The 230,686-nt window shown below is 68.0% G+C and carries 194 protein-coding genes, 1 tRNA gene and 2 pseudogenes (2 of these 197 cut by a window edge); 112 read left to right on the top strand and 85 right to left on the bottom strand.

Annotation, left to right across the window (positions count from 1 at the left end):
- The 4 genes in view from OYT95_RS16100 to OYT95_RS16085 are tightly spaced (at most 35 nt apart) and all read left to right on the top strand, a layout consistent with a single transcriptional unit that may run on beyond the window.
- On the top strand, positions 1-1,196 hold the 3' portion of the coding sequence (locus OYT95_RS16100; protein WP_037239614.1) for an alkyl sulfatase dimerization domain-containing protein. It extends 124 nt beyond the left edge of the window; only the last 1,196 of its 1,320 coding nucleotides appear in the window; its start codon lies off the left edge, out of view; its stop codon occupies positions 1,194-1,196.
- The gene (locus OYT95_RS16095; protein ID WP_128640245.1) at positions 1,184-1,561 is read left to right on the top strand and encodes a YidH family protein; all 378 of its coding nucleotides are present in this window, start codon (positions 1,184-1,186) and stop codon (positions 1,559-1,561) included. The genes OYT95_RS16100 and OYT95_RS16095 overlap by 13 nt, the downstream gene beginning before the upstream one ends.
- Positions 1,558-1,875 (top strand): DUF202 domain-containing protein, encoded by a 318-nt coding sequence (locus tag OYT95_RS16090; protein ID WP_268791945.1) that lies wholly within the window; start codon positions 1,558-1,560, stop codon positions 1,873-1,875. Before OYT95_RS16095 ends, OYT95_RS16090 begins: the two co-directional genes overlap by 4 nt.
- A gap of 35 nt (positions 1,876-1,910) precedes the next feature.
- Positions 1,911-2,504 (top strand): HhH-GPD-type base excision DNA repair protein, encoded by a 594-nt coding sequence (locus tag OYT95_RS16085; RefSeq protein WP_037239621.1) that lies wholly within the window; start codon positions 1,911-1,913, stop codon positions 2,502-2,504.
- Between the two features lie 6 nt (positions 2,505-2,510).
- Here OYT95_RS16085 and OYT95_RS16080 read toward each other — a convergent pair whose 3' ends face one another.
- Positions 2,511-3,857 carry an ammonium transporter gene (locus OYT95_RS16080; protein ID WP_037239624.1) on the bottom strand — a complete coding sequence of 449 codons (1,347 nt, stop codon included), beginning with the start codon at positions 3,855-3,857 and terminating at the stop codon, positions 2,511-2,513.
- Between the two features lie 210 nt (positions 3,858-4,067).
- On the opposite strand from OYT95_RS16080, the gene OYT95_RS16075 reads away from it, so the two are divergent.
- The 4 genes from OYT95_RS16075 to OYT95_RS16060 all read left to right on the top strand — a co-directional run bounded on the left by OYT95_RS16075 (position 4,068) and on the right by OYT95_RS16060 (position 9,766).
- The gene (locus tag OYT95_RS16075; RefSeq protein WP_268791944.1) at positions 4,068-6,323 is read left to right on the top strand and encodes a DNA polymerase III subunit gamma and tau; all 2,256 of its coding nucleotides are present in this window, start codon (positions 4,068-4,070) and stop codon (positions 6,321-6,323) included.
- 85 nt (positions 6,324-6,408) lie between these two features.
- Complete coding sequence (locus OYT95_RS16070) at positions 6,409-7,107, top strand: hypothetical protein (RefSeq protein ID WP_268791943.1); 699 nt, start codon at positions 6,409-6,411, stop codon at positions 7,105-7,107.
- Positions 7,108-7,151: 44 nt separating this feature from the next.
- Positions 7,152-9,095, top strand: a complete 1,944-nt coding sequence (locus tag OYT95_RS16065; RefSeq protein ID WP_037229330.1) for a sensor histidine kinase — start codon at positions 7,152-7,154, stop codon at positions 9,093-9,095.
- Positions 9,092-9,766 (top strand): response regulator, encoded by a 675-nt coding sequence (locus OYT95_RS16060; RefSeq protein WP_037229292.1) that lies wholly within the window; start codon positions 9,092-9,094, stop codon positions 9,764-9,766. Before OYT95_RS16065 ends, OYT95_RS16060 begins: the two co-directional genes overlap by 4 nt.
- Positions 9,767-9,776: 10 nt before the next feature.
- Here OYT95_RS16060 and OYT95_RS16055 read toward each other — a convergent pair whose 3' ends face one another.
- Positions 9,777-11,426 (bottom strand): amidase, encoded by a 1,650-nt coding sequence (locus tag OYT95_RS16055; RefSeq protein ID WP_268791942.1) that lies wholly within the window; start codon positions 11,424-11,426, stop codon positions 9,777-9,779.
- A gap of 235 nt (positions 11,427-11,661) precedes the next feature.
- On the opposite strand from OYT95_RS16055, the gene OYT95_RS16050 reads away from it, so the two are divergent.
- The 3 genes from OYT95_RS16050 (at position 11,662) to OYT95_RS16040 (ending at position 16,251) form a co-directional block, all read left to right on the top strand.
- The gene (locus OYT95_RS16050; RefSeq protein ID WP_037229284.1) at positions 11,662-12,876 is read left to right on the top strand and encodes an acetyl-CoA C-acetyltransferase; all 1,215 of its coding nucleotides are present in this window, start codon (positions 11,662-11,664) and stop codon (positions 12,874-12,876) included.
- A 29-nt stretch (positions 12,877-12,905) separates the two neighbouring features.
- Positions 12,906-15,044 carry a 3-hydroxyacyl-CoA dehydrogenase NAD-binding domain-containing protein gene (locus OYT95_RS16045; protein WP_268791941.1) on the top strand — a complete coding sequence of 713 codons (2,139 nt, stop codon included), beginning with the start codon at positions 12,906-12,908 and terminating at the stop codon, positions 15,042-15,044.
- A 157-nt stretch (positions 15,045-15,201) separates the two neighbouring features.
- Entirely contained in the window at positions 15,202-16,251 is a 1,050-nt protein-coding gene (locus OYT95_RS16040) for a hypothetical protein (RefSeq protein ID WP_268791940.1), read from the top strand.
- A 23-nt stretch (positions 16,252-16,274) separates the two neighbouring features.
- Here the strand turns inward: OYT95_RS16040 and OYT95_RS16035 are convergent, their stop codons facing one another.
- Both OYT95_RS16035 and OYT95_RS16030 read right to left on the bottom strand, forming a co-directional pair.
- Complete coding sequence (locus OYT95_RS16035) at positions 16,275-17,576, bottom strand: class I SAM-dependent methyltransferase (RefSeq protein WP_128640239.1); 1,302 nt, start codon at positions 17,574-17,576, stop codon at positions 16,275-16,277.
- Entirely contained in the window at positions 17,573-19,024 is a 1,452-nt protein-coding gene (locus tag OYT95_RS16030) for an FAD-binding oxidoreductase (RefSeq protein ID WP_268792247.1), read from the bottom strand. Before OYT95_RS16030 ends, OYT95_RS16035 begins: the two co-directional genes overlap by 4 nt.
- Positions 19,025-19,272: 248 nt before the next feature.
- Between OYT95_RS16030 and OYT95_RS16025 the strand changes: the two genes are divergently transcribed.
- The 5 genes from OYT95_RS16025 to OYT95_RS16005 all read left to right on the top strand — a co-directional run bounded on the left by OYT95_RS16025 (position 19,273) and on the right by OYT95_RS16005 (position 22,895).
- The gene (locus OYT95_RS16025) at positions 19,273-19,707 is read left to right on the top strand and encodes an SRPBCC family protein (protein WP_005248646.1); all 435 of its coding nucleotides are present in this window, start codon (positions 19,273-19,275) and stop codon (positions 19,705-19,707) included.
- Positions 19,708-19,824: 117 nt separating this feature from the next.
- On the top strand, positions 19,825-20,166 hold the full coding sequence (locus OYT95_RS16020) for a YbaB/EbfC family nucleoid-associated protein (protein ID WP_009477269.1): 342 nt from the start codon (positions 19,825-19,827) through the stop codon (positions 20,164-20,166).
- Positions 20,167-20,175: 9 nt separating this feature from the next.
- Positions 20,176-20,784: a recombination mediator RecR gene (recR, locus tag OYT95_RS16015; protein WP_005248644.1), complete on the top strand. Its 609-nt coding sequence runs from the start codon at positions 20,176-20,178 to the stop codon at positions 20,782-20,784.
- A complete protein-coding gene (locus OYT95_RS16010; RefSeq protein WP_005248642.1) occupies positions 20,781-21,353 on the top strand; it encodes a TetR/AcrR family transcriptional regulator in 573 nt (190 codons plus the stop codon). The genes recR and OYT95_RS16010 overlap by 4 nt, the downstream gene beginning before the upstream one ends.
- A gap of 84 nt (positions 21,354-21,437) precedes the next feature.
- Positions 21,438-22,895, top strand: coding sequence for an MFS transporter (locus OYT95_RS16005; protein ID WP_268791939.1), 1,458 nt, complete (start codon positions 21,438-21,440; stop codon positions 22,893-22,895).
- A 125-nt stretch (positions 22,896-23,020) separates the two neighbouring features.
- Here OYT95_RS16005 and OYT95_RS16000 read toward each other — a convergent pair whose 3' ends face one another.
- Positions 23,021-23,353, bottom strand: a complete 333-nt coding sequence (locus OYT95_RS16000) for an ArsR/SmtB family transcription factor (RefSeq protein ID WP_268791938.1) — start codon at positions 23,351-23,353, stop codon at positions 23,021-23,023.
- The gene (locus OYT95_RS15995; protein ID WP_037229267.1) at positions 23,350-23,796 is read right to left on the bottom strand and encodes an SRPBCC family protein; all 447 of its coding nucleotides are present in this window, start codon (positions 23,794-23,796) and stop codon (positions 23,350-23,352) included. Before OYT95_RS15995 ends, OYT95_RS16000 begins: the two co-directional genes overlap by 4 nt.
- 206 nt (positions 23,797-24,002) lie before the next feature.
- On the opposite strand from OYT95_RS15995, the gene OYT95_RS15990 reads away from it, so the two are divergent.
- Positions 24,003-25,016, top strand: coding sequence for a hypothetical protein (locus OYT95_RS15990; protein WP_268791937.1), 1,014 nt, complete (start codon positions 24,003-24,005; stop codon positions 25,014-25,016).
- Positions 25,017-25,088: 72 nt separating this feature from the next.
- Here the strand turns inward: OYT95_RS15990 and OYT95_RS15985 are convergent, their stop codons facing one another.
- The 3 genes from OYT95_RS15985 to OYT95_RS15975 are packed head-to-tail and all read right to left on the bottom strand — an operon-like array spanning position 25,089 to position 27,988.
- Positions 25,089-25,799, bottom strand: coding sequence for a type 1 glutamine amidotransferase (locus OYT95_RS15985; RefSeq protein ID WP_268791936.1), 711 nt, complete (start codon positions 25,797-25,799; stop codon positions 25,089-25,091).
- On the bottom strand, positions 25,792-27,045 hold the full coding sequence (locus OYT95_RS15980; protein ID WP_268791935.1) for a Mur ligase family protein: 1,254 nt from the start codon (positions 27,043-27,045) through the stop codon (positions 25,792-25,794). Before OYT95_RS15980 ends, OYT95_RS15985 begins: the two co-directional genes overlap by 8 nt.
- Positions 27,046-27,070: 25 nt before the next feature.
- Positions 27,071-27,988: an EamA family transporter gene (locus tag OYT95_RS15975; protein WP_268791934.1), complete on the bottom strand. Its 918-nt coding sequence runs from the start codon at positions 27,986-27,988 to the stop codon at positions 27,071-27,073.
- Positions 27,989-28,060: 72 nt separating this feature from the next.
- Here OYT95_RS15975 and OYT95_RS15970 point away from each other — a divergent pair, with 72 nt between their 5' ends.
- Positions 28,061-28,954: a LysR family transcriptional regulator gene (locus tag OYT95_RS15970; RefSeq protein ID WP_037229251.1), complete on the top strand. Its 894-nt coding sequence runs from the start codon at positions 28,061-28,063 to the stop codon at positions 28,952-28,954.
- A gap of 54 nt (positions 28,955-29,008) precedes the next feature.
- Here the strand turns inward: OYT95_RS15970 and OYT95_RS15965 are convergent, their stop codons facing one another.
- From OYT95_RS15965 to leuA, 4 genes are all read right to left on the bottom strand, one after another.
- Positions 29,009-29,386 carry an SHOCT domain-containing protein gene (locus tag OYT95_RS15965; protein WP_268791933.1) on the bottom strand — a complete coding sequence of 126 codons (378 nt, stop codon included), beginning with the start codon at positions 29,384-29,386 and terminating at the stop codon, positions 29,009-29,011.
- Between the two features lie 172 nt (positions 29,387-29,558).
- Complete coding sequence (locus OYT95_RS15960) at positions 29,559-35,045, bottom strand: ATP-binding protein (RefSeq protein ID WP_268791932.1); 5,487 nt, start codon at positions 35,043-35,045, stop codon at positions 29,559-29,561.
- Between the two features lie 416 nt (positions 35,046-35,461).
- Complete coding sequence (ctaD, locus tag OYT95_RS15955) at positions 35,462-37,201, bottom strand: aa3-type cytochrome oxidase subunit I (RefSeq protein ID WP_268791931.1); 1,740 nt, start codon at positions 37,199-37,201, stop codon at positions 35,462-35,464.
- 173 nt (positions 37,202-37,374) lie between these two features.
- Positions 37,375-39,183: a 2-isopropylmalate synthase gene (leuA, locus tag OYT95_RS15950; RefSeq protein WP_037229237.1), complete on the bottom strand. Its 1,809-nt coding sequence runs from the start codon at positions 39,181-39,183 to the stop codon at positions 37,375-37,377.
- Positions 39,184-39,386: 203 nt separating this feature from the next.
- Here leuA and OYT95_RS15945 point away from each other — a divergent pair, with 203 nt between their 5' ends.
- Positions 39,387-40,415, top strand: a complete 1,029-nt coding sequence (locus tag OYT95_RS15945; RefSeq protein WP_268791930.1) for a hypothetical protein — start codon at positions 39,387-39,389, stop codon at positions 40,413-40,415.
- Between the two features lies 1 nt (position 40,416).
- On the top strand, positions 40,417-40,767 hold the full coding sequence (locus OYT95_RS15940) for a hypothetical protein (RefSeq protein ID WP_268791929.1): 351 nt from the start codon (positions 40,417-40,419) through the stop codon (positions 40,765-40,767).
- Between the two features lie 84 nt (positions 40,768-40,851).
- On the opposite strand, the gene OYT95_RS15935 is transcribed toward OYT95_RS15940, so the two are convergent.
- From OYT95_RS15935 to OYT95_RS15925, 3 genes are all read right to left on the bottom strand, one after another.
- Positions 40,852-41,817 carry a pirin family protein gene (locus OYT95_RS15935; protein ID WP_268791928.1) on the bottom strand — a complete coding sequence of 322 codons (966 nt, stop codon included), beginning with the start codon at positions 41,815-41,817 and terminating at the stop codon, positions 40,852-40,854.
- Between the two features lie 156 nt (positions 41,818-41,973).
- Positions 41,974-42,384 (bottom strand): DUF732 domain-containing protein, encoded by a 411-nt coding sequence (locus OYT95_RS15930; RefSeq protein ID WP_037229225.1) that lies wholly within the window; start codon positions 42,382-42,384, stop codon positions 41,974-41,976.
- A gap of 94 nt (positions 42,385-42,478) precedes the next feature.
- Complete coding sequence (locus OYT95_RS15925; RefSeq protein WP_268791927.1) at positions 42,479-53,050, bottom strand: type I polyketide synthase; 10,572 nt, start codon at positions 53,048-53,050, stop codon at positions 42,479-42,481.
- A gap of 349 nt (positions 53,051-53,399) precedes the next feature.
- On the opposite strand from OYT95_RS15925, the gene OYT95_RS15920 reads away from it, so the two are divergent.
- Positions 53,400-54,188, top strand: coding sequence for a putative protein N(5)-glutamine methyltransferase (locus OYT95_RS15920; protein ID WP_268791926.1), 789 nt, complete (start codon positions 53,400-53,402; stop codon positions 54,186-54,188).
- Between the two features lie 32 nt (positions 54,189-54,220).
- Here OYT95_RS15920 and OYT95_RS15915 read toward each other — a convergent pair whose 3' ends face one another.
- Complete coding sequence (locus OYT95_RS15915; RefSeq protein WP_268791925.1) at positions 54,221-54,898, bottom strand: helix-turn-helix transcriptional regulator; 678 nt, start codon at positions 54,896-54,898, stop codon at positions 54,221-54,223.
- A gap of 85 nt (positions 54,899-54,983) precedes the next feature.
- Between OYT95_RS15915 and OYT95_RS15910 the strand changes: the two genes are divergently transcribed.
- The 3 genes from OYT95_RS15910 (at position 54,984) to ggt (ending at position 59,120) form a co-directional block, all read left to right on the top strand.
- Positions 54,984-55,421 (top strand): DoxX family membrane protein, encoded by a 438-nt coding sequence (locus OYT95_RS15910; protein ID WP_037229214.1) that lies wholly within the window; start codon positions 54,984-54,986, stop codon positions 55,419-55,421.
- A 125-nt stretch (positions 55,422-55,546) separates the two neighbouring features.
- Entirely contained in the window at positions 55,547-57,112 is a 1,566-nt protein-coding gene (locus OYT95_RS15905) for an FUSC family protein (protein WP_268791924.1), read from the top strand.
- Between the two features lie 37 nt (positions 57,113-57,149).
- On the top strand, positions 57,150-59,120 hold the full coding sequence (gene ggt, locus OYT95_RS15900; protein WP_268791923.1) for a gamma-glutamyltransferase: 1,971 nt from the start codon (positions 57,150-57,152) through the stop codon (positions 59,118-59,120).
- 19 nt (positions 59,121-59,139) lie between these two features.
- Here the strand turns inward: ggt and OYT95_RS15895 are convergent, their stop codons facing one another.
- Positions 59,140-60,150 carry an LLM class flavin-dependent oxidoreductase gene (locus OYT95_RS15895; protein WP_128640224.1) on the bottom strand — a complete coding sequence of 337 codons (1,011 nt, stop codon included), beginning with the start codon at positions 60,148-60,150 and terminating at the stop codon, positions 59,140-59,142.
- Positions 60,151-60,264: 114 nt separating this feature from the next.
- Here OYT95_RS15895 and OYT95_RS15890 point away from each other — a divergent pair, with 114 nt between their 5' ends.
- The gene (locus OYT95_RS15890) at positions 60,265-60,456 is read left to right on the top strand and encodes a hypothetical protein (RefSeq protein WP_268791922.1); all 192 of its coding nucleotides are present in this window, start codon (positions 60,265-60,267) and stop codon (positions 60,454-60,456) included.
- A 9-nt stretch (positions 60,457-60,465) separates the two neighbouring features.
- Positions 60,466-62,850: a glutamate--cysteine ligase gene (locus OYT95_RS15885; RefSeq protein WP_037229198.1), complete on the top strand. Its 2,385-nt coding sequence runs from the start codon at positions 60,466-60,468 to the stop codon at positions 62,848-62,850.
- Between the two features lie 8 nt (positions 62,851-62,858).
- Here the strand turns inward: OYT95_RS15885 and OYT95_RS15880 are convergent, their stop codons facing one another.
- A complete protein-coding gene (locus OYT95_RS15880) occupies positions 62,859-63,875 on the bottom strand; it encodes an iron-siderophore ABC transporter substrate-binding protein (protein ID WP_328286548.1) in 1,017 nt (338 codons plus the stop codon).
- 458 nt (positions 63,876-64,333) lie between these two features.
- Here OYT95_RS15880 and OYT95_RS15875 point away from each other — a divergent pair, with 458 nt between their 5' ends.
- Positions 64,334-64,633, top strand: coding sequence for a DUF4193 domain-containing protein (locus OYT95_RS15875; protein WP_005248611.1), 300 nt, complete (start codon positions 64,334-64,336; stop codon positions 64,631-64,633).
- A 9-nt stretch (positions 64,634-64,642) separates the two neighbouring features.
- Complete coding sequence (locus tag OYT95_RS15870) at positions 64,643-65,077, top strand: SRPBCC family protein (protein WP_268791920.1); 435 nt, start codon at positions 64,643-64,645, stop codon at positions 65,075-65,077.
- A 63-nt stretch (positions 65,078-65,140) separates the two neighbouring features.
- On the opposite strand, the gene OYT95_RS15865 is transcribed toward OYT95_RS15870, so the two are convergent.
- Positions 65,141-66,037 carry a glycosyltransferase gene (locus OYT95_RS15865; RefSeq protein ID WP_268791919.1) on the bottom strand — a complete coding sequence of 299 codons (897 nt, stop codon included), beginning with the start codon at positions 66,035-66,037 and terminating at the stop codon, positions 65,141-65,143.
- Positions 66,038-66,498: 461 nt separating this feature from the next.
- On the opposite strand from OYT95_RS15865, the gene OYT95_RS15860 reads away from it, so the two are divergent.
- Positions 66,499-67,899: a wax ester/triacylglycerol synthase family O-acyltransferase gene (locus tag OYT95_RS15860; RefSeq protein WP_268791918.1), complete on the top strand. Its 1,401-nt coding sequence runs from the start codon at positions 66,499-66,501 to the stop codon at positions 67,897-67,899.
- A 61-nt stretch (positions 67,900-67,960) separates the two neighbouring features.
- Here OYT95_RS15860 and OYT95_RS15855 read toward each other — a convergent pair whose 3' ends face one another.
- Both OYT95_RS15855 and OYT95_RS15850 read right to left on the bottom strand, forming a co-directional pair.
- Complete coding sequence (locus tag OYT95_RS15855; protein WP_268791917.1) at positions 67,961-69,784, bottom strand: NAD(P)/FAD-dependent oxidoreductase; 1,824 nt, start codon at positions 69,782-69,784, stop codon at positions 67,961-67,963.
- A gap of 245 nt (positions 69,785-70,029) precedes the next feature.
- Positions 70,030-71,430: an IS1380-like element ISRop1 family transposase gene (locus tag OYT95_RS15850; RefSeq protein ID WP_268791916.1), complete on the bottom strand. Its 1,401-nt coding sequence runs from the start codon at positions 71,428-71,430 to the stop codon at positions 70,030-70,032.
- A 244-nt stretch (positions 71,431-71,674) separates the two neighbouring features.
- On the opposite strand from OYT95_RS15850, the gene OYT95_RS15845 reads away from it, so the two are divergent.
- Complete coding sequence (locus tag OYT95_RS15845) at positions 71,675-72,115, top strand: YciI family protein (RefSeq protein ID WP_037229185.1); 441 nt, start codon at positions 71,675-71,677, stop codon at positions 72,113-72,115.
- A 5-nt stretch (positions 72,116-72,120) separates the two neighbouring features.
- A complete protein-coding gene (locus OYT95_RS15840; protein ID WP_128640218.1) occupies positions 72,121-73,386 on the top strand; it encodes an RNA polymerase sigma factor in 1,266 nt (421 codons plus the stop codon).
- A gap of 96 nt (positions 73,387-73,482) precedes the next feature.
- Here OYT95_RS15840 and OYT95_RS15835 read toward each other — a convergent pair whose 3' ends face one another.
- From OYT95_RS15835 to OYT95_RS15825, 3 genes are read right to left on the bottom strand one after another with little or no spacing between them, the layout of a single operon-like run.
- Complete coding sequence (locus OYT95_RS15835; protein WP_268791915.1) at positions 73,483-74,514, bottom strand: crotonase/enoyl-CoA hydratase family protein; 1,032 nt, start codon at positions 74,512-74,514, stop codon at positions 73,483-73,485.
- Positions 74,511-76,148 carry an acyl-CoA dehydrogenase family protein gene (locus OYT95_RS15830; protein WP_268791914.1) on the bottom strand — a complete coding sequence of 546 codons (1,638 nt, stop codon included), beginning with the start codon at positions 76,146-76,148 and terminating at the stop codon, positions 74,511-74,513. The genes OYT95_RS15835 and OYT95_RS15830 overlap by 4 nt, the downstream gene beginning before the upstream one ends.
- Positions 76,145-76,756, bottom strand: a complete 612-nt coding sequence (locus OYT95_RS15825; RefSeq protein WP_268792246.1) for a TetR/AcrR family transcriptional regulator — start codon at positions 76,754-76,756, stop codon at positions 76,145-76,147. Before OYT95_RS15825 ends, OYT95_RS15830 begins: the two co-directional genes overlap by 4 nt.
- Before the next feature lie 79 nt (positions 76,757-76,835).
- Between OYT95_RS15825 and OYT95_RS15820 the strand changes: the two genes are divergently transcribed.
- Positions 76,836-77,621 carry a crotonase/enoyl-CoA hydratase family protein gene (locus OYT95_RS15820; RefSeq protein ID WP_128640215.1) on the top strand — a complete coding sequence of 262 codons (786 nt, stop codon included), beginning with the start codon at positions 76,836-76,838 and terminating at the stop codon, positions 77,619-77,621.
- Positions 77,622-77,627: 6 nt separating this feature from the next.
- Positions 77,628-78,566, top strand: coding sequence for a phosphatase PAP2 family protein (locus OYT95_RS15815; protein WP_128640214.1), 939 nt, complete (start codon positions 77,628-77,630; stop codon positions 78,564-78,566).
- Here OYT95_RS15815 and OYT95_RS15810 read toward each other — a convergent pair.
- Genes OYT95_RS15810 through OYT95_RS15795 form a run of 4 tightly spaced genes read right to left on the bottom strand, consistent with a single transcriptional unit; the run spans position 78,535 to position 82,691 of the window.
- Positions 78,535-79,704 carry an alpha/beta fold hydrolase gene (locus tag OYT95_RS15810; protein ID WP_268791913.1) on the bottom strand — a complete coding sequence of 390 codons (1,170 nt, stop codon included), beginning with the start codon at positions 79,702-79,704 and terminating at the stop codon, positions 78,535-78,537. The genes OYT95_RS15815 and OYT95_RS15810 overlap by 32 nt on opposite strands.
- A gap of 37 nt (positions 79,705-79,741) precedes the next feature.
- Positions 79,742-80,692, bottom strand: coding sequence for an oxidoreductase (locus tag OYT95_RS15805; RefSeq protein WP_268791912.1), 951 nt, complete (start codon positions 80,690-80,692; stop codon positions 79,742-79,744).
- Between the two features lie 26 nt (positions 80,693-80,718).
- On the bottom strand, positions 80,719-81,786 hold the full coding sequence (locus OYT95_RS15800; protein WP_112300572.1) for a PDR/VanB family oxidoreductase: 1,068 nt from the start codon (positions 81,784-81,786) through the stop codon (positions 80,719-80,721).
- On the bottom strand, positions 81,786-82,691 hold the full coding sequence (locus OYT95_RS15795; protein WP_268791911.1) for a metal-dependent hydrolase: 906 nt from the start codon (positions 82,689-82,691) through the stop codon (positions 81,786-81,788). The genes OYT95_RS15800 and OYT95_RS15795 overlap by 1 nt, the downstream gene beginning before the upstream one ends.
- A gap of 219 nt (positions 82,692-82,910) precedes the next feature.
- On the opposite strand from OYT95_RS15795, the gene OYT95_RS15790 reads away from it, so the two are divergent.
- Complete coding sequence (locus OYT95_RS15790) at positions 82,911-83,600, top strand: TetR/AcrR family transcriptional regulator (protein ID WP_268791910.1); 690 nt, start codon at positions 82,911-82,913, stop codon at positions 83,598-83,600.
- Positions 83,601-83,607: 7 nt separating this feature from the next.
- Here the strand turns inward: OYT95_RS15790 and OYT95_RS15785 are convergent, their stop codons facing one another.
- The 4 genes from OYT95_RS15785 to OYT95_RS15770 are packed head-to-tail and all read right to left on the bottom strand — an operon-like array spanning position 83,608 to position 86,816.
- Entirely contained in the window at positions 83,608-84,282 is a 675-nt protein-coding gene (locus OYT95_RS15785) for a TIGR04282 family arsenosugar biosynthesis glycosyltransferase (protein ID WP_112300570.1), read from the bottom strand.
- Positions 84,279-84,977, bottom strand: coding sequence for a glycosyltransferase family 2 protein (locus OYT95_RS15780; protein WP_268791909.1), 699 nt, complete (start codon positions 84,975-84,977; stop codon positions 84,279-84,281). The genes OYT95_RS15785 and OYT95_RS15780 overlap by 4 nt, the downstream gene beginning before the upstream one ends.
- Complete coding sequence (locus tag OYT95_RS15775; RefSeq protein ID WP_268791908.1) at positions 84,946-86,013, bottom strand: NAD-dependent epimerase/dehydratase family protein; 1,068 nt, start codon at positions 86,011-86,013, stop codon at positions 84,946-84,948. The genes OYT95_RS15780 and OYT95_RS15775 overlap by 32 nt, the downstream gene beginning before the upstream one ends.
- Positions 86,010-86,816 (bottom strand): S-methyl-5'-thioadenosine phosphorylase, encoded by an 807-nt coding sequence (locus OYT95_RS15770; RefSeq protein ID WP_128640206.1) that lies wholly within the window; start codon positions 86,814-86,816, stop codon positions 86,010-86,012. The genes OYT95_RS15775 and OYT95_RS15770 overlap by 4 nt, the downstream gene beginning before the upstream one ends.
- Positions 86,817-86,836: 20 nt before the next feature.
- On the opposite strand from OYT95_RS15770, the gene OYT95_RS15765 reads away from it, so the two are divergent.
- Positions 86,837-88,246, top strand: coding sequence for a hypothetical protein (locus tag OYT95_RS15765; RefSeq protein ID WP_268791907.1), 1,410 nt, complete (start codon positions 86,837-86,839; stop codon positions 88,244-88,246).
- Between the two features lie 38 nt (positions 88,247-88,284).
- Here the strand turns inward: OYT95_RS15765 and OYT95_RS15760 are convergent, their stop codons facing one another.
- From OYT95_RS15760 to OYT95_RS15740, 5 genes are all read right to left on the bottom strand, one after another.
- Positions 88,285-88,953 carry a hypothetical protein gene (locus OYT95_RS15760; protein WP_037229322.1) on the bottom strand — a complete coding sequence of 223 codons (669 nt, stop codon included), beginning with the start codon at positions 88,951-88,953 and terminating at the stop codon, positions 88,285-88,287.
- An 87-nt stretch (positions 88,954-89,040) separates the two neighbouring features.
- Positions 89,041-89,700 carry a class I SAM-dependent methyltransferase gene (locus OYT95_RS15755; protein ID WP_037229151.1) on the bottom strand — a complete coding sequence of 220 codons (660 nt, stop codon included), beginning with the start codon at positions 89,698-89,700 and terminating at the stop codon, positions 89,041-89,043.
- Complete coding sequence (locus tag OYT95_RS15750) at positions 89,697-90,209, bottom strand: hypothetical protein (RefSeq protein WP_037229149.1); 513 nt, start codon at positions 90,207-90,209, stop codon at positions 89,697-89,699. The genes OYT95_RS15755 and OYT95_RS15750 overlap by 4 nt, the downstream gene beginning before the upstream one ends.
- A gap of 1 nt (position 90,210) precedes the next feature.
- Entirely contained in the window at positions 90,211-91,461 is a 1,251-nt protein-coding gene (locus OYT95_RS15745) for a molybdopterin-dependent oxidoreductase (protein ID WP_268791906.1), read from the bottom strand.
- Between the two features lie 116 nt (positions 91,462-91,577).
- Positions 91,578-92,786 (bottom strand): low temperature requirement protein A, encoded by a 1,209-nt coding sequence (locus tag OYT95_RS15740; protein ID WP_268791905.1) that lies wholly within the window; start codon positions 92,784-92,786, stop codon positions 91,578-91,580.
- Between the two features lie 339 nt (positions 92,787-93,125).
- Between OYT95_RS15740 and OYT95_RS15735 the strand changes: the two genes are divergently transcribed.
- Together OYT95_RS15735 and OYT95_RS15730 are read left to right on the top strand one after the other, a co-directional pair.
- On the top strand, positions 93,126-93,575 hold the full coding sequence (locus OYT95_RS15735; RefSeq protein ID WP_268791904.1) for a DUF6325 family protein: 450 nt from the start codon (positions 93,126-93,128) through the stop codon (positions 93,573-93,575).
- Positions 93,576-93,591: 16 nt separating this feature from the next.
- Positions 93,592-93,933 carry an SHOCT domain-containing protein gene (locus OYT95_RS15730; RefSeq protein WP_112300564.1) on the top strand — a complete coding sequence of 114 codons (342 nt, stop codon included), beginning with the start codon at positions 93,592-93,594 and terminating at the stop codon, positions 93,931-93,933.
- 18 nt (positions 93,934-93,951) lie between these two features.
- Here the strand turns inward: OYT95_RS15730 and OYT95_RS15725 are convergent, their stop codons facing one another.
- Genes OYT95_RS15725 through OYT95_RS15715 form a run of 3 tightly spaced genes read right to left on the bottom strand, consistent with a single transcriptional unit; the run spans position 93,952 to position 97,165 of the window.
- Positions 93,952-94,782, bottom strand: coding sequence for an SDR family NAD(P)-dependent oxidoreductase (locus tag OYT95_RS15725; protein WP_037229134.1), 831 nt, complete (start codon positions 94,780-94,782; stop codon positions 93,952-93,954).
- Positions 94,779-95,708 carry an alpha/beta hydrolase gene (locus OYT95_RS15720; protein WP_268791903.1) on the bottom strand — a complete coding sequence of 310 codons (930 nt, stop codon included), beginning with the start codon at positions 95,706-95,708 and terminating at the stop codon, positions 94,779-94,781. Before OYT95_RS15720 ends, OYT95_RS15725 begins: the two co-directional genes overlap by 4 nt.
- Positions 95,705-97,165, bottom strand: coding sequence for a flavin-containing monooxygenase (locus OYT95_RS15715; protein ID WP_268791902.1), 1,461 nt, complete (start codon positions 97,163-97,165; stop codon positions 95,705-95,707). Before OYT95_RS15715 ends, OYT95_RS15720 begins: the two co-directional genes overlap by 4 nt.
- 190 nt (positions 97,166-97,355) lie before the next feature.
- On the opposite strand from OYT95_RS15715, the gene OYT95_RS15710 reads away from it, so the two are divergent.
- From OYT95_RS15710 to OYT95_RS15650, 13 genes are all read left to right on the top strand, one after another.
- Entirely contained in the window at positions 97,356-98,312 is a 957-nt protein-coding gene (locus OYT95_RS15710; protein WP_409372714.1) for an AraC family transcriptional regulator, read from the top strand.
- A gap of 80 nt (positions 98,313-98,392) precedes the next feature.
- Positions 98,393-99,544: a TetR/AcrR family transcriptional regulator gene (locus tag OYT95_RS15705; RefSeq protein ID WP_268791901.1), complete on the top strand. Its 1,152-nt coding sequence runs from the start codon at positions 98,393-98,395 to the stop codon at positions 99,542-99,544.
- 106 nt (positions 99,545-99,650) lie between these two features.
- On the top strand, positions 99,651-100,844 hold the full coding sequence (locus OYT95_RS15700; RefSeq protein ID WP_037229125.1) for a lipid-transfer protein: 1,194 nt from the start codon (positions 99,651-99,653) through the stop codon (positions 100,842-100,844).
- Entirely contained in the window at positions 100,841-101,305 is a 465-nt protein-coding gene (locus OYT95_RS15695) for a MaoC family dehydratase N-terminal domain-containing protein (RefSeq protein WP_112300560.1), read from the top strand. Before OYT95_RS15700 ends, OYT95_RS15695 begins: the two co-directional genes overlap by 4 nt.
- Positions 101,302-101,712, top strand: a complete 411-nt coding sequence (locus OYT95_RS15690) for a MaoC/PaaZ C-terminal domain-containing protein (protein ID WP_268791900.1) — start codon at positions 101,302-101,304, stop codon at positions 101,710-101,712. Before OYT95_RS15695 ends, OYT95_RS15690 begins: the two co-directional genes overlap by 4 nt.
- Before the next feature lie 42 nt (positions 101,713-101,754).
- Complete coding sequence (locus tag OYT95_RS15685; protein WP_012689569.1) at positions 101,755-102,582, top strand: SDR family NAD(P)-dependent oxidoreductase; 828 nt, start codon at positions 101,755-101,757, stop codon at positions 102,580-102,582.
- Positions 102,583-102,592: 10 nt separating this feature from the next.
- A complete protein-coding gene (locus tag OYT95_RS15680; protein WP_112300559.1) occupies positions 102,593-103,747 on the top strand; it encodes an acyl-CoA dehydrogenase family protein in 1,155 nt (384 codons plus the stop codon).
- Between the two features lie 83 nt (positions 103,748-103,830).
- Positions 103,831-105,306, top strand: coding sequence for an AMP-binding protein (locus OYT95_RS15675; RefSeq protein ID WP_268791899.1), 1,476 nt, complete (start codon positions 103,831-103,833; stop codon positions 105,304-105,306).
- On the top strand, positions 105,299-106,111 hold the full coding sequence (locus tag OYT95_RS15670; RefSeq protein WP_268791898.1) for an enoyl-CoA hydratase/isomerase family protein: 813 nt from the start codon (positions 105,299-105,301) through the stop codon (positions 106,109-106,111). The genes OYT95_RS15675 and OYT95_RS15670 overlap by 8 nt, the downstream gene beginning before the upstream one ends.
- Positions 106,112-106,145: 34 nt before the next feature.
- The gene (locus tag OYT95_RS15665) at positions 106,146-107,666 is read left to right on the top strand and encodes a long-chain-fatty-acid--CoA ligase (RefSeq protein WP_268791897.1); all 1,521 of its coding nucleotides are present in this window, start codon (positions 106,146-106,148) and stop codon (positions 107,664-107,666) included.
- Positions 107,666-108,511 (top strand): enoyl-CoA hydratase, encoded by an 846-nt coding sequence (locus tag OYT95_RS15660; RefSeq protein WP_268791896.1) that lies wholly within the window; start codon positions 107,666-107,668, stop codon positions 108,509-108,511. The genes OYT95_RS15665 and OYT95_RS15660 overlap by 1 nt, the downstream gene beginning before the upstream one ends.
- On the top strand, positions 108,508-109,602 hold the full coding sequence (locus OYT95_RS15655; protein ID WP_268791895.1) for a CaiB/BaiF CoA transferase family protein: 1,095 nt from the start codon (positions 108,508-108,510) through the stop codon (positions 109,600-109,602). The genes OYT95_RS15660 and OYT95_RS15655 overlap by 4 nt, the downstream gene beginning before the upstream one ends.
- A 223-nt stretch (positions 109,603-109,825) precedes the next feature.
- Positions 109,826-110,971 carry a DUF3089 domain-containing protein gene (locus OYT95_RS15650; RefSeq protein WP_268791894.1) on the top strand — a complete coding sequence of 382 codons (1,146 nt, stop codon included), beginning with the start codon at positions 109,826-109,828 and terminating at the stop codon, positions 110,969-110,971.
- Positions 110,972-111,002: 31 nt separating this feature from the next.
- On the opposite strand, the gene OYT95_RS15645 is transcribed toward OYT95_RS15650, so the two are convergent.
- From OYT95_RS15645 to OYT95_RS15630, 4 genes are read right to left on the bottom strand one after another with little or no spacing between them, the layout of a single operon-like run.
- Positions 111,003-111,890 (bottom strand): carbohydrate ABC transporter permease, encoded by an 888-nt coding sequence (locus tag OYT95_RS15645; RefSeq protein ID WP_037229092.1) that lies wholly within the window; start codon positions 111,888-111,890, stop codon positions 111,003-111,005.
- Positions 111,891-111,893: 3 nt separating this feature from the next.
- Positions 111,894-112,931 carry a carbohydrate ABC transporter permease gene (locus OYT95_RS15640; RefSeq protein WP_268791893.1) on the bottom strand — a complete coding sequence of 346 codons (1,038 nt, stop codon included), beginning with the start codon at positions 112,929-112,931 and terminating at the stop codon, positions 111,894-111,896.
- Positions 112,932-112,943: 12 nt separating this feature from the next.
- Positions 112,944-114,209: an ABC transporter substrate-binding protein gene (locus OYT95_RS15635; protein WP_268791892.1), complete on the bottom strand. Its 1,266-nt coding sequence runs from the start codon at positions 114,207-114,209 to the stop codon at positions 112,944-112,946.
- On the bottom strand, positions 114,206-115,891 hold the full coding sequence (locus OYT95_RS15630; RefSeq protein ID WP_268791891.1) for a glycoside hydrolase family 13 protein: 1,686 nt from the start codon (positions 115,889-115,891) through the stop codon (positions 114,206-114,208). Before OYT95_RS15630 ends, OYT95_RS15635 begins: the two co-directional genes overlap by 4 nt.
- Before the next feature lie 183 nt (positions 115,892-116,074).
- Here OYT95_RS15630 and OYT95_RS15625 point away from each other — a divergent pair, with 183 nt between their 5' ends.
- On the top strand, positions 116,075-117,091 hold the full coding sequence (locus OYT95_RS15625; protein WP_268791890.1) for a LacI family DNA-binding transcriptional regulator: 1,017 nt from the start codon (positions 116,075-116,077) through the stop codon (positions 117,089-117,091).
- Between the two features lie 2 nt (positions 117,092-117,093).
- Here OYT95_RS15625 and OYT95_RS15620 read toward each other — a convergent pair whose 3' ends face one another.
- Positions 117,094-118,173 (bottom strand): ABC transporter ATP-binding protein, encoded by a 1,080-nt coding sequence (locus OYT95_RS15620; RefSeq protein ID WP_037229078.1) that lies wholly within the window; start codon positions 118,171-118,173, stop codon positions 117,094-117,096.
- Positions 118,174-118,402: 229 nt separating this feature from the next.
- Between OYT95_RS15620 and OYT95_RS15615 the strand changes: the two genes are divergently transcribed.
- Positions 118,403-119,407, top strand: a complete 1,005-nt coding sequence (locus OYT95_RS15615; protein WP_005248548.1) for an ROK family glucokinase — start codon at positions 118,403-118,405, stop codon at positions 119,405-119,407.
- Positions 119,392-119,727, top strand: coding sequence for a WhiB family transcriptional regulator (locus OYT95_RS15610; RefSeq protein ID WP_025431714.1), 336 nt, complete (start codon positions 119,392-119,394; stop codon positions 119,725-119,727). Before OYT95_RS15615 ends, OYT95_RS15610 begins: the two co-directional genes overlap by 16 nt.
- A 10-nt stretch (positions 119,728-119,737) precedes the next feature.
- Here OYT95_RS15610 and OYT95_RS15605 read toward each other — a convergent pair whose 3' ends face one another.
- From OYT95_RS15605 to OYT95_RS15580, 6 genes and pseudogenes are all read right to left on the bottom strand, one after another.
- A complete protein-coding gene (locus OYT95_RS15605; protein ID WP_268791889.1) occupies positions 119,738-121,540 on the bottom strand; it encodes a serine/threonine-protein kinase PknD in 1,803 nt (600 codons plus the stop codon).
- Between the two features lie 52 nt (positions 121,541-121,592).
- The gene (locus OYT95_RS15600) at positions 121,593-121,841 is read right to left on the bottom strand and encodes a hypothetical protein (RefSeq protein ID WP_081792274.1); all 249 of its coding nucleotides are present in this window, start codon (positions 121,839-121,841) and stop codon (positions 121,593-121,595) included.
- 90 nt (positions 121,842-121,931) lie between these two features.
- Positions 121,932-124,484 (bottom strand): LuxR C-terminal-related transcriptional regulator, encoded by a 2,553-nt coding sequence (locus OYT95_RS15595; RefSeq protein WP_268791888.1) that lies wholly within the window; start codon positions 124,482-124,484, stop codon positions 121,932-121,934.
- A 251-nt stretch (positions 124,485-124,735) separates the two neighbouring features.
- A complete protein-coding gene (locus tag OYT95_RS15590) occupies positions 124,736-127,099 on the bottom strand; it encodes a sulfatase-like hydrolase/transferase (protein WP_268791887.1) in 2,364 nt (787 codons plus the stop codon).
- Between the two features lie 121 nt (positions 127,100-127,220).
- Positions 127,221-127,307 (bottom strand): annotated as a pseudogene (locus OYT95_RS15585) (YidH family protein); the annotation flags it as partial.
- Positions 127,308-127,318: 11 nt separating this feature from the next.
- On the bottom strand, positions 127,319-128,263 hold the full coding sequence (locus tag OYT95_RS15580; RefSeq protein ID WP_268791886.1) for a TauD/TfdA dioxygenase family protein: 945 nt from the start codon (positions 128,261-128,263) through the stop codon (positions 127,319-127,321).
- A 187-nt stretch (positions 128,264-128,450) separates the two neighbouring features.
- Between OYT95_RS15580 and OYT95_RS15575 the strand changes: the two genes are divergently transcribed.
- Positions 128,451-129,899, top strand: coding sequence for an aldehyde dehydrogenase (locus OYT95_RS15575; RefSeq protein ID WP_268791885.1), 1,449 nt, complete (start codon positions 128,451-128,453; stop codon positions 129,897-129,899).
- A 16-nt stretch (positions 129,900-129,915) separates the two neighbouring features.
- Positions 129,916-130,995: a zinc-binding dehydrogenase gene (locus tag OYT95_RS15570; RefSeq protein ID WP_268791884.1), complete on the top strand. Its 1,080-nt coding sequence runs from the start codon at positions 129,916-129,918 to the stop codon at positions 130,993-130,995.
- A gap of 51 nt (positions 130,996-131,046) precedes the next feature.
- Here OYT95_RS15570 and OYT95_RS15565 read toward each other — a convergent pair whose 3' ends face one another.
- Positions 131,047-132,204, bottom strand: coding sequence for an acyl-CoA dehydrogenase family protein (locus tag OYT95_RS15565; protein ID WP_268791883.1), 1,158 nt, complete (start codon positions 132,202-132,204; stop codon positions 131,047-131,049).
- 192 nt (positions 132,205-132,396) lie between these two features.
- On the opposite strand from OYT95_RS15565, the gene OYT95_RS15560 reads away from it, so the two are divergent.
- Positions 132,397-133,545, top strand: coding sequence for a TetR/AcrR family transcriptional regulator (locus OYT95_RS15560; protein WP_268791882.1), 1,149 nt, complete (start codon positions 132,397-132,399; stop codon positions 133,543-133,545).
- 71 nt (positions 133,546-133,616) lie between these two features.
- Here OYT95_RS15560 and OYT95_RS15555 read toward each other — a convergent pair whose 3' ends face one another.
- The 10 genes from OYT95_RS15555 to OYT95_RS15510 all read right to left on the bottom strand — a co-directional run bounded on the left by OYT95_RS15555 (position 133,617) and on the right by OYT95_RS15510 (position 144,025).
- Positions 133,617-135,320 (bottom strand): class I adenylate-forming enzyme family protein, encoded by a 1,704-nt coding sequence (locus OYT95_RS15555; protein WP_268791881.1) that lies wholly within the window; start codon positions 135,318-135,320, stop codon positions 133,617-133,619.
- 19 nt (positions 135,321-135,339) lie between these two features.
- Positions 135,340-136,506, bottom strand: coding sequence for a thiolase family protein (locus OYT95_RS15550; protein WP_268791880.1), 1,167 nt, complete (start codon positions 136,504-136,506; stop codon positions 135,340-135,342).
- A gap of 54 nt (positions 136,507-136,560) precedes the next feature.
- Positions 136,561-137,718, bottom strand: a complete 1,158-nt coding sequence (locus tag OYT95_RS15545) for an acyl-CoA dehydrogenase family protein (protein WP_112300540.1) — start codon at positions 137,716-137,718, stop codon at positions 136,561-136,563.
- Positions 137,719-137,731: 13 nt separating this feature from the next.
- On the bottom strand, positions 137,732-138,112 hold the full coding sequence (locus OYT95_RS15540; RefSeq protein ID WP_037229050.1) for a MaoC/PaaZ C-terminal domain-containing protein: 381 nt from the start codon (positions 138,110-138,112) through the stop codon (positions 137,732-137,734).
- A gap of 1 nt (position 138,113) precedes the next feature.
- Positions 138,114-139,301: a lipid-transfer protein gene (locus OYT95_RS15535; protein WP_268791879.1), complete on the bottom strand. Its 1,188-nt coding sequence runs from the start codon at positions 139,299-139,301 to the stop codon at positions 138,114-138,116.
- A 27-nt stretch (positions 139,302-139,328) separates the two neighbouring features.
- Entirely contained in the window at positions 139,329-140,132 is an 804-nt protein-coding gene (locus OYT95_RS15530; RefSeq protein WP_268791878.1) for an SDR family NAD(P)-dependent oxidoreductase, read from the bottom strand.
- Positions 140,133-140,159: 27 nt separating this feature from the next.
- Positions 140,160-141,305: a CaiB/BaiF CoA transferase family protein gene (locus OYT95_RS15525; RefSeq protein WP_268791877.1), complete on the bottom strand. Its 1,146-nt coding sequence runs from the start codon at positions 141,303-141,305 to the stop codon at positions 140,160-140,162.
- A gap of 35 nt (positions 141,306-141,340) precedes the next feature.
- Positions 141,341-142,144 carry an SDR family NAD(P)-dependent oxidoreductase gene (locus tag OYT95_RS15520; RefSeq protein WP_112300535.1) on the bottom strand — a complete coding sequence of 268 codons (804 nt, stop codon included), beginning with the start codon at positions 142,142-142,144 and terminating at the stop codon, positions 141,341-141,343.
- Positions 142,145-142,204: 60 nt separating this feature from the next.
- On the bottom strand, positions 142,205-142,663 hold the full coding sequence (locus OYT95_RS15515) for a MaoC family dehydratase N-terminal domain-containing protein (protein WP_112300534.1): 459 nt from the start codon (positions 142,661-142,663) through the stop codon (positions 142,205-142,207).
- Positions 142,664-142,858: 195 nt separating this feature from the next.
- On the bottom strand, positions 142,859-144,025 hold the full coding sequence (locus OYT95_RS15510; protein ID WP_268791876.1) for a thiolase family protein: 1,167 nt from the start codon (positions 144,023-144,025) through the stop codon (positions 142,859-142,861).
- A gap of 321 nt (positions 144,026-144,346) precedes the next feature.
- Between OYT95_RS15510 and OYT95_RS15505 the strand changes: the two genes are divergently transcribed.
- The 8 genes from OYT95_RS15505 to OYT95_RS15470 all read left to right on the top strand — a co-directional run bounded on the left by OYT95_RS15505 (position 144,347) and on the right by OYT95_RS15470 (position 153,947).
- Positions 144,347-145,705, top strand: coding sequence for an MFS transporter (locus OYT95_RS15505; protein ID WP_442972559.1), 1,359 nt, complete (start codon positions 144,347-144,349; stop codon positions 145,703-145,705).
- A 202-nt stretch (positions 145,706-145,907) separates the two neighbouring features.
- Positions 145,908-146,432, top strand: a complete 525-nt coding sequence (locus OYT95_RS15500) for an acyl-CoA thioesterase (protein WP_328286547.1) — start codon at positions 145,908-145,910, stop codon at positions 146,430-146,432.
- 56 nt (positions 146,433-146,488) lie between these two features.
- The gene (locus OYT95_RS15495) at positions 146,489-148,024 is read left to right on the top strand and encodes an acyl-CoA synthetase (RefSeq protein WP_268791874.1); all 1,536 of its coding nucleotides are present in this window, start codon (positions 146,489-146,491) and stop codon (positions 148,022-148,024) included.
- A 121-nt stretch (positions 148,025-148,145) separates the two neighbouring features.
- Positions 148,146-148,958: a crotonase/enoyl-CoA hydratase family protein gene (locus tag OYT95_RS15490; protein ID WP_112302097.1), complete on the top strand. Its 813-nt coding sequence runs from the start codon at positions 148,146-148,148 to the stop codon at positions 148,956-148,958.
- Between the two features lie 55 nt (positions 148,959-149,013).
- A complete protein-coding gene (locus OYT95_RS15485; protein WP_037229024.1) occupies positions 149,014-150,171 on the top strand; it encodes an acyl-CoA dehydrogenase family protein in 1,158 nt (385 codons plus the stop codon).
- Between the two features lie 22 nt (positions 150,172-150,193).
- Positions 150,194-151,720 carry an acyl-CoA synthetase gene (locus tag OYT95_RS15480; protein WP_112302095.1) on the top strand — a complete coding sequence of 509 codons (1,527 nt, stop codon included), beginning with the start codon at positions 150,194-150,196 and terminating at the stop codon, positions 151,718-151,720.
- Between the two features lie 44 nt (positions 151,721-151,764).
- A complete protein-coding gene (locus OYT95_RS15475) occupies positions 151,765-152,913 on the top strand; it encodes an acyl-CoA dehydrogenase family protein (protein WP_268791873.1) in 1,149 nt (382 codons plus the stop codon).
- Positions 152,913-153,947: an acyl-CoA dehydrogenase family protein gene (locus tag OYT95_RS15470; protein WP_268791872.1), complete on the top strand. Its 1,035-nt coding sequence runs from the start codon at positions 152,913-152,915 to the stop codon at positions 153,945-153,947. Before OYT95_RS15475 ends, OYT95_RS15470 begins: the two co-directional genes overlap by 1 nt.
- A gap of 68 nt (positions 153,948-154,015) precedes the next feature.
- Here OYT95_RS15470 and OYT95_RS15465 read toward each other — a convergent pair whose 3' ends face one another.
- Together OYT95_RS15465 and OYT95_RS15460 are read right to left on the bottom strand one after the other, a co-directional pair.
- A complete protein-coding gene (locus tag OYT95_RS15465) occupies positions 154,016-155,824 on the bottom strand; it encodes an alkyl/aryl-sulfatase (protein ID WP_268791871.1) in 1,809 nt (602 codons plus the stop codon).
- Entirely contained in the window at positions 155,821-156,945 is a 1,125-nt protein-coding gene (locus OYT95_RS15460; protein WP_037229008.1) for an AI-2E family transporter, read from the bottom strand. Before OYT95_RS15460 ends, OYT95_RS15465 begins: the two co-directional genes overlap by 4 nt.
- Before the next feature lie 172 nt (positions 156,946-157,117).
- Between OYT95_RS15460 and OYT95_RS15455 the strand changes: the two genes are divergently transcribed.
- The 3 genes from OYT95_RS15455 to OYT95_RS15445 are packed head-to-tail and all read left to right on the top strand — an operon-like array spanning position 157,118 to position 160,955.
- Positions 157,118-157,540: a DUF7144 family membrane protein gene (locus OYT95_RS15455; protein WP_081792272.1), complete on the top strand. Its 423-nt coding sequence runs from the start codon at positions 157,118-157,120 to the stop codon at positions 157,538-157,540.
- A 12-nt stretch (positions 157,541-157,552) separates the two neighbouring features.
- The gene (locus OYT95_RS15450) at positions 157,553-159,259 is read left to right on the top strand and encodes a SulP family inorganic anion transporter (protein ID WP_268791870.1); all 1,707 of its coding nucleotides are present in this window, start codon (positions 157,553-157,555) and stop codon (positions 159,257-159,259) included.
- Between the two features lie 28 nt (positions 159,260-159,287).
- Entirely contained in the window at positions 159,288-160,955 is a 1,668-nt protein-coding gene (locus OYT95_RS15445) for a SulP family inorganic anion transporter (protein WP_268791869.1), read from the top strand.
- Between the two features lie 51 nt (positions 160,956-161,006).
- Here OYT95_RS15445 and OYT95_RS15440 read toward each other — a convergent pair whose 3' ends face one another.
- Positions 161,007-163,358, bottom strand: a complete 2,352-nt coding sequence (locus OYT95_RS15440) for an arylsulfatase (RefSeq protein ID WP_037229000.1) — start codon at positions 163,356-163,358, stop codon at positions 161,007-161,009.
- Positions 163,359-163,502: 144 nt separating this feature from the next.
- Between OYT95_RS15440 and OYT95_RS15435 the strand changes: the two genes are divergently transcribed.
- From OYT95_RS15435 to OYT95_RS15405, 7 genes are all read left to right on the top strand, one after another.
- Positions 163,503-164,840: a DUF1254 domain-containing protein gene (locus OYT95_RS15435; RefSeq protein WP_268791868.1), complete on the top strand. Its 1,338-nt coding sequence runs from the start codon at positions 163,503-163,505 to the stop codon at positions 164,838-164,840.
- Between the two features lie 13 nt (positions 164,841-164,853).
- The gene (locus tag OYT95_RS15430) at positions 164,854-165,510 is read left to right on the top strand and encodes a GAP family protein (protein ID WP_268791867.1); all 657 of its coding nucleotides are present in this window, start codon (positions 164,854-164,856) and stop codon (positions 165,508-165,510) included.
- 237 nt (positions 165,511-165,747) lie between these two features.
- The gene (locus tag OYT95_RS15425; protein WP_268791866.1) at positions 165,748-166,722 is read left to right on the top strand and encodes a hypothetical protein; all 975 of its coding nucleotides are present in this window, start codon (positions 165,748-165,750) and stop codon (positions 166,720-166,722) included.
- A gap of 95 nt (positions 166,723-166,817) precedes the next feature.
- On the top strand, positions 166,818-168,083 hold the full coding sequence (locus tag OYT95_RS15420) for an aspartate kinase (protein ID WP_005248517.1): 1,266 nt from the start codon (positions 166,818-166,820) through the stop codon (positions 168,081-168,083).
- A gap of 2 nt (positions 168,084-168,085) precedes the next feature.
- Positions 168,086-169,117, top strand: coding sequence for an aspartate-semialdehyde dehydrogenase (locus OYT95_RS15415; RefSeq protein ID WP_011596739.1), 1,032 nt, complete (start codon positions 168,086-168,088; stop codon positions 169,115-169,117).
- 80 nt (positions 169,118-169,197) lie between these two features.
- Positions 169,198-170,313, top strand: a complete 1,116-nt coding sequence (locus tag OYT95_RS15410; protein ID WP_268791865.1) for an alpha/beta hydrolase family protein — start codon at positions 169,198-169,200, stop codon at positions 170,311-170,313.
- A 94-nt stretch (positions 170,314-170,407) separates the two neighbouring features.
- On the top strand, positions 170,408-171,073 hold the full coding sequence (locus OYT95_RS15405; RefSeq protein WP_037228988.1) for a GAP family protein: 666 nt from the start codon (positions 170,408-170,410) through the stop codon (positions 171,071-171,073).
- Here the strand turns inward: OYT95_RS15405 and OYT95_RS15400 are convergent.
- Together OYT95_RS15400 and OYT95_RS15395 are read right to left on the bottom strand one after the other, a co-directional pair.
- Positions 171,020-171,946 (bottom strand): hypothetical protein, encoded by a 927-nt coding sequence (locus OYT95_RS15400; RefSeq protein ID WP_268791864.1) that lies wholly within the window; start codon positions 171,944-171,946, stop codon positions 171,020-171,022. The two genes, OYT95_RS15405 and OYT95_RS15400, sit on opposite strands and share 54 nt — an antisense overlap.
- Positions 171,947-172,007: 61 nt before the next feature.
- On the bottom strand, positions 172,008-172,946 hold the full coding sequence (locus OYT95_RS15395; RefSeq protein WP_268791863.1) for a formylglycine-generating enzyme family protein: 939 nt from the start codon (positions 172,944-172,946) through the stop codon (positions 172,008-172,010).
- Positions 172,947-173,080: 134 nt separating this feature from the next.
- Between OYT95_RS15395 and OYT95_RS15390 the strand changes: the two genes are divergently transcribed.
- From OYT95_RS15390 to OYT95_RS15370, 5 genes are all read left to right on the top strand, one after another.
- Positions 173,081-174,874 carry a multicopper oxidase family protein gene (locus tag OYT95_RS15390; RefSeq protein WP_268791862.1) on the top strand — a complete coding sequence of 598 codons (1,794 nt, stop codon included), beginning with the start codon at positions 173,081-173,083 and terminating at the stop codon, positions 174,872-174,874.
- A gap of 100 nt (positions 174,875-174,974) precedes the next feature.
- Positions 174,975-175,568, top strand: coding sequence for a TetR/AcrR family transcriptional regulator (locus OYT95_RS15385; protein WP_081792271.1), 594 nt, complete (start codon positions 174,975-174,977; stop codon positions 175,566-175,568).
- A complete protein-coding gene (locus tag OYT95_RS15380) occupies positions 175,565-177,055 on the top strand; it encodes a flavin-containing monooxygenase (RefSeq protein ID WP_268791861.1) in 1,491 nt (496 codons plus the stop codon). The genes OYT95_RS15385 and OYT95_RS15380 overlap by 4 nt, the downstream gene beginning before the upstream one ends.
- A complete protein-coding gene (locus OYT95_RS15375; RefSeq protein ID WP_268791860.1) occupies positions 177,052-178,764 on the top strand; it encodes an FAD-dependent oxidoreductase in 1,713 nt (570 codons plus the stop codon). The genes OYT95_RS15380 and OYT95_RS15375 overlap by 4 nt, the downstream gene beginning before the upstream one ends.
- Positions 178,748-179,392, top strand: coding sequence for a hypothetical protein (locus tag OYT95_RS15370; RefSeq protein WP_268791859.1), 645 nt, complete (start codon positions 178,748-178,750; stop codon positions 179,390-179,392). The genes OYT95_RS15375 and OYT95_RS15370 overlap by 17 nt, the downstream gene beginning before the upstream one ends.
- 14 nt (positions 179,393-179,406) lie before the next feature.
- Here the strand turns inward: OYT95_RS15370 and OYT95_RS15365 are convergent, their stop codons facing one another.
- On the bottom strand, positions 179,407-179,817 hold the full coding sequence (locus tag OYT95_RS15365; protein WP_268791858.1) for an SRPBCC family protein: 411 nt from the start codon (positions 179,815-179,817) through the stop codon (positions 179,407-179,409).
- Complete coding sequence (locus OYT95_RS15360; RefSeq protein ID WP_005248504.1) at positions 179,814-180,125, bottom strand: ArsR/SmtB family transcription factor; 312 nt, start codon at positions 180,123-180,125, stop codon at positions 179,814-179,816. The genes OYT95_RS15365 and OYT95_RS15360 overlap by 4 nt, the downstream gene beginning before the upstream one ends.
- 93 nt (positions 180,126-180,218) lie before the next feature.
- On the opposite strand from OYT95_RS15360, the gene OYT95_RS15355 reads away from it, so the two are divergent.
- From OYT95_RS15355 to OYT95_RS15345, 3 genes are all read left to right on the top strand, one after another.
- On the top strand, positions 180,219-180,677 hold the full coding sequence (locus OYT95_RS15355) for a Fur family transcriptional regulator (RefSeq protein ID WP_037228965.1): 459 nt from the start codon (positions 180,219-180,221) through the stop codon (positions 180,675-180,677).
- Positions 180,678-180,730: 53 nt separating this feature from the next.
- Entirely contained in the window at positions 180,731-182,200 is a 1,470-nt protein-coding gene (locus tag OYT95_RS15350) for a catalase (RefSeq protein WP_112302077.1), read from the top strand.
- 307 nt (positions 182,201-182,507) lie between these two features.
- A complete protein-coding gene (locus tag OYT95_RS15345) occupies positions 182,508-183,311 on the top strand; it encodes a metal-dependent hydrolase (protein WP_037228961.1) in 804 nt (267 codons plus the stop codon).
- A 1-nt stretch (position 183,312) separates the two neighbouring features.
- On the opposite strand, the gene OYT95_RS15340 is transcribed toward OYT95_RS15345, so the two are convergent.
- The 3 genes from OYT95_RS15340 to OYT95_RS15330 form a co-directional block, all read right to left on the bottom strand.
- Positions 183,313-184,320, bottom strand: coding sequence for an ABC transporter substrate-binding protein (locus tag OYT95_RS15340; protein WP_268791857.1), 1,008 nt, complete (start codon positions 184,318-184,320; stop codon positions 183,313-183,315).
- Positions 184,321-184,448: 128 nt separating this feature from the next.
- Positions 184,449-184,522 (bottom strand) — tRNA-Pro (locus tag OYT95_RS15335).
- Between the two features lie 54 nt (positions 184,523-184,576).
- A complete protein-coding gene (locus OYT95_RS15330; RefSeq protein WP_037228956.1) occupies positions 184,577-185,548 on the bottom strand; it encodes a metallophosphoesterase in 972 nt (323 codons plus the stop codon).
- Positions 185,549-185,615: 67 nt separating this feature from the next.
- Here OYT95_RS15330 and OYT95_RS15325 point away from each other — a divergent pair, with 67 nt between their 5' ends.
- Positions 185,616-186,083, top strand: coding sequence for a GatB/YqeY domain-containing protein (locus tag OYT95_RS15325; protein ID WP_005248498.1), 468 nt, complete (start codon positions 185,616-185,618; stop codon positions 186,081-186,083).
- Positions 186,084-186,137: 54 nt separating this feature from the next.
- Here OYT95_RS15325 and OYT95_RS15320 read toward each other — a convergent pair whose 3' ends face one another.
- Positions 186,138-188,483, bottom strand: coding sequence for a penicillin-binding protein (locus tag OYT95_RS15320; RefSeq protein ID WP_037228954.1), 2,346 nt, complete (start codon positions 188,481-188,483; stop codon positions 186,138-186,140).
- Between the two features lie 258 nt (positions 188,484-188,741).
- Between OYT95_RS15320 and OYT95_RS15315 the strand changes: the two genes are divergently transcribed.
- Positions 188,742-189,065, top strand: a complete 324-nt coding sequence (locus OYT95_RS15315; protein WP_005248496.1) for a WhiB family transcriptional regulator — start codon at positions 188,742-188,744, stop codon at positions 189,063-189,065.
- A 63-nt stretch (positions 189,066-189,128) separates the two neighbouring features.
- Here the strand turns inward: OYT95_RS15315 and OYT95_RS15310 are convergent, their stop codons facing one another.
- Complete coding sequence (locus tag OYT95_RS15310; protein WP_037228950.1) at positions 189,129-190,268, bottom strand: ArsA family ATPase; 1,140 nt, start codon at positions 190,266-190,268, stop codon at positions 189,129-189,131.
- The gene (locus OYT95_RS15305) at positions 190,265-191,281 is read right to left on the bottom strand and encodes an ArsA-related P-loop ATPase (protein ID WP_037228947.1); all 1,017 of its coding nucleotides are present in this window, start codon (positions 191,279-191,281) and stop codon (positions 190,265-190,267) included. The genes OYT95_RS15310 and OYT95_RS15305 overlap by 4 nt, the downstream gene beginning before the upstream one ends.
- A 54-nt stretch (positions 191,282-191,335) precedes the next feature.
- On the opposite strand from OYT95_RS15305, the gene OYT95_RS15300 reads away from it, so the two are divergent.
- Genes OYT95_RS15300 through OYT95_RS15290 form a run of 3 tightly spaced genes read left to right on the top strand, consistent with a single transcriptional unit; the run spans position 191,336 to position 192,778 of the window.
- On the top strand, positions 191,336-191,500 hold the full coding sequence (locus tag OYT95_RS15300; RefSeq protein WP_005248493.1) for a DUF4177 domain-containing protein: 165 nt from the start codon (positions 191,336-191,338) through the stop codon (positions 191,498-191,500).
- A 5-nt stretch (positions 191,501-191,505) separates the two neighbouring features.
- Positions 191,506-191,982, top strand: a complete 477-nt coding sequence (locus OYT95_RS15295; RefSeq protein ID WP_037228944.1) for a RidA family protein — start codon at positions 191,506-191,508, stop codon at positions 191,980-191,982.
- Between the two features lie 4 nt (positions 191,983-191,986).
- Entirely contained in the window at positions 191,987-192,778 is a 792-nt protein-coding gene (locus tag OYT95_RS15290; RefSeq protein WP_037228943.1) for an MBL fold metallo-hydrolase, read from the top strand.
- A gap of 65 nt (positions 192,779-192,843) precedes the next feature.
- Here the strand turns inward: OYT95_RS15290 and OYT95_RS15285 are convergent, their stop codons facing one another.
- Together OYT95_RS15285 and OYT95_RS15280 are read right to left on the bottom strand one after the other, a co-directional pair.
- Positions 192,844-193,518 carry a Crp/Fnr family transcriptional regulator gene (locus OYT95_RS15285; RefSeq protein ID WP_005256089.1) on the bottom strand — a complete coding sequence of 225 codons (675 nt, stop codon included), beginning with the start codon at positions 193,516-193,518 and terminating at the stop codon, positions 192,844-192,846.
- A gap of 219 nt (positions 193,519-193,737) precedes the next feature.
- A complete protein-coding gene (locus tag OYT95_RS15280; protein WP_037229304.1) occupies positions 193,738-194,010 on the bottom strand; it encodes a hypothetical protein in 273 nt (90 codons plus the stop codon).
- Positions 194,011-194,031: 21 nt separating this feature from the next.
- Between OYT95_RS15280 and nth the strand changes: the two genes are divergently transcribed.
- Genes nth through marP form a run of 4 tightly spaced genes read left to right on the top strand, consistent with a single transcriptional unit; the run spans position 194,032 to position 197,497 of the window.
- Positions 194,032-194,877: an endonuclease III gene (gene nth / locus OYT95_RS15275; protein ID WP_052032973.1), complete on the top strand. Its 846-nt coding sequence runs from the start codon at positions 194,032-194,034 to the stop codon at positions 194,875-194,877.
- Positions 194,878-194,889: 12 nt separating this feature from the next.
- Positions 194,890-195,552: a TlpA family protein disulfide reductase gene (locus OYT95_RS15270; protein ID WP_112302073.1), complete on the top strand. Its 663-nt coding sequence runs from the start codon at positions 194,890-194,892 to the stop codon at positions 195,550-195,552.
- Complete coding sequence (locus OYT95_RS15265; protein WP_112302072.1) at positions 195,549-196,310, top strand: NUDIX hydrolase; 762 nt, start codon at positions 195,549-195,551, stop codon at positions 196,308-196,310. The genes OYT95_RS15270 and OYT95_RS15265 overlap by 4 nt, the downstream gene beginning before the upstream one ends.
- Positions 196,307-197,497, top strand: coding sequence for an acid resistance serine protease MarP (marP, locus tag OYT95_RS15260; protein WP_037228933.1), 1,191 nt, complete (start codon positions 196,307-196,309; stop codon positions 197,495-197,497). The genes OYT95_RS15265 and marP overlap by 4 nt, the downstream gene beginning before the upstream one ends.
- 7 nt (positions 197,498-197,504) lie before the next feature.
- Here marP and OYT95_RS15255 read toward each other — a convergent pair whose 3' ends face one another.
- The 3 genes from OYT95_RS15255 to nhaA are packed head-to-tail and all read right to left on the bottom strand — an operon-like array spanning position 197,505 to position 200,207.
- On the bottom strand, positions 197,505-198,443 hold the full coding sequence (locus tag OYT95_RS15255; RefSeq protein WP_037228931.1) for an alpha/beta fold hydrolase: 939 nt from the start codon (positions 198,441-198,443) through the stop codon (positions 197,505-197,507).
- Positions 198,444-198,450: 7 nt separating this feature from the next.
- Positions 198,451-198,975, bottom strand: a complete 525-nt coding sequence (locus OYT95_RS15250; RefSeq protein WP_037228928.1) for a phage holin family protein — start codon at positions 198,973-198,975, stop codon at positions 198,451-198,453.
- A complete protein-coding gene (nhaA, locus tag OYT95_RS15245) occupies positions 198,972-200,207 on the bottom strand; it encodes a Na+/H+ antiporter NhaA (RefSeq protein ID WP_037228926.1) in 1,236 nt (411 codons plus the stop codon). Before nhaA ends, OYT95_RS15250 begins: the two co-directional genes overlap by 4 nt.
- Positions 200,208-200,383: 176 nt before the next feature.
- Between nhaA and OYT95_RS15240 the strand changes: the two are divergent.
- Both OYT95_RS15240 and OYT95_RS15235 read left to right on the top strand, forming a co-directional pair.
- A pseudogene (locus OYT95_RS15240) lies at positions 200,384-201,768 on the top strand (MFS transporter).
- A gap of 73 nt (positions 201,769-201,841) precedes the next feature.
- Positions 201,842-203,659 (top strand): adenylate/guanylate cyclase domain-containing protein, encoded by a 1,818-nt coding sequence (locus OYT95_RS15235; protein WP_268791856.1) that lies wholly within the window; start codon positions 201,842-201,844, stop codon positions 203,657-203,659.
- A 51-nt stretch (positions 203,660-203,710) separates the two neighbouring features.
- Here the strand turns inward: OYT95_RS15235 and acs are convergent, their stop codons facing one another.
- A complete protein-coding gene (gene acs / locus OYT95_RS15230; RefSeq protein WP_268791855.1) occupies positions 203,711-205,675 on the bottom strand; it encodes an acetate--CoA ligase in 1,965 nt (654 codons plus the stop codon).
- Between the two features lie 316 nt (positions 205,676-205,991).
- Between acs and OYT95_RS15225 the strand changes: the two genes are divergently transcribed.
- From OYT95_RS15225 to OYT95_RS15205, 5 genes are all read left to right on the top strand, one after another.
- Complete coding sequence (locus OYT95_RS15225) at positions 205,992-207,608, top strand: peptide ABC transporter substrate-binding protein (RefSeq protein ID WP_268791854.1); 1,617 nt, start codon at positions 205,992-205,994, stop codon at positions 207,606-207,608.
- A 124-nt stretch (positions 207,609-207,732) separates the two neighbouring features.
- On the top strand, positions 207,733-208,659 hold the full coding sequence (locus OYT95_RS15220; protein ID WP_037228913.1) for an ABC transporter permease: 927 nt from the start codon (positions 207,733-207,735) through the stop codon (positions 208,657-208,659).
- Positions 208,652-209,626, top strand: a complete 975-nt coding sequence (locus OYT95_RS15215; protein ID WP_268791853.1) for an ABC transporter permease — start codon at positions 208,652-208,654, stop codon at positions 209,624-209,626. Before OYT95_RS15220 ends, OYT95_RS15215 begins: the two co-directional genes overlap by 8 nt.
- The gene (locus OYT95_RS15210) at positions 209,623-211,368 is read left to right on the top strand and encodes a dipeptide ABC transporter ATP-binding protein (protein WP_268791852.1); all 1,746 of its coding nucleotides are present in this window, start codon (positions 209,623-209,625) and stop codon (positions 211,366-211,368) included. Before OYT95_RS15215 ends, OYT95_RS15210 begins: the two co-directional genes overlap by 4 nt.
- A gap of 28 nt (positions 211,369-211,396) precedes the next feature.
- Positions 211,397-212,146 carry an oxidoreductase gene (locus OYT95_RS15205; RefSeq protein WP_112302066.1) on the top strand — a complete coding sequence of 250 codons (750 nt, stop codon included), beginning with the start codon at positions 211,397-211,399 and terminating at the stop codon, positions 212,144-212,146.
- Positions 212,147-212,558: 412 nt separating this feature from the next.
- On the opposite strand, the gene OYT95_RS15200 is transcribed toward OYT95_RS15205, so the two are convergent.
- Complete coding sequence (locus tag OYT95_RS15200) at positions 212,559-213,395, bottom strand: HAD-IB family hydrolase (protein WP_037228907.1); 837 nt, start codon at positions 213,393-213,395, stop codon at positions 212,559-212,561.
- 380 nt (positions 213,396-213,775) lie between these two features.
- Here OYT95_RS15200 and ssd point away from each other — a divergent pair, with 380 nt between their 5' ends.
- From ssd to OYT95_RS15160, 8 genes are all read left to right on the top strand, one after another.
- The gene (ssd, locus tag OYT95_RS15195; protein ID WP_112302064.1) at positions 213,776-214,861 is read left to right on the top strand and encodes a septum site-determining protein Ssd; all 1,086 of its coding nucleotides are present in this window, start codon (positions 213,776-213,778) and stop codon (positions 214,859-214,861) included.
- On the top strand, positions 214,858-216,060 hold the full coding sequence (locus OYT95_RS15190) for a TadA family conjugal transfer-associated ATPase (protein WP_037229300.1): 1,203 nt from the start codon (positions 214,858-214,860) through the stop codon (positions 216,058-216,060). Before ssd ends, OYT95_RS15190 begins: the two co-directional genes overlap by 4 nt.
- The gene (locus OYT95_RS15185; RefSeq protein WP_174233892.1) at positions 216,057-216,848 is read left to right on the top strand and encodes a type II secretion system F family protein; all 792 of its coding nucleotides are present in this window, start codon (positions 216,057-216,059) and stop codon (positions 216,846-216,848) included. Before OYT95_RS15190 ends, OYT95_RS15185 begins: the two co-directional genes overlap by 4 nt.
- Entirely contained in the window at positions 216,845-217,432 is a 588-nt protein-coding gene (locus OYT95_RS15180) for a type II secretion system F family protein (RefSeq protein ID WP_037228902.1), read from the top strand. The genes OYT95_RS15185 and OYT95_RS15180 overlap by 4 nt, the downstream gene beginning before the upstream one ends.
- A gap of 57 nt (positions 217,433-217,489) precedes the next feature.
- Positions 217,490-217,708: a DUF4244 domain-containing protein gene (locus OYT95_RS15175; protein WP_037228900.1), complete on the top strand. Its 219-nt coding sequence runs from the start codon at positions 217,490-217,492 to the stop codon at positions 217,706-217,708.
- Positions 217,708-218,082, top strand: coding sequence for a TadE family type IV pilus minor pilin (locus tag OYT95_RS15170; protein WP_112302062.1), 375 nt, complete (start codon positions 217,708-217,710; stop codon positions 218,080-218,082). Before OYT95_RS15175 ends, OYT95_RS15170 begins: the two co-directional genes overlap by 1 nt.
- Positions 218,079-218,435 (top strand): Rv3654c family TadE-like protein, encoded by a 357-nt coding sequence (locus tag OYT95_RS15165; RefSeq protein ID WP_268791851.1) that lies wholly within the window; start codon positions 218,079-218,081, stop codon positions 218,433-218,435. The genes OYT95_RS15170 and OYT95_RS15165 overlap by 4 nt, the downstream gene beginning before the upstream one ends.
- A gap of 181 nt (positions 218,436-218,616) precedes the next feature.
- A complete protein-coding gene (locus tag OYT95_RS15160) occupies positions 218,617-220,026 on the top strand; it encodes an MFS transporter (RefSeq protein WP_268791850.1) in 1,410 nt (469 codons plus the stop codon).
- 9 nt (positions 220,027-220,035) lie between these two features.
- Here the strand turns inward: OYT95_RS15160 and OYT95_RS15155 are convergent, their stop codons facing one another.
- Entirely contained in the window at positions 220,036-220,932 is an 897-nt protein-coding gene (locus tag OYT95_RS15155; protein WP_112302059.1) for a LysR family transcriptional regulator, read from the bottom strand.
- A gap of 110 nt (positions 220,933-221,042) precedes the next feature.
- Between OYT95_RS15155 and OYT95_RS15150 the strand changes: the two genes are divergently transcribed.
- Entirely contained in the window at positions 221,043-221,963 is a 921-nt protein-coding gene (locus OYT95_RS15150; RefSeq protein ID WP_037228888.1) for a CoA transferase subunit A, read from the top strand.
- Positions 221,960-222,742 (top strand): CoA-transferase subunit beta, encoded by a 783-nt coding sequence (locus tag OYT95_RS15145; RefSeq protein WP_268791849.1) that lies wholly within the window; start codon positions 221,960-221,962, stop codon positions 222,740-222,742. The genes OYT95_RS15150 and OYT95_RS15145 overlap by 4 nt, the downstream gene beginning before the upstream one ends.
- Positions 222,743-222,746: 4 nt before the next feature.
- Here the strand turns inward: OYT95_RS15145 and OYT95_RS15140 are convergent, their stop codons facing one another.
- A complete protein-coding gene (locus tag OYT95_RS15140) occupies positions 222,747-225,110 on the bottom strand; it encodes a DEAD/DEAH box helicase (RefSeq protein WP_037228885.1) in 2,364 nt (787 codons plus the stop codon).
- A 397-nt stretch (positions 225,111-225,507) separates the two neighbouring features.
- Here OYT95_RS15140 and OYT95_RS15135 point away from each other — a divergent pair, with 397 nt between their 5' ends.
- The 4 genes from OYT95_RS15135 to OYT95_RS15120 form a co-directional block, all read left to right on the top strand.
- Positions 225,508-225,711: a cold-shock protein gene (locus OYT95_RS15135; RefSeq protein ID WP_005248460.1), complete on the top strand. Its 204-nt coding sequence runs from the start codon at positions 225,508-225,510 to the stop codon at positions 225,709-225,711.
- Between the two features lie 141 nt (positions 225,712-225,852).
- Entirely contained in the window at positions 225,853-226,437 is a 585-nt protein-coding gene (locus tag OYT95_RS15130) for a hypothetical protein (RefSeq protein WP_268791848.1), read from the top strand.
- A gap of 137 nt (positions 226,438-226,574) precedes the next feature.
- Positions 226,575-229,493 carry a type I DNA topoisomerase gene (topA, locus tag OYT95_RS15125; RefSeq protein ID WP_112302057.1) on the top strand — a complete coding sequence of 973 codons (2,919 nt, stop codon included), beginning with the start codon at positions 226,575-226,577 and terminating at the stop codon, positions 229,491-229,493.
- A 52-nt stretch (positions 229,494-229,545) separates the two neighbouring features.
- Positions 229,546-230,686: the 5' portion of a DNA polymerase III subunit delta' gene (locus tag OYT95_RS15120; protein ID WP_037228875.1), read on the top strand. 74 nt of this gene lie beyond the right edge of the window; 1,141 of the gene's 1,215 nt are visible here — the first part of the coding sequence; its start codon is at positions 229,546-229,548; the stop codon falls past the right edge of the window.

The following is a 230,686-nucleotide window of genomic DNA, read 5'->3' as shown; positions in this document are numbered from 1 at the left end:
CCGCCTTCGGCAACGTCTACGTCTTCCCCACGGATGCAGGCTTGTTCGTCTACGACACCGGCGACCTGCGCACCGCGAACGAGTTGTTCTCGGCGACTCGGGAACTCTCCGACCGGCCGATCCACACAGCGGTGTACTCACACGGTCACATCGACCACATCTTCGGGATGGGGCCGTTCGACGAGGAGGCGGCCAGGCGCGGCTGGGAGCGCCCCACCGTCGTGGCGCAGGAAGCGGTTCTTCCCCGCTTCGATCGCTACCGCAGGACCCGTGGTTACAACGGCGTCATCAACCAGCGACAGTTCCAGGCACCGAATCTCCAGTGGCCGAACGACTACCGCTACCCGGATGTCACGTTCGGCGATCGCACGACGCTCACGATCGACGACCTCGTAGTCGACTTGCGTCACGCACGCGGTGAGACGGATGATGCGGCCATCGCCTGGCTGCCGGACCGGAAGATCCTCTGCTGCGGCGATTTCTTCATCTGGGCGAGCCCGAACGCCGGCAACCCGCAGAAGGTCCAGCGGTTTGCGTACGAGTGGGCGCGCACCCTGCGTTGGATGGCCGGACTCGGAGCGGAGATCCTTCTCCCCGGGCACGGACTTCCCGTAGTCGGCGTGGACCGCATCCGGGTGACCCTGACGGACGCTGCGGAACTGCTCGAGACCCTGCACTGCCAGACGCTCGAGTTGATGAATGCCGGTGCGACGTTGGACGAGGTGATTCACACGGTCACGGCGCCCGCCGAACTGCTGAAGAAGCCGTATCTGGCGCCGTCCTACGACGAACCCGAGTTCGTCGTACGCAACGTCTGGCGGATGTACGGCGGCTGGTACGACGGAAACCCCGCCAACCTCAAGGCCGCTCACCGCAACGACCTGGCGCGGGAGATGGCAGAAATCGGCGGTGGCGCCGAGCGATTGGCCGAACGGGCGCGTGAGCTGCTCGCACGCGGCGAGCATCGGCTCGCCGGACATCTCGCGCAGATGGCGGCCGACGCCGATCCGGGCAGCCGGGTTTCGCACGAGACGCGGCTCGAAGTGTTCGGTGCGCTCGAGCGGGCAGCCACGTCGACGATGGCGAAGGGCGTGTACAGCTGGGCGGCCGCGGAATCGAGGGCTTTCCTCGAGGGGAGCGACCGTGCGACGGAGCTGAAGGCCAAGACTGCGGGAAGGTCGCAGTGGGCGTTCTGAACTCGCGGCCGCAGCGTGCGTCGTCGGTCGCGTCCGAGGTGGAGGACGAGCCGGATTACCGCTTCACCCTCGCGAACGAGCGAACCTATCTCGCATGGATACGGACGGCGCTGGGACTCCTCGCCGGGGGTGTGGCGGTGGGCCAGTTGGCTTCGTCGCTGTCGGACGGAGCGCAGTGCGCGATCTCCGTTGTGTGTTTCGGACTCGCGACGGTGCTGGCGGTCGGTGCCTACCTCCACTGGCGGTCGGTGCAGCTCGCGATCAGACGCAGTCTGCCGCTCCCGGATTCCGTGCTGGTGCCCGTGCTGACGGTGGGTGTCGGCGTGATTGCGGCGCTTGCCGTCGTTGCGACGTCCGTTCCGTGACGGGTGTGCAGGTCCGGGACGCCGGTCTCCAGCCGGAGCGCACCGCACTGGCGTGGCGTCGGACATCCCTGTCGGCAATCGCTGCGGCGTTGTTCCTCGCGCACTTCGCCGCAGTCTCGGGCGCCGGTGTGGCCGGTGTGCCGGTTGCCGGGATGGCGCTGGCACTGTTGGGGATCGGCCTCGTCGCAGGTCGGCGTGTCTCTTCTCTGCGCCGTTCGCGCGCCGGGATGACCGGTCGTAGTGCGCTGCTGATCTCGCTACTCCTGGCCGCGACCGCCGCCTCGGCCGTCGCCGTCGCGGTTCTCGGCCGGTAGCTGCGCAGCCGAGACCGACCTGGCAGGATCGAACCATGGCACGCACGCTGAACCTGGTAGGGGATCCGGACGCCGACGCACTCCTCGCGAGTGACCCGCTGGCGCTGCTCATCGGGATGTTGCTCGATCAGCAGGTTCCGATGGAGACGGCGTTCGCGGGTCCGAAGAAGCTGGACGACCGGCTCGGCGGCCTCGAGGTGCACCGCATCGCGGAGATGGATCCGGAGGAGTTCGCGGCCGTCTGCTCGCAGACGCCGGCGGTCCACCGGTTTCCCGGATCGATGGCCACCCGCATCCAGTCGCTGTGCGCGTTCCTCGTCGAGAACTACGACGGCAGCGTCGAGGCGTTGTGGACCAGCGGCGACCCCGACGGCAAAGAGGTCCTGAAGCGGCTGAAGGCGCTGCCGGGTTACGGCGATCAGAAGGCCCGCATCTTCCTGGCGCTGCTCGGCAAGCAGATCGGGGTGGAGCCGAAGGGCTGGCGGGAGGCCGCAGGCGACTACGGCACCGACGGAGCGCGGCGTTCGATCGCGGACGTCGTGGACGACAAGAGCCTCCACGAGGTCCGCGAGTTCAAGAAGGCGGCGAAGGCCGAGGCGAAGAAGGCTGCGGCGGCGAAGAAGAAGTAGCGGCCGCTACTCGGTGTCGGAGGGCTTCTGCTTCCGCTCGGCATCCAGGTGCCGCCTGCGTTCGGCCTCGTGCATCCACGGGAAGACGCTGTTGCCCTGACCGCCGCCGCCCGGACCGTGCCCGAGCACACCGTGCTCGTACGCCGACTCGGCGTGCAAAGCAAGGTCGATGCCGGACGACTCGTCCTCCGCGCTCACCCGGAACCCGAAGATCCGGTCGATCAGCTTGCCCAGCGCGTACGTCACGCCGAACGCGTACAGGGCGACGACCACCACGGCCACCACCTGCTTGCCGAGTTGGGCGAACCCGCCCCCGTAGAAGAGGCCTTCCGGTCCGCCGGTCATGACCTCGGTGGCGAGCAGGCCGATCAGGATGGTGCCGACGATGCCGCCCATCAGGTGGACACCCACGACGTCGAGGGAGTCGTCGTACCCGAGGCGGAACTTCCAGCCGACGGCGAACGAGCAGACCACGCCGGCGACGGCGCCGACGACGAGCGCGCCGACCATGCTCACGGTGCCGCAGGACGGGGTGATCGCGACCAGACCCGCGACGACGCCGGACGCCGCACCGAACGTGGTGGGGTGGCCGTCACGCTTCTGTTCGACGAGGAGCCAGCCGAGCAGGCCGGTGCACCCGGCGACGAGGGTGTTCAGGAAGATCGCGGCGGCGGTGCCGTCGGCGGCGAGCGCGGAGCCGGCGTTGAAACCGAACCAGCCGAACCAGAGCAGGCCGACGCCCAGCAGCACCAGCGGCAGGTTGTGGGGGCGCATCGACTCGGACCGGAATCCGAGGCGCGGGCCCAGGACCAGCGCCAGCGCCAGGCCGGACGCGCCGGACACGATCTCGACGACCAGTCCGCCCGCGTAGTCGAGGGCGCCGAACTGTGCGATCCAGCCCTGCGGGTTCCACACCCAGTGCGCGACGGGCGCGTAGACGACGAGGGCCCAGACGGGAACGAAGATCATCCAGGCCGAGAACTTGGCCCGGTCGGCGATCGCACCACTGATCAGCGCGGCGGTGATGATCGCGAACGTCAGCTGGAACGTGGCGAACAGGATCTCGGGCACCTGCCCGTGGACGGTGGTGGGGTCGATGCCCACCATCCCCAGGTGCTCCAGCCCGCCGATCAGTCCGCCGCCGATGTCGTCGCCGAAGATGAGGGAGTATCCGGCCACCAGCCACGCGACCGTGACCAGCGCGATCGACACGAAGCTCATCATGATCATGTTCAGTACGCCGGTGGAACGGACCATTCCGCCGTAGAACAGGGCGAGCCCCGGCGTCATCAGAAGGACCAGCGCGGTACTGATCAGAAGCCAGGCGGTTGCTCCGGCGTCGATTGCAGGCACGACATTCTCCTCACACACCGGGACGAAACCCGGCGCGGAAAGTCACGATGACCGCGAGCGGTTTCGACTGTGATGCCGCTGCGTTGCGAACGTGTTACGCAATGCGGTCAGGTTCGGATCTCGGCATGTGAGTAGCGCCCCGAGCGGGTGCCGAGCGGGCGCTTCGACCACCCGGCCCGGACTGTCGGGGACCGCCGGTAGTCTTTCCGCGTGGCCCTGTACCGGAAGTACCGACCCGCATCCTTCGCCGAGGTGGTGGGGCAGGAGCACGTCACCGAACCACTGAGCACCGCTCTCGACGCCGGACGGATCAACCACGCGTATCTGTTCTCCGGTCCCCGCGGCTGTGGCAAGACGTCGTCTGCCCGAATCCTGGCCCGATCGCTGAACTGCGTCGAGGGTCCGACCTCGACGCCGTGCGGCCAGTGCCCCTCGTGCGTGGCGCTCGGCCCCGGCGGGTCGGGCAACCTCGACGTCACCGAACTCGACGCGGCCAGCCACGGTGGCGTCGACGACACCCGTGAGCTGCGCGACCGCGCGTTCTACGCGCCCGCCGAATCCCGGTACCGGGTGTTCATCGTGGACGAGGCCCACATGGTCACCACGGCCGGTTTCAACGCGCTCCTCAAGATCGTGGAGGAGCCGCCGGAGCACCTCATCTTCATCTTCGCCACCACCGAACCGGAGAAGGTGCTGCCGACCATCCGTTCGCGCACCCATCACTACCCGTTCCGGTTGCTTGCGCCGACCACGATGCGCGGGTTGCTCGAGAAGATCTGCCACCAGGAGAGTGTGCCCGTCGCCGACCCGGTGTATCCGCTGGTCATCCGCGCGGGTGGCGGTTCGCCGCGTGACTCGCTGAGCATCCTCGATCAGCTGCTCGCCGGAGCGGGTGACGAGGGCGTCACCTACCCGCGTGCGCTCGCGCTGCTCGGCGTCACCGACGTCGCGCTCATCGACGACGCCGTGGACGCGCTCGCCACCGGCGACGGTGCAGCGCTGTTCGGAACGGTCGACCGCGTCATGGACGCCGGGCACGATCCGCGCCGGTTCGCCGTCGACCTGCTCGAGCGCCTGCGCGACCTCATCCTGATGCAGGCGGTGCCCGACGCCGCCGAACGTGGCCTGGTCGACGCGCCCGGCGACGTGCTCGAACACATGCGCGCCCAGGTCCAGCGGATCGGTCCCGCCACGCTCACCCGCTACGCCGAGGTGATGCACGCAGGCCTGGGTGAGATGCGGGGCGCCACGGCTCCCCGCCTGCTGCTCGAAGTGATGTGCGCCCGGATGCTGCTGCCCGCGGCGTCCGATGCGGAGTCCGCCGTGCTGCAACGACTCGAACGCGTCGAACGCGGACTTCCGCCCGCCGGGGCGGCGCCGGCAGTGGACGCGGCCGAGCGGCCGGCGGCGGCTCCTGCGCGTGCGCCGCAACATCCCGCCGAGCCGGAGCCGGAACCGAAGTTCCAGCGACCGTCGATGCGCCAGGCCGCGGCGGCCACCGTGCCCCCGCCGCCCGAGCCGGAACCCGAACCGATGCCGCGGCCGGTTCCGGAGCCCGCGCCGACACCCGTTCCCGAACCGGAGCCGCAGCCCGAGCCGACACCTGTTCCGGAGCCGACGCCTGCGCCCGAGCCTGCCCCTGTGCCCGCACCCGAGCCGGCGCCGACGCCTGCGCCCGCTCCTGTTCCGGAACCCGAACCGGCGCCCGCACCGGAACCTGTACCTGTACCGGAGCCGACTCCCGAACCGGAACCGGAGCCGCCGATCGCCCCCGAGGTGGAGGCGGAGCCCGCCGCATCGGCCGGACCGGATGCCGCCGCGCTGCGGGAAGCCTGGAATTCGCTGCGCGAGAAGGTGAGTCAGCGGAACAAGATCCTGCCTGCCATGTTGTCGGCCGCGACCGTGCACGACGTTCAGGGCAACCGCCTGATCCTGGCGCACCCCGTCCCCAACCTGGGCGCTCGCATCGCGTCACCGCACAACGCTCAGGTGATCACCGAGGTGCTCGCCGAGATGTTCGGCGGCACCTGGGAAGTGGAGTATCAGGCCGGTGCTCCGACGGCGCCGCCCCCACCGGTCGCGAAGGCCGCTGCAGCGCCGACGAAACCGGCAGGCGCACCGCGATTCTCCCGGCCCAGCCAGGAGAAGACCGCGCAGCGTCCGCCGCAGCAGCAGTCCGACACACAACGCTCCGATTCGGGTCCGGGTGCGGGCCAGGCACGTCCGTCGTCCGAGCCGGACGACGACATTCCGCCGCCGGAGGCACCCGACTACCCGGACGATCCCGGGCCGATCGACTACGAGGCTTCCGCGACAACGCCGCCGCCCGTCTCCACACCCGAGGACGAGGAAGAGATGTTCGCGGAGGCGGCGGAACCCGTCGATCCCGCGACTCGCCGCGACCCGGAAGACGTGGCGTTCGAACTGCTCAAGGACATGCTCGGGGCCAAGAAGCTCGAGGGCTGACCCGAAGGGGCCCGCGTCGCCGGTCCCGCCGCATCGGGACATCGGCCCCTGGTGCCCGGGACGCCGGGTGCCCGATTCTCGTCCCATGAGCACAGTGAATGTTCCAGACGGCGTGCAGAACGAGGTCCCGGCGACGGCGCGACCGCGAAGTGGCCGGTGGTGGGCCTACGTCGGGGCCGTCGCCGGCGTGGCCGGAATCGTCGGCATCCAGGCGAGTATGTCCATCGACGCGGTCTACGTGGACGCGTCGGCCGGCGACGCCGTCGCAATCATGAACGGCCTCGCCGGACAGCGCACCGGGATCCTCGTCATGCACGTGGCGGTCATGACCGCGGCGCTGCTGATTCTCGTCTTCGCCGCGGGGCTGTCCCAGCGGCTGCGAGCAGCGTTGCCTGCCGAGAGCATCCTGCCGTCGGTCGCGGCGTTCGGTCTGGTTCTGACGTCGGCGGCGTGCCTGCTCGGAACCGGCCTGACCACCGAGTTGGTGTTCGGTCTCGGTGACACAGACCAGCTGGTGCCGGAGTTCGCGGTGGTCGGGGGCCACTGGATGGGCACCATCCCGTGGCTGTGGGCGGGTGCCGGGGTCAGCGCGCTGGCGGTGGCCGTCGCACTGCTGCGCGGGCAGGCCGGCCCGCGGTGGATCGGCTGGGTCAGCCTGGTCCTGGGCCTGGTGACGGCCGTCATCGGCGTCTCGCCGCTGCAGTACCTCGCGGGGTTCACCGGACCGCTGTGGGTGCTGGTGAGCGCGATCGGTTTCGCTTTCGCCGACACCGTGCGCGAGTAGCGGAGATACTCGTTCGCATCATGGTGAAGCAGAAGGACACTCCGATGACCGAGGGGTCGGCAGGTACGGGCGGTGCGCCCGTACCTGCCGCTGTCATGGCGGTGTCCGCGTGGATTCTGGTCGTCCTGTCGGTGGTGGCGTTCGTCCGGGCCGATCCGGGCATCGATTCGAACCAGCTGTTCTTCCTGGTGGACGTCGTCGGGGCAGCGGTGTACGGGACCGTGGCCGGCGTCGTCCTCGCGCGCCGGGTGCATCCGGTGCCGATCATCATGGGGCTCACCGCCATCGGCGTGGGTGTCGCCGCGCTGAGCTACAGCTATTCCCAGCTCGCGGTCGTGCGGCCGGGGCTGCCGTGGGTCGACGTGCTGTCGCCGCTGCAGAACACGGCGTGGATTCCCGGGACGCTCAGCCTGTTCCTGATCGTGCCGTGGCTGATCCGCGATCATCCGCTCGGTGTCGGCGCGAAACTCGGCGTCCTCGCGGGTATCGCGGCGACGTCCTGGTACTTCTGGTCTCGCACGTTCACGGGGATCCCCGCGGTGTGGGTGATCGTGCCCGTGCTCGTCGTCGGCTCCGCGGCGGCAGCGGACTGCGGGTGGCGCTGGCGGCACGGCCCACCCGACGAGCGTGTGGGGCTCGGATGGATGTGCCTCGGCACGGCGCTGATGACGGCGGCGTACATTCCGCTGGCCCTGCCCGCGTCGCTGCCGGGGCTGTGGGTGCTCAACCCGTTGGTGCACTTGGCCGTTCAGGCGTTCTATCCGGTCGCGATCCTGGTGTGCATCCTGCGTCAGCGCATGTGGGGGCTGAATCTCGCCGTCAGCCGCGCGACGGTGGCGGGCACCCTCACCGTCCTGCTGCTGGTGCTCTACGTGGTGGTGGCCACGGCCGTGACGGCGCTGCTGCCCGAGGGTGATTCGGTGGGGGCGCAGGTGGTCGCGGCGGGTGTCGTCGCCGTCGCCGTGCAGCCGGTCCGGTTGTGGCTGCAGCGGCGGGTGCACCGCCTCGTCTACGGCGAGGGCGAGGACCCGGCGCGGGCCGTCCGCACCCTGGGCCGGCAGTTCGGCAGTGCCGAGACCCCGGAACAACTCCTGGAGGGACTCGCTGCCGGCGTGGGCGTCGCGTTGCGGCTCGAATCCGTGTCCGTGCGGCGCACCAGCGGGGTTGCCGCGGTGTGGGGTTCGGCGACGGGGCACGCCGAGTCGGTGGAATTGGTCCACCGCGGTGCGGCGCTCGGGACGATGGTCGTGACGGCGCCGCCGGGGGAGTCGCTGGGGGCGCGCACCCGCCGGTCGCTCACCGAGTTGTCGGCGGTGGTGACGGCCGGTCTCGTCGTGCTGCAGTCGGCGGAGAACCTGCAGGAGGCCCGACGCAGGTTGGCGTCCGTGCGACTGGAGGAGCGGCAGATGATTCGCCGCGAACTGCACGACGGGCTGGGTCCGTCGCTGGCGGGCATCCGACTCGGCCTGCAGGGCGCCCGGAACCTGCTCGGCTCGGATCCGGTCGCCGCCGCGGAACTCATCGACGCGCTGCAGGAGCAACTCGACCATCAGGTGGAGGGCGTCCGGCAGCTGTCCCGCAGCATGTTCCCGCCGGTGCTCGACGAACTCGGACTGGTCCCGGCGCTGCACGAACTGGCAGCCAACCAGTCGCGCAGCGGATTCCAGCTGCGGGTGCAGGCCGATCCGCCGCCCAGGCTGGGGGCGGAGATCAGCGCCGCGGCGTACGGGATCGTCGTCGAGGCCGTCACCAACGCGCGCAGGCACAGCGGAGCCGACGGCTGCCGGGTCGACGCCACGTTCGCGCCGGAGATGCTCACGGTCGTCATCCACGACGACGGGTGCGGGTTCGATCCGGCGGGGGGCGGCGGCGTCGGAACCAGGTCGATGCGCGAGCGCGCCCACGAACTCGGCGGCACGCTCCACATCGAATCCGCTCGTCCGACAGGCACGGTGGTCACCGCCCGGTTACCGTTGACCGCATCATGAGCGCAGGCACCACGAATTCCACCACCTCGTCCATCCGGGTCGCCGTCGTCGACGACCACCCGGTGTTCCGGCTGGGCATGGTGGCGTTGCTGTCGACCCTGGACGGCATGGAGGTGGCCGCGCAGGCCAGCTCCGTCGCGGAGGCGCTCGACGTCGTCGACGGGGACGTCGACGTGGTGCTGATGGACCTCGAACTCGGGGACGGTTCGGGGGTGGACGCCACCCGGCGGCTCGTCGAGCGGCACCCCGCACTGCGGGTGCTCGTGGTGACCATGCACGAGGACGACGAATCGCTGGTGGCGTCGGTGCGGGCCGGTGCCCGCGGCTACCTGGTGAAGGGGGCCGATCCGGGGGAGGTCGAACGGGCGGTCCGGGCGGTCGCCAACGGTGAGGTGATCCTGGGCGCCGCGGTGGCGGCCCGCGCGATGAGCTTCATGGCCGCCTCGCGCCGGGTGGGTCCCACGGTGTTTCCCGAGCTGACCGACCGGGAGCGTGAGGTCCTCGACCTCGTTGCCCGCGGCTACGACAACGCGAACATTTCGCGGCGACTCGTGCTGAGCCCGAAGACGGTGCGCAACCACGTGTCGAACGTGCTGGCCAAACTCGGTGTGCCCGACCGTCCGACCGCGATCGTCCGGGCACGGGACGCGGGTCTCGGCCTCGACGCCTGACCTCGCGGCGTCATACCGCCGCGGTCGATGTCGTCGGCACGAACCGGATACCCGGGCCGGTGTCGTCCGTGTTGGTCGCAGTCGGTCCGGCGCCGGGGGCCGCTACCCGCACCTCGGGGATCCGCCGCGGTGACGGGCCGAGCGGCGGCGCGTCCCGCCACACCGGCTGCGCCTCCTGCAATTCCAGGACGATCGAGATCAGCGACGCCTCGGACCACGGAACCCCGCCCAGTTGCACGCCGAACGGAATGCCGGTGGTCGCGGACCGGCCCACCGGGGTGCAGACGACCGGTGCTCCCGTGTAGTTGGCCCAGAAGTAGTTCTCCCGCGCACCGGCGAACACGCTCGAATCGGAGAGTGCGTCGCGCCGCACCCCGTCGGTGAGGGAGCCGGGGCGCACAATCGCATCCAGCCGGTGCTCGGCGAACATCCGGTTGTAGTCGTGCTGGAAGCGCAGGCGTGCGCGTTCGAGAGCGAAATAGTCCGCGACGGGCAGGGCGAGGCTCGCCATCGCCGCGGTCGCGGCGAGCGCCGACTCCTGGCCGTACGCCGGCAGCCGGTCCGCGAACTGCCGGTGATACGAGCCGAACTCGGCATAGTCGCCGCTCAGCAGCCCCTTCGGCACGTCGGGCACGGTCACGTCGACGATCTCGCCGCCCAGTGCGCGGACGAGGTCGAGGAAGCCGCCGAACAGGGTCCCGATCGCGCCGGGTAGGTCGTCGGCGACACCCCGCGGCAACCCGAGGCGCGTGCCCGACAGCGGGCGTGACCCGCCCACGGCGGTCAGCGGGTAACCCTCCGCGGGAACGTCCGGGCCCACCGACGTGCAGGGGTCGTCCACGTCGACGCCCGCCATGTGACTGAGGAGCAGCGACGCGTCGGCGACACTGCGCCCCATCGGGCCGGTGTGATCGCGCGTCCAGGTCAGCGGAATCACCCCGCTGGTGCTGCACCGGCCGAACGTCGGTTTGATCGACGTGATCCCGCACGCGCTCGCGGGGATGCGCAACGACCCGCCGGTGTCGGTTCCCACCGCACAGGGCGCGAATCGCGCGGCGAGGGCGGCGGCGCTGCCACCGGACGAGCCGCCCGGCGAATACTCGACGTCCCACGGGTTCCCCACCTGCGGTGTCGCGGTTCCGATGGCGAACTCGTGGGTGTGCGCGTGGCCGATCAGCACCATGCCCGCGTCGCGCAGCTGCCGCCACACCCCGGAATCGCCGGCGGCGATGTTGCCCGCGAGGACGCCGCTCGATGCCGTGACGGGCAGCCCGGCCACCGCATAGAGATCCTTCAGCGCGATCGGCAATCCGCAGACCAGCGGCGCGGACCCTGCCGCGAGTCGCTGTGCGGCCGACTCCGCGGCCTCGTAGGCCTGCTCGGGGTAGATCCGGATCCAGGCCCCGATGCCGCCGTCGTGGGCGGCACTGCGCGACAGGCACGCGTCGAGCAGCTCGCGTGGATGCAGCGCGCGTGACTGCAACAGCGACGCGGCCTCGACCGCGCTGAGGAGAGCCGGATCGGACGCGGTGATCGCGGCAGGAGACGGCAGTCGACGAGCCGGATCCGCGGACGCTGCGGCGCGTCCCAGCCCGGCAACGGTCGCCGCACCCGCGGTCGCGGCGCCGAACAGTTGCCGGCGGGACAGTCGGGTGGTCACAGCGTGTTCTCCTCCGCTCGGGTCGGGTCGAGCGCCGGGTCATTACAGCACGAAAGTGCGGCCCGGGTTGGGCGGAGATCGGCCGATCGTGATCGCCTGGGTCACGATCCAGGATCGCTTCGGTCCTTCCTACCGTTTTGCAACACGTTCTAAGGTGGACGTGCCGGGGTATGCCCCGTGCAGAGCGCCGTGTGCACGGTCGGCGTCGACGCAGATTAGGAAGGAACACTCCACAGTGAGCACAGAGGCATTCATTTATGAAGCCATCCGAACCCCGCGTGGCCGCGGAAAGAAGACCGGTTCGCTGCACTCGGTCAAGCCGATCTCGCTGGTCACCGGCCTGATCGACGAGCTCCGCGCCCGCTTCCCCGACCTGGACGAGGATCGCATCTCGGACCTGATCCTCGGCGTCGTCACCCCCGTCGGCGACCAGGGCATGGACATCGCGCGCGTCGCGGTGAACGACGCCGGACTGCCCGACACCGTCGGTGGCGTCCAGCTGAACCGGTTCTGCGCGTCCGGCCTCGAGGCCGTCAACACCGCCGCGCAGAAGGTGCGCTCCGGCTGGGACGAACTGGTCATCGCCGGCGGTGTCGAGTCGATGTCCCGCGTGCCGATGGGCTCCGACGGTGGACCGTGGGCGCTCGACCCGGCCACCAACTACGACAACTACTTCGTTCCCCAGGGCGTGGGCGCCGACCTGATCGCCACCATCGAGGGTTTCTCCCGCGAGGACGTCGACGCGTACGCCGTCCGCTCGCAGGACCTCGCCGCGAAGGCGTGGACCGGCGGCTACTTCGCCAAGTCCGTCGTCCCGGTCAAGGACATCAACGGCCTCACCGTCCTCGACCAGGACGAGCACATGCGTCCCGGCACCACGCTCGAGAACCTCGCGGGCCTCAACCCGTCCTTCGCCGGTGTCGGCGAGATGGGCGGCTTCGACGCGGTGTCGCTGCAGAAGTACCACTGGGTCGAGAAGATCAACCACGTCCACCACGGCGGCAACAGCTCCGGCATCGTCGACGGCGCCGCACTGGTACTCGTCGGATCCGAGCAGGCCGGTAAGGACATGAGCCTGACCCCGCGGGCCCGCGTCGTCGCGACGGCCACCAGCGGTGCCGACTCCACGATCATGCTCACCGGCCCGACCCCGGCCTCGAAGAAGGTGCTCGCCGCCGCCGGTCTGACCGTCGACGACATCGACCTGTTCGAGATCAACGAGGCGTTCGCGTCCGTGGTGCTCAAGTTCCAGAAGGACCTGAACATCCCGGACGAGAAGCTCAACGTCAACGGCGGCGCCATCGCGATGGGGCACCCGCTCGGAGCCACCGGCGCCATGATCACCGGCACCATGATCGACGAGCTCGAGCGTCGCAACGCCCGGTACGCCCTCATCACCCTGTGCATCGGCGGCGGTATGGGCGTCGCCACCATCATCGAGCGCGTCTGACCGCCCGGACCATCAGGAGACTTGAAGCAGTGAGCGAGCAGAACATCATCAACTGGGAGCAGGACGCCGACGGCATCGTCGTGCTCACCATCGACGATCCCAACCAGGGCGCGAACACCATGAACGACGCCTACATCTCCTCGATGAAGGCGACCGTCGACCGCCTCGTCGACGAGAAGGACTCCATCACCGGTGTCGTCGTCACGTCCGGCAAGAAGACGTTCTTCGCCGGCGGCGACCTGAAGAACATGATCAAGGTCGGCCCGGAGAACGCCGACGAGATCTACAGCCACAGCGTCGCGATCAAGTCGGACTTGCGCCGCCTCGAGACGCTCGGCAAGCCCGTCGTCGCCGCCATCAACGGTGCCGCGCTCGGAGGCGGACTCGAGATCGCCCTGGCCACGCATCACCGCGTCGCCGCGGACGTGAAGGGCGTCAAGATCGGCCTGCCCGAGGTCACCCTCGGCCTGCTGCCCGGCGGCGGTGGCGTCGTGCGCACCGTCCGCATGCTCGGACTGCAGAACGCGCTCATGCAAGTGCTGCTCCAGGGCCAGCAGCGTGGACCGGTGCAGGCCAAGGAGGTCGGACTCGTCGACGAGGTCGTGTCCTCGGTCGAGGAACTGGTGCCCGCCGCGAAGGCGTGGATCAAGGCCAACCCCGAGGGCGGCGTCCAGCCGTGGGACAAGAAGGGCTACCGGATCCCCGGCGGCACCCCGTCCACCCCGGCATTCGCAGCCAACCTCCCCGCGTTCCCCGCGAACCTCCGCAAGCAGCTCAAGGGCGCCCCCATGCCGGCACCGCGCGCCATCATGGCCGCCGCCGTCGAGGGCTCGCAGGTCGACATCGACAACGCGCTCCTCATCGAGGCCCGCTACTTCACGTCGCTGGTCACCGGCCAGGTCGCGAAGAACATGATCCAGGCGTTCTTCTTCGACCTGCAGGCCATCAACTCCGGCGCCTCCCGCCCCGAGGGCATCGAGAAGACCCCGATCACCAAGGTCGGTGTGCTCGGTGCCGGAATGATGGGCGCGGGCATCGCCTACGTGTCCGCGAAGGCCGGCTTCGACGTCGTCCTCAAGGACGTCACCATCGAGGCCGCCAACAAGGGCAAGGCGTACTCCGAAGGCATCGAGGCCAAGGCCCTCTCGCGTGGCAAGACCACCGAGGAGAAGTCGAAGGCGCTGCTCGACCGCATCACGCCGACCGCCGACCCCGCCGACTTCGCCGGTGTCGACTTCGTCATCGAGGCCGTGTTCGAGTCGCAGGACCTGAAGCACAAGGTGTTCCAGGAGATCGAGGACATCGTCGAGCCGACGGCCCTGCTCGGCTCGAACACGTCGACCCTGCCGATCACCGGCCTGGCGACGGGTGTGAAGCGCCAAGAGGACTTCATCGGAATCCACTTCTTCTCTCCCGTCGACAAGATGCCGCTCGTCGAGATCATCCGCGGCGAGAAGACATCCGACGAGGCGCTCGCGCGCGTCTTCGACTACGTGCAGGCCATCCGCAAGACACCGATCGTCGTCAACGACTCGCGTGGCTTCTTCACCTCGCGCGTCATCGGCACGTTCATCAACGAGGCCATCGCCATGCTGGCGGAGGGCATCGAGCCCGCCACCATCGAGCAGGCAGGCATGCAGGCCGGCTACCCGGCAGCACCGCTGCAACTGTCCGACGAGCTGAACCTCACGCTGATGCAGAAGATCCGCAAGGAAACCGCGGAAGCTGCGAAGGCCGAAGGCAAGGAACTGCCCGCCGATCCGGCAGGCGACGTCATCAACACGATGGTCGACAAGTTCGACCGCAAGGGCAAGCTCGGCGGCGCCGGCTTCTACGACTACGCCGACGGCAAGCGCACCGGCCTCTGGCCCGGCCTGCGGGAGAACTTCGGTTCCAAGGAACTCGAGGTGCCGTTCCAGGACCTCATCGAGCGCATGCTGTTCATCGAGGCCATCGAGACGCAGAAGTGCTTCGACGAAAACGTGCTCCTCACCACCGCCGACGCCAACATCGGCTCCATCATGGGTATCGGCTTCCCCGCCTGGACCGGCGGTGTGTCGCAGTACATCCAGGGTTACGAAGGCGGCCAGGCAGGCTTCGTCAAGCGCGCTGAAGAACTCGCCGTCAAGTACGGCGAGCGCTTCACCCCGCCGGCGTCGCTGAGGTAGTAGGCGGCTCCGCCGCCCGTGCGTGGTTAAGGAGTCTCTGGACTCGCTAACCACGCACGGGCTGAGTTATCCCCAACCTGTGGGTTATCCACAGGGCAATTCATTTCCCCAGGTGCGACACCGAGACCCGTCGGGGGTCTCGGTGACCGTGCCCGGTATGACCTCCACGCAATTCGCCGCCCTGAAAGACGTCGCCGACGCGCAGTTCGGCCTGATCACCCACACGCAACTCCACGCCCTCGGGTTTCTCCGCAGCAGGGTCCGGCACCGCGTCGAATCCGGTAGATGGCAAGCAGTGCTCCACGGTGTCTATTCGGTGAGCAACGGACCGATCACTCGTGAGATGTCGCTGGAAGCCGCGCTGCTCTTCGGAGGCAAGGGTGCAGTCCTCAGCCACCACACGGCCGCCGAGGAATGGCACATGATTCGTGTCGATCCCGCACGCCCCGTGCACATCACCGTTCCCTACGGAAGATCGGCTGTCACCCAGGCGCCGACCGTTGTCGGTGCGGGCCTCGCGTCGGTGAGTCTGTGCCACCGGGAAGGAACTGTCGTGCATCCGGGAGTCGTCGTGCACCGGTCGAGGGCGCACGACTACATTGCCGTCGACACGGACCAACCCCGGACGGCAAGGGCAGATACGGCTCTGGACGTAGCTGTCGCCGAGCCCACGGCACGGGACGCCTACACCCGGCTCATCGCTCTCGTGACCAATGCCCGGATCCCACTGCGCGACATCCGGCGACGCATGGAGGAGCGACGACCACGTCGGTACGGCAAGGCGCTCGTGGATGCGGTACGACTGCTCGCCGACGGAGTGCAGTCGGTGCTCGAATACCGCTACGCCACCGACGTCGAGGACGCGCACGGGCTTCCACGGGCGCGGCGGCAGTCACCCGTGGTCGTGGACGGGCGCACCCTCTTCGAGGACTGCGACTACTCCGAGCACGGGGTGCCGCTCATCGTGCGACTCGACGGTCGCCGCGCGCACGCCATGGCGGAGGTCGCGTTCCGGGACCGTCGACGCGACAACGCCGCGGAACTGCAGGGGCGTCCACGACTCGTCTACGGGTTCGACGAGGTGACGAAGAGTCCGTGTGTGGTGGCCCGTGAAGTGGAGACCGTGCTGGTGCGGGAGGGGTGGATCAGGCCCGGCGAGAGGCCGTGCCCGGCGTGTGAGTGGTCAAGGAGTGCAGAGACTCCTTAACCACTCACGGGCGGCGGAGCCGCCTACCTCCACCACGGACGCAGCGGCACATGCGCCTCGCCCTTGGGGCCGAGTTTGACGGCGAGGACCTGGTGCAGCTGAACGACGTTGCGTTCGAAGCCCAGTCGCGACCCGGCCATGTAGAGACCCCACACACGTGCGGTGCCTTCGCCGACCTCGGCGACGCAGGCGTCCCAGTTGTCGACCAGGTTCTGGCACCATCCGGCGAGGGTGAGTGCGTAGTGTTCGCGCAGGTTCTCTTCGTGCCGCACCTCGAGCCCGACGTTCTGGATCTCGGTGATGATGCGTCCGGAGCCGGTGAGTTCGCCGTCGGGGAAGACGTACCGGTCGATGAATCCGCCTGCGCGCGCCTGACTCTGGTTGTCGGGCCGGGTGATGCAGTGGTTCAGCAGCCGGCCGCCCTCGCGGAGCTTGCTCTGCAGCAGACCGAAGTAGGCGGGGTAGTTGCCGACACCGATGTGCTCGGTGAGGCCGATCGAGGAGATGGCGTCGAATCCGGTCTCGGGGACGTCGCGGTAGTCGGAGAACCGGACCTCCGCGAGGTCGGACAGTCCTTCTTCGGCGATGGCCTTCTGCGCCCATTCGGCCTGTTCGCGGGACAGGGTGGCGCCGATGACCTTGACGCCGCGGCGGGCGGCGTACCGGACCATCGATCCCCAGCCGCAACCGATGTCGAGCAGTCGGTCGCCGGGCTGGAGGCCGAGCTTCTCGAAGACGAGGCGGTACTTGTTGTCCTGCGCCTCTTCGAGGGTCTGTTCGGCGTTCTCGTAGCACGCGCACGTGTACGTCATGGACGGGCCGAGGACGTACTCGTAGAAGGTGTTCGAGACGTCGTAGTGGTGGTGGATGACCTCGGCGTCGCGGGACTTGGAGTGCCGCAACCCTTCCGCGACCCGGCGCCAGCGCGGGAGATGCTCCTGCGGGGGAGGGGCGATGGGGCGCAGCAGATCCCAGCCGAGCGAGCGTGTGATGGCGGCGAGCGTGAGCGCAGACGGGCGACGGAAGTGCAGTTCGTCGCCCATGACGCGGAGAATCTCGTAGGGGTCGCCGGGGTGGACGCCGCGGGCCTCGAGGTCGCCGGACACGTAGGCCCGGGCCATGCCGAGGTCGCCGGGGGCGGTCGCGAGGTAGGTGGTGCCCCGGGTCGTCTTGAGGTGGAGTCCGTAGGGGGCGTCCTCCGGGCCGGCAGCGCTGCCGTCGTAGGCGGAGAACCGCAGGGGGAGCATACCGTCGGACAGAGTTTCGAGAATCTCTGCGATGGTCAGCTTGTGGTCTTGGGAGCGTGAAGCTTTCAGAGTTGTCATCGACGTTGCACCGCCTTGGAGAAAAGGTCCAGTAATCGTGATTTCGGGTCGTAGCGTTTTTTCAGTTCCGTGTATCGATCGCCGCCGTAGTAGAGGCGTTCGAAATCTTCTCGTGAATAGTACGAATCGGAGTAGAGGGACTTGTGTCCGTCGAAGTCGTTGACCTTGTCCTCGATCAGCCGATTCGCCGCCCCCTCGGGTCGGCCCGGAACGATGGGCACCGACGACCAGAATCCGATGTTCACGTATGTGCGCTTCGGTTCGAGGGGGTACAGGGGCCAGGGGCGTTGCGAGGACGCGCCGGCGGGGGCGGGTTCCCGCAACCGCAACGGGCACAGCCACAGCGGTTCGATCGGGATCTCGTCGAGGAACCAGCGGACGAAGTCCGCGGTGCGCTCGATGGGCACTTCGACGTCCTGCACGACGCGTTCGCGCGGCGGGTTGCCCTTGCGCTTTTCGAGTCGGTCACCGATGTCGTACTTGTGGTCGAGGGCGATGAGCTTCCAGTAGAAGCTGCTGCGGAGGAGGTTCTTCGGCCACAGCCGGCGGATGGTGGGGTTCTGGGCGCCGAATGCGCGCGAGCACCAGAACCAGTCGGTGTCCCAGCGCCACAGGTAGTCTCGAATGGTGAGTTTGTCCGTTTTGGGGTGGTTCACGGAACTGTGCTGGATGGACCGGTAGAAGATGCTCTGCCCGGTGTAGTCGCTGACGGGGCCGCCCTCGTCGGTCTGATGGCCCAGCGTCAGGTAACTTTCGGACGCGGTGAACACGACGCCGTCCAGGTAGTCGACGGGGATGCCGTCGTGGACGCGCTCGGTGACGATGCGATCCATTGCGGACTGCAGCTCGTCGAGGGAGTCGAAACGCAGATGGCGCAGTGCCACATACCGTTTGACGGGCTCGAGCTGGATGCGCAGCCGGGTGGAGTAGCCGAGGGTTCCGTAGGAGTTGGGGAATCCCCAGAACAGGTCGGAGTTCTCGCCTTCCGGTGTCGCGGTGACGATGTCGCCGTTGCCGGTCAGGACGTCGATCTCGAGGACGGATTCGTGGGGGAGCCCGTTGCGGAACGACGTCGACTCGATGCCGAGGCCGGTGACCGCGCCGCCGAGTGTGATGGTCTTGAGCTGCGGAACCACCAGCGGCGCCAGCCCGTACGGCAGGGTGGCGTCCACCAGGTCCTCGAAGGTGCACATTCCGGCGACATCCGCGGTCCGGGCCTGTGGGTCCACCGAGATGACTCCGCCGAGGCCGGTGACGTCGAGGCCGGGCGCGCTGGTCTGGGCCCGCGACCGGAACAGGTTGGACGTCTTCTTCGCGAGTCGCACGGTGGCGTCCGTGGGGATCGCGCGGTAGGACGCGAGAAGCCGTTCGACGCCGGCGCGGTGAGCGTCGATCCCGGTGACGGGCAGAGTGCGATGCGCACGGAAGGGGCGTCCACCCTCCCGCATGCTTTTCAGTAGTTCAACCGAAGAGGCAGCCACACCCTGACGCTATCCCTCTCCGCGGCTTCAAGCCACGCATATCGGCGCGGTCGACCGAAGATTCACACAAATGTCTCATCAATGTGCGGGTCGTAACCACGTCGAAGTGAGCTACCTCACAATAGATTGCCACGTCATCGCCCGGACTCGCGGACGGAAGGCAGGATGAGAGGAGGAAGCAGTTTCGTACAAATCGTACAAGAGGAGTCAGAACAGTGGGCCAGGTCAGCGCGAGCAGTTCGATCACCGTCGCAGCCACACCGGAGAAGGCGCTCGCGGCTTTGACGGACTACGAGACGGTGCGTCCGCGCATCCTTTCGGAGCAGTACCTGGACTACCGCGTCCTCGAGGGTGGGCAGGGCGGCGGCACCGTCGCGCAGTGGACGTTGAAGGCCACGGAGAAGCGGTCGCGCGACATCAAGGCCACGGTCACCGTGGCGGGCAACACGATCACCGAGACGGACGCGAACTCGTCGCTCGTCACCACCTGGGTCGTCGCCCCGAGCGGCAGCGGTTCGACGGTCACCACGACCACCGAGTGGAAGGGCGCGGGCGGCATCGGCGGCTTCTTCGAGAAGACGTTCGCCCCGCTGGGTCTGAAGAAGATCCAGGGGCAGGTGCTGGCGAACCTGGAGCGCGAACTCGCCTGACGCGACGCCGGTTCGCTCCGGCGCCGTCGGCGTGAGTCCCACGACGGCGTCGGCGCCGGACCGCGCTGACGGTCACGGTCTACGCTGGCAGGGGAAACAGCAGAAAGGACCACGTCAGTGCAACCAGGTGGACAACCCGACATGTCGGCGCTCCTCGCGCAGGCACAGCAGATGCAGCAGCAGCTGATGGCCGCCCAGCAGGAGATGGCCGAGGCCGAGGTCACCGGGCAGGCCGGTGGCGGACTCGTGACCGCGACGGTCAAGGGGACAGGTGAAGTGGTCGGTCTGAAGATCGATCCGAAGGTCGTCGATCCCGACGACGTGGAGACTCTGCAGGACCTCGTGATCGGTGCGATCGAGGACGCGTCGAACAAGGCGCAGGAGATCGCGGCGCAGAAGCTCGGTCCGCTCGCGGGTGGATTCGGTGGGGGAGGCCTGCCCGGTCTCCCCGGTTTCTAGAGGCCCGGCGTGTACGAAGGTCCGGTTCAGGATCTGATCGACGAGCTCGGCAAGCTGCCCGGCGTCGGGCCGAAGAGCGCACAGCGCATCGCGTTCCACCTGCTCAGCGTCGAACCGCCGGAGATCGACCGGCTCAAGAATGCGCTGCAGCGGGTGCGCGACGGCGTCCAGTTCTGCGTGGTGTGCGGCACGGTCTCCGACAAGGAGCACTGCCGCATCTGCGCCGATCCGCGCCGTGATCGCACGGTGATCTGTGTGGTCGAGGAGCCGAAGGACGTCCAGGCCGTCGAGCGCACACGCGAGTTCAAGGGCCGCTATCACGTTCTGGGCGGCGCGCTGGATCCGCTGTCCGGGGTGGGCCCCGACCAGCTCCGTATCCGGGAGCTGCTGGCGCGCATCGGCAATCAGGAGGACGGTGTCGACGTCTCCGAGGTGATCATCGCGACCGACCCCAACACCGAGGGGGAGGCCACCGCGACGTATCTGGTGCGGATGCTGCGGGACTTCCCCGGTCTGACGGTCAGCCGGCTCGCGTCGGGTCTGCCGATGGGCGGCGACCTCGAGTTCGCCGACGAGCTCACCCTGGGCAGGGCGTTGTCGGGGAGACGCACGCTGTGACGTCGGATCCGGGCACTGCCGCGCCGGTGAAGCGGACGGCCGAGCAGTCGCGGTCGCTGATCGTCGACGCTGCCGGCCGGGCGTTCGCGACGCGTCCCTACCGGGAGATCACGCTCAAGGACATCGCCGAGGACGCCGGGGTCAGCGCACCGCTGATCATCAAGTACTTCGGGTCGAAGGAGCAGTTGTTCGACGCGCTCGTCGATTTCCGTGCCGCCGCGGAGATCGTGTTCAGCGGTCCGCTGGACGGTCTCGGTGAGCGGATGGTGTCGATGTTCGCGCGGCCGCTCGAACCGTACAAGCCGCTGTCGCTGAACATCCTGTTCATGAGCGGGCCGAGCGAGGAGAGCAGCCGCAAGCTCCGCGCCAACTATTCGGCGCAGATGATCGACGCGCTGGCCGAACGACTGCCCGGGCCGGATGCCCGGCTGCGCGCCGAACTGGTGATGTCGATGCTGACGGGTCTCGCCGTCATGCGTCGCAAGATGATGCAGGAACACGCGACGGGTACCCCGGAAGAGGTGGTGGCGCACTACGCCCCGCTGGTGCAGGAGTTGCTCGACGGCTGAGGGCGGATTGTCCGGCTTGCGGGGTAAATGGTTGTTCACCTAATGTGGTGAACAACCATTTACCAGCTGTGCAAGGGGTGACGCTTGACGATCTCGTTGCCGCGCCCACTGTCGGCGCTTGCGGATCAGCCGGTCGCACGGCCGGACTCTGCCGGCGGATCGCGTTACCTCTTCCCGATTCTCGCGTTCGCGGGCGTGTTCCAGGCCGTCCTGCAGACGGTCATGGTGCCCCTCCTGCCCAGCATGCCGACGTTCACCGGCGCGAGTCAGACGGCGGTGTCCTGGCTGATCACCACCACCCTCCTGGTCGGCGCGGTCGTCACCCCGATCTTCGGCAGGCTCGCCGACATGTTCGGCAAGAAGCGGATGCTGCTCGTCGCCTTCGTCTTCATGACGCTCGGAGCGTTGATCTGCGCCGTCACGTCCGATATCGCGTTCCTGATCTTCGCGCGGGGACTGCAGGGGGCAGGCGCCGCCGTCATCCCGGTCGGAATCTCGATCCTCCGCGACGAATTGCCGCGGGAGAAGGTCAACGGCGCCATCGCCATGATGAGCTCGACCCTCGGGATCGGCACCGCGCTCGGACTGCCGTTCGCGGCCTCCGTCGCCGAATACTCCAACTGGCACGTCCTCTTCTGGGTCATCGCGGGCATCGGGCTCGCGGTCACCACCGCCGCGGTGCTGTTCATCCGCGAGTCCGACGTGCGGTCGGGTGGGCGGTTCGACGGTGTCGGCGCCGTCGGTCTGACCGCGGCCCTCGTCTGCCTGCTCGTCCCGATCACGCAGGGCAGCTCCTGGGGCTGGGGTAGTCCCGCGGTGCTGGGTATGTTCGCGTCCGCGGTGTTCCTGTTCGCGCTGTGGGGATATCAGCAGCTGCGCAACCGCAACCCGCTGGTGGACCTGCGGGTGTCGGCGCGACGGTCGGTGCTGCTGCCGCATGTCACGGCGCTGCTCGTCGGTTTCGCGTTCTACGGAAACGCCCTCATCACCACGCAGCTGCTTCAGGCCCCGCGCGGGGACGCCGGCTACGGTCTGACGATCCTCCAGGCCGCGGTGTGCCAGCTGCCGACAAGTCTGTCGATGATCGTGTTCGCGCAGGTCGGGGCCCGGGTGTCCGAACGCTACGGGTCGAAGGTGACGATCCTGTCGGGCGCGATCTGCCTCGTCCTCGGCTACGCGCTGCACACCGTGCCGCACAAGGAACTGTGGATGGTGATCGCGGCACTCGGCGTCGCGGCCGTCGGTACCGCGCTGGTGTACAGCACGCTGCCGATGCTGATCGTCCGGGCCGTGCCGTCCACGCAGATGGCCGCGGCCAACGGCGTCAACGTGCTGCTGCGGACGATGGGTACGACCATGTGCAGCGCGGTGGTCGCGACGGTCCTGGCGGCGAGCATGGTGGGCGGTGTCGCCTCGGCCGCCGGATTCTCGATCGCCTACGGGGTGTGCGCGGTGCTGGCGGTCCTGGTGTTCGCGGTCTCCCTCGCCCTCCCGGGCCACGATCGGATGAAGAAAAGTCCGCTGGAGCCACTTGTGACGTAGATCACTCGCGTGTATCGTCAGTGATGCGGATCGAGGAAATGTACCTGTGAGCAGAGAAAACTCGAGAAGCAGAGATCCGGCCGAGAATGCAGAAGCATTCCCGGCCGAACCCCTGTCCGGGGTCTTTACTCCTCCATCGATTCCGCGATCTGCTTGATGGCGGCCAGCCGGCGATCCCACTCGGCGCCGATCCGTTCCAGCGTCCGCGCCGTCTTGCTGAGCTCCGCGCCCAGCGCGCGGTAGCGGATCTCGCGGCCCACCTTCACCGACTCCACCAATCCGCAGGCCTGCAGCGCATTCAGGTGCTTCGCGATGGCCTGCCGCGACACCGGGAGCCGGGTGGCGAGCGACGACGCCGACTGGTCGGCCCGCCCGAGTTCGGTGAGGATCTCCCAGCGGGTCTCGTCGGACAGCGCCGCGAACACCGAGGCCAGTTCGGCGTACGTGCCCACTGTCATGCCTTCACGCCGTGCAGATATGCGACCAGCTCGTCGAGTTCGGCGTGCCAGCCCTGGACGTTGCCCTCGCGGGCCCGCTTCTGATCGGCGACGTCGCGGTCGAGGGTGTCGAATCCGGTCTCGACGACGGTCAGTTCGGTGCCGGCGGCGTGCTCGGACAGTGTGAACCGCACCAGGGTGGAGTTGCCGATCACCGGATCGGCGTCGATGTCGGCGGCCCAGCGGAAGCCGAACGCGTTCGGTTCGTCGACCTCCGTGACGACGGCGTGGGCGGTGCCGTGCTCGTCCCACGTGAAGGCCGCCTTGCCGCCGACACTGAGGTCGAGCGACGTGCGCTGCCCGAACCACTGGCTGATCTTGTCGGGGTCCGTGATCGCCGCCCACACCGCTGATCTCGGGGCGTTCACGACAACGGTCCTGGTGATGCTGCTCGATGCGTCCATGGTGGGCCACCTTTTTCGACGACGGTTGATATGCAACTCCATGGTTGCACCGTTTCCCACGTTCTGCAACCCCTCGGTTGCACCCACACGTGAGTGCCAATGCGCATCGAGGGGCTTCTTCTCACTCACATGGGTTATCCACAGGCTGTGGAAAGAGTGGTTCGTCGGGGCGATTCTTGTCGGGGCGAGTCGACACCGTTCCGGGCATGGAACACGAATCATGGCAGGCCATTCTCGACGCCCAGGACGGCGTCGTCACCACCGCACAACTCCGGGCGTACGGCGTCAGTGCCACCGCACTCCGGCATCGAGTCGTGACCGGCCAGTGGTTGCGGGTGCTGCCGCGCGTCATCGCGGTCACCAACGGCCCGCTCACCCGCCCGATGGCCCTCTCCGCCGCACTCCTGTACGGCGGCCGGGCGATCCTGAGTCACCGGACCGCGGCCGAGGAATGGGGAATGGTCCGCGTCGACGACCCGTCGGCGCCGGTCCACATCACCGTCCCATACAACTGCTCGGCCGTGAACCAGGGGCCGACGGTCCGCGCGCCAGGCGGGCCGCGCCCGACCTCGGCCGGCAACGCACTCGTTCACGGCGGCGCCGTGGTCCATCGGTCCCGCGCGTTCGAGCACATCTCGGTCCCGTATCTCCGGCCACGGACATCGTTGGCCGACACGGTGATCGACCTCGCGGTGGCCGAGGCCACCCCGCGGGATGCGGCCCTGCGATTCATCGAGGCCGCCACCAGTGGCAAGGTCCACGTCGAGGTGCTCCGGCGGAAACTCGAGGTCCGGCGTCCACACCGGTATGCGACCGACATCGCCGACGCCGTGACGCTGCTCGGCGACGGCGTTCAATCGGCCCTCGAACATCGTTACGCACTCGACGTCGAACGGGCCCACGGGCTGCCGAACGGGAAACGGCAGATGCCACACGTCGTGGACGGCCGGATTCTGTACGAGGACGTCGATTACAGCCCTTGGGGTGTGCCGCTGATCGTCCGGCTCGACGGGCAGCAGTACCACAGCGCGCAACAGTCCCGCTTCCGTGACCGCCGCCGCGACAACGCGGCGGAGCTCGCCGATCGTCCACGACTGGTCTACGGGTGGGAGGAGACGACCCGCGACCCCTGCGGGGTGTTCGAGGAAGTGCGCCGGGTGTTGGTCCGCGAAGGCTGGGCCGATACGTCGCGTCGCTGTCCGGCCTGCCCACGTGAGTGACGAAGAGTGCCCGGCCACTCTTTCCCACTCACGTGCGAAGGAGTGCGGGACGACGCTTTGCCACTCACGTCCCTAGACGCGCAGGCGCTCCCGGCGCAGCTGCTCGACCTCGGGCAGGTCGAGGGGGGCGAGTTCGTCGACGCCCAGCGCCCGCTTCAACAGCAGGTCGGCGAGTTCGGGGTTACGGGCGAGCGCGGGTCCGTGCATGTACGTGCCGATGACGGAACCCTGGACGACGCCTTCGAGCCCGTCCCCGACGCCGTTGCCGACACCGTGCGTGACCCGGGCGAGACCGCGGGCGTCGGCACCGAGTGTGGTACCGCCGCGGTGGTTTTCGAACCCGGTGAGCGGCTGCGTCAACCCGTCCATCTGCGGGTTCGTGATCACTTCACCGATGGACCGCGTCGCCTGCGGGGACGTGGTGACGTCGAGCATCGAGACGCCGTCGACGCGTTCGCCGCTCGACGTCTCGTACCAGTTTCCGAGCACCTGGATCGCGGCGCAGATCGCCAGGACGGGGGCGCCGCGTTCGGCGGCCTTCTGCAGACCGGGGTACTTGGCGAGGTGCCGGGTGGCGAGGCGCTGCGCCGAGTCCTCGGCACCGCCGAGCGTGTAGACGTCGAGGGACTCCGGGACCGGGTCGTTCAGCGTGATCTCGACGATCTCCGCGTCGTATCCGCGCATGCGCAGTCGTTGCCGGAGGATCAGGGCGTTGCCGCCGTCGCCGTAGGTGCCCATCACGTCGGGCAGTACCAGGCCGATGCGTACGGTCGAGTCAGGCATTGCGCGCCTCCTTCGCGATGGCGGTGTTCAGGTCGCGGAAGGCGGTGTAGTTGGCGAGCACCTCGACGCGTCCGGGTGGGCAGGACGCGATGGCCCGCAACGGGTTCGGGTCGAGCGTGTGCTCGACGCCGGCGTAGGTGAGGCGGACGGCCAGGTCGGTGCCGCGTTCGCCGGCGGCGACCACCTTGACGCCCTCGAAGTGCTCGAACCGCACGTCCCACAGCCAGGACAGGTCTTCGCCGTCGGGGACCTGCCCGTTGACGGCGATCACGAGTCCGTCGACGGTCGGGTCGATCATCGACAGCGCTTCCTGCCAGCCGGCGGGGTTCTTGGCGAGCAGCATGTGCACGGAGTGCGACCCGACCTCGACGGTGCTGTAGCGGCCCGCGACCTCCTGGACGGTGGCCGCCGCGGCGACGGCGTCCTCCGCCTTCGCGCCCATCGCGACCGCCGCGGCGACGGCCTGCGCGGCGTTGCCGCGGTTGGCGCGTCCGGGGAGGGCGAGGGTCATCGGGATCTTCAGACCGTCGGGCCCGTACAGGTTTTCGTCGTCCAGCCACCAGTCGGGGGTCGGGCGCGCGAAGTCGGAACCCGTGCTGCGCCAGTGCGAGCCCTCCCACACGATGGGTTCACCGGTGCGCGGACAGCTGGCGGCGTCGCTGGCCCATCCGCCGCCCGCGGCGACCCAGACGACGTTCTTCGCGTCGTAGGCCACCGAGGTGACGAGGACGTCGTCGCAGTTGGCGATCACGACGGCTTCCGGGTGTGCGGCGACGCAGGCGCGGAGTTTGCGTTCGATCATGTTGATCTCGCCGACCCGGTCGAGCTGGTCGCGGCTGAGGTTGAGCAGGACCAGGGCCTCGGGGTTGACGGCGTCGCTGACGTGCGGGACGTGGAGTTCGTCGACCTCGAGGGCGGCGAGGGGTGCCTGGACGCGGGTGCTGAGCGCCGCGACGATGCCGGCGTCCATGTTGGCGCCGTCCGCCTGCGTTGCGACCTCACCGAGGGTGGAGAGCGCCGCCGCGGTCATCCGGGTGGTGGTGGACTTGCCGTTGGTGCCGGTGATCACCGCGGTGCGTCGGCCTGCGCCGAGTTGCTCCATCAGTGTCGGGTCGATCTTCAGGGCGATCAGTCCGCCGATCATCGAGCCCTTGCCGCGGCCTGCCTTCTGCGACGCCCACGAGGCCGCCGCCGCTGCCCGCAGGGCGACCTTGCCACGCGTCGTGATCCCAGTTCCAGTACTCACTCCGCGAGTTTTGCACAGGGTCCGGTCAGACGCCGACTCGCGCGGGGGCAGGTGAGTGCGAAAGTGTGCTCGGACGCACCTTGCCACTCACCTGGGTGGCGGCAGCACCGGCGATGACGACGGCCCCGCCGATCAGCGACAGGACGCTCGGCTCCTCGTGCAGCACCAGCCAGGACGCCCCGATCCCGACGATGGGAACCAGCAGGGAGAACGGCGCGACCGTGCCGGCGGGGTACCGGCTGAGCAGTGCCGTCCACAGACCCGAGCCCGCGACCGTGCCGAGAATCACGATGTAGGCGAGGCCCGCGAGCGCGAGCGGGCCGTTGCCCTCCAGCGACGACGTCAGGGAGTTCCAGCCGGCCGACGGACCCTCCACGCCGATCGACAGCGCCAGCATCGGCAGCGGCGGAATGACGCACATCCACAGCATCAGGCGCATCGGCTGGTCCGACGCGGCCTTGCGGCTGCCGATGTTGCCCAGCGCCCACGACAGTCCCGCGAGCAGCGTCAGGGCCACCGGCAGCAGCGCGGCGTGCTGGGCGCGGTCCCAGCCGATGAGCGTCATCCCGGCCATCGCCACCAGCAGTCCGCACACCTGCGTCGGCCGCAGCCGTTCCCGCAGCAGGACCGCGCCGAGGACCACGGTGAACGGCGCCGAGGACTGCAGCACCAGCGACGCCAGCCCGGTGGGCATCCCGACGTGCATGGCCCAGAACAGGAAGGCGAACTGGCAGACGCCGAACCCGAGGCCGTACATCAGCAGCCACTTCAGAGGGACCTGCGGCCGGGGGACGAACAGGATCACCGGGATCGCGATGACGAAGAATCGCAGCGCGGCGAAGAAGAACGGCGGGAAGTGATCGAGGCCCGCGCGAATGGCGAGGAAGTTGAGCCCCCACAGGACGACGACGGTGAGTCCGAGCAGCCGGTCGCGGGAGGTCATGCATTCCATCGTGAGGGCCGGAAACGATCAGGACAAGCGCATTAAAGTGCATCATCGATGTAGTTTTGCTACATGGATGCGACCCGGTTGCGTGTGCTGCGCGAGCTGGCGGACCGCGGGACGGTGGCGGCGACCGCGCAGGCGTTGTCGATGACGCCGTCGGCGGTGTCGCAGCAGCTCAAGATCCTCTCGCGGGAGGCCGGGGTGACCCTGCTCGAACCTGCCGGTCGCCGGTTGCGGCTCACGGACGCCGGTCAGGCCCTCGTCGTCCGCGCCGACGACGTCGTGGCCGCACTGGACCGTGCGGCGGCGGAGATGAGCGCCTACCGCGGTTCGCCGCGCGGCCGGGTGCGGGTGGCGCTGTTCCCGTCCGGTGCCGCGCTGCTGCTGCCCGGACTGCTGGACGCGCTCGCGGGCAGCGGGGTGGACGTGCAGGCGCGCGACGAGGACCTGCCCGCCGCCGCGGTGCCCACCCTGCTCGCCGATTACGACGTGGTGCTGACGCATCGCGACGAGCGGGCCCCGGACACGTCCTCGCCGCGGGTGACTGCCGAACCGCTGATGCGCGAACCCATCGACCTCATCCTGCCGCCCGGCCACCCGCTCGCCGGACAGGATGCGGTCCGCCCGGACCAGTTGGCGGACGAGCGGTGGATCAGTGTGCGCGGCGGGTTCCCCGTCGACGACGTGCTGATGTCGGTGGCCGCCGCAACCGGTGTGCAGCCGCATGTGGTGATGCGCATCAACGACTTCCGCGTCATCGAGGAACTCGTCGCCGGTGGTCACGGCGTGGCCCTGCTGGCCCGCCATGCGGTGACGAACCGCTCGGTGGTCCAGCTGCCGCTGGCCGGGGTGCGGGCGGCCCGCATCTACGAGCTGGCCCGGCGGCCGGCAGCGGACGACGTTCCCGCGGTGGCGACGGTACTGCAGGCGTTCCGGGACGTCGCGGCGCGGATCGCGGACTGACCCGACAGCACGAAGGCCCGCACCGGGGCGGGCCTTCGACGGTGACGGTGCGGGTCAGGCCAGCGCCTTGGCCTTCAGCGTCTCGTACTCCTGCGGAGTGATGGTGCCCGCGTCGAGCAGGGCCTTCGCGTCCGCGATCTGCTCGGCGGAGGACTTGCCCGCCACCGAACGGATGTAGCTGTCCTGGGCCTGCTTCACCTCCTGCGCGGCCGCCATCGACCGCTGGGCCATGCCGTCGCTCTTGACGATGAGATACACGAGCGCGGTCAGCAGCGGGATGAAGAACAGGAAGATGATCCAGATGGCCTTCGCCCAGCCCGACGTCTTATGGTCGCGGAACAGGTCGGTGATGATGGAGAACAACAGGATCAGGTAGGCCACGAAGCCGAAGGTGACGATGATCACCCAGAGAAAGTCCCAGAAAGAGTCCATTGCAGCGCTCCATTCACAGTCGAATTCACTCTGCGCTGACTATCGCACCGGGCCGGGGCACCCGCGTCATCCGAAACAGGTGAAATGCGGTCGGAGCAGGAGCCCCGCCCGCGGTGGCGGAAACGCCGAACGGCCGCGACACCGGTAGGTGCCGCGGCCGTTCGGGTGGGGACTACTTGCCTGCTTCGACCGCCCGGCGCATGCCGCGCTCGACCGCACCGATGATGTACGGACGCAGCTCGACGGCCGGGATGACGGCGTCGACGGAGCCGACCCGCTGTGCCCGCTGGATGTTGTGCACGGCCTCGAACTCGGCCGCGACCTCACCGAGCTTCTCGTTACGCACCGCAGCCTGCTGGGCCGCCAGCTCCACCCGCAGGTGAGCCTGCTGGGCGTCGTTCTGGGCGCCTGCCAGGTTGGCCTCGAGCTCCCGGATCGACGGGTCGGCGGCCACCCGAGAGTTGACCTCGCGGGTGAACACCACGGCCGCGGCGGGGGCACCACCGAGGACCGAGGCGAACGAACCCTCGACCGCCAGCACCTCCATGTTGTCGTTCAGTGCTCCGGAGAACACCACGAACGCGCCACCGTGGTAACGGGAGACGACGCAGAACACGATCGGGCCGTCGAAGTTGACGATGGCGCGGCCGATCTCGGCGCCGTACTCGAGCTGGATGTGCCGCAGCGAGTCCGGGGAACCGTCGAAGCCGGACAGGTTGGCCAGCACCACGAGCGGACGGCTGCCGCTGGCGGCGTTGATCGCCCGGGCCGTCTTCTTCGACGACTGCGGGAACAGCGTTCCCGCGGTCCACTGGTCGGGACCGTTGGCCGGCGACCATCCCTTACGGGCGATGGCCCGCGACTCGATGCCGATGACGCTCACCGGGTAACCGCCGAGGTGCGCGTCGAACACGACGGACGTGTCGGCGTCCGCCATGTCGGCCCACCGCTCCAGCACCGCGTGGTCCTGGTCGACGAGCGAACGCATCACCGTGCGAATGTCGAACGGCTTCTTGCGTTCCGGGTTCGTCTCCGCGGAGAAGATGTCGCCGACCGTGGTGAAGTCGCTGGACGGGTGGATGTGCGGGAAGGACCGCACGTCGCGCCCGATCGGGTCGCTGGTCTGCGCCCGGCGCGGGAAGCGTTCTCCGGCAACGACGTACGCGTGGTCGTAGTGCGCGAACAGGATCTCGCACGCGGCGGGCAGGTTCGGCGCCCAGTACTGCGCCTCACCGTTGGGGCCCATCACGCGGTCGTAACCACCGATGCCGAAGTTGTCCTCGGCCGAGACGCCACCCGAGTAGTCGAGCGAGTTCTTACCGGTGAGCACCATGGCGCTGTCCGGCGTCATGACGAGGATGCCCTTGGTGTGCATCAGCATCGTGGCTTCGGCGTTCCAGTACGGCTGCGCACCGACGTTGATGCCGGCCACGATCACGTTGACCTCGCCACCGTTCTGCGTGAACGTGATGAGGCGGCGCAGGCCGCGGGACACCCAGTCCATGTTCTCGGTGCCGCTGTCCATGGAGATCGTCGCGCCGGACGACAGCGCGAACCACTCGACCGGGACACCCAGCTTCTCGGCCAGGTCCACACCGGCGACGAGGCGGGCGCACTCGGCTTCCGCGACGGTGCCGAGGGCCTTTGTCGGGTCACCGAACAGCGCGACGCGGGTCATTCCCTCGGGATGCCGGTCGGTGCGGGCGGTGACCAGACCGACGACGAGGCCGGCCTTGTTCTGACCGTACGGACGCTCGACGGGAACCAGCTGGCCCGACTCGTCCAGGTCGTGCTCGACGAAGCTGCCGTCGCGGCCGGTGAGCAGCGGGATCAGCTCGTACGGGTAGACGGTGCCGCGGGCGCGTGAGCTGCGGACCTTCTGCGTGTACGCGTCGAGCGGCTGCAGCGGCTCGGTCGGCGGCTCGGTGACCTTGACGACCACGCCGGCGCCGGTGCGGTAGGAGAAGCGCAGAGCCTTCTCCCGCGACTCCGTGCCGGGCTCGCCCTGGAGCCGGGCGATCACGGTGATCTCCTCGAGTCCGGCGCCCGCGGTGAGCGGTGCCGCGACCCGGGCGAACGCCTCGAGGTCCTCGACCGGGACGTCGATCTTCGGCCACACGTACAGCACGACGCGGTTGGCGTCGAGCTTGCGCTTGCTGCCGCGCGTGGCCTGCGCCCGGCGGATGCCGTCGAGGCACGACTGCAGGACGCGTTCCGCGGCGGGAACACCGATGACCTGGCCGTCCTCGTTGCGGACCGGCGTGATGTCGCGGATCTCGGCGAGCGCGATGAGGCGTTCGTCGGTGGGGTTCTCGCGCGAGACCAGGTTGAACAGGAACGTGTCGGCGACCGCGGGGAGGCGGGTGCCGTCGAAGTTCTTCAGACGCCACAGGTCGAGTCGCTGGCCGGTGAGCGGGTGCATGTCCCGGATCAGCTTCTCTTCCGCGAGGACACCTGCGTCCGGGCGGTACGTGAACTTGCGGACGTCCATGTCGGTTCCGCCGAAGACGGACACCGTGACCCGGCGGCAGGTCGCGGCCAGCGGCAGCGCCGCCAGCGCCTTCCGCAGGTCCTCGGACATCGTGTTCGGGTCGGCGGGCGGTGCGGTCCACGACAGGTAGAGGTCGAGGACGAGGTTGTCGGGGTTCTCCGCGGCAACGGCACCGATCTCGTCGAGTGCGCCGGGCAGTTCGGCGTACTCGGCGACGGCCGACACCAGGTTCAGGCGCTCGCCGAGCAGATCGAAGTTGCCGGTGACGAAACGCCGTCCGTTGCGGTCGAAGGACGTGACGTCCTCGAGCGTGCGGATGTCGTAGTAGCGACGGGTGACGACCTCGAGCAGCGGCCCGACGGTCGTGCTCTTGCGGGCGATCCGCTGCCCGAGGAGCTCGGTCAGCGACTGCGGGGTGGCGACCAGGGCCTCGAGACGTTCCTGGTAGTCGGCGGCGTCGGGACGCTCGGCGAGGTACTCGAGGCTGCCGCGGACACCGTCGTAGACCTGCTCGCGGGCCTTGCGGATCTGCGGCTCGTCGAAGAACCGGAACCGCACGTTGCGGGCGACGTTGCCGATCACCGGGTAACGGACCTGGGTGGCGATGATCAGCCGGTCCAGGACCTCGCCGAGTCCGCTGGGTGCACGGCCGGGAGCGTTGCCGTCGTTCAGCCACCGATCGAGCAGGGCGGCGATGACGGGAACCTGGTTGTCCATGCGCTGCTGCGCGAGGAACAGGCGGTAGACCGCCTCCTCCAGCTCGGCGGTGCGCTCGAGGTCGGTGACGTCGTAGTGACGCAGCGCCCGCGACAGCCGGGTCGTGAACGACTCGGGCAGGCCTTCGAGCTCGACGTCGAGGGTGTGGAGGTAGGTGTGGAAGTGCTCGCGCGGGCTGTGGACGCGCTCGTCACCGTCCTCCTCGGCGGCGGTCGGACGGTTACGTCCGATCTCGCAGATGTCCGCGAACGTGTTCAGCAGGGCGAGTTCCGCCTGCACGAGATCCGGGTCGCCCGCGATCTCGGCGCGCAGCTTCTCGTAATCGGCGAGGAGCACTCCGGCGCGCTTCGCGCTGACGTCGTAACCGGTGAGCAGTGCGGCGAGTGCGTCGATCTGCTCGAGGGCGTCGGCCCGGGTGTTCCCGTGCGAAGCGGGAGCACCGAGATCGAACTGGACGCGAGGCGACTTCGGAGCGGTGGACTCCTCGGAGCTCTCCTCGACGCGCAGCAGCGCCGTTCCGGCGTCGACCTGGGAGTTGACCATGGCGAGAACTTCCCGCACCCGGCCTGCGACGGGGGCGCGGACCGCGGTCTCCATCTTCATGCTCTCGAGGACGACCAGCGTGGCGCCGACCTCGACCTCGTCGCCGACGGACACGGGCACCGCGACCACGACTGCGGGAGCCGGTGCGCGGACGACGCCGGCCTCGTCCTGGCTGATCTGGTGGCTGATGCCGTCGACCTCGACGAGGTACTGGGCGCGGCCTGCGACGGAGACGACGTGGTGGCGGCGGTCGCCGATCACCAGGCGGCTCTCGAACTCGCTGAGGCGGTCGACCTCGACCTCGGTCTCGGGGGCGTCCCCGTCGACGCGGTAGCTGTGGGCACCGACCTGCGTGACGGTGAGTCCGTAGGCCTGGCCCTGGTAGCTGAGCTCCACCTTGCGGCCGATGGCGTGACCGGCGCGGGGGCGTCCACCGCGAGCGGACGAGAGGAACGCCTCACGCTCGAGCTTCTCCTCGGCGTCGTAGACGTCGATGGCGGCGGCGATCAGGGCGACGTCCGCGGTCCGGGACGGGACGTTGGAGTTGCCTGCGTCGGTGCGGTCCAGCCAGCCGGTGTCCGCGGACGCCGAGATGACCTCTTCGCGGTCCAGCAGGTCCAGCAGGAACGACTTGGTGGTGGTGCCGCCCTGCAGCACGACCGTGGTCTCGCGAAGGGCGGTGCGCAGACGCGCGAGCGCCTCGGAGCGGTCGCGACCCCAGGCGATGACCTTGGCGACCATCGAGTCGTAGTCGGGCGGGATGACGTCGCCCTGGGCGATGCCGGTGTCGACGCGGAGACCGCTGCCGAGCGGGAACTTGAGCAGCTGCACGGCGCCGGGCGCGGGAGCGAAGCCGTTGGCGGCGTCCTCCGCGTTGAGGCGGGCCTCGACGGCGTGACCGAACTCGGGCGGGCAGTCGCCGACCAGCGGCTCACCGCTCGCGACGAGGATCTGCAGCTTCACCAGGTCGATGCCGGTGGTGGCCTCGGTGATGGGGTGCTCGACCTGGAGGCGGGTGTTGACCTCGAGGAACGTGAACGTCTTCTGCTCGGGCTGGTACAGGTACTCGACCGTGCCGGCGCCGCGGTAGCCGGCGGCGCGCACGAGCTCTGCGGAGACGGTGCGCAGGTGGTTCGACTGCTCGGCGGTGAGGAGCGGGGAGCTGGACTCCTCGATGACCTTCTGGTTCTTGCGCTGGATGGAGCAGTCGCGCACACCGGGAGCCCAGACGTTGCCGAAGTTGTCGGCAATCACCTGTACCTCGACGTGGCGTGCGTCGGTGACCAGTCGTTCGATGAACACGACGGGGTCGCCGAAGGACCGCTGGGCCTCACCCTGGGTGCGTTCGAGCGCGACTTCGAGTTCGTCCTCGGACCACACCTTGCGGATACCGCGGCCACCACCACCGGAGCGGGCCTTGATGATGAGCGGGTAGCCGATGGCCTGGGCGTGACGGCGGGCGTCGGCGCGGGTGGCGACGGGGCCGCCGCTCCACGGCGCGACCGGGACCTCCACCTTCTCGGCGAGGAGCTTGGCCTCCACCTTGTCACCCAGCAGGCGCATCGATTCGGCGGGCGGGCCGATGAACGTGATGCCGAGCTGCTCGCAGACCTCGACGAACGCGGGATCCTCGGCGACGAAGCCCCAGCCGACCCACACGGCGTCGGCCTTGCTCTCGCGCAGTGCGCGGGCCAGCTCGGCGTGATCGAGGTAGGCGGTGCCGGTCTTGACTGTGCGCAAGCACACACCCTCGTCGGCCTGCCGAACGAACATCGCGCGGCGTTCTGCCTCGGTGTGCAGTGCGATCGTGCGGATGCCGTAGTTGTGCTCGGCGTTCAGTTCGCGCACCGCACGAATCAGGCGGACCGCCGCTTCGCCGCGGTTGACTATCGCTATTCGCTTGAACATCTGTTATCGCTCCGTTTCCGTAAAACTCATTGATCCGCAGAGTGTTTCGATGGCCAAGGCCATGTCCGCCGAGGACTGGGTGCCGCCTTCGCGGACACGTGCACCCCTGCACAACCCACTTGACTACCTCCAGGGGCGCCCCGAACGCGATCGTCGGACCTGCGCCATTGCGGGACCGATGCTCGGGGAATGCGAGCATAACGTCGAAAATATGTACCCGCGCGTAACTTCTGCGAGGCCCCGATCTGCTTGTCAAGCGTTCAATGACTTGCGTGTCGACCCTACGGCGGAGTAATGAGGCCGGAATTCCGCCGAACTGGGCGTCCTCCGGGCATGTATCTGCAACCCGTTGTCACAGAGTCGTTTTCGTCCGGTTCCTCGAGAAGCTCTCGGGGAAGGGAACTTTCACGCGGAAGTTACTGGCGGTTCACCTTCGGGTCGGCGCCCGCGGGTTCGGTCGCGTGCGCCACCGCGCCCCGCACGCCGACGTGTGCCTCGCGGTGCATCCGGTCGACCATGTGCGGATAGTGCAGTTCGAACGCGGGACGCTCGGAGCGGATGCGTGGCAGCTCGGTGAAGTTGTGCCGCGGCGGCGGGCAGGTCGTCGCCCACTCGAGGGAGTTGCCGAACCCCCACGGATCGTCCACCGTGACCACCTCGCCGTAGCGGTAGCTCTTGAAGACGTTCCAGACGAACGGCACGGTCGACGCGCCCAGGACGAACGCGAACACGGTGGAGACCGAGTTGAGGACCGTGAAGCCGTCCGAGGGCAGGTAGTCGGCGTAGCGGCGCGGCATCCCCTCGGCGCCGAGCCAGTGCTGGACGAGGAACGTGCCGTGGAAACCGGTGAACGTGGTCCAGAAATGCCATTTGCCGAGACGCTCGTCGAGCATGCGGCCCGTCATCTTCGGGAACCAGAAGTAGATGCCCGCGTACGTGGCGAAGACGATCGTCCCGAACAGCACGTAGTGGAAGTGGGCGATCACGAAGTAGCTGTCGGTGACGTGGAAGTCCAGCGGCGGGCTCGCGAGGATGACGCCGGTGAGGCCGCCGAAGATGAACGTGATGAGGAAGCCGAGCGAGAACAGCATGGGGGTCTCGAACGTCAGCTGCCCCTTCCACATGGTGCCGATCCAGTTGAAGATCTTCACCCCGGTGGGCACCGCGATCAGGAACGTCATGAAGGAGAAGAACGGCAACAGCACCGCGCCCGTCGCGTACATGTGGTGTGCCCACACCGCGATCGACAGGGCGGCGATGGCGATCGTCGCGTAGACGAGCCCGCTGTACCCGAAGAGCGGTTTGCGGCTGAAGACCGGGAAGATCTCCGACACGATGCCGAAGAACGGCAGCGCGACGATATACACCTCCGGATGGCCGAAGAACCAGAACAGGTGCTGCCACAGCAGCACGCCGCCGGTGGCGGGGTCGTACAGATTGCCGCCCAGGTGGCGGTCGACGAACAGGCCCATCAGGGCGGCGGTGAGGATCGGGAACGCCACCAGGATCAGGATGCTGGTGATGAAGATGTTCCACGTGAAGATCGGCATCCGGAACATGATCATGCCCGGGGCTCGCAGGCAGATGACGGTGGTGATCATGTTGACGCCGCCGAGGATGGTGCCGAGACCGGACAGCGCCAGCCCCATGATCCACAGATCGGCGCCGACACCCGGCGCATGCAGCGCGCTCGTCAGCGGCGAGTACGCGGTCCACCCGAAGTCCGCGGCGCCCCCCGGGGTGATGAATCCCGCGATCGCGATGGTGCCGCCGAACAGGAACGCCCAGTAACTGAACGCGTTGAGACGGGGGAACGCGACGTCGGGGGCGCCGATCTGCAGCGGCAGGATGTAGTTGGCGAACCCGAACACGATCGGCGTCGCGTACAGCAGCAGCATGATCGTGCCGTGCATCGTGAACAGCTGGTTGTACTGCTCGTTCGACAGGAATTGCAGACCCGGTACGGCGAGTTCGCCGCGGATCAGCAGGGCCATCAGACCGCCGGCCATGAAGAACACGAACGACGTGATCAGGTACAGAATCCCCAGGTCCTTGGGATCCGTCGTCGTGATCATCTTGTAGAAGAAGCTGCCCTTGGGGCGGTGCCGGGCCGGAAACGGACGGACCGGAAGATGCTGTTGAAATGCCAGATTCACGACGCCCCCCGAAGGGTCCGAGGCGGTTCGGGTCCGGTGTGGACTCCGTTACCAGGGTAGTCACCCGGCGCCCGGAGGGAGCCGCTTTCTGTGGCCGGAAACGACGCGGCCGGAAACGGCGCTGCCGCAGGTGCGCGTGGTGCGCGCCTGCGGCAGCGAGGGTCGGGAAGCGGTCAGTGCGCCCGGTTGACCGCCGAGACGACGGCGCGCAGCGACGCGGTGGTGATCGACGTCGCGATGCCGACACCCCAGACCACGGTGTTCCGTCCGTCGGGAGCGGTCACCGCGCACTCGACGTACGCGGCCGCCTGGGCGTCGTCCCCGGCCGACATGGCGTGCTCGGAGTAGTCGAGAACACGCACGTCGAAATCGATCGTGGCGAGCGCGTCGACGAACGCGGCGAGCGGGCCGTTGCCCGAACCCGAGATCTCGTGCTCCTTGCCGTCGACCTTCACGGTCGCGGTGATGGAGTCGGTTCCGCCGTCCTCCTCGGACGCCGTGACCTTCTGCTTCATCCGCTCGAGCGGCGTGATCGGAGCCAGGTACTCCTCGTGGAAGACGTCCCACATCTCCTTGGGCGACACCTCGCCACCCTCGCCGTCGGTGATCCGCTGGACGGCCTGCGAGAACTCGATCTGCAGGCGACGCGGCAGCACCAGCCCGTGATCGGCCTTCATGATGTACGCGACCCCGCCCTTGCCGGACTGCGAGTTGACGCGGATCACGGCCTCGTACGTGCGGCCCACGTCCTTGGGGTCGATCGGCAGGTAGGGAACCGCCCACAGGATGTCGTCGACGTCCGCGTCCTGCGAGTCGGCGTCGAACTTCATGGCGTCGAGACCCTTGTTGATCGCGTCCTGGTGGCTGCCGGAGAACGCGGTGTACACGAGGTCGCCGCCGTACGGGTGACGCTCGTGGACGGGCAGCTGGTTGCAGTACTCGACCGTGCGGCGGATCTCGTCGATGTTCGAGAAGTCGATCTGCGGGTCGACGCCGCGGGTGAACATGTTGAGTCCGAGCGTGACCAGGCAGACGTTGCCGGTGCGCTCACCGTTACCGAACAGGCAGCCCTCGATGCGGTCGGCGCCGGCCTGGTAGCCCAGCTCGGCGGCGGCCACGCCGGTGCCGCGGTCGTTGTGGGGGTGCAGCGACAGGATGACCGAGTCGCGGCGGGCCAGGTTGCGGTGCATCCACTCGATGGAGTCGGCGTACACGTTGGGCGTCGCCATCTCGACGGTGGCGGGCAGGTTCAGGATCACCGGGTTCGCCGGCGTCGGCTGCAGCACCTCGGTGACGGCGTCGCAGACCTCCTTGGCGTACTCGAGTTCCGTGCCGGTGTACGACTCGGGGGAGTATTCCCAGCGCCACTGCGTGTCGGGGTACTTCTTCGCCTCTTCGAGGGCCAGGGTCGCCGCGTCGGTCGCGATCTTCTTGATCACCTCGCGCTCGGCCTTGAACACCACCCGGCGCTGCAGGATGGACGTCGAGTTGTAGAAGTGGACGATCACCTTGTTCGCGCCCTCACAGGCCTCGAACGTGCGCTTGATCAGTTCCGGCCGGGACTGCGTGAGCACCTGGATGGTGACGTCGTCCGGGATCGCGCCGTCTTCGATGATCTCGCGGACGAAGTCGAAGTCCGTCTGGCTCGCCGACGGGAAGCCGACCTCGATCTCCTTGTAGCCCATCCGCACCAGCAGTTCGAACATGCGGCGCTTGCGGGCGGGGCTCATCGGGTCGATCAGCGCCTGGTTGCCGTCACGGAGGTCGACCGCGCACCACTGCGGCGCGCGGTCGATGATCTTGTCGGGCCACGAGCGGTCCGGCAGCGACACCGGCTCCACTTCTTCGGAGAAGGAGCGGTAGCGGAACGTCGGCATCGACGAATTCTTCTGCGTGTTCCACTCCGGCTGATCGGAGGGAGCAGGCTTGGAAGGCGGCGTGATGGTGCGCGTTCCGGAGGTAAAGGCGTCAGCGGGGGACATGGGATTGATCTCCAGGTTCGATGTGGACTTTCTGAGTCCAACGGCTGTGTCGACCGGCGCACGAGAAACCCCGCGACGGGAAGCCAGTCTGGATCAGACCCCGTCGCGGCAACCAAGGAGGAGTGCGCGCTGCATACTCAGCACTGTACTCCGGGCACCATCGTTCGCGTGCCGGGGTTCGAAGTCCGAGTGAGGAGACAGCGGTGGGCCGCAGCGCGACGGTGGTAACACCGCTGGTGGCCGCACTTTTTGCGGTACTGCTCGCGTCGTGCGCCGGGGTGGTCGAGGGGGCGCCGAGCGTCGCCGGGGTCGGCGAGCCGATCTACGGCCTGCCGGTCAGCGATCACAGCCGCGTCGAGTTGGCCGTTGCCGCCGCGGCCCGCGACATCACGCCGTGCGGCCTGCTCGACGAAAGTCTGGTCGCCTCGCTCGGGCAGGTCACCGCGTTCGGTCCCGTCGGCGATCTGTCGACGTGCCACGCCGAGTTGGTGCCTCCCCGCGGCACGCCCGCCAACCCCGTCTGGGTCGAGGTGACGGTGGGTGAACGCGAACCCACGGAGGAAACCGGTGCCGGCGAGGCGACGTCGGGAATCGAGGTGCGTCCCGCGGTCGGCGCGCTCCCGGGCACGTGCACGCTCTACTTCTCGCTGCCCCCGGTTCCCGGAGTGCCGGACGACGCCACCGGCTCGGGGCGGTGGGGGCACGTGTCGTATCTCGACGGGGCAGGCGGAACGGGTGACTCCGCCGCCGGCGACGACTGCGCGGAGGCCCGCACCGTCCTCGGATCGGTCGCGGACCGGCTGCGCACCCCGGTACCGGTGCGTTCGGATATCCCTCTCGCACAGCAGGATCCGTGCAGGGTGGTCGAGAATATGTCGGGCCGGGGCGTCGAAACGTTCTCCCCGGGCAGTCGTCCCTACGAATGTCTCCTGACGCTCCGCGGCGGCGACGCGGCGTCCGTGCAACTGGCGCTGTCGCCCGAACCGTCGCAGACGGGCGGCCCCGAAGCGGTCGAACTCGACGGCGAGACGTTCACGTACTTCCGGGACGCACTCGAATGTCACTACTACTTCTACCCGGGTGCGGTGTTCGACACGAACCTGCCGTCGAGTCCGGTGAGCGAACGGGACAAACGCAGCAATCGGCTGACGGCGTCCGTGGCGGCGTCCGCGCCTAGCTGCGACGACGCGGAAACGCTGGTGCTCGCCGCGGCCGAAGTGTTCGACTACTGACATGAACACACAGGTCGATGTCGCCCGGGCCTACCTGGACGCGTTGCTCAGCCACGACGGCAACACGGTGCCCATCGAGCCGCGAGCCGTGCGGTACGAGATGGGGCTGAAGACGGCATTCTCCGGAAATCACCTGCGCCGAAGCCTGTCCGGCGGCCCCCAGTACCGGGTGATCCGGGCGATCCGCGACTGTGTGTGGTCGGTCGACGGCGAAACCGTCACCGTCGACTACCTCCTCGACGCCGGACTGTTCGGCCGCACCCTCGTGACGGTCCGGGTGGTCGAGACGTTCCGGATCCCGCAGGACGACCTGCGTATCCATCGCATCGACGCGAAGATCCGGCGCCCCTGATCGGGCGCCGAACCGACTGTCGTGCAGGGCTTCCGCACGTGAGTGGCAAAGTGTGCCCCGGCACGCTTTGCCACTCACATGGGGTCAGTCGAGCGTTTCGTGCGCTGCGGGAACGGAACCCAGGCGCCCGGCCTGGAAGTCCTCGAACGCCTGCAGCACCTCGGCCTTGGTGTTCATGACGAACGGTCCGGCCATCGCGACGGGCTCGCGGATCGGCTTGCCGCCGAGGAGGAACACCTCGAAGGACTTGGTCCGCGAATCCTGCGTGTCGGCCGCGGCGATCGTCAGCGTGTCACCGCGTCCGTAGACGGCCGTCTGGCCCATGCGAATCGGACGGCGTTCCGAACCGACGAGCCCCTCACCCGCGAGGACGTAGGCGAGCGCGTTGAACTCGGGGTTCCACGGCAGCGTCAAGCTGGCGCCCGGAGCGATCGTCGCGTGGACGAGACTGATCGGCGTGTACGTGGACCCGGGTCCGTGGTGTCCGTCCACGTCGCCGGCGATCACGCGAACGAGCGCGCCGCCGTCCGTCGAGGACAGCAGGGCCACCTTCTGGCCGGTGATGTCCTGGTACCGGGGTGCGGCCATCTTGTTGTCGCGCGGCAGGTTCACCCACAACTGGACGCCGTGGAACAGGCCACCGCTCATCACCAGGTGCTCGGGCGGGGTCTCGATGTGCAGGATGCCGCCACCTGCGGTCATCCACTGGGTGTCGCCGCCGCCGATGGTCCCGCCGCCGCCGTTGGAATCCTGGTGCTCCATGATGCCGTCGATCATGTAGGTGACGGTCTCGAAGCCGCGGTGCGGATGCCACGGTGTGCCCTTGGGTTCACCGGGTGCGTAGTCGACCTCACCCATCTGGTCCATGTGGATGAACGGGTCGAGGGCAGGCAGGTCGATGCCCGCGAACGCGCGGCGAACCGGGAAGCCTTCGCCCTCGTAGCCGACGGGTGCGGTGGTGAGCGAACGGACCGGGCGGTCGACGGCGCCGGGAGCGGGTGCGTCGATACGCGGCAGGGCAAGGATGTTGTCGACCGTCACGGCAGGCATGGGGTGTCTCCTCGTACTCAGGTAATTGATTGTTCAACTACTTCATGGTGTGTAACACCCGCGGCGTCCAGGTATTCCCACAGGGGCGGCTCCGCCGCCCGTGCGCGGTTGGCGAGTGCAGAGACTCGTTAACCACGCACGGGCGCGAAGCGCCTCCTAGTTGAGGACGTTCTCGTGATCGGGGCAGTACCGCGTGATCGCGCCGATGATGTACGGGTAGACGCCGTCGTTGGTGAGCATCGGCGTCCACTCCTCACGGACCTGGTCGAGGGGTTTGCCTGCGTCGAGGGCGGTGCAGATCTCGCCGGCCTGATGGACCGCGAGGTCGTCGTCGGTGACGGTCTGGTTGTTCGCGCGCAGGTAGGCCAGGTAGTCGGCGGCCGTCTGCGGGTTGTCGGCGACCGAGAACACGCGGCTGCCGGGGGCGGTGGCGGCGGTCGTCCTCGCCGCCACGGAAGCGGAGGCGGACGTCGTCTCGGAGGCGGCGGTGTCGCTGTCGCCACCGCAGGCGGTGAGGATTGCCGCGGAGCAGACGGTGAGGGCGGTCAGAGCAAGGGTGCGGCGCATGGGGCGTGTGATTCCTTTCGAGGCCTGTGACGGCGACGATCGTATCGCCTGCGGGGCCGGTGTTCCCGGCGGCGATCACCCGCACTGTTCCGGGTCAGAGACCGCGATCGATGAGGTCGAGGATCTCCTCACTCGTCGCGGCGTGAATCTTGTCGACCGCGGCCGCATGCGCGTCGTCGGACGTGCCGACCTCGGCCAACAGGCTTCCGAGGCGCTGCGCGATGGCCGACCGCGCCTCGCTGTCCTCGCCGAGTTCGGCGATGGTCGCCCGAAGCCGGTCGACGTCGGCGAGGGCGACGGACATCGGATCCGGGACGAGTTCCGAGCGCAGGAACTCGGCGACGGCACGCGGGCTCGGGTGGTCGAACACCATGGTCGGCGGCAACCGCAGCCCCGTGGCGGCACCGAGATGATTACGGAGCGCCACGGCGGCCAGCGAATCGAAACCGAGTTCCTTGAACGCCTGGTCGGGGTCCACCGAGTCCGACGCGTCGTAGCCGAGCACCGTGGCTGCTCCGCCCCGCACCAGATCGAGCATCAGGTGCCGCTGTTCGGGGATCGACCTGTCGGTGAGGCGCTGCGCCCAATCCGACGGTCCGGACCCGCTCGGGCCGGTGACGACCGCGTCCGACCCCACGGCGTGCGGGCGTGATTCCCGGATCAGGCCGCGCAGCGGGGCGGGAACGTAGGGTGCGGCCGAACCGGAGTGGTCGAACCGTGCGGCCGCGACCGTGGGGGCACCGGCAGCCAAGGCGCTGTCGAAGAGGGTCAGGCCGTCGGCCGCGGGCATCGGAACCATTCCGCTGAGGCGGGCTCGGGCGAGGTCGATCGCGCCGAGGTTGTCGGTCATGGCGCTCGGTGTCGCCCACATGCCCCACTCGATCGAGAGCCCGGGCAGCCCGAGGGCGTGGCGGTGATGGGCGAGGGCGTCGAGGAACATGTTCGCGGCCGCGTAGTTCGCCTGCCCGGGGGCCCCGAGGACGCCGGCGAGCGACGAGAACATGACGAACACCCGCACGTCGCCGTTCGCAGTCAGCCGGTGCAGGTTCCAGGCCGCGTCGACCTTCGGCCGCAGGACCGCGTCGAGCCGTTCGGGGGTGAGCGACGCCAGGGTGCCGTCGTCGATCACGCCGGCCGCGTGGATCACCGCCGTGAGTGGGTGTTCGGGCGGTATCCCGGCCAGCAACGCGGCGACCGCCGACTCGTCCGAGGTGTCGCAGGCAACGATGCTCACCTCGGCACCCAGACCGCTCAATTCGCTGGACAGTTGGTCGCTGCCCTCGGCGTCGGGTCCGCGCCTGCTGGTCAGCAGCACGTGCCGTGCCCCGTGCTCGGTCACGAGGTGCCGGGCGACGAGAGATCCCACCGTGCCGGTGCCGCCGGTGACGAGAACGGTGCCGTCGGGGTCGAACGGTGTCGGTTCGTCGACGGCGGGCATGCGCCGCAAGCGAGGTGCGCGCAAGGTGCCGTTCCGGACCGCCAGTTGCGGTTCCCCGCTCGCCAACGCCGATGTGACCGCGGCTTCGGCGTCCGATTCGTCGTCGAGGTCGATCAGCACGAACCGGTCCGGGTTCTCGTTCTGTGCGGAGCCGACGAGTCCCCACACCGCCGCGGCGGCGAGGTCGGGACGGACGTCGTGGTCCTGCCCGTCGCCGGTCACCATGGCGTTGCGGGTCACGATCACGAGCGGGGTGTCGGCGACAGCGTCGTCGTCGAGCCAGTCCTGGAGCAGTCGCAGTACCCGAGCGCACAGGTCGTGGGTCGCGTCCGGACCGTGGTCGCCCTCGGTCGCGCACCCGACCAGCACCGTCCACGGACGCAGGTCGTCGTCGTCCGGCCTGGACTCCATCGCGGTCCGCAACGTCTCCAGGTCGGGATAGTCCGGGAACGTCGAACCGACACCCGGGTCGCCGAATCCTTCGGCGCCGAGGACGACCGCCGGGCCGAGGGGTCGTTCGGACGAGGCCACCTCCACCGGGATCCAGGCGGCCCGGTGTAGCCGCAGAGCAGCCGATCGACCTGCGTCGGCCGCCCTCGGCGCCACCCGCAGCGCATCGACGGTCAGTACCGGCTCACCCGCGGGGTCGACGGCGGCGATGCGATACCGTCCGTCCTCGCCGGCAGTGAACCGGGCGGTCACCGCCTCCGCGCCGACGGTGTACAGACGGATCCCCGACCAGGTCAGCGGCCAGCCGTCCCACCCGAGGAGGGGTTCGATGGCCGCCTGCAGCAGTTCCGGGTGAATACCGTATCCGCTCGTGTCGGTGCCTTCGTCGAGGCGCACCTCGGTCTCGGTGTCGCCCGGGTCGTGCTGCGGCACACCGGCGGCAGGGCCGGCGATGTCGTCGATCGTCGCCGAAGCGTTCCGAACCCAGCTGTCCGGACCGTCGGTGTCGCCCGACTTCGACGAGATCGTGACGGTGCGGGCGCCGTCGGTGCCGGGTGGCGACACCAGCACGCGAATCGTGGCCAGGCCCGACGGCGGGAGGACGAGCGGGTGGTGCAGGGTGAGTTCGTCGATGTGGTCGAGGCCGACGTGGTGGGCCGCGTGCAAGGCGAGTTCCACCGGCACCGCAGGCAACAGGGTTTTCGCGTCGCCGGTCGGCGGCTGGTCGCCGTCGTCGATCGTCGGTGGGACGAGCCACGGATCCCGGTGCAGGGACAGCTGTCCGGTGAACAGGGTCGCGTCGTCGTCGAGCGTCACCGCGGCGCCGAGCAGCGGATGATCGACCGGGGTCAGACCCAGCTCGGTCGGATCGCCGGTATGCCGGGTGGACGCGGTCGGCCAGTAGGAGCGGCGCTGGAATGCGTAGGTGGGCAGGGCGACCCGGCGGCGACCCGGCAGTACCCGATCCCAGTCGATCGTTGCGCCCTGCACGTACGCGGCGGCGACCGCCTCGATGATCCCGTGTGCTTCGTCTCCGCGTCCGGGCAGCGTGGCGATCGTGTTCGGCACGACCTCGGCGGCCAGTGCCGCCAGAGCCGCACCCGGACCGACTTCGACGAGGCGGGTGACGCCGAGTTCGTCGAGGGCGCAGACGCCGTCGTGGAAACGCACCGCGTGCCGGATGTGCCGGGTCCAGTACTCCGGGGACATGAGTTCGTCGGCGGTGGCGACGCGCCCGGTGACGTTGGAGACGACGGGAATCCTCGGCGGCTGCGCCGTCAGCCTCGACACCACGGCGGCGAACTGGTCGAGGATGGGGTCCATCAGGGCCGAATGGAAGGCCCGCTCGACCCGTAGGCTCGTGGTCTTCAGTCCGGCGGCGGACAGTTCGGATGCGACGGCGTGCACGTCGCGGTCGCCGCCCGCGAGGACGACGGATTCGGCGCCGTTGACGGCCGCGAGATCGACGCGGCCGTCGATCCGCGGCAGGATGTCCTCCTCGCGTGCCCGTACCGCGATCATCAGACCCGGCTTGGTCGACTGCATCAACCGCCCACGATCACCCACCAAAGCGGCGGCATCGGGCAGGCTGAACACCCCGGCGACGTGCGCCGCGGAGATCTCGCCGATCGAATGGCCGATTAGGTAGTCGGGGGTGATGCCCCAGTCCCGCAGCAGTCGGTAGAGCGCTACCTCGATCGCGAACAGTGCCGGCTGGGTGTATTCGGTGCTGTCCAGCTTCGCGCCGCCGCCGTCGGAATCATCCCAGATGACTTGCCGTACCGGGGTTTCCACGTGCTCGTCGAGTGCGGAACAGACCTCGTCCAGTGCCCTCGCGAACACCGGGTAGGCCGCGTAGAGGCCGCGGCCCATTCCGATGCGTTGCGCACCCTGGCCGGTGAACATGAAGGCCGTCTTGCCGCGGGCGCTCGTGCCGGTGACGACGTTGCCGCCGAGCTGCCCCGTGACGATGCGGGCGAGGCCGTCGCGCAGGTCGGCCACTGTTTCTCCGATCACCGCCGCGCGGTGGGTGAAACCGGATCGGGTGGTGGCCAGCGAGTACGCCAGGTCGGCCGGATCCGGGAGTTCGGACTCGTCCGTGTCGAGAAACTCCGCCAACCGGGTGGCCTGCGCCCGCAGCGCATCCGCGGTCTTTCCGGAGATCACCCAGACCAGCGGCGACGCCGACGGCGAGACCTCCGGCACCGCGTCCTCGGGCGGTTGTTCGAGGATCATGTGCGAGTTGGTGCCGCTGATACCGAACGACGAGACGGCCGCCCGGCGGGGCCGCCCGGTCTCCGGCCAGGCAACCGATTCGGCGAGCAGCGAGACCTCGCCCGCGGTCCAGTCGACGTGCCGGGTGGGAACGTCGCCGTGCAGGCTCGGCGGCAGCATCCCGTGCCGCATCGCCATCACCATCTTGATCACGCCGGCGACGCCCGCCGCCGCCTGGGAATGGCCGATGTTCGACTTGACGGAACCGAGCCAGAGCGGCCGGCCCTCCCGACCCTGCCCGTACGCGGCCAGCAGTGCCTGCGCCTCGATCGGGTCGCCGAGCGTCGTGCCGGTGCCGTGTGCCTCCACGGCGTCGATGTCTGTGGGGCCGAGCGCGGCATCGGCGAGCGCTTGACGGATCACCCGCTCCTGGGACGGCCCGTTCGGGGCGGTCAATCCGTTGGAGGCCCCGTCCTGGTTGACTGCCGATCCGCGGATGATCGCCAGCACCCGGTGGCCGTTGCGCCGGGCGTCGCTGAGCCGCTCCAGCACCACCATTCCCGCGCCCTCGCTGAGCCCGGTGCCGTCGGCCCGGTCGGAGAACGGCTTGCAGCGTCCGTCCGAGGCGAGCCCGCGCTGGCGGCTGAACTCGATCAGCACACCGGGTGTGGCCATCACCGTCGCCCCACCGGCCAGTGCCAGCGCGCATTCCCCGTCGCGGAGCGCCCGCGCCGCAAGATGCATGGCCACCAGCGACGACGAGCAGGCCGTGTCCACAGTGACGGCGGGACCGGTGAAGCCGAGGGAGTAGGAGATGCGGCCGGAGGCCACGCTGTTGCTCGTCCCGGTCATCAGATAGCCCTCGGCGTCGACGTTGCGCTGAGTCATCAGATGGAATCCGTAGTCGCCACCCATCAGCCCGACGTATACGCCGGTGTCGGTGAGACCGGGAGCGGTCGGCCGGATTCCCGCCTGCTCCAAGGCTTCCCACGCGCTCTCGAGGAGCAGCCGGTGCTGCGGGTCCATCGCGATCGCCTCGCGCGGGCTGATGCCGAAGAACGCGGCGTCGAATTCGTCTGCGTCGTAGAGGAACCCGCCCTCCTTCATGTACGTGGTGCCGGCCCGGTTCGGGTCGGGGTCGTACACCTCGTCGAGATTCCAACCCCGGTTGTGGGGGTACGCCCCCACGGCGTTGCGGCCGTCGCGGACGAGCCGCCACAGGTCCTCCGGGCAGTACACCCTGCCCGGGTATCTGCAGGCCATTCCCACGATCACGATCGGGTCGTCGTCCCTGCGGGCACGTGCCGGACCGGCCGGCTGCGGGACCGCATCGTCCCCGAGCAGGCGCGCCACCAGCTCCTGGGTCAACGCGTCCGCGGTGGGATGGTCGAACACCACCGTCGCGGCCAGTCGCACACCGGTGGCGGTCGCCAGCTGATTGCGCAGTTGCACGGCGGTCAGCGAGTCGAAACCGAGTTGTTTGAACGCACGTTCCGGATCGATCGCCTCCTTTCCCTCGTGACCCAGCACCGCCGCCACGTGGGTGGTGACGATGTCCAGCACTCGGCTGTGCCGCTCACCGGGGTCCAACGCCCGCAACTCCTCGGCCAGACCGGTCGGGGAATCGGCGGCAGCGGCGCGGCGACGACGGACACCGAGCACCCGGCGCAGGATCGGCGGCAACGACTCACCCTCGGATCGGGAGGCCCGCGTCGAGAGCCGTATCGGCACGATCAACGGACGGTTCACGGCGAGAGCAGCATCGAACAGGGCCAGACCCGACTCCGGGCTGATGGTGTCGATGCCGCTGCGCTGCAACCGGTCGAGATCGGCCGCATTCAGATGGGACGTCATCCCGCTGGGCCGGTCCCACAGCCCCCAGGCCATGGACGTCGCCGGCAGCCCGCGGGCGCGCCGGTGCTCCGCGAGTGCGTCGAGGAAGACATTCGCCGCCGCATAGTTCGCCTGGCCGGCGCCGCCGAGCACACCCGCCGCCGAGGAGAACAGCACGAACGCGGACAAGTCGCGGTCCCGGGTGAGTTCGTGCAGATGCCAGGCACCCTCCACCTTGGGACGAAGGACGGCGTGCAACTGCTCCGCGGTCAACGAGGCGGCGGTGGCGTCCTCGAGCACCCCGGCGGCATGGATCACGCCGGACAGGTCTGGAATGCCGGCGAGGAGAGCGGCCACCGCGGCGCGGTCGGCGACGTCGCAGGCGACAGCGCTCACCTCCGCCCCCGACTCGGCGAACTCGGCACGCAGTTCGGCCGCACCCTCGGCATCGAGCGGGTGCCGGCCGGTCAGCATCAGCCGGCGCACTCCGTGCCGCGCGACGAGGTGGCGGGCGATCAGTCTGCCGATGGTTCCCGTGCCGCCGGTGATCAGGACCGTGCCGTCCGCGCCGAAGAGTGCGGGTCCCGGTTCGGGCGCCGCCGCGGGGGTCACCGCGGCGAGCATGGGCGCCAGCAGTACACCGTCCCGGATGGCCAGCTGAGGTTCGTTGCAGGCCAGGGCCATGGAGATCAACGAAGGGTCAGCGGTGTCCACGTCCAGGTCCACCAGCGTGATGCGGTCCGGGTGCTCGTTCTGCACCGCGCCGATCAGTCCCCACGCGGGGGCGGCAGACACGTCGTCGACCGGTTCGTCGTCGCGGACCGCCACCGCGAGCCTCGTCGTGACCAGCAAGCGGGTCTCGGCCAGGCGATCTTCGCGGAGCCAGGCCTGGACCGCCCGCAACGTCGCCTCCGCGGCGGCGTGCGCGCGCGCCGGCATGTCCGGCTCGTCGCCCGGTTCGCGGTCGAGCCACAGCACGCGACCTTCCGGATCACCGCCGGCAAGCGCCTCCTCGAGCGGCATCAGGTTTGCCGGAGAAGTGCTGGACGCGCCCACCGGCATCCACTCCACGCGGTAGAGGCTGTCTCGGACCCCGGCGGCAGGCACACCCGCGTCCCCGAGCGGCCGCAGCGCCAGCGATTCGGCGGTCAGCACCGGTCTGCCCGCCGCGTCGTACGCGGAGACCCGGTAGCGCTCGGGGCCGGTCGTGGTGACGTGCACGCGCAACGCGGTGGCGCCCACCGCGTGCAGTTGCACCTTGTCCCAGGCGAACGGCAGCCGGACACCGGCGTCCACGGCTCCGAGCGCAATCACGTGCAGCGCCGCGTCGAGCACCGCCGGGTGGATCCCGTACCCCGCGACCGCCGCAGCCGGGTCTTCGCCGCTCAGCCGCACCTCGCCGTACAGGTCGTCGCCGCGACGCCACGCCGCCCGGAGACCCCGGAAGGCCGGGCCGTACTCGTAGCCGGCCTCGTCGAGCACGTCGTACAGACCCCGGACATCGATCGGCGTGGAATCAGCTGGCGGCCAGTGCTGTTCGGGGGAGTCGGCGGTGTCCACTGCTGCCGTGAGCGTGCCGGTGGCGTGCCGGGTCCACGGAGTGTCCTGCGTGGCATCCGCGGGCCGGGAGTGCACCGACACCGTCGATCGGCCCGCCTCACCGTCGGCGAGCACGCTCACCTGCAACGCCACCTCACCCTCGGCGGGAATCACCAGGGGTGCCTCGATGGCGAGTTCCTCCAGTCGGCCGCACCCCACACGGTTCCCCGCGTGCAGGGCGAGCTCCACGAAAGCCGTGCCCGGCAGAATGACGGTGCCGCTGACACCGTGGTCGCTCAGCCATGGAAGGCGTTGTGGCGACAGCAGACCCGTGAACACCGCGCCCCGGCCGTCGCCGAGCTCGACCGACGCGGCGAGCATCGGGTGTCCACCGGTTTCCATGCCCGTCGACGCGAAATCGCCCTGCGGAACGGGGCTTTCCAGCCAGTAGCGGCGGTGCTGGAAGGCGTACGTGGGAAGGTCCACCCACTGCTGCCGATCGTCGTGGCGAGCCCAGCTCACCCGATCCCACTCGACGTGCAGTCCGTACACCTGCGCCTCGGCGAGTGCGGCGGTGAACTGGCGCAGGCCCGCGCGGTCGCGTCGGATGGTGCCGATCGCTCGGCCGGCGACGCCCGCCGCGTCGAGGGTTTCCTGCAACGGCACGGTGAGGACCGGGTGGCTGCACGACTCGACGAACAGTCGATACCCGTCCGCGGCCAGTGATTTCGTCGCCTGCTCGAACCGGACCGTCCGTCGCAGGTTCCGGTACCAGTAGTCCGCGTCCAGCGCGGTGCCGTCCAGCACGCCACCGGTCACCGACGAGTAGAACGGAATTCGCGACCGGCGGGGAGTGATCGACGCGAGGACGTCGAGAATAGGATCACGCAGGACGGAGACGTCCGCGCAATGCGACGCGTATTCCACCGCGATCCGCCTGGCCTGGACACCGTCGCCCTGCAACTGCCCGACCAGGATGTCGAGGGCGTCGACGGGTCCGGAGATCACCGTCGCGGACGGCCCGTTGATCGCCGCGACCTCGACGGCACCGGCCCAGGGCTGAATCTTCTCCCGCACGATGTCCGGCGGCAGTGCCACCGAGGCCATCCCGCCGCCCCGCTTGGCCGACGCGCCGATCACCCTGCTGCGTGCCGCCACGACGAGGGCCGCGTCCGAAAGGCTCAGCGCGCCCGCGACATAGGCGGCCGCGATCTCGCCCTGCGAATGCCCGACGACGGCCGCCGGTTCGACACCGTGGGACCGCCACAATTCCGCGAGACCGACCATCATCGCGAACAAGGCCGGCTGCACCACGTCGACCCGGTCCAGCGACGCGGGATCGCGGTCGCGCAGCACGTCCAGCAGCGAGAAGTTCGTATACGGAGCCAGCGCGTCGGCGCACTCCCGCACGGTCTCGGCGAATACCGGCGACGTGTCCAGAAGCTCGGTGGCCATGCCCACCCACTGCGAACCCTGTCCGGGGAAGACGAACACCGGCCGGTCGCCGGCTTCCAACGCCACGCCGGTCACGACGTCGGCGCTGGGCGCACCTCTGCTGAGCGCGTCGAGGCCGTTCAGCAGACTCTGAGGCCGTGCGCCGATCACGGCGGCGCGGTGGTCGAACGTGGCACGGGACCCCAGCAGTGCGCCTGCCACCGCGGCGGGCGTGAGGTCGGGGTGCTCGGTGACGAACTCGTGTAGCCGCTCGGCCTGGGCGCGCAGCGCGAGCTCGGTGTGGCCCGACACGAACCAGGCCACGACTTCGTCCGGGGGAGAAGCTGATTCACCCGCCTGTGGCTCGACCGGTGGGGCCTCCTCCAGGACGACGTGTGCGTTGGTGCCGCTGATGCCGAACGACGAGACCGCCGCCCGCCGGGGCCGATCGGACTCCGGCCACTCCCGGTTCTCGGTGAGCAGGGACACTGCACCCGCGGACCAGTCGACGTGCGGGGTCGGCCGGTCGACGTGCAAGGTCTTCGGCAGGACGCCGTACCGCATCGCCATGATCATCTTGATCACCCCGGCGACGCCCGCGGCGGCCTGGGTGTGCCCGAGATTCGACTTCACCGAGCCGAGCCACAGGGGCCGGTCGGCCGGGCGGTCGCGGCCGTAGCCGGCCAGCAGGGCGGACGCCTCGATCGGATCGCCCAGCTTCGTGCCGGTGCCGTGCGCCTCGACCACGTCGACGTCGCCCGGGCCGAGTCCCGCATTGGCCAGCGCCTGCGCGATCACCCGCTCCTGAGCCTGCCTGTTCGGGGCGGTCAGGCCGTTGCTGGCGCCGTCCTGGTTCACCGCGCTGCCACGGATGACAGCCAGTATCCGGCGACCCTTGCGCTCTGCGTCGGACAGCCGTTCCAACGCGACCATCCCGGCGCCTTCGCCCCACGCCGTGCCGTCCGCAGCGGCGGAGAATGCCTTGCACCGGCCGTCCCGGGCCAGTCCGCGCTGGCGGCTGAACTCCACGAACACCGCGGGGGTCGCCATGACCGTCGCCCCGCCCGCCAGCGCCAGTTCGCACTCGCCGCTGCGCAGCGCCTGCATGGCGAGGTGAATGGACACCAGCGACGACGAGCACGCGGTGTCCACCGTGATCGCGGGTCCGTTCAGGCCGAAGCTGTAGGCCACGCGGCCGGACGCGACGCTCATGGCGTTGCCGGTGATGAAGTACCCCTCGAGGTCTTCCGGTGGCATGCCGCCCGCCCGCGCCGCGTAGTCGATGCCGGACAGCCCAGTGAAGACTCCGACCTGGCGGCCGTGCACCGACCGCGGATCGATGCCGGCATGTTCGAACGTCTCCCAGCTCGTCTCGAGGAGGAGTCGCTGCTGGGGATCCATCGCCAGCGCCTCGCGCGGCGAGATGCCGAAGACCTCGGGGTCGAAACCCGCCGGATCGTCGAGGAAGCTGCCCTGCACCGTGTACGTCTTGCCGGCCTGCTCGGCCTTCGGATCGTAGAGATCCGCCAGGCCCCAGCCCCGGTCCTCCGGGAACCCGGCGACGGTGTCGGACCCGGACTCCACCAAGCGCCACAGGTCCTGCGGCGATCGCACCCCGCCGGGGAACCGGCAGCCCATGCCGATGACGGCGATCGGTTCGCGGCTCACACCCTCGACCTCGCGCAGCTTTTCCCGCGCCTGGTAGAGCTCCGCGGTGACTCGCTTCAGATAGTCGAGGAGCTTCGCCTGATCGGCCATATCGGGGTCCTATCCGAGATCCGCCATCAGTAGCGCGGAAACCTCGATTGTATCCGCCACCACCCTGCGGAGGCAGTGGTCCGAGCATCACCTTCGATCGATCTGCCTGGTCAATTCGGGCAGGTCACTTGGGGTACCCGCCGCTGCTCCGGTCCACACCACTTCCGGTTATTCGGCTGCCCGCCTGCCGCTGGTCGAGGTAGTGTTGACACCCCGAGCAGGATCCGTATCGAGGAGGTGAGACCCGTGTCCGTTCGTTCAGTTCGGGTGCTCTCACTCCGCGACCGCGCGGTCGTACCGACATAAGGTGACCGGGAGAGCGCCCATCGGCATTCCGGAAGGCTCTCCCATGTCAGTGTCTCTCTCACCGTCCCTCGAATTCGTTCTCGTCACGAGGCTTCGCGCCGCCGGCTGTGTGTTCGCCGAGGACGAGGCCCGCTTGATCGTCTCCGCGGCCCGGACGTCCGACGAGCTCGCGTCGATGCTGGACCGCCGCGCCGCAGGCGTCCCCCTCGAACACGTCCTGGGCTGGGCCGAGTTCTGCGGGCTCCGGATCGCGGTCGACCCGCGGGTGTTCGTGCCGCGTCGTCGCACCGCGTTCCTCGTCGAGCAGGCGGCCGCCCTCGCGTGCCCGCACGCTGTCGTGGTCGACCTGTGCTGCGGCTCGGGTGCGGTGGGGGCCGCGCTCGCCGAGACGGGCGACGGCATCGAGTTGTACGCAGTGGACATCGACCCCGCCGCGGTCCGGTGCGCGCGACGAAACGTCGCGGACCCCGGCCGGGTGTTCGAGGGCGACCTGTACGAGCCGTTGCCCACCACGCTGCGGGGAGGCATCGACATCCTGGTGGCCAACGCCCCGTACGTGCCCACCGACGCGATCCGTTTGATGCCGCCGGAGGCCCGCTTCCACGAGCCGCGGGTCTCGCTCGACGGCGGCGCGGACGGACTCGACATCCAGCGGCGGGTGACCCTCGGGGCGCGTGACTGGCTCGCGCCGGGCGGTCATCTCCTGATCGAGACCAGTGCGAGTCAGGCCCCGTTCACCGCGGAGGCTTTCGCGGACGCCGGGTTGCTCACCCGGATCGAGACGTCGGACGATATGGACGCCACCGTCGTCGTCGGCGCCAACCCCAGGTGAGTGCCGAAGCGTGCCCGGGCACTCTTTGCCACTCACATGGGGAGGGGGCCCTCGATCCGCACGCAGCAGTACCCCTCGGCGGGGGCCAGTGTGGCGCGGCGGTCCTCGCATCCCGCGCCGTCGAGCAGTCCGGACAGCAGCGCGAGGTTCATTCCGCAGACCATGTCGGTGTGCTGCCGGGCGAGCGCGTGGAACGGGCAGTTGACCAGGACGATGGTGTCGTCGCTGCGGCGGGGTTCGTAACCGCACTTCGCGAGCGCCGCGACCAGGTCGTCGTCGGTGCAGCCCGTGTCGGCGCCGAGGCCGCGCCCGAAGTCGCGGGCACGCGCGGAGAGGGCCGCCCGCGGTGATGCGCCGGTGGCGTCCGCGTCTTCGATCGCCCGGGCGAACAACTCTCCGGCGAGCGCGTACGCACGCTCGGGCAGGTGTACCGAGAACTCACGGTCGGACCGTCGGTAGAGCTTGGCGGGCCGCCCCGCGCCCGGACCCGAGCGCCCGCCGCGCCGCGCGAACTCGACCGCCAGCAGCCCCTCGTCGGCCAACTTCTCGAGATGGAACGCGGACGTCGAGCGCGCGAGTCCCAGTGCCTCGGCGACGTCGTCTCGGCTGACCGGCGACGCCTGCGCGCGCACGTGGTCGTACACCCGCCTGCGCACCGGTTCGTCGAGGGAGGAGACGGCCGAGACGTCCGAGCGGGGGGTGTCGTCCATGGACCCATTGTAAAACCGAGAATCGTTGACTTAATTGTGCGGAGGATTCTATAGTCAAGATACATAGTTTTTAGAAGGAGTCGTCATGGCTACCAACACACCCCACGAGGTCAGCCACGGTTCGCACACCCTGGCCGACCCCGGCTATCAGGCCTTCCTCGTGCTGCGCACGGTCTTCACCGTGGCGCCCATCCTGTTCGGGCTCGACAAGTTCACGAACTGGCTCACCGACTGGCCGGACTACCTCGCGCCGTGGATCGACGGCATCCTGCCGGGAACCGCGCAGCAGGGCATGTACGCCGTCGGCGTGATCGAAGTGATCGCAGGAATCCTCGTCGCCGTGGCGCCGCGGATCGGTGCCTGGGTCGTCGCGGCCTGGCTGGCCGGAATCATCGTCAACCTGGTCACGCTGTCCGGGTACTACGACGTCGCACTGCGCGACTTCGGGTTGCTCGCCGGCGCCGTCGCTCTCGGCCTGCTCGCCGCGGAGTACGGGCGTCCGCTCCACCGTCCCCACACCTGATCGGGACCGCGCACCCCACGTGAGATGCACCTCATCGACTGTTTCGAGTGACTCGACCGCTCGTAGTCTGTGTGGTCGTGTCGGTAGGAGCGCAGGACCAGGGAACCGGGTCGCGGGATCACGGTGTGCCGATCCCTGCGCCGGCCCCGGCACGGTCGTTGCTTCTGGGGGTGCCCAAGCAGGGTCGGCGCTGGCCGGGCGTGGTCCGCGCCGGGGTGGCCGTGTGTCTGCCCGCGCTGGCGGGCGTCGCGCTCGGACACTCGGCGGTCGCCGCGACAGCGACGCTGGGAGCCTTCGCCGTCGTCTACGGCGAGGGCAGGGCGTACCGGGTGCGGTGGCGGGTGGTGACGATCGCCGCCGCCGTGATGGTGCTCCTGGCCGGAGTCGGTGCCGCGGTCGGCGCGCTCGTGCACGACGCGACCGCGGCGGGCGGTTCCGCGCTGTGGGGGATGGCGCTCGTCGTCGCGATGACGGTCGTCGTGGCGGTCTGCGCGTTCGTCGTGGACGGGTTGCGGCTGGGGGCGCCGGGCGCCTTCCTCCCGCTGCTCACGGTGGAGATCTCGTCCGCGCTGCCCGCCCTCGGTGTCTCCGTGGCGGAGGTGACCGCCTGGTCGGCGGCCGGGGCGGTGTCGGCCCTGCTCGTGTCGATGTCGGGGCTGCTCGCGCGCCCACGCACCCCCGAGCGTGCCGCAGTCGCGACCGCGGTCGCCGCAGTCGAGGCCGCACTCTCCGACACCCCCGCACGGAATTCCCGTCGCGACGCGGTGCGGTCGCTGCACGCCGCGTGGCAGTGTCTCCACGACGCCGCCCTCGTCGGGCGTGATCACCCGCTCACCCGGACGTTGCGCGCGGCTCACCTGCGGTGCGTGGCGACCGTCGACGGTCACGATGCGGACCACGCCACCGACGTCGACGACCTGCGGCCGCAGGTCCCGCTGCCGAGGCCGTCGATCCGCTACCGGCTCGGCCGGGCGGCTCATCTCCGAGGCCGGTCCTGGACGATCGTCGCGCGACTGCTGGTCGCGTGCCCCGCCGCGGGTCTGCTGGCGCTGGCCCTCGGCGTCGCCAGGCCGGACTGGGCCGTGATCACCGCGGCGATGATCCTGCACCAGGGACCGGACCGCGTGCTGGGGACGTACCGCGGACTGCACCGGTTCTTCGGAACGGTGCTCGGACTCGTTCTGCTCGCCGGGCTGGCGACGCTCGACCTGTCGGCGGGCGCGCTGGTACTGGTCGTGGCGCTCCTGATGGCGGGGACGGAGGCCTTCCTCGTCCGCAACTACGGCCTGGCGATGGTGTTCATCACCCCGCTCGCCCTCGTCCTCGGCGGCCTGGGGACACACGTCGACCTCGTCGCGGTCACCCGGGACCGGCTTCTCGAGACCGTCCTCGGTGTGGCGGTGGCGCTGCTCGTGCTGTGGACCGTGCTTCCGGGTTCGTACCGGCGGATCCTGCGCGACGCGGACGACCAGGTGGCCGGGACGATCGGGCGGCTCGGCGATGCGCGGGATCCGGCTGCCGTCGCGGAACTCTGCCGGGATCTCGAGTTCGATCTGCACAGTTCCACCACCGCCGCGATCACCGCCGCCCACACCGACCCGGCGTGGACCCGCGACCGGTGGCCCGAGCACCACCATCTTCACGAGCTCGGCTACCGAATCCTCACCCGGCACTTCGGACCTCGTCTTTAGCCGGTCGGCACCGGATCCCCGCTGTTAGGGTTCGGTGATGGGTCCTGTGACGGGAATCGGAACAGCAATTCGGGCCTCGTTGGCCGCAGCACTCTGCGTCGGCATGCTGGCCGCGTGCGCGTCGGACGAGGAACCGCAGAGCGATCCGGCGGCCACGTGTGCGGACGTTCCCAACGGCACCCCGATCGCCAAGGCGCCACCGCCTCCCGGCCCGGCGCCGACCACCCAGAACCTTGCGACCAACCCCGAGATCGCCACCGTGTACCGCTCCGGGATGGTGCCCGTGGACACCGCGTCGTACGCGGTGTCCACGGCTAATCCGGTGTCGACGAAGGCGGCGTGCGAGGTGTTGCGGGACGGGGGCACCGCCGCCGACGCGCTGATCGTGGCCCAGACCGTTCTCGGTCTCGTCGAACCGCAGTCCTCCGGCATCGGGGGCGGGGCGTTCCTGCTCTACTACGACGCCGGGCAGAAGAGCGTCGAGGCCTACGACGGACGCGAGGTCGCGCCGATCGCGGCGACGGAGAACTACTTGCGCTGGATCAGCGATACCGACCGCACCGAGCCCAAGCCCGACGCCCGGGCGAGCGGGCGGTCCATCGGCGTTCCCGGGGTGGTGCGGATGCTCGAGCTTGCGCACCGCGAACACGGCCGGGACGAGTGGCGGGAACTGTTCGACCCGGCCATCTCGCTCGCAGACCAGGGACTCGAGATCAGCCCTCGGATGGCCGGGCAGATCGCCGAGTCCGCACCCGATCTGGCGCTCGACGAACCGTCGAAGGCGTACTTCCTGAATCCGGACGGCAGCCCCAAGTCGGCGGGCACCAAGCTGACGAACCCGGCCATGGCCAAGACACTCGGTGCGATCGCGGCGGGCGGCGCCGACGCCTTCTACACCGGGGCCATCGCCCAGGGCATCGTCGATGCGACGGCGACGGCGTCGGGTGGGCGCACCCCCGGACAGATGACTCTCGACGACCTCGCGAACTACCAGGCGAAGAAGCGGACGGCGCTGTGCACGCCGTACCGGGATCACGAGATCTGTGGCATGCCCAACCCGTCGTCCGGCGGCACGGCTGTCGCGGCGACGCTCGGCATCCTGGAGAACTTCGACCTGTCGGGGTACGGGCCCACGAACCTCGACGACAACGGCGGCAAGCCGACGGCGGAGGCCGTGCATCTCATCTCCGAGGCGGAGCGGCTGGCGTACGCCGACCGGGACAAGTACGTCGCGGACTCGGATTTCGTTCCGTTGCCGGGCAATTCCCTCGACACGCTGCTGAACGAGGACTACCTGAAGCAGCGGGCCGACCTCATCGACCCCGGCAAGAGCATGGGCACCGCGCAACCCGGAAACTTCGGGCCGGTCCCGCTGGGTGTGCAGCCGCAGGACAAGGAACACGGCACCAGCCACATCTCGATCGCCGACCAGTACGGCAACGTCGCGTCGATGACGACGACGGTGGAATCGGCGTTCGGCTCGTTTCACATGACGGACGGCTTCGTTCTCAACAATCAGCTCACCGACTTCTCGGCCCAGCCCGTCGGGCCGGACGGGACGCCGCTCGCCAACCGTGTCGAACCGGGTAAGCGGCCTCGCAGTTCGATGGCGCCGACGCTCGTCTTCGACCGTGGCAGCGACGGGTCGCTCGGGGACGTCCAGTACGTGACGGGGTCGCCGGGCGGTTCGGTGATCATCCAGTTCGTCGTGAAAACGCTCGTGGGAATGCTGGATTGGGGACTGAACCCGCAGCAGGCGGTGTCGTCGGTCGACTTCGGGGCCGCCAACACCCCGGTCACCGGCGTCGGCGGGGAGCATCCGAACATCAATGCGGCCAACGACGGCGCCGACGACCCGTTGATCGTGCAGTTGCGGGCGATGGGACACCAGGTGTCGGTCGCGCCGCAGTCCAGTGGGCTCAGCGCGCTGCAGCGCCAGGACTCGGGGTGGGTCGGCGGCGCGGACCCACGACGGGAGGGCGCGGTGATGGGTGACGGTACGGGTTAGCGCACCGCCACCGCAGGGATCATGCCTGCTCGACGAGCGGGGCCACCTTGGTGCCGAGCAGTTCGATTGCGCGCATCACCTTGTCGTGGGGCAGCGGCCCGACGCTGGGGTGCAGCATGAACCGTTCGATGCCCAGGGTGTCGCGCATGCCGACGATCTTCTCGGCCACCTGTTCGGGGTTGCCGAGCACGAGCGAACCGCCGGGCCCGCGTAGACCGTCGAATGCCTGCGGGTTCATCGGTGCCCATCCGCGTTCGCGTCCGAGGCCGGTCATGGCCGCGGCGTACGACGGGTAGAACTCCGACACCGCCCGGTCCTCGGTGTCCGCGACGTAACCGTGCGCGTGGACGGCGATGGGCTGCGGTGCGTGCCCGCCCTCGGTCACGGCACGGCGGTGCAGGTCGGCCAGCGGTGCGAAGCGTGCGGGTTGTCCGCCGATGATCGCGAGCGCCATCGGCAGGCCGAGCAGTCCGGCGCGGGCCACCGACTCGGGGTTGCCGCCGACCCCCACCCAGATGGGGAGGGGACGTTCGGGCCGTGGGTAGACGGACTGGTCCATCAGCGCCGGCCGGTACCGTCCCGACCAGTTCACGGTCTCCGAGTCGCGGAGGGCGAGCAGCAGACCGAGTTTCTCGACGAACAGTTCGTCGTAGTCGGCCAGGTCGTAACCGAAGAGCGGGAACGATTCGGTGAACGAGCCGCGACCGGCCATCACCTCGGCGCGACCGTCGGAGATCAGGTCGAGGGTGGCGAATTCCTCGAACACCCGCACCGGGTCATCGGAGCTCAGGACGGTGACCGCGCTGGTCAATGCGATGCGGGACGTCCGGGCGGCGGCGGCCGACAGCACGACCGCGGGCGCCGACGCGGCGAAGTCGGCCCGATGGTGCTCACCGACGCCGTACACGTCGAGGCCGACCTGCTCGGCCAGGACGACCTCTTCGAGCAGATCCTTCAGTCGCTGTCGTGGCGACACCGCCCCGGTTCCGCCGGAACCGACCTCCGCGAACGTCGTCAATCCGAGTTCCATGCCGTGCCCCTCGATCGTGATAGTTGAATCATCAATTAGATGGTGTAACTGCCCGGGCGGACGGGATATTCCGTCCGATGATTCAGACCCGGGTGGGCGGGGAACCCGTCGACCATGGCGAAATACCGAGTGATCGATCCCCAGGGCAGCGTGGTGGAAACGAAGGAGATCTCGAGCGCCGACGACGCGCACGCATGGTTCGTCGACGTTCGCGCGGACAATTCCGAACTCGGATGGCGGATGGAAGTCGACGAGGACGGCACCTGGGCGTTCTTCGACGACACCGAGGGTGCCACAGAGAAATAGAGGCACATCGTGCTCGCCACCGACCCACGGAAAGTGGGCGTCGAGGAGGAATTCCACCTCATCGATCGCAAGACCCGGCGCCTGACCACCCGCGCGCCGGAGTTGCTGGCACGACTTCCCGACGGGGTGTTCGTCGACGAACTCCAGCAGTGCGTCGTCGAGGTCAACAGTGGTGTGTACGCAGACCTCGACGGCCTGCGGAACGACCTGGAGCGGCATCGGAGAGTGCTGATCGACGCGGCCGAGGGGCTCGGCATCGGCGTGGCGGCCGCGGGCTCGATGCCGCTGGCGCTGCCCGCCGAGATGCACGTGACGGGAACGCAGCGCTACCGGCGCATGCTCGCGGACTATCAGGTGCTCGCCCGCGAGCAGCTGATCTGCGGCACACAGGTTCACGTCGACCTGCCCGACCGCGACGAGGCCGTGCAGGTCGCGCACCGCGTCGCTCCGCACATGCCCGTCCTCCTGGCGCTCAGCGCGAGTTCCCCGTTCCGGTCCGACGGTGCGGACACCGGCTATGCCAGCGCGCGGACGCTGCTGTGGTTGCGCTGGCCGAGCACCGGTCCGGCCGCGCCCGTCTCCTCGGCCGCCGAATACGGCACGCTGATCGACGACCTGGTCGCCAGCGGGGTGATCAGTGACCCCGGTATGGCGTACTTCGACGTCCGGCCGTCGGTGAAACTTCCGACCCTGGAGTTGCGGGTGTGCGACAGCTGCCCGCGACTGGACACGGTCATGCTCGTCACCGCCCTGTTCCGTGCGCTCGTGGAACGCGAGGTGCAGGGACTGCGCGCCGGGACGAAGGGCGTCGAGGTCGTTCCGACCCTGACCAGGGCGGCACTGTGGCGGGCGGCGCGGTCGGGGTTGGAGGAGGACCTCGTCGACGTGACGGTTCCGCAGGCACGTCCTGCGGCGGACCTCGTCGGCGACTTCGTGAATTCGCTGCGGCCTCAGCTCGAGGAGACCGGGGACTGGGACACCGTGGTGGAGCTGTCCGCCGAGGCCACCGCCCACGGCAGCTCCGCCGCCCGGCAACGTCGGGCGCTCGGTCGCCGTGGCCGGCTCACCGACGTGGTGGATCTGCTGCTCGCGGAGACGGCGGGCCGCTCCGAGCACCTTCCCGAAGTGGAGGCGCCACCCGCGCCGCGCGAGCTCGGCCCGAGGTCGACCGGTGCCGGCCGAAGCCGGCGATATTGGAGCGCGCGGTTCTGGGACCGCGGCGACACCGCCGACATGACGTGGACGGAGTCGACGGAGCTCGACGAGAAGAAGCTGATCGAGTGGCGCCGGGATCTGCACGCGCACCCGGAACTGTCGTTCGAGGAACGCAGGACCACCGGCGTCGTGCGCGCCCACCTCGTCGGTCTGGGGCTCGCACCCGTCCTGTTGCCCGGCGGAACCGGCCTGTGGTGCGACGTCGGTCCCGACACGGGCGAGTGCATTGCGCTGCGCGCCGACCTCGACGCGCTGCCGATCGCCGAGACGACCGGTCTCCCGTTCGAGTCGAGGGTGCCCGGAGTGTCACACGCGTGCGGTCACGACGCCCACACCACCATGTTGATGGGGGCGGCATCCGTCCTGACGAAATACCCGCCGCCGTCCCGGGTCCGCCTCGTCTTCCAGCCCGGGGAGGAGACGACCCCCGGCGGCTCGGTCGACACGATCGCCGCGGGCGCACTCGACGGGGTGTCGAAAATCTTTGCACTGCACTGCGACCCGAATCTCGAGGTCGGCAAACTGGCCACCCGGACCGGGCCGATCACGTCGTCCAACGACTCCGTCACGGTGCGGTTGTGGTCGGCGGGGGGACATACCGCCCGACCCCATCTGACCGGCGATCTGATCCACGCCGCGGCCGTCCTGGTGACCGGTCTGTCGTCCGTGCTCGACCGCCGGATCGACGCCCGCACCGCGACCGTCCTCACCTGGGGGAAGGTCGCCGCCGGGCAGGTCGCGAACTCCGTTCCCGAGTCGGGTGAACTGGTGGGCACCCTGCGCAGCGCGTCCCATGAGACGTGGGCGTCGCTCGAACCGCTGGTCACGGACACGATCGGTCACCTGCTCGCGCCGTACAACGTGCGGTACGAGCTCTCCTATCTGCAGGGTGTCCCGCCCGTCGTCAACGATCCCGACTGCACCGCCGACCTACGAGAGGCGATCGAATCGGTCGTCGGCTTCGACCACCTGGCTGAGGCACATCAGTCCAGCGGCGGCGAGGATTTCGCGTGGTACCTGGAGAAGGTTCCGGGCGCGATGGCCAGACTCGGAGTGTGGGACGGGACCGGCTCCCGGCAGGAGCTTCACCAGCCGGGTTTCAACCTCGACGAACGCGCCATGATTCACGGGGTCCGAACGCTGGTGGCGCTCACCCGGCTCGAAGACCAGTCCGGGTGAGCGCGGCGTCAGGCCGGTTTGGCGGCGGCATCCGCCAGTTTCGGCACGAGGGCCTCGACGGCGTACGGGAGGCTGAGGACGGTGCCCCAGGTGAGCGCGCCGGAGACGGTGGGGTCGTCGACGAATACGGCCCGCCCCGCCTTCGCCACCGGTAGCGACTGATAGACGGGGTCGGCGGTGATCGTCGCTTCGGCGCCGGGACTGCTGCCCACGTTCCAGACGAGGACGTCGACGTCGACGATGTCGAACTGTTCCTTGCTGATGGTGAACGCGTCCTGATCGCCTGCAAGTTGCGCGATCTGCTCCGGGACGACGAACCCGAGCGACGTCATCAGGCGTGATCGCGGGTCGTTCGGGGACCGGACGTAGAACGATCCGGCGTCGCCCAGTTCGGCGACCGCGACCGTCTTGCCCTCGAATTCGGGGTGGGCGGCGCGTTGCTGCGCCACCAGGTCGTCCACACCGGCGACGAGTTGGTTCGCCTTCTCGTCCTCGCCGAGGGTGGTGCCGACGATCCGGACGGCGTCCTGCCACGGCATGCCGAAATCGGGGTAGTCCGGCGACGTCGTGACGGTGGGGGCGATCGCCGAGAGCCGTTGATATGCGTCGTCGTCGACGTCGATGTACAGCGCGAGGATCAGGTCGGGGTCGAGTTTCGCGATGGCCTCGTACGCGAAATTGGCCTCACCGGTGAACTGTCCGCGGTTGAAGACCTCGGGGTGCGTCCCGCCGAGCGCGTCCTGGGCCCAGGGCCACGTGGCGTCCGGATAGTCGCCGTACCAGTCGGTGACGCCGACCGGCCGGCGTCCGAACGCGAGGAGCGTGTCCTGGTCGGAGTAGCCGACGGTGACGATGCGCTGGGGGTTGTCCGGGACTTCGGTCGTTCCCTTCTTGTGCGTCACCGTCCGGGTGGTGCCTTCGGTGTCCGCTGCGGTTCCCGAGGAACACGCTGCGGCGACGACGGCCAGGCCGACCCCGGCGCTCACGGTCAGGAACTTGCGGCGGTCGAGCGTTCGCATCCACATACCTCCCTGTAGGTGAGGCTAACCTACAGGGAGTGGTCCCGGCCGTGCATCTGCGGCGGAAACGGGGGAGTCGGATCCGGAATCGGAGGCTGCGGAGGTCCCGGAGGTTCCGGCGGCCCCGGTTGCGGTCCGGGCTCGGGAGGTGCAGGTTCCGGGCCCGGCTCGGGCGGAAACGGGTGAGGCGGTGTCGGCGTCGGCGGCACAGGAGGAGGGCTCGGATCCGGCGGCACCGGCTCCGGGGCAGGCACGGGATTGCCGAGCTCGTCGTGGGCACTCGTCATCAACTGACCACCTTCCGATCGGCTGATTGAGTGGTACCCGGAACGGGCATCCCGCAACCACGGGGCGAGTTGTGGCGGCCCGGGAACAAAACGCGGGATCGGTGCGTTGTCTAGCAACCGTGCCCCGCAAGTGTGGAATTTCACGACACGGGGAACATGAGCCAAAGGGAGGAAGTCATGGCAACCGACTACGACGCACCACGGGTTACCGTCGACGACGAACTCGCCGCGGACTCGCTCGAAGAATTGAAGACACGGAGGAACGACTCGCAGTCGTCCGTCGTCGACGTCGAGGAGACCGACACGGCGGAGTCCTTCGAACTGCCCGGCGCCGACCTGTCCGGTGAGGAACTCACGGTCCGCGTCGTTCCGAAGAGGGCCGACGAATTCACTTGCAGCAGTTGCTTCCTGGTCCATCATCGGTCGCGTCTCGCGTCCGAAGAGGGCGGACAGCTGATTTGCCGCGACTGCGCATAGGAGGCCCGAGTGGCCGAGGTCAGTAGAACGTTCACCGTCGCCGCACCGCTCGAGAAAGTCGTCGCGTACCTGCGCGACTTCGCGAACACCACGGCCTGGGATCCCGGGACCGACACGTGCGAGCAGACCACCCCCGGTCCGGTGGCGGTGGGCACGCAATGGCGCAACGTGTCGTCGTTCTTCGGGCGCAAAACCGAACTGACCTACCGCATGACCCGCGACGAGCCCGATCACGTCGTCTTCGAGGGTCGCAACGACTCCGCAGCCACGTCGGACGATCTGGCGTTCGAAAAGGTGGACGACACCTCGACGTCGATCACCTACCGCGCCCATCTCGAATTCACCGGCCTGGCGCGATTCGCCGACCCCGTCGCCCGCCTCGCATTCGAGGTGCTCGCGGCCAAGACCGTCAAACAGATGACCGAGGTCCTCGAAGCGAGGTAAGCGGATCACGCATCGACAAGCGCCCTCACTCTCGACGAGTGAGGGCGCTTCATTCGGTACCGATCAGGGAATGATCCGGTCCTCGTGGTCCGAAAAGATGCGCCGCACATCGTGTTTGCGGGTGACCGGGTCGAAACTTCGGGCGGGTATCCAGACGGCGAAGTACATCGTCCGGACCAGCCACACACCGAGCCACGAGACGCGCGCCCGCTTCGTCAGCCCGTGGGCGCGCAGCGTGCGGGGGAGCGATGCCGTGTACTCGAAGTACGACTTGCGAGAAGACAGCATCCGCCGACCTGACACTTGCACCTTCATGCCGGGCAGCATTGCGATCTTGATTCCCCCATCATGGAGTGAGAGCGAAATGTCGGAGTCTTCCCAGATGCCCCGGCCCTCGTGCAGTGAGGGGAGGATGGTTTCCCATGCGCTCTTGCGCACCGCCATGTTCGCCCCGTACACGCCGCGAGCTTCCTGAACCCCGGCGTCCTTCTTCGTGTCGGATGCCACGCGCACCATGAATCGCTGGACACCCTGCAGGGGCATGTCGTACTGCTCGAACGGGCCGAGTGCGGCCCCGAACTCCGGGTCGGCGGTAGCGAAGAATTCGCAGATCGAGTGCGCCCAACCCGGCTGCACGATGGTGTCGGCGTCGATGCGCGCGACGATCGGTGTCTTCGCTGCCGCGATACCTGCGTTGCGGGCGGGGATCAGGCCGGGCCGTTCCTCGGTAATGATGCGAAGTCTGCCCGCGGCTTCGTGTGCCTGGGCTACAGCGACGGTGTCGTCGGTGCAGTTGTTGTCGACGACGATGATCTCGTCGATCTGGTCGCCCTCCGCGAGGAGTGCGTCGAGCGCTCGACCGATGGTCGTCTCTTCGTTGTAGGCCGGTATGACCACGGTCAGCATCGGCGCAGTCGGCTGGGGGGTTGGCTGCTGCCCTGGCGTCGGGGGCTGCGTCATCGCGCACGATCCTTTGGTGGAAGGAGTAGGGAATCTGTGAATTCCCTGAGAATCTTGACATACTTGTCGGTTTGTTTCAGTGCGGAGGGCAAGGGCCGGGCGGATTTGACCGTCGGTGCGCGAGGCGGAGGCGGCAACCAGCTCGCGGAGGTGGTCTGATCGCCACTGTGCCGTGTGCGGGCGAGCGCTCGCAAATTGAATAATATTACCCACGAGTATTTTACGAATATGTTCCGTGTTGTTCGCATGGTTGTCCGCCCGTGTGGCCCCGTCGGCTCGCGAACCTGGGCAATCGGTAGGCTACCGCCGATACTGATCGATTCTTCAATCACTTTTCAATCGGCGGAGTGGCGAACGTCTTCACGGTGGGCTCGCACTGTCGGTGGCTCACGTGCTACCGCTCGACGGGAACGCAGCCCCGAGTCGATCGATCGTCGTCAACGTAGAAGGAGTCCGAAGAAGTGAAGCTGGAACCACGCGACGCCGCATGGGTGTACCTCGAGCAGGCGAACACCCCGTCGCTCAGCATCGCGATGTACGTCTTCGACACATCGACCGACCCGCGAGGCGTGATGACGCCGGACGAGGTCAGGGCGTTCGTTGCCGAGCGCGTGCAGGCGGTCGACGTGTTCACTCGCCGGCTGCGGCGTGTACCCCTCGACCTCGACCACCCGAGCTGGGTGGCGGACCACGAGTTCGACATCGACAACCACCTCGAGGTCGTCGATGCGCGCGGCGGAGGGTGGGGCGAGTTCCGCCGCATCGCCTCGGAGTTCGTCGGTAGTGGGTTGAATCTGCAGCGCCCGCCCTGGGAGATGCGGGTCGTCACGAGGTTGACAGATATCGACGGTGTCGCGGATGCGGCGGCGGTGCTGCTGAAATTCCACCACTCTGTGGGTGATGGCGCGGTCACCCTGGACATGACCCGGCGACTCTTCTCCGCTCAGATGGACCGACAGCCGGTGACGGGGCCGCAGACGCCCGTCGGTCCGCGATCGGTCATGCAGGCGCTCCCGACCGTTTCCCGGCAGTTGCGTGCGTTCGTGCAAGGCCTCCGGGACGTCTCGGCCGCGGGCAAGGAAGTCAAGGCCGCGGTCGACAGCGGAGAGGTGCGGGTCCCGCCGCGGATGCGGCCAGCGACACGTTTCAACGGGAGCGTGGGCCCGGCGCGGACGTTCGACGCCGCGTCGTTCCTGCTGGACGACGTCCGGGCGATCCGGGCCGCCGCCGGGGACGTTACGGTCAATGACGTGGCCCTGACGCTGGTGGCCGGCGCGCTCCGCGACTACCTGCGGGAAGTCGGCGAAGAACCCGAAGAGTCGCTGGGAGCGAAAGTCCCTATGTCGATTCGGTCGCTCGGACACTTGGAGTCGGCGAACCAGCTCACGGTCCTGCAGGTCGATCTCCACACCGACATCGCCGACCCTCTCGAGCGGCTCCGCGCGATCCACACCTCCGCAGCGGCGGAGCGGGACCGCAAACAGCGCGCCGAGGTCTTGCGTTCCGAGTCGCTGGTCGACGTGACTCCAGGTTTCGTCGTGCGGGCGATCAACTGGATCGCATCACGGTTGCCGTCCTCTTCCTCGTCGGTTCCATACTTCAACGTCGTGACGACCAATGTCGCACGCGGTGGCGTAGATCTGTGGCTGCGGGACGCGAAGGCTGTGTCGACGTACGGTGCCGCGGCGCTGACGGACCGGCAGGGTCTGACACATGCGATCCATTCGCTCGGCAACACACTGACCATCTCGGTTCTCACGAATCCGAACATGATGGACGACCCCGAGCGCTACGTGGCGCTGATCCACGCACAGTTCGACTCCCTGGCGGCGGCGGTGGGGGCGTCGACTTCGACCGTGTGACCGGTGCGCGCTTGCGGCGCCCCGCATGGTGCGGGGCGCCCAGCTACGTGTCAGGGATCGATCAGCTGAGGTGATGCACCTCCTGCAACCCGTAGACCGGTGTCGGGATCTCCTCGTGCCGGGCCTTGAGCTGCAGAGCGAGGTACAGCGAGTAGTGCCGCGACTGGTGCAGGTTGCCGCCGTGGAACCACAGCGCTTCCTGCTGGGTCGGCTTCCACATGTTGCGCTGCTCGCCCTCCCACGGCCCCGGATCCTTGGTGGTGTCGGAGCCGAGACCCCAGCACTTTCCGACCTTGTCGGCCACTTCCTGACCCATGAGGTCGGCGGCCCAGCCGTTCATGGACCCGTAGCCGGTGGCGTAGACGACGAGGTCGGCCGGCAATTCCGTCCCGTCGGTGAGCGCCACGGCGTTCTCGGTGAGGTGGTCGACCTGTCCGGACACGAGGTGGATGCTGCCGTCGGCGACGAGTTCGGATGCGCCGACGTCGATGTAGTAGCCGGAGCCGCGGCGCAGGTACTTCATGAACAGACCGGACCCGTCGTCACCGAAATCGAGCTTGAATCCGGCCTTCTCGAGCCGGTCGTAGAACTCCTTGTCCCGTTCGGCGATCTTCTGATAGATCGGGATCTGGAACTCGTGCATGATCTTGTACGGCAGCGACGCGAACGTGAGGTCGGCCTTCTCCGTCGTCATGCCCGCCGCGACAGCGCGCTCCGAGTAGAGGTCGCCGAGGCCGAGGTCCATCAAGGAGTCCGACTTCACGATGTGCGTGGACGAACGCTGCAACATCGTCACGTCGGCGCCGTTCTCGAAGAGCGCCTTGCAGATGTCGTGAGCCGAATTGTTGGCACCCACGACGACGACGCTCTTCCCCACGTAGGCGTCCGGACCGGGGTGCCGGCTCGAATGGTGCTGCTCGCCCCGGAAGACGTCCTGGCCCGGGAACGAGGGAACGTTCGGCTTGCCCGACATGCCGGTGGCGAGCACCAACTGCTTCGGGTGGAGCACCACGTCCTCGCCGTCGCGGTCGAGGACGACGGTCCACTCCTTGGTCTCGTCGTCGAACGTCGCGGACGTGCAGGTGGTGGACGACCAGTACGGGATCTCCATCACCTTGGTGTACATCTCGAGCCAGTCGCCGATCTTGTCCTTCGGCGCGAAGACCGGCCAGTTGTCCGGGAACGGCATGTAGGGCAGGTGGTCGTACCAGACCGGGTCGTGCAGGCACAGCGACTTGTACCGGTTGCGCCACTGGTCGCCGGGGCGTTCGTTCTTGTCGACGACGATGGCCGGGACCCCGAGTTGGCGCAGCCGCGCGCCGAGCGCGATGCCGCCCTGGCCGCCGCCGATCACGAGAACGTACGGCTGACGGGTGTAACCGAGTTCCCGCTCCTCGATCTCCCGCTTCTCCGCCCAGCTCTGGGTGTCGCCGCCGGAGCCGTGAACAGCACCCTTGACGCGATTCCGTCCGCGGCGTTCCTCGTGGCCCTTCAACTCCTGCATGGTGGTGAGGAACGTCCACGCCTCGTCGCCCTTCAGGCGCAGGTGCCCCTTGCCGCGGCCCGTCGCCGTCTCGAACTCGATCCACGCCGAGGTGACACCGTCGGCCTCGTCCGGTGTCTCGGTGGTGCGGAAGTTGACGGGGTCGGTGTCGTCGAGGCGTGCGTGCAGCATCGCGGCGACGGCGTCGCGTCCCTCGACCGTCTTGAGGTTCCAGGTGAACGCCACCAGGTCCCGCCAGAAGCTGTCGACTGCGAACATGCCCGCGGCGCGGTCGACGTCGCGCTCGGCGAGAGCGGATTCGAAGCTCGCCAACCACAGGTCGACTCGTTCCTGAGGTGTCAGGGACGTCTGCACCGCAGTCGGCTGGACCGTCTGTGTCATGTACCTCTCCTTCGCTTGGTATGTGACATACAGCACACTCCGGAGTGGGGCGGGCGGCAAGCGTTGCATCGTGTTGCAGTCCCCGCCCGTGAGTACTTGTTAACCCGGATCCACCGATAGGGGCGGGTCGGCTGATGGGTTCGGTTGCGGCCGTTGATGGGCTGTCGGGGCGTGGGTGATCGCCCGACCGATGTGTCGGGTTGTTCCACTGGGTCTTTCGGGTCGGGCCGGGGGGGCCGGGCGGATTAGGTGACCTGGGGTCTTCGATGCCGGGTGTGGGTGAAGAGTTGGTTCCATTCGGATTCCCAGGGCCAGCGCCGCGGCAGGTGCAGGGTGAGGCGGCGGGCCGAGGACGCGATCCGCGCCGGGACCGAGATCAGGGTCCGGCGGATGGTGGCGGTCGTCGCCCGCACCAGGCGGGCCCCGGTGAGGGTGGCGGCGGCGCGGGTGAGATTGAACGCCATCACCGCAAGCACCAGCCAGGCACTGTTGGCGGCGAACCGCCCCGACGGCAGGTGCGCGAGCGCGGAGTTCTTCAGGTCGGCGTGGACCTGCTCGATGATCGCGTGCCCGCGGTGGATCTTGTCCGCGGCCACGGTGTCCAGGACGGCGGGGTCGGTGGTGGTGAAGAACGCGTGGAACCGCCAGGCGTCGAACAACGTGCCCTGACCATCGGTGTGTTCCCGCAGGTCGGGGATGCGGCGCACCACCAACCGGCCCGGTGTCCGCTCGGAGGCGAGGCGGGTGAACGCGGTGAAGTCGATCTCGGCGACCTCGGCGCGGGAGATCCACCGGCCGCTCGGTTCGTCGTAGACGGCGTCGGTGTATTCGATCGGGGTCCACGCATCCTCGTCGATGGCGGCGATCGCCGCCTTCACCGTCGCGGTCATCCGCACCGTGACCGAGACGTCGGCGCCGGAGCGCAGTGCCGCGGACACGGTCGGGTGCCCGTAGAAGGCCGAGTCGGCCCGCACCAGCACAGACCCCGGTGACAGCTGCGGGCGCAGGCGGCCGAGTGTGGCGAGGGCGTCGCTGACCATCCGGGATGCCCCGCGTGGGGATCCGCAGCCGCCGCGGCGCAGGCGTTGGCCGACGATCACCGGTGCCCGCCCGTCGGTGGTGGCGGTGGCGATCAGCGCGTTCAACCCCCGGACCCCTGTATATCCGTAGCCCGAACCCTGCTTGGCGTGCCCGTGCACCTCGACGATGGTGTCGTCGAGGTCGACGAGGATCCGCCCACCTGATTCGGGCCCATCGACCAGCGGTGTTCGTTCGGCCAGGCCTTGCAGGAATCGGGTGGCGACGGCGTCGAGTTGGCGGACGTGCCCGAAGGAGAACGTCCGCAGGAAGGAGCCCAGCGTCGACGGGGCGTACGGGTGGTCGAATACCGTGGGCATGGCGCCGTGCCGCAACAATGCCATGTCATCGATGCTGTCGGCGCCGGCGACCATGCCCGCTACCAGTGCGGTCACCTTCCGGCCCGCGTGTGCGCCCTTGTCGGTGGGCAGCGTCAGATGCTCGTCTGCCAGGTCATCGAGGCCGCAGTCCTGAGCCAACCCCAGGACCGGAACCAGGCCGGCCGCGGCGAGGAGATTGCGGTCATCGAACGCCGAGGCCGTCACCGGGTGGGTGTGGGATAGTTGCACCCTAGAGATGCCCTTCGTGTCGATCGAACTGGTTCTGTGAGAAGTCCAATTCTTTCAGCACGCAAGGGCATCTCGCCGTTTCGACTCACCTACCCCGACACCACATCGGTGGATCCAGGGTTAACCGCGGGCGGTTAACAAGTACTCACGGGGCACGAATGTCGAAATCCGTGGTGGCCCGTTCGACGTACTGTGTGAGTCCACGGCAAGAAGGCCTGGACCGACCACAATCGAGGAGGAAATCATGCGAGTCATGGTGATGATCGAGGGTGCAGGTGCCGACGAAGACAAGATCGCGCCGACCGAGGAAATGCTGGCTGCGATGGGTGCGTACAACGAGGAATTGGTGAACGCGGGCATCATGCTCGACGGCCAGGGTCTGAAGCCGACCAGCGCCGGGGCGCGGGTGGTGTTCGAGGGCGGCACGACGTCGGTGGTCGACGGCCCGTTCACCGAGTCGAAGGAGATCATCGCGGGCTACTGGATCTGGGAGGTGCGATCCCTCGAAGAGGCGATCGAGTGGGTCAAGAAGTGCCCCGCCGACTCCGGCACCGGTTTGCGCCAGCTGATCGAGGTGCGGCCGATCTTCGAGTCGGAGGATTTCGGGGACGAGTTCACGCCGGAACTGCGGGAGAAGGAAGAGGCACTCGCGGCGCGGATTCGTGAGCAGCACCCGAACGGCTGAGTCCGGTGGATGTCCAGCGCACGGTCGAGGCGGTGTGGCGCATGGAGTCTCCGCGCCTCATCGCGTCGCTCGCCCGCCTCGTCCGTGACGTCGGGATCGCCGAGGAGATCGCTCAGGATGCGTTCGTGCTCGCGCTCGAACAGTGGCCGGAGCAGGGCGTCCCCGACAAACCGGGTGCGTGGCTGACGGCCACCGCCAAGCACAAGGCGATCGACCGTATTCGCCGGGAGCGGTCGCGGCAGTCGAAGTACACGGCGATCGCCGCCGATCCGTCCGCGCAACCGCCGAGTGCGATGCCCGCGCCGGACGCCGTCGACGGCGTGGAGGACGACCTGCTGGCTCTGGTCTTCGTGGCGTGTCATCCCGTGCTTCCCCGGGAATCGCGTGTGGCATTGACCCTCCGATTGGTCGGGGGTCTGCGCACCGACGAGATCGCGCGGGCGTTCCTCGTCCCCTCGGCGACGATGGGACAGCGGATCAGCAGGGCCAAGCGGACGCTGTCGGAGGCGAAGGTGCCGTTCGAAGTGCCCGCACGCGAGGAACTTCCGGCGCGGTTGTCGGCGGTGCTCGAGGTGGTCTATCTCGTGTTCAACGAGGGGTACTCCGCCACATCCGGCGAGGACTGGATTCGGCGTGACCTCGCGTCGGAGGCGATGCGGCTCGCCCGTGTTCTCGCCGGCCTGCTGCCCCGGGAACCGGAGGTGCACGGACTGGTGGCTCTCACCGAGTTGCAGGCTTCACGGTTCGCCGCCCGCGTGGGTGCCGACGGTGAGCCGGTCCTGCTGCAGGATCAGGACCGGTCGCGTTGGGACCGAACCCTTCTGACGCACGGCAATGCTGCACTGGAACGGGCTGTCGGGCTCGGCCGCCCGCTCGGCCCCTACTCGCTGCAGGCCGCGGTCGCCGGGTGTCATGCCAGAGCGCCACGGTTCGAGGACACCGACTGGGAGGCCATCGTCGCCCTGTACGACGCGCTGGCGCAGGTGGCGCCGTCGCCGGTGGTGGAACTCAACCGTGCGGTGGCGTTGCTGCATTCGGACGGGCCCGAGGCCGCGCTCGCTGCGCTCGACGCCGTGCGGGACGACCCTCGGCTGGCGCGGCACCACCTCTACGGCGCCGTGCGGGGCGAAGTCCTCGAACGCCTCGGCCGCTACGACGAGGCGGCCCGGACCCTCGAGGACGCCGCGGCGACCGCGCCCACTCGCCGTGAACGGAACCTCCTCATGGCCCGCGCCGCCGCCGCGTCCGAGCACGGGGATCCGCGCCCCTGATCGCACGGTTGCGCACGGATTCGCCGGAAACCGATGCTGTTGCGTGCGCATCCGGCGATTCGATCGGCAAACGTCGGAGGGTCCCGCGCCGGTCGATCAGGATCCCGGCTGCGGCTGCTGCGACTTGTGATCGCCGAACGGTTGGTCGCGTTCTCGGACGGCCTCTCGGAATCCGACGGTGGCCGAGCGCAATTGGAACGCGTACCCCTCGCGGGTGTGCCGGGACATCCCGTCGAAGACGGTGCTCACCATCGTCGAGTTGGCGACGCCCTGCGCCAGCAGTGCGCTGTTCAGTGCGAGTTTCACCATCATCAGCTGATTGATCGGCATTCTCGCGATCCGCTCGACGAGGTCCTCGGTTCGGCGGTCGAGTTCCTCCGCGGGCGCCGATTCCACCGCGAGTCCCCACTCGGCCGCCTGCCGTCCCGTGATGCAGTCGCCGGTAAGGAGCAGTCGTTTCGCCCGCTGGTCGCCGAGGCGGTGCGCCCACATGCCCGCCGCGGGCACACCCCACACCCGGGTCGGGGGATAGCCGATCTTCGTGTCGTCCGCTGCGACGATCTGGTCGCAGTACAGCGCGATGTCGGTGCCGCCGGCGACGCAGAATCCGTGGATCTTCGCGACCGTCGGCTTGTTCGCGTGGAGCAGGCTCGCGAACCCGCGGTTGAACCGGCTCATCATCGCGTAGTCGGCCATCGGATCCCAGTTTCCGAACGGATTGTGGTTGCGCGCCTGAACGATCGGATCGAGCACGGTGCCCGTCGTGCGGTCCGGTCCCTCGCCGGTGTGGCCGCCGTGCTCGGCGAAGATGCCCAGGTCGTATCCGCCGCAGAATCCCTTACCGCGCCCCGACAGCAGGATCACGTGGACGCGGGGATCGAGGTCGGCGCGTTCCACGGTGGTGGCGAGTTCCACCGGAGTGTCGGCGGTGATCGCGTTGCCGTGGTCGGGACGGTTGAACGTGATCCGGGCGATGCGTCCGGTCACCTTGTAGGTGAGCGTCCGATACTCCGCCGGGTCGTCCGCCCGATCCGGTTCACGATCCGCGAACAGGGAATCGCCGCCCTCGTCCCAGCCGTCGCGCCACGCCGCCGGGCGGGTGCCGGCGTGGTCGCCGGGGCCGGTCACGACCCCACCTTGGGAGTGGCGCGGTCGATGATGGCGGCGGTGTCGACGCCGGTCGGCAACGTCCCGAACACGGTGCCCCAGTCGCCGGACAGCCGGCTGACGCAGAACGCGTCGGCCACCGCGGGGTGTCCGTGGCGGATCAGCAACGACCCCTGGAGGGCGAGCGCCATGTCGCCGACGACCCGCCGCGCCCGGTGCTCGAGCGTGTCGAGATCGCCGAAACTCGCCTTCAGGTTCGTGACGGCGGCGTCGAGTCGCGCGTCGGCTCCCGCGGTGGAATCGAGTTCGTCGAAGAAGACCTGAAGCGTCTCCGGCTGTTTCGCCATCGCACGCAGAGTGTCGAGGGCGGCGACGTTGCCGGATCCTTCCCACACCGACAGCAGGGGAGCCTCCCGGTACAGCCGCGGCATCCGCGATTCCTCCACGTACCCGTTGCCGCCCAGGCATTCCAGGGCCTCCGCGGCGTGGATCGGACCGCGTTTGCAGACGAAGTACTTGCTGACCGCCAGCGAGATGCGACGCAGGGTGTTCGCGTGCTCGTCGCCGGCGGTCGCCCGGTCGGTGAGCGCGGCCAGCCACAGGGCGACGGTCGTGGCCGCCTCCGACTCGACGGCGAGGTCGGCGAGCACGTTCCGCATCAGCGGCTGATCCACCAGGTGGGCGCCGAATGCGCTGCGGTGCACGGCGTGGTGCGCGGCCTGCGCGGTGCCGACACGCATGCCGGTGGCCGTGCCGATGGTGCAGTCGAGGCGGGTCATGTTGACCATCTCGATGATGGTCGGAACGCCGCGGCCTTCCTCGCCGACCAGCCAGGCCACGGCCTCGTCGTACTCGACCTCGCTGCTGGCGTTGGAATGGTTGCCGAGCTTGTCCTTGAGGCGCTGCAGGTGCATCCGGTTGCGGGTGCCGTCCGGCAGCACCCGGGGCAGGAAGAAACACGACAGACCGCCCGGCGCCTGGGCCAGCACGAGGAACACGTCGGACATCGGCGCCGACGTGAACCACTTGTGCCCGGTCAGGAGATAACTGCCGTCGGACTGCGGGACCGCGCGGGTGGTGCCCGCGCGGACGTCGGAGCCGCCCTGCTTCTCCGTCATCGACATCCCGGCGATCAGTCCGGCCTTGGTCAGCGGAGGGTGCAGCGCCGGATCGTACACCCGGGCGGTGAGCAACGGTTCGTACTGTTCCGCCAGCTCACGGTTGTGGCGCAGGGCGGGGACGACGGCGTACGTCATGGAGATCGGGCAGCCGTGACCGGCGTCGACCTGGCCCCACACGGCCATCTTCGCGGCCCGGACCAGGTGGGCGCGCGGGTGCGGGTCGGCCCACGGTGCGCCGTGCAGGCCCATCTCGACGGCGGTGGTCATCAGCTGGTGGTAGGCGGGGTCGTACTCCACCTCGTCGATGCGGTTGCCGTAGCGGTCGTGGGTGCGCAGGACGGGAGGGTGCGCCTCGGCGAGGTCGCCCCAGCGCTGCGCCTCCTCGCTTCCGGCGAGGCGTCCGACGTCGTGCAGTTCCTTGAGCGCGTCGTGGGCGCCCTCGCGTTGCAGCGCTTCGAGGATCGGTGCGTAATCGGCCGCGTCGAAGTTGATCAGTGGTGGCACCTGATTGACGACCTCATGTGTGGCACTCATGTCGGGCTCCCGAGGGATCGAAGGGTGAAGGTGAGCAGGGCGGGGATGATCGCGCCGTCGGCGGCACCGCGGGCGAGGGGCAGAATCAGCGCTTCGCCGATTGCTCCGACGATGCAGGCTGCGGTCACCGACGCGTCCTGGTCCGGGATCTCCCCGGCCTCGACGGCGGCGGCGATGGCGACCGCGAGTGCGTCGCGGAACGACTCGCGGAACAGGAGGCGTTCGGTGTCGACCTGCGGGTCGACGGGTTCGACGAGCAGCGCGTACGCCAGGGTGGGGGCGCGCAGCGCGCGTTCGGCGAACGTGCCGACCGAGGCGGATACCGCTGCGACGCAGCGACCCTCGGCGCCGCGGGCGGCGTTGCCGGATTCGACGGCGGCGCTCACCTCGCGACTGCAGACGATGCGGAAGACTTCTGCGAACAGTTCGCCCTTGTTCGAGAAGTGCCGGTAGACGGTGCCGGTGCCGACCCCCGCCTCGGCCGCGACCGCGGAGATCGAGCACCCGGCGTAACCGTGGCGGGCGATCAGCCCGATCGCGGAATCGATGAGGGTGGTGCGGAGTGCGTCCAGGCGTTCCTGGACGGCGGGTGTGCGCCGGTAGGCCATATTCAAGGAGTGAACACCCGTTCCGTTCTTCCGTCAAGGGTGCTAGCGTCGGCTACACCAGCGAGGAAAGGCGCACGCGATGACTTCCGACGTGGTACTCGTCCGCAAGGACGGCCCGGTCACGACGATCAGCCTGAACCGGCCCGAAGTCCGCAATGCCGTCGACCGGCCCACCGCCGATGCACTCGCCGACGCCTTCCGTGCATTCGACGCGGACGAGGACGCGTCCGTCGCGGTGCTCCACGGTGAGGGCGGAACATTCTGCGCCGGAGCGGATCTCAAGGCGATCAGTTCCGGAACCGGGAATCGCGTGGCGCCCGACGGCGACGCGCCGATGGGCATCTCCCGGATGAGGTTGTCCAAACCGGTGATCGCCGCGATCGACGGGCACGCGGTGGCAGGCGGTCTCGAACTGGCGCTGTGGGCCGACCTGCGGGTCGCCGGTGCGGACGCCGTCCTCGGAGTGTTCTGCCGGCGCTGGGGCGTGCCGCTCATCGACGGCGGAACCGTCCGCCTGCCGAGGCTCATCGGGGAGAGCCGCGCGATGGACCTCGTCCTCACCGGACGGCCGGTCGACGCCGACGAGGCCCTGAGCATCGGGCTGATCAACCGGAAGGTCGCGGCGGGGGAAGCGCTCACCGCCGCCCGGCAACTGGCCGCCGAGATCGCCGGCCTGCCCCAGGTGTGCCTGCGGCAGGACCGCTTGTCGCTGCTCGAGCAGTCGGGACTGACCGAGGATCAGGCCATGCTGAACGAATTCCGGCACGGTGCGATCTCTCTGGCCAACGGAACGGTCGAGGGTGCAGCACGCTTCGCCGCCGGGGCAGGCAGGCATGGTGATGCTGCGCCCGTGAGTACTTATTAACCGCCCGTGGTTAACAACTACTCACGGGTGAGGTTTCGGCGCACGGTCTGGTGTGCGTACCTGCTCGCGCTGGGCGTCACGATCTACACGCTGGGGCTGCCCACCGACCGCATCTACCAGGCGACGTGGATCGTCGCCGGCCTCGTCGCCTTCACGATCGACCGGCCGTGGCAGGACCATCTGCGCGTCGTGCGGGACTGGTTGCCGCTCATCGCCGCTCTCGTCGTGTACGACCTCAGCCGGGGCTTCGCCCACGAACTCGGGATGCCGGTGCGGGCGGAGGAACTGGTGTCCGTGGAGAGCTGGCTCTTCGGCGGCACCATCCCCACGGTGTGGTTGCAGGAGACTCTCATGCCCCCGGCGGGTGAGCTGCCGTGGTGGACTCTGCTCACGGGAATCGTCTACACCAGCCACTTCATCGTTCCGTGGGTGGTCGCGGCCGTCTTCTACGCGTACTCGCGCGACCTGTGGTCGGGGTACATGCGGCGGGTGCTGCTGCTGTCGTATCTCGGCCTGGTCACCTACATCCTGCTGCCGTCCGTTCCTCCGTGGCTCGCTGCCGAGGGGGACGTGATCTCCGGCAGCGTGGGCCGCGTCGCCGGATTCGGATTCGGTGTGGTCCCCACGGATGTCAGCACGCGGTGGCTGGAGGCGCAGAGCAACCCCGTCGCCGCGCTGCCGTCCCTGCACGCGGCGTTCGCCCTGCTCGTCGCCGTCGCGCTCTGGCCGTTCGCGAAGAACGTGTGGTCGCGGGCGCTGCTGGCCGCATACCCGCTCGCCATGGCGTTCGTATTGGTCTACGGCGGCGAGCACTACGTGGTGGACGTGCTGGCGGGATGGGCGTACCTGGGCCTGGCGATCCTGCTGGCACGGGCGTGGGAGTCCCGGACGACGGCGTGGCCCCGCCGAGTCGTCACCGCCGGCCGCCCGCGGCGTCGCTGGTGACCGGCACCTCGTCGAGAATGGGCTGGAGGAAGGGCAGGATGCGGCCTACGATCGCCTCGTTGTATGCGACCGGTTGCTGGTTCGGATTCGCGTGGCCGGTCCCGTCGAGCTTCGCGACCAGCAGCGCGCCGTCGGTCCCGCCGGACTGTTCGACGAGGATCTTCTGCGTGTAGTCGACGTCGACCACCGGGTCCTTCCACCCCGCGCGGGGACGCACGAACACGATCCCGGGCCGCGGCTTGTCGTCCGTCTCCGCCGCCAGCGACTTCAGGTTGTCGATGGCACCGGACGCGACGATGGTCTTGAACTGCGATTCGATCAGCCCGTTGCTCGCCACGTCCTCCGACAGCACCTTCTCGGTGAGGACCTCGTCGATGACGTCCCGGAACTCGTCGACGTCGACGTGCGGATACCAGTCCGACTTCGTGTCGAGGAACCTGCTCTGCCGGGCCGCGGTCTCCACCAGCAGGCGCATCGTCCGGCTCTCCCGCGCACCGGGGAGCCAGCCGATCCACCGCAGCATGTCCTCGCCGCTGTCCCGGCTTCCGGCCCGGACGGCGTGCAGGTCCACCGGGGTGCAGTCGAGCACCACTCCGATGAGGTTGGCGTCCGTGTCCTGGTAGATGTGCTGCGCGACTTCCAGCGCGACGACGCCGCCCATGCTGTGCCCGGACAGGACGATGTTGTCGATGCCCTCGTCGGCCGCGCGGGTGGCGATCAGTTCGCTGATCACCTTGGTGTCGATACCGCCGTTGTCGTATTGGACCGCCCATACCCGCCCGATCCGGTCGTACGACGACAGGGTGCGGGCGGTGTCGGTGGCATCCTTGTTGCCCAGCCCGACGAGGTCGACGACGGCGGTGTCGTGGTCGGCGGGCGACTGCGCGTCGTACACCTCGTGGATCTGTGGCTGGGTCAGTGCGAGGCGCTCGCGTTCGGGTTGCACGTCGTGAACCCAGTACTGTCCTCCGGCCAGGAGCAGGGGGACGGTCCCGAGCGCGACCGCGGCGAGGAAGCGCCGGGTGCGACCGAATTTCTGCCACTGGTGACCGAGCCGTGTCGCATGCAGACGCGCCTTGCGGCGGTCGTCGTTCCAGTCGGCCACGGTGGACGGATGGCGTGTCATTCTCTCCGACATCCACACCGATGGTACGCGCGGGAGCAGAGGGGCTCGGCTACGCGCGGGCGAGCTGGGTGTACTCCACCCCGGTCACCTCCACGGACTTCTCCCACAGGGCCGCCGCGAGTTTCGTGTTCCGTGCCCCACCGGTGCGCGGCGAACGCGCCACCGGTCCGCGAACTCCGAACAGGTCGTTCGGGCCCAGGTAGTCGTCGGTGCGGACGTCGGGCATGGTCGCCGCGTACAGCTGTCCGAGCGCGCCGTCCTTCTCGTCGTTGCCGATCACCCGCAATCCGAGGTGGGTCACGGCGAGAGCCCCCGGGATCGGCGGGACCATCGAGTCGAAGAGATTGGTGGCGGCGATGCCGGGGTGCGTCGCCACCGAGAGGAGCGGAAGTCCGGCAGCCGCACTGCGCCTGGCCAATTCGCCACTGAACAGAAGGTTGGCGAGCTTCGACTGGTTGTACGCGCCCATCCGGGTGTACTTGCGGCGGTCGAAGTTCAGGTCGTCGAGCACGATCCGGCCGCGGCGGTGCGCGATGCTCGCGAGGGTCACCACCCGTGGTGCGGGAGCGCCGAGGAGTGCCGGGAGGAGCTGTCCGGTGAGCGCGAAGTGCCCGAAATGATTTGTGCCGATCTGCAGTTCGAACCCGTCGGTCGTGCGGCCGAAGGGGACGGCCATCAGGCCCGCGTTGTTGATCAGCACGTCGATCTGCGCTGCGACCTCGCAGGCGTGCTGCGCCGCGTCGCGGACCGAGGACAGGTCGGTGAGGTCCAGCGGAACAAGATGGTGCTCGGCATCGCCGCCCGCCTTGCGGATCCGTGTGAGTGCGGCGGCGCCGGTCTGCAGATTGCGGCACGCGAGCAGGACCGTCGCGCCCGCACCGGCGAGGGCCGTCGCGGCGTGGAGTCCGAGGCCGTTGTTCGCGCCGGTGACGAGGACGGTCTTACCCCACTGGTCGGGGATGTCGTCGAACCCGAAGTGCCTGTTGTCGAGTGGTGTCATGAAGGAACCGTCTCCTCGGGGTGCGGTCAGATGTCCAGGACGACGCGCTCGCCCTGGGTGCGTTCGACGCAGAGCAGCATCTGGCCGGAGGTCCGGCCCTCGTGCTCCACGCCGACGGCGCAGGTTCCACAGAACCCCTGCCGGCAGGAGAAGGCAAGCCCGGGACGCACTTCGGAAATCGCGTCGAGCGCAGTCCGGTCGGCGGGGACCTCCACCACCTCACCGGTGCGGGCGAGTTCGGCCTCGAACGGCCGCCCGTCGACGATCGGCGGGGGCGAGAACCGCTCGTAGTGGAACTCGACACGAGACGGCAGGGCGTCGTCGATCGCCTCGATCATCGGAATCGGGCCGCAGCAGTACACCGCGGACGTATCGGTCACCGCGCCGAGCAGCTCTGCTGCGGTAGGCATTCCGCCGTCGTCGTCGGTGCGCACCGCCACCCGGTCGCCGAACTCTTCGAGCTGGTCCAGGAAGGGCAGCGACTCCCGGTTACGGCCGGTGTAGACCATCGACCAGGCGAGGTCGAGGCGATGGGCCAGACGCACCATCGGGAGGATGGGGGTGATCCCGATTCCGCCCGCGACGAAGTGCAGGCCGTCGGCGGTCGATCCGTGTCCGGGCAACGCCAGGGGGAACGCGTTGTACGGGCCGCGGACCTTCACCGACGCTCCGGGGTGCAGGACGTCGTGGACCTCGAGCGAGCCCCCGCCGCCGTCGGGAATGCGCCGCACCGCAATGGTGTACGCGCGACTGTCCGCCGGGTCTCCGCACAAAGAGTACTGACGCCTGCGCCCGGACGGCAGTTCGAGGTCGAGATGCGCGCCCGGCCGCCACCGGTCGAGTTCGCCGCCGTCGGGGGCGGCCAGGGTCAGGCTCACGACGTTCTCGTCGTGCGCCACCACTCTTCGCTCACGCACCAGCATCCGCCGGCAGCCGACGCTGACCGGTGGGGTGATGTCGGTGCGGTACAGGAAGCGCAGCGACCGCATGTACGCGGTGGCGACACCGGCGACGGCACGCAGCAGCGGGTCGCGTTGCCGCTTCCCCCACAGATCGCCCGGTACGGAGGTCGGTGCCGGATACGTCGGAGTCACTACGCCGCCGCCCTCGCGGCAGGCGACTTGGCCAGGTAGGCGATCGCCTGCGCCGTGTCGCCCTCGGCCTGCGGTGAGTACCGGGGGTCGAGGTATCGGAGGGCACCCCGGAACAGGCTCGACAGTCCGGGCAGGGAGCCTCGGCGCATCGCCGCGAGCAGCCCCATCCACAGGGAGAAGTAGCCGCGATCGCGCATCGTCGGGTCGGCGTGCACGATGAACTTGAGCCCGCGCGTCATCACCACCAGGAACGCGAGATACGACACCAGCATCGCGAGGTTGCGCCGGATGTACCCCACCCCGAAGTACATGGCGACGTCGTGAGCGACGTTGCGATGTTCGACCTCCTCCGCGCCGTGCCAGCGGTACAGGTCCGTCATGGCGGGGTCGGCGTCGAAGTCCTCGAGGCGCGCGTTCAGGATCCAGTCGCCCAGGAATGCCGTCATGTGCTCGATGGCGCCGATGAATGCGAGCCGTTCGACGAGCTGCTGACGCTGAGCGCGGTCGCTGCCCATCTCCCTGCGGCCCAGCACCTTCCTCATGAGGTATTCCGACTGCAGCACGAACGGCCGCGGATCCACGTCGTGTGCGTCGAGGAACTCGTACAGCACCACGTTGTGGGTCTCGGCGTGCATCGCTTCCTGCCCGATGAACCCTCGGACGTCGGCGCGGAGTCGGTCGTCGTTGATCAAGGGCAGCGCCTCGGTGAACGTCGCGCAGAACCACCGCTCCCCCTCGGGAAGGATCAGGTTGATCGCGCTGAGTGTGTGGGAGGCGATCGGTTCGCCGGGAATCCAGTGCAGCGGGGTCCGGGACCAGTCGAACTTCACGTTGCGTGCCTGCAGGGTCACGTCACCGGGGTCGACGTCGATCGCGTCGGCCTTCTTTCCGTTCCGCAGTGCCATCAGTGATCTCCTCGAAGTCGGCTTCGGGCGAGGGGCGCCGTTCGGCCGCGTGGCCGCCGGTACCGCGAGACACGATGAGCGTTACTCGCGGTTACGTTTTGTGCGAGTCGAGTGTCACACCGGCGAACTTCGGTGTCAACCACTACTGCCGTTGTCGGAACACGGTCCCGTACCCTGGGTATCGGCACAGGTCCAACGAGCAATCGGAGCGCAGGCGAAGTGGCAGAAACAGACACCCCGCGGTCGTGGGACCGGCGGGCACGCGCCCGTGAGGAGTTCATCGACGCCGCCTACCGGGTGATCGACACGCACGGCCCACGCCCGAGCATGAACGACATCGCCAAGGAGGCGGGGGCGACGAAGCCCCGGCTGTACCGGCACTTCGCAGACAAGGCCGACCTCTACAAGGCCATCGCCGACCGCACCACCCGCGACGTCTACAAGCTGGTGGCGCCCAAATTCAACTTCCTGCTCACCACACCGCACGAGGCGCTGAACCACGCCATCACCGGCTACGCCGAAGTGGTCGCCGAGCACCCGAACGTCTTCCGCTTCCTGGCGGACGGCGAGCTGAAGCAGGACGGCGCGGGATCCGCCCTGTCCCTCGACGTCGAGCGCGACCTCACCGACCGGCTGGCCGGCGTCGCGTCGACGATCTTCGAGTCCGTGTCCGCCGAAGTTTCCGACGTCCGGTTCACCGCCCGCGCCGCGGTCGGGATCATGGTCTCGACCACCGACCTGTGGCTCGAGTCGTCGAAGGGTTCCGCGAAACCGGACACCGAGTACTTCGTCGGCCAGGTGGCGCCCCTCGTGTGGGGCGTGCTCGACGCATTCCTCCGCCGTAACGGGATCGAACTCGATCCCACCGAACCGCTCTACCTTGCGCTTGCCCGCATCAACGCCCCGTGAGTACTTGTCAACCGCCCGCGGTTGACAAGTACTCACGGCGGAAGCGACTGGACTCGGGGCAGAGGGCGGCGACCGGGGCGACGTCCGCCGCGTAGTCGACGTCGCGGAGCGTCGGCAGCGACAGCACCTCGGCGCCTGCCGCGAGGAGGGCCTCCCGGGTGAGGCGTCCGGTGTCCGGGCTCGACGTGGGGACCGGGCGTATCGCCTCCGTCGCGACCGCGTCGGGCACGCCGAGGATCCACCACCCGCCGTCCTCCGCGAGTCCGAGGACGCATCGGCCCTTTCGCTCGGTGAGCAGGTCCGCCGATTCCGTGAGCAGTTCCGCCGTCACCTGCGGTGTGTCCATACCGATCTGAAGAATCGGCAGGCCGAACGCGGCGAACGCGTCGGCGTGGGCATTCACCAATCGCTCCGCGAAATCCGCACCCCGTTGCGGCAGCACCGTGAAACAGTCCAACGCCGCCGCGATGTCGGTGCCCCGGACGGCCCGGCCGAGATCGCCGGTCATCGCCACCGCCCGCCGCGCGACGCGGACGCCGGTGACGGCGTCCAGGGTGTCCAGCAGCGAGGCGGCGGCGAGGTCGGCGGCCCGGGCGTCGCCGACGTCCCGCGCGAGCCGGGTCTTCGCGAACCCGGGCACCGGTGCCTTCGCGACCACCAGTACTGCGACGTCGAGGATCATCCGATCACCTTCCAGAAGTCGTGGACGGCGACGACGGTGCCCTTCAGTGAACCCGACACCTTCGACGCGCCGGCGGTGCGCGGCCGGTAGGTGATGTCGCGCTCCACGACCCGCCAGTGGGCGCGGCCGGCGAGCACGAGAAGCTGCAGCGGATAGCCCGACCTGCGGTCGTCGACCCCCAACGCGAGGAGGTCCTGCCTGCGTACGGCTCTCATCGCCCCGAGGTCGTGGACCGGGAGGCCGTACCGGCGTCGGAGTCGTGCGGCGACGACAGCGTTGCCGATCCTGCTGTGCAGCGGCCACGTTCCACGCCGATCGGCGCGGCGCCGCCCGACGGCGAGGTCGGCGCCCGACTCCAGCGCAGAGACCAGTCGAGGCAGTTCGCCCGGGTTCATCGAGCCGTCGCCGTCCAGCACGCAGACCACCGGAGTCTGCGCTGCCAGCACCCCGGCGTGCACGGCCGCACCGTATCCCGGGACCGGCTCCCGCACCACCGTCGCGCCGTGCGTGCCCGCGACTGCGGCGGTGTCGTCGGTGGAGTTGTTGTCCACCACCACCGTCCGGTAGTCGCGGGGCACCGCGGCCAGCACTCCGGGCAGGGACCCGGCCTCGTTCATGCACGGGATGACGACGGTGACGTCCCGCGCTGAGATCGGCGCGCGCTCAGACACGGGGAGGTCCCGCCGGCGCAGCATCCCTCAGGGGTGCGTGCGCGAACGCCGCGATCCCCTCGGCGGGCATGATCCGAGCCAGGAAGCCCAGCCGCTCGCGGGCCAGGCGGGGGTCGGCGACGATGTGCCGCACGTCGCCGGGTCGGTATTCGCCGGTGACGACGGGTTCGGGCCCTCCGTACGAACGCGCGAGTGTCGCGGCCACCTCGCCGATCGTGATCGGTTTTCCCGAGCACACATTGAACGCCGAGAATCCCGGCATGGCAGCCTCGACCGCGGCCACGTTCGCCGCCGCGACGTCGTGGACGTGCACGAAATCCCTTGTCTGCCGACCGTCCTCGAACACGCGCGGAGGGTCGCCGTTCTCGAGGGCGGAACGGAACATCGCGGCCACCCCGGAGTACGGGGTGTCACGCGGCATGCGATCGCCGTAGACGTTGTGATAGCGCAGAGCCGTCACGGAACCGCCGGTGGCCAGAGCCCAGGCGAGTGCGTAGTGCTCCTGGGCGACCTTGCCTGCGGCGTAGAGACTTCGCGGCCGCAGAGGCGAATCCTCCTCCACGAGTGTCCACTCCAGGGGATCGCCAGTGTCGGGATCCCTCTCGTCGAAGATTCCCGCGGCCAGGTCCTCGGTCCGGCGGGCGAGCGGCTCCACGAACTCGCCCCGCCCGTTGCGATACCTGCCGTCCCCGTAGACGACCATCGAGGACGCGAGTATCAGTTTCCCGCAACCCGACTCGTGCATCGCGGCGAGCAGTGTCGCTGTACCGAGATCGTTGTGGCTGGCGTAGGCCGGGGCATCGCTCACATCCACACCGGCACCGACGACGGCGGCCTGATGGCACACGACGTCGACACCCCTCAGCAGTTCGATCAGAGCGGAGAGGTCGCGGACGTCGGCGCGTCGCACACCGTCCGGCGGCTCGACGTCGGCACCGTGCGCGGACGGGAGCAGCGCGTCCACGGCCACGACGTCGTGGCCGGCTTCGGTCAGCGCGGTGCGGACGTGACTGCCGATGAATCCGGCTGCGCCAGTGAGTAGTACCCGTGTTTCCGTCATGGCAGCTCGATCGGCAGGTTCACACCCTCGTGGACGCGGCAGGTTTCGCAGGGGCCTTCGGGGGCGGCGGCGATCGCGGACCGCACCAGCGTCTTCAGGGGCCCGAGGTTGCGCTGGAACTCGGCGAACACGTCCACGGCGCGCACACCGTCCCCCGACTCGATCCCCGCGTCGAGATCGGTGACCAAAGCGATGGTGGCGTAGCACATCTCGAGTTCCCGGGCGAGGACCGCCTCGGGGTGGCCCGTCATGTTGACGAGGGTCCAGCCCTGCCGGGCGAACCACACGCTCTCCGCTCTGGTCGAGAACCGTGGCCCCTCGACCACCACCAGCACACCGCCCTCCACGGTGCCCGGCCGGGCGGCGGCCTTGCGCAGGTCGGAGCAGTACGGGTCGGCGAACTGGACGTGCACGCCGCCTCCGTCGAAGTACGTCTGCGTGCGGCCGCTGGTGCGATCGACCAGTTGGTCGGGCACGACCATCGAGCCCGGGCCCAGGTCGGGGGTGAGGCTGCCGGCGGCGCAGGGTGCGAACACCTGCCGCACGCCCAGCGTGCGCAGCGCCCACAGGTTCGCGCGGTACGGGATGGTGTGGGGCGCGAATTCGTGCCGGGCGCCGTGGCGGGGGAGGAACGCCACCTGCCTGCCCTCCACGTCGCCGACCGTGATCGGAGCGCTGGGGTTGCCGTACGGAGTGTCGATCGTGACTTCCGCGGCGTCCTCGTCGAAGAACGAGTAGAAGCCGCTCCCGCCGATCACGGCGACGTCCGCGCGGGCCGGTTCGCGTGCACTCATTGCGGTCATGCAGTCAATCCTCCGTCGTTATGCTGGGCGCGAGTGCGACTTTCGCCGAAGGAGATGACGTCATCGGATCCCCGCAGCGCGCCGAGGAGCGGAATTTCCCGTACCGCGACGTCGTGGGCGCCGCGCTCGCACTGATCCTGGTGGTGGTCGCGTTCGTCGTCCCGCGCCTGGGAAACGAGACGATCACCCCCATCGTCCACCGCACCGCGGAGAGTGTGCGGGACTTCGCGGACGCCGCGCCGCTGTTCGGATTCCGCGACGTGCACGTCGGGTGGGGGACGCCGATCGCCATCGCGGTCGCGGCGGCGGTCGTGTTGTGGGGGCCTGGCCTGGCGCAGACGCTGGCGTGGCGTCGTCTCACGGTGGGAGTGTGGCTCGGGTCCGCACTGTGGGCGATGGCGCTCGCGCTGGTCGACGGCTGGCAGCGCGGGTTCGCCGGGCGCCTGACCTCCACCGACGAGTATCTCCACGAGGTTCCTCGCGTCACGGACATCCCCGCGACGCTGCGCGGCTTCGCGGGCCGGATCCTGGACCTGCAGCCCGATTCGTGGACCACCCACGTGTCCGGGCATCCGCCCGGTGCGCTCCTGACGTTCGTCTGGCTCGACCGGATCGGGCTCGACGGCGGTGCCTGGGCGTCCGCGCTGTGCGTCGCGGTCGGGTCCAGCGCCGGTGCCGCCGTGATCGTCGCGATCCGTGCGCTCGGTGACGAGGCCATGGCTCGGCGCGCGGCCCCCTTCCTCGTCCTCGCACCCGCCGCGATCTGGGTGGCGGTGTCGGCGGACGCACTGTTCGCCGGCGTGGTCGCGTGGGGGATCGCCCTGCTGGCCCTGTCCGCGACCCGGACCGTCCCGATCCCCGCGCTCGTCGCCGTGGCGGCGGGCGTGCTGCTCGGCTTCGGTGTCTACCTCAGCTACGGGCTCACACTGATGGCGATTCCGGCGGTCGCCGTCCTGGTGATCGCGCGCACGGCCCGCCCGTTGGTCGGCGCTCTCGCCGGCGCGCTCGCGGTGGCGGCTGTGTTCACGCTGTACGGATTCTGGTGGTTCGACGGCTACCAGCTGGTGCAGGAACGGTATTACCAGGGCATCGCGTCGGATCGCCCCTTCGCCTACTGGGGCTGGGCCAACTTCGCGTCGCTCGTCTGCGCGGTGGGGTTGGCGGTGCCCGCCGCGCTGCCCCGGGCGTTCGCCTGGTCCCGGGTGCGGGCGCGGTCGCCGGTTCCCGTCCTCGTGCTCTCGGCGCTGCTGGCGGTGGTGATCGCGGACCTGAGCGCGTTGAGCAAGGCGGAGACCGAGCGGATCTGGTTGCCGTTCGAAGTGTGGCTTCTCGCCCCCCCCCTCCTGCCGCGCGGAAGCCACCGGTTCTGGCTCGCGGTGCAGGCCGCCGGTGCGCTGGCCGTCAACCATCTGCTGTTCACGAACTGGTGACGGCCGGCGCATCCGAGGTGCCGTTCGGGGGCAGACGGTCACTTGGTCGCGATCGTGATGGTGGCGATTCCGACCAGCAACCCCGGCTTCACGGCGTCGGTCTTGAACGTCTCGTTCAGCAGTCCGGCCGCGTCTTCCGAGATCTTGACCTCGGTTCCCTGCAGGATCGCCGTGTCGTTCGGTCCTGTCTGCAGCGGCTTCAACGTGCGGCCGTTGAGATCGAACAACACCGCATCGGTGGCCGCCGACGCACCGTTGACGCTGACGTCGCCGGTGAGCAGCGACGTTCCCGGGTCGATCGCGAAATCGGTGAGTTCGACGACGGTGCCGGGGGCCGCCAACGACAATCCGCTGCCGTCGTGCATGATCTCGCCCTGTACGTAGGGATCGACCGTGCCCGGCTCCCAGTACTTCACGTTGCCGCCGGTGATCGGGAAGCTGACCGATCCGTCGGCGAGCGCCGCCGTACCCACCACTCCGGGGGTGAGGCCGAGCGTCGTCAGGGCTCCGGTGAAGCCGGAATCCAATGCGACGGCGGTACTCACCCCGGTCAGGTTGTCGACCTGGGCGACGGGTGCGGGTTGCGAGGATGCTGCTGCGCTCACATTCGACGCCGCATTCGAATCGTTGCTCGAGCACGCCGCGAGCGGGGTCAGGGCCAGGGCGCCGATGGCCGCTGCTACGAGTGCTTTTCGATAGTTCGACATGATGATCAAACAACCTTTCCGGAGGAAGGAGGGGTGGGTGGATGTTCACTAGGTATTCGGTGCGGCTCCGCCGGCGGATGGGAGCTCTTACGCCCATTCCATCCGCACGAAGTACCGATTGGCGTGCTGCAGAACATCGATGACGCTCAGTCCGGCAGCGCGGGCGACCCCGGACATCGCCGCGACACCCACACTCGCCCAAGCGAACCACTCTCCGGCCAAATGATCCGTCTCCCAGCGCAGCAACTCGTGACGGACCCCCGGCGTGGTCGGCGGATCCACCTCGGCGATCACAATTCCGTGAGGTTGCAACAGTTCTCGTGCGCGACGGAGAACCCGCACGGGTTCGCCGCCGATGCCGATGTTGCCGTCGGCGAGCAGCACCCGGTCCCAGTGCCCGGACCGCGGAAGCGGCGCGAAGATGTCCCGGTGCAGCGCGAGGCCGCCGCGTCGGATCGTGAGTTGTACTGCGGCGAAAGATGAATCGACGCCCAGCGCCGCAAAGCCGGCCGAGACGAGTGCCGCGGTGAGGCGGCCCGGTCCGCAGCCGAGGTCCACGGTGGCGCCGTGACAGCCGGTGAGCATCACCCGGTCCGCGATCCGATCGGAGAGCGAGGATGCGTCCCCGCCCATCCACCGGCCCACCGGCAGCGGGCGACGCGTTCCCCGTGCGTCGCGCACCCAGCACGGGAGTCCCGCCGACGCACGCCGCATCAGGAGGTCCGTGGATACGTCCGTTCTCCTCATGAGCCGCTCACGGTGTCACCAGCCTTGCGGGACAACGCGAGCCGGGTGGCGTACGCGATGGCGGACACCGCGAAGAATGCGGCGGTGAGCAGCAGCCAGCGGTCGAGGAACGGTTCTTGCGTCAGCCCCGTCGCCGCGAGATACGCGTCGGCGCCCTGCTCGATGATTCCCGGCAGGAACAGCAGCAGCGTGAGCCCGGACGCGAGCGCCGGTACCCGAAGGTAGTTCAGTGCCGAAACCGACCGCGGTCGGGCAGTTCTCCTGCCCCGCATCGCGTTCAGCCCGGACGCCAAGGATCGGTCCGCGAGCGCGTACAGCGGGAACAGCACGAGGTCGTGGGCGATCACTGCGCCGAGGAACCATACGGCGATGGACTTCCACCACACGTCCTGATTCCACAGATTCTGCGGACCCACCACCGCCACCGCATATCCGGCGAGGGCGAAGCTGAACAGCACGGCCAGCAGATGCAGTGGGTTAGCGCCGTAGAAGCGGGCGAATCGGCGCATCTCACGCCTCCCGGAATTCGATGGCCTGCACCCATTTGGTGTTGTGGACGCCGGGCAGGGCGGGAACGATGATCCGGGCGGGGTAGCCGTGGTCGAGGGACAGGTCCGCGCCGTTGACCGCCAGGGCGAGCAGGGCGTCGGCGTCGCGCACCTGATCCGACGTGAGCACCGCCTGGTTGAACGCCCCGGACCGTTCCAGCGACGTCACCTTCGCCGACGCGAACGCCGTCACCCCGGCGGCGTCCGCGAGGTCACGCAGTCGCACGCCCGTCCACGTCTCGGTGGTGGACCATCCCTCGACGCACGCGATCGGAAGAGAGGCGGTGTGCGACGGCATGGCGCGCAGTTGACTTCGGCTCAGCTGCACGGGTGCCGCACCACCCGTCACCGAGAGACGCCAGGTGTCGCCGATCTGCTCCAGGGTGATCTGCGCGGCCGCAGCGGTGCGGTTGATCTGAAAGTCGTTGGGGCCGTCGCCGTACGAGCGACCGCGGGGGAGGAGCAGCGCGGCATTGCGCAGGAACCCGCCGGTGGTCTGCCCGACCGACAGGACGGCGACCAGCGCGGCGCCGCCACCGACCAGGGCGAGGGCGCCGCGGCGGCTGATGGTGGGCGGGGCGGGGTCTTCGGCCACGAGGCCGTTCTCGTCCGGCGGTTCGGGGTGCGTGTCCGCGCGGGAGGTGCGCAGCACGTCCCGGAACGACCGGGAACGCAGCGACCTCACCATCAACGGCACCTTCAGGATCGTGTGCGTCACGAACCCGGCGATGAAGACCCACGCGCCCCAGTAGTGGGCCGTGTAGAAGTCGAAGCCGAAGATGTAGTCGTACTGGATGTTCAGGACCCCGGTGATGATCTCGAACAGCGCGCCGCCGACCAGGGCGATCAGTGACAGACGTTCGAGCGCCTGCGCCGGCGACCGCACCGGCGGAAACACGAAGAGTTTCGGGATCACCGACCACAGCTTGGCGAGCACGATCGGCACCAGGATCAGTCCGAGCCCGACGTGCAGCCCCTGCGTGAGCCGGTACAACCACGACGGCCGGGTGGGCCACGCGAAGTACGGAAGGTGCAGCCACCCGACGTCGCCGGGACGGGCCTGCCCGAACTGAGGCCCGTACGCGATGTACGAGAGCAGTCCCGTGACGATGACGACCGGAAGCCCGATCAGCAGTACGAGGCCGAATACCGAGGTCAGCCACGGTCCGCGCAGTGGACTGCGTAATCGTGGGCCGCGAGAGTGGTCGGTCATGGTGTATCAATCCCTCCGGCTCGATCATCTCGAGCCTCAGAGGTAATTCGGTGCCGCCGCCGTGCAGGACTGCTGTGCCCGTGAGTACTTATTAACCGCCCGACGTTAAGAAGTACTCACGGGTGCGAACCGTGCCGGATCTTTTCGCGGGGCTGGTCGTACCGGACCATCTCGTATCCGATCATCGCGAGCAGGACCGCGGTGAGCACGCCGAGGGTGGCGAGGGCCGGGATGTGCCCGACGACGGGGATCAGCGCGATCAGCACGACCGCCGTCACGACGCGCGGCACGGTGACCGACCTCGTCGCGTACGCCTTGAACGCGACCAGCGCGAGGAGGTACAGCGCCGCGCCGCCGAACAGTGCGATCAGCGGCCAGCCGTACAGCGGGTCGGTGAGCCGATGATGGTTGCCGTCGCCGACGTACGACAGGATCTTCTTCAGGCCGAGTGACAGCATCACGACCCCGATCACCATCGGCAGGTGCAGGAAGCTGTAGCAGTTGCGGGCGATCTTGATCTGACGCGCACCTGTGGCCTCCTCGAAGGCGTGCTCGACGGCCAGTGATGTGACGTCGAAGTACGACCACCACAGCAGCCCCGACACCGCGAGTCCCAGCAACGAGGCGACGATGATCGCCCAGGAGATCGGCAGGCTCGCGACGCCGATGCCGATCGAGACGATCGACTCGCCGAGCGCGACGATGATGATGAGGCCGTGTCGTTCGGCGAAGTGGCTGATCGACCGCAGCCGCCAGTCGGTGCCGCCGATCAGGGTGCCGATGTAGTCGCCGGCGAGGGCGAGGATCCACATCACGGTCTGCGCCGTGCCGGTGAGCTGCGATGCGATGAGCAGGAACGCGGTGCCGGTCACCATGCTCGGCGCGAAGCGCAGCACCTGACCGCGCAGTTGGGGGTCGGTGCGGCTGATCACCCAGAACATCACCAGGTGCAGTAGGCGGACGACGAAGTAGCCGAGGGCGAAGATGACGGGGCCGTCGAGTCCGCCTGTCAGGTCGTCGAACGCCTCGGGGATCGTCAGGGCGGTGATGAACATGGCGCCCATAGCACCGAACATCACCACCCGCACGATGCCCTCGTCGGCGCGGACGAGGTTGCAGAGCCAGGCGTACCCCACCCAGCTCCACCACAGGACGGCCATCACCAGTGCGCCGCGCAGCAGGTTCACCCCGGTGGGGTCCTCGGCCATCAGATCGGTGACGCGGGTGAGGGCGAACACGAAGACGAGGTCGAAGAACAGTTCGAGCGGCGACACCGACGCTCGTTCTTCGACGAGGCGGGGACGCAAACGATGGGCAAAGGTCACGGGGAGAATGCTGCCACCGGACGGCGACGCGGGAAAGTCCTACGAACTGCGACGATCCGTGGGGTCGGGCTCAGCCTTTCGTTCGGGGGTGCCGACGGGGGTGCGGGGGATCCGCCCGGTCCGCCGGCTGCCGCGGCCGGGAACGTCGTCCTCAGCGTCGCATGCAGGGCGTCATCGAAAATCATCCGAACAGGGTGAAAGCCCGTGAGACGGTCTCGAACCGGATTATGCTCGGAAGATGGCCGGAATTCTCGTGGGAGATCCCGGATTACTGTGACCGAGCCCTGATCCCGGTGCCATCCGCGGACCTGGTCGGCATGCACGAAGAGAGGTTTTCCGGTGAACGATATCGACCCGGAGGATAGCGGGCCCATCGATTATCTCGTGGTGGAGTTCCCGGCCGACCGAAGACCGGACGGATCGGCATTGGCGATACTCCGCGACCTCGTCGAGCAGGGCACCGTGCGAGTGCTCGACCTGGTCTTCCTTCGCAGGGAAGCGGACGGTTCCGTCGTGGCGATCGACGTCGTCGACGTCGGACTCGAGGGCGACATAGATGCGTCGCTCTTCGCCGAGGCCTCGACCGGCCTGCTCGACTTGGCAGACATCGCCGACGCCGGATCCGTGCTCGAGCCGGGTGCTTCGGCTGCGGTACTGGTCTACGAGAACAGTTGGGCCGCACCGCTCGCAACCGCCCTGCGTCACAGCGGAGCGCAGCTCGTGGCGTCGGGTCGCATCCCTGTGCAGGGCATCCTGGCGTCACTCGACGCGCTCGAAGCCAGAAACTGAAACCGAGGACAACATCATGCCCGGACTCCTCCGCGGAATCGCCCGCACCGCCGTCATCGCCGGAACAGCCACGTCCGTGTCGAATCGAGTGTCTCGACGCCAGGGTCAGCGGTGGGCGGCGAAAGAGCAACCGCAACAGCAACCACAGCAGCAACCGCAGCAGCAACCGCAGGCACCGCAGAACGAGGCCCCGGCCTACTCCCAGGAACCCCCGCCGCAGGCTGCCCCCACCCCCTCCGCGGGAGGAGGGAGCGTCGACCGGATCGCTGCTCTGAAGGATCTCGGAGAACTCAGAGCGCAAGGTGTGCTCACCGAAGCCGAATTCAACGCCGAGAAGGCGAAGATCCTGGCGTCCTAGGACGACCCCGGCAGTCGCCTACTTCATCCACGGCATGAAGGTCGCGAAACCGGCGGCGACCACCCGCTGATACGACGACCCGATGACGCGGGCCAGCACGTCGAGGGCCTTCGCCTCCCAGCCGATGATCACCCGGGCTTTCCCCTTGCGGACTCCGTCGAGGATCGTCGTCGCGGCCATCTCGGGCGAGTGCAGGGCCAGCCGCTTGTCGAAGAAGTCCGCGAAGGTCTGTGCGTCCTCGTCCTCGGCGACAGTGGCGTTGCGGGCCACGGCGGTCTTGATGCCTCCGGGATGCACGCACGTCACCTCGACGGGGTGCTTGGCGATCAGCATCTCCTGACGCAGCGATTCGGTGAAGCCGCGCACAGCGAATTTCGCGGCGTTGTAGGCGCTCTGGCCCGGCACGGCGATCAGCCCGAACAGGCTCGAGATGTTGACGACGTGCCCGTCGCCGGACGCGATCAGATGTGGCAGAAAGGCTTTGGTCCCGTTGACGACGCCCCAGAAGTCGACGTCCATGATCCGCTCGATGTCCTTGAACTCGGACTTCTCGACGTTGCCGTTGTAGCCGATGCCGGCGTTGTTGTAGACCTGGTGGACCGTGCCGAACGTTGCGACGACGGAGTCTGCGTATTCCAGCATCTCTTCCCGTTCGGCGACGTCGATTCGGTCGGACCTGACCTCCGCGCCCAGCGCCTTGGCCTGGCGGACGGTGTCGGCGAGTCCGACGGTATCGACGTCGGAGAGGGCGAGCTTCGCACCCCTGTTCGCGAGATCGAGGGCGAGGGCCCGGCCGATGCCGGATCCTGCTCCGGTGACGACGGCGACTTTTCCTTCGAACGTGCTCATGTGGTTGCAACCTTTGCTGTGTCGGGGTGAATCGTCTGAATGTGACGGCGCAGTGCCGCGCCGAGGTCGGTGACCGCCTCGCGTGCCTCGGCGAGGAGGCTGACCTGGAGGTGGAAGTCGTGCCAGAGGTCGTCGAACCGGCGATGGTGGAGGACGCCCGCCGCAGAGGCGACGGCTGCTTCGATCTTCTCGGCGTCGACGGAGATCGGATCGTCGCCGGCCGTGTGCATGACGATCGGCGGCAGACCCGTCATGTCGCCGTACACCGGGGAGATGCCGGGCGATCTCGGATCGTGCTGTCCGGCATAGCGCGGGACCCATTCGGCCGTCATGGACGGCAGGATCAGGGGATCGCGCAGCACCGGTCGCGACCGGTCGGCGTCGATCGCGAGGTCGGCCCACGGGCAGATCAGGCCGAGCGCGGCCGGGGCGGGGAGGCCACGATCACGCAATGCCGTCGCCAGCGCCAGCGTCAGTCCGCCGCCGGCGGAATCCCCCGCGACGATGGTGGTGTCCGCGTCGAGGCCGTCGTCGAGTAGCCGGGAGTAGACCGCGACCATTTCCTCGAGGGCAATCGGGTAGCGGGATTCCGGCGAGCGTGAGTAGTCGGGGATCACCGCCGTCGTCCCGGCGGCTGCGGCGAGGTGCGCGACCAGGCCGCGGTACCCCTTCGCGCTTCCGAGGGCGTATCCGCCGCCGTGGAGGTAGATCAGCGTCCCCCCGGTGGTGTGCGCCGGCCGCACCCGCACGACGGGGACGCCGGCGACCGTGTCGCGCTCGAACCGGGTGCCACGCGGTGGGCGGGCGGCGGCCGTCACCATCTCGACCATGAGGCGCTTCGCCCCGACGGGCACGCGGTGGGACGCGAACAGTGGGCGTGCGCTGCGCAGGCAGGCCCGGATGGCACCCCGGCTGACGGTACTCATGCCGGCGCGCCGAACTGCAGAATTCCGTCGTGAACGGGGTCGTCGAGGAGCATCGTGGAGTCCTTCTCGTAGTGCATGAGAACCTTCCACGGCGCCGTGGACCCCTGGCGGGGCATGACGTCCTTGCCGCGCTGCACGTACCCGGACTGCAACTGGTCGAGCATGCCGATGTCCATCGCGGAGTTCTCGACGTCGCGGGGCGTCGCGACGGTGTGACCGCCCTCGTCCATGTACCGGAGCAGCCGGCACAGGTAGGCGCCCGCGATGTCGGACTTCAGGGTCCACGGCGCGTTGGTGTAGCCGAAAACCCAGGCCAGGTTGGGGATTCCCTCGACGAGCACGCCCTTGTAGGTCATCTGACCGTGCAGCGGACGGGGCTGCCCGTCCACGGACAGTTCCATTCCGCCGAGCATCTGGATCTTCAGGCCGGTGGCGGTGACGACGACGTCCGCCTCCAGTTCCCGTCCCGACTTCAGCAGGATGCCTGTCTCGGTGAACGTGTCGATGTGATCGGTGACGATCGATGCGTCTCCCGACGAGAGCGCGGTGAAGAGGTCCGCGTCCGGCACCGCGCAGAGGCGTTCGTCCCACGGCATGTAGTTCGGCGTGAAGTGGCTCATGTCGAATTCGGGGCCGAGGCGTCGTCGCACCTGCCAGAGCAGGAATCGCCGCATCTGCCGCGGCCACCGCCGGCACGCCAGGTAGAGCCCGCGCTGGAGGGCGATGTTGCGCTTGCGTCCGAACGAATACACCCACTCGGCGGGCAGGAATCGGCCCAGCACCTCGGAGATCTTGTCGAGGGCGGGGATCGAGAAGATGTACGACGGCGAGCGTTGCAGCATGGTCACGTGCTCTGCATCGCCGGCCATCGACGGGACCAGGGTGACGGCGGTGGCGCCGCTCCCGATCACGACGACCTTCTTACCGGTGTAGTCGAGGTCCTCCGGCCACTGCTGTGGGTGGACGCACCGGCCCCGGAATCGGTCCGTGCCCGGGAAGTCCGGAAGGTGGCCGGCGTCGTAGTCGTAGTAGCCGGTGCAGCTGACCAGGTACCCGCAGGTGTAGGTGCGGATGTCGCCGGTCGCCTCGTGCAGGGCGGTCACCGTCCAGCGTTCCTCGGCCGTCGACCAGTCCGCCCCGACGATCTTCAGCCCGTAACGGATCTTGTCCTCGATGCCGAACTCCCGCGCGGTGTCCGCGATGTACCGGCGGATCGACGCACCGTCCGCGAGCACCTTCGAGTCACGCCACGGCCGGAACTTGTAGCCGAACGTGAACATGTCGGAGTCGGAACGAATACCGGGGTAGCGGAACAGGTCCCACGTACCGCCCAGCCGCTCGCGGCGCTCCAGCACCGCGATGGTCTTGTGGGGGAACTCGGCCGTCACCTGGCAGGCCGTTCCGATGCCGGACAGTCCGGCACCGATGATCAGAACGTCGAAATGTGTCGTGCTCATGGCTTCCTCGCGCTTCTGCCTGCTGGGTTCGCAGGATGGGGTACAAACAGAATGACTGTGTGCCACGTCACAGGTCTTGACACTTTCGGACATGCTTTTAGCATTTCCCGACATCGTTCCCGGCGAGAGGAGAGTTGACCCCGTGGGAAGTCTGATCCGGGCCACGAACCTCTGGGGGTACGGCGACCTGATGCGGGAGCTGGGCGCCGACCCGGAGTCGTCCCTCGCGCGCTTCCACATCCCACCGGGAGTCGAGCACGAGGTGGACGCGTTCGTGTCGTTCGAGGCGGTCGTGCACGTGCTGGAGGCCGGTGCTACCGATCTGGACTGCCCGGACTTCGGGCTCCGGCTCTCGCACTGGCAGGGCCTGGACATCCTCGGGCCCGTCGCCGTGATCGCGCGGAACGCGCAGACCGTGCACGGCGCATTCGAGGCGATCGCCCGCTACTTCTACGTGCACTCGCCCGCCCTGAAGCTGACCGTCGAGCCGCGCACCGGAGGTGACGTCCGGTTCGTCTACGAGATGACGGAACCGTCGCTGCCCTATCTGCCGCAGGGATACGAGCTGGCCATGGCCAATGGTGTCCGCATCCTTCGGCTGCTCGCCGGCCCGGATGCGCGTCCCTCGCTGATCTCGTTCGTGCACGACCAACTCGGGTCGGATGCCGCCTACCGTGGTGCGCTGGACTGCCCCGTCCTGTTCGGGCAGACGTGGTGCGGGTTCGAACTGCCCCGAGCCCTGGCGGACCGGCGGATCGACAGCGCAGATCCGGAGACCCGGCGCATCGCCACGAAATACCTGGAAACGCATTACCTACCGAGCACCGCGGCGCTGTCCGAACGCGTGGCCGAGTTGGCCCGGCGTCTGCTGCCCACCGGCCACTGCAGCGCCGAGGCCATCGCCGACCAACTGTCGATGCATCCGCGCACGCTGCAACGGCGGCTGGCCGAGGAGGGTGTGCGATGCCAGGATCTCATCGAACGGGAACGTCGCGCCCAGGCGGCGAGATACCTCGCCGAACCGGGATTTCATCTCGGCCAGATCGCGGGACTGCTCGGCTACACCGAACAGAGCACCCTCAACCGTTCCTGCAGGCGGTGGTTCGGGAAGACGCCGAGGCAGTACCGGGCCGACCTGCACCCGTGAGTACTTGTCAACCGCGGGCGGTTGACAAGTACTCACGGGCGTAGCCTTAACCGACGTTTACATAGTCGCGGAAGGCACTCATGGATACCACCCTGTCCACCGTCCGGCGCCGGCCGAAGGATCGCAAGGAGCAGATCCTCGAATCCGCACGTGCGCTGATCGTCGAGCTCGGGTACCGGAATGTGTCGATGGCGCAGATCGCCGACCGGGTCGGGATCACCGCCGGCGCGCTGTACCGCCACTTCTCCAACAAGTCGGTGTTGCTGGGGGCGGTCATCGGGCAGAGTTTCGACGACGTCACCCCGACGTTCGGTTCGCGGGTGACGCTGGCGGGCGCCTTGGCGGTGAGCTGCGAACATGCGGCAGCTCACCGGGACGTCGGCGCACTGTGGTGGCGCGAAGCACGCAACCTCCCGGACGATCTGCGGGACGGGCTGCGCGACCGTCTGCGGGCGGTCAATCGGCAGTACGCGGATCTCGTCGAAGTGGAGAGGCCACACCTGGGGAATGGGCAGGCCGAGGAAGTGGCGTGGGGGGTGCAGGCCGTGCTTGCGAGCCCCAGCTCGCACGCGTCGCGGATTTCCGGTCCCGAGTTCGCGGCGCTCCTCACGTCGGCGTGTGAGGCCCTGTGTGCAGTCGAACTCGCGCCGCCGACGCCATTGCCCAAGCGGGCATCGGCGCGACTCGAGCCGGTCTCCAAGCGTGAGAGCCTGCTCGGCCACGCCATCGTCCTGTTCGGGGAGAACGGGTACGAGGCGACGGGGCTGGACGACATCGGTGCGGCCGCCGGGGTGTCGGGCCCCAATCTGTACAGCTATTTCGACAGCAAGGCGGAGATCCTGGAGGCGGCCATCGAGCGCGGCACCAGCGCGCTCTGGCTGCTGTTGCACTCGGTGCTGCGGGAGAACGAACTGCCGGAGCGCGCGCTCGAAGATCTCGTTCGCGGCTACGCGGAATTAGCTTTGGACAGAACGATTTTGACGTCTCTTCTGCAAACGGAACAGGTGACCCTGTCCGACATTGCTCGCGCCCGGCAGCGCGAATACGTCGCGGAGTGGACCGCGTTGCTCCGCGCTTGCCGCCCGGACCTGGAGGAGACGCTCGCGAGGGTTCTGGTGCACACCGCGCTGAGTGTCGTGCACACCCTCGCGCGCATCGAGCACCTCCGCGCGAATGCGTCCTTCCCGGCCGACCTCGTGGCGATGACCCTGGCAGTGCTCTTCTCGCACTGATCGTCCGCGGACCTCTCTCGGCATCAGTCGATCGAAGATTCCCCCTTCCCAATGAAGTAAATGCCGGTTAAGGTGACTGGCATCACTTCATGATGAGAGGACGGAAATGGTCAACGATGTCCACGTGGCCGGGGTAGGAATGATCCCCTTCACGAAACCGGGAAAGAGCGGCAACTACGCCGACATGGGGGAGGCTGCGGCGAGGGCTGCGCTCGCCGATGCGGGAATCGACTACGCGCTCGTCCAGCAGGCGTATGTCGGCTATGTATACGGTGACTCAACCTCGGGTCAGGCCGCGCTGTATGGCCTGGGTCAGTCGGGGATCCCGATCGTCAACGTCAACAACAACTGTTCGACGGGATCGTCGGCGTTGTGGCTGGCGCGGCAGGCGGTGGCCAGTGGCACCGTCGACTGCGCCCTCGCGCTCGGATTCGAGCAGATGGTGCCCGGCGCCCTGGGTTCGGTCTTCACCGATCGTCCGGGGCCGATGGTGCGGCAGGAAGCGATCCGGGACGAGGTGCAGGGCGTCGATCCGCAGGCACCGATGGCGGCGCAGTTCTTCGGCGGAGCCGGTCAGGCGTACGTGGACGAGTTCGGGATCGATCCGGCGATCTTCGCCGAGATCTCGGTGAAGGCCCGCAAGCACGCCGCGAACAATCCCAACGCGGTGTTCCGCAACCTGGTGACCGTCGAGGAGGTGCTCGCGTCCCCGAAGATCTACGGGCCGCTCACCCGGCTGCAGTGCTGCCCGCCGACGTGCGGCGCCGCCGCCGCGGTGGTCTGCACCCCCGAATTCGCCCGCAAGCACGGACTGAACGCCGACGTGGTGATCCGCGCGCAGAGCCTGACCACCGACACCCCGAGCACGTTCGAGTCCAAGGACATGCGCAAGGTCATCGGATACGACATGGCCGCGGCGGCCGCGCACAACGTGTACGAGACCGCCGGCGTCGGCCCGGAGGACATCCGCGTCGTCGAACTCCACGACTGCTTCACCACCAACGAGTTCCTCACCTACGAGGCGCTCGGACTCACCCCGGCCGGGACTGCGGAGAAGTTCATCCGCGACGGCGACAACACCTACGGCGGACGAGTCGTCACCAACCCGTCGGGTGGGCTGCTGTCCAAGGGCCATCCGCTGGGCGCGACGGGCCTGGCCCAGTGCGCCGAATTGGTGTGGCAGCTGCGTGGCCAGGCCGGAGCCCGTCAGGTCGAGGGCGTGAATCTCGCGCTGCAGCACAACCTCGGTCTCGGCGGCGCCTGCGTCGTCACGCTCTACCAGAAGGTGGACGCGCGATGAGCCTCGACCGCTCCGTCATCGGCCGCGAATTCCCCGCGGTGTCCCTGCTGATCACGCGCAGCCGGCTGCAGAACTTCGCGAAGGCCACCGGGCAGCACGACCCCGTCTACCTCGACCCCGACGCCGCCAAGCAGGCCGGTCACCGCGACCTGCCGGTGCCGCCGACGTTCGTGTTCGGCATCGAACTCGAGGCCCCGAACCCCTTCGCGTTCCTCGAGGACCTGGACGTCGATCTGCGCACCGTCCTCCACGGCGAGCAGCAGTTCGACTACCACCGGATGGCTTACGCCGGTGACGAATTGACCGCCGCGAGCCGGATCACCGACATCTACGAGAAGAAAGGTGGCCTGCTGGAATTCATCGTCCGCGAGACCACCGTGACCAACCAGGACGGTGCCCGCGTCGCGGTGATGCGCGGCGTCACCGTCGTGCAGAACCGGCCCGGAAAGGACGCGTCATGACCGTCTTCACACCCGAGGTCGGCGCCGGCGTGCAGCCTCTGCGCATCGACCCGATCTCCCGCACGACGCTCGCCCTGTTCGCCGGTGCGTCGGGTGATCACAACCCGATTCACATCGATCTCGACGTGGCGAAGAGCGCCGGGCTCGACGACGTCTTCGCGCACGGCATGCTGTCGATGGCGTATCTCGGCCGCCTGCTCACCGATCTCGTTCCGCAGCAGCAGCTTCGCTCCTACAAGGTGCGCTTCGCGTCCATCACCCCGGTGCACGGTCAGCCCACCTGCACCGGCACCGTCACCTCGATCGACGAGGTCGGCGGCGAACGCCTCGTCACCGTCGAACTGAAGGTCGCGCTCGCCGACGGCACCGTCACCCTCCTCGGCGACGCCGTCATCGCACTCGACTGACCACACGAACACACCACTCTCGAAAAGGAACACCGAATCATCATGGGAAAGCTCGAAGGAAAGACCGCCATCGTCAGCGGATCCGGACGCGGCATCGGACGCTCCATCGCTCTCACCCTCGCGCGTGAAGGCGCCAACGTCGTCGTCAACGACCTCGACACCGCGCCCGCACAGGCGGTCGTCGACGAGATCACCGCCGCCGGTGGCAACGCCGTCATCTGCGCGGGCAACGTCACCGCCCCCGACTTCGGCGAGCGCTTCGTCGGCACCGCCACCGGCGAGTTCGGCGGGCTCGACATCATCATCAACAACGCCGGCTACACCTGGGACACGGTCATCCAGAAGATGGGCGACGACCAATGGGACGCCATCCTCGACGTGCACCTCAAGGCGCCGTTCCGGATCCTGCGGGCCGCGCAGCCGGTGATCAGCAAGGCAGCCAAGGCGGAGAAGGAAGCCGGGACCCCCGTGCACCGCAAGGTCGTCAACATCTCCTCCATCGCCGGTCTCTACGGCAACGCCGGCCAGGTCAACTACTCGTCGGCGAAGTCCGGGATCATCGGCATGACCCGCACCCTGGCCAAGGAGTGGGGCCGCTACAACGTGAACGTCAACGCGGTCGCGTTCGGTTTCATCGAGACCAGGCTCACCGAGGTCGCCGCCGACGGCGACGCGACCATCGACATCGAGGGCCGTGAGATCAAGGTCGGGGTCAACCCGCATCTGCTCACGGCGATGAAGGCGATGATTCCGCTCGGCCGCCCCGGCACCCCCGACGAGGCCGCGGGCTCCGTCGTGATGCTGACCTACCCCGAGTCCGACTACGTCAGCGGCCAGATCATGGTCACCGGCGGCGGATACGAAGGATAGGACGACGCGGATGCCCTCCACCACCTACACCTCGTCCTGGCGCGACTCCGACACCACCGCGCTCGGCGAGCTTGCCGACAAGTTCTTCGCGAGAGAGCTCACACCCCACCGCGACAAGTTCGAGCAGCAGCACTACGTCGACCGTGACGTCTGGACCAAGGCCGGCGAACTCGGGCTGCTGTGCTGCTCCATCCCCGAGGAATACGGGGGTGGTGGAGGGACGTTCGCTCACGACCTCGCCGTCGTCGAGGCCCAGGCCCGCGCCCTGGACACCGGCTTCGGCAACACCGTCCACAGCGGTATCGTCGCGCATTACATCCTCGCGTACGGCACCGAGGAACAGCGTCGCCGCTGGCTTCCCGGCATGGCCACCGGGCAGACCATTACCGCGGTCGCCATGACCGAGCCGGGTGCCGGTTCGGACCTGAAGAACATCAAGACGACGGCCCTCCGCGACGGCGACCACTACGTGATCAACGGCGCGAAGACGTTCATCTCCAACGGATCACAGGCGGATCTGATCGTCGTGGTCGCCAAGACCGATCCCGCGGCAGGCGCGAAGGGGGTGTCGCTGATCGTCGTCGAGACCGCCGACTGCCCCGGATTCACCCGCGGACGCATCCTCGACAAGGTCGGACAGCACGGCGCGGACACATCGGAGCTGTCGTTCGAGGACGTCCGGGTGCCCGTTGCGAATGTGCTCGGTGGCGAGGAAGGTCGCGGGTTCGGCCAGTTGATGACGCAACTGGCGCAGGAGCGGCTCCTGATCGGAGTGACCGCGGTCGCGACGATGGAGGCTGCTGTCGCGGAGACCGTGTCCTACACCAAGTCCCGGAGCGCGTTCGGCCAGACGATCTTCGACTTCCAGAACACGAAGTTCGTTCTCGCGGAATGTGACACGGTCGCGCATGCGGCGCGGGTGTTCATCGATTCGTGTATCGAGCGCCACATGAGCGGAAACCTCGACACGACCACGGCCGCGATGGCGAAGTGGTGGCTCACCGAACAGCAGTGTCAGGTGATCGACCGGTGTGTGCAGCTCTTCGGCGGTTACGGCTACATGCGCGAATACCCGATCGCCCGCATGTACGCCGACGCCCGGGTCCAGAAGATCTACGGCGGATCCAACGAAATCATGAAGGACCTCATCGCTCGATCGCTCTGAACACACGACAACTCGGTACGGAGGCAGGAATGAGCTCGTCCCCGGTCATCAGGTGCGGCGTCGCAGTACGTACGCATGCGGCGGTGAGAACGCGAGCGGCCCGGCTGGGCGCCGCACTCGCGCAGAAAGGACTTGCACACGGCGATCGCTACGCCATCGTCATGCGCAACGAGATCGCATTCGTCGAGGCCACTCTCGCGGGTGCCGCGATCGGCGCAGTCCCGGTCCCGGTCAATTGGCACTGGACCGGGGACGACCTCGAATACCTGCTCGCCGACAGCGGCAGCAAGGTGGTCCTGGTCCACACCGATCTGCTGCCCGCGGTGGAGGCGGTGCTGCCTGTGGGCGTCACGGTGATCGAGGTCGCGGTGCCGCCGGAGGTGGCGGACGCCTACGGCTTCCCCGCCCCGCAGCTGACCGGCCGGCATCCGGACGTCGAGGGGTTGATACGCGACAGCGAACCGATCACCTCACCCGTCACGGATCCACCGCTCGGTGTCATCTACACGTCGGGAACGACCGGCAGGCCCAAAGGAATCCTGAGACAACCGGTCGCGGAAGAGAACTCGGCGCGACTCGCGGACATGGTGGTCGAGGGGTTCGCGTTCGACCCGTCCATGTCCACGCTCGTCCCGGCTCCGCTGTATCACACCGCACCCAACACACACGCGGTGTTCGCGGTGGCCCTGGGAATGGACCTCGACATCATGCCCCGATTCGATGCCGAGGATCTGCTCCGGCTCGTTCAGGATCGGCGGATCGAGCACGTCCAGATGGTGCCGACCATGTTCGTTCGACTGCTCAAACTACCTCCGCACGTGCGCAACCGGTACGACCTGTCGTCGCTGAAATCCATCGTCCACGCGGCCGCACCCTGCCCGCAGGAAGTCAAGCGCGCCCTCATCGACTGGCTCGGGCCGATCGTGCACGAGTACTACGGTGGCTCCGAGACGGGTGCCGCCGTCGCGTGCACCAGCGAAGAATGGCTGCACCACCCCGGCACCGTCGGCCGGCCGTTCGGCGACGTCGACGTGAAGATCCTCGGAGACGAGGGGGAGGAGTTGCCGGCCGGCGTCGTCGGCGACATCTACATCAAGCCGTTCACAGTGTGGCCGGATTTCACGTACCTCGGGAACGACGCCAAGCGCCGGGACATGGAGCGTGACGGCTTCCTGTCCGTCGGTGACCTCGGCTACCTCGACGCCGACGGCTATCTGTACCTGAGCGATCGCCGCAACGACATGGTGATCTCGGGCGGGGTCAACATCTACCCGGCGGAGGTCGAGGCCTGCATCATCGGCATCGACGGTGTGCACGACGTCGCCGTATTCGGCATCCCCGACCAGGAATTCGGCGAGGCGCTCGCCGCCCACATCGAACTCGCACCGGGAGCGACACTCCGTGACGAGGACGTCCGAGCGCACGTCGGCCGCCACCTCGCGAAGTACAAGATCCCCAAGGTCATCGTCTTCGACGAGACGCTGCCGAGGGAAGACACCGGAAAGTTGTTCAAGCGCAGGCTGAAGGAGCCGTACTGGAAGGCCAGGGTCGATGCCTGAGCGTCTCGAGGTATTCGGGAAAGTACTCGTCGAACTGCGCGGCGACGGGGTCGGCATCGTCACGCTCAACCGTCCGGAGAAGTTGAACGCCCTCACCGCCGACTTCCTCGCCGACCTGGAGAGGGCTCTGCGCGAGTTGGGTGGCGCCGCCGACTGCCGGGCGGTCGTGCTCCACGGCGCGGGCAGAGCGTTCTGTGCCGGAATGGACCTGAACATCGGACTCGCCCGAGACGGGGCGGACCCGACCCGGGCCGCCTACGCCGCAATGCGTCAGGCAGTGTCGGTCGTCGCGGCCATGCGCGAGATCCCGCAACCCGTCGTCGCCGCGGTCCGGGGGCATGCGGTCGGGGCAGGCTTCGCCCTGGCCGCAGCAGCGGACATCCGCATCTGCGCCGAGGACTCCCGATTCGACGCCGTCTTCGTCAAACTCGGCATGAGTGCCGGCGATCTGGGCCTGTCGTTCCTGCTTCCCCGCCTGATCGGACCCGGCCGTACCGCGGAACTCTTCTACACCGGTGGTGCCCTGTCCGGCGTCGAGGCGGAGCGGTTGGGCCTCGTACAACACGTCGTCGACGATCCGCTGCACGAGGCCGTCGAGCTCGCATCGACCATCGCCGCGATGCCGCCGATGGGAGTGCAGATCACCAAGGAACTCCTCGACACCAGCATCGGCGCGAGCGGGTTCCGCGAACATCTGGAACTCGAATTGCGCTCACAAGTCATCGGCCTGACCACCCTCGATCACGCCGACGCCGTCCGCGCCTTCTCCGCACGACCCCGGGCCGCGCACGAAAACCGCCCCTGACCTCCCCGCGACCCCCGCACTCGAAGGATCGAGAATGTATCTCACCCAACCGCTTCACCGCAGCCTGCAGCAGCGGCCCCACGAGGTCGCCACCATCTGCGACGGCCGCATCGTCACGCACGCCGAGACCTTCGACCGCGTCGGCAGGCTTGCCGGTGCGTTGCGGGGAGTGGGCGTGGCCGGCGACGACCGCGTCGCTGTTCTCGCCCTGAACTCGGATCGCTACTTCCAGATCATCATGGCCGTGGCGTGGGCCGACGCCGTCATCGTCCCCGTCAACACCCGCTGGAGCGTGAAGGAGATCGCGTACTCGCTCGAAGAGGCGGGTGTCCGGGTGATCTTCGTCGACGACGCATTCAGTGCACTCGCCGACCAGCTCCGCGAACAGTGTCCCCGCCTCGAGGCGGTGATCCATTGCGGCGACGGCGCCACTCCGGACGGGATGCTCGCGTACGAGGAATTGATCGCGGGGGCGACCGCGGTCCCGGATGCGCACCGACGCGGTGACGCGCTCGCCGGAATCTTCTACACCGGTGGAACCACGGGATTTCCCAAGGGCGTGATGCTCAGTCACCGCAACCTGTTCGTGTCGGCCACCGCGTGCGCGGCGACGGGCGCATGGTCGGCGGAGGGCACAGTGCTGCACGTCGCCCCGATGTTTCACCTGGCCGATCTCGCGTCGATGATCGCTCATTCGCTGCTGGGGGGAACACACATCATGCTCCCGGTGTTCGACCCCGTTTCGATGCTGGCCACGATCGCCGAACACCGGGTCACCGACACGTTGCTGGTCCCCACCATGATTCAGATGATCGCCGATCACCCGCAGCTCGCCGACTTCGACCTGTCGAGCCTGCGGAACGTCATGTACGGCGCATCGCCGATCTCCGAGGCGCTTCTCGGGCGAGCCCGGGCCGCGTTCCCGTCCGCCGCGTTCGTGCAGGGCTACGGCATGACCGAACTGTCGCCGGTCGCGACGCTGCTCCTCGACAAGGACCACGACGACCCGGTACGGCGCCGATCCGCGGGGCGCGCCGCCCCGCACGCCCTCGTCAAGGTCGTCGGCCCGGACGGAAACGAAGTCCCACGAGGAGAATTCGGTGAGATCGTCGTCACCGGAGACCACGTGATGCTCGGCTATTGGAACAAGCCCGCCGAAACGGCCGACGCCGTGCGGGACGGGTGGATGCACACCGGAGACGGCGGCTACATGGACGAGGACGGTTACGTGTTCGTCGCGGACCGGATCAAGGACATGATCATTTCCGGCGGCGAGAACGTGTACTCCATCGAGGTCGAGAACGTCGTCGCGAAGCACCCCGCAGTCACCCAGTGCGCCGTGATCGCCGTACCCGACGATCAATGGGGCGAACGCGTCCACGCCGTCGTCGCCCTGCTTCCCGGCGCCACCCTGACCCTCGACGAACTGCGCGAGCACAGCAAGAAGGACATCGCCGGCTACAAGGTCCCCCGCAGTCTCACCGTCGTCGACACCTTCCCGATGTCCGGCGCCGGGAAGATCCTCAAGCGCGAACTCCGGAAGCAGTACGTGTGATGGGGGACTTCATCCGGCGTGAAGACCCTGCACCCGGCATCGCCCGAATCGTGCTGGCACGCCCGCAAATGCGGAACGCACAGAGCCCCGAACTGCTCTATGAACTCGATGCGGCATTCGCTCACGCGACCGCCGACAGCGACGTCAAGGTCATCGTCCTCGCCTCCGACGGACCCGACTTCTCGTCCGGCCACGACCTGAAGGCCGGGTTCACCCTGCCCTGTGCGCCGGTCGCGACGCTGCAGTCGGGGCTCGACGCGGGCGGTGCCGAGGGACACTACGCCTTCGAATGCGAGGCGTATCTGGGTCTGTGCAAGCGGTGGCGCGACATTCCGAAACCGACCATCGCCCAGGCTCAGGGGCGGACGATCGCCGGCGGCCTGATGTTGCTGTGGCCCATGGACATCATCGTCGCCGCCGACGACGCGACGTTCTCCGACCCGGTCACCGCGTTCGGTGTCAACGGCATCGAATACTTCACCCACGCCTGGGAACTCGGAGCTCGTAAGGCGAAGGAGATCCTGTTCACCGGCCGGGCGATGACAGCGGCCGAAGCGCGCGGCGTGGGCATGGTCAATCATGTCGTCGACGCCACCGAGCTGGACGCCTTCACCCTCGAGCTCGCCGCCACCGTCGCCGCGCGTCCCGCGTTCGGGTTACGGCTGGCCAAGGAGAGCATCAACCGCAGCCTCGACGCGCAAGGCCAGTCCACCGCCCTCGATTCGGCACTCGCGCTTCACAACCTCGGCCACGCCCACAACCTCGCCCAGCACGGTCAGATCGTGCACCCGGCCGGCGCGGACGTCATCCGCGCGGCCGCTCAACGAAGGGAACTCACACCATGACCGGCCCACTCACCGGACTCCGCGTCGTCGAATTCGCCGGAATCGGCCCCGGCCCGCACGCCTGCATGCTCCTTGCCGACCTCGGCGCCGACGTCGTCCGTGTCGAACGCAGGACGGGCGCGAATCCCGGCATCGCGATCGAGGCCGACGCGACCCTGCGGAACCGTCGCACGGTGGAGGCCGACCTGAAGCGTCCGGAAGATCGCGACGGAATTCTCGAGTTGATCGAGCACGCCGACGTCCTCGTGGAGGGATTCCGGCCCGGTGTCACCGAACGGCTCGGTCTCGGACCGGACGAGTGCCTGTCCGTCAATCCCCGATTGATCTACGGGCGAATGACCGGCTGGGGGCAGAGCGGTCCGTTCGCCGACCGCGCCGGCCACGACATCAACTACATCTCCCTCACCGGTGTCCTCGACAACATCGGCCGCGCCGGCGACCGGCCGGTGCCGCCGCTGAACCTCGTCGGTGACTTCGGCGGGGGTTCGATGTTCCTCGTCTTCGGTGTGCTGGCCGCACTGTGGGAGCGGGAAGTATCCGGTCGCGGGCAGGTCGTCGACGCGGCCATGGTGGATGGTGCCGGTGTCCTCGCGCAGATGATGTGGTCGATGCGGGGCAACGGGACCTGGGCCACCGGTCGCGGGGAGAACCTGCTCGACGGGTCCTATCCCTTCTACGACACCTACGTCTGCGCGGACGGGAAGCACGTCGCGGTCGGCGCGATCGAACCGCAGTTCTACGCCGAGCTCATCGAGGGGTTGCAGCTCGACCCGGGTCGCCTGCCCGGCCAATGGGAACGCACCCGGTGGACGGCACTGCGCGCGGAGTTCGAGATCGCGTTCAAGTCACGCACCCGCGACGAGTGGGCCCGGGTCTTCGCGACCACCGACGCGTGCGTGACCCCGGTCCTGACCTACGACGAAGCCCTCGAACATCCCCACATGGTCGCGCGGACCACCTTCGGCGCTGTCGACGGGGTCGATCAGCCGATGCCCGCGCCCCGGTTCTCGCGCACGCCGGCGGCGGCACCCTCCGCACCCGAACCGAGACCGTTGGCCGAGCAGATTCGGCGTTGGGTGACGACGCGATGACGTCCGTCTTCGGCCGCCGGTAACCCGCCGGCATCCGCACAGACAGTGGTCACCTGCGCGCGCAATTGCGGCGGAAGGTGACCAATGTCCGCGCAGCTGTGGATGGCGGCGGGGGGATTCCATTGTGTGTTACCGGCTGGTATACATACTCGACTCGGTTGGAATGTTATCTGGATCACGTCAGGGGATGCCTGTGTTCGGTGGGAGAGGGATCGCGCGCTTGATGGGTGCGCTGCTGCTCGTGGGGCTGGCGGCCGGGGGACTGTCGGCGCCGGCGGCGGCGCAACCCGCGGCGAGTGCACCGGTCCAGTGGCTGTGCAGCCCCGAGACGGACACGGACCCCTGCGATCTGCCCGATGACACGACCGATCTGCTGACCGGAGAAGTCACCCCGGCCACACCGGTGTCCGAATCGGACAAGCCCGTCGACTGCTTCTACGTCTATCCCACCGTGAGCGACCAGGTCGCGCTCAACGCCGACCTCACTCCCCAACCCGAAGTGCAGTCCATCGCCAGCTTCCAGGCCGCCCGGTTCGGGAGCCAGTGCCGGATCTTCGCCCCGACCTACCGTCAGATGACCCTGACACCGGGAATCGGGGGCTACCTCGCCGGGGCGGCGCCGCTCGCCCACACCGCGTACGGCGACGTCCTCGCGGCGTGGAACGACTACCTCGCCAACGACAACGACGGCCGCGGCGTGATCTTCATCGGCCACTCACAGGGCACGATGATGCTGCGCAAACTCATCCGCGAGCAGATCGACCCGAATCCGGCGCTCCGCGACAAGTTGGTGGGCGCATTTCTCATGGGCGCCAATGTCGAAACTGCCCCCGGCAGCGCCACCGGCGGCGACTTCCAGAACATTCCCCTGTGCACCGAGCAGGGGGAAGCAGGCTGTGTCGTCGCCTACTCCACCGCTGTCGCGGATCCGACCGCGTCGCTGTTCGGTAACAGCGCGCTCGACATTCTGTCGCCTGGGATGGGGCTGCCGAGCGGCCCGCAGTACCAGGTCGCGTGCACCGACCCCGCGGTGCTGAGCGGCAACTCCGAGCCGGTCGGCCTGACCGTGCCGAGTGCGCCGTTTGCGTTCGGCATCATCTCGGTTCTCCTGGACTACACCGCGTTCCCGAAGGGCAGTCCCACGTCCACGTCGACGTGGACCACGAGCGCCGAGCGGGCGGTCGGGAATTGCACCGACGTGAACGGCTACCGCACCTACCAGTTCCGCATCACGGATCCACGTGGACAGCGGGTCAACGAGTTGCTGCTGTTCGGTGGCCATCTCGTCGACATCAACCTCGGGTACGACCGCCTCGTCTCGATCGCGGAGCAGCAGACCCGTGAGTACTTGTTAACGTCGGGCGGTTAACAAGTACTCACGGGCGGCGGAGCCGCACGGGCTATTTGACGCCACCGGCGGTCAGGCCGGACACGATGCGGCGCTGGAGCAGCAGCACGATGATGACGAGCGGGATGGTCACGACCGTTCCCGCCGCCATCACGGACGTGAACGGCTCCTCGTGCGGCTTGCTTCCCGCGAACTGTGCGATGGCGACGGTGGCGGGCTGGGTCACGTCGTTGGACAGCTGGCTGGAGATCAGGTATTCGTTCCACGACGCGATGAACGCGAGGATCGCGGTGGTGAACAGTCCCGGTGCGGCCAAGGGCAGCAGCACCATTCGGAACGCCTGCCGCCTGCTGGCCCCGTCGATCCGGGCCGCCTCCTCGAGTTCCCACGGGAGTTCCTTGAAGAACGCCGTGAGGGTGTAGATGGTGAGGGGTAGCACGAACGAGATGTTCGGGATGATCAGCGCCTGGTACGTGCCGAACCAGCCCATCGACGTGAACAGCTGGAACAGCGGTGTCAGGACGGCGACACCCGGGAACATCGACGCCGCTAGGATGATTCCCAGGACGACGTGCTTTCCGCGGAACTGCAACCGCGCCAGCGCATACGCGGTGCCGACACCGACGACCAGACCGATCGCGGTGGTGACGGCGCCGATGATCGTGCTGTTGACGAGCGCCCGGGCGAAGTGGTTGCCCGCCTCCGTCGAGAACACGCTCGCGAAGTTCTCCAGCGTGACGTGGGTGGGCCACGGTGTGGTGTCGAACGTGTAGTCGGAGTGGCGGAAGGCGGTGACCACCATCCAGTAGACGGGGGCCAGACCCCAGACGACGATCACCCCCAGGCCCAGATAGGTGCGGATGGATGCGAGCGACGGTCCCCGGCGCCGGCGCGCCACCGTGGCACGGGGAATCCCCGGTGTGACGACTGCTGTGGACATGGATCAGGCCTTTCGCTGCTGCTCTTGGGTGTCGATCACGTTGACGCCCATCACCTTCACCAGTACGTAGGCGACGGCGAAGATGAACAGGAACGTGATCGTGGAGAGGGCGGACGCGCTGTTGAATCCCTGGCGCATCTGGTCGATCACCAGGATCGACAGTGTGGTGGTGGCCGTGCCGTCGCCGCCACCGCCGCCGGTGAGGATCGCCGGGAGGTCGTAGATCCGCAGGACGTCGAGCACCCGGAAGAGGACCGCCACCAGAATGGCCGGCTTGATGAGGGGCAACGTGATCGACCGGAACCGCTGCCACGCGTTGGCGCCGTCCATCCGCGCCGCCTCGTACACCTCGGCGGGCACCATCTGCAGTCCGGCGAGGATCAGCAACGCCACGAACGGCGTGGTCTTCCAGGCGTCGGCGATCACGACGGCGAACCGGGCCGGCCAGGTGTCACCGGTCCACAGGATCTCCGTGCCGAGCAGTTTGTTGGCGATGCCGTCGTAGGCGAAGACGAAGTACCACAGCTTCGCGGTGACGGCGGTCGGGATGGCCCACGCCACGAGGATGCTGGTGCGCAGCAGCGCCCGACCGCGGAACGCCCGGTTCATGATGGTGGCGAACCACAGTCCCAGCGCGACCTCGATGGCGACGGTGACGACGGTGAAGAACACGGTGACCCACATCGACTGCCAGAACAGCGATCCCAGCGTGCCGCCGGGGCAGGACACGGACGCTCCGGTCGTGTCGGTGCACCGCTGGGACAGCCAGTGCGTGTAGTTCTCCAGTCCCGCGAAACCCTGGTCGACGAACTTGCCGGTGGCGGGGTCGATCGCCGGGTCCTTGAACAGCGACATCACCATCGCGCTGACCACCGGGTACAGGACGACGATGCCCAGCAGGATCATGGTCGGCAGGATCAGGAACATCGCCGCCTTGCTGCGCCCCTTCCGTGGGCGCGCGGGCTCCGGTTCGCCGGACATCGCGTCGCCCCGACGTGGGGGAGCGGGCGTCGTCTCGACTGAGAGTTCGTGAACGGTCATCGGCTGTCTCCTCTAGGACCCGGCCGCGGCGATCGCGGACTGGATGTCGGCGGCGGCCTGGTCCACCGTCTTCTCGCCTTTGATCGCGGCGTAGGCGTTGTTCTGCACGGCCCGGGTGACCGCGGGATAGAACGGGGTGACCGGCCGGGTCACGGCGTTCTCGATCGACGTCTTCAGCGTGGGGAGGTACGGGTACTGCTCGATCAGTTCCGGGTCGTCGTAGACGTCGGCGCGGACGGGGGCGAGCGATCCCTGCGACAGGAAGAACGCCTGTGACTTCTTCTCCAGGAAGAACTTCAGGAAGTCCGAGGCGGTCGCCTTGTGCTCGGAGTACACGTTGATCGCGGCGCTGTGCCCGCCGAGTGTCGAGTGACCGGGTCCGCTCTTGCCCGGCAGCGGCGCCACCGCGAACTTGCCCGACACCGCGGAACTGCCCTGACCTTCCATCAGGCTGTACGCATACGGCCAGTTGCGCATGAACAGCAGGTCGCCGCTCTGGAACGCCTGCCGTGCCTGCTCCTCCTGGAACGTGACGGACTCGCGGGGGATGGCACCCGAACGGTAGGCGTCGACGAGCGATTGCAGGCCCGCCTTGGCTTCCGGGGTGTTCATCGTCGGGGTCACGCCGTCCGGTCCGAGGATCGACCCGCCCGCCGTGTTGATGGCCTCGGACGCGTTGACGGTCAGCCCCTCGTACTTGGCGTACTGTCCTGCGTAGCAGCCTATTCCGGCGTTCTGCGCCGTCTCGCACGCGCCGATGAGCTCATCCCAGGTGGTGGGCGGATGTTCCATCAGGTCGGTGCGGTAGTAGAGCAGCGCGCCGTCGCTGGTCTGCGGAGCCGCGTACAGGACGTCCCCGTACGTGGCCCCCGCGACCGTCGCGGGGAGCAGGCCGGACGTGTCGATCGCCATCGGGCCCTCGAGCGGTTGCAGCCATCCGCGGGCCGCGAACTCGGCGGTCCACACGACGTCGACGACGGCGACGTCGTACCCGGAGTCGCGGGACTGGAAGTGCTGCACCAGGTCCTCGTGCTGCTGGTCGGCCTGGTCGGACTGTTCCTTGAACGTCACTTCCTCGCCGGGGTGGGTGGCGTTCCACTCGTCGATCAGCGGCCGGACGACGTTGGAGTTGTCCTTGCCCTGCACGTAGGTGATGGGCCCGCGGCCGTCGAGGTTCTGCTTCTCCGCCTGCGCGGCGGCGTCGATGCCATGATCCGCGCAGGACGACGCGGCGAACAGGACCCCGACGGCCACCGCGCATGCGGCGACGCGCTTCATCGCGATTCACCCGTGCCGGGTTCCGACAGCCACACCGCGGCGTCTGCCGGGAGTGCTCCGCCGGTGATGCCGGCGACGGAACCGAGCACCACGGTCAGTCCTTCGGGGAGTGCGATCGGTTCGGTGCCGGTGTTCACCCAGCACTGCGCTGCGCCGCGTGCGAACGCGAGCACGTCGCGTGGGGTGTCGAGCCACTCGACGGCGTGCGGGGTGTCGAAGTGCTCGCGTCGCAGTTCCAGCGCCTCGCGGTACAGGGTGAGGAACGACTCGGGGTGGCCTGCCTGCGCTTCCGCGGTGTGCGGCGCCCAGTGCCCGGGCTGCGGAAGCCAGGTGTCCTCCTCCGCGTCGAACGGGGAGAAGCCGTACGGCACTGCGTCGTTCGACCACGGGATCGGAACCCGGCAGCCGTCCCGGCCGCAGTCGGTGAAGCCGGTCTGGAACCACGTCGGATCCTGCCGGGCCTCGTCGGGGAGGTCCTCGACCTCTTCCAGTCCGAGTTCCTCACCCTGGTAGATGTAGGCCGTGCCCGGCAACGCCAGCTGCAACAGCGCCGCCGCCCGGGCGCGGCGCCTGCCCAGTTCGTGGTTCGGCTCCTCGAGCGCCCAGCGTGCGCGCTCCCAATCGGTCTCGACCAGGTGGTCGGGCTGTGAGCGGGAGTAGCGGGTGACGGTGCGGGGCACGTCGTGGTTGGAGAGCACCCACGTGGCGGGTGCGCCGACGGTGGCCGCCTGCTCGAGCGCGTCGTCGATCACGGCGCGGATGCTCGCAGAACGCCAAGGGGCGCGCAGGAAGTCGAATTGGAACGCGGTGTGCAGCTCGTCGGGGCGCAGGTAGCGGGCGAGGCGGTCGTTGCCGGGCACCCAGGCCTCGGCGACGAAGACGCGGTCGGCGTAGGCGTTGGCGACGGCCCGCCAGCCCCGGTACACCTCGTGGACGGCATCCTGATCCCACGCGGGGTGGGGGTCGGTGTGCTGCGAACCGGGAAGGCGCTCACCGGCATCGGGGAGTGCGGGATCCTTGGCGAGGCCGTGGGCGACGTCGATCCGGAAGCCGTCGACACCCTTGTCGAACCAGAAGCGCAGGATGTCCTCGAACTCCGCACGGACCTCGGGGTGCTCCCAGTTGAGGTCGGGCTGGGCGGGAGCGAACAGGTGCAGGTACCACTCACCGGTGTCCAGGCGACTCCACGCGGGACCGCCGAACGCGCTCTGCCAGTCGTTGGGCGGCTCGTCGCCTGCCGGGCCGCGGCCGGGGCGGAAGATGTAGCGGTCGCGTGCTCCGGGCTCGTCGCGGAGGGCGGCCTCGAACCAGCGGTGCTCGCTGGAGGTGTGGTTGGGCACGATGTCGAGGATCACGCGGATCCCCAATTCGTGGGCCTCGGCGATGAACGCCTCACCTTCTGCGAGCGTGCCGTACGACGGCTCGATGTCGCGGAAGTCGGCCACGTCGTAGCCGGCGTCGGCCATCGGCGACGGGTACCAGGGGTTGATCCATACGGCGTCGACGCCGAGGTCGGCGAGGTAGGGCAGCTTGGAACGCAGGCCGGTGAGGTCGCCGATGCCGTCACCGTTCCCGTCGGCGAAGCTGCGGATGTAGACCTGGTAGACGACGGCCGTCTTCCACCAGGCTTCGAAGTGCCGGCTCGCGACGGTGGTTGCGGTCGACTCCACGGACTGGGTCATCGAATCTCCTCGGTGGGGGGATGGGATGGGGGAATGTGATGAGTAAACGTTTGCGTAAATAGCGTGAGGCACGTCACAGGTGACTGTCAACTCGAGCAGGGTGATTTCTTTTCCGCACTACAGCGGCATGGATTCCGTGACGAATTTACGCAAATATTTGCGTAGCTCGCTTACTGTGGGAACGTGATCCCCAAGCAGTCCGTCAACATGGCCGACGTCGCGCGCCGCACCGGAGTCTCGATCGCCACCGTCTCGCGCGCGTTGCGCGGCGAACGCGGCGTCTCCGAAGCGACGCGGCTGCGCATTCAGCGGGCCGCCGACGAGTTGGCGTACGTCGTCTCACCCGAGGCGTCGAAGCTGTCGGGCGGCGCGACGGGCCGGGTGGCCGTCGTGGTGCCGTGGATCGATGCCTGGTTCTATTCGCGGATTCTCGCCGGCATCGAACACGAACTCCGCGCCGCGGACCTCGACGTGATGCTGTACTGCCTCGAGGAGTCGGCCCAGCGCGAATCGTTCTTCGAGCGGCTTCCGTTGCGCCGCAAGGTCGATGCGGTCATCGCCGTGGCGTTTCCGCTGACCGGTCCGGAGCGGGCGCGGCTCGAGGAGATGGACGTGACCGTGGTCGTCATCGGCGCGCACGCCGGCGAGTTTCCATCCGTCCGGATCGACGACGAACTGGCCGCGCGCCAGGCTGTCGGGCACCTGATCAGGATCGGTCACACCCGGATCGGGATGATCCGCACCGTGGACCCGGAAGGTCAGTCCTGGGAAGGCGACATCGCCCGGGTGGCGGGCTTCCACGCCGCACTCGCGGGCGCCGGGCTCGCCGACGACTGCACCGTCACCGTGCCCTGGGGAATCGAGGGCGGCGAGCGCGGCATGGAACTGCTGCTCAGCCGCACCGAGGTGCCCACCGCGGTGTTCTGTCATTCCGACGAGGTCGCCGTCGGGGCGTTGCGCACGCTGCGACGTGCGGGGATTCCCGTTCCGGCCGGGATGTCGGTGATCGGGATCGATGATCACCCGACGGCCGAGCTGGCCGACCTGACCACGGTCCGGCAGCCGGTGGGGGAACAGGGGGCGGCGGCCGGCCGGGTGGTCGTGGAACTGCTCGGCGGCCGGGAACCTGCGGAGCGGGCGGTCGTGCTCCCGACCCACCTGGTGGTCAGGGGCTCGACCGCCCGCCCTCCGGAACTCTGACGTCAGCGCACGAGGCGCTCGCCCGCCGCGTCGGTGGCGAAGATGTGCGCGTGTGCCTCGTCGACGCGGACGTGCACGACCTGGCCCTTCTCGGGTGGGTTGCGCCAGTCGACCCGGGCGACCAGGTTCTCGGTCCGGCCATTGACGGTGGTGCGGCCGAAGACGAACGCCTCCGAGCCGAGTTCCTCGACGACGTCGATCTCGAGTTTCAGTCCGCCGGAGTCGGCGATCTCGACGTGCTCCGGCCGGATCCCGAAGATCACCTCGGAGCCCGCCGCGGTGAGGGCGTCGCGGGGGACGGGGACCAACTGGTCGCCGATCTGCACCCCGCCGTCGGTGACGGGCACGGTGAACAGGTTCATCGACGGTGAACCCATGAAGCCGGCGACGAAGACGTTCGCGGGCCGACGGTAGAGCTCACGCGGGGACGCGCACTGCTGCAGCACCCCGCCCTTGAGGACGGCGACCCGGTCGCCCATCGTCATGGCCTCGACCTGGTCGTGGGTGACGTAGACGGTGGTGGTGCCGAGGCGGCGCTGGAGCTGGGCGATCTGGGTGCGGGTCTGCACCCGCAGCTTCGCGTCGAGGTTCGACAGCGGCTCGTCCATCAGGAACACCTGTGGTTGCCGGACGATGGCGCGGCCCATGGCCACTCGCTGACGCTGACCGCCGGAGAGCGCCTTGGGTTTGCGGTCGAGGTAGGCGCCGAGGTCGAGCATGTCGGCGGCCTCCCCGACACGCTTGCGGATCTCGGCCTTGTCGGTGCCTGCGAGTTTGAGGGCGAAGCCCATGTTCTCGGCGACGGTCATGTGCGGGTAGAGCGCGTAGTTCTGGAAGACCATCGCGATGTCGCGGTCCTTGGGCTCGGCGTGCGTGACGTCGCGGCCGCCGATCAGTATCTGGCCGCCGTCGACGTCCTCGAGTCCCGCGAGCATCCGCAGGGACGTGGACTTGCCGCAGCCGGACGGGCCGACGAGGACGAGGAACTCGCCGTCCTCGATGTGCAGGTCGAGTTGGTCGACCGCGGGGACGTCCGAGCCGGGAAAGAGCCTGGTCGCGCGGTCATAGGTGATTGTTGCCATGAGAAATGAATCCCTCCACCGGCAGGAACGTGCCGGACGATCCGAGTGTTAGGGGTGTGCCGGTAGACACCGACGAGGAAGAACTATGGCCTAGATCACAGTGCTTGTCCATTTGGAGACGAACCGGCTTTGTTCTTGAAAAGACGGAAGTATGTATTGATGAAAATCCAAAGGTCCTCTACTGTCAGCGTGACACCCCTCACTCGCAGATTTGAAGAGGACACGAGACATGGCTCTGACAATTGGCATCGACGTGGGTGGCACGAAGATCGCAGCCGGCGTGGTCGACACCGACGGAGTCATCCACCGGATGGTGCGTCGTGACACCCCGTCCCACGATGCGCGCCGCGTCGAGAACGTCATCGCCGAACTCGTCCGCGAACTGGCGGATACCCACCCGGTGCAGGCTGTCGGCATCGGCGCGGCCGGCTTCGTCGCCGCAGACCTCAGCACCGTGCTCTTCGCCCCGAATCTGGCCTGGCGCAACGAGCCTCTGGGTGAGGTGGTCGAAGCGGCGTGCGGACTGCCGACGGTGGTGGAGAACGATGCCAACGCCGCGGCATGGGGCGAGGCGCGCTTCGGGGCCGGGCGGACGGGGCAGACCGTCGTCGTGCTCACGGTCGGAACCGGGATCGGCGGCGGCATCGTCGTCGACGGCGTTCTTCATCGCGGCAAGTTCGGTGTGGCCGCGGAATTCGGGCATCTCAACGTCGAACCGCACGGTCGCCGATGCGGCTGCGGCAACCACGGCTGCTGGGAGCGTTACGCCAGTGGGCGGGCACTCGTCCGCGAAGCGCAGGATCTCGCGAACGTCTCGCCGGGTTTCGCTGCAGACCTCCTTGCCCGCGCCGGCGGAAGGGCGGACGCCATCACGGGCCTGCACATCACCGCGGCCGCGCAGGAGGGTGACCCCGCCGCGCTCGAGTGTTTCCGGGTGATCGGTTCCTGGCTGGGACACGGCATGGCGGATATCGCCGCGTTCTTCGACCCCGACCTGTTCATCATCGGCGGGGGAGTGTGCGAGGCGGGCGAACTGCTGCGCGGTCCCGCCGCCGCCGCGTTCGAGAACCGTCTCACCGGACGCGCACACCGACCGGTCGCCGAGGTGCGACTGGCTGAACTCGGCGCGAACGTCGGCATCGTCGGCGCCGCCGATCTGGCCCGGGAACGAGTTCTCGGGCTCGCACACAACGGCTCACGAGTATCTGGAGGAGTGCAATGTCCAATCGGTTGAGTCTTCCCATTCCGGTCGCCGAGGTGTGGGACTGGCAGAGGGACGCCGCGTGCCGCGGCTACGAGTCGTCCACGTTCTTCCACCCCGACCGCGAACGTGGCCGGGCCCGCGAGATGCGGGACTTCCGCGCCAAGATGATCTGCCGCGGATGCCCCGTGCTGGTGCAGTGCCGGGAGCACGCGCTCAGTGTCGGTGAACCGTACGGCATCTGGGGTGGGCTCTCCGCGAACGAGCGTGAAGAGTTGCTCGCCACTCACCACGGCCGGGTGGACGAGGCGGTCGCGGAATCCTTCGGCTTCGATCTGGCGCGCCAGGCCTGAGCGCGAGCGGTCAGCTTCCCGCCGGGAGCATGATCACTCTGCTGTTGTCGGTGTCCGCGACGTAGACGTCGCCTCTGCTGGACACGGCGATACCCTCCGGCTGGTCCAGCCCGGAGAACGGGAGAACCTCCTGCTCGTCCGAACCGGCGGCCAGCCGCAGAATGCGATTGTGGTTCTGATCGATGGCGTACACGGTTCCCTCGTCGTCGACCGCGACACCACCGACGCTCTGGACGTCGGTGAAGGGCAGGAAGCTCTGGGCATGGGTGGCGGCGTTCCACGCGAGCACCTTGTTGGGCGTGCCGACGTAGAGATCCCCGTGTTCACTGACGGCGACGGCGAACGGGCCGATCACCGTGAGCGGCACCGCGAAGGGAGCCGCGGTGACGTCGTGCAGGGCCATCACCCGGTTGTTCAGCGTATCGGCGACATACAGCGTGGCGTCCGGTCCGAGTGCGATTCCGAACGGCTGGTCGAGACCGTCGAACGGCATCGGCACCTGGGTGCCGCCGTGCAGCATTGTCACGGTGTTGGTCACGAGATCGGAGACGTACACGTCGCCGGACGCACTGACCGCGACTCCCTGGGGAACCTCGAGGCCGGTGAAGGGAAGGACGGTCTGCTCGTACGTCCCGGCGCTCACTCTCAGAACCTGTTTGGCCGCGCTGTCCGCGATGTACAGGTCCCCGGTCCCCGAGACCGCGAGCCCGGCCGGACCCTGGAGACCGGTCAGCGGGAGCACGACCTGCGCGCTCGTCGACTCCGCACCCGGCCAGGCGATATAAGCGACACCGGCGACCACGATGACGCCCGCCACCAGCGCGGCGAGCAGCCAGCGCTTCCGCCGCCCCGCGACCGTTGTCGGTTTCGTCGGCTCGGCACCCTGATCGGTGTCGGGGCGGGTCACGGCCGGACTGCTCGTCCGGGTGGTTCCGGCGGGATCGACCAGGTCAGCAGGCCGGGTGACCGGTCCGGGATCGGTCCACTCGATTGCGCGGACGGCATCGCTGAACTCACGACACGTCGAGTAGCGCTCGTCGCGGTCCTTGGCCATGGCGCGCGCGACGATCGCATCGACACCGGCGGGCAGCCCGGGGCGCACCACGCTCGGTCGGGGAATCGGCCCGTTCAGATGTCCGTGCATCACCGAGGAGGCGGTGTTACCGGGATACGGCGGTTCGCTGGTGAGCAGGTGGAAGAAGGTGCAGCCCAACGCGTAGATGTCGACGCGGTGGTCGAGTTTCTCGCCCTCGATCTGCTCGGGCGCGGCGTAGTGCAGGGTCGCCACCAACATCCCGGTGCGGGTCAGCTGATGCGTTTCGTCCAGGGCCTTGGCGGTGCCGAAATCGGTGAGCAGCACCCGTTCGGGGTCGCCGGGCGCGAGCAGGATATTCGCCGGCTTCACGTCACGGTGCAAGATCCCGGCCTGGTGGGCGTGGTCGAGCGCCTTCCCCGTCTCGCTGACGATGTGCACGGCGCGCTCGATATCGAGGGCGCCGGAGCCGAGTGCTTTCCTGGCGTCGGTGCCGGGAACGTACTGCATCGCGATCCACAACCTGCCGCCTTCGCGGCCGCGGTCGTGGACGGTGACGATGTTGGGATGGTCGAGATGTGCGGCGTGGTCTGCCTCCGACTCGAAACGTGACCGGACGTAGTCGTCGTTCGTCCATGACGTGTCGAGCAGTTTGAGGGCGATCTTGCGCGGCAGGTTGGGATGCTGGGCGAGGTAGACGGTGCCCATGCCGCCTCGTCCCAGAACCCGCTCGATCACGTAGCCGGCAAACACCGTGCCCGGTTCGAACTCGCCGCTCACATCGGCTTCACCGCCTCCCGGGACCCTCCAACCATTGAACCCCGACGCCGGGTCAGTCCGGTAGCCGCCGCATCTCGATGACGGTCAGTCCCAGCGCGTCGAAGCGCGCCAGCATGCCCCGGAGTTCCGTCGGGCTGTCGACCGGGCCGTAGAGCGTGGTGTCACCGGTAGTGACGTCCGAGACGTCCAACTCGGGGAACGCGGCCAGCACCCGATCGGACAGGGCGCCGCTGATCAGGAACGCATACCTGACCTTGCCGGGCCAGTTCGATTCAGGACGCACCACGGCGGGCTCCTTCATTCGCATCGTCGTTCCAGAACTCGGTCAGCCGTAGATTTCAGGGTGACCGACGGAACGGCGACGCGCCTCACCCGCAAGTGGTGAACCGGCTCAGAGCAAGCCGTTGTGTTGTGCGGCGGCGATGGCGTCGCGGCGGGAGGTGACGCCGAGTTTGCGGTAGATCCCGCGCAGATGGGTCTTCACGGTGTTCACCGACACGCACAGATCTGCCGCGATCTGCTCGGCGGTGCGCCACGACGGAAGCTCCACGAGGAGTTCCAGTTCGCGGGGAGTCAACATGTCGGACGCAGCGCTCTCCGACCGCGGGAACGACGCCCGGAGCCGCTCTGCGAATGCTTCGAGGACACCGAACCGGCCGGTGCTCCGCACGAGGAGTTCTCGGATCTGGGGTCCGCAGTCGTGGAACGGGCGCACCACCGACTGCGGCTCCGCGAGACGCAAGGCCTCGGTGAGAGCGCTGTGGGCACGTGAATCATGTTTGCGGGCAAGCGCGATCGATGCGTCGACGAGCCACGCCGCGATCAGGTTGGTTCCCGCCGCACAGTCCAGTTCACCGTCGAGGACGGGTTGGATTGTCTTACGGGCCAAGTCGAGGCGGTGGAGATGCAGATGGACGATCGCCTCGACGACGGCTGTGTCGCCGGTGGGCCCGAGGAGGGCATGCGTTTCGGTCGCCAATTCGTGCGCCCACCCGATCTCGCCGGCAGCGAGATACGCGTACTGGATGGCAGGCAGCAACACCGCCCGGACCCCGGGCGGTACCGGCAACGAGGACGACACGGGGCTCTCCGCGTGCAGCGTCGTCACCGAACTGTGCCGGTGTCCGGACTCGTCGAGACCGAACAGGGTGGCGGCGCCGTCGGCGAACCCCGCGGTCCCGGTGTTCGCGCGACGCAGCGCCTCCGCGGATTCGGCGGCGGCGCGGGCGGCATCGGGGTCCATCCGGACATAGCGGCACCAGGAGTCGATGAGCTTCGTCGACTGGAATGCGGGATCGCTCGTTGCCGAATGCGTCCGGCCGATCGTGAGTGCCTCGTCGGCCAGCGCGGACGCCCGTACCACGTCGCCCCGCGACATCGCGACGGTGCCGAGGGTTCCCAGGCAGTACATGACGCCCAGCGGCGCATCGCCGAGTCGCGCGTGGGCCAGCGACTTCCCGAGCACGACCTCCGACTCGTCGGTCCGCCCGAGGAACAGCAACGCGCGCCCTTCCTGCAGCAGGACGAATGCATCGAGGTCGGGATCGCCGCTCGTCCCGACACCCACGCCGCGCAACCTGTTCAGGGCGGTCTCGATGTCGCCGGTGCCGATCGCGGTCTGCACGCGGAGCGATTCGCGGAGCAGCAGATGTAATCGGGACTCGGCGGCGCCGTCCACCAGCAACCCCGACCGCCTGCGGTCGAGAAGCTCGAGGGTGGACGTGGCCACCGGGATGTTGCCCGAAGCGAGTGCCGCGGCGGCGCGGATGAGCCGCGCCGACGGGTGGTCCTGCGAAGATCGGGGTGCCCGCGTGAGGAGCCGGTCGACGGCCTCCCCATGACCTCCGACGATCAGGGCCAGCGACGTCCGGGCGAGCAGCGCCACGATCTCGTCGTGATCACCGGAGTTCACCGCGTGTTCGAGTGCGAGCAGTGCGTCGCCGAATTCGTCGTGCCAGTGGGCGGCCGTCAATTCGAGATTCTCGACTTCGACGTGGCCGATCCGGCTGATCTCCGCCCGTAGATAACTCCGCAGCAGCGGATGGTAGCGATAGTGCGTGGGGCTGTCGGCGATTCGGCTGATCAGGAAATTGTGGTGCTCGAGCCAGTCGATGTTGCCGTGCGCATCCGCGCAGCCCGTGAGCTTCTCCGCGAGTTCGACCGTGAACGAGACAGGTACGGACGTGCGCAGGAGGAACTCGCGCATCTCGTCGGTCTGGCCGGCGAGGACCTCCTCGATGAGATAGTCGGCGACGGCCCGGCGGTCGCCCGTGAACTCCGCGATCAATCGGCTCGGATCCGGGTGTCCTTCCAAAGACATTCCTGCCAAGCGAATTCCGGCGGCCCAGCCCTCCGTCCGATCCATCAGGGCGTCGAGATCGCCCGGACTCAGCGCGACGTCGTGCTCGTCGAGCATCTCGGCGGCCTCGTCGGAGGTGAAGGCGAGATCCTTTGCCGTAAGGGTGAACAGCTTGCCGTCCAGGCGAAGTCGCTGCAAAGCGAGGGGCGGCTCGAAACGCCCGACGATGACCGTTCGCAGCATCGGAGGTTGCCAGCGCATGAACGACTCGAGGTCGGTGAGTACGTCGGTGTCGCGGAGGAGGTGGCCGTCGTCGATGATCATCCAGATGTTCTCGCCGAGTTCGTGCAACGCGGCCGACAATTGCGCGCCGAGATCCGGTGACTCGGAATCGAGCCCGGCGCATGCCTTCTGCAGGCGAGGGTTTCCGGTGTCGGTGAGTGAGCGGAGGATCGCCCGGTGGACGACGTCGAGGTCGTTGTGCCGCTCCTCGATGGTGAGCCACGCAATGGTCGGAGCGTCGCCGGCGGCGAGTGTCTCCCGTGCCCAGTCGGCCACGGCCCGCGTCTTACCCGAGCCGGCCGGTGCGCAGACGAGCGCCACCGGGAAGGGGTGCGCGTCGTCGGTGAGCGCCTCGGTGAGCATGGCGTGCAGGCGGGTCCGGGTAACCGTCCGACCCCCTGCACTCGTCGGTATTCGAGTGCTCAGATGAAATTCCCCGAGAGGTACTGCCGTCACGCCGACCCCCAATTCTCGCTGCACCGAGAAACGATCTTCGACAAACGCCAATCTCCGACGCGGTGGGCCGGTGCGACGATTTTAGCGAGAATGCGTTGTCTTGTGTGGGTGAACGTGTTTACCGCAGGGAATGCCACGCTTTCGTGATGTCGTTCGGACTACTGCTTCGTCATCGCGATCGTCATCCTGTGTTCGGGATCGGCCAGGTGACTGTGGTCGTCCTCCCCGATATCGATACGTGCCCACGCAATGTCTCCGGTGAAACCATTTCCGGTCGGCCCGTACTCGCGGGAGACGGGGGAGGCGACATCGATTCCGACGTCCACCGTTTCGTCCATCGAGAACATGAAGGGAAGTGTCCGTTCCACCTTCCCCGTGCCGATGGGGTGTCCGTCCGCGGAGAGGGTGACGGTGCCGCCTTTACCGAGGCCGCCGCCTTCGTACTCGAACTCCATGCGCACTTCGTGCTCTCCGGGGGATAACGGCTGGTCGGAGGTGGTGGTGTACTCGTTCATCCCAAGGACGTTGTAGGTGTATTTCAGGTATCCGTCCCTCGTATACACACTCCAGCCGCCGAACGCCCCGCCCTGGACGAGAATGACCCCGTTCGCGCCCGATTCCGGGATGGTCACTTTCGCGGTGACCGAGTGCGACTTGTTCTTGACGTTGATGACCGAGTTCTCACTGAGCCGCTTCATCCCTGGGTAGAACACCTGCGAGGTCCCCTGGATCAATGTGGGTCTGCCGACCAGTTCGTTGTTGAACCGCTCGGCCGACCGCGTATCCATGGGCAGCACCTTGAATCGCGCCGCCTGGATGAGGAACAGCCGCTGCAGCTCGGCCAGCTTGTCCGGGTGCTCGCCCGCGAGGTCGTGCGACTGCGTCCAGTCCTCTTCCACGTTGTAGAGCTCCCATACGTCGGCGTCGAGGCCGTGCGACGAGGAGAGCCACGGGTCCTTGTGTTTGGCGACGGCGGTCCAGCCCTTGTGGAAGATCGCGCGGTTGCCGAGCATCTCGAAGTACTGCGTTTCGTGCTGTTCCGGTGCGTCACCGTCGTCGAAGGAGTAGTTCATCGCCGTGCCCTCGAACGGGCGCTGCGTGACACCGTGCACCGTGCTCGGTTCGGGAATGCCCGCGGCCGCGAGCACCGTGGGTGCGACATCGATGACGTGCGCGAATTGGTCGCGAATCTCGCCGCGTGCCGCGATGCCGTTCGGCCAGCTCACGATCGTCCCGTTGCGGGTGCCGCCCCAATGCGAGGCCACCTGCTTGGTCCACTGGTACGGGGTGTCCATCGCGTGTGCCCAGCCGATGGCGTAGTGGTTGTAGGAGTCGGGAGTGCCGAGGTCGTCGATGTGCTCGATCATGTAGTCCTCGGTTTCGAGGTGATCCATGTGGTTGATGATGAAACTCTCGTTGGTGGTTCCCTTCATCGTTCCTTCGGCGGACGCCCCGTTGTCGCCGATGATGATGTACACGAGGGTGTCGTCGAGGACGCCGAGATCGTCGAGAGAATCCAGCACCCGTCCGACGTGGTGGTCGGTGTAGGCGAGGAATCCGGCATAGACCTCCATCTGGCGGGCGAGTGCCGGACGGAGTTTCTCGCTCATCTCCTCCCACACGGGGATGCCCGGGCTTCGAGCGGTGAGGGTGGCCTCGCGAGGGACCACCCCGAGTTCCTTCTGCCGGGCGAACGTCTCTTCGCGGAGCTTGTCCCAGCCCTGATCGAACTTGCCCCGGTACTTGTCCGCCCATTCCTTCGGCACGTGGTGCGGGGCGTGGGTGGCGCCGGGCGCGAAATAGGTGAAGAACGGCTTGTCTGGCGCGAGTGCCTTCTGCTGTTTGGTCCAGGCGATCGCCTTGTCCGCCATGTCCGCCATGAAGTGGTACCCCTCGTCGGGAGTGCCCCAGGGCTCGAGCGGGGAGGTGTTCTCGTAGATCGCCGGGTACCACTGGTTGGTCTCCCCGCCGATGAACCCGTAGAAGTACTCGAAGCCCCCGCCCGGGTGCGGCCAGTGGTCGAAGGGACCGACCGGTGAGGACTCCCAGACAGGGACCTCGTGGCACTTCCCGAACTGCGCCGTGCAGTAACCATTGAGCTTGAGTATCTCAGCGAGCGGGGCGCAGTTGTTGGGCCTCAGCGAGCTGTAACCGGGTGCGCTCGTAGCAATCTCGGTGATGCCACCCATTCCGACCGTATGGTGGTTGCGGCCGGACAGCAGAGCGGCACGCGTCGGTGAGCACAGTGCCGTCGTGTGGAAACGGGTGTATTTGAGCCCCTGGGCGGCGACGCGTTCGAAGTTCGGTGTCTCCACCGGACCGCCGAACGAGCTGGACGCGCCGAAGCCTGTGTCGTCGACCAGGATGACCAGCACGTTCGGGGAGCCGTCGGGTGGGAGCAGGCGGCGGATCGGCGGATAGCTCGTGTCCGGATCCGACGCGTCGTAGGTAACGGTTCCCGTGTACTCGAGGTCGGGAATCGGAAGGGTTCCGCGTTGGATGTCCGTCGAATCGGCTGCCATGGCTACCTCTCTGCGACTGCTGAGGGCGGTGGTCGGTGCCCGCCCCCCCCGAAATTCGGATGCGGCTCTCGGCGACGCTAACCGCGCGCTGCTGTCGGCGGGATCACCCACGGAGGGTGATCCCGGCCAGCAGTCCGAGTGCAGTACGGACCCAGGCGAGGAAGGTCCGTTCGTTCGCGAGAGTGAACCGGTAGTCCGGTTCCGTGTCGACTTCCGGTGTCAGGAGGACACTCCGACCGGACGGTCGCCGACGATCGAGATCCGCTCCATCACCCGCCGCGCCGGAAAGTAGTCACTCGCCGCGTAGTGCTGGCAGGCGCGGTTGTCCCAGAACGCCACCGTGTTCGGCTGCCATCGCAGGCGCACCTGGAATTCGGGCCGCTGGACGTGCCGGTAGAGCATGCGCAGCAATTCGTCGGATTCGGTCGGGGACATCCCGACGATGCGTTGCGTGAAGCTCAGGTTCACGAAGAGGACGCGGCGGCCCGTCTCGGGTATCACGCGGACCACCGGATGCTGGACGGCGGGGAACTGGAGGCGCAGCATCTCCACGGTATCCGGCGGCATGTGCTTGCCGAACGAGTTGATCCAGTCGTGTTCGGCGACCAGTGTGTCGATGCGTTCCCGGATGGTGGCGGGGAGCAGGTCGTAGGCCGCACCCGTATCCGACCAGAGGGTGTCGCCGCCGACGGGCGGGACCTCCACCGCCCGCAGCACCGCGGCGAACGACGGGAACGCGTGCCAGGTGACGTCGTTGTGCCAGTTGTTCTCCACGCCACCCGTCATCGCATCCTTCGCGAGGGTGGCGACGTCGGTTTCGGTCTGGCCGGGATGGGTGTACTTGAAGAACGGGTGCTGCTCGAGCGAACCCCAGCGTTCCGCGAAGGCGCGGTGTTCGGTCCGCTCGATGTTCTGATCCCGGAAGAACAGGACCTTCCATTCGAGGAGTGCGCGACGCAGTTCCGACATCGTCTCGTCGGGCAGGCCACCGGTCAGCCGGATCCCCGACACCTCGGCGCCGATCGTCGGGGTCACCGGACTGACCGTGAACGTCTCGTAGGGCCGGTCGTCGAACGAATCGGGGGTGCGCCGGGCAACGAGTGGACCGTATGCGGCGAGGGGATCGGTCGGTGTCGGGTGGATTTCGGGAGTCGAGTAGGTCACACGAAGCAGACTAGGGTCGGACAACAAAACCGGTCAAGCATTATTGACTATTCACTTAGTTGATCAAATCGCCTAGTATTTGGTTATCTCGTGGAAAACGATGTAGATCCACGAATTCACCGGACCGCACCGGCGCGTGGCCCGTGCCGACCGGTCTCCGACCGTCACCCTGGAGGAATGCACGCTCATGAACGATGTCGTCGAGTACCGAAAGCTCTTCATCGGTGGTGACTGGGTGACGCCGACCGGGACAGGAACTCTCGACGTGATCTCGCCCCACAGCGAGGAACGCGTCGGGCGGGTGCCCGCCGCCACGGTCGAGGATGTCGACCGCGCGGTCGCCGCTGCTCGTGCTGCTTTCGACACCGGGCCCTGGCCGCTGATGCCGCTGGCCGAGCGGATCGGGGTCGTGACCCGGATCAAGGAGGGGATCGCCGCCCGGGCCGGCGACTTCGCCGAACTGATCTCCCGCCAGAACGGAGCCCCGATGAGCTCCGCCGTGCGGACCCAGGTGCTCGGCGCCGTCGCCGCGTACGGTTCGGCCTGCACTGCTGCCACGGAATTCGGGTGGGAACAGGAGCGACGGGGCGTGACGGGCCCGATGGTGGTGCGTCACGAACCGGTGGGGGTGGTCGCCGCGGTCGTTCCGTGGAATGTCCCTCAACTCGTGATCGCCGCCAAGCTGGCCCCCGCGCTCCTCGCGGGGTGCACGGTCGTCCTCAAGCCCGCACCCGAGACGCCACTGGACGCGAACCTTCTCGCCGAGGTCTGCACGGAGGCAGGCCTTCCCCGCGGGGTGCTGAGTGTGCTGCCCGCCGATCGAGACGTGAGCGGTCATCTCGTCGCGCATCCCGAGGTCGACAAGGTGGCCTTCACGGGATCGGTCCTGGCGGGAAAGCAGATCATGGCTGCCGCTGCCGAGAACCTCACCCGCGTGACGCTCGAACTCGGAGGCAAATCCGCCGCAATTCTCCTCGAGGACGCCGACCTCGACACGGCGATCCCGCGCGTGGTCGCCGGCGCCTTCGTCAACAGCGGCCAGGCGTGCGTCGCCCTCACCCGCATCCTGGTTCCCGCAGCGCGATACGACGAGGTTGCCCACACACTGGCCGCCGCGATCGCGGCGCTGAGAGTCGGTGACCCGTCCGATCCCGCCACCGTCATCGGGCCGATGGTGAGCGCACGACAGCGGCAGCGGAACCTCGACTACATCCGTCTCGGCCAGGAGGAGGGCGCGAAAATCCTCACCGGCGGCGGTGTGCCCGCCGGCCTGTCCTCGGGCTGGTACGTCGAGCCCACTCTGCTCGGCAACGTCGACAACTCCATGCGCGTCGCGCGGGAGGAGATCTTCGGGCCGGTCGTCTGCCTGATCCCGTTCGACGACGAGGACGACGCCGTCCGCATCACCAACGACTCCGACCTCGGGCTCTCGGGCGCGGTGTGGGCCGGCGACGTGCAGCACGGCCTCGACGTCGCCCGCCGCGTCCGGACCGGCACGTTCTCGGTGAACTGCCAGCGCTTCGACGTCGCCGGACCGTTCGGCGGCTACAAGAACTCCGGTCTCGGCCGCGAGTTCGGACCCGAGGGGCTGGCCGCGTACCTGGAGACCAAGTCCATCTTCCTGCCCGCTCAGTAGTCGAAGGAGAAAATCAGTGCAAGCCGCAGTTCTGCACCGGACGGGGGACGAGCAGTTGGACGTCACGCGCTCGATCACCGCGACGTCGTTCGGACCCGGACGGGTCCGCGTCCGTCTGCACAAGGCGGGTCTGTGCCATTCGGACCTGTCCGCGATGAGTGGTGTACTCCCGCACAAGGCTCCGTTCGTCCCCGGTCACGAGGGTGCCGGAGAAGTTGTCGAGGTCGGTGACGGCGTCGCCGACCTGGCGGTGGGTGACCGGGTCGTCATCTGCTGGATGCCGCCGTGCGACCGCTGCCCGTCCTGTACGTCGGGCGCGGCACATCTGTGCCTCAGTGGATACAAGAATCTCGCGACACCCAATTTCGAGATGGACGGGATCGCGCTGCCGGGGATGATGGGCGAGGGGACGTTCGCCGAAGAGGTCGTCGTCTCCGCCGCGGCCGCGATCACGATCCCGGACGACGTCCCTTACGAGATCGCTGCGCTCATCGGGTGCGGCGTCACCACGGGGATCGGTGCCGCGCTCAACACTGCCCGCGTGGAGCCGGGTTCGTCGGTGGTCGTGATCGGTCTCGGTGGTGTCGGGATCAGTATTCTGCAGGGCGCCCGCGTCGCCGGTGCCGCTCAGATCGTCGCGGTCGACCCCACCTCCAACCGGCGCGATTGGGCCCTGAAGTTCGGCGCGACGACTGCGGTTTCCCCGGAAGAACTGCAGGACATCGTGAAACGGCTCAGTGGTGGTGCCGGCGTCGACTACGCCTTCGAGGCGGTGGGCACGCCGGGCACGCTGCGCGCGGCCTACGATTGCACGCGCCGGGGTGGAACGGTCTGCCTCGTCGGCGCCGGCTCCCGGACCGAGCCTCTCGGCCTCACCATGGGTGAACTCGTACTGGACGAGAAGAAGTTGCTGCCGTCGTTCTTCGGCGGTGACGACGTCCGGCGCACCTACGCCAAGGTCGTCGAACTGTGGCGGGCGGGCCGAATCGATCTGCAGTCCATGATTACTCACCACGTTCCGCTGTCCGGGATCAACGAGGCCATCCGCCAGATGAGGACCGGTGAAGCGTTGCGCACCGTGATCGACATCCTCTAGGACGTGACAGCAGGCCCCGCACCCGGAGGTGCGGGGCCTGCTGTCGTCTCGCTACACGCCGAGGTCCTTCGCGATGATGGTCTTCATGACCTCGCTGGAACCGGCGTAGATCCGGTTGACGCGGGTATCGGCGTACAGCCGGGCGATCGGGTACTCACGCATGTAGCCGTAACCGCCGTGCAGTTGCAGGCACTTGTCGATGACGCGCCCGGCGACCTCGGTGCAGAACAGCTTGATCTTCGCCGCGTCGGCGACGGTCAACTCGCCGATCTCGTCGAGGTCCAGTGCGCGGTCGACCATGCTCTGAGCGGCTTGCACCTCCGTCGCACATTCGGCGAGAACGAACTTCGTGTTCTGGAACGCCGCCACCGGCGTGCCGAAGACCTGGCGTTCGAGCACGTAGGCCTTGGCGAACTCGATCGCGGCGCTCGCGTTCGCGCAAGCACCCACCGCTGCTCCGAGGCGCTCCCGCACCAGGTTGCGAGTCAGATAGGAGAATCCGGCGCCCTCCTCACCGAGGAGATTCTCGACGGGGACCACCACGTCGGTGAACGACAGCTCGGCGGTGTCCTGAGCGCGCAGGCCGATCTTCTGCAGCTTGCGTCCGACACCGAAGCCCTCCGATGCGGTGTCGATGCACAGGATCGACAGACCACCTCTGCGGTTGCCGGGGTCGGGCGGGGAGGTGCGGCACACCACCAGGATCAGATCCGCCTGTGCGCCACCGGTGATGAAGGTCTTCGCGCCGTTCAGCACGTAGTGCGTGCCGTCCTCGGACAGTGCGGCGGTCGTCTTGATTCCTGCCAGATCGGAACCGGCGCCGGGCTCGGTCATCGCGATGGCCGTCATCATCTCGCCGGAGACGAACCGGGGCAGCCATCGCTGCTTCTGCTCCTCGGTGCCGTATTCCAGCAGGTAGGGCTGCACGAGACAGGTGTGAACCACGTCGGCGCCGAAGCTGACGCCTGCGCGTGCCGCTTCCTCGCGGATCACTGCCTGGTATTTGAAGCTGGTCTCCCCGGCCCCGCCGTACTGCTCGGGGATCTCGATGCCGAACACTCCGAGTTCACCGAGCCGCCGGTAGAGCGCACGAGGCACCTGGCCCTCGCTTTCCCATCCGGCATACGACGGCGCGACCTCCTTGGCGATGAACTCGCGGATAGTCTTGCGGAAGGTTTCGTGATCTTCGTCGAACACGGTTCGCTTCACGGTCGGTGTCCCTTCGGTCAGTACTCCGGCGAGAGAGGGCCGGACAGTACGTGGGGTAAGATTCCCTAACCAGATGATCGGGAAGAATTGCGATAGAGCACGCTCTTTTCGCGAATAAGTGAATCTTACCTCATATCGTTGCAAATCGGCACCGGGCGAGGGGGATTCCGCAGGGACACGGAGGATGCCAGCATGGTCGTACGCAGACCCCACGACCGCAAGCAGCAGATTCTCGCCGCGGCCGGCGACCTGTTCCGGGAACGCGGCTATCACAACGTGTCCGTCGCCGACGTCGCCGCCGAGGTCGGGATCACCGCTCCCGCTCTCTACCGGCACTTCCGCAACAAGCCGGATCTGCTTCACAGCGCGGTCCAGGCCGGCCTCGACTCACTGTTCGCCACGGTGTCGGAATCCGAAGACGTGAAGGCGCTGCTGACCAATCTGTCCTCGTCGGTGTCGCGGCGACGCGGACTGTTCCTGCTGTGGCAGCGCGAGGCCAGGCACCTTCCGGCGCAGCAGCGCGAGCTCATGCGGGCGCAGGTCAAAGACGTCGCAGCCCGGGTGGCCGCGCTGATTCGCGCCGAGCGTCCCGAACTGCACGACGGCGACGAGTACCTCCTCGGGTGGAGCGTGATCGCGGTCTTCGGCAGTATCTCGGGGCACCGCGTTGCCCTCGGGAGACGACAGATGGAGGCGCTGCTGTACGCCCTCGCCGAGAGGGTCGTACTGGCCCGTGTGGGCGTCTCGGAGTCGCGGGACCAGCCGCAGGGCAGGCCTGTCTCGGTGACTCTTCCGCGTCGTGAACTGCTCCTGATCGAGGCGATCCGGCTCTTCGACGAGCGCGGATACCAGTCCGTGAACACCGAGGAGATCGGTGAGGCCGCCGGAACGACAGGTCCGAACGTCTACAACCACTTCGATGCCAAGGTCGACCTCCTCGTCGCCGCCGTGTCCCGGGGTGGGGAGCGACGGCGGCTCGGGGCGGCGCAGGCGATGACGGAGGCCGGTAGTCCGGACGAGGCCCTGATCGGGCTCTTGAAGGCGCACATCGACTTCGCGATCACCGAGCGCCACCTCCTCGGGGTGTTGATCAGCGAACTCGACCAGCTCCCCGACAAGTTCCGCAAGACGTGCGAGCAGAGTCAGCGCGAATATCTCGGCCTGTGGGTGCAGGTGCTGGACGAGGTGAAACCCGGCCTCACACCGGCCGAGGCGAGGATTACAGTCAGTGCCGCACTGACCGTGGTGGAGAACGCGGTTCGAACCGGCAGGCTTCGGCGTCGTCCGGATCTTGCGGAACGGCTGGCCGAGATCGGTACCGCGGTCCTTCTGGGCAACTGACGGCAGGCCGCGAACGAGGAAGGGCGGCGGTTCCGAGGAACCGCCGCCCTTCGCCCGTCGTGTGGAAACGTCTACGCTCCGAGGCTCTCCCGGAGATCCGCCTTCCGGATCTTGCCCGTGGCGGTGGCCGGGAGTGCGTCGAGCACGTGGACCGCTCGGACGCGCTGATACGGGGCCACTTCCGCGGCAACGTGCCCGATGATCGAGTCGGTGATCTCCGCACTGCTGCGGACCCCTGGGCGCAGCACCACGAAGGCCACCGGAATCTCTCCCGCGGTCTCGCTCGGAGCCCCGACCACCGCGGCCTGCGCCACGGCCGGATGCGTACAAACGAGTTCCTCCAGCGGCTGTGGATAGACGTTGTATCCCTTGTAGATGATCAGATCCTTCGTGCGTCCCACGATGAACAGATGGCCGTAGTCGTCGATCCTGCCCATGTCGCCGGTGTGCAACCAGCCTCCGATGAACTGCCGTGCGGTCAAATCGGGTTCACCCTGGTAGCCGTCGGTGATCTGCGGGCCGCGAGCCCAGATCTGGCCTGCGCGGCCGACCGGAAGCACCGTCGACCCGTCGTCGTCCCGGATCTCGATTTCGGTGTCGAAGATCGGTACGCCGACGCTGCCGAGCGGAGTGTCCACCGCCGGGGAGGCGGCGTGCATCGTCACCGCCATCGTCGCTTCGCTCAGGCCGTACCCCTCGGTGACCATCGCGCGTGGAAACACCTCCCGCAGCGTGCGGATGGCTGTGGTGTCGAGCGGGGCGGCCCCGGACCCGATGTACCGCACCGACGTCAGGTCGTGCTCGCGGAGCGTGCGCGCCCTCAGGATCGCGTAGTACATCGTCGGCGATCCGGCGAGGTACGTGACGCGGTGGCGATCCACGTCGTCGAGGAAGGTGTCCGGGTCGAAGCGACCCGACAGGATCGCGGTTCCCCCCATGAGAGTCGCGAAATTGTGGCTCACCAGGCCGAGGCCGTGGAAGAGCGGAGCCACCGCGATCGACACGCTCGCACCGGGCACGAGCATGTGCGGAGTCTGCGCGCCGGCTATCGGTGTCAACGTGATCGCACCGTCGTCCAGCGTGGCAGCGTGTCCGGTCCGCCAGCTCGTGGTCTGCACGACGTTCGCAACCAGATTCCGGTGCAGCACGCGCACCGCCTTCGACCGTCCGGTGGTACCACCGGTCAGCTGGAGGTGGGCGACGAGATCCGGATCCACGCGATAATTCGTCAGCGGTTCGGCATCCAGCAGTTCGGCGAGAGGCACCAGACCGGTGGTGGTCGCCTCGCTGCCGGGCGGGCCTGCCGCAGTGGCAGGGATGACGACCAGGGTCCGCTCGCACTCCGACTCCATCTGGGCGGCGAGCGCCGTGGCTGCGCAGGACGGGTGCGTGAACACCACTTTCGCGGCACACTCGTCGAGTTGACGCCGCAGTTCGGCGGCCGGTTGCGCGGGATTGATCGGTGCCACCGCCGCTCCGGAACACAGTGCGCCGTAATAGGCCACCACGTACCAGAGGGAGTTGGGCATATGGAGTGCGACCGCATCCCCGGGTTCGATGCCGCGGATCCGGAGGCTCCCGGCCACCCTCAGTGCTCGATCGTGCAATTCGGCGAAGGTGAGGGTGGTGTCGCCGTCCCGCAGCGCGACACGGTTCGGGTACGAGCGTGCTGCCCCAGCCAGGATGGCGTCGGCGCCGCACTCCGGATAGTCGAGACTGCGGGGGAGACCGGTCGGCCAGCTACCGGTCAGATCGGGGATCCGGACGTCACTCATATGTGGAAGGTCCTTCATGTCAGATCAATTCGAGGATCGTCGCATTGGCCATGCCGCCGCCCTCGCACATCGACTGCAGCCCGTAGCGGATGCCCTCGTCGCGCATGTGATGCACCAGGGTGGTCATGAGCCGGGCGCCGGAACCGCCGATGGGGTGACCCAACGCCATCGCACCGCCGTTGGGATTCAGACGTTCGTAGTCGGCGCCGGTCTCGCGCAGCCAGGCCAGGGACACCGAGGCGAACGCCTCGTTGATCTCGAACGCGCCGATGTCGTCGACCGACAGCCCGGACTTCGCCAATGCCTTGGCGGTCGCCGGTATGGGACCCTTCAGCATCGTCACGGGGTCGGTGCCGGTGACCACCGCCGTGTGGATGCGGGCGATCGGGGTCCAGCCCTGCGCCTCGGCGAACTCGCTGGTGGTGATCAGCAGGGCCGCGGACCCGTCGGAGATCTGGGACGAATTCGCCGCGGTGATGGTGCCGTCTTCGTCGAACGCCGGACGCAGCCGCGCCAGTGTCTCGAGCGTGCCACCGCGCCGCACGCCTTCGTCGGTGTCGAAGACGTGCGTCCTGCCCTCGGCGTCGGTGACGTCGACCGCGGTGATCTGGTCCTTGAAGCGACCCCCGTCGATCGCGGCCGCGGCCCGGGCGTGGGAATCGAGAGCATGCTGGTCCAACTCGGTGCGAGTGAGACCGTATTCGTCGGCGATCAGCTGCGCGCCCATGCCCTGGTTGAACCGCACCCCGTTGTAACGGTCCCAGACGAGCGGTCCGTGGGGCTCCCCGAAATCGCCCGCAGCGCGGGCGGATCCGAGGGGAACGGCGCTCATCATCTCGACGCCACCCGCGACCGCAACGTCGTACTGCCCGGAGATCACCCCCGCAGCGGCCTGATGCACGGCCTGCTGCGAAGACCCGCACTGACGGTCGACGGTGACGCCGGGAACGTGCTCGGGCCAGCCGGCGGCGAGCACGGCGGAACGGGCGATGCAGCCCGACTGCATGCCGAGCGTGCCGACGCAGCCCCAGACCACGTCGTCGACGAGGCCCGGATCGAGACGGACCCGGTCGGCGAGTGCGCCGAGCACATGAGCGGACAACGAGGCCGCGTGCATTCGGGACAGTGCGCCGCCCCGTTTGCCGACCGCGGTCCGGACGGCGTCGACAATGACTGCGTCGCGCATGGGAACTCCAGGTGTACTAGGGGATCAGGGATTGGGGTGGCGAACGTGCGGGCCCTACAGGCCCATGTCCTTGGCGATGATGGTCTTCATGACCTCGCTGGTTCCGCCGTAGATGCGGCTGACGCGGGTGTCCGCGTACAGACGGGCGATGGGGTATTCGAGCATGTAGCCGTAGCCGCCGTGCAGCTGCAGGCATTTGTCGATGACGCGTGCGGCGACTTCGGTGCAGAACAACTTGATCCGTGCGGCGTCGGCAGCGGTGAGCTCGCCGGAATCGTCCAGTTCGAGCCCTCGGTCCACGAGCACCTGGGCGGCCTCGACGTCCGTGGCGCACTCGGCGAGAACGAATTTGGTGTTCTGGAAGCTCGCGACCGGCTTGCCGAACACCTTCCGCTCGGTCACGTAGTCCTTCGCGAACCGGACCGCGGCGGCCGCGGACGAGACTCCGCCGACTCCGATGGACAGGCGCTCGCGCGGCAGGTTCTGCCCGAGATAGGAGAAACCGCGATCCTGCTCGCCGAGCAGATTCTCCACCGGAACCACCACGTCGGTGAAGGACAGCTCGCTGGTGTCGCTGGCGCGCAGGCCCAGCTTCTCCAGCTTGCGACCGTATTCGAACCCGGGGCTGTCGGTCGGAACGACGAGCAGGCTCAAGCCGAAGCGGCGATCGTCCGCGGTGGGGGCCGAGGTGCGGGCCACGACCACGCAGAGTTCCGAGTTGACCGCGCCGGTGATGAAGGTCTTGGCCCCGTTGAGGACGTAATGCGTGCCGTCCTCGGAGAGCTTGGCGGTGGTCTTGATCCCGGCGAGGTCCGAACCGGTACCCGGCTCCGTCATGGCGATGCACAGCATGGTCTCGCCGGACGCCACTCCGGGAAGCCAGCGCTTCTTCTGCACCTCGTCGGCCAACCGGAGCAGATACGGCAGCACGATGCCGATGCTGACGGTGTAGTGGCCGAATCCGACTGCAGCGCGGGCGGCTTCCTCCTGCATGATGGCTTGGAACTTGAAGCTTGCGTCGCCGGCGCCCCCGAATTCCTCCGGGATGCCGAATCCGGTGGCGCCGAGGTCGCCGAGTTTGGTGAACAATTCGCGCGGAACGCGGTTCGCCGATTCCCAGTCCGCATAGTGCGGAGTGATCTCCTTGGCGATGAACGTCCGGATGGTGTCCCGGAACGCCTCGTGCTCGTCGTTGTAGACCGTGCGTTTCATCTCTGATGTCCTTTCAGTTCGCGGTGACGACGGCGGACCCTTGGAGGGTGACCGTTCCGTCCGGCAGGGTCACGGTGAGATCGAGGTGGGCGAGACCGTTCTCGACCTTCACCACCGTCCCGGTGCAGGACGGGGTCGAGTTGACCGGTGTGATCGCCGAGAACCGGACGTTGTACGAACGGATGCGTTCCTGTGCAACGTAGTTCGTCAGCAATCGGCCCAGGTACGCCATCGACAGCATGCCGTGGGCGAACACGTCGGGAATTCCGACGGCGGTGCACGCGTCGATGTCGATGTGCACCGGATTGTGGTCACCCGACGCGCCCGCGTACAGGGCGAGCGTGGAGCGGGTGATCTTCGGTAACTCGAGGGTGAGGGTGTCTCCGGAATTCATCTCAGCCGACTTTCTCGTACAGGGTGACGACGCCGGCGCCGCCGAGACCCAGGTTGTGCTGGAGTGCGAGGGTGGCGCCCTCGACCTGCCGGGGACCGGACTCGCCGCGCAACTGCCAGACGAGTTCGGTGCATTGTGCGAGGCCGGTGGCGCCCAGCGGGTGCCCCTTGGACAGCAGTCCGCCCGACGGGTTGACGACCACCCTGCCTCCGTAGGTGTTGTCGCCGTCGAGGATGAACTGCTCGGCGCCGCCCTCCTCGACGAGTCCGAGTGCCTCGTAACAGAGCACCTCGTTGACGGTGAAGCAGTCGTGGAGTTCGACGACCGCGATGTCGTGCGGATCCACGCCCGACATCTCGTACACGTTCTGCGCTGCCGTCCTCGTGACGTCCGAGCCGACGACCTTGATCATGCTGCGGTCGTCGAACGTGCTGGGCAGGTCGGAGGTCATGGACTGGGCCGCGATGGCCACGTCGGTGCGCAGGCCGTGGGCACGGGCGAACTCTTCGCTGCAGAGGACGGCTGCGGCCGCACCGCAGGTGGGAGGGCATGCCTGGTATCGCGTGACGGGTCCGTAGAGAGTCGGTGCCGCGAGCACTTCCTCTTCGGTCAGCGGAGTCCGGAACACCGAGTACGGGTTGTTCGCGGAATGCCGGCGGGCCTTCACTTGGATCTTCGCGAACGTTTCCGCTTTCATGCCGTACTTGTCCATGTACTCCAGACCCGCCGCGCCGAAGTACTGCGCCGCGCGGGGCACGTCGGTGTCGATGCCGAACGTGTCCTCGAGCACCTCGTCGAAGCGGCCGAGCGGCCGCGGCCGGTCGGTCCACGCGCCCTTCAGCGCGCCCGGCTGCATCTGCTCGAAGCCGACCGCCAGCACACACTCGGCCGCGCCGCTCTCGACCGCCTGACGGGCGAGCCACAGCGCCGTCGACCCGGTGGCGCAGTTGTTGTTGACGTTGACGACCGGGATGCCGGTCTGCCCGAGCCGGTACAGGGCGCGCTGCCCGCACGTGGAGTCGCCGTACACGTAGCCGGCGTAGGCCTGCTGCACGCTCGCGTAGTCGACTCCGGCATCCCGCAGGCCGGCGTGCGCGGCCGCGGCGCCCATCACGTCGTAGTCGTCGCTCTGTCCGGGTTTCGTGAACGGGATCATGCCAACCCCGGCCACGATCGTCCTGCGGCTCATGCTTTCTCCAATTTCACGGGTTGTCGCTCAGACCCGGCCGGCGTCGACGACCAGGCACTGGCTGTTGACGTAGTCGGATTCGGGTGTGCAGAGGAGGTACACCGCTCCCGCGGCCTCCTTCGGGGTGCCGCCCCGGCCGAACGGGATCGTGGTGGCCATCGCCGCCATGCGGTCGGGGTTGACTCCGACGCGGATGTCGCGCCCGTCGATGTTCAGCGTCGTGTTCGTCTCGGCCGTGACCTCGGTCATGCGGGTGACGATGAACCCGTACGCGACGGCGTTGACGTTGACCTTGTAGCGGCCCCACTCCTTGGCGAGGGTCTTGGTGAGTCCGATGACGCCCGCTTTCGCGGAACCGTAGTTCGCCTGTCCCGCATTGCCGTAGAAGCCGGACGTCGAGGAGATGTTGACGACCTTGCGGTGGTAGTCGGTGGGGTTGGCCTTGATGTACGGCTGGGCGGCGCGCAGGATCCGGAACGGCGCCTTGAGGTTGACGTCGAGAATCGTGTCCCACTGTTCGTCGGTCATCTTCTGGATGACGGTGTCCCAGGTGTAGCCGGCGTTGTTGACGATGATGTCGAGGCCGCCGAACGATTCGACGGCGGTGTTCACGAACCGTTCGGCGAATCCGTCGTCGGATACCGATCCGACGCAGCTCACCGCCTGCCCGCCTGCTGCCTTGATGTCCTGCTCGGTCTGGGTGGCAGGTTCGGGGTCGAGGTCGTTGACCACGACGGCGGCGCCCTCGGAGGCGAGTTTGAATGCGATTTCCCGGCCGATGCCGCGGCCGGAGCCGGAGACGAGGGCGACTTTTCCGTCCAGAGTTCCCATGTGTCGTACGTCCTGTTCGTGTAGTCGTCAGGCGAGGGCCGCCGCGTGACCGGCGTCGAGGCCGATCTCGGCGAGGACCTCGCGGGTGTGGGCGCCGACGTACGGCGCGGGTGTGGGCGCCGAAGCGGGCGTTCCCAGGTAGCGGGGTGCGGGGGAGGGTTGAACGGAACCGTCCCCGAAGGTTCCGAAGGTTCCGCGGCTCACGTTGTGCGGGTGTTCGGCTGCTTCGGTGAGGGTCAGGACGGGTGAGACACACGCGCCCTGGCCGTCGAACCTCGACTCCCACTCGGTTCGGGTCCGGGTCGAGAAGACCTGGGCAAGGCGTTCGGCCATCGTCGGCCACGCGTCGCGGTCGTGTTGCCGGGCGAAATGTAGGTCGTCGGCCAGCTCCAGCACCCGGAGCATCGCGGCGTAGAACTGCGGTTCGACGCAGCCGACGGCCACGAATCGTCCGTCCGCGCAACGGTATGTCCGATAGAACGGCGCCGCGCCGTCGAACATGTTCGACGCCCGCCGGTCCACCCACCGGTCGCGGGCGAGCAAACCGTGGATCAGGGCCAGCTGCACCGCTGTGCCGTCGGTCATCGCCGCATCGACCACCTGTCCGCGGCCGTCGATCCGGGACCGGAGCATCGCCGTCGTCATCCCCAGTGCGAGAAGCATTCCGCCGCCGCCCATGTCGCCGACCAGGTTCAACGGCACCGGGGGAACGTCACCCTCCGAGCCCATTGCGCCGAGGGCGCCGGTCAGGGCGATGTAGTTGATGTCGTGGCCCGGCTCCTGCGCCAGCGGCCCGTCCTGACCCCAGCCCGTCATCCGGCCGTACACCAGCTCGGGGTTCCGGGCCAGGCAGACGTCGGGTCCGAGGCCCAGGCGTTCGGTGACACCCGGCCGGAAACCTTCGATCACCGCATCAGCGGTGTCGATGATCTTCAGCACGGTCTCGACATCACGCGGATCCTTCAGGTTCAGGGCGACGGACCGCCGATTGCGATGCAGCACAGGGTGCCCGGATCGGGATCCGATCTCGGTGTGCCGGTCGATCCGGATCACGTCCGCACCCTGATCGGCGAGCAGCATCCCGCAGAACGGGCCCGGCCCGATTCCGCCGAGCTCGACGATCCGCAGTCCGGTGAGGGGTCCGCTCGCGGCGGACGTGGCGTCAGTGCTCATCAGAAGCGCTCCTTGACAGGGGGATCGGTACGGATTCAGCGTGAACCGGCGTCGACGTTCAGGCACTGGCCGCTGACATAGTCGGTCTCGGGCGCGCAGAGCACGTAGACCGCTCCGGCGGCTTCGGCGGGCGTGCCCGGCCGGCCGAGCGGGTTGGACGTCTTCACCCGATCCATCACCGCCTGACTGACACCCGCCTTGATCTTGCGGCCGCCGATCTCGACGAACGTGTCGTCGCCCGACACCGCCTCCGTCATCCGGGTGAGGATGAAACCGAATGCGACGGCGTTGACGTTGACCTTGTAGCGGCCCCACTCCTTGGCGAGGGTCTTGGTGAGTCCGATGACGCCCGCTTTCGCGGCGGCGTAGTTGGACTGTCCGGGATTGCCGAAGACACCCGCGGCCGAGGAGACGTTGACGACCTTGCGGTGGTAGTCGGTGGGGTTGGCCTTGATGTACGGCTGGGCGGCGCGCAGGATCCGGAACGGCGCCTTCAGATGGACGTCCAGGATCGTGTCCCACTGTTCGTCGGTCATCTTCTGGATGACGGTGTCCCAGGTGTAGCCGGCGTTGTTGACGATGATGTCGAGGCCGCCGAATGATTCGATTGCGGTGTTCACGAACCGTTCCGCGAATCCGTCCTCCGTCACCGATCCGACGCAGGCGACGGCCTGCCCGCCTGCTGCCTTGATGTCCTGCTCGGTCTGGGTGGCAGGTTCGGGGTCGAGGTCGTTGACCACGACGGCGGCGCCCTCGGAGGCGAGTTTGAGTGCGATTTCCCGGCCGATGCCGCGGCCGGAGCCGGAGACGAGGGCGACTTTTCCGTCCAGAGTTCCCATGATGTGTTGTTCCTCGAGGTTCGTGATGAATGAAATGTTCTGTGGCGTGGTGCCGTACCGCTACGCGGAGGCTCTCGGGTCGCGGATGACGGTGGTCGATCGCAGCTGCGCGATCGGCTCGCCGTGGCGGGTGACCTCGGTGGTGCGGACGAGGAACTGGAGCGCCCCGCCCTTCTTGGCGTAGCAGTTGGTGACTTCGGTCGAGAAGTGAAGGGTGTCACCGGCGTACGCGGCGGCGTGGTAGGTGAACGACTGCTCGCCGTGCAGAATCGTGCGGATGTCGATGCCGAGGTCCGTGTAGAAGGTCGACGGACTCGGCCGCTCCATGTCGAGGCAGAACAGGAAGGTGGGGGGCACCGGCAGGTCGCGGTGGCCGGCCTCCGCCGCGGCGCCCGGGTCGGTGTAGATCGGGTCGTCCTGCCCGGTGGCGCGGGCGAAGAAGGACAGTCGCCCGCGCTCGACCTCCACGGTGTGCTCGGGAATCCGGGTGCCGATGACGCCGGGATCGAGACTTGCCACGGCAACTCCTTGGGTATGAGGGGCGGCGCCTGCCGCCAGGATGGGGGTCCTGCGCCGAATCCACTCGGAACAAGCTCCAGCAACTGGTTAGCGCATATTCACTTTGCGATACATATAGGCATATGTCAAGGAAATCTGGGGTCGTATCCAGGTGATCGAGAATTTTCACGAGGCCGGGAATCGTCGGTCTCCCGGTCAGAGAAGTTCGAGGACCATCGCGTTGGCCATGCCGCCCGCCTCGCACATCGACTGCAGGCCGTACCGAATTCTGCTGTCGCGCATGTGGTGCACCAGTGTGGTCGCCAGCCGGGCGCCTGAGCCGCCGAGCGGGTGGCCGATCGCCATCGCGCCGCCCAGCGGATTGAGCTTCGCGTAGTCGGCACCGGTCTCCTGCAGCCAGGCCAGTGTGACCGACGAGAACGCCTCGTTGATCTCGAATGCTCCGATGTCATCGAGGGACAGCCCGGCCCGCGCGAGGACCTTGGCAGTGGCCGGGATCGGGCCGGTGGCCATGGTCACCGGATCGACTCCGGCGAGAGCCACCGTGTGGATGCGGGCCAGCGGGTTCCATCCGTGGCGCGCGGCAACCTCGCTGCTGGTCACGAGCAGTGCTGCGGCGCCGTCCGAAATCTGCGACGAATTGCCCGCCGTGATCCGGCCGTCCTCCTTGAACGGGGTGGGGAGTGCGCTCAGGCGTTCCAGCGTCGACGTGCGTCGGATGCCCTCGTCGGTGTCGAACACGAACGACGCCCCGTCCGGGCCGGTCACCTCGACCGGGGCGATCTGCCCCACGAACCGCCCCTCGTCGATGGCTGCCGCGGCACGCGCGTGCGAGTCCAGTGCATGCTGGTCGAGTCGCGACCTGCTCAGGGCGAATTTCTCGGCGATCATCTCGGCGCCGACGCCCTGGTTGAACTCGACGTGGTCGTACCGCTCCCGGACGAGTGGGCCGAACGGTGTGCCGCATCCCGTGGCATTACGTGCCGACCCCATCGGAACGCGGCTCATGCTCTCGACGCCCCCGGCGATGGCGATGTCGTACTGACCGCTGATCACGCCCGCCGCGGCGAAGTGGAGGGCCTGTTGCGACGACCCGCAGGCACGCTCGATCGACACACCGGGCACCGACTCCGGCCAGCCGGCCGCAAGGACCGCGAACCGGCCGACGCCGCCGGCCTGTTCGCCGACCTGGCTGACGCAACCCCACAGCACGTCGTCCACGGAAGTCGGATCCAGGTCGTTCCGATCGCTCAGGGCGCTAAGCACGTGCGCGGACAGGTCGACGGGGTGGATACCGGCGAGTGCTCCGCCCCGTCGGCCGACCGGTGTGCGGACGGCGTCGACGATGACAGCGTCGTACATGTGATTCCTCCTCGTTGGCAGGTCGCGGACGTTCCCGCCGACCGCTCCCTTTAAGTGAATATGCGATAACAGATCTGCCGATGTCCTCCTCGTCTCGCTCCCTGCCCTGGGATAGGGCTGGTCCTGGTCGCGAGGCAGGGGATCAGTGGCCGCTCTCAGGTTATAGCAGATTCACATTTTTCGAGATAAGGCTTGATAGATAGCCAATTCGATGATTGACTTCTGCCCCAGACGCGCTGATGTGACTCCTGTCACTACTGCGGTTCGCTGCGTCCAGTTCGGTGTCGAACGCGAATCAACACTCACCCTCTAGGAGTAGTCGTGGTAGCAGATCAGAGAACCGCCGGGCGGAAGTCCGCTCGCGGGGACGCCGGCGAGTCACGCCGTATGGCCTGGGGGCTGACGGGCGTCCTCGTACTCATGTACATCGTCAATTTCGCCGACAAGGCCGTGCTCGGGATCATCGCGCAACCGCTCGCACACGAACTCGGTCTCACCTCCTCGGAGATCGGTCTCGCGGGAAGCGTCTTCTTCCTGATGCTGTCGCTCGGCGGGTTGCTCTCGGGCGTCCTGGATCGATGGCTCGGTCTGCGCTGGGCCCTCGCGATTCTCGCGATCCTGTGGTCGGTGACGATGCTGCCGCTCATCGTGGCCGCCGGATTCGCCACGCTTCTGGTGAGCCGGATGCTTCTCGGATTGGCCGAGGGCCCGAACTCGGCATTGCTGTACACCGCGACGTACTCGTGGCATCCCCCCGCTCGCCGCGGCCTTCCCGGCGCGCTGCTCGCCTGCGCGGCGTCGATCGCCAAGATCGCGATCGCTCCGATGCTGGCGTACGTCGCCGTCGCGTGGGGCTGGCGATCCGCCCTGGTGGCCCTGTCCATCATCGGCCTCGGCTGGTGCGTTCTGTGGCTGCTCGTGTGGTCGGAGGGGCCGTACCGGCGCCGCGACCATTCACCTGCCGCCGGCGGAGGTGACTCGGCCGCGCCCCACGGCGTGACCGAGCCGGCGGTGCCGTGGACGCGGATCTTCCGCTCGCCGACCTTTGTCGGCGGTGCCCTGATCGTCATCAGTGTGTATGCGCTGGTGTCTGTCGTGCTCACCTGGTTGCCGTCGTATTTCGAGACCGGGCTGGGCTACAGCCGACTGCAGGCCGGATCCATGTTCTCCATCCCGAGCCTGTTCGGACTCGTCATCATGCTGAGTTCCACGTGGTTCAGTGATCGTCTCGTCGTACGCGGCGTGAGTATGAGAACCGCGCGGGTGATCATGCCGGTGGTCGGACTCGTCATCGGTGGGTGCGTCCTCACGACGTTGCCGTACATCACCACTCCGGTAATCGCCGTGCTCGTCGTCTCGATCGGGTATGCCGTCGGTTCGCCGGTCTTCCCGTTGCTCAATGCTGCGGTGGCCGAACTCTGCCCCCCGCGGCAGGTCGCGGGGACGCTGGGTGTCTTCCTGTCCCTGATGGCGATCGGCGGGTTCATCGCGCCGTATCTCATGGGCCGCATCGTCGACGCGGCCGCGACGGCGGCGGGTGGCTACGCCACGGCGTTCCAGATACTCGGAATCGTGGCCGTCGCGGCCGGTCTTCTCGGCGCCCTGATCATCGACCCCGAACGCGACAAGCGGCGCCTTCGCGGGCTCGTGGCAGGCGACGTTCCGCAACAGGGAATCTGAGATGAGTTCGGTGACAGACGATGACGTCCCGCTCGACCTCGCCCACGGAGACCCTTCGGCGGACACATCGCGGCCCAGTCGCTCACTGCAGCAGGCGGTACCGTCACCCGGGAGCACGCGGCGCATTCCTTGCACGGCTACTTCCTTCACCTTGTCGGCATCGTTCAAGCTGCCGGAGGTCACGCCCGATCGCCAGCCCGTCATGCCCGCTGTCCCACCGCCGGAGGAACTTCCGGACCCCTACGAGGCCTGGTCGCGGGTGCGGCCGGACGAATATCGGGATGCCGTGACGGCGCGGGTGATGTCCATGCGGTTCGTCCCGTCCGAGGATGTCGACGGCGACAGGCCCCTCGGTATTGCGGAACAGTTCGTGTGGCTCGAGCCCGCGCACTCCCTCCCGGACGACCCGTTGATGCACGTCTGCGCCCTGACCTACGGCTCGGACATAACGCTGGCATCGACGGCCGCACTCGACCGTCAACCCCACCGCAGTCTGCAGCGAGGTCCGTCGCGGGTCTTCATGACGTCCCTCGACCACGCAGTGTGGTTCCACCGACCGTTCCGGGCCGACGACTGGATGCTGTTCGCGCAGCAGAGTCCGTCCGCCGTCGACGGCAGAGGCCTCTCGATGGGCAACTTCTGGACTCGTGACGGTCACCTGGTGGCCACGGTCGTCCAGGAATCGCTGATGCGGCCCGTGCGGCGTATCGACCACGAAAATGACTGATCTGCAACAACATTTATCAACCCTCGACAACCTCGAGCGAGACTTCGGAGGTCCGCGTGTACTCGACCCAATTCCTGCACCGTGCGTTGCAGCAGGCCCCCGACGGGCCGATGACAGTCTGCGGCGACCGCGTTCGGACCACCCGTGACATCGCGGACAGGGTCGCCCGGTTGTCGGGCGGACTGCACGGGCTGGGTGTGTCGGAGGGAGACAGGGTCGCCGTCCTCGCCCTGAACTCCGACCGCAATCACGAGATCTTCCTCGCGTGCTGGTGGGCGGGCGCGGTGGTGAATCCGGTCAACATTCGATGGAGTGGACGGGAGATCGCGGACTCGCTCCGGGACGCCGGGGCAGTGGTCCTGCTGGTCGACGACGAGTTCGTGGACATGGTCCCCGCGTTCCGCGAACAATGTGCCGACCTCCGCGCGGTGGTGCACTGCGGCAACGGTGTGGCCGGACACGGGATGGCAGGCTACGAGGAGTTGATCGCCGCGTCCGAGCCGGTGCCGGACAAGCGAATCGGTGGTGATGCGATGGGTGCACTGCTGTACACCGGCGGCACCACAGGTGTGTCGAAGGGCGTCATGGTGAGTCATCGGAACTTGCTGACGGCGGCGCTCGGCACCCAGGCGGCCTGCCAGTCGGTGTTCGCCGGTGGGGTCAATCTGGTCGTGAGTCCGATGTTCCACATCGCGGGGCTCGTGGCATGGGCGACGCAGAACCTCCTGGGTGGTACCCAGGTCTTCCTGCCGACGTTCTCACCCCGGGCCGTGCTGGAGGCGATCCAACGGCACCGGGTCACCACGGTCGGGGCAGTGCCGGTGATGCTGCAGATGCTGGTCGCGCACCCGGATATCGAGTCGTACGACCTGTCGAGCGTGAAGTCCGTTCGCTACGGCGCGTCGCCGATTTCGCCGACGTTGCTGCAACGCGCCATGAGGGTGTTCCGGAACAGCGGCTTCGCTCAGGGGTACGGGATGACCGAGACCGCACACATCAGCGTCCTCGGGCGGGAAGACCATCTGGCCGGGGGCGAACTGCTCCGTTCCGCGGGACGTGCCCTGCCGCACTGCGAACTGCGCGTCGTCGACGCCGACGACGTGGAGGTGCCTGCCGGCGTGCTGGGCGAGATCGTGACCCGGGGCGATCACGTCATGCTCGGTTACTGGAACAGGCCGGAGGAGACCGCGGCCGTGTTGCGGAACGGCTGGATGCACACCGGCGACGTCGGTTACGTGGATCGGCACGGTTACGTCTTCGTGGTCGACCGGATCAAGGACATGATCATCACCGGCGGCGAGAACGTCTACTCGACCGAGGTGGAGAACGCACTCGCTGCCCATCCCGCTGTCGAAGCGTGCTCGGTCATCGGTGTGCCGGACACCCGGTGGGGTGAGCGCGTCCATTCCGTCGTCGTGCTCCGGGAGGGAGCACGTCCCGATGCCGAGGAATTGCGCGCACACGTGCGCGGGCTCATCGCCGGATACAAGGTGCCCCGGACGGTCGAGTTCCTCGACGCGCTGCCTGTCTCGGCGGCGGGGAAGGTGCTCAAGCGCGATCTCCGTGCGGCGGCCTGCCGGGCGGACGGCTGATACCACCGGTCGGGCGAAGAGCGATTCCCTAATCATGGATCATTCCGAAAGATTCTGTTGACATGCAGGAAGAAGTCGGACAAAGTGAATTAGCAATAACCTCTGCTTCGAAGGGCATTCTATGACCGCCACCTCGGCCGACGTCGTACTCTCCAGCCGTCGCGACCACGTCGTCACCTGGACGATCAACCTTCCGGAGGCCCGTAATCCCATCTCCGGCGACGACGTCATCGACCGGCTCGTCGAACTCGTCGAGGAGGCGAACGAGGACGTCGACACGCGCGTCGTCATCCTCACCGGCGCAGGCAGCGCGTTCTCCGCCGGAGGGAACGTCAAGAACATGGCGGATCGTGCCGGAATGTTCGGTGGCGCCCCGCACGTGATGCGAGAGGGATACCGCCGCGGCATCCAGCGGTTGCCCAAGGCGATCTACCACTGCGAGGTCCCGATCATCGCGGCGGTCAACGGTCCCGCAGTCGGCGCCGGCTGCGATCTCGCGATGATGTGCGACATGCGCGTCGCCTCGACCAACGCCTTCTTCGCGGAAAGCTTCGTCAAACTGGGAATCATCCCCGGCGACGGTGGCGCCTGGTTGCTACCGCGGGCGGTCGGTGCCGCACGCGCCGCGGAGATGGCCTTCACCGGCGACCGGGTGGATGCGGCCACCGCGCTCGACTGGGGAATGGTCTCGAGCGTCGTCGATCCCGAACTGCTGCTCGACACGGCGCACGAGCTGGCCGAGCGGGTCGCGGTCAATCCGCCTCACGCACTCCGGATGACCAAGAAGCTCCTGCGCGAGGGGCAACGTCAGGACCTCGACAGTCTGCTCGAACTCTCCGCCGCGATGCAGGCGCTGTCGCATCACACCACCGACCACGGCGAGGCCCTCGCGGCCTTCGTCGAGCGACGGGCCGGGCAGTTCACCGGGAGCTGAGCCACGCCCGGCGATTACTGCAACCCATCGACGTACAGCACTGAAAGGACCCGCCGTGAAGCGGACACTCTTCAACCGGGAACACGACGAATTCCGGACAATGGTCCGGGAGTTCATCGCCCGCGAGGTACTTCCCAACCGGGAGAAGTGGGACGAAGTCGGGCGTCCGCCGCGCGAATTCTTCGAACGACTCGGTGAACTGGGAATCCTCGGAATCTCGGTGCCCGAGGAATTCGGCGGCGGTGGCGAGACCAGCTTCAAGTTCGCGACCATCGTCTTCGAGGAGGTCGCCAGGGCAGGAGTGTCGTTCGGCTCGTACACCGTTCACTCGTGCATCATCCTGGGGTACCTCCTCGAATACGGCTCCGACGAGCAGAAGCAGCGGTGGCTTCCGGACTTCGCGGCCGGCCGGCTGATGACGGCGATCGCGATGACCGAACCGGGAACGGGCTCGGATCTGGCCAACATCTCCACCACCGCCAAGCTCTCCGAAGACGGCACACACTACGTGCTCAACGGAGGCAAGACGTTCATCACCGGCGGGGTGACGGCCGACCTGGTTCTGACCGTCTGCCGCACAGCTCCTTTCGATCCGGAGAACCGGCGATCCGGGCTCTCCATCATCGCGGTGCCCAAGGAATCCGACGGTTTCGAGGTGGGCCGTAAGCTCGACAAACTCGGTCTGCATCAACAGGATACGGCCGAGCTGTCCTATCGCGACGTGCGTGTCCCGGTCGGGAACCTGCTCGGTGAGGAGGGTGAGGCGTTCGGCTACCTCACCCACAATCTTCCTCAGGAGCGGCTGAGCATCGCGCTGAACTCCGTGGCGCACGCCGAGGCGGCGATGCTGCACGCCACCCGGTACGTGCAGGACCGCACCGTTTTCGGCAAGCCGGTGGCCTCGTTCCAGAACACGAAGTTCGTTCTCGCCGAGTGCTCCGCCGAAGTGCAGGCGGCACGCGTCCTCGCCGACAACGCGCTCGAACTGCTCGACCGAGGTGAGCTCACGGTGGCCGACGCTGCCCGGGCCAAGCTGTTCTGCACCGAGACCGCGGGTCGGGTGATCGACAAATGCCTCCAGTTGCACGGTGGATACGGCTACATCACCGAGTACCCGATCGCACGGCTCTACGCCGACACCCGCGTGACGCGAATCTACGGCGGCACGAGCGAAGTCATGAAGTCCATCATCGCCAAGGACCTGGGGCTGTAGGCCGGATCGCAGGAGGAACCGAATGTATCCCGGACGCCACGCCGCGACCACTCCCGACAAACCGGCCGTCATCGAAGCCGCCACCGGCAAGATCGTGACGTACCGCGACCTCGAGGACCGATCCGTGCAGTTCGCCCACTGGCTGACCGGCCAGGGCCTCGGTCCGGGCGACCACCTCGCGGTGCTCTCGGTCAACGACGCCAGAGTATTCGAAATCTACTGGGGTGCGGTGCGCTCCGGTATGGTCGTCACCTTCGTCAACACACACCTCACCCCGTCCGAAGTCTCCTACATCGTCGACGACTGCGAGGCTCGGGCGCTCGTGGTGTCGGCCCGGCTGGCAGAGCTCGCGACGGCCGTCGTCGACTCCACCCCGAAGGTCCGCAGCAGGCTGGCCTTCGGCGGGGCCGTGCCCGGCCACGACGACTACGACCAGGCCATCGCGTCTCTGAGCACCAGCCCACCGTGCGACCAGCCCCGCGGCTCGGACATGCTGTACTCGTCCGGGACGACCGGGCGGCCGAAGGGCATCGTGGTCGCCCCGACCGACGACCAGATCGGCGACGAGCCCGGTCCCCAGTTCGTCGGACTGTTGCGCAACTTCGGCTTCGACGAGAACTCCGTCTACTTCTCGCCCGCACCGATCTACCACGCCGCGCCGTTGCGCTACGGCGCCGGCGCCCACGCCCTCGGCGGAACCGTGGTGATGGCCGACCGATTCGACGCCGAGTCGAGTCTGCAGTTCCTCGAGCGGTACCGAGTCAGCCACAGCCAATGGGTGCCCACACACTTCATCCGGATGTTGAAGCTCCCCGAAGCCGTACGCAACCGGTACGACGTCTCGTCCATGAAGGTCGCGATCCACGCCGCCGCCCCCTGCCCGCCGGAGGTCAAACGGGCGATGATCGACTGGTGGGGCGAAATTCTCTACGAGTACTACTCGTCGACCGAGTCGGTGGGCAGCACGGTGATCACGACGCAGGAGTGGCTGCGCAAACCCGGCAGCGTCGGGCGCGGACAGGGTGCCACCAGCCGTGCGCACATCTGCGCAGAAGACGGGACCGAACTGCCGGCCGGGCAGGTCGGGCACATCTACTTCGCCCGGCCGGGCCATTCCTTCGAATACCACAACGACCCGGTCAAGACGGCGCAGTCGCGTCACCCCCGCAATCCCGGCTGGGTGACGACCGGGGACATCGGCTACCTGGACGAGGACGACTACCTGTTCCTCACCGACCGCGCGAAATTCGTGATCATCTCCGGTGGGGTCAACATCTACCCGCAGGAGATCGAGAACGTCCTCGCGGTCCACCCCAAGGTGTCCGACGTGGCGGTGATCGGCGTGCCGGACGAGGACATGGGGCAGTCGGTGCACGCGGTGGTGGAACCGGGGCCGGGCGTCGTCGGTGACGACACGCTGGTCGCCGAACTCCTCGACTACTGCCGTGGGCGTATCGCCGGGTACAAGTGCCCGCGCAGCGTCGCGTTCGTGACCGAACTGCCGCGAACGCCGACAGGGAAATTGGCCAAAGCAGCGTTGCAGGCGTGAGCCTGCGGAAGCATTCGACACACTCGTCGAGGGAAGTAGACAGCATGCACACACAAGTGGTGCCGGCCGCGGGCCCGCCCGATCACGAACTCGACGCGTTGCGGGCCGAGGTGCGAACGTTCCTGCGCGAGCAGATCGACGCCGGCGTGTTCACACCCGGTGTGGACACGTGGCTCACCCGATGGAATCCGGACTTCACGAAGGCCCTCGCAGCCCGCGGCTGGCTGGGCATGACGATCCCGGCGGAGTACGGCGGGCAGGGCCGCACGTTCATGGAGCGGTTCGTCGTCACCGAAGAACTACTGGCCGTCGGCGCGCCCGTTGCCGCACAGTGGGTCGCGGACCGGCAGGCCGCGCCGTCGCTGCTCACCTACGGCACCGAGGAACAGAAGCAGCGGTTCCTCCCCGGTATCGCCAACGGCGAGATCAGCTGGGCGATCGGCATGAGCGAACCGGAATCGGGTTCCGACCTGGCGAGTGTCCGCACGAAAGCCGTCCGGGTCGACGGTGGCTGGCGAATTACCGGGACCAAATTGTGGACGTCCGGCGCCCACCGTGCCGACGCCTTCTTCGCCCTCGCGCGGTCGGCTCCGCTGGACCCGGCGCAGCGCCACGCCGGGCTCAGCCAGTTCATCGTTCTGCTCGACTCCCCGGGAGTGCAGATCCGGCCGATCCTGTCGATGTCGGGCGATCACCATTTCAACGAGGTGATCCTCGACGACGTGTTCGTGCCGGACGAGTTGGTGCTCGGCCGCATCGGCGAAGGCTGGAAGCAGGTCACCTCCGAGCTCGCGTTCGAACGCAGTGGTCCGGAACGTTTCATGTCCACGTTCCCGGTCCTCGCCGCGATGGCCGAGGAAATCCGGGAGGGACTGCAACCGGCCGATGCCCGCATCGGAGCGCTCGTCGCCCGGACCTTCGGCCTCCATCACATGTCCCGCGCGGTGTCGGAGGCACTGGGGCGTGGTGACGACGCCGAGCTGGGCGCCTCGGTGGTGAAGGTCCTCGGCACCAAGACCGAAGGTGACATCGCCGACCTCGTCGAAGAACTGGCCGGCGAACCGGCGGCGGGAGGCGAATACTTCGCCGAACTGGTCCGTGCCGGCGTGATGCAGCGCCCCGGATTCACCCTGCGGGGCGGCACGAGTGAGATTCTGCGCGGCGTCATCGCGCGGGGATTGGGGATGCGCTGATGACCGGACCGGCAACCGACACCGAGATGCGGGAGTTCGCACGCATGCTCGACCAGGTCTTCGCCACGGACCGGCGGGCCCCGGGCGAGGCCCGGGAGTTCGATCGCGAGTTGTGGTCGACGCTCGCCGACCTCGGCCTCACGCGGCTCACCGGCCCGGAGTCCGAGGGCGGCAGCGACGCCGGGTGGACGGAGTCGGCGTACCTGCTCGCGGCCGCAGGCACCGCTGATCTCCCGATCGCCGAGAACGATCTGCTCGCGGGATGGCTGCTCGGCAGGTCCGGGTGCCCGACCGCGCACTCCGGCCCCGCCGTGGTCCGCACCGCAGCCGTGCTGGACTCAGACGGGACCGCGCGGCACGTCCCGTGGGCGCGCGCGGTGGATGCGCTGGTGGCCCTGTGGGAGGCGGACGGCACGTGGCGGGTCGCCGAATTCGCCCGCTCGGATGTCGAGGTGACGGAGGCGGCCAATCTCGCGTCGATGCCCCGGGACCACGTCCGGGTCGACGTCTCCGCGCAGCAGGGCACGCCGGTGCCTGCGGACGTGGTGACCGAGTTCCTCCGGCGCGGCGCGCTGGCCCGGGCGCTCGCGATGGCCGGGACCATGGAACGCGTCCTGGCCCTCGTCGTCGAGCACACCTCGGCGCGCACACAGTTCGGTCGCGCGGTGGGCAAGTTCCAGGCGGTGCAGGCCATGGTCGCCGACATCGCTGCGGAGGGCGCCCTGGCACGTGCCGCCGCGAACGCCGCGGTGTCGATCGCCGAGGAACACGGTTTCGGAAGCCCGGAGGCCGGTTTCGCCGTGGCCGCCGCGAAGTCGTGCGCCGGACATGCGGCGTCGGTGGTGGTGCGCAACGCCCATCAGTGTCTCGGCGCGATCGGTTTCACGATGGAGCACGAACTGCACCGGCACACGAACGCGTTGCTGGCCTGGCGTTCGGAATACGGTTCGGTCCGCTACTGGGACGAGGCGCTCGTCGCGGCCGCGGCTGCCGCCGGGGAACGTGGCCTGTGGCCGCTCATCACCGACGGTTAGGCGGCTCCGCCGCCCGTGCGCGGTTAGCGAGTGCAGAGACTCGTTAACCGCGCACGGGCGCGGAGCGCCTACGGGGTGACGATCGGGAACGCGCTGTCGGGTGCGTCGAGGAGTTCCGTGAGGACCAGGAGCTTCGACGGGTCGCCCGTCACCTCGATGCCCTCCAGCCCCTTGCCGGCGAACAGTCCGAGCAACTGCATCTTCGTCAGTGTCAGCGAGACGTCCGGTTGCGTCGGGGTCCTCGGCGACAGTGTCTGGATGAGTGCACCGTTGGACAGCGTCGTCCGGTAGTGCGCTTCGGGTTCGGTGAAGTGCCACTCCGCGACGAGGGTCTTGTCCCAGGCTCGTGGACCGTTGATGCGGAGGGCGATGGAGTCGAAGATCTGCTCGATCGTCAGGGCGCTCAGCATGTCTGCGCCGAGGTCGCTGAGCGGAGGGGCGACGATGCCGCCGCGCAGTTCGAGTGCACCCGTGAGGTAGAAGTTGCGCCACGTCGCGTTCTCCGAGCCGAACCCGAGTTGCTCGTAGGTGCGGGCCAGCAGGTCCTTGGCCGCACCGTCGGAAGGGTCGGCGAAGACGGCGTGCTTGAGCAATTCGGCGGCGAACCGCAGATCGCCCTGCTCGAGGTACTGCCTCGCCTTCGACCGGACCTCGCTCTGGCCGCCCATGCACTCGACGTAGCGTGTGGCCGCGTTCTCGGGTGGGTGCTGCCACAGCGACGTCGGGTTGCCGTCGAACCAGCCCATGTACCGCTGATAGATCGCCTTCACGTTGTGACTGACCGAGCCGTAGTAACCGCTTGCGTGCCAGGCGGATTCGAGGGCCGGCGGCAGCGGGAAGTCCTCGGCGATCTCGATTCCCGTCATCCCCGTGTTGAGCATCCGCAGGGTCTGGTCGTGCAGGTACTGGTACAGGTCGCGTTGCTGCGACAGGAATTTCACCACCTGGTCGCGACCCCACGTCGGCCAGTGGTGGGAGGCGAACGCGACGTCGTATCCGCCGTCGAACATCTCGATCGCCTGATCGAGATATCGCGACCAGGCGCGGGGATCCCGGACCAGTGCGCCCCGCAGCGTGAGGAGATTGTGCAGATTGTGGGTGGCGTTCTCCGCCATGCACAGTGCCCGATGGTCCGGGAACAGGAAGTTCATCTCGGCGGGCGCCTCCGTTCCCGGCGTCACCTGGAAGACGATCCGGATGCCGTCGACGGTCTCCTCCTGACCGGTGTGGGTGATGTCGACGGTCGGTGGGATCAGACCGGGCCGACCCGCCGAGGTGTTCGTACCGAGCCCCGCGCCGAGGTGCCCGCGCGGGCCCTTGGGGAGCAGTGGCCCGTACATGTAGGTGGCGCGCCGGCCCATTGCCGTTCCGGCATAGACGTTCTCGGAGACCGCGTGCTCGAGGAACCCTTCGGGGGCGAGGATCGGGACGTCGCCGCGACCGTCCGGGAGGACGCCGACGACGCCGCCGAAGTGATCGATGTGGGAGTGCGTGTAGATCACTCCGGTGACGGGCCGATCGCCGCGGTTCTTCCGGTACAGCGCGAGCGCGGCGGCCGCGGTTTCCTGTGAGATCAGCGGGTCGATCACCAGGACACCCGTCTCGCCCTCGACGATCGTCATGTTGGACAGGTCGATACCCCGTAGCTGGTAGATGCCCTCGGTGACCTCGTACAGGCCGTCCTTCGCGCACAGTTGCGACTGACGCCAGAGGCTCGGGTGGGCGGTGTCCGGGCAGTCACCGTTCAGGAACGAATACTCCTGCATGTCCCACACCACGCGACCGTCCTCACCCGTGACGGTGCAGGGGTCGAGGCGGTCGACGAAACCGCGGTCGGCGTCCTCGAAATCGGTGGTGTCCGAGAAATCGGGTGTCATGATTCTTCCTTCTCGTGTCGCGGTGGGGCGGGGGCAGGGACCGGTGCAGGGGGAGTGGGGGCGCTGCTGAGGATCGTGTTCACCCACCGCGTGGACGGGTCGATGTCGATCAGCAGGGCCTTCGCCATCAACGTCAGCGGGATGGCCAGGATCGCGCCGAGGGGTCCGAGGATCCACGTCCAGAACACCAGCGACAGGAACGTGAACGTCACGGACAGGCCCACCGCGTCTCCGACGAACTTCGGCTGGATCACGGACTGGATGATGACGTTGATGACGCTGTACACGACGATGACCGTCAGCATCAGTCCCGGACCGCCCTGGAGGAGCGCGAGCAGGGCCGGCGGAACGAGCCCCAGGATGAAGCCGACGTTCGGGATGTAGTTGGTGATGAACGACAGCAGTCCCCACAGGACCGGCAGCGGAATCCCCAGCGCCCACAGTGCCCCGGTGTCGATGACGGCGACGATCAGCCCGAAGACCGTGGACACGATCAGGTACTTGCGGGTGCCGACCGAAAAGGCGCTGAGAGCGGTGGCGATTTCGGGGCGCATCTGCGTGACGATCCGCATCCGTGACCCGTAGGAGCTTCCGTCGACGGCCATGAACAGCAGGAGGGCGAGGACGAACAGCAGATTCGAGAAGACACCCAGCATTGCCTGCAGGATCCCCTCCACGAGTCCGAACACCTTGCTGTAATCCACCTGGGAGAGGAGGGTCTGGGCGTCCGTGGAGTTCACGCCGTTGCTGTTCAGGAAACTCTGGGCGCTGTCGATGAGGGCGGTGAAGTCGTCCGCGTACTCGGGTAGGAGCGTGGCGAGCTGGGCGACCGACAGGGCCAGCGACAGCACGAGAACGAGAATGATGCCGTTGACGACCAGGATCGCCGCGATCGTGGCGATCCACCCCGGGACACCCTTCCGGTGCAGCCATTCGGGCAGCGGGTGGACCGCGACGGTCAGCATGAGCGCGAGGAAGATCGGGCCGACTATCGACGCGGCCACCTGAATCCCCGCCACGGTGACGACGAGCGCGGCCAGGCCGAGAATCACGATCAGGCCGCGCGGCATCGACCACCGAGTTTCCGACGCCGCGCCGGAAATGTCCTGCGGATCGGTCATCGCGTGTCCCTTCGCAACAATCGGCCAACCGGGATGCCCCGAATCGACTGTTGCACCCGGCGGACGACGACACATCATCCGTTGCAGATGAGGATCACCCGGCGCGGATGATGCCGACACCGCCGCGAGGCCGCACGATTCCACTGTTCGAGCACATCCTTTCGAGAAGGGCATGGACATGACGACAAATCCGGAGTCCAGGACCAACAGCCCTGTCAAACAGGGTTTTGCCGCGGGGACGTCGCTGGCAGCGGCGATATTGCTGCTGACCGTCGGCGTGATCTCGTTCTTCCAGGGCATCGCCGCAGTCGCCTCCGACAATCTGCTGGTCATCGGCGTCGAGTACACCTACCAGTTCGACACCACCGCGTGGGGATGGATCCACATCGTTCTCGGCGTCGTCCTGGTCATCAGCGCGATCGGCCTCATGACGGGCGCCACCTGGGCCCGTGTCGTGGCCGTCTGCATCGCTGCGCTGTCGATCCTCGCGAACTTCCTCTGGCTGCCCTACTACCCGCTGTGGTCGATCCTGATCATCGCGCTCGACGTCGTCGTGATCTGGGCGGTCACCACCTGGGACACCGCCAGGGACTAGGACGATCACGACGTGGTGAGTTCTGCGACCGGCACCTGGCCGGTATTCGGCTCGCTGCAGGAATATCGGAAAGGATGGGTCAGGCCCGACGTCATCGCGGGCCTGACCGTGTGGGCCGTGCTGGTCCCGGAGGCCCTGGCCTACGCGACCATCGCGGGAGTTCCCCCGGTCGTCGGTCTGTACGCGGCGATTCCGGCACTGGTCCTCTACGCGGCGGCGGGCAGTTCCCGGCATCTGGTGGTCGGGCCGATGTCGGCGACGGCCGCCCTGTCGGCTGCCATCGTCGCGCCGCTCGCCGGGGCGGACGGCGGCAAGTACGCCGCCCTGACAGCGGTGCTGGCGATCGCGACCGGCATCGTCGGGCTGCTCGCGGGTCTTCTCCGACTGGGCTTCATCGCGTCGTTCATCTCGGAGCCGGTGCTGAAGGGTTTCATCGTCGGGCTGGCCCTGACCATCATCATCGGGCAGGTGCCTGCCTTGTTCGGCGTGGAGAAGGAGCACGGAAACTTCTTCGAACAGGCGTGGGGCGTCATCACCCACCTGGGTGACATCGACTGGGGCACGCTCGTCGTCGGTGTGCTCAGTCTCGTCGTGGTTCTCGGATTCAAACGGTGGCTGCCGCTCGTGCCGGGCTCGCTGCTGGCCGTCCTTCTCGGTATCGCCGCGGTCGCCGTGTTCGGTTTGGACGGAAGAGGTGTCGACATCGTCGGTCACATCGATTCCGGGCTGCCGTCGGTGGGACTGCCGGGTGGTGTCGGGTTCGACGATTACATCGACCTTCTCGGGCCCGCAGTGGGCGTGCTGCTCATCGGGTTCGCGGAAGGGCTCGGTGCCGCGAAGACGTACGCCGCGAAGGAAGGCTACGAGGTGGACGCCAACCGGGAACTCCTCGGCCTCGGCGCCGCCAATCTCGGCTCCGGGCTGTGCTCGGGAATGGTGGTGAACGGCAGCCTCTCCAAGACAGCGGTCAACGGCGGGGCGGGCGCCAAATCACAGGTCAGTGGTCTCGTCGTCGCGGTTCTCACCGTGGTGACCCTGCTGTTCCTCACCGGACTGTTCGAGAAACTCCCCGAGGCGACGCTTGCAGCGGTGGTCATCGCCGCCGTCATCGAACTCGTCGACATCTCCGCGCTCCGCCGGCTCTACGGGGTGTGGACCGAAAGGCTCGGCAGTATCTACGGATACGCCGCGCGTGCCGATTTCACGGCCGCCCTCGCCGCGATGGTGGGCGTGCTCCTGTTCGACACTCTGCCCGGGCTCGTCATCGGCATCGGCGTGTCCATGCTGCTGCTGCTCTACCGGGCGTCGCGTCCCCACGTCGCGGCGCTCGCGAAGGAGGGGTCGCTGTGGGTGGACGCCGAGCGTCATCCCGATCTGCCGACCACACCGCACGTGGTCGTGGTGCGCGTCGAGTCGGGACTGTTCTTTGCCAACGCCGATCACGTCAAGGACCGCATCGAGGCCCTGTGCGCCGACGACACGCGAGTGGTGGTCCTCGACGCCGAGACGTCGCCGTTCGTCGACGTCAGTGCCGCGCAGATGCTCGTGCAGTTGCGGGATGTGCTTGCGCGCCGGGGAATCGAGCTACGTGTGGCACGGGACATCGGGCAGTTCCGGGACACGATACGACGCTCGGGCTCGGACGCGACCCCCGTCGGCCTGTATCCGACCGTGCGCGAGGCCCTCGGGGAACCGGATCGACGTAGCGAGGATTCATGACAGGGCCGACGTTTCGGTGTGAGTCACCGTGACCGTTCTCGCGCCGACCCTCGTCGGGTACCGGAAGAAATGGCTCCGCGCCGACGTGGTCGCGGGCCTCAGCGCCGGCGCGGTCGTGATTCCGCAGGCGATGGCGTACGCCACCATCGCGAACATGCCCGTCCAGATCGGCCTGTACACCTGCATGGTGCCGATGGTGGTCTACGCGATGCTCGGCGGATCCCGCACCGCCAGTGTGAGTACCACCTCGACCATCGCGACCCTCACAGCGTCCACCCTGATCGGAGCAGGAATCGCCGCCGGTTCCGACGACGCCCAGACGTCGCTGATGACGCTGACGCTATTGGTGGGCGTGATCCTGCTGCTGGCGAGGCTGCTGCGGCTCGGTGCGATCATCGAGAACATCAGCGAGGCAACACTGTCCGGGATCAAGGCCGGGGTGGGGCTGACGGTGGCCGCGAGCCAGCTGCCGAAACTGCTCGGCGTACCGTCCGATCCGGACGCCACCGGATTCTTCCGCGTCGTGTGGTCGGCGCTCCGGCAGGTCGGCGACGCGAACGCCGCCACCGTGCTGCTGGCCGCCGGGTCGATAGCGGCGCTGTACGCGATGGCGAAATTCATACCGCGGGTCCCAGGGCCGCTGGTCGTTGCGGTCGCGGGGATACTGCTCGTCGCGCTTGCGGGCATCGACGGCCGCGGGGTCGCGTTGATCGCCGAGGTGCCGCGTGGCATTCCGTTACCCGGTATCCCACCGCTCGCCGACATCGGTGCGCTGGTGCCCGGGGCACTGGCGATCGCGATCATGGCGTTCCTGGAGACGGTGTCCGTCGGGCGTGGAGTGCGGCGGCAGACGGAACCGCCGATCGACAGCGACCGCGAACTGCTCGCCAACGGCGCGGCGTCCGTGGCGGGCGCGTTCTTCCACACCCTGCCGCCGGCGGGCGGATTCTCGCAGACCGCGGTCGCGTTGCGGGCAGGGGCGAGGACCCAGCTGAGTGGGCTCGTCACGGCGGCGCTGGCGGTGCTCGTCGCGCTGTTCCTCGCCCCGGTGCTCAGCGACCTGCCGCAGGCCACGCTCGGCGCGATGGTGGTCGTCGCGACGCTCGGACTGCTCGATTTCGGGTCGTTCGCACGGTTCTGGCGCATCGACAGGACAGAGTTCTGGGTGGCGCTCGCGACCGCACTCATCGGTCTGGTCGCCGGACTGCTGCCCGCCGTCGCGGTCGGGGTGCTGTTCACGTTGTATCTGGTACTGCGCGAGCTGAACCGGCCGCACGTCGTGCAATTGCAGAAGGACGGACACGGCCAGTGGCGCGCGGGGGAGGAAGACGCGCCGACCGTCCCCGCCGATCCTCTCGTACTCCGGCTGAACGTCGGTCTCTACACCGCGAACGTGCGGGCGAACACGGTGGCGATCCGCACCCGCCTGGGGGTGGTCGAGGGCCACGACACGTCGACCGTGCCCCACACGCTGATTCTCGACTGCTCGCGCCTGCAGAAGGTGTCGCTGACCGTGATGCGCAGCTTCCTCGACCTCGAGCGGGAACTGTCGGACGCGGGGGTCACCGTGTACTTCGCCGAGTTGCCCCGCGCCAACCGCGACACGGTGCTCCGCACGGACCTGGGGCGCGAATTCGACGGCAGGGGTCGGTTCTTCCCCACCGTCGACGACGCCGTAGGCGCTGCGCACCCGTGAGTGGTTGACGAGTCTCTGGACTCGCTGACCACTCACGGGCGGCGGAGCCGCCTACTGGTGGCGCAAGGCCGCGGCGAGGGCGTCCTCGGGGTCGATCAGGTGGTTGTGGTCGTCGTCGCCCAGTTCGATGTCGGCCCAGTCGATCTTGCCGTTGAACTTGCCCCGCGGCGTGGTGTACCCCTCGTAGACGGGCATTCCGGTGTCCACGCCGACGTCGAGTCCCTCGTCGAACGAGAAGTACAGCGGATGGGTCCGTTCGACGTGCTCGCTGCCGGCCTCGTCGCCGTCGATGTACAGGGTGGCGGTGCCGCCCTTGCCGATGCCGCCGCCGTCGTACGCGAACTCGACGCGAACCTGATGCTCGCCCGCCGTGAGTGCGGTCGGCGCCAGCACCGTCGTTCTCCGTAGACCGCAGTAGTTGTAGTGGTAGCCGAGTGTGCCGCCGACGGTGAACAGGGCCCAGCCGCCGGTGCGTCCGCCCTGGGTGACGATCACCCCTTCGGCGCCCGATTCCGGAACCTGGATCTGCGCGGTGACCGAGTAGCTGCGGTTCTTGATGTTGATCGCGACGTTCTCGCCGAGCCGGGTCATGCCCTCGAACAGCCGGAGCTTGTCGCCCCGGACGAGGGTCGGCCGTCCCGCGATCTCCGGGTTCATCCGTTCGGCGGCCCGGTCGTCGAGCGGGAGCACGTTGTGCCGCACCGCCTCGATCAGGAACAGCTGCTGCAGTTCGGCGAGCTTCTCGGGGTTGTCCTTCGCGATGTCGTGGGCCTGCGTCCAGTCCGTGGTGGTGTCGTACAACTCCCACACGTCCAGGGAGAAGTCCGGGGCCTTCGCGACGACGTCCCACGGTGTGCGGTGTTTGGTGACGGCGGTCCACCCGTCGTGGTAGACACCGCGATTGCCCATGAGCTCGAAGTACTGCGTCCGGTGACGTTCGCCTGCGTCCGCATCGTTGAACGTGTATGCGAAGGACGTGCCGTGCATCGGCACCTGAGTGACGCCGTTGACCGTGTGCGGTTGCGCCAGTCCCGCCAATTCGAGGATGGTCGGCGCGACGTCGATGACGTGATGCCACTGGTGACGGGTCTCGCCCTTGGCCTGGATGCCGCCGGGCCAGTGCATGATCGTCCCGTTGCGGGTTCCGCCGTAGTGGGAGGCCACCTGTTTCGTCCACTGGTACGGGGTGCACATGGCGTGCGCCCACCCGACCGCGTAATGGTTGTACGCCTCGGGGCCGCCGATCTTGTCGAGGTGCTCGTTCCAGAACTCGACGGTCTCGTACTCGCCGCCGCCGTTGGAGGCGGTGGTGATCATGTACGTGCCCTCGAGCCCGCCCTCGGCCGAGGCACCGTTGTCGCCGATGATGTAGAGGATCAGCGTGTTGTCCAGTTCGCCGATCTCCTCGACGGCGTCGACGACGCGGCCGACGTGGAAGTCCGCGTACTCGAGGAACGCCGCGTACACCTCCATCTGGTGCCGGAGGATCGGTTTGCGCTCCTCCGGGATGTCGTCCCACGCCATGATGCCGTCGGGGCGGGCGGTGAGATCGGAGTCGGGTCCGATGACGCCGAGTTGCAGTTGCTTCCGGAACGTTTCGTCGCGGACGGCGTCCCACCCCTGGTCGAACCTGCCCTTGTACTTGGCGATCCATTCCTTCGGCACGTGGTGCGGGGTGTGCGTGGCACCCGGCGCGAAGTACGTGAAGAACGGCTTGTCGGGTGTCAGCGCCTTCTGCTGTTTGATGTAGTCGATGGCCTTGTCGGCCAGGTCGGGCATCAGGTGGTAGTCGGGGTCGTCGGGCGGGAGGACGGCGGTCACCCCGTCGACGAGCGCGGGCTGCCACTGGTTGGTCTCGCCGCCGATGAATCCGTAGAAACGTTCGAACCCGCTGAACGCGGGCCAGTGATCGAACGGGCCCGTGGGCCCCGATTCCCAGACCGGAACCTCGTGGCACTTTCCGAATTGTGCGGTGTTGTAACCGCTCTGCCGCAGGATCTCGGCAAGCGGTGTGCACGAGTTAGGCCGCGTCGACCGGTAGCCGGGTGCGGGGGTGGCGGTTTCGGTGATGTGGCCCATCCCGACCGCGTGATGATTACGGCCGGTGAGCATGGCCGCACGCGTCGGCGAGCACAGCGACGTGGTGTGGAAACGGGTGTATTTCAGACCGCCCGCCGCGAGCCGCTCGGCGGTCGGGGTGCCGACCGGACCTCCGAACGCGCTCGACGCCCCGAATCCGACGTCGTCGAGAAGGATCAGCAGCACGTTCGGGGCGCCGGCGGGAGGGCGCTTGGCGGTGATGGGAGGCAGCTTCTCGGTGGCGTGTTTGGCGTCGAAGTACAGCGGCCCCTGATACTGCTGATCGGGGAGCGGGAGGATCGATCCGGGAAGCTCCTCAGGCATGGTGTTCGCCCTTTCCATGGACAGCACGGTCTCCCCGCCGACGCTAGGGCCGGCAACTCCGTTCCGGCTCACACTTTCCGGGTGAAGCCGTGACCCGTCCCGCCGTGGTCGCATGGATCGGAGACCGCGGGACAGGAGCCAGTCGTGAGTGCAGAACTGCAGGAACTCGCCGCCAAGGCGTGGGTGTACGGTTTCCCGCTGGTGTTCGACCTCGACCAGGTGAACCGCTTCGTGGCGGAGGGGATGGGGAGCCTCGATGCCGCACCCTTCAACACGTTCGGTCACGCGCGCACGCTCGCCGGGCCGCGGGACACCTTCGTCTCGGTGAACAACGACACCATCTACTCGATCGCCCAGATCGACCTCGCGCACGGACCGCAGTTGCTGCGAGTGCCCGACAGCGGCGGGGCGTACTACGTGCTGCAATTCGTCGATGCGTGGACGAATAATTTCGCGTACGTCGGCAAACGCGCGACGGGAACGGCGGCCGGCCGTTTCCTGCTGACCGGCCCGGAGTGGTCCGGTGAGGTCCCAGACGGTGCGACGCGGATCGCGTTCCCCACCGCGGTGGGCACCATCATCGGCCGCTGGGCCTGCGACGGCGAGGCAGACCTGGAGCGGGTGAAGGAACTGCAGTCGGCCCTCACGCTGGAACCCGTCGGAGACCAGGAACCGGCGCAGGGGTTGCCGGCACCCGACCCGAACGTCCCCGAGGAACTTCGGTTCTGGGAGAAGCTGAGGGTGTACTCGCAGGCGTACCCGCCCGCCGCGCAGGATCTCGTCGCGCAGCAGGCGTTCGCCCCGCTCGGGCTGCTCGAGACCGGTCCGTCGCCGTACCTCGAAGCGCCGCCGGACCTCGCGTCCGTGCTCACGGGCGGCGCCGAGGCAGGGCACCAATCGCTCGTCACCGCACTGAAATCCGGGGCGGGCGGAGCGGTGGTCAACGGGTGGCAGTTGATGTACCACGCCTTCGACTACAACGACGACTTCTTCGAGGTCGGCACGCTCGACACACCCGAGTGGCGGATCGAGGACCGCTCGAAGGCGCTGGGACTGCGGGCCGGTGCCGCGATGGCGGGACTGTGGGGAAACCACGGTTACGAGGCCGCGTACGCGCCGATCTACCACGACAGCGAAGGCAACGAACTGTCCGGCGAACACGACTACACGCTCACGTTCGCGCCGACCCCGCCGGTCGACGCGTTCTGGTCGATCACCATGTACGACCTCCCGGAGTTCTTCCTCGTCGACAACCTCATCGACCGCTATTCGATCGGTGACCGCACGCCGGGACTGATATTCGCGGACGACGGTTCGCTGACCATCACGCTGAGCACCGTCGCGCCGGCCGATCCGGCGGCCCGCGCCAACTGGCTGCCGACGCCGGCAGCCGGGTTCCGGCCCCTGCTACGGATGTACAGCCCGAAGGCGGAGGTGTTCGACGGAACGTTCGAGATCCCGCCCTTCGTGAGGACCAGGTGATCAGGGGGCGCAGGTGAGTGAGCTGATCTGGCTGCTCGTTCCCGAGATGATCGGTCTGGTCATCACACCCGCCGCCGTAGTCGGATGTGTGTTGCTGCTCGAGTCGGCGAACGCGGTGCGGAACGCCCTCGCGTTCGGTTCGGCGTTCCTGCTCGTCTATTCCCAGATCGCTGTCGCGGCGCTCCTCGGCGGCGCCGGTGATCCGTCGGCAACATCCAAGACGGTGAGCAACTGGGTGGGACTGATCGTCGGTGTGCTGTTCCTCGTCGTCGGCGTCGTCATGCTCGCGCAGAAACCGAAGCAGGCGGGCGCGACACCGAAATGGATGACGGCCCTCGAATCCGCCACACCGCGCACCGCCTTCGTGGCCGGACTCGCCCTCGGCACGATCAACCCCAACATCTTCATCATGCTGTCCGGGATGACCATCATCTCCAGTTCACACGTCGGGATCGGGGGTGCGCTGGTCGGGACCGCTCTGCTGCTCGTCGCATCGATGCTCGACTTCGCCGTCCCGATCGGGATCTACACCGTTCTGGGTGACCGCGCCCAGAAGGGGCTGAGCGCCGCCAAGACCTGGATGGTCCGGCACAACCGGGCGCTCGGGGTCGCGGTGTTCTTCGGCTTCGGCACCTTGTTCGCGCTACGGGGACTGCTCGCCCTCGTGTGATCCGAACGTCGGCGGGAGGTCGCAATGGGCGCGGACCCAGGCGCTGCGTCGTTCCAACGCGGACTGCCGGTTCGCGGGGGACGAAGCGGTCAGTGAGTCGATGGCCCGCAGGAGGTGGCGGGCGACGAATCCGATCCGGACCGGGGGAACTCGGCTGCTCTGTTCACGGCGCCCCTTCCTCTCTCCGATGATCCCCGCATCGGCGGTAGTGTTCGGGCCGATTCGAGGGGGGATCGAGTGAAGAAAGTTGCCGCGGCGCTCCTGTGCGCCGTGATCACGTCCGGGTGCGCGCACAGCGTGTCGGGGACTGCGGGGGCCTCCCCGCTGCAGGAACTGACGCCGGAGCAGCAACGGCACGTCCACGTCGAGGACGCGCTCCGCGCCGCCGATCCGTGCGGCCTGCTCGACGAGTCGGTGGTGCGCGCCGCCGGGACGGTTCAGCAGTACGGGTCCGCCGTGCAGCTGTCGGTGTGCTCGGCGCTCATGGCCCGGCCCGAAGGCGCGACGACCTACGTGGAGTTGTCCCTGCTGCCGTCGATGCTGTCCGATGCGGCGCTGACCCGGCCGGACACGGTCGACGGGGTGACCGTTTATCGCGGTGCGGGCGCCGAGCTGGCGCGCGGGACGTGCGAGCGCGTCTTCCGGCTGAACGTCGGAACCGGCGAGGAACAGGTGGGACGGGACACGCTGGCGACCGTCCGTGCCGGAACCGTCGCCGGCCAGGACGCCTGCCCGCTCGCCGACGCGGTGCTGGAGTCGGCGATCGACAGGATGCGGTCGGGACTGCCCGCTCGGGACGGCACGTCCGCGCACCAGGTGGCGCTCGCGGTACACGACCCGTGCGAAGTACTCGACGTGCTGGGGACCACGGCGGGCGGACGCGTCGTCGATCCGGAGTCACCGCCCACCCCGTTCGACTGCGTCCTGTTTCCGAACCCGAACCGGGTGCCCGGGAGTGAGGTGACCGTGTCGTTCACGATGTCGCCGGTGAAGGAAAACCGACCATCCGTTCCCGCCGAGCCGGAGACGGTCGGCGACCGATGCCGGTGGACGAGCCCGACGGGTGAGCCGATCGACGTTACACGGCCCGGAGCGGGCGTCGACGAGTTCACCCGCAGGCTCGGTCACGCGGGTGCAGTCGTCACTGTTCACGGCCCGAACTGCGCGGCCGTGGCGAGGGTCGCGGACGCCGCGAACACGGCGTTCGGATAGGCGTCCGAACGGACTCACCCGGGATCAGATTGGACTCCGCCGGTAAGCTCGACAGCTGGACCAGTACAGATTCATCGACCTGGAGGTAGAAACGCGTGGCTCTCGTCGTCCAGAAGTACGGCGGATCCTCGGTGGCAACCGCCGAGAGAATCCGACGAGTGGCTGAACGGATCGTCGAGACCAAGAAGGCCGGCAACGATGTCGTCGTCGTGGTTTCAGCGATGGGGGACACCACTGATGAGCTGCTCGATCTGGCTCAGCAGGTGTGCCCAGCCCCACCCGCCCGCGAAATGGACATGCTGCTGACCTCCGGTGAGCGCATTTCCAATTCTCTCGTCGCAATGGCAATTCATTCGCTCGGTGCGGAGGCCCGTTCGTTCACGGGCTCGCAGGCGGGCGTCATCACCACCGGTGCTCACGGCAACGCCAAGATCATCGACGTCACACCGGGCCGCGTCCGGGATGCGCTCGACGAGGGCTCGATCGTCCTCGTCGCCGGATTCCAGGGCGTCAGCCAGGACAGCAAGGACGTGACGACCCTCGGGCGCGGCGGTTCGGACACCACCGCGGTGGCCCTCGCAGCGGCCCTCGAGGCCGACGTCTGCGAGATCTACACCGACGTCGACGGCATCTTCACCGCCGACCCGCGCATCGTTCCGGACGCGCAGCGTCTCGAGACGGTGTCGTTCGAGGAGATGCTCGAGCTCGCGGCGTGCGGCGCGAAGGTGCTCATGCTCCGCTGCGTCGAGTACGCCCGCCGATACAACGTGCCCGTGCACGTCCGTTCGTCATACACGACCAAGCCGGGCACCATCGTGTCCGGATCGATGGAGGACATCCCCGTGGAAGAGGCAATCATCACCGGAGTCGCGCACGATCGCGGCGAGTCCAAGATCACCGTCGTCGGCCTGCCCGACACCCCGGGCTACGCCGCGCAGGTCTTCCGCGCGGTGGCCGAGGCGGAGATCAACATCGACATGGTGCTGCAGAACATCTCGAAGGTCGAGACCGGCAAGACCGACATCACGTTCACCCTGCCCACCGCCGACGGCCCGCGCGCCGTCGAGAAGCTCACCAAGCTGCAGGGCGAGATCGGCTTCACGCAGGTGCTGTTCGACGACCACATCGGCAAGGTGTCGCTGGTCGGCGCGGGCATGAAGAGCCACCCGGGCGTCACCGCGACGTTCTGTGAGGCCCTCGCGAAGGCCGGAGTCAACATCGACCTCATCTCCACATCCGAGATCCGCATCTCGGTGCTCGTCAAGGACGTGGAGCTGGACAAGGCCGTGAAGGCGATCCACGACGCATTCGAGCTCGGCGGCGACGAAGAAGCCGTCGTGCACGCAGGAACGGGACGGTAGATATGACCACCATCGCTGTCGTCGGTGCGACCGGACAGGTCGGCATCGTCATGCGCACCCTCCTCGAGGAACGGAACTTCCCCGCGGACAAGGTGCGGTTCTTCGCCTCCGCGCGGTCGGCGGGCAAGAAGCTGCCGTTCCGGGGCGAGGAGATCGTCGTCGAGGACGCGTCCGCGACGTCCGACGAGGACCTGAAGGGCATCGACATCGCCCTGTTCTCGGCCGGTGCGACGCTCTCTCGTGAGCAGGCTCCGCGGTTCGCGGCGGCAGGCGCCACGGTCGTCGACAACTCGTCGGCGTTCCGCAAGGACCCCGACGTCCCGCTGGTCGTCAGCGAGGTCAACCCGGAGCAGGCGAAGAACCCGCCGAAGGGCATCATCGCCAACCCCAACTGCACCACGATGGCCGCGATGCCGGTGCTGAAGGTTCTGCACGACGAGGCCGGTCTGCAGCGCCTCATCGTGTCGAGCTACCAGGCCGTGTCGGGCAGTGGCATCGCCGGTGTCGAGGAATTGGTGGGCCAGGCCCGCGCCGTGATCGACGACGCGGAGAAGCTGGTGCACGACGGCAGCGCCGTCGACTTCCCGGCCCCGAACAAGTACGTCGCACCCATCGCGTTCAACGTCCTGCCGCTGGCCGGCTCGATCGTCGACGACGGCAGCGGTGAGACGGACGAGGACCAGAAGCTCCGCAACGAGAGCCGCAAGATCCTCGGCCTGCCCGACCTTCTGGTGTCGGGCACGTGCGTCCGCGTCCCCGTGATCACGGGTCACTCGCTGTCGATCAACGCCGAGTTCGAGCGTCCGCTGTCGGTGGAGCGCGCGCAGGAGCTTCTGTCGAAGGCTCCCGGTGTGCAGCTGGTGGACGTCCCCACCCCGCTCCAGGCCGCGGGCAGCGACCCGTCGCTGGTCGGGCGCATCCGTCAGGATCCGGGTGTCCCCGAGGGTCGTGGTCTGGCGCTGTTCGTGTCGGGTGACAACCTGCGTAAGGGTGCCGCCCTCAACACCATTCAGATCGCCGAACTGCTGGTCTGACCTCCTCCCCACGTGAGTGGCAAAGTGTGCTCCCGCACGCTTTGCCACTCACGTGCCGGTTGCGGGTGGATACTGGGCCGATGAGAGTCGTCGGGGCCGCGGTGGCCGCGGTCCTGTTGCTGCTCACCGGTGCGAGCGAGGCGTCCGCACAGCCGAGGATCCTGCTGTCGCAGGAAGAACTTCCACCCGCCGCAGTCCCCACCCAGGCCGGCGACAGCGTCCGGGTCCGCTACTCCACGATGCGCACCGCCACCGCGACCGGTGAGTCGACCGGATCGATCTTCCTTCCCCACGGTGATCCACCCGACGGCGGCTGGCCGGTGGTGTCCTACGCACACGGCACGGTCGGGGTCGCCGACCAGTGCGCACCGTCCGTCGCCGGGTTCAACTACGTCGAACTGCCCGCGATCGAGCAGTGGCTGGCCGCCGGGTACGCCGTCGCAGCAACGGATTACGCGGGAATCGGCACGCCCGGGGTCAATGCCTATCTCGACGGTCGCGCCGCCGCCGCCAACACCGTCGACATCGTCCTGACCGCACACGACATCTACGGCGACGTGCTCAGCGACCGGTGGATCGTCACGGGACTGTCGCAGGGCGGGCACGCGACCTACTTCGCCGCCCGCGAGGCCACCATCAGGGCACCGGCCCTCGACTACCGCGGTGCCGTCGCCGTGGCCGCGCCGACCCACCTCGAACAGCTCTTTCCGGCCGCGGGTCCGGCGATTCCCGCTCTGCCGACAACGGGAATCGTGAACTACGCGTTGCTGACTCTCGCCGGCATCGACGACCAGCGTCCGGAGGTCGGCATTCGGCACTATCTGTCGCCGAAGGGAATCGAATTGATGGAGTTGGCGAAGGTGACGTGCAGCCGGGAACTCGGCCGGTACCTGCTCGGCCATCCCACGTCGGTCGGGGACCTGTTCGCGGCGCCCCTGTGGAACGAGCAGTTCCGGGCGCTGTTCCGGGAGATGCAGGTACCCGTCGACGGATTCGACCACCCCCTGCGGGTGGTGCACAGCCTGTCCGACATGTCGGTGCCGATTCCGTTGACGTGGGCGCAGCTCGCCGAGATGCAGCAGCACGGGGTGAACGTCGAATTCCAGCAACTTGCCGGTGAGGACCACCGCGAATCGCTGACGGCCTCCATGCCGGAGTCCCTCGCGTTCGCGGCGCGCGTGCTGTCCCCCATGTGAGTGGCAAAGCGTCCCCGAGCACGCTTCGCCACTCACCTGGGGTTCACCCGACACGTGCGAGGCGGAGACGGCGCCCCGACCCTACGGTTCGGACATGGGCTCAGTCATCGGAGAACTGTTACCGCTCGCCGTGGGTGTCGCGATCTCGCCGATACCGATCATCGCCGTCATCCTGATGCTGCTGTCGAAGCGGGCGGGCGGTGCGAGCGCGGGCTTCGGCGTCGGCTGGATCCTGGGCATCCTCGTCGCGACGGGCATCTTCATGCTCCTCGCCGGCAGCATCGACACGTCAGACTCCGACGGTCCCTCGGCGACCGCGTCGTGGGTGAAGGTGGTTCTCGGTGTGCTGCTGCTCCTGCTCGCGGGGCGGCAGTGGAGAAGCCGCAATGCCCACGCGGAGCCGCCGAAATGGATGCAGGCCATCGACGACCTGAACTTCGTCAAATCCACCGGTCTCGGATTCGCGCTGGCGGCAATCAATCCCAAGAACCTTCTGCTCTGCGTGTCCGCGGGCGTCGGGATCGGCACAGCCGGGGTGAACGGCGGCGAGCAGGTGGTGGCCCTGATCGTGTACACGGTGCTGGCCGGATCGACCGTCCTCGTCCCGGTGATCGCCTACGCCGTCGCAGCCGACAAGATGCGCGGGACCCTCGACAACCTCAAGGTCTGGCTCCAGGCCAACAACGCCGCGGTGATGAGCGTGCTGCTACTCGTGATGGGCGCCGTCGTCCTCGGCAAGGGGTTCAGCGGGTTGTTCTGACACGACGGCGTCCGGGCCGCGCAGGTACCGTCCGATGTAGCCCTCGTCGAGCGCGATGGCCTTGACGATCACCGCGGAACCCACGATCACGACGGACAGGACGAACAGCCAGCTGATCGCGGTGAACACCAGGCCGAGCGACCCGAACTGGTGTTGTGCGGCGGCGGTGATCCGGGGCAGGACGAGACGTCCGCCGACGTGGAGAGCGGTGAGCGCGGCGGCGGTCAGCGCCCCCGTCGCCCAGAGCACGCGACCTTTGAGGGTGCCCATCGTCAACAGGTACGGGCTGAGAGTCCACACGGCCATCCACACCGCGAACTCCCCGGCGACTGCGAGAGGTGGCCCGATGAACCGGACGTTCGTGAGCTCGCCGGCCAGGCCGATCGCCGTCCCCGACATCGCGACGGCGAACAGGACGACGAGCCACCGCCAGGCGTCTCGGAGGGTGATCGACGGGACGTTCCAGATCTTTGCGTAGATCCGGGCGAGCGCCCTCGCGAAGGACGTGCCGCTGATCGCGATCATCAGCAGACCGACGACCCCGAACGCGGCGAAGGAGGGGTTGGTGGTGTCGACGGAGCCGGACGTGGTCGTCAGTTCCGTGGGGTCGAAGCCGAACTGGGTCTTGATGGTGCGTGCGGTCACGTTCCAACTGCTCAGCGTCGATGCCGCAATCATCACGGGCAGCACCGACGTGAAGATCCGGGCGGCGAGCGTCATCGAGCGGTCGACGAGTTCGATCGCGATCAGCCCGTCGATGACGCGTCGAACCGTGCGGCCGGGAGGTGTGCCCTGCAACCAGCCGTTGGCAGTTTCGGTCCGCGCGATCAGCGCTTCCCGGGCCAGCGCCACAGACAATTTGGTGGACCGCACATCACCGACTCAACCGCAGCGGACGCGGCGCGTCTTCATCCCCGTGAGGTGAGAAAGACCGTCACGGGCGGATGATGCACCGGAACCCGATGTGGCACGTCGACGTCTCCTCGGTGTCACCCTGCCGGGCCGAGGGTCGGTAGCGGAGGCAGTAGTTCGGCGCGCAGAGGTGCGAGCCGCCCTTGATCACGCGGCGCGCGTAGGGCTCGTCCGGGTTCTCGACGCGTGCCGTCTCGACTCTCGGGTTGGTGGGAATGCAGCAGGAACTGGTGGGCGCGACGTTCTTCCCGCCCTCGGAGTGATCCGCCGTGAAGTAATCGGTGGTCCATTCCCACACGTTGCCGGCCATGTCGCTGAGTTCGTAACCGTTGGGCCGGAAATGGCCGACCGGCGACGTTCCCGCGAAGCCGTCCGCGAGGAGGTTCTCCCACGGGAACTGCCCCTGCCAGACGTTCCCGCCGGGCCGGCCGCCCGGTTCGTGCTCCTCGCCCCACACGAACGGCTTCCGGTCCAGCCCGCCTCGGGCCGCGAATTCCCATTCGGCCTCGGTCGGGAGGTCCTTGCCCGCCCAGTCCGCGTAGGCGCGGGCGTCGAACCACGACACGTGCGTGACGGGATGGCGTTCGCGTCCGCCGACGTTGCTGCCCGGACCCTCCGGGTGTCGCCAGTCCGCACCCGGCGTGAACGACCACCAGCGGGTGTAGTCGTCGAGCGGGACGGGGCCGGCCGTCGGGGTGAACACGAGCGAACCGGGCACGAGCAGAGCCGGATCCGCGCCCGGGTACTGCGCGGGGTCGGGGGCGATCTCGGCGGTCGTGACGTGACCGGTGTCCTTCACGAATCGCCGGAACTCGGCCACGGTGACCTGGTGCGAGTCCATCCAGAATCCGTCGACGGTCACCTGGTGGACGGGGCGTTCCTCGGGGTAGAAGTCCTCCGAACCCATCCAGAAGGTGCCCCCGGGGATCCATGCCATGTTCTTCGGAGCTGCACCAGTCATGAGGTCAGACTGGCACGACGACGGCCGCCGTGCGAAGGGACGCCCCGTAAACCCGGTGAGAGGGGCAACGGTTGCGGTACCGTCGGCTACTCGATTCGCAATGCTGTTCTCACCGTGCAAGGGGGCTCCTCGGAATGGATGGACGGATTCCGCGTAGGTCTTTCGTTCGTGGACTGGCGCTGACGGCCGGGCTCGGTGCCGTCGGGGTGGGCTCGGCGAGCGCCTACCCGTTCGGGATCGATCCGCTGCGGCCGTTCGTCTTCTCCTCGCCGCCGCTCCAGCCGTTCCGGGAACAGTTGCCGCCGTTGCCGATGGTGGGTGGGAGCGCCGTCGAGGTGCACGCGAGCAGCACGACGCACGTGTTCCACCCCGACCTGCCTGCGTCCCCGGCCCTCGGCTACGGCGGCATGGACTACCTGGGCCCGACGATCGAAGCCCACGTCGGCGAACGGACCTCGCTGACGTACCGCAACGACATCGCGAGCAACCCCCTCGCCGCCGACGTCGACACGAGGATCCACGGCGTGAGCGAGCAGGACCGCACCCAGGTGCCGACGTCGCTGCACCTGCACGGCGGACGTACGCCCCCCGAGTTCGACGGACATCCCGAGGACACGATGCGGCCCGGGCAGGGAATGGTGCACGAGTTCCCGAACCGGCAGGAAGCCTGCGCGCTCTGGTATCACGACCACGCGATGGGCGTCACCCGGCTCAACATCTACGCCGGGCTGGCGGGCATGTACCTGCTGCGCGACGAGTACGACACCGGTGCGAGCGGCAACCCGCTCGGTCTGCCCTCGGGTGAATTCGAACTGCCGCTGGTGTTGCAGGACAAGAACTTCACCGACGACGGACGGCAGAGTGTCCGTTCCAACCCGCTGAATCCGCAGGGCAGCTGGGAGGCCGCCACACCCGGTGACGTGGGGGTGGTGAACGGCAAGGTGTGGCCGGAGATGTCGGTGGCGCGGGGCCTGTACCGACTGCGGATGGTGAACGCCGCATCGTTCAGCGTGTGGAATCTGTTCTTCGAGAACCGGATGAGGTTCTGGGTGATCGGCGCCGAGGGCGGGCTGCTCGACGCCCCGGTCGCCACCGACCACGTCCGACTCGGACCGGGCGAGCGGGTGGACCTCCTCGTCGATTTCGGAACCCTCGCGCCCGGCACGACGGTCGAACTGCGCAACGACGAGCCGATACCGGCGCAGGTCGCGCAGCGCGGGGTGCAGATCATGCCGCGGTTCTGCCGGTTCCGGGTGGGCACCGCCGCCGGGTTCACCGGTGGCGTGCCGGAGACACTGCGGGGCGGAAGCCGTGGTCTCGCCGTCCTCCCGCCCGTCGCGCGGCCGTCGGTGGTGCGCAACGTGTCGGTGATGCAGCTCGCGCAGGGACCGGGTCAGCCGTCGCCGCTGATGTCGCTGAACAACCTCCGCTACACGACCGACGACATCGAGATGCCCCGGCAGGGCACCGTCGAGCAGTGGAACATCGTCAACGTCACGCCCGAACCGCATCCGATCCACCTGCATCTGGTGTCGTTCCGGGTGATCGGGCGGCAGGCGATCGACACGAACGCCCTGATGCAGGCCGTTCCGGTGCCCGCGGTCGGGATGCGGTGGACGCCGTCGGCGGACCCGTTCGTGCTCGGGCCGAACCTGGCGCCGCAGGTGTGGGAGTCGGGGTTCAAGGACACGGTGATCGCGGACGCGAACTCGATCACCCGGATCATCGTCCGGTTCCCGACCGCGGACGAACTCGGCTTCGACCCGGACGCCACGTTCGGGATGTCGGCGCACACGATGAATCACTCCGAAGGCGGACACGGCCACATGGGGCAGGCGTCGCATCCCCTGCAGGGCTACGTGTGGCACTGCCACATGCTCGACCACGAGGACCACGACATGATGCTGCGGTACCGACTCGTGCCCTAGGCCCGTGAGTACTTATTAACGTCCGGCGGTTAATAAGTACTCACAGGCGCGTAGCGCAAACTTACAAGCAGTCTGGACTGTTTTCTTTTTTCCGCCTACAGTGCTGTGTGTGACACCTGACACAGCAGTAGTCAAACCGACCCGCACGCAGGCCGAGCGGACCGCGGCGATGCGCACGAAGCTGCTCGACGCCGCCGTCGACTCGCTGGTCGAGCTCGGGTACGCCCGCACCACCACGCAGGGCATCGCCCGGCGGGCGGGGGTGTCGCGCGGAGCGCAGCTGCACCATTTCCCGACCAAGGAGTCGCTGGTGGTGGCAGCCGTGGAACATCTCGTGGACAAGCGGATGGAGGAGATCCTCGCCGCCGAAGTGGATGCCGGCCGCGGCGTCGAGGTGCTCGCCGACGCCTTCTCCGGACCGCTGTTCTATGCGGCCCTCGAGTTGTGGGTGGCCGCTCGCACCGACCCGGCCCTGTACGAGGCGACGGTTCCGCTCGAGCGGAAGGTCAACGACGCGCTGCGCCGCGGGTCGGCGGAGGTGTTCGGCGATCGGTTCGACGCCGACACCATCGAGCTCAGTATCGAATTGGTTCGCGGTCTGGCGGTGTCGGCCCTGTTCCGCACCCCCGAGGCCGAACAGTCACTACGCGCGCGGCTGTTGCCCGTGTGGGAATCGAAGGTGGAGAAGTCGTGAATCTTCCGCAACACGTACGCACCCTGATCGTGGGGGCAGGTTTCGCCGGCATGGGACTGGCGGCGCGCATTCTGCAGACGCAGCCGCAGGCCGACGTCCTGATCATCGAGCGCGGCGACGACGTCGGCGGCACGTGGCGAGACAACACCTACCCGGGGTGTGCGTGCGACGTCCCGACGTCGCTGTACTCGTACTCGTTCGCGCCGAGCGCGGACTGGAGCCACACGTTCGCCCGTCAACCCGAGATCCACCGTTACCTGAAGAAGGTTGCGGCCGACACCGGTGTCGGGTCCCGGGTGGTGACCGATTGTGAACTGCAGGAAGCGCACTGGGACGACGACGAGGCCGTCTGGACCGTCCGGACGAGCCGCGGAACGCTGACGGCCGACGTCGTGGTGGCCGCGACGGGTGCGCTGTCGACGCCCAGCGTCCCGGACATGCCGGGACTGGAGACGTTCGGCGGCACCACGTTCCACTCGGCCACATGGAACCACGACCACGACCTCACCGGTGAGCGCGTGGCCGTCATCGGCACGGGGGCGTCCGCGGTGCAGTTCGTGCCGGAGATCGCGCCCGCTGCCGAACATCTCACCGTGTTCCAGCGCACGCCCGCCTGGGTGATCCCACGTCTCGACCGCGAACTGTCCGGGTCCGAGAAGGGCCTCTACCGACGACTGCCGTTGGTGCAGAAGGCCGTCCGTGGGTCCGTGTACAGCTTCCGCGAAGCGCTGGGCGGTGTGCTCGCGCACGCGAACAGCCTGCTGCCGGTGTTCGAGATGGTGGCCAAGGCGCATCTGCGCCGGCAGGTGCGGGATCCCGAACTGCGCCGGAAGCTCACACCGAACTTCACGATCGGCTGCAAGCGGATGCTGCTGTCGAACGACTGGCTGCGGACCCTCGACCGTCCCGACGTCACGCTCGTCGACGCGGGACTCGCCGGGGTCACGTCGGACGGCGTCGTCGATGCGGTGGGCAACGAGCACAAGGTCGACACCATCATCTTCGCGACGGGCTTCACGCCGACGGAACCTCCTGTGGCGCACGCATTGCGCGGTGCGAACGGCCGCACCCTCGCCGAGCACTGGGACGGGAGCCCGAGTGCGTACAAGGGGACCACCGTCGCCGGTTTCCCGAACCTGTTCCTGATGTACGGTCCCAACACCAACCTCGGGCACAGCTCCATCGTCTACATGCTCGAATCGCAGTCCGCGTACATCGCCGACGCGTTGAACGTGATGCACCACAGCGGCATCACCGCCTTCGAGGTCAGTGAGGAGGCGCAGCGCCGGTACAACACCCGCATCCAGTCCGAACTGCAGTCCACCGTCTGGAACAAGGGTGGCTGCTCGAGCTGGTACTACGACGCCGAGGGCCGGAACTCCGTCCAGTGGCCGACCTTCACCTGGAAGTTCCGCTCCCAGCTGCAGCGCTTCGATCAGGAGAACTACGTTTCACGACGCAGCGCCGCGAAGGAGACCGTCGCGTGACGCACTACGACGTGATCGTGGTCGGCTCCGGTTTCGGCGGCAGCGTCGCGGCGCTCAGGCTTACCGAGAAGGGGTACCGGGTCGGCGTGCTCGAAGCGGGTAGACGCTTCGCCGACGACGAGCTGCCCGAGACGAGCTGGCGGCTGCGGCGCTACCTGTGGGCACCGTGGCTGGGCTGCTACGGCGTGCAACGGATCCACCTCCTCCCCGACGTCCTGGTCATGGCCGGGGCAGGGGTAGGAGGCGGGTCGCTGAACTACGCGAACACCCTCTACCAGCCGCCACGCCGCTTCTTCGAGGACAAGCAGTGGGCGCACATCACCGACTGGCAGTCGGAGCTGGCCCCGTACTACGAGCAGGCGAAACGGATGCTGGGTGTGACGACCAATCCGTCGTTCACCCCCGCCGACGCCGTCATGCGCGAGGTGGCCGAGGAGATGGGCGCCGGTGAGACGTTCACGTCCACACCGGTGGGCGTCTTCTTCGGCGAACCGGGATCGCGGGTGGCCGATCCGTTCTTCGGGGGAGTCGGACCCGAGCGCACAGGGTGCACCGAGTGCGGCAGTTGCATGACGGGTTGCCGGGTGGGCGCGAAGAACACGCTCGTCAAGAATTACCTCCACCTCGCCGAGAAGGCGGGTGCCGGGGTGCATCCGCTCACGACGGTGACGGAGTTGCGTCCCCGGGCGGGCGGCGGCTACGCGTTGCGGACCCGCCGCACCGACGGGATCCGCAAGCGGGAACACACCTTCACCGCCGACCAGGTGGTGGTCGCCGCGGGCACGTACGGCACCGCCCGGCTGCTGCTGGCGATGAAGGAATCCGGTGCGCTGCCACGGTTGTCGCCGAGGCTGGGATCGGTGGTGCGCACCAACTCGGAGGCGGTCCTCGCGGCCACGGCGAAGAACCGTGCCACAGACTTCACGAAGGGCGTTGCCATCACGTCCTCGTTCCACCCGGACGATCACACCCACATCGAACCGGTGCGGTACGGCAAGGGCAGCAACGCGATCGGCCTGTTGCAGACCGTCCTCAGCGACGGCGGCGGCAGGACGCCGCGGCTGCTGAAGACGGTCGGCGTCGCGTTGCGTCGCCCCGGGGCGTTCGTGCGCAGCCTGTCGGTGCGGCACTGGTCGGAGCGCACCGTGATCGCGCTCGTCATGCAGACCGACGACAATTCGCTCGAACTGGCCAAGGGGAAGAGCCGCCTCGGTCGCGCGGTCACCAGCCGTCCCGGACCCGGAGCTCCGCCGCCCGAATGGATCCCGCAGGGTCACACGGCCATCCGCAAGGTGGCCGAGCGGATCGGGGGAGACCCGGGCGGTTCGTTCGCCGACGTCGTGAACATTCCGATGACCGCTCATTTCCTCGGGGGTTGCACCATCGGGGACTCGCCGGATACCGGCGTCGTCGACCCCTACCTGCGGGCGTACGGACACGACGGTCTGCACGTGGCCGACGGCTCCGTGGTGAGCGCGAATCTCGGGGTCAATCCGTCGCTCACCATCACCGCCCAGGCCGAGCGTGCATTCGCGCTGTGGCCCAACAAGGGTGAGGCCGACATCCGGCCCGAGCCGGGCAAGCCATACGTACGTATCGAACCGTCGCCGCCCCGGAATCCGGTGGTCCCCGCCGACGCGCCGGGTGCACTGCGGCTCCCGCTGACGGTCACCACCCGAAGGGAGACAATCGATGTGGAGCGTACCTGAATCGACCACCCCGCGCACCGACTGGCCCGAGAGCTCGCCGCCCCCGTGGCCGGCGGGGGTGCGCGCGACACTGTGGTGGCACCGCAGCACCGCGGCCGCCCGCGCGCTCGGACCCGACGGCGCCACCGTGCCGTTGACCCTCGCGATGATGGTCGACTACCTCGACTCGCCCGTCGGTCCCTACCGGGAAATCCTCGCCAGCCCGGTGCTCCGCGCGCCCGGACGTCGCATCGGCGTCCTGCCGCGCATGGCGGTCCCGTTCATTGCCGTGGATTCGGAACCCTCCGTGCACGGCGGCCGCGTGCACTGGAGCCTGCCGAAGGTGACTGCCGAGTTCGACGGGGATGTGCACGGCGACTTCGAGGCATCGTCCGAAGCGTGGCGCGTCACCACGAGCACTCGTCCGCGCGGACCGCGACTGCCTGTCGCCGGCGCGCTGGGGTTCGCGCAACCCGGCGGCCACGGCCTCGTCACGGCGTCCGCGCGACTCCGGGGGCATTTCCGATATGCCCGCGTGGCCGTGACGGCCGAAGGTCCCACCCTCGGTGCCTGGCTGACGCCCGGCACGCACCACGGCATCGTGATCACGGACGGCCGGATGACCACCGGGCCCGCGCAGCTCCGCTGACCTGAGACAGGTCGCTATCCGATTTCCGCGACCGCGCCGGCGAGACGTGGCAGCACGGTGTCGCGCCAGCCCGGACCCATCCGCTCGAACGCGTCGCGGCTGCGCTTGTCGTCGAGGTCGAAGCCCGAATACTCGAGGAACAGGCGGGTGCCCGCACCCTCGGGAACCAGGCGCCAGACCAGCGTCCAGCTCTCGGTGAACGTGTAGACGAAGCGCCGTTCGGGCTGGACCTCGACCACTTCGCAGGGAACGGCGCCCCAGCCGGGCATGTCGAGGTGGAACCGATGCCCGACCGTGGCGGCGATGTCACCCGCGGCCCACCAGCGGGCGAGCAGTTCCGGCTCGGTGAGGGCGCGCCACACCTTGGCGGGCGGCGCGGCGATGAACTGGTCGACGGAGATCTTGGTGGTGGTGCGGTCGGTCACGAGTCCTCCTCGAGGAAGTCGGCGAGTGTGCGCAAGCGGCCACGCCAGAACCGCTCGAACGGGTGCAGCCAGTCGCCGACGTCGGCGAGCGGCTCGGCGGTCAGGTGGTAGTGCCGTTGCCGTCCGGACGGTTCGTCGCGGACGAGACCGGCCCGGCGCAGCACCTGCAGGTGCTCCGCCACCGCGGGTCGGCTGAGGTCGAACCGGCCGGCGAGGTCGCCGGCGGTGAGGGGTCCGTCCACCAGGATTTCCAGCAGGCGCCGTCGCACTGGGTTCGAGAGGGCGATGAAGACGTCGTCGTCGGGCACGCCGCGACTTTATGTCGGAGATTTCCGACATGTCAAGAATTTCCGACACGTCCTTTTCTTGACTAATTCCAAAAAGGCGCGATACTGGAACACATGCGACACGACATGGATCCCAAAGCGCAGCTGCGCGGGGTGGGCCTGCGTGTCACTGCACCACGCGTTGCAGTGTTGAATGCGGTTGCCGTGCGGCCGCATTCCGACGTCGACGACATTGCGGCCGTAGTTCGTGAAGAGCTGGGATCGGTCTCCACCCAGGCGGTATACGACGTCCTCAAGGCGTGCACCGCCGCCGGCCTGCTCAGACGTATCGAGCCCGCGGGATCGCCCGCACGGTTCGAAACCCGTACCGGAGACAACCACCACCACCTCGTGTGCCGCAGCTGCGGGACCGTCGTGGACGTGGACTGCGCCGTCGGTGAGGCTCCGTGCCTCGACCCTTCGCAGGCCCACGGTTTCGAGATCGACGAGGCCGAGGTCGTCTTCTGGGGGCTCTGCTCGCAGTGCCAGACCGGCGCGCAGAGCGGAACCGGGTCGGCAGCAGCCCTGTCCTGACCCGTCCGTCCCCACCGCTACACCCTCACCCGATGCAACCTGGAGGCTTTGCCATGCCTGAAACACAGCGCGCCACCACCAACAACTTCGGAATTCCCGTCGTCAGCGACAACGAATCCCTCACCGCGGGCACGCAGGGCCCCATCCTGCTCCACGACCACTACCTGATCGAGAAGCTCGCCCACTTCAACCGCGAGCGCGTTCCGGAGCGCGTCGTCCACGCCAAGGGCGGCGGTGCGTTCGGCGAACTGGTCGTCACCCACGACGTGAGCCGCTACACGAAGGCCACACTGTTCCAGCCCGGCGCGAAGACCGAGTCGCTGGTGCGCTTCTCCACCGTCGCGGGCGAGCAGGGCAGCCCCGACACCTGGCGCGACCCGCGCGGATTCGCCGTGAAGTTCTACACCGAGGACGGCAACTACGACCTCGTCGGCAACAACACACCCGTCTTCTTCATCAAGGACCCGATCAAGTTCCCCGACTTCATCCACTCGCAGAAGCGGCTGCCGGGGTCCGGTCTGCGCGACCACAACATGCAGTGGGACTTCTGGACGCTGCGGCCCGAGTCCGCCCACCAGGTGACCTGGCTGATGGGTGACCGCGGAATCCCGAAGACCTGGCGTCACATGGACGGTTTCGGCTCGCACACGTACCAGTGGGTCAACGCCGACGGCGAACGGTTCTGGGTCAAGTACCACTTCAAGACCGATCAGGGCATCGAGTTCCTCACTCAGGACGAGGCCGACACCCTCGCCGGCAACGACCCCGATCATCACCGCGCCGACCTGTACGACACGATCGCCCGCGGCGAGTTCCCCAGTTGGACGCTGAAGGTCCAGGTCATGCCCGTCGACGAGGCAGAGGGCTACCGATTCAACCCGTTCGACCTCACCAAGGTGTGGTCGCAGAAGGACTACCCGCTGATCGAGGTCGGCAAGTGGACCCTCAACCGGAACCCCGACAACTTCTTCGCGCAGATCGAGCAGGCCTCGTTCGAGCCGTCGAATGTCGTTCCGGGAATCGGCTTCTCGCCCGACAAGATGCTGCTGGGACGGGTCTTCTCGTACGCGGACGCGCACCGGTACCGCATCGGCGCCAACTACGCGCAGCTGCCGGTCAACGCGCCGAAGAATCAGGTGAACTCGTACTCGCAGGACGGTGCGATGCGGTACGCCACCAATTCGCCCGAGACCCCGGTGTACGCGCCGAACTCCTACGGCGGCCCCCACGCCGACGCGTCGCTCGCGGGTGACGAAGGTCTGTGGGCGTTCGACGGCGAGTCGGTGCGAGCCGGCTACATCGAGCACGCCGAGGACGGCGATTTCACGCAGGCGGGCACGCTCGTCCGAGAGGTCCTGAGCGACGACGAACGCGACCGCCTGGTGAACAACATCGTCGGCCACGCACTCGGCGGCGTCAGCGAACCGGTTCTGCTGCGGGTCTTCGACTACTGGAAGAGCGTCGACCCCGACCTGGGCAAGCGAGTGGAAATCGGTGTCCGGGAAGGGCAGAGCCGGAACTGATGTCGTTGGTGGGGCAGGCTCAGAGCAGGCCCCACCAATAGAGCAGCACGGCGAGAACGAACACGATCACAGTTTCCACGACGACCCTCCTCCGCCCGACTGCACGCAGCGCACTTCCATCATCCACCTTCAGCGGGGACGGACGCCACTGCGCTTCGCGCCCGTGAGTACTTGTTAACCGCCCGCGGTTAACAAGTACTCACAGGTGTGTGACGGGTGTGTCGGATGTTGTTGCTAGGTTGGGCGGTGTCAGGACACCGGCTCGGATGACCGTGTCCCGAGTCGGGGTCGAAAGGTGCTGTCTTCCATGGTGATGGGTCCCACCCATGCAATGTCCGGTGCGGCTGTAGGTCTGGCGGTGGCAGATCTGCTGCCCCTCGACTGGGGTGGGCCCACCTCGACCGCCGAGACCTTCACGTTCGCGGCGGTGTGCGCCGGAGCGGCGCTTCTCCCGGACCTGGACACGAGCCAGTCCACGGTCTCACGCTCGTTCGGGCCGGTCAGCAGCGTCGTCGCGAAGGGCGTCGATGCGGTGTCGCTGGGTTTCTACACCGTCACAAAGGGCAAACGCGACGGCAAGCGGCGCGGCGGGCACCGGACGCTCACCCACACGGCCCTGTTCGCCGCCGGTATCGGGGCCGGGGTGTCCGCGCTGGTCGTCCAGTTCGGCAAGCCGGCCATCATCGCGACACTGTTCGTCTGCCTCGGGCTCGCGCTCCGCGGGCTGGCCGGGGAGCTGGCCAAAGAAAAAGGCTGGCTGGCGGTTTCGGCGGTCGCCGCGGTGCTGTCCGCGCTCACCTGGCAGTCGTATCCCACGGAGGCCGGTTCCACCGGACTCGGAGTGGCGGTGGCGCTGGGCTGCGCCACCCACTGCCTCGGGGACGCCATCACCAAGGAAGGCGTCCCCTTCCTGGCTCCGTTCCTCACACTCGGCAAGGAACGGTGGTGGGAGTTCCGGCTCCCGTCGTTCCTGTCCATCCGGGCGGGCGGGCCCTTCGAGAAGGTCGTGCTCGGGCCCGCCCTCACGGTGGCCGTCGGACTCATGGTCATCTGGGCCATCGACGGTGCGCCGCAGGCAATCTACGACGCGTTCATGCCTGCCCCGCAGTGACTCAGGCCGCGAGCATGTTCTCGAGTTCGTCGAGGACGATCATCGCCCCGGTGGGTCCCAGCGCGAGGAACCAGGTCTCGTCGCTGACGTGCACGGCCTTGCCGTCCTTCACCGCCTGCATCTGGTTCCACAGCGGGCCGCCGACCACAGTCGACTCGTCGGTGGTCTCGGGCGCGCCGTAGCTGGAGTAGAAGATCCGGTCGGCATTCGCCTCCCCGATCGTTTCCTGGCTCACCTCGACGGCCAGTTCTTCGACGTTCTGCACCGTCGGACGCGGAAGGCCGACGTCCTTCAGGATGACGCCGATGAACGACAGGTTGCCGTACAGGCGGATCTTGCCGGACATGAACCGGATCAGCGAGATCGTCGGCTCGCCCGGGATGGACTCGCGGACCTCGTCGGCGCGGGTCTGATAGGCGTTGAGCACGTCCTCCGCCTTGGTCTCCTCACCGAGCGCGTCCGCGACCAGCAGGAAGTTCTCCTTCCACGGGAAACCGGGGCGGATGCCGAACACGGTCGGAGCAATGGACGACAGCTGCGGGTACAGCTTGTCGGCGCGCAGCTTGCTGCCCAGGATCAGATCGGGCTGCAGCGCGGAGATCGCCTCGAGATTCAGATTGTTGGTGGTCCCGACGTCCGGCACCCCGGCCAGCTTGTCGGCGAGGTAGGACGGCTGACCGGCGGCGCTCTCGGGGCTGGCCAGTCCGACGGGCGTGATTCCCAGGGAGAGCACGTCGTCCAGCTCACCGCCGTCGAGGACGATCACCCGTTCGGGTTTCTTCTCGATGACGGTCTCGCCGAGGGCGTGGGTGATGGTCCGGGGGAAGACGCCCGGTTCGGCGTCGGTGCCGAGCTTGGCGGTCTCGGCGTCCGCCGTGGCGAACTGCCTGCCGCCGGTGGCGACGTCGGCGTTGCCGGCGGACGATCCGGTGTCGGTGGTGCCGCAGGCGGCGAGAAAGACGGTGGCCAGGGCGACCAGCCCGGCGCGTACGTAGAGCCTCGAAGACATGAGGTGAGGCTAGCCTGAGGTTTCGGATGGGCGCTCGCGGGGTCTGTGAACCCGGACAACGCCTCCGCCAGCGAGAAGAGGCCCTGACCGGCGAACCGGTCAAGGCCTCTTCTCGGTGTCTCACACTGTCGGGGTGGCGGGATTTGAACCCACGACCTCTTCGTCCCGAACGAAGCGCGCTACCAAGCTGCGCCACACCCCGTGTTGAACCTCGGCTAGCTTACATTACGCAACCAGTCACCATTAAATCCCCTGGTCAGTTGCGTATAACGGTGCTCTCCGACGACTCGGTGCGACCCCGGTCGGCGTCGGCGTCCGAGCCGCCGCGCTGAGCCGGAACCAACGTGAGGAGCGTCGCCTCGGGGCGGCAGCAGAAGCGGGCGGGCGCCCACGGCGACGTTCCGATTCCCGCGGACACGTGCAGCTGGGTGTGCGCGCCCCACTTGGACGGACCCTTCACCCGCGAACGGTCGATGTCGCAGTTGGTGACCAGCGCGCCGTAGAACGGCAGGCACAGCTGACCGCCGTGTGTGTGGCCCGCCAGCACGAGGTCGTAACCGTCGTCCGCGAACCGGTCGAGCACCCGCGGCTCGGGCGAGTGGGTGATGCCCAGCCGGAGATCGGCCAGCGGATTGGGCGGACCGGCGATGGTGTCGTACCGGTCGCGCTTGAGGTGCGGATCGTCGACACCCGCCGACGCGATCCGGACACCCGACACCTCGAGGTCGCGGCGGACGTGCGTGACGTCGAACCAGCCGCGCTCGGTGAACGCGGCCCGGAGGTCGCCCCACGGCAGCGGCTCGCCGAGGACGCGCTTGTGTTCCTTGCGGAAGTATTTGAGCGGGTTCTTCGGCTTGGGCGCGAAGTAGTCGTTGCTGCCGAAGACGAACAGTCCGGGGCGGGCGAGCAGATTCCCCAGCGCCTGGACCACTGCGGGCACCGCCCGCTGATGCGACAGGTTGTCGCCGGTGTTCACGACGAGGTCGGGGTCGAGGTTGTCCAGTTCCCGCAGCCAGTTCTGTTTCAGCCGCTGTCCGGGCATCATGTGCAGGTCGCTGATGTGCAGCACACGGAGCGTCGACGACCCGGGTTCGAGTACCGGCATCGTGACCTCACGCAGCGCGAATGCATTGCGCTCGATGAGCGAGGCGTAGCCGATGCCGAGGGCGGCGGCACCCGCCGTACCCAGGGCGGCGCGGGTCAGGTTGGCACGGAACTCGTCAGACACTCTTCCAGGATACTGATGAGCGCAATCGAGATGCAGTGGACGAATCGGGGCGCGTAGCGTTTCGCCCATGCCAGATTCACTGAAAGCAAGACTGCGCTCCGACATGACGGCCGCCATGAAGGCCAAGGATTCGCTGCGCACCGCCACCATCCGCATGCTGATGGCCGCCGTGCAGACCGAGGAGGTCTCCGGCAAGGAAGCCCGCGAACTCACCGACGACGAGGTGCTGAAGGTCCTCGCGAAGGAGTCGAAGAAGCGCGGCGAGTCCGCCGAGATCTACACCGAGAACGGTCGAGGTGAGCTGGCAGCGCAGGAGCGGGCCGAGGCGCAGATCATCGACGAGTACCTCCCGACGCCGCTGACCGACGCCGAACTGGTCGACGTCGTGGACACCGCGATCGCTCAGGTGGCCGAGGAAATCGGTGAGCGTCCCGGCATGCGCCAGATGGGTCAGGTCATGAAGGCCGCCGGTGCACTCGCGGGCGGCAAGGCCGACGGTTCGCGGCTCTCGCACGCGGTGAAGTCCCGCCTCTGACCCCCGACGTGAGTGGGAAAGCGTGCGTCGACACACTTTCCCACTCACCTGGGGTTACCGGGGTATGGGCGGCAGCTGGATCGGCGGCAGGCCGGGCAGCTGGATGGGCGGAACCGGGATCCCCTGAGCCGGCGCCTGCGGGGGAGCAGCCTTCACCGATCCGTCGCTGACGTAGATCGTGATGGTCGACCCCGGTATGGCCGAACCGGACGGCGATGCGCTCGTGACCGTCCCCTTGGCCGCCTGCGACTCGGTGGTGACCGCGTTCACGGTGAACCCCGCGCCCTGCAGACGGGACGTCGCGGCCGACTGGCTCAGCCCGGTCACGTCCGGAACCTGACCGTTCTGTGAACCCCGCGCGTACTTCTGGTCGACCGGCGGCAGCGTCGTCGGCCCGAAGTTGTTGGCGATCGGATTCATCGCCGCATACCAGGTGCGCGCCGGTTCGTTTCCGCCGAACAGGTTTCCGTCGCCACACGGCCGCAGCGGGGCCGAGCAGATTTCACCCGGGGTCGGCGAGTCACCGAACACGTAGACGGCGGCGGCGAAGTTGTTGGTGAACCCGAGGAAGCCCGAGGACATGTGGGACTCCGTGGTACCCGTCTTGCCGGCCATCGGGAGTGTCCAGCCGACGCTGCCCGCCGCTCCGGCGGACGTGCCGCCGGGCTTGTCGTCCTTGCTCATGGCGTTGGTGAGGGTGTCGGCGAGGCCGGGTTCGACCACCTGCTCGCAGGCCTGCTGGGTGACCGAGACGGGCTTGCCCTCACGGTCGAAGACCGAATCGATGGGGGTGGGCGGGCACCACTTGCCGTGCGAGGCGAGTGTCGCCGCGACATTCGACAGTTCCAGCGGATTGATCCACGTGGGGCCGAGAGTGAACGAACCCAGGTTCTGATCCTTCTGGAAGTCCGCCATGCTGCGGTCGTCGAATCCCGACGTGCCGGGCTGGGCGTACGAGCGCAGACCCAGCCGCACCGCCATGTCGACGGTGGGGGCGACGCCGGTCGCCTGGATCAGCTTGACGAACGCGGTGTTGGGCGACTGTGCCAGCGCGTCCGTCACCGACAGTGCCGCCGGGTATTTGCCTGCGTTCTCGACGCAGTACGTGGCCGCGGGGCAACCGCGCGCACCACCACTACCCATGCCCCGGGCCTCGAACCGCCCGGGCACGTCCAGGATGGCGTTCGTGCCGAGGCCCTTCTCCATGGCGGCGGCCGTGGTGAAGATCTTGAAGATCGACCCGGCGCCGTGACCGGCCAGTGAGTACGGCTGGGCCTGCACGGTTTCGTTGGCGTTCGCGTCGAGGCCGTAGGTGCGGCTGCTGCCCATCGCGAGGATCCGGTGCGAATCCTGGCCGGGCTGGACCACGTTCATGACGTTCGCGATGCCGTCGAGTTCCGGGCTGGCGTTCGAGCTGAGCGCCGCCTTGGTCGACGCCTGGACCGCGGGGTCGAGCGTCGTCTTGATCAGGTAGCCGCCCTTGTCGATCTGCTCGCGGCTGATGCCGGCGTTGGCCAGATACTGCAGGGCGTAGTCGCAGAAGAAGCCGCGGTCACCGGCGGCGATGCACCCGCGGGGCAGCCGGTTGGGCTCGGGGAGCACACCGAGGGGCGTCTCCTTGAGCTGCCGGAGTTCGGCGGCGCGCTCGGGAATGTTCGAGATCATCGTGTCGAGAACCACGTTGCGTCGTTCGAGGACGCCCTCGGGGTTCGTGTACGGGTTCAGCGCCGAACTCGACTGCACCATGCCCGCGAGCATCGCGGACTGCTGCGTGTTCAGTTCGGACGCGTCGATGCCGAAGTAGGTCTGTGCGGCGTCCTGGATGCCGAACGAGGCGTTGCCGAACGGAACCAGGTTGAGGTAGCGGGTGAGAATCTCGTCCTTGGTGAGTTCCTTGTCGAGTGTCAGCGCCATCCGGATCTCGCGGATCTTGCGGGCGGGCGTCGTCTCGATCGCGGCCCGGCGTTCGGCGTCGGTCTTGGCCACGACGAGCAGCTGGTAGTTCTTCACATACTGCTGGTCGAGGGTGGACGCGCCCTGCTGCACCTCACCGCTCGTGGTGTTGGTCAGGAAGGCGCGCATCGTGCCCTGCCAGTCGACGCCCTTGTGCTCCGGGAAGCGGCGGTCCTCGACGGAGACGATGGCGAGCTTCATCTCGTTGGAGATCTTGTCGCTGGGCACTTCGAAGCGGCGCTGGTCGTACAGCCACGCGATGGGATTGCCCGCCGAGTCGACCATCGTCGAGACCGCGGGAACGGTTCCTTCGACCAGTTCGGCCGAGACGTTGTCGACGGTGTCAGCCGCCCTGTTGGAGGCGTAACCGAACCCTCCGGCGAGCGGAAACATCACGCCGGCGAGGAGCACTCCTGCCAAGGCGGAGGATCCTGCGAGCTTCCCCACTGTTTTTGCAATCGACACGATCTACAGAGTACGTGGGGTCTGTGGGTGCGCTGGTTGGGCGCAGAATTCGGCCAGGAAAAAGCCCTGAGCACGGGGTATGGACGGGCGTACCAAAAAAGCGTGTTCTTCGTCTTGCGCGTTGCGGTTTCTTTACCTAAATTGTTGGAACAGTGTGATGGAGATAACACCCCATCGCTTATGTGGTGCAGCCTCGGCGTGCTAGGTGCTGGGGTGTGCAGACTCGAAGAGGGGAAACGAATGCACATGACCACCCCAACCAGCCGTCTGGACGTCGAGCAAGCAGAAGCGCGAATCGCCTGGGTCACCCAGGCTCGTTGCCGGGAAGTCGATCCCGATCAACTCTTTGTACGCGGCGCAGCACAGCGCAAGGCCGCAACCATTTGCCGGCATTGCCCGGTATTGATGCAGTGCGGAGCCGATGCTCTCGACAATCGTGTCGAGTTCGGCGTGTGGGGTGGCATGACGGAACGTCAGCGCCGGGCGTTGCTCAAGCAGCACCCCGAGGTGGAATCATGGTCCGATTTCTTCGAAGCTCAGCGGCAGCACCAGTCCGCTGTCTGACGTTCGGTATCTGATTCGCAGACAGGCCACAGGCGGGTGACCGGTTCTCCGGCAGCGAGCTGATCAGCTCGTGCGGGTGAGCTGGTCACCTACCGCTCTCAAGGCCTCGAGGTCCGACACCTCGAACGGCAGCGAGGGCACGCCGACGATCGGCACCCGAGGGTGGGCGGCCGTGAACCGGCTCAGTAGTTGGACCTCACGCTTGGCGATCACCGCCCGATGGGCGTGGATCCGCAGCACAGCGGCGGTGAGGGGGTCTTGGTCCCCGAGTTGGTCGGCGGCAGTGACCGCGTGATCGGCCGACAGGGAACTGAGAGTGGGGTGCGTCCGATTCAGGACGAGGCCCGCGAGCGGCATCTCGTCGCCTGCGAGCCGGTCGACGAAGAACGCCGCCTCCCGCAGTGCATCCGGCTCCGCCGCCGCGATCACCAGAAACTTCGTGCCCGGCTGCCGGAGCAATTCGTAAGTACGCGTGGCTCTTTCCCGGAATCCGCCGAACATCGAGTCCAGTGACTGCACGAAACTCGAGGCGTCCGACAGCATCTGACTACCCACGATGGTGGAGACGCCGCGCAGCGCCAGGCCCATCGCGCCGGTGACGAGCCGGGTGAGACCGCGACCCGGCGCGGTGAGCAACCGGATCATGCGACCGTCGAGGAAAGCGCCCAGACGCTGGGGCGCGTCGAGGAAGTCCAGGGCGTTGCGGGACGGCGGGGTGTCGACGATCACCAGGTCCCATTTGTCGCTGGAGGCGAGCTGCCCCAGCTTCTCCATCGCCATGTACTCCTGCGTTCCCGAAAACGAGGTGGCGACGGTCTGATAGAAGGGGTTCGCGAGAATCTGCTCCGCCTTCTCGGGCGTGGAGTGCTCGATGACCATCTCGTCGAACGTGCGACGCATGTTGAGCATCATGGCGTGCAGTTCGCCCGTCGCGTCCGGTCCGAGCTGCACGGGTTGCGGCGAGTTGTCGAGTTCCGCGACGCCGAGCGCCTGCGCGAGCCGGCGTGCGGGGTCGATGGTCAGCACGACCACCTTCCGCCCCTGCTCAGCCGCACGCAGTGCCAGCGATGCTGCCGTGGTGGTCTTGCCGACGCCACCGGCGCCACAGCACACCACGATCCGCGTGGCCTTGTTCTGCAGAATCCCCGCGACATCGAGAGCGGAGGCGGTGCGGCGACGCTCGTGTTCAGTTGTCTGGGTCATCGGACACCCTGTTCCGTCAGATATTCGGCGAGTTCGTACAGCCCGCCCAGGTCGACACCGTCGGCGAGGGATGGCAGATGCAGTCGCGCCCCGTCCACTTCGCTGAGGGCTCCGGCGCTCTCCTCCTGCGCCTCGAGCACGGATGCGTGTTCGATCGTCTCGGTGAGCAACCCGGCGAAATCCTCGTCGTCGAGGGTGATCCCGCTCTTCTGCAGCCCGGCGCGGATGGCCTCGGCGTCGATGCGGCCCTTCGCGGCGTCGGCCAGCGTCTCGGCGGGCAGGAACTGCGGGCTGGTGCGGTTGACGACGATGGTGCCCAGCCGCAGATCGGCGCGGGCCAGTTCCTCTGCGGCGTCGGTGGTCTCCTGCACCGGAAGCGCCTCGAGCAGCGTCACGAGGTGGACGACGGTCTCGTCGGAATGCAGCAGGCGCACGACGCCCTCACTCTGCGAGCGCACCGGCCCGCCCTTCGCGAGGTCCGCCATCGCCTTCGTCACGTCGAGGAAGTTGCCGATCCGCCCGGTCGGCGGGGCATCCACGACGACGGCGTCGTACGCCCGCTTCCCGGACTTGTCGGTGCGCACCACGCATTCCTTGATCTTGCCGGTCAGCAGCACGTCCCGAAGCCCCGGTGCGATGGTGGTGGCGAACTCGATGGCGCCGAACTTGCGCATCGCGCGGCCGGCGAAGCCGAGGTTGTAGAACATCTCGAGGTATTCGAGGAACGCGGTCTCGATGTCGATGGCCAGCGCCATGACCTCCCCGCCACCCTCGGCGGCCGCGACTTTCGTCTCCTGCGGCGGCAGCGGGGGCACGTCGAAGAGCTGGGCGATCCCCTGCCGGCCCTCGACTTCCACGAGCAGCACGCGACGCCCACCCTCGGCCAGCGCGAGAGCCAACGCGGCGGCCACCGTGGACTTTCCGGTGCCGCCCTTTCCGGAGACGAAGTGCAGCCGGGCCCGCGCAGCCTTCTCGGGCCACGTCGGGGTGAGCTGGTCTGGGGATGCAACCACGGGTCGAGCCTATAAGTCTGGGAGCCGGGATGTGCGGGGGATAGGCTCACCGGCATGAGTGAATTGACTTCCTGGGAGTACGCCACCGTTCCGCTGCTCACACATGCGACCAAGCAGATCCTCGACCAGTGGGGCACCGACGGCTGGGAACTGGTGACGGTTCTGCCCGGACCCACCGGTGAGCAGCACGTCGCGTACCTGAAGCGTCCGAAGGGCTGACGGCCGTGGCAGAGACACAGAACTGGACCGCCCGCCTCGCCGAGCTCGGCATCACGCTGCCGTCCGTCGTCCCGCCGGTGGCCGCCTACGTGCCCGCCGTGCGCACCGGCAACTACGTCTACACGTCGGGGCAGTTGCCGATCGTCGAGGGCAACCTGACGATCGCGGGCAAGCTCGGCGCCGGCGTGTCGGACGAAGACGCCAAGGCCGCGGCCCGGGCCTGCGCACTCAACGCGCTCGCGGCGGTCGACGCGCTCGTCGGCATCGACTCGGTGGTGCGGATCGTGAAGGTCGTCGGATTCGTCGCGTCCGCCGAGGGATTCACCGGTCAGCCCGGCGTTGTGAACGGCGCTTCCGAATTCCTCGGCGAGGTGTTCGGTGACGCGGGTGCCCACGCGCGTTCGGCTGTCGGCGTCGCGGAATTGCCGCTCGGCGCCCCCGTCGAGGTGGAGCTGATCGCCGAAGTGCAGCCGGAGTCGTAGTGCCATGACGCTTGCCCATCCGGCCTACGCTCAGGTGCGGGAGGTCACCCCGATCGTCTCGGTGATGCTCGAGAACAATCCCGGCATGATGACGCTCGACGGAACCAACACATGGATTCTGCGTGCGCCGGGCCGGGACGAGTGTGTGGTGATCGACCCGGGTGACGCCGACGAGGAGCATCTCGCCCGCGTCGCGGCACTCGGACCGGTCGCATTGACGCTGATCACGCACCGTCATTTCGACCACACCGGGGGAGTGCAGCGGTTCTTCGAACTCACCGGCGCGCCCGTGCGTTCGGTGGACCCCGAATTTCTCCGCGGCGGCGGCGACACCCTCGTGGACGGCGAAACCATCGACGTCGCGGGGCTCACCCTCACGGTGATCGCCACGCCCGGGCACACGAAGGATTCGGTGTCCTTCACCGTGGAAGGTGAGGGCACCGTCCTCACCGGCGACACGATCCTCGGCCGCGGCACCACGGTGCTCGACGACACGGACGGCGACCTCGGCGACTACCTGTCGTCGCTGCGCCGCCTGCTGGACCTCGGGGCCGGACACCGGGTGATGCCCGGCCACGGACCCGAACTGCCCGAACTGAACGTCGTCGCGCAGCAGTACCTCGATCATCGCGAGGAGCGACTCGACCAGGTGCGGGCCGCGCTCGGCGCGCTCGGCGGCACCCCCACCGTCCGCGAGGTGGTCGAGCACGTCTACTCCGACGTCGACCCGAAGTTGTGGCCGGTGGCGGAGAAGTCCGTCAATGTGCAGCTCGCCTACCTGCGCAGCCTCGACTAGTCACTGAAACGACTGCGGCCACCCCCTCGGTGTGAGGGGGTGGCCGCAGTCGTAGGTGCGGGGGACTACCGCGCGCGACGTGCCAGGCGCTCGGAGTCGGAGATCAGCACGCTCTTGCCTTCGAGGCGCAGCCATCCGCGGTGGGCGAAGTCGGCGAGCGCCTTGTTGACGGTCTCACGGGAAGCGCCGACGAGCTGGGCGATCTCTTCCTGCGTGAGGTCGTGGGTGACGCGCAGCGAACCCGCCTCCTGGGTGCCGAACCGCTGCGCGAGCTGCAGCAGGGCCTTGGCGACACGACCGGGAACGTCCGTGAAGATGAGGTCGGCCAGGTTGTTGTTGGTACGACGCAGACGGCGCGCGAGCACCCGCAGGAGCTGTTCGGCGATCTCGGGGCGGTGGTCGATCCATGCCTTGAGCGCTTCGCGGTCCATGCTGACCGCGCGGACCTCGGTGACGGTCGTGGCGGTGGACGTACGCGGACCCGGGTCGAAGATGGACAGCTCGCCGAACATGTCGGACGGGCCCATGATCGTCAGCAGGTTCTCACGGCCGTCCGGCGAGCGGCGGCCGATCTTCACCTTGCCCGAAACGATGATGTACAGGCGGTCACCGGGCTCACCTTCGTTGAAGATGACATGTCCGCGGGGGAAGTCGACAGGCTGCAGCTGCTTGGTCAGCGCCGCTACCGCTGAGGGCTCGACTCCTTGGAAGATGCCGGCTCTTGCCAGGACGTCGTCCACGTGCGCTCCTTGGGAATATTGTTCGTCTGTATGCATATTGTGCGCGATTTGCTGCATGTCGACGGTGCCCCGGTGATCCGCGGCGTGTCGCTGTGCAACAGGTACGGCTCTGAAGTCTACGTTGAGACGGCTCGGTCTGAGTGACCGATACCACGGAAGTCGCAAAAGTTAACCGGGGGATGCGTCCTGCGGTGTGCTGATTCGGGGGCCGCCCAGCGCTCAGCTGGCGCGCCGCGAGCCCACTTCGGTGACGGCGGCGTCGTCGGCTTCGAAGCCCGACCGACCCTTGCGACGTCGATGGAAGCGTGCCAATGCGTGTGGGAAACCTTCGTGGGCCAGGGTGGCCACTTCGTCGTGACTTGCCTGGTCGAGGAACTCTTCCACCTCTTGCTGACGAACCGTGAGCCGGCGGAGTCTGAACTCCACCCGCTCCATTGCCAGCGCAAACAGCATCAGCAGCACTGGGAAGAGGACCACAGCGAGACCTTGCATACCGGGAAGTAAACACTGCAAATGTCTCAGAAGCGACACAGCGGCGATTCGGATCGGTCGGGTATCCGTAGAGTTGATCCCGTGCATGCGACCCCCAGCGACGGCTCCGAAGTGCGTGGACGCACCCGTTCGCGGGCCGCGAAGCAGGACGAAACCCGGCTCGGACTCGTCCGGCGCGCCCGGCGAATGAACCGGCGCCTCGCCGAGGCCTTCCCCCACGTCTACTGCGAGCTCGACTTCACCACCCCACTCGACCTCGCCGTCGCGACCATCCTCTCCGCGCAGTGCACTGACGTGCGGGTGAACATGGTGACGCCGGCGCTGTTCGCCCGCTATCCCGACGCCAAGGCGTACGCGGAGGCCGAACGCACCGAACTCGAGGAGTACATCCGGTCCACCGGTTTCTACCGCAACAAGACGAACTCTCTGATCGGGCTCGGGCAGGCTCTGCTCGAACGCTTCGACGGCGAGGTCCCCGCCAACCTGAAGGACCTCGTGACGCTGCCGGGGATCGGCCGGAAGACGGCCAACGTGATCCTCGGCAACGCGTTCGATGTGCCGGGGATCACCGTCGACACCCACTTCGGGAGGCTCGTCCGACGCTGGAAGTGGACCGAGGAGGAAGACCCGGTCAAGGTCGAGCACGCGATCGGCGCACTGATCGAGCGCAAGGAGTGGACCCTGCTCTCGCACCGGGTGATCTTCCACGGCAGGCGCGTCTGCCACGCCCGCAAACCCGCCTGCGGGGTGTGCGTGCTCGCCAAGGACTGTCCGTCGTACGGGCTCGGCCCGATCGACCCCGACGTCGCCGCAGAACTGGTTCGTGGACCGGAGACGGAGCATCTGCTGCGTCTGGCCGGCAGGTGAGGGTAGATACGAGTGTCTAGCGCAGCGCGGTGGAGTCTGGCCGCCCTCGTGGTTGTGGTGGCTCTCGTCGTCGCGATCTGGCCGCGGGGTGACGACGCGGAGGCGCCGTCGTACCAGGACCGGTTCGGTTCGGGTGGTCGAACCCCGACAGCGGTGAGCGCCGATCCCGACGCGCTCGCGGCACTGAGGACGCAGGCGGGCCTGGCATCGTGCCCGGCCTCGGCGGCCACGTCCGATCCTTCGCCGGGTTCGGTCCTGTCCGGCATCACACTGGAATGCGTGGGCGACGGCAGCCAGGTGGATCTGGCTGCCGCGCTCGGTGGTAAACCGGCGCTGCTGAACCTGTGGGCCTACTGGTGCGGCCCCTGCGCCGAGGAGCTGCCCTATATGCAGCAGTTTTCGGATCGTGCGGGTGACGCGGTTACCGTGCTTACGGTGCACACCGATCCCAACGAGTCCAGCGCGCTGTCCCGGCTCATCGACTACTCCGTCACCCTTCCCGGTGTGCAGGACGGCGACGGTCGTGTCCGCGCCGCGGTCGGAGCCCCGCCTGTCCTGCCCGTCTCGGTGCTGATCCGGCCCGACGGCACAGTGGCGAAGGTTCTGCCGCAGCCGTTCCGCAGCGTCGACGAGATCGCGGACGCCGTCGAACAGAACCTGGGGGTGGCGGCATGACGAATTCCGTGGACGGCGTCGCCGTTCCGCCCTGGCTGCGCCGGGTCGTGCACCGGACCCCGGCCGACCCGCACAGGATCAATCCCGTCCTCGATCGGCGCGCGCCCCGCGGCGCGACCACCCGTGAGGCGGCGGTGCTCGTGTTGTTCGGCGGCCCCGCCGCGGCGGACCCGCTGATGTCGGGCGGTCTGCCCGCCGACGCCGACATCCTGCTCACCCAGCGTGCGTCCACGATGCGTCAGCACAGTGGCCAGGTGGCGTTCCCTGGTGGCGCCAGCGATCCCGGCGACGAGGGACCCATCGCCACCGCGCTGCGGGAGGCCCAGGAGGAGACGGGACTCGACCCGTCCGGTGTCCGCCCGCTCGCCGTGCTCGAGGAGATCTTCATCCCGCCGTCCGGATTCGACGTCACTCCCGTCCTCGCGTACTGGGAGAAGCCCAGCGCGGTCGGCGTGGTCGATCCCGCGGAGGCCGAACGTGTCGCCCGGGTTCCCGTGCACACCCTGATCGATCCGCGGAACCGGTTTCAGGTGCGTCACCGGGCCGGATACCAGGGGCCCGCGTTCGCCGCCGACGGCATGCTCGTGTGGGGTTTCACGGCAGGCATCCTGGCCGCGCTGTTCGCGGTCTCCGGCTGGGAACAGGAGTGGGACCGGCACGACATCCGCGACCTCGACACCGTCCTCGCCGAACTCGACAACGATCTGGACGACGAGCATCTGACCCACGGTCACAACCGGCCGGCGGCCGAGCGGTGACCGGCTCGCACTGGATCGACCTGGCGATCGTGCTGATCGCCTTCGTCGCCGCGACGTCCGGCTGGCGGCAGGGTGCGGTGGCGTCGGTGCTCGCCTTCATCGGGGTCGTGCTCGGTGCGGTGGCGGGCATCCTGATCGCCCCGCACGTGCTGGTGCACGTCGACGAGGGCCGCGGTCGCGTGCTGGTCGGCATCGCCCTGATCGTGGTGCTGGTCATCGTCGGCGAGGTCGCGGGCATGGTCCTCGGCCGGGCCGCGCGGGGCAGCATGCACAGTCCGGTCGCGCGGTCCGTCGACAGCGTGATCGGCGCCTGTGTGCAGGCTGTCGCGGTGTTCGTCGCGGCGTGGCTGCTCGCGATCCCGCTCACGTCCTCGTCCCAGCCTCAGCTGGCGGCGGCGGTGCGCGGGTCGAGCGTCCTCGAAACGGTCGACAACATCGCGCCCGCCTGGATGCGGCAACTGCCCACCGAGTTCACCGCCCTGCTCGACACGTCCGGGCTTCCCGACGTCATCGGGCCGTTCGGGCGCACCCCCATCACGACCGTCGACCCGCCGGACGCCAGCGTCCTGGAGAGCCCCGTCGCGTCCTCGCTGCAATCGAGCGTGCTGCGGATCCGGGGTGTGGCCCCGAGTTGCCAGCGGGCGCTCGAGGGGTCCGGTTTCGTCGTGGCCCCCGACCGGGTGATGACCAACGCCCACGTGGTCGCGGGGACGGCGGGCATCGTCGTCGACACCGCGAATGGACCGATGGACGCGGAGGTCGTGCTGTTCGACCCGTCCGCCGACGTCGCGGTGCTCGAGGTGCCGGGACTGGACGCCCCCGTGCTGAACTTCGCGCCGGAGCCGGCCCAGACCGGCGACAGCGCCCTGGTGCTCGGCTACCCGGGCGGCGGGCCGTACACGGCCAGCGCCGCGCGTGTGCGGGAGATTCTGGACCTCAGCGGTCCCGACATCTACCGGGCGGGAACGGTCCAGCGTGAGGTGTACACGGTCCGTGGTTCCATCCGGCAGGGCAACTCGGGCGGACCGCTCGTCGACAGTGACGGCCGGGTGCTCGGTGTGGTCTTCGGCGCTGCCGTCGACAACAGCGACACCGGGTTCGTGCTCACCGCCGCCGAGGTGTCGCGTCAGCTGCAGGCTGCGTCCGGGGCGTCCGCCGCCGTGGACACCGGGGCGTGCATCCTCTGACGGTCGGTCAGACCGTGCGGGGTGCGACGAGGTCCAGCAGGGCGGCGTTGACGCGTTCGGGGGCTTCCCAGTGCGCGTAGTGGCCGACACCGGGGACCGTCTGCATCTGCTGGGTGGGCGCGAAGCGGTGGCTGCGGCGCACGGTGTCCGCGAGCACGTAGGGGTCGAGGTCGCCGTGGAGGTGCAGCACCGGGATCCGCAGCGTCTGATCCATCGACGCCATGAAACGGCTGCCGTCCGGGCGGAACTGGCTGCGGAACGCCCACCGCTGGTACTCCAGCGTGCAATGTGCGGTCCCGGGAATCTGAATCGCCGAGCGCATCCGGGACATCACGACGTCGAACTCCGGGTTCTCCGTCCAGGCAGGGCCGGAGCGTGCGCGGATCAACCGCTCGACCTCCGACCCGTTGTCGCGGGTGAGGCGACGTTCGGGACGCCACGGCACCTGGCAGGAGACGAACGACGGCAGCAGCGCCTTGCGCTGGTAGCGATCGCGGAGGACGGCCTGCTTGAGCGCAAGGGGATGCGGCGAGCTGACCAGTGCGATCGACCGGACGAGGCGGGCGTGGAGAACGGCCGTCGCCCAGCAGACGAGGCCACCGTCGGCGTGCCCGACGAGGGTGGCCTCGCCGTATCCCATGGCCCGGATGAGGCCGGCGATGTCGCCGGCCAGCGTCCACCCGTCGTAGCCGCGCGGCGGTTTGTCGGAATCTCCGTAGCCGCGGAGGTCGACGGCGACGGCCCGGTACCCCTCCGCGGACAGCGCGGTCAGCTGGTGGCGCCACGACCACCAGAAGTCCGCGAATCCGTGCAGCAGGACGACGAGCGGCGCATCCGGTGCGGATGCGCCGACCTCGACGGTGTGGAAGCGGATTCCGTTGGCATGGATGTCGCGATGAATCCAGGGGCCGTCGAAACGGACGGTAGACGGATCGGGTGGTGCCACAGGCGAGTTACCGCGCGTGACGTCCGCTGGACGATGCGAGATGGGCTTCCGCATCCGAGTACGACGTCGGGAGCACCGTCTTGGCCTGCTTCAGGGAGTCGATGGTCTTCTCCGGCGCGCGGAGTTTACGTACCCGCAGATAACCGAGCAGGGCGAGAAGCGCCGTCACCACGACCATGATCAGGAAGACGATCAGGAACGCCAGCCAGCGGGCGATCCACACGTCGAGGAGTTCGGCGAGGAAGAAGAAGAAGAAAAACGAGCTGAACAGCAGCACGGTGAACGCGAGGATGAAGAACAGGCTGCCCTGCAGGCCCTTCTTGACCTCACCGGTGACCTCGGCCTTCGCGAGCTCGACCTCGGCGCGGACCAGGGTGGACACCTGCGCGGTCGCATGCTTGACCAGCGTGCCGAGGCTCGCCTCGCCGGGTGTCTGAGCGTCCACGTCCGTGAGCGGGATCGACGACACCGTGTTCGGCACCCCGTCTCCCGTGTATCGCGGGCTGTCTCCCTTGCCGTGAGTGATGCTCACTTGTCGACCCCTCCAGGTAGCTCTTGCACTTCCGAGTCATCCTTCCGGGCCGCATGGGCCCGACCGCGTCGCCACAGTAACGCTGATCCGATCAGCGACGCTGTCAACGATGTCACGAGCACCGCGACCTTAGCTATTTCGGCCTCGCTGCCGTCACCGATTCCCGCAAGCGCGAGATCCGCTACGAGAAGGCTAACGGTGAACCCGATCGCACCGAGCACTGAGAGGGCAAACATGTCCCGGAACCCCAGTGCTCGCGGTTTCTTCGCGATACCCAGGCGGATCGCGAGCCAGGAGATGCCGAAGATGCCGACGGTCTTGCCGACGAGGAGCCCCGCGATCACGGACTGCGAGATGGGGTTGGTGAACAGCTGCCCGAGGAGCTCGCTGCTCAGGGCGACGCCGGACGCGAACAAGGCGAACAGCGGGACGCAGACGCCCGCCGACAGCGGCTGGATGCGGTGCTCGAGGCGGGCGCCCGGGGATTCTCTCTCGCCGGGGTCGCGCCGGACCCGGGTGAGGAGGCCGAGCGCGACACCGGCCAGTGTGGCGTGGATTCCGGCGTCGTGCATGCAGTACCAGGTGAGCAGTGCGAGTGGAACGTAGAGCAGTGGGGTGGTGATGCGCCGATGCTGGGCGAACGCGTAGACGGCCAGGCACACGGCGGCGCCCAGCAGCCACAGCAGGGCGATCGAGCTGGTGAACAGAACCGCGATGAGCACGATCGCGAGAAGGTCGTCGACGACTGCCAGGCTGAGCAGGAACACCCGGGCGCTCGCAGGGATGCGAGACCCGGTCAGCGCCAGCACACCCAGTGCGAATGCGATGTCGGTGGCGACCGGGATCGCCCAGCCCCGGTCCATGCCGGGTGTGCCGGCGCCGATCGTCGCGGCGATGATCGCGGGCACCACCACACCGCCGCAGGCCGCGATGATCGGGAGCAGGGCACGTTTGCGGTCGGCGAGTTCGCCCACCACCATTTCCCGCTTCAGTTCGAGGCCGGCGACGAAGAAGAAGACCGCCAGCAGCCCGTCCTGCGCCCACGTCCCGACCGTCAGGTTCAGGTGGAGCGCCTCCGGGCCGATCGGCCAGTCGCGCAGTGCGAAGTACGAATCCGAGACCGGGGAGTTCGCCCACACGAGGGCGATCGCCGCGGCGACGAGCAGGATCGAACCGCCGACCGTCTCGGTGCGGAGGTAGCGGGAGAGTTCGGAGCGGAGGGGCTGGGTCACCGGGGTCGCTCGCTTTCGATGTGGTCCGGGTACGGCAAATGCTCTGCCGACCAGACTTCCCGGCGCACCGAGAAGAGCTTATCCAATTTGCCAATCGAAAGACACGAGGTGTTCAATTCCTAAGGAATGGACTCTCGTCCCAATAGTTGAAATAGCATCGTGTAGGAGTAAGTCGAGTGAGCAGTGCCGTCGATACGTCGAAGCCAGAACCGGACGGCGGGGCCACCGTCGCCGGCGTACCCAGAAGCAGGATCGTCGTCGCGAGCATGGTGGGGACATCCATCGAGTTCTACGACTTCTACATCTATGCCACCGCCGCGGTGTCGGTGTTCCCGCACCTGTTCTTCCCCAAGGGAAACGGCACCACCGCCCTGCTGGCCTCCCTGGCCACGTTCGGTCTCGCCTTCGTCGCCCGGCCACTCGGCTCGATCCTGTTCGGCCACTTCGGCGACCGCATCGGACGCAAGACGACGCTCGTCGGCTCACTCCTCACCATGGGAATCGCCACGTTCGTGATCGGCCTGCTGCCGACGTACCACCAGATCGGCCTCGTCGCGCCCGCGCTGCTGGCGTTGATGCGCTTCTGCCAGGTCTGGGACTGGGCGGTGAGTGGAGTGGTGCGGCGTTGCTCGCGACCGAGACCGCGCAGAAGGGCAAGCGGGCCTGGGCGGCCATGTGGCCGCAGCTCGGCGCGCCCATCGGATTCTTCCTCGCCAACGGCCTGTTCCTGATCATCACCCTGTTCCTGGATCACGACAACAGCAGCCCCGACCTGGACGGCGCGTTCCTCACCTGGGGCTGGCGTATCCCGTTCCTGCTCAGCGCGATCATGGTGATGATCGGTCTGTACGTGCGGCTGAAGCTCGAGGAGACGCCCGTGTTCGCCCGCGCCGTGGCGCGGGGCGAGAAGGTGAAGACCCCGCTGGCCGAGGTGTTCAAGACCAGCTGGCGTCAGCTGATCATCGGCACGTTCGTCATGCTCGCCACCTACACGCTCTTCTACATCATGACCACCTGGGTGCTCAGCTACGGCACCGGCAAGACCCCCGCCCAGGGCGGCACGGGAGCCGGCTTCCACTACACCGACTTCCTGGTCCTCCAGCTGATCGCGGTCCTGTTCTTCGCGGCAGCCGTCCCCGTGTCGGGGTGGCTGGCCGACCGCTACGGCCGCCGCGTCACGCTGCTCGTCATCACCGGGCTCATCATGGTGTTCGGGCTCACGTTCGGTGTGATGCTGAACCAGGAAGGCATGGGCAACGCTCGCATGCTCGTATTCCTGGCCATCGGAATGTTGTTGATGGGCATGACCTTCGGGCCGATGAGTGCCGTTCTGCCCGAGTTGTTCCCGACCAACGTGCGCTACACGGGTTCGGGGATCGCCTACAACACCGCCAGCATCCTGGGCGCAGCCGTGGCCCCGTTCATCGCCACCTGGCTCGCCACGTCGTACGGCGTCGGCTGGGTCGGCATCTACCTGCTGATCGCCGCCGCGCTCACGTTCGTCGCGCTGCTCGTCATGCGCGAGACCCGCGACCAGTCGCTCGACGACGTAGGGGCGTAGCCCCCGTGAGTGGTTGACGAGTCTCTGCACTCGTCAACCACTCACGAGCCGCGCAGCGGCCTATAGTTCTTGCATGGCGAAAGCCGTGCTGCTGTCCAGGACGGCCCGGATCCGGCTGCCGAAGCAGGATCTGTGGTCGTTCCTCGCCGATACCGATCGGCTCAACCGCAACATCGACCTGTCACCGGTGCACTTCGCTCCGATGCTGGACCGCCGGCGCAAGGGGCATTATTCGGCGGAGACTCGTTCGTACGGGCGGCGGGTGCGGTACGAGGAGTTCCCGTTCGAGTGGATAGAGGGCCGCTTCTACCAGGTCCTCCGTCGGTTCTCCGGCGGTCCGCTCGCGGAGGTCTCCACGGGTGTCCGGCTTCGCCCGGCCGCCGACGAGACCGAAGTCGAGGTGTTCGCCCGGATCGTCCCGCGGACCTGGTTCGGGGCGATCGTGGCGCGAACCCTGCTGGCGCGCACTGGCATACGGAAGACGGCGGCGCTCGCGCGCGCGTTGGAACTCCACATCCGCGACCCTCAGACGCATGCCGTGCCCGCGCTGCCGCCGCCGGAGCAACTCGACGCCGGCCGGCTGGAACTCCGCACGGCACAGCTGTTTCGATCGCACGATGCCCCGAACTTGATCGAGCGCTTGGAATCCCACCTGCGGACCGCGTCCGACCTGGAGGTGACGGGCATGCGACCGTTCGAGCTGGCGGACCGCTGGGGTGTCGATCGGATGCAGTTGCTGTACGTCTTCCTCCACGCCGCGGACTGCGGACTGCTGGACCTGAGCTGGAGCGTGCTCTGCCCCGTCTGCCGGACCGTCCGCGAGGACGCCGGCCGCATTCGACAGCTGGCGAGCCGCGTCCACTGCGACACGTGCGACATCGCCTTCGACACCGACCTGGCACGGTCGGTGGAGATCCGCTTCGACGTCAACCCGGCCGTCCGCCGGGCGGAGCGGGCCCGGTACTGCATCGGTGGTCCGGCGAATTCACCGTCGGCGGTGGCTCAGCTGCGGCTCGATCCGGGCGAGCAGCGTTCCGAGCGGCTCGACGTCGACCCGGGGTGGTTGCGCCTCCGGTGCTATCAGGTGGGCACCCCGGTGCACTGCGAGGTCGGCCCTGCCGGTGGAACGCTGCGGGTCGAGTGCGGTCCCGGCGAACTCCGCGTGCACGGTTCTCCCGACACCGACGGGGCGATCCGTCTGGAGGTCGCCAACCGGCTCCCCGGCGAAGCGCTCGTGGTGGTCGAGCGGGAGCGGTGGAAGGACGCCGCGGCGACCGGTGCGCTCGTCACGTCGCTCGACGGTTTCCAGGACCTCTTCCCGGATCAGGGGGTGGCGCCCGGCGACGAGATCGGGATCGCGAACCTGGCGGTGCTGTTCACGGATCTGAGCGGCTCGACCGCCCTGTACGAGCGCATCGGGGACGTCCGGGCGTTCGCCTTCGTGCAGAGCCATTTCCGCTACCTGCGTGACGCCGTGGTGCGCGAGAACGGCGGTGTCGTGAAGCAGATGGGTGACGCGGTGATGGCGACGTTCGCCGATGCGAGGGAGGCCTGGTCGGCGGCGGCGTCGATGCAGTCCGGCTGGGACGGTTTCCGTCGCGGGCACCTCGGTGCGGACGACTCGGTGGCGTTGAAAGTCGGGCTGCACCAGGGGCCCGCCGTGATGATCGACAACGACGGCCGCGCCGACTACTTCGGCGCGACCGTCAACTTGGCGGCGCGGGTGCAGGGGTGTGCGGCGGGCGGCGACATCGTCCTGTCCCGAGCCGTTCACGACGACCCGGAGGTGGCGTCGCTGCTGGCGGAATCGGACTACCGGTGCGACGTCTTCACGACCGCGCTGAAGGGAATCGGCGAGGAGCAGACGCTGTGGCGGCTTCGCCGCCCGTGAGTGGTTGAGGAGTGCAGGGACTCGTCAACCACTCACGGGGCGCGGAGCGCCCTACTTGCCGCGGATCGCGTCGAAGACCTTGGGGTCGACGAGCGTGGAGGTGTCGCCGAGGTCGCGGCCTTCGGCGATGTCCTTGAGCAGGCGTCGCATGATCTTGCCCGACCTCGTCTTGGGGAGTTCGGGGACGATCGTGATCTGGCGGGGCTTGGCGATCGGGCTGATCTCCCGCGACACCTCGGCCTTGAGTTCGGCGATGAGGGTGTCGCCGGTGTTCTCGACGCCCTCGCGGAGGATGACGAACGCGACGATGCCCTGGCCGGTGGTCTCGTCCGCGGCGCCGACGACGGCGGCCTCGGCGACACCGTGGTGTCCGACGAGGGCCGATTCGACCTCGGAGGTGGAGATGCGGTGCCCGGAGACGTTCATGACGTCGTCGACGCGGCCGAGGACCCACAGGGCCCCGTCCTCGTCGTACTTCGCGCCGTCGCCGGCGAAGTACCAGCCCTGCTCCGGGTAGCGGGACCAGTAGGTTTCGCGGTAGCGGTCCATGTCGCCCCAGATGCCGCGGAGCATCGCCGGCCACGGCTTGTCGAGGACGAGGTAGCCGGAGCCGCCCGCGCCGAGTTCGTTGGCGTCGTCGTCGACGATCTTCGCGGAGATGCCGGGCAGCGGGGCCATCGCGGAGCCGGGTTTGGTGGCGGTGATCCCGGGCAGCGGGGAGATCATGATCGCGCCCGTCTCGGTCTGCCACCAGGTGTCGACGATCGGGGCCTGGTTTCCGCCGATGACCTCGCGGAACCACTTCCAGGCCTCGGGGTTGATCGGTTCGCCGACCGAGCCGAGGAGCCGGATCGAGGACAGGTCGTGGGCGTCGGGAATGTCGCGGCCCCACTTCATGAAGGTGCGCACCAGGGTGGGTGCGGTGTAGTAGATGCTGACACCGTACTTCTCGATGATCTGGAAGTGCCGGTGCTCGTCGGGGGAGTTCGGCGTGCCCTCGTAGACCACCTGGGTGACGCCGTTCGAGAGCGGCCCGTAGACGATGTAGCTGTGGCCGGTGACCCAGCCGATGTCGGCGGTGCACCAGTACACGTCCTGGCCGGCCTTGTGGTCGAAGACGTTGTGGTGGGTGTACGACGCCTGGGTGAGGTACCCGCCGGAGGTGTGGATGATGCCCTTGGGTTTTCCGGTGGTGCCGGAGGTGTACAGGATGAACAGCGGGTGTTCGGAGTCGAACGGCTGCGCCTGATGGGTGTCGGACGCCTTGTCGACGGTCTCGTGCCACCACAGGTCCCGGCCCTCGGTGGTGTCGACGTCGATGCCGGTGCGCTTGACGACGAGCACGTTCTTGACGGACGCGGCGCCGTCCACGGCTTCGTCGACGGCGGGTTTGAGGGGTGCGGCCTGGCCGCGGCGCCACTGTCCGTCGACGGTGACGACGAGTTTGGCTTCGGCGTCGTCGATGCGTGAGCGCAGCGCGCTGGCGGAGAAGCCGGCGAACACCACCGAGTGGGTGAGGCCGAGGCGGGCGCAGGCGAGCATGGTGACGATGGCCTCGGGGATCATCGGCATGTAGATCGCGACGCGGTCGCCGGCGACGAGTCCGAGGTCGGTGAAGGTGTTGGCGGCCTTGCTGACTTCGGCGAGCAGGTCGTTGTAGGTGAGGTCGCGGGTGTCGCCCGGTTCGCCTTCGAAGTGGATGGCGACGCGGTCGCCGTTGCCGGCGAGGACGTGGCGGTCGACGCAGTTGTAGGCGACGTTGAGCCGTCCGTTCACGAACCACTTCGCGACGGGGGCGTCGGACCAGTCGAGGACCTCGGAGAAGGGGGCGTGCCAGTGCAGGCGCTCGGCCTGCTTCGCCCAGAATGCGAGACGGTCTTCGTCGGCGGCAGCCTGGAGGTCGGGGCCGGCGTTCGCCGTGGCGGTGAACTCGGGGCTCGGCGGATACACCTGCGGGACGGAATCAGAATGTTCCGACTTCTCCGTCGCTCCGCTCGCCTGTGCTGCACTGGTCATTGTGGCCCGGCCTTCTTTCCAGTCTCGAATTCGGCACTTCTAGCACGTGTGAGGGTAGTCACATGGTCTCCCGAGCGCACCGTTGCAGAGGGTTGCATGCCCATATTCTGCGACGATCGGTCGACTGGGCGCGACGGACGGCGATCGGGGACGACGAGTGGAGACCCCCGTGCCGACGATGTTTCGATCAGGTGCCGATTGCACGAGTTTCGCCCGTCGTGGCTACACAGATTGAAACGTTGACTTATCGTCATCCCATCATTCGGGCTGCGCCCGGAACCGCTGCCCGGAACCACGCAGATCTGGGAGGATCGTTTTGCGCATCACACGTGTGGCAACCGCCGTTCTGGCGGTCGGCCTGGCAGCAGGGATGCTGTCCGCCTGCTCGTCCGGAGATTCGACGAGCGGGGGTGGAAGCGGAATCGTCAACGCCTGGGCGGGTGAACCGCAGAACCCGTTGATTCCCACCAATACCAGTGAGAATCAGGGCGGCCGCGTCGTCGATTCGCTGTTCGCGGGGCTCGTCTCCTACGACTCCGACGGCGGGGTGAGCAACGAGGTCGCCGAGTCGATCGAGACGACCGACGGCAAAAACTTCACCGTGAAGCTGAAGGACGGCTGGACGTTCACGGACGGCACGCCGGTCACGGCGGCCTCCTTCGTCGACGCCTGGAATTACGGCGCGCTGTCCACGAATGCGCAGATCCAAGCGTCGTTCTTCGACCCGATCCAGGGCTACGACGAGGTGGCCGCCGAGAACCCGGCCGTGCAGACCATGTCGGGACTGAAGGTGGTCGACGACTCCACGTTCACGATCGAACTGAAGCAGCCCGAGTCCGCCTTCCCGGACCGCCTCGGGTTCGCCGCGTACTACCCGTTGCCCGCAGTCGCGTACCAGGACATGGCCGCGTTCGGTGAGAATCCCATCGGCAACGGCCCGTACATGATGTCCGGCCCCGGAGCGTGGCAGCACAACGTCCGGATCGACACCGTCGTGAACCCCGACTACAACGGCAACCGCAAGCCGAAGAACGCCGGCGTCGACTTCGTCATGTACAACAGCCTCGACACGGCGTACACGGATCTGCTCGCGGGCAACGTCGACGTCCTCGATCAGGTGCCGCCGAGCGCGGTCACGACGTTCGAGACCGACCTGCCGGGCCGCACCGTGAACCAGCCGTCCGCGACCATCGAGACGTTCACGATCCCGGGCCGTCTGCCGCACTTCAGCGGTGAGGAGGGGACGCTGCGCCGCCAGGCCATCTCGATGGCGATCAACCGCGACCAGATCACCCAGCAGATCTACAACAACACCCGCACCCCCGCGCTCGACTTCACCAGCCCCGCCATCGAGGGCTGGTCGGATTCGCTCGCCGGCAACGGCAACCTGAAGTACGACCCGGAGGCGGCGAAGAGGCTGTGGGCCCAGGCCGATGCCATCGCCCCGTGGTCGGGCAGCTTCGAGATCGCGTACAACGGCGACGGCGGACACAAGGAATGGGTCGACGCCACCGCCAACAATATCCGCAACACCCTCGGCATCGACGCGAAGGGCAAGGAGTACCCCACGTTCGCGCAGATCCGCACCGAGGCCACCAATCGCACCATCCCCAGCGCGTTCCGGTCGGGCTGGCAGGGCGACTACCCGCAGCAGTACGGCTTCCTCGCGCAGAACTACCAGACCGGCGGCAGCTCCAACGACGGCGACTACTCGAACCCCGAGTTCGACCGTCTTCTGCGTGCCTCCGCGGGTGAGGTCGATCCCGACAAAGCCCAGGACCTGCTGAACCAGGCGCAGGAAGTTCTCCTGCAGGACCTGCCCGCAGTCCCGACGTGGTACCGCAACGCCGCCAGCGGCTGGTCGGAGAACGTGTCGAACGTAGTCATCGACTGGAAGGGCATCCCGATGTACTCCGACATCGAGAAGAACTGACGCACCGACGATTCTTCGACGACGGGTGGGGCCGCGAGCTGTCAGTTCGCGGCCCCGCTCGGGAGTACGAGCCGAGGCTGCGGATTCCTGACGTCACTGCTCCCGACGAATAGGAGGTGATCCGATGCTCTGGTACGTCGGTCGCCGTTTGCTCCAGATGATCCCCGTGTTCCTCGGGGCCACGTTCCTGATCTACGCGATGGTGTTCCTGCTGCCCGGAGACCCCATCGCCGCGCTGGCCGGCGACAAGGCGCTCAGCCCCGCGGTGGCGGCCCAACTCCGTGCCCGATACCACCTCGACGAGCCGTTCCTGACGCAGTACCTCCTGTATCTGAAGGGCATCTTCACCCTCGACTTCGGTACGTCCTTCTCCGGCCGCCCCGTCAGTGAGGTTCTGGCGCAGGCATTCCCGATCACCATCAAGTTGTCGCTGATGGCACTTGCCATCGAGGGGATCTTCGGGATCGGCTTCGGCCTGTGGGCCGGACTCCGCAAGGGCGGCATCTTCGACAGTTCCGTCCTCCTCGTGAGCCTGGTGATCATCGCGATCCCGATCTTCGTCATCGGCTTCCTGGCCCAGTTCTTCGTCGGCGTGAAATGGGGGTTGGTGCCGCCCACGGTCGGGGGCAACACCAGTTTCAAGAATCTGCTGCTGCCCGCGTTCGTCCTCGGGTCGGTGTCGTTCGCGTACGTGCTCCGGCTCACCCGGACGTCGGTCGCCGAGAACCTCACTGCCGACTACGTGAGAACCGCGACGGCCAAGGGTCTTTCGCGGCGCCGAGTGGTGCAGGTGCACGTGCTGCGGAACTCGCTGATCCCGGTGGTCACGTTCCTCGGCGCCGACCTTGCCACCCTGATGGGCGGCGCGATCGTCACGGAAGGCATCTTCAACATCAACGGTGTCGGCGGCACGATCTATCAGGCGGTCACCCGTGGTGAGGCGCCGACGGTGGTGTCCTTCGTGACGGTGCTGATCGTCATCTACCTGCTCGCCAACCTGCTCGTCGACCTCCTGTACGCCGCGCTCGACCCGAGGATTCGCTATGTCTGAGAAAGTGGAGAACGAGTCGCCCCGGACGGGCGACCGGAAGACCCGTCAGGCGCATTTCGTGGCACCCGAAGAAGTGGCGGCGCCGGGAGAGACCGACGCCGTCCACATCGACCAGCCGCCGACGAGCATGTGGTCGGATGCGTGGCGGGACCTCCGCAAACGTCCGCTGTTCCTGGTCGCCACGGTGATCATCGTCGTGGTGATCGCCGTGGCGGCCTTCCCCGGTCTGTTCACCAGCACCGACCCCAGGTTCTGCGATCTCGCGTTCAGCATGCAGGGTCCGTCGGCGGGGCACTGGTTCGGATTCGACAAGCAGGGCTGCGACATCTACTCCCGCACGATCTACGGGGCGCGGGCGTCGGTGCTGGTGGGGGTCGGTGTCACGTCGATCGTGCTCGTCGTGGGCGTGGTGTTCGGTGCGGTCGCCGGGTTCTACGGCGGCTGGGCCGACTCGTTGCTGTCCCGGGTCGCCGACATCTTCTTCGGCATTCCGCTCATCCTCGCCGCGATCGTCCTGATGCAGCTGTTCGCCGACCGCACCATCTGGACGCTGGTCGTCGTTCTCGCTCTGTTCGGGTGGCCTCAGATGGCGAGAATCGCTCGTGGCGCGGTGATCTCGGCGAAGAACAACGACTACGTGATGGCGTCGCGGGCGCTCGGTGTGTCGAACATACGCACCCTCGTCCGGCACGTGCTGCCGAACTCCCTCGCCCCGATCATCGTGATCGCGACCATCTCGCTCGGCATCTACATCGTGGCCGAGGCGACGCTGTCGTTCCTCGGCATCGGTCTTCCGTCCACCGAGATCTCGTGGGGCGGAGACATCAGCACCGCCCAGGTCACGCTGCGTCAGGGGTCGCCGATCCTGTTCTATCCGGCGACCGCGCTGGCGATCACGGTGCTCGGTTTCATCATGATGGGCGACGCTCTCCGGGACGCGCTCGATCCCAAGGCCCGGAAGAGGTGAGCGCGGTGTCCACGAACGAACCAGCCGGGCAGAAGCATTCGGCCGACGAGGTGCCGCTGCTCGAGATCCGGGACCTGGAAGTGTCGTTCCAGTCCCATTCCGGGCTCGTGCCCGCGGTGCGCGGTGTCAGCCTCACGGTGTATCCGGGGCAGACGGTGGCGATCGTCGGTGAGTCCGGTTCGGGCAAGTCCACGACCGCCCACGCGATCATCAACCTTCTTCCCGGGACGGGCAAGGTGACCGGCGGTCGGATCCTGTTCGAGGGGCAGGACCTCGCGGAGGCCTCGGAGCGCGAGTTCGTCGCGCTGCGCGGTCAGAAGATCGGCCTCGTCCCGCAAGACCCGATGTCCAACCTCAACCCGGTGTGGAAGGTCGGCTTCCAGATCGAGGAGGCGTTGGAAGCCAACGGGATCGCGAAGGGCAAGGCAGCGAAGGCCCGTGCCGCCGAGCTGCTCGAAGAGGCCGGACTCGCCGACGCCGAGGACCGCCTCGGCCAGTATCCGCACGAGTTCTCCGGTGGCATGCGCCAACGCGCCCTCATTGCCATCGGGTTGTCGGCCCGCCCGCAACTGCTGATCGCGGACGAGCCCACCTCGGCCCTCGACGTCACGGTCCAACGCCAGATCCTCGACCATCTCAACGGTCTCACCAACGAGCTGGGCACCGCGGTCCTGCTCATCACCCACGACCTCGGCCTGGCCGCCGAGCGGGCCGAGCACCTGATCGTCATGAGCAAGGGGCGGGTGGTCGAGGCGGGGCCGGCGCTGGAGATCCTGCAGCGGCCGCGCCACCCGTACACCCGGAAGCTGGTGGCGGCGGCGCCGTCGCTGGCGTCGCAACGCCGGAGTTCCTCGCTGGCCCGGGCGGACATCCGGGAGCATGCCCTCGAGGTGGTCGGCGAGGCCGAACAGCACGGCGAGATCGGTGTCGACTTCGGCCAGGCGACCGACGACGTGGTCGTGGCCACCGGGCTGACCAAGGTGTTCAAGATCCGGCACGGGCTACGGAAGTCCACCGACTTCACCGCCGTCGACGACGTGTCGTTCGCGGTCCGGCGCGGGACGACCACGGCCATCGTCGGCGAGTCGGGGTCGGGCAAGTCGACGGTCGCGCAAATGGTCCTCGGACTTCTCGCGCCGACGTCGGGGAATGTCGTGTTCGACGGCAAGGACGTCGCGACGCTGGACCGCCGGGAGACGCTCGCGTTCCGCCGCCGGGTGCAGCCGATCTTCCAGAATCCGTACGGCACGCTCGACCCGATGTACTCGATCTTCCGCACCGTCGAGGAGCCCCTGCGCACCCACAAGGTGGGGACGAAGGCGGAGCGCGAAGCGCGGGTACGCGATCTGCTGGACAAGGTGGCGCTGCCGGCTTCGGTGATGCGGAGGTTCCCGAACGAACTGTCCGGTGGCCAGCGGCAGCGTGTGGCGATCGCCCGGGCGCTGGCGCTGCAGCCGGAGATGGTGGTGTGCGACGAGGCCGTGTCGGCGCTCGACGTGCTGGTCCAGGACCAGATCCTCACCCTCCTGAACGACTTGCAGGCGGAGCTGGGTTTGACGTACCTGTTCATCACCCACGACCTGGCGGTGGTGCGGCAGATCGCCGACGACGTGCTCGTCATGTCCACCGGCGCGATCGTGGAGAAAGCGACCACCGACGAGGTCTTCACGTCCCCGAAGGAGGAGTACACGCGGAAGCTGCTGGATGCGATTCCCGGGGGATCGATCCGGCTCGGCGCCTGACGCGGGGCGCCGGGTAGCGTTCCGATACGTGAGCGACCCGTTGCAGCCCCTCGTCGACCTTCCCGGCGTCCGCGAAGCCGCGGACCGTGCGCGCGACGCACTCGGTGCGGTTCACCGCCACAAGACCAACCGGCGCGGTTGGCCGACGACGGCGGCCGAGGCGGCGGTCCGGGCGGCCCGCGCCTCGGCGTCGCTGGACGGCGGCAGCACTGAGCTACCCGCCCCCGGCGAGGCCGGCGACCCGATTCTGTCGGGGGCACTGCGTGTCGGGCAGGCCCTCGACGGTGACGCCCTCACGCTGTTGCAGTCCACCTGGCAGCGGGCACCCCTGCAGGCCCTCGCACGGCTGCATCTGCTGGCCGCGGCCGACCTCGTGGAGGATCAGGAACTGCTCGGCAGGCCGCGGGCCGGGTCCGGCGTCGCGGAGCGGCTCGACGGTCTCGCACAGCTCGTGACGGGGGGAACGGCCGCACCCGCGCCGGTTCTGGCAGCCGTGGTGCACGGGGAATTGTTGACGCTGAAGCCGTTCGGGGTCGGCGACGGCATCGTCGCGCGCGCCGCGTCGCGTCTGGTTTCCGTGTCGAGCGGGCTCGATCCGCACAATCTCGGGGTGCCGGAGGTGAGCTGGTTGCGCCGGCAGCAGGTGTACCGCAACGGGGCTGCAGCGTTCGCGTCGGGCGAGCCGGAGGGTGTCGGCAGCTGGGTCGTCCTGTGCTGCGGCGCCCTGGAGGCCGGAGCGCGGGAAGCCACGTCGATCGCGGAGGCCGCAGCGAGTTAGTCGAATCCTTTGCGCTGCAAGAACTTACCGAACACGTGAAACGGGCGGCGCTGCCGACTGGTGTCGACTTCGCCGCCCGTTAGCACGGACAACCGGTTACCAAGCGTGCAAGGTGGGTTGTGTGGGTGGCCTCGGCGAGAGTCCGAATATCGTCGGGTCGTCCTTGCAACCTGTGCAGGGTCCTTGCCGGTGAAGACTCGAGTCTCGCAGGCCCACAACGCTTCTGCCCTTATAGTGGCTTATGCTTCGCGTGGGTACCTAGTGCCCGTGCTGGGAATCCTGGTCGGGAGATCGATCCTTCTCTTCTGGGTCGACCTTGGCCTTCCGTTCTTCCGTAACTCCTTTGTACCCCGTGACCCCCCTCACAGCAAGTATCAAATTCGGTTTGTGACCGTGTCGCGGGTTGCGGCGGTCAGCGCTTGCGGCGCAACACTCCATACGTGAATGCGCCCGCGACCAGGGCTCCGACACTCACCGCCGCCGTGGTCGCGACGGTGGTGGCGGACGGCGCCTGGAGGCGTGCCCGGAGGGAGACCGGATTCGAGAAAGTCAATATGGGCCAACCGTTTCCGGCCGCGGCCTTCCGCAACGCGCGGTCGGGGTTGACCGCAGTCGGGTGGCCGACCGCGGTGAGCATCGGGAGATCGGTCACCGAGTCGGAGTAGGCGTAGCATGCCGACAGGTCGTAGTGATATTCGTCGGCCAGTTGCCGCATCGCGTCCACTTTGCCTTCGCCGTAGCAGTAGAACTCCACCTCGCCCGTGTAGAGCCCGTCCGCGACCGCCATGCGGGTGGCGGTGCTTCGCGTGGCCCCGAGGGCCTCGGCGATCGGCGCCACCACCTCCTCGCCGGACGCCGAGACCACGATGACGTCGTGGCCCCGCAACTTGTGGTCCGCGATGAGGTCGGCGGCCTCGGCGAACACCAGTGGGTCCACGATGTCGTGGAGGGTTTCGGCTACCACGGACCGGACCTGGTCCACGTTCCAGCCCGCGCACATGCTCGTGAGGTAGGCGCGCATCCGCTCCATCTGATCGTGATCCGCGCCCGACAGCAGGAACAGGAACTGCGCGTAACTGCTCTTGAGAACCGATCGGCGATTGATCAGGCCCTGGTCGAAGAACGGTCTGCTGAACGCGAGGGTGCTGGATTTCGCGATGATCGTCTTGTCGAGGTCGAAGAATGCGGCAATCCGACCTGTCTCGGTGTGTCGACCTGTCTTGGCACTTCTCTGTGGCTTCGCGGTCACAATTTCCAAGGATATGCGGACTTCGGGTGGGGCGGGGGTTCGTATGAACGGTCGAAGGAAGGGTCTTTCGGCACTATCGACACGACGGAACGTTCAACAGTTGAACTTGCAAATACTGATCGGGGGAGGTGTAGTATTGCTGATGTCCGGATTTGATCCGGACGATGTTCAGCCCGACCCCCCGGGGCTGAACACTGACGACCCTCGCCTCCTCCCCCCCTGGCGAGGGTCGTCCTCTGTCTGCGGCAGGTCTGCCGCCTCCTCGGCCCGAAGTACTTAAATTGGTGCGGCAGTACCAGTTTCTATCCACAGGCCCGAAGTTGTCCACAGTTCGAGCTGAGCCCCTTCCGGCGGTCTCCGGCAGCGGGCACGCTCGCTGCATGGACGCAGAAGGCGGGGGTGAAGTGCTGGTTCTGATCGACGACCCGGCACTGCTGCACAGCATCAGGCGCGTGGCGGCAGCCGCCGACCGGGCGCTGAACGAGGTCGACGTCGCCGACGCCCGGCATCTCTGGGGAAGCGCCCCGATCGTCGTGCTCGACGCGCGCGCAGCCGCAGCGTGCCGCAACCGGCTCCCACGGCGGCGCCGTGTGGTGCTGCTGTGCGACGGGCCGCCGGGCATCGACGAGTGGCGGATCGCGACCGCGGTCGGTGCGGAACACGTGCTCGCCGTGCCCGAGGACGAGTCGGCACTGGTCGCCGTGCTCGGCGAACAACCCCAGCGTCCCGAAGCGGACGGCACCGTCGTCGCCGTGGTCGGTGGATGCGGCGGTGCGGGCGCCTCCACGCTGGCGGCGGCGACAGCCCTCACCGCCGCGTCGCGACCGCAGTCCACACTTCTGCTCGACACCGATTCGTGGGGGTCCGGCCTCGACGTGCTGCTGGGCATCGAGGACGTGCCCGGACTGCGATGGTCGGGTCTGTCGATCGAAGGCGGCCGGATCTCCTCGGGTGCGCTCCGGGACGCCCTCCCCGCCCGCGGCGAGCGGCTGCGGGTGCTCGCCTGCAGCAGGACGGGGCACGGCGCCGGACCGACAGCGGCCGCGGTCCGTGCGGTCACCGAGGCCGGCCGCCATGCGGGCGATCTGGTCGTGTGCGACGTGTCGCGGTTTCCCGGCCCGGTCACGGAAACCGTCCTCGAACTCGCCGATCTGGTGGTCCTCGTCGTGCCCGCGACTGTCCGGGCCTGCATCGCCGCGGGAAAGGCGTCGCAGTGGATCACCGAGAGGAACCCCAACCAGGGACTCGTGGTCCGCGGTCCGGCACCCGGCGGGCTTCGGGGCGCCGACGTCGCGGAGGTTCTCGACCTGCCGCTGATCGCGTCGATGCGCGCCGAGCGCGCGCTCACCGGAATGCTCGAACACGGCGGACTGCGGCCTGGCAGGCGCTCCCCGCTGGGCGTCGCGGCCGAGGCGGTCCTCGACACGGTCGGCAGCAGACCGCGGTCGCGGGAGTGGGCGGCATGAGTTCCCTCGTCACCCCCGACCTCCTCGACCGGGTGCGCGAACGTCTCGCGCACACGTCCGGCGAGCCGACGCCGGCGACGGTCGCCGCTGCCATCCGCACCGAGTCGGGCGGCGTGCTCGGCGACACCGACCTGCTCGGGGCACTGCGGGTGCTCATGACCGAACTCACCGGTGCCGGGCCGCTCGAGTCGTTGCTGACGGAGCCCGGAGTCGCGGACGTGCTCGTCACGGCGCCCGACCGGGTCTGGGTCGACCGAGGCCGCGGGCTCGAACGCGCAGCCGTCCGCTTCACCGACGAGGCGGCGGTGCGCCGACTCGCCCAACGTCTCGCGCTGTCTGCCGGACGCCGTCTCGACGACGCTCAGCCGTGGGTCGACGGACGACTGCGGGACGTCGGAAACGGCTCGTTCGGTGTGCGGCTGCATGCCGTCCTCGCCCCCGTGGCTCAGGGCGGCACCTGCCTGTCGCTGCGGGTGCTGCGCCCGGCCACCCAGGGGCTCGGCGCGCTCGTCGCGGGCGGTGCCGTGGCCGAGGCGGCCCACGACCTGCTGGTGAAGATCGTGCACGCGCGGCTCGCCTTCCTGGTCACCGGCGGCACCGGCGCAGGCAAGACCACGCTGCTGGCGGCGCTGCTGGGGGCAGTGGACCAAGCGGAACGGATCGTGTGCGTCGAGGATGCCGCGGAGTTGGCGCCGACGCACCCGCACGTCGTCCGGCTCGTGGCCCGCGCACCCAACGTCGAGGGTGTGGGTGAGGTGACCGTCCGGGACCTCGTCCGTCAATCCCTGCGTATGCGTCCCGACCGGATCGTCGTCGGCGAGGTTCGCGGCGCCGAGGTCGTCGACCTGCTGACGGCTCTCAACACAGGCCACGACGGCGGTGCCGGAACGGTGCATGCCAACTCGCCCGAGGAGGTTCCCGCCCGGCTCGAAGCGCTTGCGGCACTGGGCGGAATGGACCGCTCGGCGCTGCACAGTCAGCTCGCCGCCGCCGTCCAGGTGATCCTGCACGTCCACCGGTCTTCGAGCGGGGCGCGGCGGCTGACGCAGATCGGTGTCGTCACTCGCGACGAGTACGGGCACGTCACGATCATGCCCGCCTGGAACCACGACACGGGTGAGGGTCCGGCGGTGGACCGGCTCCGTCACTTGTGTTCCCGGCGTGGACCGGAGGGTTCGGAGACGGAGGTGCCGTCGTGATCGCCGGTCTGGTAGTGCTCGCCTGTGCGGTGCTGGCGGTGCCGTCCGCACGATCGCGGCCCCGGTTGCTCGCGGTGACGGGCAGGGAGGGTCCCCGGCGCCGGATGCGTCTGCCCTGGGTGGTTCCGGCGGCGCTCGCCGGTATTCCGATCGTGTACGAACTGGGCGGACTCTGTGCGGTTCTCGCTGCGATGATCGTCTGTGCAACAGTGCGTTTCAGATCGTCACGACGTAGGTCGGCGAGAGCCAAGGACGCGGATCTGCGTGTCATACTGTCGAGCCTCGAGGTCGTGACAGCGGAACTTCGTGTGGGCGCCCATCCGGCTGCGGCATGCCAGACGGCCGCGGACGAGTCGGCAGGCAGTGTGGCGGCTGCATTTCGGGCCGCGTCGGCGCGGTCGCGGCTCGGAGGATCTGCCGCCGACGGGTTCCGGATCGCGGACTCCCGCGTCGGTGCCGAGTTGGGGCGCATCGCCGACATCTGGGCGGTGGCCGACGCGCACGGTCTCGCACTGGCGGAACTGCTCGAGGCGGCACGAACGGACCTGTTGGGACGCAGTCGCTTCCGTCAGCGAACCGAGGCCTCGCTGGCCGGGGCGAGGGCCACGGCGACCGTACTGGCCGGGCTGCCGCTCCTGGGTGTCGGTCTCGGCCAGATGATGGGGGCGTCGCCTTTGGCGGTGCTGTTCGGCGGGGGTGTGGGTGGAATCCTGTTGCTGCTCGGGGCAGGACTGGTGTGCGCGGGCCTGTTGTGGACCGACCGGATCACCGGACGTGTGACGGGATGATCTGGTGCGTGGTACTTCTCCTCGCCGGCGCCGTGCTGGTGTTGCCCGCACCCCGATCGCCGATGCAGCGACTGCGCGGCGACACCGGTGGCCCGGGTGATGCGGCGTCCTCGGTGGACGACACCGCGCGCCGCGAGGACCCGCTCGCGATCGCCGCGACCTTCGACCTGCTGGCAGCGTGCCTGCGCGCCGGACTGCCGGTCGCGACCGCGGCGCAGGCCGTGTCGCGGTCGGCGCCCGCGCCTCTGTCGGAATCGCTGCGCCGCGCCGCAGACCTGCTGTCGCTGGGGGCGGACGCGGCGACCGCGTGGGAGGCGGCGGCGTCGGACCCGGCCACCGAATCGCTCGCCCGCATGGCGCGCCGGTCGGCCGCATCGGGGTCGTCGCTCGCCGGTTCGATGACGGAACTCGCCGCCGACGGCCGAATCCAGGTCGAGCACCTGGCGGCGGCGTCGGCCGAACGGGCGGGCGTGCTGATCAGTGGCCCCCTCGGGCTGTGCTTCCTGCCGGCATTCATCTGTCTCGGGATCATCCCGGTCGTCGTCGGGCTGGCCTCACGCGTGCTGGACGGCGGGCTGTTGTGACACATCGACACTTCCGGCGCAGAACCGCTGCGCCGGACACTCTGAAGGGGGAACACCATGGGACACGGAATCCAGGCCTTGGCGGAAGTGCGAGCACTGACCGCCCGCTTGACGCTGCTCGCGACGGACGAGGACGGCATGTCGACCGCGGAGTACGCCATCGGCACCATCGCGGCCGCGGCCTTCGGCGCAGTCCTGTATTCGGTCGTCACCGGCGACAGCATTGTCACGGCGTTGACGAACATCATCGACAAAGCGCTGAACACCGCGGTGTGATGAGCGCGGCCGAGAACCTGCGCCGGTCGGAGGCCGGGGGCGTCACGGTCGAGGCGGCTATCGCGATCGCGTCGATCGTGGCGGTGGTCGTGCTGTGTGTCGGAGCGATCACCGCGGCGACGCTGCACGTCCGGTGTGTCGACTCCGCCCGCGAGGCTGCGCGGCTCGCTGCCCGTGGAGATCGCGAATCGGCGATCTCCACGGCGGCGAGAGTGGCCCCCGACGGCGCCGACGTGTCGGTCCGGTCCGAGGGGGAGTTCGTCGTCGCGACCGTGCGGGCTCGCAGTCCGCTTCTTCCGCTCGTGAACATCTCCGCGGAGGCGGTGGCTGCTCTCGAACCCGCGGTGCCGGGGTGGAGCGGGGGAGGGCGGTGAGTTCGGGGATCACCGACGACCGCGGTTCCGTGACCGTCACTGCGTGCTGTGCGCTCGCGGCGCTGATGGTGGTCACGGCGATGCTCGTGCACGTCGGCTCGGCGGTATCGGTGCGGCACCGGGCGCAGTCCGCCGCAGATCTGGCTGCCCTCGCCGCGGCCGTCGGGCTGGACCGCGGTACCGAGGCGCCGTGTGCCGCGGCGAGGGAGGTCGCGGGACGAATGCGCACCGAAGTCGTGTCCTGTGAGATCGACGACTGGGACGTCGAAGTGGCGGTCACCGCGCCGGTGCTTCTGTCCTCGCTGGGTGTCCGGGACGCCCGGGCAGTGGCGAGGGCAGGTCCCGCGGAGTGACATCGAAGCGTCGCGGTGGTCGGTGTCGCTCCAGCGTGTGGGAGGTTTCCCTGATTATGACCAGATCGGTAACAATCCCCCGCTCAGGAAGTATTGGACGGCATCGATCCTGTGATGCGAGTCTCACTGATGCGAGCTGGTTTTCATCCACACCACTCCCTTTGGCGAGAGAGGGCATTACATGACCACGGCACCACCGAAGCGGACCGAGGCCGAGACAAAGGCGCGGAGGGCGGGCATCGCCTCGTTCATCGGCACCACGATCGAGTGGTACGACTTCTACATCTACGGCACCGCGTCGGCGCTGGTCTTCGGTCAGGTGTTCTTCTCCGACACCCTGCCTGCGGGCATGGGCACCCTGCTCGCGTTCGTCACGCTGTGGGCGGGGTTCCTCGCCCGCCCGATCGGCGGCATCGTCTTCGGCCATCTCGGCGACAAGATCGGTCGAAAGAACACCCTGGTCATCACGCTCATGATGATGGGCACCGCGACCGTCGGAATCGGACTCCTGCCCTCCTATGCGCAGATCGGGATATGGGCACCCGCCGCCCTGGTATTCCTCCGGGTCGTCCAGGGTGTGGCAGTGGGCGGTGAATGGGGCGGGGCGGTCCTGATCGCCAGCGAGAACGCACCCAAGGGGAAGGGGATTCTGTACTCGGCGTTCGCCCAGCAGGGGTCGCCCGCCGGAAACCTCCTGGCGACCATGGCGTTCTTCCTGCTTTCCGCCATGCCCACCCCGGCTTTCGTGCTCTACGGCTGGCGAATCCCGTTCCTGATCTCCGCGGCCCTGGTGATCGTCGGCATGATCATCCGCCTCAAGCTCGAAGAGTCGGACGCGATGAAGACCGTGCTGAAGCGCAAGAAGACCGTCGCACTGCCGATCGGTGAGGTGCTGCGCAAGCATTGGGTCCTCGTTCTCCTCGGTGCGGGCGCGCTGCCCCTGGCCCAGGTGACGTACTTCAAGAACACCTTCGCGTTGTCGTGGGCCACCAGCGAACTCGGCTACGACCGGGGCGCGTTCCTCGGCGCGATCGCCATCGCACTCGTGGTCCAGTTCATCGTGCAGCCGTTCGGCGCCGTCCTGGTGTCCCGGATCGACATGCGGAAAGCCATGTGCATCATGGTGATTCCCGAGTTCATCCTGATGCCGGCAATGTTCTTCGGGATCCGGACCGAGAACTTCGCCATTGCCGTCGTCGCGATGTGCCTCGCGACCATTCCGCATTCGATGTTCTACGGCGCCATCGCCGGAGTGCTCGCGCGTGCCTTCCCCGCCAACATTCGCTACACCGGTCTTTCGGCGGCCTACCAGCTGTGTTCGCTGGTTGTCGGCGGCGGCACCCCGGTGCTGGCGCAGTGGATGCTCAACTCGTCCGGAAACATCGTCGGTGTCGCGTTCGTGTCGGCCGGTTATGCCGCAGTCTCCCTGATCTGCACGCTGTTGCTGCTGAATCGGACCGGCTTCGACGCGCGCCGGTTGTCGACCGCGGAGCAATCCGACGCGGACGAACTGCAGCTCGACATCGATGAGGACGATGCGGTGGACACCGCTCCGAGCGCAGGGCAGACACGTGCGACAGCCCACTCCTGACCGTCCGGCTCAGTCCGGAGTGGGCAATGCCTCCTCGGACAGCCTGAGGACTTCCCGTAACGCGGCGCTGTCGTCGTCCGCTCTCCACGCGATCCGCAGTTGCAGAGTGCTGGGACCGCCGACCAGCGGGAGGAACACGACGTCCGGGTTGTTGACGTTCTCGGCCACGGAGGAGACGGTCAACGCACAGCCGACCTCCGCGGACACCAACGCCATCAGCGCCATCGAGTCCGGGGCGCTCTGCACGATCCGGGGCGTGAAACCGGCGTCATGGGCCGCCCTCTGCAGGGAGTCGCGCAGCGCCGATCCGGGATCGGCGGGCAGCGTCACCCAGGGCTCGGTGGCCAGCTCCTCGATGCGAACACTGTCACTGCCTGCCAGCGCGTGGTCGGTGGGTACGGCCACCACGAAGTCCTCGTTGAGGATGACGCGGGACGCGATGCCGGGCGGGGTGAAGATCCACCGGACCAGACCGATGTCGAGTGTTCCGTCGAGGAGCTTGTTCAGTGCTTCGCTCGCGAAAGCGGAACTGTCCAGAACGAATTCGATTCCGGGGTGGGTGTGCCGGACGAGTTTGGCCCACCGCCCGATGAGCAGGTGGGACGAGACTCCGGCGAAGCCGATGCGCACCCGGCCGACCTGTCCGCGCCCGGCGGCGGCGACGGCGATCTCCGCGAGCCGGCAGGCGTCCAGGATCTCGCGCGCCGGGCCGAGCAGTGCCTCACCGGCCGGCGTGAGGCGAACGTTCCGGGTGTTTCTTTCGAAAAGAGTTGCCCCGAGCTGCTTTTCCAGTTGCCGAATCGTTCGGCTCAACGGCGGCTGGGCCGAGTGCAGGCGCTGCGCTGCCCGGCCGAAGTGCAGTTCCTCGGCGACCGCGAGAAAGGCAGTGATCTGAGAAATCTCCACGGGAGAACTATTGCAGTTCCAGCAACAGATTTGTCAACACTATTGATTCACACGGCGGTAATCCGGCGGGGAGGGTCCCGAGGCGACCTCCCGTCGTTCCGGAGAAGGGCATGGCGATGAGCAAAGTGGTCAGCATGGCGGAAGCCATAGGAACGTACGTCGAAGACGGCATGACCGTGTGCCTCGAGGGCTTCTCGCATCTCATCTCGTTCGCGGCTGCGCACGAGATCATCCGGCAGGAACGGCAGAACCTCACGCTGTGCCGGATGACGCCCGACATCGTGTCGGATCAACTCGTGGCGGCCGGTTGTGTCACCAAGCTCGTGGCCTCGTTCTTCGCGAGCGGCTCGGCCGGATCACTGCACGAGTTACGACGCCGCATCGAGCACCACGATCCGGTGGCCCTCGAGGTCGAGGAGTACAGCCATTACGGAATGGTCTGCCGCTATCAGGCGGGTGCCGCCGGCCTCCCGTTCTTTCCGCTGCGCTCCTACGCGGGAAGCGACCTTCCCCGGCTCAATCCCCGAATTCGACTCGTCGACGATCCCTACGGGGAGGGCACCGTGTACGTCGTGCCTCCGCTGAACCCGGACGTCACGATCGTTCACGCGCAGCGCGCCGACCGCCAGGGCAACGTGCAGATCTGGGGTATCTCCGGGGTCCAGCAGGAAGCGGTGTACGCCGCGCGGAAGGCGATCGTGGTCGTCGAGGAGATCGTCGACGACGAGGTCGTCCGCTCCGACCCCAGTCGCACGTTGATCCCCTCCCACGCGGTCGATGCCGTGGTCGTCTGTCCGCGCGGGGCGCATCCGTCCTACGTGCAGGGCTACTACGACCGGGACTGCGCGTTCTACCGGCGCTGGACCGCCATCAGCAAGGACTCCGGACTCCTGCAGGCCTGGCTGAAGGAATGGATCCACGGCACTGCGAATCACGACGAGTACCTGGACAAACTCGGCGACGACTACTGGAACGACCTCGCCGTCGAGCCTCGATTCTCCGAACCAGTCGACTACGGGAGCCGGAAATGACCACAGCACCAGTCCGAGCGATCTCGGCGACGGAGGTCATCGTGTCCGTCGCCGCCCGCGAACTCGCCGGGAAGCGGCGCGTGTTCGCCGGCGTCGGCTTGCCGACGCTCGCCGTCGATCTCGCCAAGAGGACGAGCAACCCGGACGTCGAACTGATCTACGAATCGGGAGTGTGCGGCGCCCACCCCGCCGCGATGGCCGAGGGGATCGCCGACTCGGTCGTCGTGTCGGGCGCCGAGTCGGTGGTGTCGATGTCGGCGTTGTTCGGTTACGTGCTGCAGGGCGGCAACGTCGACGTCGGATTTCTCGGCGCGGCCCAGATCGATCGGTACGGCAGCCTCAACACCAGCATCATCGGAGACTGGGACAAGCCGACAGTCCGGCTGCCCGGCGCCGGTGGCGCGGTGGAGATCATGCCCAACGCCGGCGAGATCTTCGTGGTGATGCGGCGACACGACCCGAGCGCCTTCCCCGCGGAACTCGACTTCTGCACGTCGCCGAGTCCTGTCCGGGCCCGGGCGGCAGGTGACGGGATCATGCCCCGCGGTCGAGGGGTCACGAAGGTGTTCACCAACCTGGGGGTGCTGTCGCGGCAGGGCCCGTTCGACGAACTCGAACTGGTCAGCGTGCACGAGGGGGTCACCGTCGACGAGGTGCGAGCGCAGACCGGCTGGGAATTGCAGGTGGCCGACGATCTCACGGTGACCGCCCCGCCGACCGGTGAGGAGATTCATTTGCTCCGCGACGTGATCGACAAGGTTCGGCTGTATTTGCGCTGAACCCTCAGCCGAGCGAGTCGAGTACCGCCGTCAGGACCCGGATCGCGCCGTCCTTGTCGAGAGGGTCGTTGCCGTTTCCGCACTTCGGCGAGTACACGCAGGACGGGCACCCCGAGGTGCATTCGCACGATTCGATCGCTTCCCGGGTCGCGCCGAGCCAGCGGGTGAGTTCGGCGTGCCCGCGGTCGGCGAATCCGGCGCCGCCTGCGTGACCGTCGTAGACGAACACAGTGGGAAGTCCGGTGTCGGCGTGCAACGCCGTCGAGACCCCGCCGATGTCGCCTCGATCGCACACCGCGACAAGAGGCAGTAACCCGATTGCGGCGTGTTCGGCGGCGTGGAGCGAACCGGGCACGCGTTCGGCCGGAACACCCGCCTGCACCAGAAGTTCGGGTGTGACGGTGTACATCACCGCGCGGGTGGGGAGGGTCTGCCTCGGCATGTCCAGTTCCACTGCGTCGAGTATCTCGCCCGAAGACAGTCGTCGGAGGTATCCGATCACCTGATGGGTCACCTCGACCTCGACGAGCGCGACCTCGACGTCGCCGAACTGCTTCTGTTCGAGCACCGAGGTGACGGTGATCTCGGTGGTTTCGCGAGCCGACGTCGTCCAGTCCGGGTCTTCGGCGTGCACCAGGGCGAGTCCCTGGTCGAGGTCGAGTTCGTCGACGACGTACGACTCACCCTGGTGGATGTGGACGGCGCCGGGATGTGCCGTGGCAGGAGCGCGGCCGGTGTCGACGGTTCCGAGCATGCGTCCGGATTCCGACACGACAATTGCCACCTGAGTTCCGATTCCACCCCGGATATCCACTGCGCCATGAGGATTTGTGCCGGCGGTGACGAACCAACCGTGTGTGCGTCGGCGGATCAGGCCCTGCTCCGCCAGCTTCCCGAGTACCTCGATCGCCCCGAACGCCTCGGCCTCCGCGTCGGACAGCGGTAGTTCCATTGCCGCGCAGAGCAACTGCGGGCCGAGGACGTACGGATTGCTCGGGTCCGTGACAGTCGCCTCGACGGGCTTGTCGAGCAGCGCGGACGGGTGATGGACGAGGTAGGTGTCGAGGGGATCGTCCCGCGCGACCAGGACGACGAGCGACCCTTCGCCGCGTCGGCCGGACCGGCCTCCCTGTTGCCAAAACGACGCTACCGTGCCGGGGAACCCGGCGACCACGACGGCGTCGAGGCCGGCGATGTCTACGCCGAGTTCCAGCGCATTCGTCGTCGCCGCCCCCAGCAGCGTGCCGTCGGCGAGTGCGGTCTCGAGTTCACGACGATCCTCGGCGAGGTACCCGGCTCGATACGACGCGACTCGCGTCGCGAGTTCGGGATCGATATCCCCGAGTAGACGTTTGGTCGCCATCGCGGTCAGCTCCGCGCCCCGGCGGGAGCGCACGAAGGTGAGGGTGCGGGCCCCTTCGACCATCAGGTCGGCCATGATGCGCGCTGCCTCCGAACCGGCGGGCCGTCGAACGGGGCTTCCGTTCTCCCCGGTGACCTCCCGCATGAGCGGGGGTTCCCACAGCGCGACCGTCCGGGGGCCGTGTGGTGAACCGTCTTCCACGACCTCGGCGCAGGGCGCTCCGATCAGCCGCGACGCCGCCGCCCCGGGGTCCGCCGTGGTGGCGGACGCGAGGACGAAGACGGGATCGGCGCCGTACCGGGCCGCGATGCGCCGGAGCCGCCGCAGCACGAGCGCGACGTTCGAGCCGAAGACACCACGGTAGGAGTGGCATTCGTCGATCACCACGTAGGCCAGATTGCGGAAGAAGTGCGCCCATCGCTGATGGGTCCGGAGGAGGGAGATGTGCAGCATGTCGGGGTTCGTGAAGAGCCACCGCGAGTTCTCCCGTGCCCAGTGCCGCACCTCGAGTGGGGTGTCGCCGTCGAACGCGCACGGGCACACGCCCCGGAGGTCGTCCCCGGCATCCAGGACTTCCGAGTCGATGAGCGACGTCACGGCCCGCAGCTGGTCTGCGCCCAGTGCCTTGGTCGGCGAGAGGTAGAGGGCGGTCGCCCGCGGATCCGTTGCCAGAGTGGTGAGTACCGGAAGCTGGTAGGCCAGGGACTTGCCCGAGGCGGTGCCGGTCGACACCACGACGTTCGACCCGTGACGGGCCAGGTCGGCGGCGGCGGCCTGGTGCGTCCAGGGACGGGGGATCCCGTTCTCCTGCATGGCCCGGACGACGCTCGGGTGCGCCCACGCGGGCCATTCCGACAGCTGAGAAGTCCGGGCAGGCATTTCCGCGGCGAAAGTGAGCGGGTTTTCGTCCCGGGGGACACCCTCGAGGACTCGGTTCAGCAGCGCTCGGCCGTATGTTTCGCCCGTATTTCCACTGTCGTCACGTGGTGAAAACGGTGTGCTCACTGATGTCTCCGGGCTGTCGTAGGGGACGGGCGAGTAGCTTCCACACCGCCACGACCTGCGCATTTGATGATAACGAGTGCCCCTTCGGGGCTGTCGCGCGGGGTGCCGCGACCCCGGCGTCAATCCGCTGTTTCGCGCCTGTTCGCTACAAGATCAACTTTTTGTGTGAATTGTTCGGATTTCGACTGTTGCGTTCGCGGAGTTCATGGTTGACTACAACTGGTCGCAGCTTCTGTGTTCGTAGGCTTGAAAGAGTGAACGTTCGCAGGATCGATGTTGCGAACGCGGTGCTCTGCTTTTCCTGAGGGGGAAATCTAGAAGTACAGCGGTCGGAACCGGCCCGGTGGACTGTATGTGCTGTCCGCCGAATCCGGTGGTTAGAAAGAGAAGGAAAAGCATGGCACAGGGCACTGTGAAGTGGTTCAACGCGGAAAAGGGCTTCGGCTTCATCGCACCCGAAGACGGCTCCGCTGACGTCTTCGTTCACTACTCCGAGATCCAGGGCAGCGGTTTCCGCACCCTCGAGGAGAACCAGCGCGTGGAGTTCGAGGTCGGCCAGGGCACCAAGGGCCCCCAGGCCACCGGCGTTCGCGCAGTCTGATTCTGCCGTTCACATTCGTGAACACGTAAATCAGATAGGCGGGGTCCTCGTGGCCGCGTCTGATTCGTCCCCCATCGCCTGAGGCGGTGGGGGACGAGTCGTTTTCACGGCAACGGTGCCGTGGCAATAGGGGGTACTTCAGTGAGTCAGCTCTCCTTTTTCTCCGCAGAGGCGATGCCGCCGGCGGTCACCGACTTGTGCGGTCTACTCGCCGCGACGGGCCAGGTGGTCACATCGGCCGGGCGTGCGCGCATCTCGATCGTGGTGGACGCGCCGTGGCGGGCGGAGGCTATTGCAGAGCTGATCGCCCAGGCCGGACTCGAGGTCGAGATCACGCGCAGCGACGAGGGCAGCCCGCTCGTCCGCACCGCAGCGGTCGTCGACTTGCGGCCGCTCGCGGACCAGTGGACGAGGGGAGCGGTCAAGGCGGTGCCCTCCGGCTGGGTGCCTTCGGGGCGTCAGCTGAGGGTGTGGGCACTCGCGTCGGGCAGGAGCGAAGCGGAGGGCGAGCGGTTCGTCCTCGGACTCGACCCGCACGCCCCGGATACCCACGCGCCGTTGGCTCAGGCATTGATGAGAGCAGGCATCGCGCCGACGCTGATCGGCACCCGTGGCTCCGGTCCGGGGCTCCGAATCTCGGGTCGGCGTAGGCTCGGCAGACTCGTCGAGAGCATCGGTGAGGCGCCCGGAAATTTGGACGACCGTACCGGTTGGCCCCACGTGTAGAGCCGCGTAGACGGTACTGATCTGCGAGGATGGGTTCCGGGTATGTCACTCTAGTAATAGGCGAACCGGGTATAAAAGGGTTTGTCTGCACAACTGTCGAGTGGCAGCGATCGACTTCAGGAAGGCTCGGGCTACAGGTGGCTAAAGGGGACAACGGCAGTGCACAGGGTGCGGCGGGAGCGTCCGGCCAGCCTCGCCGCCTCGTGATCGTCGAGTCGCCGACCAAGGCCCGCAAGATCGCCCCGTACCTCGGAAAGAACTACGTCGTCGAGGCGTCGGTCGGCCACATCCGCGACCTTCCACGCGGAGCCGCAGACGTCCCGGCCAAGTACAAGGGTGAGTCGTGGGCGCGGCTCGGCGTCAACGTCGACCATGATTTCGAACCGCTCTACGTGGTCAGTCCGGAGAAGAAGTCCAAGGTCACGGAGCTGAAAAGCCTCCTCAAGGACGCCGACGAACTCTTCCTCGCCACCGACCCCGACCGCGAGGGCGAAGCGATCGCCTGGCACCTCCTCGAGACGCTCAAACCGAAGATTCCGGTTCGCCGGATGGTCTTCCACGAGATCACCGAGCCGGCCATCCGCGCCGCGGCCGAGGACACCCGCGAACTCGACAACGACCTGGTCGACGCGCAGGAGACCCGCCGCATTCTCGACCGTCTGTACGGCTACGAGGTCAGCCCCGTGCTGTGGAAGAAGGTCATGCCGAGGCTGTCGGCAGGCCGCGTGCAGTCCGTCGCCACCCGCGTCATCGTGCAGCGGGAACGCGAGCGGATGGCGTTCCGCTCGGCGTCCTACTGGGACATCTCCGCCACCCTCGACGCCGGCGCCGAGGCCAGCCCCCGCAGTTTCGGGGCGCGCCTGGTGAGCGTCGACGGCTCCCGGGTGGCCACCGGCCGCGACTTCGGCGCGGACGGCCAGCTGAAGACGAGCACCGTCACGGTTCTGGACGAGGCGCGGGCGCAGCGTCTGGCCGAGTCCCTCGCCGGTGTCGACCTCACCGTCTCCTCCGCCGAGAGCAAGCCGTACACCCGCAAGCCGTACGCGCCGTTCATGACGTCGACGCTGCAGCAGGAGGCGGGCCGCAAGCTCCGCTTCACGTCCGAGCGGACCATGCGCATCGCGCAGCGGCTGTACGAGAACGGCTACATCACCTACATGCGTACCGACTCGACGACGCTGTCGTCGTCGGCGATCGCTGCCGCCCGCGCGCAGGCCACCGAGTTGTACGGCGCCGAGTACGTGCACGACACACCGCGCCAGTACACGCGCAAGGTCAAGAACGCGCAGGAGGCGCACGAGGCCATCCGCCCCGCCGGCGACGTGTTCCAGACCCCCGGTCAGCTGCATTCCCGCCTCGACACCGACGAGTTCCGTCTGTACGAGCTGATCTGGCAGCGCACCGTGGCGTCGCAGATGGCCGACGCGCGGGGCACGACGCTGACCCTGCGGATCACCGGAACCGCGGGCACCGGCGAGGAGTGCACCTTCTCCGCATCGGGCCGCACCATCACGTTCGCCGGGTTCCTGAAGGCCTACGTGGAGAGCGTCGACGAGGAGGCCGGCGGCCAGTCCGACGACGCCGAGTCGCGCCTGCCGGTGCTCGTCGAGGGTCAGGCGGTCACCGCCACCAAACTCGATCCCGACGGTCACACCACCAACCCGCCCGCCCGCTACACCGAGGCGAGCCTGATCAAGACCCTCGAAGAACTGGGCATCGGCCGCCCGTCCACGTATTCGTCGATCATCAAGACGATTCTCGATCGCGGATACGTCTACAAGCGCGGCAGCGCGCTGGTCCCGTCCTGGGTGGCGTTCGCCGTCATCGGCCTCCTCGAGATGCACTTCGGGCGGTTGGTCGACTTCGACTTCACCGCCGGGATGGAAGACGATCTCGACGCGATCGCCGGTGGCCGCGAACAGCGCGGCAACTGGCTGAGCAGTTTCTACTTCGGCGGCGATCACGGCGCCGAGGGTTCGGTTGCCCGTGAGGGCGGCCTGAAGAAGATGGTCGGCGTCAACCTCGAGGAGATCGATGCTCGCGAGGTCAACTCGATCAGGCTCTTCGACGACGCCGAGGGACGGGAAGTGCACGTCCGGGTCGGACGGTTCGGTCCGTACCTCGAGCGGATGGTCCAGAACCCGGACGACCCCGAGGGCGACCTCATCTCCCAGCGGGCCAACCTGCCCGACGACCTTCCGCCGGACGAGCTGACACCGGAGTACGCGGAGAAGCTCTTTTCGACTCCGCAGGAGGGCCGCAAGCTGGGCGTCGACCCGCTCACCGGGCACGAGATCGTCGCGAAGGAGGGCCGCTTCGGCCCGTACGTCACAGAGATCCTTCCCGAGCCGGAACCGGAGCCCGAACCGGCAGTGGTGCCGGTGACCGACGAATCGGGCGACGGGACGACCAAGACGAAGACGGCAGCCAAGAAGGCGCCGGCGAAGAAGGCGGCGAAGAAGGCCACCGGTCCGAAGCCGCGGACGGGCTCGCTGCTCAAGTCGATGGACTTGGCGACGGTGACCCTCGACGACGCCCTCAAGCTGCTGTCGCTGCCGCGGGTGGTTGGCGTCGATCCGGAGTCCAAGGAAGAGATAACCGCGCAGAACGGTCGCTACGGCCCGTATCTGAAGAAGGGGACGGATTCGCGGTCCCTCGCCACCGAGGACCAGATGTTCACGGTGACCCTCGACGAGGCTCTGAAGATCTACGCGGAGCCCAAGCGCCGCGGACGTCAGGCCGCCGCCACCCCGCCACTGCGTGAGCTGGGTGTCGACTCGGTCAGCGAGAAGCCGATGGTGATCAAGGACGGCCGGTTCGGGCCGTACGTGACCGACGGTGAAACCAACGCCAGCCTCCGCAAGGGCGACGAGGTGGAGTCCATCACCGACGCCCGCGCTTCGGAACTGCTGGCGGATCGGCGTGCCCGCGGTCCCGTCAAGAAGAAGGCCGCCGCGAAGAAGGCGCCCGCCAAGAAGGCCGCAAAGAAGACCGCCGCCAAGAAGGCGCCGGCCAAGAAAGCGGCCGCGAAGAAGGCAGCGGACAAGAAGGCGTGAGCCGGTACCTCGGGCCGGCCGGGTTGTCGCACGTGCCGGTTAGGCTGGCGCGGTGACGGTATTCGACCGGTTGGTGGGCCAGGAGGACGTCGAGGCCGAGCTGACGGCCGCGGCGACTGCCGCCCGTCGTGGAGTCGGTGCGATGGGCTCCTCGATGACGCATTCGTGGCTGTTCACGGGCCCGCCCGGATCGGGTAGGTCGGTGGCCGCGCAATGTTTCGCCGCCGCACTCCAATGCACCAGCGACGGCGTTCCAGGCTGCGGCGTGTGCCACGCCTGCACTACCGCGATGGCCGGTACCCACGGAGACGTCCGGCAGGTCGTCCCCGAGGGCCTGAGCATCAGCGTCAAGGAAATGCGCGCCATCGTGCAGACCGCCGCTCGCCGGCCGAGCACCGGGCGCTGGCAGATCGTCGTCGTCGAGGACGCGGACCGGCTCACCGAGGGTGCGGCCAACGCTCTCCTGAAAGTGGTGGAGGAGCCGCCGGACCGCACCGTGTTCCTGTTGTGTGCGCCCTCCGTCGACCCGCAGGACATCTCCGTGACGCTGCGGTCGCGCTGCCGGCACATCCATCTCGTGACCCCGTCGGCCGACTCCATCGCCAAGGTCCTGCGCGAGCGGGACGGCCTGGACCCCGCCGATGCGCAGCTGGCTGCCTCGATCAGCGGCGGTCACGTCGGGCGCGCCCGACGTCTCGCGACGGATCTCAATGCCAAGGTGCGCCGTAAGGACGCTCTGGATCTCGCTGTCGCGGCGCTGCGGCCCGCCACCGCGTTCGCCGCGGCCGAGGAACTGGTGCGTTCCGCCGACGCGGAGGCGAAGGAGATGAGCGCGTCCAGGGACGAGCAGGAGACCGAGGAGTTGCGCACCGCGCTGGGGGCGGGCGGCACCGGCAAGGGTGCGGCCGGAGCCCTGCGAGGTTCGGCCGGCGTGCTGAAGGATCTCGAGAAGCGCCAGAAGTCCCGGGCCACTCGCACGGGCCGTGACGCACTCGACCGTGCACTGATCGATCTGGCCGGCCTCTACCGCGACGCGCTTGCCGTCGCATGGAAATCGAACGCGGCCGCGAACCATCCGGACATGGCGGATCGGGCAGCCGACCTCGCCTCGCGGACAACTCCGGAAGGGCTCCTGAAGTGCATCGAAGCCATCCTCGAGTGCCGCGAAGCGATCACCGTCAATGTCAAACCGC

Origin of the sequence: Rhodococcus sp. JS3073 (assembly GCF_026810085.1) — a bacterium.
Lineage (GTDB): Bacteria > Actinomycetota > Actinomycetes > Mycobacteriales > Mycobacteriaceae > Rhodococcus_F > Rhodococcus_F wratislaviensis.
The sequence above is the reverse complement of the archived record's forward strand: the minus strand, read 5'-3'. Positions and strand labels throughout refer to the sequence as shown.

Coding starts and splice junctions, on each gene's coding strand:
- OYT95_RS15990 (WP_268791937.1), top strand. CDS start 24,003: ATGGAACACGAATCATGGCAGGCCATTCTCGACGCCCAGGACGGCGTC.
- OYT95_RS15265 (WP_112302072.1), top strand. CDS start 195,549: ATGACGAATTCCGTGGACGGCGTCGCCGTTCCGCCCTGGCTGCGCCGG.
- OYT95_RS15700 (WP_037229125.1), top strand. CDS start 99,651: ATGGTCAACGATGTCCACGTGGCCGGGGTAGGAATGATCCCCTTCACG.
- OYT95_RS15670 (WP_268791898.1), top strand. CDS start 105,299: ATGCCTGAGCGTCTCGAGGTATTCGGGAAAGTACTCGTCGAACTGCGC.
- OYT95_RS15925 (WP_268791927.1), bottom strand. CDS start 53,050: ATGGCCGATCAGGCGAAGCTCCTCGACTATCTGAAGCGAGTCACCGCG.
- OYT95_RS15500 (WP_328286547.1), top strand. CDS start 145,908: ATGCCCGCTGTCCCACCGCCGGAGGAACTTCCGGACCCCTACGAGGCC.
- OYT95_RS15705 (WP_268791901.1), top strand. CDS start 98,393: ATGGATACCACCCTGTCCACCGTCCGGCGCCGGCCGAAGGATCGCAAG.
- OYT95_RS15715 (WP_268791902.1), bottom strand. CDS start 97,165: ATGAGCACGACACATTTCGACGTTCTGATCATCGGTGCCGGACTGTCC.
- OYT95_RS15770 (WP_128640206.1), bottom strand. CDS start 86,816: ATGACCGCAATGAGTGCACGCGAACCGGCCCGCGCGGACGTCGCCGTG.
- OYT95_RS16070 (WP_268791943.1), top strand. CDS start 6,409: ATGAGCACAGTGAATGTTCCAGACGGCGTGCAGAACGAGGTCCCGGCG.
- OYT95_RS15350 (WP_112302077.1), top strand. CDS start 180,731: ATGCCTGAAACACAGCGCGCCACCACCAACAACTTCGGAATTCCCGTC.
- OYT95_RS15645 (WP_037229092.1), bottom strand. CDS start 111,890: ATGTCCACAGCAGTCGTCACACCGGGGATTCCCCGTGCCACGGTGGCG.
- OYT95_RS15665 (WP_268791897.1), top strand. CDS start 106,146: ATGTATCTCACCCAACCGCTTCACCGCAGCCTGCAGCAGCGGCCCCAC.
- OYT95_RS15650 (WP_268791894.1), top strand. CDS start 109,826: ATGGGTGCGCTGCTGCTCGTGGGGCTGGCGGCCGGGGGACTGTCGGCG.
- OYT95_RS15915 (WP_268791925.1), bottom strand. CDS start 54,898: ATGGACGACACCCCCCGCTCGGACGTCTCGGCCGTCTCCTCCCTCGAC.
- OYT95_RS15610 (WP_025431714.1), top strand. CDS start 119,392: ATGTCCAATCGGTTGAGTCTTCCCATTCCGGTCGCCGAGGTGTGGGAC.
- OYT95_RS15655 (WP_268791895.1), top strand. CDS start 108,508: ATGACCGGCCCACTCACCGGACTCCGCGTCGTCGAATTCGCCGGAATC.
- OYT95_RS15785 (WP_112300570.1), bottom strand. CDS start 84,282: ATGATCCTCGACGTCGCAGTACTGGTGGTCGCGAAGGCACCGGTGCCC.
- OYT95_RS15750 (WP_037229149.1), bottom strand. CDS start 90,209: ATGCGCCGATTCGCCCGCTTCTACGGCGCTAACCCACTGCATCTGCTG.
- OYT95_RS15620 (WP_037229078.1), bottom strand. CDS start 118,173: ATGGCAACAATCACCTATGACCGCGCGACCAGGCTCTTTCCCGGCTCG.
- OYT95_RS15690 (WP_268791900.1), top strand. CDS start 101,302: ATGACCGTCTTCACACCCGAGGTCGGCGCCGGCGTGCAGCCTCTGCGC.
- OYT95_RS15280 (WP_037229304.1), bottom strand. CDS start 194,010: ATGCAAGGTCTCGCTGTGGTCCTCTTCCCAGTGCTGCTGATGCTGTTT.
- OYT95_RS16035 (WP_128640239.1), bottom strand. CDS start 17,576: ATGACAACTCTGAAAGCTTCACGCTCCCAAGACCACAAGCTGACCATC.
- OYT95_RS15880 (WP_328286548.1), bottom strand. CDS start 63,875: ATGTGGATGCGAACGCTCGACCGCCGCAAGTTCCTGACCGTGAGCGCC.
- OYT95_RS15340 (WP_268791857.1), bottom strand. CDS start 184,320: ATGTCTTCGAGGCTCTACGTACGCGCCGGGCTGGTCGCCCTGGCCACC.
- OYT95_RS15460 (WP_037229008.1), bottom strand. CDS start 156,945: ATGACCGATCCGCAGGACATTTCCGGCGCGGCGTCGGAAACTCGGTGG.
- OYT95_RS15775 (WP_268791908.1), bottom strand. CDS start 86,013: ATGACGGAAACACGGGTACTACTCACTGGCGCAGCCGGATTCATCGGC.
- OYT95_RS15825 (WP_268792246.1), bottom strand. CDS start 76,756: ATGGCCTACCGGCGCACACCCGCCGTCCAGGAACGCCTGGACGCACTC.
- leuA (WP_037229237.1), bottom strand. CDS start 39,183: ATGTCCCCCGCTGACGCCTTTACCTCCGGAACGCGCACCATCACGCCG.
- OYT95_RS15935 (WP_268791928.1), bottom strand. CDS start 41,817: ATGCCTGCCGTGACGGTCGACAACATCCTTGCCCTGCCGCGTATCGAC.
- OYT95_RS15150 (WP_037228888.1), top strand. CDS start 221,043: ATGGCGATGAGCAAAGTGGTCAGCATGGCGGAAGCCATAGGAACGTAC.
- OYT95_RS15995 (WP_037229267.1), bottom strand. CDS start 23,796: ATGGACGCATCGAGCAGCATCACCAGGACCGTTGTCGTGAACGCCCCG.
- OYT95_RS15975 (WP_268791934.1), bottom strand. CDS start 27,988: ATGACCTCCCGCGACCGGCTGCTCGGACTCACCGTCGTCGTCCTGTGG.
- OYT95_RS15680 (WP_112300559.1), top strand. CDS start 102,593: ATGCCCTCCACCACCTACACCTCGTCCTGGCGCGACTCCGACACCACC.
- OYT95_RS16065 (WP_037229330.1), top strand. CDS start 7,152: ATGACCGAGGGGTCGGCAGGTACGGGCGGTGCGCCCGTACCTGCCGCT.
- OYT95_RS16085 (WP_037239621.1), top strand. CDS start 1,911: ATGGCACGCACGCTGAACCTGGTAGGGGATCCGGACGCCGACGCACTC.
- OYT95_RS15960 (WP_268791932.1), bottom strand. CDS start 35,045: ATGTTCAAGCGAATAGCGATAGTCAACCGCGGCGAAGCGGCGGTCCGC.
- OYT95_RS15480 (WP_112302095.1), top strand. CDS start 150,194: ATGTATCCCGGACGCCACGCCGCGACCACTCCCGACAAACCGGCCGTC.
- OYT95_RS15745 (WP_268791906.1), bottom strand. CDS start 91,461: ATGACCGACCACTCTCGCGGCCCACGATTACGCAGTCCACTGCGCGGA.
- OYT95_RS15510 (WP_268791876.1), bottom strand. CDS start 144,025: ATGTACGACGCTGTCATCGTCGACGCCGTCCGCACACCGGTCGGCCGA.
- OYT95_RS15910 (WP_037229214.1), top strand. CDS start 54,984: ATGGCTACCAACACACCCCACGAGGTCAGCCACGGTTCGCACACCCTG.
- OYT95_RS15190 (WP_037229300.1), top strand. CDS start 214,858: ATGAGTTCCCTCGTCACCCCCGACCTCCTCGACCGGGTGCGCGAACGT.
- OYT95_RS15545 (WP_112300540.1), bottom strand. CDS start 137,718: ATGAAACGCACGGTCTACAACGACGAGCACGAGGCGTTCCGGGACACC.
- OYT95_RS15865 (WP_268791919.1), bottom strand. CDS start 66,037: ATGACGCAGCCCCCGACGCCAGGGCAGCAGCCAACCCCCCAGCCGACT.
- OYT95_RS15370 (WP_268791859.1), top strand. CDS start 178,748: ATGTGGAGCGTACCTGAATCGACCACCCCGCGCACCGACTGGCCCGAG.
- OYT95_RS15405 (WP_037228988.1), top strand. CDS start 170,408: ATGGGCTCAGTCATCGGAGAACTGTTACCGCTCGCCGTGGGTGTCGCG.
- OYT95_RS15725 (WP_037229134.1), bottom strand. CDS start 94,782: ATGAGCACGTTCGAAGGAAAAGTCGCCGTCGTCACCGGAGCAGGATCC.
- OYT95_RS15710 (WP_409372714.1), top strand. CDS start 97,356: ATGCGGGAGCTGGGCGCCGACCCGGAGTCGTCCCTCGCGCGCTTCCAC.
- OYT95_RS15590 (WP_268791887.1), bottom strand. CDS start 127,099: ATGGCAGCCGATTCGACGGACATCCAACGCGGAACCCTTCCGATTCCC.
- OYT95_RS15985 (WP_268791936.1), bottom strand. CDS start 25,799: ATGCCTGACTCGACCGTACGCATCGGCCTGGTACTGCCCGACGTGATG.
- OYT95_RS15875 (WP_005248611.1), top strand. CDS start 64,334: ATGGCAACCGACTACGACGCACCACGGGTTACCGTCGACGACGAACTC.
- OYT95_RS15290 (WP_037228943.1), top strand. CDS start 191,987: ATGACGCTTGCCCATCCGGCCTACGCTCAGGTGCGGGAGGTCACCCCG.
- OYT95_RS15845 (WP_037229185.1), top strand. CDS start 71,675: ATGCGAGTCATGGTGATGATCGAGGGTGCAGGTGCCGACGAAGACAAG.
- OYT95_RS15630 (WP_268791891.1), bottom strand. CDS start 115,891: ATGACCCAGTCCGTGGAGTCGACCGCAACCACCGTCGCGAGCCGGCAC.
- OYT95_RS15560 (WP_268791882.1), top strand. CDS start 132,397: ATGGTCGTACGCAGACCCCACGACCGCAAGCAGCAGATTCTCGCCGCG.
- OYT95_RS15415 (WP_011596739.1), top strand. CDS start 168,086: ATGACCACCATCGCTGTCGTCGGTGCGACCGGACAGGTCGGCATCGTC.
- OYT95_RS15530 (WP_268791878.1), bottom strand. CDS start 140,132: ATGGGAACTCTGGACGGAAAAGTCGCCCTCGTCTCCGGCTCCGGCCGC.
- OYT95_RS15755 (WP_037229151.1), bottom strand. CDS start 89,700: ATGAGGAGAACGGACGTATCCACGGACCTCCTGATGCGGCGTGCGTCG.
- OYT95_RS15540 (WP_037229050.1), bottom strand. CDS start 138,112: ATGAATTCCGGAGACACCCTCACCCTCGAGTTACCGAAGATCACCCGC.
- OYT95_RS15355 (WP_037228965.1), top strand. CDS start 180,219: ATGCGACACGACATGGATCCCAAAGCGCAGCTGCGCGGGGTGGGCCTG.
- OYT95_RS15410 (WP_268791865.1), top strand. CDS start 169,198: ATGAGAGTCGTCGGGGCCGCGGTGGCCGCGGTCCTGTTGCTGCTCACC.
- OYT95_RS15135 (WP_005248460.1), top strand. CDS start 225,508: ATGGCACAGGGCACTGTGAAGTGGTTCAACGCGGAAAAGGGCTTCGGC.
- OYT95_RS16040 (WP_268791940.1), top strand. CDS start 15,202: ATGACCTCCACGCAATTCGCCGCCCTGAAAGACGTCGCCGACGCGCAG.
- OYT95_RS15345 (WP_037228961.1), top strand. CDS start 182,508: ATGGTGATGGGTCCCACCCATGCAATGTCCGGTGCGGCTGTAGGTCTG.
- OYT95_RS15970 (WP_037229251.1), top strand. CDS start 28,061: ATGGATGCGACCCGGTTGCGTGTGCTGCGCGAGCTGGCGGACCGCGGG.
- OYT95_RS15145 (WP_268791849.1), top strand. CDS start 221,960: ATGACCACAGCACCAGTCCGAGCGATCTCGGCGACGGAGGTCATCGTG.
- OYT95_RS16030 (WP_268792247.1), bottom strand. CDS start 19,024: ATGCGGGAGGGTGGACGCCCCTTCCGTGCGCATCGCACTCTGCCCGTC.
- OYT95_RS15695 (WP_112300560.1), top strand. CDS start 100,841: ATGAGCCTCGACCGCTCCGTCATCGGCCGCGAATTCCCCGCGGTGTCC.
- OYT95_RS15235 (WP_268791856.1), top strand. CDS start 201,842: ATGGCGAAAGCCGTGCTGCTGTCCAGGACGGCCCGGATCCGGCTGCCG.
- ggt (WP_268791923.1), top strand. CDS start 57,150: ATGGGTCCTGTGACGGGAATCGGAACAGCAATTCGGGCCTCGTTGGCC.
- OYT95_RS15440 (WP_037229000.1), bottom strand. CDS start 163,358: ATGCCTGAGGAGCTTCCCGGATCGATCCTCCCGCTCCCCGATCAGCAG.
- OYT95_RS15160 (WP_268791850.1), top strand. CDS start 218,617: ATGACCACGGCACCACCGAAGCGGACCGAGGCCGAGACAAAGGCGCGG.
- acs (WP_268791855.1), bottom strand. CDS start 205,675: ATGACCAGTGCAGCACAGGCGAGCGGAGCGACGGAGAAGTCGGAACAT.
- OYT95_RS15930 (WP_037229225.1), bottom strand. CDS start 42,384: ATGCGCCGCACCCTTGCTCTGACCGCCCTCACCGTCTGCTCCGCGGCA.
- OYT95_RS15310 (WP_037228950.1), bottom strand. CDS start 190,268: ATGACCCAGACAACTGAACACGAGCGTCGCCGCACCGCCTCCGCTCTC.
- OYT95_RS15635 (WP_268791892.1), bottom strand. CDS start 114,209: ATGAAGCGCGTCGCCGCATGCGCGGTGGCCGTCGGGGTCCTGTTCGCC.
- OYT95_RS15820 (WP_128640215.1), top strand. CDS start 76,836: ATGACTTCCGACGTGGTACTCGTCCGCAAGGACGGCCCGGTCACGACG.
- nth (WP_052032973.1), top strand. CDS start 194,032: ATGTCTCAGAAGCGACACAGCGGCGATTCGGATCGGTCGGGTATCCGT.
- OYT95_RS15600 (WP_081792274.1), bottom strand. CDS start 121,841: ATGAAGGAGCCCGCCGTGGTGCGTCCTGAATCGAACTGGCCCGGCAAG.
- OYT95_RS15575 (WP_268791885.1), top strand. CDS start 128,451: ATGAACGATGTCGTCGAGTACCGAAAGCTCTTCATCGGTGGTGACTGG.
- OYT95_RS15550 (WP_268791880.1), bottom strand. CDS start 136,506: ATGCGCGACGCAGTCATTGTCGACGCCGTCCGGACCGCGGTCGGCAAA.
- OYT95_RS15965 (WP_268791933.1), bottom strand. CDS start 29,386: ATGGACTCTTTCTGGGACTTTCTCTGGGTGATCATCGTCACCTTCGGC.
- OYT95_RS15730 (WP_112300564.1), top strand. CDS start 93,592: ATGCCCGGACTCCTCCGCGGAATCGCCCGCACCGCCGTCATCGCCGGA.
- OYT95_RS15890 (WP_268791922.1), top strand. CDS start 60,265: ATGGCGAAATACCGAGTGATCGATCCCCAGGGCAGCGTGGTGGAAACG.
- OYT95_RS15615 (WP_005248548.1), top strand. CDS start 118,403: ATGGCTCTGACAATTGGCATCGACGTGGGTGGCACGAAGATCGCAGCC.
- OYT95_RS15220 (WP_037228913.1), top strand. CDS start 207,733: ATGCTCTGGTACGTCGGTCGCCGTTTGCTCCAGATGATCCCCGTGTTC.
- OYT95_RS15765 (WP_268791907.1), top strand. CDS start 86,837: ATGCTGGGCGCGAGTGCGACTTTCGCCGAAGGAGATGACGTCATCGGA.
- OYT95_RS15685 (WP_012689569.1), top strand. CDS start 101,755: ATGGGAAAGCTCGAAGGAAAGACCGCCATCGTCAGCGGATCCGGACGC.
- OYT95_RS15300 (WP_005248493.1), top strand. CDS start 191,336: ATGAGTGAATTGACTTCCTGGGAGTACGCCACCGTTCCGCTGCTCACA.
- OYT95_RS15315 (WP_005248496.1), top strand. CDS start 188,742: ATGCACATGACCACCCCAACCAGCCGTCTGGACGTCGAGCAAGCAGAA.
- OYT95_RS15640 (WP_268791893.1), bottom strand. CDS start 112,931: ATGACCGTTCACGAACTCTCAGTCGAGACGACGCCCGCTCCCCCACGT.
- OYT95_RS15535 (WP_268791879.1), bottom strand. CDS start 139,301: ATGAGCCGCAGGACGATCGTGGCCGGGGTTGGCATGATCCCGTTCACG.
- OYT95_RS15855 (WP_268791917.1), bottom strand. CDS start 69,784: ATGACACAGACGGTCCAGCCGACTGCGGTGCAGACGTCCCTGACACCT.
- OYT95_RS15795 (WP_268791911.1), bottom strand. CDS start 82,691: ATGGCACTGCGGAACGGAAAGAAGGCCGACGCGATCGACGTCGACCCC.
- OYT95_RS16000 (WP_268791938.1), bottom strand. CDS start 23,353: ATGACAGTGGGCACGTACGCCGAACTGGCCTCGGTGTTCGCGGCGCTG.
- OYT95_RS15805 (WP_268791912.1), bottom strand. CDS start 80,692: ATGACACCACTCGACAACAGGCACTTCGGGTTCGACGACATCCCCGAC.
- OYT95_RS15940 (WP_268791929.1), top strand. CDS start 40,417: ATGAACACACAGGTCGATGTCGCCCGGGCCTACCTGGACGCGTTGCTC.
- OYT95_RS15175 (WP_037228900.1), top strand. CDS start 217,490: ATGGGACACGGAATCCAGGCCTTGGCGGAAGTGCGAGCACTGACCGCC.
- OYT95_RS15810 (WP_268791913.1), bottom strand. CDS start 79,704: ATGTCGGAGAGAATGACACGCCATCCGTCCACCGTGGCCGACTGGAAC.
- OYT95_RS15760 (WP_037229322.1), bottom strand. CDS start 88,953: ATGTCGAACTATCGAAAAGCACTCGTAGCAGCGGCCATCGGCGCCCTG.
- OYT95_RS15390 (WP_268791862.1), top strand. CDS start 173,081: ATGGATGGACGGATTCCGCGTAGGTCTTTCGTTCGTGGACTGGCGCTG.
- OYT95_RS15170 (WP_112302062.1), top strand. CDS start 217,708: ATGAGCGCGGCCGAGAACCTGCGCCGGTCGGAGGCCGGGGGCGTCACG.
- OYT95_RS15475 (WP_268791873.1), top strand. CDS start 151,765: ATGCACACACAAGTGGTGCCGGCCGCGGGCCCGCCCGATCACGAACTC.
- OYT95_RS15490 (WP_112302097.1), top strand. CDS start 148,146: ATGACCGCCACCTCGGCCGACGTCGTACTCTCCAGCCGTCGCGACCAC.
- OYT95_RS15660 (WP_268791896.1), top strand. CDS start 107,666: ATGGGGGACTTCATCCGGCGTGAAGACCCTGCACCCGGCATCGCCCGA.
- OYT95_RS15525 (WP_268791877.1), bottom strand. CDS start 141,305: ATGAGCACTGACGCCACGTCCGCCGCGAGCGGACCCCTCACCGGACTG.
- OYT95_RS15215 (WP_268791853.1), top strand. CDS start 208,652: ATGTCTGAGAAAGTGGAGAACGAGTCGCCCCGGACGGGCGACCGGAAG.
- OYT95_RS15395 (WP_268791863.1), bottom strand. CDS start 172,946: ATGACTGGTGCAGCTCCGAAGAACATGGCATGGATCCCCGGGGGCACC.
- OYT95_RS15720 (WP_268791903.1), bottom strand. CDS start 95,708: ATGAGTACCGTCAGCCGGGGTGCCATCCGGGCCTGCCTGCGCAGCGCA.
- OYT95_RS16060 (WP_037229292.1), top strand. CDS start 9,092: ATGAGCGCAGGCACCACGAATTCCACCACCTCGTCCATCCGGGTCGCC.
- OYT95_RS15595 (WP_268791888.1), bottom strand. CDS start 124,484: ATGCTCACCGAGGCGCTCACCGACGACGCGCACCCCTTCCCGGTGGCG.
- OYT95_RS15455 (WP_081792272.1), top strand. CDS start 157,118: ATGGACATGACGACAAATCCGGAGTCCAGGACCAACAGCCCTGTCAAA.
- OYT95_RS15555 (WP_268791881.1), bottom strand. CDS start 135,320: ATGAGTGACGTCCGGATCCCCGATCTGACCGGTAGCTGGCCGACCGGT.
- OYT95_RS15520 (WP_112300535.1), bottom strand. CDS start 142,144: ATGGGAACTCTGGACGGAAAAGTCGCCCTCGTCTCCGGCTCCGGCCGC.
- OYT95_RS15830 (WP_268791914.1), bottom strand. CDS start 76,148: ATGAGTGCCACACATGAGGTCGTCAATCAGGTGCCACCACTGATCAAC.
- OYT95_RS15920 (WP_268791926.1), top strand. CDS start 53,400: ATGTCAGTGTCTCTCTCACCGTCCCTCGAATTCGTTCTCGTCACGAGG.
- OYT95_RS15470 (WP_268791872.1), top strand. CDS start 152,913: ATGACCGGACCGGCAACCGACACCGAGATGCGGGAGTTCGCACGCATG.
- OYT95_RS15180 (WP_037228902.1), top strand. CDS start 216,845: ATGATCTGGTGCGTGGTACTTCTCCTCGCCGGCGCCGTGCTGGTGTTG.
- OYT95_RS15325 (WP_005248498.1), top strand. CDS start 185,616: ATGCCAGATTCACTGAAAGCAAGACTGCGCTCCGACATGACGGCCGCC.
- OYT95_RS15465 (WP_268791871.1), bottom strand. CDS start 155,824: ATGACACCCGATTTCTCGGACACCACCGATTTCGAGGACGCCGACCGC.
- OYT95_RS15780 (WP_268791909.1), bottom strand. CDS start 84,977: ATGCTGCGCCGGCGGGACCTCCCCGTGTCTGAGCGCGCGCCGATCTCA.
- OYT95_RS15895 (WP_128640224.1), bottom strand. CDS start 60,150: ATGGAACTCGGATTGACGACGTTCGCGGAGGTCGGTTCCGGCGGAACC.
- ssd (WP_112302064.1), top strand. CDS start 213,776: ATGGACGCAGAAGGCGGGGGTGAAGTGCTGGTTCTGATCGACGACCCG.